The sequence below is a fragment of the Streptomyces sp. NPDC006335 genome (assembly GCF_040612795.1).
Classification (GTDB): domain Bacteria; phylum Actinomycetota; class Actinomycetes; order Streptomycetales; family Streptomycetaceae; genus Streptomyces.
Genome location: NZ_JBEXQX010000002.1, coordinates 733,463 through 957,823 on the forward strand (window position 1 = coordinate 733,463; position 224,361 = coordinate 957,823).

A 224,361-nucleotide genomic window follows, 5' to 3' on the forward strand; every position below is an offset into this window, starting at 1 on the left:
GCCGACGGCGGTGATCGTCGCCGCGTTCACCGCCTGCTCGGGCGTGAACTCGTACGACGGCCCGCCCGCCCTGCCGGAGGCGACCCGGCAGGTCGGCCCGTCGGTGCCTCCGGTGACGTACTGCACCACGAGGTAACCGGCGACCGCGCACAGGACCACGAGGGCCGCCCCGAAGCGGAGGAGACGGCCACGGCGTTTGCGAGTAGGGGGCAACGGCTCTGGCATCCGGACAAGATACTGGAGAGTACTGAGACGTCCGCGCCCGATGTGGACAGTGAGGCCTCGGGCGGGGGCGTTAGGGTCGGGAGCATGGCCGACACCCCTCTTGACCTTTCGCTGGACGCAGCCCGGCTCACCGCGCAGCTCGTCGACTTCCCCTCCGAGAGCGGCACCGAGAAGCCCCTCGCGGACGCCATCGAGACCGCCCTGCGCGCTCTGCCGCACCTGACGGTCGACCGCCACGGCAACAACGTCGTCGCCCGCACGAACCTCGGCCGTCCGGAACGCGTCATCCTCGCCGGCCACATCGACACCGTCCCCATCGCCGGCAACGTCCCCTCCCGGCTCGACGACGAGGGCTACCTGTGGGGCTGCGGCACCTGCGACATGAAGTCCGGGGTCGCGGTCCAGTTGCGCATCGCGGCGACGCTTCCGGAGCCCAACCGCGACCTCACCTTCATCTTCTACGACAACGAAGAGGTCGCGGCCCACCTCAACGGCCTGGGACATGTGGCCGAGGCCCACCCCGAGTGGCTGGAGGGCGACTTCGCGGTCCTCCTGGAGCCCACGGACAACCAGGTCGAGGGCGGCTGCCAGGGAACCCTGCGGGTCCTGCTGACGTTCAAGGGAGAGCGTGCGCACTCCGCGCGCGCGTGGATGGGGTCCAACGCCATCCACAAGGCCGCCCCCGCACTCGCCAAGCTGGCGGCCTACGAACCCCGCAAGCCGGTCGTGGACGGGCTGGAGTTCCACGAGGGGCTCAACGCCGTGCGGGTGGAGGGCGGCGTGGCCACGAACGTCATCCCCGACTCCTGCACGCTGACGGTCAACTTCCGTTACGCGCCCGACCGCAGTGAGGCCGAGGCGGAGGCCTTCGTACGGGACTTCTTCGCGGACTGCGGGGTCGACGAGTTCACCGTCGACGACCACACCGGCGGCGCCCGCCCCGGCCTCACCCACCCCGTCGCCCAGGCCTTCATGGCGGCGGTCGGGGGCGTCGCCCGCCCCAAGTTCGGCTGGACGGACGTGTCCCGCTTCAGCGCGCTGGGCGTGCCCGCCGTGAACTACAGCCCAGGTCAGCCGCTGCTCGCACACAAGGTGGACGAGCGGGTGAAGGCGTCGCTGATCCCCGAGGCGGAGGAGAAGCTGAGGGCGTGGCTGACGTCGTGACGAGGCGGTGTGCCGGTGGCGCTTCATGGCGGACACGCGTACGTCCCCCCTCCGTAACCCGCGTAGATCTACGCTGAGACGGAAAACCAGGCAAGCGGAGGGAGCGCACATGGCTACCGGGAACCCCGAGGGCAAGAAGCAGCCGCCGGAGGAGCAGCGCCTGGGACCTGTCCTCCGCAGGCGGGGACAGGTCACGGCCAGCACCACCGACCAGCGCCTGCTGGACGCGGGCGGGCCCTCGGACTGGGTCCACACCGACCCCTGGCGCGTTCTGCGCATCCAGTCGGAGTTCATCGAGGGCTTCGGCACCCTCGCCGAACTCCCGCCCGCCATCAGCGTGTTCGGCTCGGCGCGGACTCCCGCGGACTCTCCCGAGTACGAGGCGGGCGTGCGGCTCGGCAGAGGCCTGGTGGAGGCGGGCTTCGCCGTGATCACCGGCGGCGGCCCCGGTGCCATGGAGGCGGCCAACAAGGGCGCCTGCGAGGCGAACGGCACGTCGGTCGGCCTCGGCATCGAGCTCCCCTTCGAGCAGGGGCTGAACCCCTACGTCGACATCGGCCTCAACTTCCGCTACTTCTTCGTCCGCAAGATGATGTTCGTGAAGTACGCGCAGGGCTTCGTGGTCCTGCCGGGCGGCCTCGGCACCCTCGACGAACTCTTCGAGGCCCTGACCCTCGTCCAGACCCAGAAGGTCACCCGCTTCCCGATCGTCCTCTTCGGCAGCGCGTACTGGGGCGGCCTCGTCGACTGGCTCACGAACACCCTGGTCGCCCAGGGCAAGGCGTCGGAGAAGGACCTGCTCCTGTTCCACGTGACGGACGACGTGGACGAGGCGGTGGCACTGGTGTCGAAGGAGGCGGGACGCTAGCGCCGGGCTTGAACCGAACGCCGGAGGGGCTGGATGTCGGCCGAGCTGAGTTCCAGCCCCTCCGGCGTTTCTACGCCAGCCCCCGACGCGCGACCGCCGGCGGCCGGTGCCCCGCGATCGACGCCACCATGTCCAGCACCTGCCGGGTCTCCGCGACCTCGTGCACCCGGTACACCTGGGCCCCCAGCCACGCCGACACCGCGGTGGTCGCCAACGTCCCCACCACCCGCTCCTTCACCGGCTTGTCCAGGGTCTCGCCCACGAAGTCCTTGTTGGACAGGGAGACCAGCACGGGCCACCCGGTCTCGACCATCTCGCCCAACCGCCGCGTCGCCTCGAGACTGTGCCGCGTGTTCTTCCCGAAGTCGTGCCCGGGATCGATCAGCACCGACTCCCGGGGCACCCCCAGCGCGACAGCCCGCTCGGCCAGCCCCACGGTCACCCGCAGGATGTCGCCCATGACGTCGTCGTACGTCACCCGGTGCGGCCGGGTACGGGGCTCCGCGCCACCGGCATGCGTGCACACCAGCCCCACCCCGTACCGCGCGGCGACCTCGGCCAGGCCCGGGTCGACCCCGCCCCACGCGTCGTTCAGCAGATCCGCCCCGGCCTCGCACACCGCCTCACCGACGGACGCCCGCCAGGTGTCGACGCTGATGATCACGTCGGGGAACCGCCGCCGCACCTCCGCCACGAACCCGACGGTCCGCCGTGCCTCCTCCGCCGCGGACACCTCTTCGCCGGGGCCGGCCTTGACCCCGCCCACGTCGATGATGGCGGCCCCCTCGGCCACCGCCTGCTCCACGCGCGCGAGGGCCGGCTCGTCGAGGAACGTGGCGCCCTGGTCGTAGAAGGAGTCGGGGGTCCGGTTCACGATCGCCATGATCACCGGCTCGTGCGCGTGGAACTCACGCCTGCCCAGCCTGAGCATCCCCTGTGACCTCACTTCTCACGTCTGTGTGTTCGTCGTCTGCGGCCGCCTGCGACCCTAACTGTCAGACTCGCATGGCACGATCGGACCCTGACACATTCGACGCCGGTGGCCGGACGCCGGCAGGGACCCTGGGGACCTCAGCGATGGTTATGTTCTTGTTCCTGGTCATCGCGCTCGCGGTCGTGGTCGCCGCGGTGACGCTGGCCGTGGTGGGCGGCAATGACAGCGACGGTCCGCTGCCGGAGGTCGCCCCCGAGCGGCTCCAGGACCCGCTGCCGCTGGACCGCCCGGTGAACCGCGCGGACATCGACAACCTGCGCTTCCCGCTGACCGCCCGCGGCTACCGCATGGCGGACGTCGACGACGCGCTCAGCCGCCTCGGCGCCGAGCTCGCCGAGCGTGACGCCCGCATCGCCGACCTCGAGTCCGCGCTGGCCGGCGCGCAGGCCGCGGCCCACGGCGCCCTGCGCAAGCAGGAGCACGGCCACGGGGAGCAGCAGTGAGCGACGGCGCCGCCCTGGCCGGCCCCGACGGCGCGCCCCGCTGCCCCTGGGCCCTGTCCACGCCCGACTACGTGACGTACCACGACGAGGAGTGGGGCCGCCCGGTCCACGGCGACGACGCCCTCTTCGAGCGCCTCAGCCTGGAGGCCTTCCAGTCCGGCCTCTCCTGGATCACCATCCTGCGCCGCCGCGAGGGCTTCCGCGCCGCCTTCGCGGGCTTCGAGATCGCCAAGGTGGCCACGTTCGGCGAGGCCGACCGCGACCGCCTGCTCCTCGACCCGGGGATCATCCGCAACCGCGCCAAGATCGATGCCACGCTGGCCAACGCGCGCGTGCTGGCCGAATGGGCCCCGGGCGAGCTGGACGAGCTCATCTGGTCCCACGCGCCGGCCTCGCACGCGGTCCCGAGAACCCTGGCGGACGTTCCCGCGGTCACCCCCGAGTCGACAGCTCTGTCCAAGGCCCTCAAGAAGCGCGGCCTGCGCTTCGTGGGCCCCACGACGGCGTACGCGCTGATGCAGGCCTGCGGACTGGTCGACGACCACCTGGAGACCTGCGTCGCGAGGGGCCGCTGAGCCCTACCGGCCGAGGTACTTGGGGGTCTCCTTGTTCACGAAGGCCCGCACGGCGATCGCGTGGTCCTCGGAGGCCCCGGCCCGCGTCTGGAGCTCGTCCTCCTTCTCCAGCGTCTCCGCCAGGGTGTGCGAGAGCGCGTACGCGAGGGACTCCTTGATCGCGCCGTATGCCACCGTCGGCCCCTCGGCGAGGGCCCGCGCCACCTTCTCGGCCTCGGCGGGCAGGTCGGTGGAGGGCACGAGACGGTTGACGATCCCCAGATCGTGCGCGTCCCGGGCCGACATGGTCCGCGGGAAGAGCAGCAGGTCCGCGGCGCGTCCCGGCCCCACCACCCGCGGCAGCGTCCACGAGATCCCGGAGTCCGCGGTCAGCGCCACCCCCGCGAACGACGTGTTGAAAGCGGCCGTGTCCGCCGCCACCCGGTAGTCCGCCGCGAGCGCGATCCCGAAGCCGGCGCCCGCCGCGACCCCGTTCACCCCGGCCACCACCGGCTTCGGCATCTCCGTCAGCGCCCGCACGATCGGGTTGTAGTGCTCCTTGACCGTGCTCATGACCTTCGTCGAGCCCTCGGCGAGCAGCCCGATGTGCTCCTTGAGGTCCTGCCCCACGCAGAACGCCCGCTCCCCGGCGGCGGTGACCAGCACGGCCCGTACGGCGTCGTCCGAGGCCGCCGACTCCACGGCCTCCCGCAGCGCGACCTTCGTGGCGATGTTCAGCGCGTTCATCGCCTCCGGCCGGTTCAGCGTGATCGTCGCGAGCCCGTCGTGCACCTCGTAGAGCACGGTGTCGGCCATGGCGTATCCCCTCCGGTGTGTCCGCTGCATCCGATGTCCGAAGGACAGCATGGCGGAGATCGCCGTCCGGGGACCGGACCGGACGTGTGACCTGCGTCAAACAATTCCGAAGCGCTGGTGACCGGCCGGGATCCGCGCGGCGGCGGAGTATCGCAGCCACATCGCCGAATTGAGTGGTTTTGCTCGCGCGCGTTGCCCAAGCGATGCCGACTGATGTTGGTCATCGGGTCCTGAGATGCGGGATAATGGCTTGGAAGCAATGTGTTCGATGCCGGTGGCGCGTGTCCCACGTGGATCCGCGTGCCCTCCCAGGGCTGTCGGCTTTGACGATGAGCTGGTTTCAGGAAGGGGAACGAGCATGGCGGCCATGAAGCCGCGAACGGGTGATGGCCCGCTCGAGGTGACCAAGGAGGGGCGGGGCATCGTCATGCGCGTTCCGCTCGAAGGCGGCGGTCGGCTCGTCGTCGAGCTGACCCCTGACGAGGCCGACGCGCTCGGCGACGCCCTCAAGAAGGTCGTCGGCTGACGCGGAAGCGACCATACCCTTTCCGCTGCCCCGGCATCTCCTGAGGTGCCGGGGCAGCGCTCTGCCCGGGCGACACCACGAATGGCCGTACGTCCCTCACCTGCTCAGCGCTTGACCGCGCAGAGCAGTCCGTCACCCACCGGCAGCAGCGACGGCACCAGATCCTGGCTCTCGCGCACGGCCCTCAGCAGCTCCCTGAGGCGCAGCACCTCCGTGGGCTGCGGCCCCGAGTCCACGGTGCGGCCGTTGGCGAAGACACCCTCGAAGACCACCAGGCCACCCGGACGCAGCAGGCGCAACGATTCAGCGAGGTAGTCCATGACCTCCTGCCGGTCACCGTCGCAGAAGACGAGGTCGTAGCCGGCGTCGGCGAGGCGGGGCAGCACGTCCAGGGCGCGGCCCGGGATGAACCGGGCCCGGTTGCTGGCGAAGCCGCAGGCGCGGAACGCCTGCCGGGCGAACTGCTGGTGCTCCGGCTCGGGGTCGACGGTGGTCAGCACCCCGTCGGGGCGCATGCCGTACAGCAGATGAATGCCGGAGACGCCGGTCCCGGTGCCGATCTCGGCGACGGCCTTGGCGTCCACGGAGGCGGCCAGCAACCGCAGCGCCGCGCCCGTGCCGGGCGACACCGAGCGCAGCCCCGCCTCACGGGCCCGGTCGCGGGACCAGCGCAGCGCTTCGTCCTCGGCGACATAGGCGTCGGCGAACGCCCAGCTCGTCTGCCGGTTGCCGGTAATGACCCTCTCCTTGCCCCGTGGTTGCCTGGGCGTGACTGTATCCGTTGCCGCCGGGAACCCGCAGATGGGACCGGGCGTTTAGAGGGGTGGAGACGCACCCGGGGGGACACAGTTGGATCACGATGACGAGCAGGCCCTCGAGCAACTGCTGACGCAGGGGACCGAGTGGTATCAGCCCAGATCAAATTCTCGTAAAACCGCTTATCCGGAGCTAACGGGCGAGGTGGCTATGGTAGGGGCTCCACTGGAGACAACCAGAGCCGACAGGGGAGGTGCGGCCGCGCCTGGAGATCGTGGGGGAGTGTTGCGGCGCTTCCTCGGATCGGCGGGCAGGCCGAAATCCGTGAACGACACCGCTGACCACAGCCACGCCGGCGACTACGCCCAGACCGCGACCTTTGCCACCGACGCGGACGGGCAGGCGTGGACTCCGCCCACCTGGGAGGAGATCGTCAGCACGCACAGCGGCCGCGTCTACCGCCTGGCGTACCGCCTCACCGGTAACCAGCACGACGCCGAGGACCTCACGCAGGAGGTCTTCGTCCGCGTCTTCCGCTCGCTGTCCACGTACACGCCGGGCACCTTCGAGGGCTGGCTGCACCGCATCACCACCAACCTCTTCCTGGACATGGTCCGCCGCAAGCAGCGCATCCGCTTCGACGCCCTCGGCGAGGACGCGGCCGAGCGACTGCCCAGCCGCGAGCCGTCGCCCCAGCAGGTCTTCAACGACGCCCACTTCGACGCGGACGTCCAGCAGGCCCTCGACACCCTCGCACCGGAGTTCCGCGCCGCGGTCGTCCTGTGCGACATCGAGGGACTGTCGTACGAGGAGATCGCCGCGACCCTTGGCGTCAAGCTCGGCACCGTCCGCTCACGGATCCACCGCGGCCGTTCCCAGTTGCGCAAGGCCCTCGCCCACCGCTCACCCGAGGCCCGCGCCGAGCGTCGCTCCTTCATGGCCAGGGTCCCCGCGCTGGGGGGAGGGGGCGCGTCCGCGTGAGTGGATCACTGCCCAAACCCGGCGAGGGAAGCCTCGCGGAACAGCATCTGGGAGACCGACTCGCCGCCCTGGTGGACGGCGAGCTCGGTCATGCCACGCGCGAGCGTGTCCTCGCACATCTCGCCACCTGCCCTAAGTGCAAGGCGGAGGCGGACGCCCAGCGCCGTCTGAAGAACGTCTTCGCGGAGGCCGCGCCGCCCCCGCCCTCCGAGAGTTTCCTGGCCCGCCTCCAGGGGCTTCCGGGAGGTGATCCGGAGGACGGCGACAGCTCGCCGTTCGGCGGGGGAGGATTCGGAGGACTGTCGGGACGATCCGGCACCACCGGGGCCTTCGGCGTAAGACGTGACGAGCGCTTCGAGTTCGACTACGTCCCCGCCCGCCCGCACGCCGCGCCACTTCGGCCCGCCATCGGCCGGGGCTTCCGCATCCATGACGTCAGCAGGCACGAAGCCGACCGCTCGGCCTCGCGCGGAATGCGGTTCGCGGTCGTCGCCGCCGGGGCGGTCTCGCTGGCCGCGATCGCGCTGGGCGGCGTCACCACGGGTGTGCCCGGCGACACCGACGCACGCGGGGCCGGCAGCAATGTGACCCCGGCGCGTACGCCGGGCACGGGAGCCGCGGTGCCGGAGAACCAGCGCCGCCGTGGCACGGGCCCGCTGCTCACGCAGAATCAGGGACAGCGGACGCAGGGCGACGACCCGGTCGCCCCGACCACGGCGTCCGCACCGCTGCTGCCCGGCATCCCCGCCCAGGTGCAGGAGGCGGCCCTGCACGCGCTCACGGCGCCGGTGGTCGCCGGGGCCGCCGCGATGTCCCCTCTCATACGTCCGCTCAGCGCCACCCCTCCGCTCACCCTGACGTCCCTGTCCGCGACGCCGGACCTCACCGCCTCCGGCCTCCTCGCCGCACCCGTCCCCCACACGTCAGCGCCCACGCCCCCCAGCGCCACCCGCTGACCAGCGTCCTCCTCGGCTCCCCGGCCCGTGTCGTCGCGCACCGATCGGCAGAAACCTCACAGCGACGCCCCGGAACCACGGTCCACAAGGCAAACAACCCGGAAAACCGCGCGCCCTCCCGCACTCGGAGCCCCCGGGACGGTACCGGTCGTACGGCATCCCCAGGTACCGTGGACCCGGCCCGGACCACGGAAGACCGCACAGACCACCGAGGGCCGAGGACCGAGGACATCGCAAGGAGCTTCAGGTGTTCAATGACATAGGACCGCTCGAGCTGATCACGCTCGTTGTCCTCGCCGTGCTCGTCTTCGGTCCGGACAAGCTCCCGAAGGTCATCCAGGACGTCATGCGGACCGTGCGCAAGATCCGTGAGTTCTCGGAGAGCGCCAAGCAGGACATCCGCTCGGAGCTGGGGCCTGAGTTCAAGGACTTCGAGTTCGAGGACCTCAACCCCAAGACGTTCATCCGCAAGCAGCTCGACAACGACGAGCTGGGTCTCAAGGAGATCCGCAACGGCTTCGACCTGAAGAAGGAGATGGCCGAGGTCACCGATGCCGTGCACAGCACGGACACCTCGCCGTCCTCGTCCTCCTCGGGCGGCCGGATCGACATGACCAAGAAGCCCGAGGAGCCCGGCACGGACGAGCGCCCGCCCTTCGACGCGGACGCCACCTGAGCCGTACGCCCAACGGAAGGCGCCTGCAGAGCAGTTCAGCTCGCGGGCGCCTTTTCCCGTCGTACGTGACGCGTTTCATACCCAGCCCTCACCTCGTACGGCCTCCACGGCCGTCGTAATGCCCTCGTACCGCCCTCGTACGGGCTGAAGCCACCCCCCGTGCGCCCCGCGCGCCGGGCGGTTTCCGCGCAGCTCGGAGCGGTGTGGCTATGCTGCCGAGTTGTTGTGCGGGCCGTACGCGAACCAGCGACGCCGCCCGAAGGGGGGCGGGCCGGTCCGGTCCGACGAGAGCTAGTAGGAGGCGTCCGGCACATGGAGACGACGAGTGGGGCAGTCGCGCAGGCGCCGGCCGCGGAGGGCGGCCAACAGGTTCCCTCCGCCCGGCGCACGGTCGACGGCTACCTTCAGGCGCCCTTCCCCTGGTACGGCCTCGACGAGGCCTTCACAGGGCCGCGCTGGCTGATGCAGGTCGGCACGTCGGCCGACGGGGCCGTCGAGCACGGGTCGATCGGACACGGCGACGAGCCCTCGGTGAAGAACGAGTCGGGGTCCACGGGAGAGCCGAAGGAGAAGTTCGCGGTCGTGGTCACCGTCGCCGCGAACCCGTCCCGCAGGAGCGCGGACGGCACCGGGCTGCTGGAGGCCACCTCGGTGTCCTCCGCCGCCTGGCTGGCCGGGGTGGGGCTGCTGTCGTTCACCTGGCCCGGCCAGATGGACCACTCCCTGCGCGACGACTGGCTGGACCAGCAGACCGAGACGGCCTGGGTCCTGGCGGACGACCTGGAGGGATCCGACTGGTCGACCCTGTCGCTGCCGGTGGACGGCGTGCCCACGCCCTTCCACTACCGGGAGTCGGAGTTCGGCTGGGTGCTCGCGGGCTCCACGCAGGAGGGGGTGCACGTGGGGGCGTACGGGAGAGGCATGAGCGCGTACGGACTCGGGTTCGCGATGATCAAGGACATCTCGGCGTACGCCTAACACGCGGCGGGGCACCGAGGGTCCGTACGGTGCCCCACCACCCTCCTAACGGCCGAACCGCCGCCGTACCCGCCGGACCTGGCGGTTGTCGGCGACCGCGTCGAGGAACCGGCGTCCGGTGCCGGCCTCGTGGGCCGGGCCCTCCAGGCGCAGCAGGGCGCCGTCGCGGACGACGGCGTACGCGACGGGGGCGTCCGTCTTGGGGAGGCTGACCGGGTGACGTCCGGCCGGGAGCTTGAGGCGGGCGGGCAGCCGCAGTGCGGCCGTCGTCCCACCCTCGCCGGGGACCAGCTCGGCGTCCACGGTCAGCGCGGACACGGTGACCTTGAGACGAGCCGCGGTGCTGTCCGCGCGTGCCGCCACGTACGGCAGCGGGAGCGACCGCTCGCCGCGCGCGGTGTTCGCCGCGGCCGCACCGGCCGTGTCGGAACCGAGCCTGCGCTGGCGCTGGTCCACGTCGAGGGCGAGCTGGCCGCTGCCGGTCCAGTACGGCAGCGCGAGCCGCCCGCCGGTCAGCGCCGGGCCCGCAGCCGGGGTACCGGGGGTGCCGTCACCGCTCAGCCGGACCATCCGGTCGACGCCCAGCAGTTGGACGTACGCCCACACGTCGTGCACCCCGCGCTCCAGCGGCCGCCCGCCCGCGAGCCGCTCCGGGTCCAGGAGCAGCCGCCCGACCGCGACGAGCCGCGAGCGCCCCTCGCCGGCGGGTTCGAGCCGCACCTCCAGGTCGCCCTCCGGGTACCACCAGTCCTCGCGGTCGCGGTCCTTGACCACCAGCTCGGCGTACGCCAGCCGGAACGGGTCGCGTACCTCCCAGCCGTCCTCGGTCCCCGGCACCCCGGCGAGCAGCTCCGGGTCCAGCCACCGCTTCCCGTCCCGCTCGACGAGCACCAGCGGCTCACCGTCCCCGCGCAGCAGGTCCAGCGTGACGTCGGCGACCAGTCGGCCGTCCTCCCACCGCGGTCCTTCGACGGTGCTGCGGGCCTTGACCTGACGGACGCGCTCGGCGAGGGCCACCGCTGCGTCGAAGTCACCGCGTTCGAGGAGTTCGGCACGGAGGCGGGACACGGTGGGCAGGCCTTCGCGCACGGCCGCCGGGAACTCCTCGACCGCCAACTTCCGGGCCGCCTCGAAGCGCTCCCGCTGTTCGGCCGGGTCCTCGCGGAGGATCTCGGGTTCGCGGGTGCGGGAGAGGATCTCGACGTGGTACAGGCGGTGCAGGAGGCGGTTCTGGAGGGCGTCGACGTCCTCGGACGGGGACGTGCCGTCCTTGATCTGGCGCACAATGGTGCGGCAGTTGGACCAGAAGCCGTGGCGCGGGTTGAAGCGGTGCTGGGTGTTGTTGCCGCCGTCGTCCCGCTTCATCCAGTAGTAGCAGGGGTAGTCGGCGAGGACCGAGATCCGCTCGGCCTTCAGATAGGCGGCGCTGACGAAGGCCAGGTCCTCCAGGATCCAGGGGCCCTCGGGGAACCGCAGCCCGTGCTCCTCGACGAAGGCCCGCCGGAACATCTTGTGCGGCGACATGCTCTGCATGAGCTCGTCGTTCTCGATGGTGCAGGCGTCCACCGTGTGCCGGAACAGCCGCCGGGGCCGCACCATCGTGCTGGACATCTTGCCGAGCACCACGTCGGCGTCGTTGCGCTTCGCGTGCTCGTACAGCCGCTCCAGGGCCTCGGGCCCGAGCGTGTCGTCGTGGTCGACGAACTGGATGTACTCGCCCTTGGCGTGCCGCATGCCGAGATTGCGCGGTGCGCCCGGCCAGCCGGAGTTGGGCCGGGTGTGCACCTGGACGTTCGGGTGCGCGGCGGCGATCTTCTCCAGCCGGGTCAGCGTGTCGTCCGTCGAACCGTCGTCGACGTAGATGACCTCGTACTCGTCGGCGGGCAGACTCTGCCCGAGCAGCGACGGGGCGCACTCGTCGACGTACTTGCCGGTGTTGTAGACGGGAACGACGACGCTGACTTTGACTCTCGGCATTCCACGGACCTTACCTGGCCCGTGACACGCCTCTTTATCGCGTACGTCTCAGAACTTGTTCTTCGGCGTGATCCCCAGCGAAAGGCCCGAAAGCCCCCGCTGCCGTCCCCCCAGCTTCCCCGCGATCCCGCGCAGAGCCGCCCCCGCGGGAGAGTCCGGGTCGGTCAGGACGACCGGCTTGCCCTCGTCGCCGCCCTCGCGCAGGCGGACGTCGATCGGGATGGAGCCGAGGACCGGGACCGTCGCCCCAGTGGTCCGCGTCAGGCCGTCCGCGACCGTCTGGCCGCCGCCCGTGCCGAAGACGTCCACCATCTCGCCGCAGTGCGGGCAGGGCAGGCCGGACATGTTCTCGACCACGCCGACGATCTTCTGGTGGGTCTGCACGGCGATCGAGCCGGCGCGCTCGGCCACTTCCGCCGCCGCCTGCTGGGGCGTGGTCACGACCAGGATCTCCGCGTTCGGGACGAGCTGGGCGACCGAGATCGCGATGTCACCCGTGCCCGGGGGCAGGTCCAGGAGCAGGACGTCCAGGTCGCCCCAGTACACGTCCGCCAGGAACTGCTGGAGCGCGCGGTGGAGCATCGGGCCGCGCCACACCACCGGGGCGTTGCCCGGGGTGAACATGCCGATCGAGATGACCTTCACACCGTTCGCCGACGGCGGCATGATCATGTTCTCGACCTGGGTCGGGCGCCCGTCCGCGCCCAGCATGCGCGGCACCGAGTGGCCGTAGATGTCCGCGTCGACCACGCCCACCTTGAGGCCGTCGGCCGCCATCGCCGCCGCCAGGTTCACGGTGACCGAGGACTTGCCGACACCGCCCTTGCCGGAGGCGACCGCGTAGACGCGGGTCAGGGAGCCGGGCTTGGCGAAGGGGACCTCGCGCTCGGTCTGGCCGCCCCGCAGGGCCGTCGCCAGCTCCTTGCGCTGCTCGTCGCTCATCACGTCCAGCGTGACGTCGACGCGCGTGACGCCCTCGACGGCCGCGACCGCGTCCGTCACGCGCTGCGTGATCGTCTCGCGCATCGGACAGCCGGAGACCGTCAGGTACACGGTGACCGCGACCGCCCCGTCCGCGCCGATGTCGACCGACTTGACCATCCCGAGCTCCGTGATGGGGCGGTTGATCTCGGGGTCGTTCACCGTCGCCAGTGCCTCGCGCACCGCGTCTTCGCTAGCCATACGACGATGGTACGGCGGCGGCGGGCGCCCCCCGCACCCCCGTCAGTGGTCGTCTACGTCACGCCCGTGCGGTCGTTCTGCCGGGAATACGACATGCCCGTCGTGCTGCTGCCGTGTCTCCAGCTCCTTCATCAGGTCCTGGAGCTCCGAGCGGATCCAGTCGCGGGTGGCCACCTCGCCCAGGCCGATCCGGAGCGAGGCGATCTCGCGGGTCAGGTACTCGGTGTCCGCGATCGACCGCTCGTTCTGCTTGCGGTCCTGTTCGAGGTTGACCCGGTCCCGGTCGTCCTGCCGGTTCTGCGCGAGCAGGATCAGCGGGGCGGCGTAGGAGGCCTGGAGGGACAGCATCAGGGTGAGGAAGATGAACGGGTAGTTGTCGAAGCGAAGATCACGGGGCGCGAAGATGTTCCACAGCACCCACGCGATGATGACGACGGTCATCCAGACGATGAACCGCCCGGTGCCCAGGAAGCGGGCGATCCGCTCCGACAGTCGTCCGAAGGCCTCCGGGTCCCACTCGGGCAGCAGCCTGCGCCGCGGCGGGCGCGGCTGGTCGAGGCGGGCGCGGGGACGGCTGGTGGCCGTGGCGCCGGAAGGGGTGCGTTCGCGGGCGCCGGAGGAGGGGACGCGCTCGCGGTTCGGGGTCTCGCGCTCAGGCGTCATGGTGGGCCACCCCCTCCGCCCCCTCCGCGTCGAACTCCGTCTCCCGCCAGTCCTCGGGCAGCATGTGGTCGAGGACGTCGTCCACCGTCACCGCGCCGAGCAGCGAGCCCGAGTCGTCGACCACGGGCGCCGCGACCATGTCGTACGTCGCGAAGAACCCGGCGATGACCGGCAGCGTCGCGTCCGGGTCGAGGGCCTGGAGGTCGTCGTCGACGAGCGAGCTGACGAGGGTGTACGGGGGGTCGCGCAGCAGCCGCTGGAAGTGGACCGTGCCGAGGTACTTGCCGGTCGGCGTCTCGTCGGGCGCGCGGCACACGTAGACCTGGGCGGCGAGGGCGGGGGAGAGGTCGGGGTTGCGGACCCGGGCGAGCGCGTCGGCGACGGTCGCGTCGGGCCGTAGGACGATCGGTTCCGTCGTCATCAGACCGCCGGCCGTGTGCTCCTCGTAGGCCATCAGGCGCCGCATGTCGGCCGCGTCGCCGGGCTGCATCAGGCTCAGCAGCCGTTCCTGCTCCTCGGTGGGGAGCTCGGAGAGCAGGTCGGCCGCGTCGTCGGGGTCCATGGCCTCCAGGACGTCGGCGGCCCGCTCCTCCTTCAGTTTGCCGAGGATCTCGATCTGGTCGTCCTCGGGGAGCTCCTCCAGTACGTCGGCCAGGCGGTCGTCGTCGAGAGCGGCCGCCACCTCCGCGCGCCGCTTGGGGGAGAGGTGGTGCAGGACGTTGGCGAGGTCGGCCGCGCGCAACTGCTCGAAGGTGGCCAGGAGGCTCTCGGCGCCCTGTCCGTGCTCCTCCAGGGTGAAACCCGTGACGGCGGACCACTCCACGGTCAGGGCCTCGCCCTTGCGCCGGAACGCCCCGCCCTTGCCGCCCTTGCGGACGAAGACGCGGTCGATCTCCCAGTCCCGGCGGGCCGGCAGATGCTGCACCGAGATGTCGAGGACGGTGACCTGCTCGTCGCTCTCCACCAGCGTGACCCGCCGGTCCAGCAGCTCACCGAAGACCAGGCGCTCGGTGGGCCGTTGCTCGAAGCGGCGGACGTTGAGCACGCCGGTGGTGATGACCTGGCCGGACTCGATGCTCGTCACCCGGGTCATGGGCAGGAAGATGCGGCGCCGGGTGGACAGTTCGACGACCAGGCCGAGCACCCGGGGCGGCCTGCGCCCGACGCGCAGTACGACGACCAGATCGCGCACGCGACCCACCTGGTCGCCGGTGGGATCGAAGACGGCGACACCGGCGAGGTGCGAGACGAAGATCCGGGGGGCTCCCGCTGCCATGGCTGTGCTTCCTTTGCCTACGAGGCTGTGTCCGAGGCCGCGTACGGGGGTGCGTACGAGGTGTTTCGTTCGTCGTTCGTTGTCCGGATTGCCCGCTCGGGAGGGCTTAAGGCTAGCCCGTACCGATCGGATACGCCCTGGTGAGCGGTCCGGACGGACTGGCTCCGCCCGGGGGCCCGAGCCCCGGTACGCTGCCGTACGCCGCTGAAGGACCCTCGTCGGAAAGGCAGCCCCACCTGTGACCGCGATTCCCCAGGGCCGTGCCCGCAGGACCGTTGTGGTGGGCGCGATGTGCGCCCTGGTCGTGACGGGAACCGGCCTGACGGGCTGCGGCGAGGACCCCGACGCGGGCACCAACGGGGTCGGCAAACTGCCCGCCGACCAGATCCAGTCGAAGACGCGGGCGGCCGCCGAGTCCGCCGACGCGCTGCGCCTGTCGGGGAACGTGGTCACCAGCGGACGCACATACAAACTCGACATGCGCCTGAATTCCGAGGGCGGCTCCGGATCGGTCACCGCGGAGGGGGTCACCTTCCAGCTCCTGCGGATCGGCGAGGAGCTGTACCTGAAGGCCGACGCGGGCTTCTGGACCCAGGCCGACGGCAAGGGCGAGTCGGACGCGGCCGCCGACAAGCTCGACGGCAAGTACGTGAAGGTGCCGTCGGGCGACCCGGCGTACAAGAAGTTCAGCGGTTTCACGGACAAGGACGTTCTCCTCGACGGACTTCTGACCCTGCACGGCAGCCTCGACACCGACGGCCACCACGAGCAGGCGGGTACCCGCACGATCCGCATCACGGGTGACAAGGGGGACGGCGGCACGCTGGACGTCTCCCTGGAGGGGCAGCCCTACCCGCTGCGCCTGGCCCGGGCGGGCGGCGCGGGCACCCTGACCTTCTCGGCCTGGGGCAGGAACTTCCCCCTGACCGAGCCGGAGAAGGACGAGACGGTGGACTACGGCAAGCAGTTGCCGACGTCCTAGCCGCGTTTGCGGCGTTTCAGGAGCAGCCGGGGAAGCCCGGCCGGGATCGGCTCGCGGGTGGTCGCCGGTGTCGGCAGCGGTGGTCCGGCCAGGTCGCCCTCGGGGAGCGCGGCCGTGGCCCCGGTCGGTTCGAGCCGGAGCACCCGGCACTCGCGGGCCCAACGGTCCGTCATCGCCTCGCCGTCGGGGGCGTTCAGCCGCTTCCCCTTCAGCTCGCCGACCGCCGCCTCCCACGCCTCGGACCGGGGCGCCAGTTCGACGACCCGCGCCGCCCAGGAGACCAGCCGGCCCCCCTTGTCCTTGCTGCGGACGGTCACCTCGGCGGTGCCCCCGTCGGCCAGCCCCGGCAGCGGCTGCTCCCCGGGGCCGTCGCCGACCAGACACGCGGCGCCCTCGTGCCACACGTGCCACAGGGCACGGGCCGGGCCGCCGGGCGCCTCGACCCAGACGAGGCCGGACTTCTTCGTGGCCTCCTCGACGAGGGCCCGGTCGAGCAGCTCACTTGTCATGGGGCCCACCCTAGAGCCAGCCGTTGCGCTTGAGGGTGCGGTGGATGCCCATGCAGATGACTCCGGTGATCGCCATGATCACCGGGTAGCCGAACCGCCAGTGCGTCTCCGGCATGTAGTCGAAGTTCATGCCGTAGACCCCGCACACCATCGTCGGTACGGCGATGATCGCGGCCCAGGACGTGATCTTCCGCATGTCCTCGTTCTGGGCGACGGACGCCTGAGCGAGGTTGGCCTGGAGGATCGAGTTGAGCAGCTCGTCGAAGCCGAGGACCTGCTCCTGGACCCGGGCGAGGTGGTCGGCGACGTCCCGGAAGTACTTCTGGATGTCGGGGTCCACCAGCCGCATCGGCCGCTCGCTGAGCAGCTGCATGGGCCGCAGCAGCGGGGCGACGGCCCGCTTGAACTCCAGCACCTCACGCTTGAGCTGGTAGATACGGGCCGAGTCGACACCGCGCGAGACCTTGCCGCCGCGTCCCGGGGTGAACACCTCGGTCTCCACCTCGTCGATGTCGTCCTGCACCGCGTCGGCGACCGCGACATAGCCGTCGACGACATGGTCGGCGATCGCGTGCAGCACCGCCGAGGGGCCCTTGGCGAGCAGCTCCGGGTCGTCCTGGAGGCGGTGGCGCAGCGCCCTGAGCGAGCCCTGGCCGCCGTGCCGGACGGTGATGAAGAAGTCCCGGCCGGTGAAGCACATGACCTCGCCGGTCTCGACGATCTCGCTGTTGGCGGTGAGTTCGTCGTGCTCGACGTAGTGGATGGTCTTGAAGACGGTGAACAGGGAGTCGTCGTAGCGCTCCAGCTTGGGCCGCTGGTGGGCCTGGACGGCGTCCTCGACGGCCAGCGGGTGGAGCCCGAACTCGCTTGCGATACCGGAGAATTCGGCCTCGCTCGGCTCGTGCAGACCGATCCACACGAACCCGCCGTCGCGGCGCACCTGGCGCATCGCCTCGTGCGGGCTCGGCTGGCAGTCGGTCTGCACGCGCCGGCCGTCGCGGTAGACGGCGCAGTCGACGACGGCGGAGGGCGTGGAGGGGTCGCGCGTCGCGTCGTACGCGCCGGTGTCCTTGCGCAGCGAGGGACGCGACGGGCGTACGGCGGCACGCAGGTCACGGATCATCGACATGGCAGGCTCCTTCGTGACGGGCAACAAAGGGCCCCGGCGACGGGTGGAACTACCCGGAATGAGGACGTCCTGCAAGGGGTATCCCCGTCCTTGAGGCAGAGGAAGGGTGTTTGGCACGTCCACAAAGCGGGGAGCACCGCACCATCGCGGTGGCGGACTTCGTTGCTGAAGTACTGATTCAGCTACTGCTACAGATCAGAAAGATCAGGCAAAACGAACGAAGTGCTCTTCCGCACGAAGACGCGAACGTGAAAGGCGGCGGTTGCCGAAAGTCACAGAGCTGCATCAGCGGCCGGAAGAACGAGTGGTACTACCAGGTCGACTTCGATCCATGACAGCCCCACCTCCTCCGGCCGGTCCCTCGTAAGGGACGATCCATTCCCGCAAGGGAGTCTCACAGGCGTCGGGACTCGATCGCGACTCCCCCAGTGCCTAAAGCCTGGGAGGTACCCCTATCTGCGTGCTGCCCCGACGACCGGGCCAGAGTATCAGCAGGCCGAAGTGTCAAGGCGCTGCTTTGCCCGGTACTGACGAGTTCTATGCTCGCCGCATGGCAGATGTTCTTCCTCTGGTCGAGGCCCGGTTGCGCAGCGCGCTGGGCGAGCCGGACGCGCGCGCCGCGGTCACCTTCCTCGGTACGGACCGCATCGAGGTGCTCCGCTTCACCGACGGGGACGTCGTCCGCTACGCCACGCTCGGCATGTCCGCCCAGCCGATGGGCGACCCCACGGCGATGCTCGCCGACCCGGTCAAGGGCCCGCGCGCCGAACTGCTCATCTCCGTAAGGGGCGGACTCGCCGACACCGACAAGGTGCTCCGCCCCCTCGCCGTGCTCGCCGCGTCCCCGCAGGTCGAGGGCGTGGTCGTGGCCCCGGGGGCCTCGCTCGACGTGGGCGAACCCCTGTGGCCGGGCGCCCCGTTCACCTCGGTCCTGGTCGCCGAGCCGGGCGGACTGGTCGAGGACCTGGAACTCGACGAGCCCCTCGACCCGGTCCACTTCCTGCCGTTGCTCCCCATGACGCCGAACGAGGCCGCCTGGAAGCGCGTCCACGGCGCCCAGGCCCTCCAGGAGCGCTGGCTGACGAACGGGACGGACCTGAGGGATCCGTCCCGCAAGTCCGTCCCGCTGGAGTGATCCTCGCGTGAGCAAGGTCACCAAGTGGTGGCCGGAAGCCGTCAGTTGGCGAAGACGGCCACGCTGTCCTCGACCGCGTGCCTCGGCTCCAGCTCCTCCGCCTCGTGCGTGAGCGCCTTGCGCCGTACGACGACCACGAGCGCGCCGAGCACCGCGGTCACCGCCGCCACCACGAACGGGACGTGGATGTTCGTCCACTCCTCGATCTTCGGCGCGAAGAAGGGCGCCGCGGCCGCCGCGAACCAGCGCACGAAGTTGTAGCCCGCGCTCGCCACCGGCCGCGGGGCGTCCGACACGCCGAGCGCCAGCTCCGTGTACACCGTGTTGTTCACGCCGATGAAGGCGCCGGACAGGATCGTGCAGACGATGGCCGTGGTGTGGTCGCCGTAGCCGAGGACGAGCACGTCGATGGCGAGCAGGACCAGCGAGCCGCCGAGCACCTTCAGGGAGCCGAACCGCTCCTGGAGCCGGGGCGCGGCCAGCACCGAGAAGACGGCGAGCAGGACACCCCAGGCGAAGAACACGGCACCCGACTTGTACGGGGTCATGTCCAGCACGAACGGCGTGAAGGCCAGCACGGTGAAGAACGTGTAGTTGTAGAAGAAGGACGAGATCGCGGCCGAGGCGAGCCCGCCGTGGCCGAGCGCCTTGATCGGGTCGAGCAGGGACGTCTTGCGGGCCGGCTTCGGCTGCTCCTTGAGGAACGCCGTGACGCACAGGAAGCCGACGGCCATCAGGAAGGCCGTACCGAAGAACGGGTAGCGCCAGCTGGCGTTGCCGAGCAGGGCGCCGAGCAGCGGGCCGCACGCCATGCCGAGGCCGAGGGCGGACTCGTACAGCAGGATCGCCGCCGCGCTGCCGCCGGCCGCCGCGCCGACGATGACCGCGAGGGCCGTGGAGACGAACAGGGCGTTGCCCAGGCCCCAGCCGGCCCGGAAGCCGACCAGTTCCCCGACCGAGCCCGAGGTGCCCGCGAGCCCCGCGAAGACCACGACGAGGGCGAGGCCGAGCAGCAGGGTCTTCTTGCCGCCGATGCGGCTGGAGACGAAGCCGGTGACCAGCATCGCGATCGCGGTGATCAGGAAGTACGAGGTGAACAGCAGGGAGACCTGGCTCGCCGTGGCGTCCAGGCCCTGGGCGATCGACGGCAGGATCGGGTCGACGAGTCCGATGCCCATGAAGGCGACGACGGAGGCGCCCGCCGTCGCCCATACGGCCTTCGGCTGGCGCAGGATGCCGCCGGCTCCCGCATCGAAGGGGTCCATGGTCGTTCCTCCACTCCTCACGGAGATAGTTGGTATATGCACATAGTAAGTTAGGGCGGCTAATAAATGCAAGCTACATCTAAATGTCCTGGTGAACCCGTTCCGTCCGGACGGGTGATCGTCCTTGACGTGGCGGAGCGGGGGTAGGACCGTGGGGCCCTATGAGGGGCGAACCCAGTTGCCCGAAGTGTGGTGGCCGGGTCAGGGCTCCCGGACTCTTCGCCGATTCCTGGCAGTGCGATGTGCACGGGACGGTGCATCCGTTGCAGCCCGTGATCCCGCCCAGCGTCGAGGCCCTCGAGGTCGTGGTGCATCGCACGCAGGTACCGGTGTGGATGCCGTGGCCGCTGCCGGTCGGCTGGCTGTTCACGGGCGTGGCCAGTGCGGGCGACGACCGCAGCGGCGGTCGCGCCACCGCGGTGGCCTGCACGGGACCCGGACCGCTCGGCGGTGTCGGCGAGCTGATCCTCGTGGCCGAGGAACTCGGCGTCGGGCTCGGGGCGCGCTACGCGGGCATCGACGGGCCGGACCCCGGGCCGTACATGAGCGTGGAGAAACCGCCGCAGGCGAAGGTGCTCGCCGCCGGCCGGCCCACTCCGCTGTGGCATGTCTCCGGGGCGCCGGAGGATCGGGCGGTGTTCGCGGGGGAGGCGCTGGGGATGTGGCTGTGGGCCGTGGTGTGGCCCGAGCAGTCCGGGCTGCTGATGTACGACGAGCTGGTGCTGACCGACCTGCGGGACGCCGGGGCGGAAGTCGAACTGGTGCCCTGCGGAGCGTTGTCGCCGCGCTTGCTGAAGCCGTGACCGCAGGGGGACTGCGGAGGGGGACTGTAGGGGGCGTACCCCTGCTGCGGGTGTGACGGAGGAGCGGGAGAACCCGGTTATCCTTGAGCGTCCTCATCTGTTCCGTCAGCGTCTGGAGTCCGTGTCGTGCGCATCGATCTGCACTGCCACTCCACGGCGTCCGACGGCACCGACACGCCCGCCGAGCTGGTGCGCAACGCCGCCGCTGCCGGGCTGGACGTCGTCGCCCTCACCGATCACGACACGACCCGTGGGTACGGCGAGGCACTGGCCGCCCTGCCCGCCGGGCTGACCCTCGTCACCGGGGCCGAGCTGTCCTGCCGGATCGACGGGGTGTCCATGCACATGCTGGCCTACCTGTTCGACCCCGAGGAGCCGGAGCTGCTCGCCGAGCGGGAGCTGGTGCGGGACGACCGGGTGCCCCGGGCGCGCGCGATGGTGGCCCGACTCCAGGAGCTGGGTGTGCCGGTCACCTGGGAGCAGGTGGCGCGGATCGCCGGGGACGGTTCCGTCGGGCGGCCGCACGTCGCCACCGCGCTCGTCGAGCTCGGGGTCGTACGGAGTGTGGACGACGCCTTCACCAGCGACTGGCTGGCCGACGGCGGCCGGGCCCACGTGGCGAAGCACGAGACCGACCCCTTCGAGGCGATCCGGCTGGTCAAGGGGGCCGGCGGGGTCAGCGTGTTCGCCCACCCGGGCGCCAGCAAGCGGGGTCACACCGTCCCGGAGTCCGCGATCGCGGAGATGGCCGCCGCCGGCCTCGACGGCATCGAGGTCGACCACATGGACCACGACGAGGACACACGCGTACGGCTGCGCGGGCTCGCCGCCGACCTGGGGCTGCTGGTCACCGGGTCCAGCGACTACCACGGCAGCCGCAAGACCGTCGCCCTCGGCGAGTACACGACCGACCCCGAGGTCTACGGGGAGATCACGCGGCGGGCGACGGGTGCGTTCCCCGTCCCGGGGACCGGCGGAATCTGACGCCCGACCCCTCTTCGTACGAGGCCTGACCTGCTGTCCGAGGCCCTGTCTGCTTGTCTGAGGCCGGACCTGCTTGTCTGAGGCCGGACGTGTTTGGCCGAGGCCTGATCCGCTTGGCCGAGGTCCGACCCCGACCCCGACCCCGCTCCCGCCATCCGGCGTCGCAGGCGTTCCCGTGCCCGTGCCTGTGCCCATGCCCTGTTCCGTGTTCCGTCCCTTTCTGTAAGGCCAGTTCCGTCATGTTCGACGTCGCCGTCTTCGGCTCGCTCTTCCTCACCCTGTTCGTCATCATGGATCCCCCCGGGATCACCCCGATCTTCCTCGCGCTGACCGCCGGCCGACCCGGCAAGGTGCAGAAGCGGATGGCCTTCCAGGCCGTCTGTGTGGCGGGCGGGGTCATCGCCGTCTTCGGGCTCCTGGGCCACCAGATCCTGAACTACCTGCACGTCTCCGTGCCCGCGCTGATGATCGCGGGTGGCCTGCTGCTCCTGCTGATCGCGCTTGACCTGCTCACCGGCAAGACCGACGAGCCGAAGCAGACCAAGGACGTCAACGTGGCGCTCGTACCCCTCGGCATGCCCTTGCTCGCGGGTCCGGGTGCGATCGTCTCCGTCATCCTCGCCGTGCAGAAGGCCCACAGCGTCGCCACCCAGGTCTCCGTGTGGACGGCGATCCTGGCCATCCATGTCGTGCTGTGGCTGGTGATGCGGTACTCGCTGCTGATCATCCGGGTCATCAAGGACGGCGGGGTGGTGCTGGTGACCCGGCTCGCGGGCATGATGCTCTCCGCGATCGCCGTGCAGCAGATCATCAACGGGATCACCCAGGTCGTCCAGGCGAGCTGAGCGCCCCGTGTGGATGCGCTCCTGGGTATGCGCAGAGCCCCCGCCCGGCGTCGATGCCTGGCGGGGGCTCTGAAGCTTCAGCGGTGATCCGCGTCTGTACGGTCGAGACTGTAGAGGTTATGAGGCCGAGGTGTCGGCCGGACGGATCCAGAGCCGCTGTCCTATCGCGGCGGCCTGCTGAACGATCCGGTTGACGGAGGCGGCGTCCACGACAGTGCTGTCCACGGTCGTACCGTCGACGTCGTCGAGTCGCATGATTTCGAAGCGCATGGCTTCTCCCTTCGTCTGGTCATCCTCCTGCGGAGAATTACTGCGTACACAGGGAGTCAACGGGATGCGTGTTACAAACATTCCCTACGCTAAAGAAATTTTTCGAACGACTAACTACTGACCGGTAAGTGAGTCTTCGAGGACTCCTTGGGACCGGTTGTGTTCGCAGCGTGACCGCCGGGACAATGGAGTCGATGAACGACGACCTGGCGCCCTTGAGCGCCCGCATCGACCGCACCAACGAGCTGCTCACGCGCATGCTCGCCGAGGTGGCGAAGACGCCCTCGACACATGCGATCTTCGTCGACGCGGGCTACCTCTACGCGGCGGCCGGACGACTCGTCGCCGGCACCGAGGACCGTCGTGCCTTCGACCTCGACGCCGAGGGCCTGATCGAGGCCCTCATCGACCGGGCCCGCACCATATTCGCGGACAGCAGACTGCTCAGGGTCTACTGGTACGACGGCGCGAGGCGCCGCATCCACACCGCGGAGCAGCAGTCCATCGCCGAACTCCCGGACGTGAAAGTCCGGTTGGGCAACCTCAACGCCAACAACCAGCAGAAGGGCGTCGACTCGCTGATCCGCTCCGACCTGGAGTCCCTGGCCCGCCACCGCGCCATCAGCGACGCGGCCCTCCTGGGCGGCGACGAGGACCTGGTCTCGGCGGTCGAGGCGGCCCAGGGCTACGGCGCCCGCGTCCACCTGTGGGGCATCGAGGCCCCGGAGGGCCGCAACCAGGCGGAACCGCTCCTGTGGGAGGTCGACAGCCAGCGCACCCTCGACCTCGACTTCTTCAAGCCGTACGTCTCGCGCCGGGCCGCCGTCCCCTACGAGGCGACCGCCACCCGGCCCGCCCGCGAGGACGTCCGTTTCGTGGGCGCGCAGATCGCCGCGAAGTGGCTCGCGGAGCGCGGGCGGGCGGCACTCCAGGAGCTCCTGCCCGGGCACCCGTACCTGCCCGGCTCGGTGGACCAGGACCTGCTGGTGGAGGCGGAGGGGCTGCTCCAGTACTCCCTGCGAGGACAGGCCGACCTGCGGCGGGCGCTGCGGGACGGGTTCTGGGAGCACCTGCAGGGGCAGTACTGACCTCTGGCGCCCGGGCCTAGCGGCCGAGGGTGTCCCAGAAGTCGGCCAGGGCATGGGCCGTGGGGAGGGGCTCGTCGGCGTTGGGGGAATGGTCGGCTCCCGGGATCACCGTACGGCGGGCGCCCAGGCGTACGGCCATGTCGTCGAGGAGATGCACCGGCCAGGTGTCGTCCTGTGAGCCGGACAGGACGTGGAAGGGCAGCGGGACGGCGGCGAGTTCGGCCACCAGGTCCGGCTCCGTGCACAACTGGCGCCCGGTGGCGAGGAGTTGGGCGGGCTTGTTGCCGAGCCAGCGGCGCCGGAGCTGTACGACGTCCCCGATGCCCTTGGCGGGCCCGCCGACCTCCTCCGGCGGGCCCATGGCCAGGATCACGTCCCACACCTCGGCCATCGTCATCACCCCCAGCGCGTCCCGCAGCAGCTTCACGCGCTGCTGCTGGGAGTCGGAGATCTGCGCGGGGCCCGAGGAGACGAGGGTGAAGGAGAGGAAGGGCGAGTGGTCCAGCAGTACGGCGGCGCGCGCGATCTGGCCGCCCAGGGAATGCCCGACCAGGTGCACGGGCGTGTCGAGGGCGGCGACCTGGGCGAGCACGTCCCGCGCCAACTCGCCTCGTGCGTAGGCGGATTCGTCGGTCTCCGGTCCGTCCGACTCGAACTGTCCCCGCCCGTCCACGGCCACGATCCGGTAGCCGCGCGCGGTGAGCGGTTCGTGGAGCAGCGTGAAGTCCTCCTTGCTGCCCGTGAAGCCGGGAACCAGCAGCGCGGTGCCCTTGAGGGCCACACCGGGGGGCACGGCCGAATCCACGGCCGCGAACTCGCCGCGAGCGGTGCGCAGGGGGTAGGCGCGGGCGCCGGGCGGCGGGGTGAAGACGGCTCGGGTGCTCACGGGGTGAGGGTATCGGGCGGGGGCGGCGGGATGGCGCCGTAGGGGGCGCCGGTGGCCTCGTGGTGTCCTCGGCTCGGGCGGTGCCGATTCGTCGTGGCTGGTCGCGCGGTTCCCCGCGCCTCTTGGCCGGTGCCGGGAACGCCGACGGCCCGGCCCCTCGTGCAGGGACCGGGCCGTCGGCGTCGGATCAGCTCTCCGCGGGCTCCGCGGCGGCCGTCTTGCGGGTCCGGCGGCGCGGTGCGGCCTTCGGCTCCTGGTCCGCCTGGGCCGGGATCTCCGCGGTCACGGCGGGCTCGGCGGCCTTGCGGGTGGTACGCCGACGGGGCTTGGCCTCGGTGGCCTCGGCCGTGTCCGTGGTGGCCTCGGCGGTGGCCGCGGTCTTGCGGGTGCGGCGCGGCTTGGCCTCCGCGGTCTCGGCCGCGGCCTCCGCCGGAGCCGCCGTGGCCTTGCGGGTGCGGCGCGGCTTGGTGACCGTGCCCTCCGGGGTGTCCACGGCCGCCTCGGCCGCCTTCGCGGTGCTCGCAGTCTTCCGCGTGCGCCGGGGCTTGGTCACCTCGGCCGCCTCCGCCTCCGGGACCGGCTGGGCCGGGATCTCGGCGGCGACGGCGGGCTCGGCTGCCTTGCGGGTGGTACGCCGACGGGGCTTGGCCTCGGTGGCCTCGGCCGTGTCCGTGGTGGCCTCGGCGGTGGCCGCGGTCTTGCGGGTGCGGCGCGGCTTGGCCTCGGTGGCTTCTGCCGTGTCCAGTGCGGTCTCGGCGGCAGTCGCGGGCGCGGCAGCCGTCTTACGGGTGCGGCGGGGCTTGGCCTCCACGGCTTCCGCCGTGTCGGTGGCCGCCTCCGTCGTCGCGGCCGCGGTCTTGCGGGTACGGCGGGGCTTGGTGACCGTGCCCTCCGCGGTGTCCACGGCCGCCTCGGCGGCGGTCGTGGCGGTGGCCGCGGTCTTGCGGGTGCGGCGCGGCTTGGTCTCCGTGGCCTCGGCCGTGTCCACGGCGGCCTCGGCGGGAGCCGCGGCGGCCGTCTTGCGCGTACGGCGCGGCTTCGTGGCCGGGGCCTCCGACGCCGGAGCGGTCTCGGCGACCGGAGCGGGCTCCGTGACCGGCGCCGTCTCGACGACCGTCTCCACCGCGGCCGGCGTCTCCGCGGACTTGCGGGTCCGGCGGCGGCGCGGCTTGGCCGGGGTCTCGGTGTCGAGGGCAGGGCCCTCCGCCGTCGTGACGGCGGACTCCGCGGCCTTGGACACGGTCGGCTCGACCGCCGCAGCTGCCGTGGTCGCCGTGGCCGGCACCGAGTCGGACGCCCCGCCGCGGGTGCGGCGACGGCGGCGCGGGGTGCGGGTCGTGGTGGCGTCCTCGACAGCGGTGGTCTCCGACGGGGCGACCGCCTCGACCGGGGCACTCGCGTCCAGCGGGGTTCCGCCGCGGGTACGACGGCGACGGCGCGGCGTACGGTCCGCACGCTCGGCGTCCGGGCGCTCGCGGTCGGCGGAGCGGGACTCGTCCCGGCCACCTCGTCCGCGACCCCGGTCACGGTCGCCGCGGCCACGGTCACCGCGTCCGCGTGCACCGCGTCCACCCGGCTCGCCCAGGTCCTCGAGCTCCTCCGCGTCCAGCCCGGCACGCGTGCGGTCGGCCCGCGGCAGGACACCCTTGGTGCCCGCGGGGATGTTCAGCTCCTCGTAGAAGTGCGGGGAGGTGGAGTACGTCTCCGGCGGGTCGTTGAAGTCGAGCTCCAGCGCCTTGTTGATGAGCTGCCAGCGCGGGATGTCGTCCCAGTCGACGAGGGTGATCGCGATGCCCTTGGCGCCCGCGCGGCCGGTACGGCCGATGCGGTGCAGGTACGTCTTCTCCTCTTCGGGCGACTGGTAGTTGATGACGTGCGTGACGCCCTCGACGTCGATGCCGCGGGCGGCGACGTCGGTGCAGACGAGCACGTCCACCTTGCCGTTGCGGAAGGCGCGCAGCGCCTGCTCGCGGGCGCCCTGGCCGAGGTCGCCGTGGACCGCGCCGGCGGCGAAGCCGCGCTGCTGGAGCTGGTCGGCGAGGTCGGCCGCGGTGCGCTTGGTGCGGCAGAACACCATGACCAGCCCCCGGCCCTCGGCCTGGAGGATGCGCGCGACCATCTCGGGCTTGTCCATGTTGTGCGCGCGGTACACGTGCTGCTTGGTGTTCGCGACCGTCCTGCCCGCGTCGTCGGGCGAGGTGGCGTTGATGTGCGTGGGCTGCGACATGTAGCGGCGCGCGAGGCCGATGACGGCGCCCGGCATGGTGGCCGAGAACAGCATCGTCTGGCGGCGGGCCGGCAGCATGTTGATGATCTTCTCGACGTCGGGCAGGAAGCCCAGGTCGAGCATCTCGTCGGCCTCGTCGAGCACGAGCGCCTTGATGTGGCCGAGGTTGAGCTTCTTCTGGCCCGCGAGGTCCAGCAGTCGGCCGGGGGTGCCCACGACGACGTCGACGCCCTTCTTGAGGGCCTCGACCTGGGGCTCGTAGGCGCGCCCGCCGTAGATGGCGAGGACGCGTACGTTGCGCACCTTGCCCGCGGTCTGCAGGTCGTTGGTGACCTGCGTGCACAGCTCGCGCGTGGGGACGACGACGAGCGCCTGCGGGGCGTCGGTGAGGTCCTCGGGCTTGGCGCGGCCGGCCTCGACGTCGGCGGGGACGGTGACGCGCTCGAGGAGCGGGAGGCCGAAGCCCAGCGTCTTGCCGGTGCCGGTCTTGGCCTGGCCGATGACGTCGGAGCCGGAGAGGGCCACCGGGAGCGTCATCTGCTGGATGGGGAAGGGGTTGACGATGCCGACGGCTTCGAGGGCCTCGGCCGTCTCGGTCAGAATCCCGAGATCGCGAAAAGTCGTAGTCAGGGTGCTGCCTCTTCTGTGTGCGCGGTGCGAGGCGAGCGCGGGGGTCGTCTACCGTGCTGGGGACGTCGGCTGCCTTACGGCTAAGCCGTAATGGCACGGGACCTCTGCCGACGCTCTAGCGCTCGTACCGCTGAGGGTCCCCCTCCGAACTCCGTACGCACAGTGCCGTACGGGCGAGGAGGGCTTGTCGGGTCGGAGCCGATCGGGCCACCGACCGGGCATCCTCATACGTGCGGCCTGTCGAGGTACGGCACACTCACAAAGTGCCGTCGTACCAGCAGGCGCATTACCACCATACCCCGGAATCGCGCACATGTGATGGCCGATTTGGTCACGTAGTCGTCGTCACACTGATTGACCAGGGCCTTCCACCGTCCGGAGAGCGGGCTATTGTGCGCTTCATGACGACCTCTGACAAGCCCGACAACGCCTCCGAGACCCCTGCCGAACCCACCGTCGAGCACACCGGTGTCGCCGCTCAGGACTGGACGAAGGCCGCCGCCGACCCGCAGTACCGAGCCGCGGTCGTCGACCTGCTCGGCGCGCTCGCGTACGGCGAACTGGCGGCCTTCGAGCGGCTCGCGGAGGACGCCAAGCTGGCGCCGACGCTGGCGGACAAGGCGGAGCTGGCGAAGATGGCGTCGGCGGAGTTCCACCACTACGAGAAGCTGCGCGACCGGCTGACGGAGATCGGCGAGGAGCCGACGCTGGCGATGGAGCCGTTCGTCGCGGCCCTCGACGGCTTCCACAAGCAGACGGCGCCCTCGGACTGGCTGGAGGGGCTCGTCAAGGCGTACGTCGGGGACTCGATCGCCAGTGACTTCTATCGGGAGGTCGCCGCGCGGCTCGACACCGACTCGCGCGAGCTGGTGCTGGCCGTCCTCGACGACACCGGGCACGCCGGGTTCGCCGTCGAGAAGGTACGGGCGGCGATCGACGCGGACCCGCGCGTGGGCGGGCGACTCGCCCTGTGGGCACGGCGGTTGATGGGCGAGGCACTGTCGCAGTCGCAGCGGGTCGTCGCGGACCGGGACGCGCTGTCGACGATGCTCGTCGGGGGCGTCGCAGACGGGTTCGATCTCGCCGAGGTGGGACGGATGTTCTCCCGGATCACCGAGGCGCACACCAAGCGGATGGCCGCGCTGGGGCTCGCCGCCTAGCGGCCGACGGCTCGGGGGCTGTGCGGTCGGCGGCCGCGGGTTCGGCGCGGACGGTCGCGCAGTTCCCCGCGCCCTTGTGGGCCTGCCCGGTGTGCCTGGTGGGCCTGGTGGGATTCGCCTACGCCGGGGCTGATCGGCGCAGTCGGCCGGTCGGGCGCAGGAGCAGGGACAGGGAGGCGACCGAGACCACGGCCGCGCCCAGGAGGATCAGCAGGATGTTGCCGGGGTCCAGTGCGGTGTGGGTCACGAAGGCGCCGAAGAGGGCGCCCGCGGTGCCCGTCGCGAGGACCAGGGAACGGGTCGGCAGGCGGTGCGCGAGGCGGTGTGCCGCCACCCCCGCCAGCACCAGACCGAGCAGGGCGGCGCCGAGCGCTTCGATCAACATCATGGGGTCCCTCCCACACGGCCACACTGCGCATTACGGTCGTAGCCCGTCATACCCGTGACCTGCGGAATGCAATCCTCCTCGGGGTGCCGTTCGTGCTCCATACGGGGAGGAAAGAACCCGCCCGCCACGCGAAGAGGGGCCCGGCGACCTGAAGTCGCCGGACCCCTCTTCGACTGTCTGCCTACAGCGCGCCGAAGCCCACCTTGCGCGGAGCCGGCTCGCCGAGCTCGACGTACGCGAGACGGTCGGCCGGGACGAGGACCTTGCGGCCGTGCTCGTCCACCAGGCTCAGCAGTTGGGACTTGCCGGCCAGGGCCTCCGCCACCGCCCGCTCGACCTCCTCGGCGCTCTGACCGCTCTCCAGAACGATCTCGCGGGGCGCGTGCTGCACGCCGATCTTGACCTCCACGGCTATGTCCCTCCGACGGTCAGTGAAGTGCGCGACCTTCCGCGCCGTACCCAGCACACATTAGCCCGGTGAGGGGACGTACACGCTCCGCGCGAGAACGCCAACAGCGAACATCGGGCGGGAACAAACGACCCGCACGCGTACGTGCGGGTCGTTCGTGATCGGCCGGGGCCTCCGGTGGCGCCCCGCACCTCAGGGGTGAGGCGCGCCTCTATTGGTGATGCGTACCTCTAATGGTGATCCGTGCCGTGCAGCGGGAATCCGGCGATGCCGCGCCACGCCAGCGACGTCAGCAACTGGACCGCCTGGTCGCGCGGGACGCTGCGGTCGCTGTGCAGCCAGGACCGGGCCACCACCTGGGCGAGCCCGCCGAGGCCCGACGCGAGCAGCATGGACTCCGTGCGCGAGAGGCCGGTGTCCTCCGCGATGACCTCGGAGATCGCCTCGGCGCACTCGACGGTGACCTTGTCGACGCGCTCGCGCACCGCGGGCTCGTTCGTCAGGTCCGACTCGAAGACCAGGCGGAAGGCGCCGCCGTTGTCCTCGACGTACGCGAAGTAGGCGTCCATGGTCGCCCGTACGCGCTGCTTGTTGTCGGTCGTCGACGCGAGCGCGGCGCGTACCGCCTGGATCAGGGACTCGCAGTGCTGGTCCAGCAGCGCGAGATAGAGGTCGAGCTTGCCCGGGAAGTGCTGGTAGAGCACCGGTTTGCTGACGCCGGCCCGCTCGGCGATGTCGTCCATCGCGGCCGCGTGGTAGCCCTGTGCCACGAAGACTTCCTGCGCGGCGCCCAGCAACTGGTTCCGTCGGGCACGGCGCGGCAGGCGCGTCCCTCGCGGGCGGGCCGCCTCTGTCTGCTCGATGGCTGTCACGCCGCCTCCCAATGTCGTCCACATGCGGTGTGCGCCGCGCCGCCATCGTACTTTTCGGTAACCCTGCTGTGCGCGGTGCGAGCGCAGAATTTCACGGACCGGACGGTGACGAAAGCCACGCAAAGGTTTCAAACGGGCATCTGATGGGCACCGACCGTGCCGTTCCTGCCCAGGAACGCCCTGATGAGTGCTTTGTCGGCCGTCCCGCGCCGTATCGATGTCACCGATAGTCGTCCTCGTCGAGCGAGACGATCCGGGCCTGTTCGACGAGGTCGGCCTCGTTGGCCCTGTCGGGGTCGACGCCGGTCAGCGGGTCGTCGCGGTCGGGGGCGACGTCGGTGTGCTGCTCGGCCGCGTCCACCTCGGGGGCCTCGACACCGATCTCGATGGCGTCGTCCTCCTGCTCGAAGGCCTCGGCGTCGGTGAAGACCTCGGGGTCGGTGGGGTCGTAGGCCATGGTGGGCTCCCTTCCTAGAACGTCCCTGATGTGCACAGGGGGCCACATTCGGGTGCCCTGCGTACGAGCCTAGGAGACACACGATCTGGACGCCATGCGATGTGCGTGCCGTATCGCGCGCACCGGGCCCCGCCCACCCGCACATGTGGCCTGTGATGGCGAACACATGAACCAGTGCGTGATCGTCTCGTAACATTGCCGCATGTCTTCGACCGAGCTGCCCTTCGTGCCGCCCGCCACCGTCCTTCCGAAAGTGGCACCCGTCAGGGTCGGTGAGGGCGAGCGGCTCAGGTCGGTGGGGCTTCCGGGGATCACTCTGACGGTGCGTTCGAGGCCGCCCGCGCGCGAGGGGCTGCCGCCCGCGCTCTACGTCCACGGCCTCGGCGGTTCCTCGCAGAACTGGTCGGCGCTGATGGAGCAGCTCGAGGGCGACGTCGACGGCGAGGCCGTCGATCTGCCCGGCTTCGGTGACTCCCCGCCGCCGGACGACGGCAACTACTCGATCACCGCTCACGCGCGCGCGGTGATCCGTTTTCTCGACGCGTCCGGCCGCGGGCCCGTCCATCTCTTCGGAAACTCCCTCGGCGGCGCGGTGTCGACGCGCGTCGCGGCGGTACGGCCCGACCTGGTGCGCACCCTCACCCTCGTCTCCCCGGCCCTCCCGGAGATCCGCGTCCAGCGCACCGCCGTGCCCACCGGGTTGCTGGCGCTGCCCGGTGTGGCCGGTCTGTTCACCCGGTACAGCAAGGACTGGACGGCCGAGCAACGCGTCCGCGGCGTCACGGCCCTGTGCTACGGCGACCCCGGGCGGGTCACCCCGGAGGGCTTCCAGAACGCGGTGGAGGAGATGGAACGGCGGCTGCAGCTGCCGTACTTCTGGGACGCGTTGACGCGTTCCGCGCGCGGGCTGGTGAACGCGTACACGCTGGGCGGCCAGCACGCCCTGTGGCGCCAGGCCGAGCGCGTCCTCGCGCCCACGCTGCTGGTGTACGGCGGTCGCGACCAGCTCGTCGGCTTCCGCATGGCCCAGAAGGCGGCCCGTACCTTCCGCGACTCCCGCCTGCTGACCCTGCCGGAGGCGGGGCACGTGGCGATGATGGAGTACCCGGAGACGGTGGCGGGGGCCTTCCGGGAGTTCGCCGCGGACAAAGGGGCGGCGGGGGCTTCCGACGGCTCCGAGGGAGCGTCCGACGACTCCAAGGGAGCGTTCGACGGCTCCAAGGGAGCTGCGGGGTCTTTCCGCGGTTCCGTCGGTTCCGTGGGAGGCTTTGACCGGCGTGACCGCTCCTCGGGTGCATCGGGTGCCTCGGGCGACGGGGCGGGCGCCGCAACGGCCTCCGGCGACGGGGCCGACACCACCATCCTGGGGAGCTGAGGCGCGGCGTGGGACGCCACAGTCGACGCGGGCCCGCTCCCAAGAAGGAGCCCGACAAAGGCAGTTCGGCAAAGAGCGGTACCGGCCAGGCGGCCGCCGAGGCGGTGCGGGGCGCGACGGGCCTCGCCGCGGAGACACCGGGCCGGGAACGGACTCAGGCTCCCCCCGCTCCGGCGCCGCAGGCTGCTCGGCAGGGGGTGCCGGGGGCCCGCGGGCGCGAGTTCGGGGTGCCCGGGGCTGGAACGGTGAGCGGGGCTGCCGGGTACCGGGTGCCGACGCAGGGGGCGCCTAGGGTTGCGGATGGGACGCCGAGGGTCACGGATGGGACGCCGAGGCAGGGATTTCCGCGGGCTTCTGACGGGACGCCGGCGCATGGCTTCCCGCAGGCTCCTGGTGGAACGCCAGCGCATGGCTTCCCGCGGGTTCCTGACGGGACGTCGGCACCGGGGTCTCCTCGGGGCGTGGGTGGGGTGGCGCCAGGGTCCGGCGCACCTCGGGTTCCGGACGGCACGCCTGCGCGTGGGTTTCCTCGGCTCGCGGACGGCACACCCGCGCGGGGCGTTCCCCGGCTTCCCGACGGCACCCCCGCCCACGGCTTCCCCCGCCTGCCCGACGGCACGCCCGCGCGTGGCGTCCCGCGGGTGCCTGATGGCCCGTCCGCGCAAGGTGTGCAGCGGTTCCCGGACGGAACGCCCCCGCGTGGAGTCCCGCGGGTTGGCGACGGCACTCCCGCCCGGGGCGTGCCCCGGGTCCGGGGTGGGCATCCCGAGCAGCGTGAATCCGGGGGCGGCTGGGGGGAGTTGAGCGGAGAAGGGTCGGGCGGGCGCCCCGCCGGACCCGGAGTCGCTCCGCCACGGCAGCGACAGGCCCCGTCCGGGTCGCGGTCGGGGCCGCGACAGGACTACGTCGACGCGTTCGCCGACGACGCCGACGTCTTCGCGCCCGGAGCACCCCGCGTCCACGTCCCCTCGAAGGGTTCCTTCAGAGGGGCCGCCGCGCCCGCCGCCGCACACCCCTCCGACGCCTACGGCTCCGTCTCCGACTGGCCCGACGACATCGACGGCGACACCGGCGCGGACACCCGCCCCGGTTCCGGCGATGCGCCCTTCGACGACCAGGCGCCGGTGGCCAAGGGCGGCAAGGGCCGGGCGTTCACCGGCATCGCGGCCGCCGCCGTCGTCACCGTGCTCGCCGTGGTCGTTGCCGGACAGGTCACCGACGGGCGCGGCACCGCCTCGGGTGCGCAGGCCGCGACCGACCAGGCGCGCGACGCCCGGGACGCCGGCCCCGGCGTGCTCGGGCAGCCCTCGCCCTCGCCGTCGTCCTCGGCCGTCGTGGCGCCGCTGACGTACGAGCAGAAGATGGACACCAAGTACCCGCTCGGCGCCGAGCTCGACGGCTCGGGGAAGTTCGACGCGATCCAGGGCGTCGACAAGGCGCCCGGCAAGGGACAGAAGTACACCTACCGCGTGGACGTGGAGCAGGGTCTCGGGCTCGACGGCGCACTCTTCGCCGAGGCCGTGCAGAAGACCCTCAACGACGACCGCAGTTGGGCTCACAGCGGGGCCCGGACCTTCGAGCGCATCTACTCCGGCAAACCCGACTTCGTGATCACACTCGCCAGCCCGGGCACGACGGCCGACTGGTGTGCGAAGTCCGGCCTCGACACGACGGAGGACAACGTCTCGTGCGACTCGGCCGCCACCGAACGCGTGATGATCAATGCGTATCGATGGGCGCAGGGATCAACCACGTATGGTGATCGGATCCATGCGTACCGGCAAATGCTGATCAACCACGAAGTCGGCCACCGCCTCGGCTACTCCCATGTGACCTGCGACAAGAACGGCGAGCTCGCGCCGGTCATGCAGCAGCAGACGAAGTTCCTCGACCACGACGGGATCCACTGCCGGGCCAACCCCTGGCCGTATCCCGGGAATTGACAAGTGGCGCATATGTCACATTGACATGTGTTGATCGGTCGTACATATTGCTGGGCATGTGGTCTAGTCATGCCGTCGAGAGCAGCGCCGCCATCGAGCTGGCGCTCATCGGTGTGACCTCACTCTGCGTGGCCGACATTCTCTGTCGCTGACGCCCGCCTCAGGCGCGCGCGTCGCGAATCCCGCATGTCCTCCGTGACTCCGAGTCACGGCTCTTTCGACGACCCGACGCCGGGGCTGACGTCTGTCCACGTTCGTCTCACCCTTCGTCAATCCGTCTCGCCATTCGAGACTCATCATTCGAGAGGTCGTCTCCGATGCGTCAACCGTCCCTCACAGCGCGCCGTGTGGCCGCGGTATCCGTAAGCCTGGTTCTGGCAGCGGGCGCCGCCGCCTGCGGCCCTGAGGACAACGATGCCAAGAGCTCCGGTGGCGACTCCACGCCCCACAAGGGCGGCACTCTGACGGTCCTGAACTCCAACCCGCAGCAGGACTTCGACCCGGCCCGCCTCTACACCTCCGGCGGCGGCAACGTGCCCTCCCTCGTCTTCCGCACCCTCACCACCCGCAACCGCGAGAACGGCGCGGCCGGGGCCAAGGTGGTTCCCGACCTCGCCACCGACACCGGTCGCCCCGACAAGGACGCGACCGTGTGGACGTACACCTTGAAGAAGGGCCTCAAGTACGAGGACGGCACCGCGATCACCTCGGCCGACATCAAGTACGGCATCGAGCGTTCCTTCGCGCCCGAACTCTCCGGCGGCGCCCCCTACTTGCGGGACTGGCTGGTCGGCGCCTCGGACTACCAGGGGCCGTACAAGGACAAGAAGGGCCTCGCGGCGATCGAGACGCCGGACGAGCGCACCATCGTCTTCCACCTGAACAAGCCCGAGGGTGAGTTCCCCTACCTGGCCACGCAGACGCAGTTCACGCCCGTCCCCAAGGCCAAGGACACCGGTACGAAGTACGAGGAGCACCCGGTCTCGTCCGGGCCGTACAAGGTCGTCACCAACCAGAACGACGGTGAGCATCTCGTCCTGGAGCGCAACACGTACTGGTCCGCTTCGACGGACGCCGAGCGCAAGGCGTACCCGGACAGGATCGACGTCAAGTCCGGGCTCGACTCGTCGGTGATCAACCAGCGGCTGTCGGCGTCCCAGGGTGCGGACGCGGCCGCGGTCACCACGGACACCAATCTCGGCCCGGCCGAGCTCGCCAAGGTGACGGGCGACAAGGAGCTCGCCTCCCGCGTCGGTACCGGGCACTTCGGCTACACGAACTACATAGCGTTCAATCCGAAGGTCAAGCCGTTCGACGACGTCAAGGTGAGGCAGGCGATCTCGTACGCCATCGACCGCTCCTCCGTGGTCAACGCGGCCGGCGGCAGCGCGCTCGCCGAGTCCGCCACCACCTTCCTGCCGAACCAGAAGTCCTTCGGCTACGAGCCGTACGACCTCTTCCCGGCGGGCGCGACCGGCAACGCGACGAAGGCCAAGGAGCTGCTGAAGGAGGCCGGTCACCCGAACGGGCTCACCGTCACGCTGACGCACTCCAACGCCAAGGACTTCGAGACCAGCCCCGAGATCGCGACCGCGATCCAGGACGCGCTCAAGAAGGCCGGCATCACGGTCAGGCTCCAGGGGCTGGAGGAGAACGACTACTCGGACACGATCCACAGCGTGAAGACCGAGCCCGGGTTCTTCCTCGCGCACTGGGGTGCCGACTGGCCCTCCGGCGGCCCCTTCCTCGCCCCCATCTTCGACGGGCGGCAGATCGTCAAGGACGGCGCGAACTTCAACACGGGTCTGCTCGACGACAAGTCGGTCAATGCCGAGATTGATGCGATCAACAAGTTGACCGATCTTGCCGCTGCTGCCAAGCGATGGGGTGCACTGGACAAGAAAATCGGCGAGCAGGCCCTGACCGTGCCGCTGTTCCACCCGGTCTACAAGCGCCTGTACGGCAAGGACATCAAGAACGTCGTGATCAGCGACTGGACCGGTGTTCTGGACATCTCGCAGGTCGCGGTCAAGTAACCCGATGAGCGAGGCACTTGTCGCCACCGAGGTCCCCGGGGCAGCCGTCCCGGGGGTCTCGGGGGCCCGTCAGTTCTGGCGGCGGCTGCGGGCGCAGCGCGCCGCCATGGTCGCGGCGGCCGTCGTCGCACTGCTCGTCCTGGTCGCCCTCGCAGCGCCGCTCCTCGCGGCGATCGAGGGCCAGGACCCCACCACCTACCACCCGTCACTCATCGACTCCGCGCGCGGGGGCGTGCCCATCGGGTCCTTCGGGGGCGCCGACGCCGATCACTGGCTCGGCGTCGAACCCCAGACCGGACGCGACCTGTTCGCCCGGCTGGTGTACGGGGCCCGGGTCTCCCTCGGTGTGGCTCTGGGCGCGACCGCCGTACAGGTCCTGCTCGGTGTCGTCGTCGGAGTCGCGGCCGCGCTCGGCAACCGATGGGTTGATCAACTGTTGAGCCGGATCACCGACATCATCGCGGCCATGCCGTTGATGATCATGGCGTTGGCACTGCTGGCAGTGGTGCCGAGCAGCTTCCCGCGGCCGGTCCTGGTCGCGCTGATCATCGGCTTCGTCGCCTGGGGCGCCATCGGCAAGATCGCGCGTGCCCAGACGCTCACCCTCAAGGAACTCGACTACGTGGCCGCCGCCCGGCTCAGCGGCTGGGGCACCCTGCGGATCGCCCGCCGGGAACTGCTGCCGGGTCTCGCCGCGCCTGTGATCACCTACGCGGCGCTGATGGTGCCGGCGAACATCACCATCGAGGCGGCGCTGTCCTTCCTCGGCGTCGGCGTGAAGCCCCCCACCCCGTCCTGGGGACAGATGCTGTCCACGGCCGACGTCTGGTACCAGGCGGCCCCGCAGTACCTCCTGCTGCCCGCGGCCGCGCTGTTCGTCACGGTCCTCGCGCTCACCGTCCTCGGCGACGGCATCCGCACCGCCCTCGACCCGCGCGCGGCCTCCCGCCTGCGCGTCGGCACGGGCCGCAGACAGGAATCGAAGGCCGACGAGTCCAAGGCCGGAAAGGAGGGCACCGTATGAGCGGCTTCACCGGCTTCACCGGATTCGCCCTGCGCCGGGCGGTGAGCGCCGCGCTCACCCTGCTCGCCCTCTCGGTCATCATCTACGTCGTCTTCTACGCCACCCCCGGCAACGTCGCCCAGATCACCTGCGGCCCGCGCTGCTCGCCGGAACAGGTGCACCAGGTCGCCCAGCAGCTCAGGCTCGACGACCCGCTCTATCTGCGCTACTGGCACTTCCTCCAGGGCATCGTGGCCGGCCACGACTACTCCACCGGCACCTCCGTCGGGCACTGCCCCGCCCCCTGCCTCGGGCTGTCGTACCAGAGCGACCAGCAGGTCACCCGGATCATCCTGGACAAGCTGCCCGTCAGCCTGTCGCTGGTGCTCGGCGGCATGGTCCTCTGGCTGCTGCTGGGCGTCGGCACGGGCGTGCTCTCCGCCTGGCGGCGCGGCCGGTTCAGCGAGCGCGCGCTGACCGGCGTCACGCTCGCGGGCGTCGCCACACCCACCTTCGTCATCGGCCTCGTGCTGATGATCGTGGTCTGCGGGCAGTGGGAACTCCTGCCCTTCCCGGAGTACGTCCCCTTCTCCGACGACCCCGAGCAGTGGATGTGGGGCCTGCTGCTGCCCTGGGTCACGCTCGCCCTCGGGGAGGCGGCCTACTTCGCCCGGCTGACCCGGGCGTCGATGCTGGAGACGCTCGCCGAGGACCACATCCGCACCTTCCGGGCCTACGGCGTCGGCGAGCGGTCGATCGTCGGCCGGCACGCCCTGCGCGGCGCCCTCGCCCCGATCATCGCCCTCAACGCCAACGACTTCGGCAGCGCCGTGGGCGGTGCCGTCCTCGTGGAGTCGCTGTTCGGCCTGCCCGGCATCGGCCAGGAACTGGTCCACGCGGTCACGGTCGTCGACCTTCCGGTCGTCGTCGGCATGGTCCTGGTCATCGGCTTCTTCGTGGTGCTCGCCAACGCCGTCGCGGACGTCCTGTACGCGGTGGCCGATCGACGGGTGGTGCTCGCATGAGTCTCGTCCAAGTGACGGACCTGACCGTCCGGTTCGGCGACCTGCGCGCCGTCGACGGCCTCTCCTTCCGCCTGGAGCAGGGCGCGGCCCTCGCCCTGGTCGGTGAGTCCGGTTCCGGCAAGTCGACCGTCGCCTCCGCCCTGCTCGGGTTGCACCGCGGCACGGGCGCGCGCGTGGGCGGCTCGGTCGAGGTCGCCGGAGTGGACGTACAGCGGGCGTCGGACGACGCACTGCGGCGGCTGCGGGGCGCGAAGGCCGCGATGGTCTTCCAGGACCCGCTGTCGTCCCTCGACCCGTACTACGCGATCGGCGACCAGATCGCCGAGGTGTACCGCGTGCACACGCGTGTGGCGCGACGAACGGCACGCGCGCGTGCCGTGGAGGTGCTGGACCGGGTCGGCATTCCGGACGCCGTACGGCGATCCCGGTCCCGGCCGCACGAGTTCAGCGGCGGTATGCGCCAGCGCGCTCTCATCGCGATGGCGCTGGCCTGCGAGCCCGAGCTGCTGATCGCCGACGAGCCGACGACCGCGCTCGACGTGACCGTCCAGGCCCAGATCCTCGACCTGATGCACACGCTGCGCCAGGAGACCGGCATGGGCCTGCTGCTCGTCACGCACGATGTGGGCGTCGCCGCCGAGAGCGTCGACGACGTGCTGGTCATGCGGCACGGTCGCGCGGTCGAGCACGGGCCGGTCGACGCGGTGCTCGGGGCGCCCGCGGAGACGTACACGCGCGAACTGCTCGCCGCGGTACCGCGCGTGGACGCGCCGCGGGCGCCGTCCCGGGCGCCGGGCGAGGTGGTCCTGGAAGCGAAGGGCCTGCGGCGCGAGTTCGGACGTGGCAAGAAGGCCTTCGCGGCCGTCGACGACGTCTCGCTGACCGTCCGCCGGGGCGAGACCCTCGGTGTCGTCGGCGAGAGCGGCAGCGGCAAGACGACGCTGGGGCGGATGCTGGTCGGCCTGCTGGAGCCGACCGCGGGAGAGGTCCGACACGACGGCCACGCACGCGTGGGCGTGGACCCGGCCGTACAGATGGTCTTCCAGGACCCCGTCTCCTCCCTCAACCCCCGCCGCAGCGTGGGCGAGTCCATCGCGGACCCCCTCCGCGCGCGTGGTGAACGCGACGAGCAGCGGATCAGGGGGCGCGTGAGGGAGCTCCTGGAGCGCGTGGGGCTCGAAGGGGCGCACTACGACCGCTACCCGCACGAGTTCAGCGGCGGTCAGCGCCAGCGCGTGGGCATCGCCCGGGCGCTCGCGGCCGACCCGCGCGTCATCGTCTGCGACGAACCGGTCTCCGCCCTCGACGTCACCACACAGGCACAGGTGGTGGCGCTGCTGGGGGAGTTGCAGCGGGAACTCGGACTCGCGCTGGTCTTCGTCGCGCACGACCTCGCCGTGGTACGCCAGGTCAGCGACCGCGTCGCCGTGATGCGGCGCGGCCGGATCGTCGAACAGGGGCCGGCCGACGAGGTCTACGACAGCCCGCGGGACCCGTACACCAGGCAACTCCTGGCCGCCGTACCGGCGCTCGATCCGCGGATCGCGGCCCGGCGCAGGGCGGAGCGCCGGGAAGTGGCCGTGACCTGACGTTCCGTGTCCGCTTGATCTCTTAGCGCGACCGAACGCGACCCGCACGGGAAAGTTACGAGCGTTCACCCCTTTTGGTGGCGTGATGGACAACCGTCCGTCGCGCCACCGTCCTGTCCGCATACCTTCGTCCCGCTGCGAGCCGCCGGGCCAACGACGGCTCCTCATGCGGGAGATCGGGGGTGCGCTCGTGCGCATAGGACTGCTTACGGAGGGTGGCTATCCGTATGTGAGCGGTGACGCCGGGCCCTGGTGCGACCGGCTCGTGCGCGGGCTCGAGCAGCACGAGTTCGACATCTACGCGCTCAGCCGCAGCGAACACCAGGAGAACGAGGGCTGGGTCCCACTGCCTCCGCAGGTCGGCAGGGTCATCACGGCCCCGCTGTGGACCGCGGAGGACGACGGCGTGGTGTACGGGCGGCGCGCGCGCCGTCGGTTCGCCGAGTCCTACGGCGAGTTGGCCGCGGCATTGTGCGAGGGGGCAGCCGGCGACGCCTCGGGGGAGTCGTCGGCCACTGAGGCGGACCGTTTCGCCAACGCCCTGTACGGACTCGCCGAACTCGCCCGCGACGAGGGCGGGCTGGTCGGAGCGCTCCGCTCCGAGACCGCCGTACGCGCCCTGGAGCGCGCCTGCCGTGCGCCCGGCGCCCGGCAGACGGCGCGCGCGGCGCGGGTACCGGATCTTCTCGCCGTGGCCGCACACCTGGAACGCGCCCTGCGCCCCCTGTCCCTCGGCTGGTACGAGGACGACGGCCTCGGCGCGGTCGACCTGTGCCACGCGACCTCCGGCGGCCCCGCCGCCCTGCCCGGACTCCTCGCCCACCACTTCACCGGCGTCCCCCTGCTGGTGACCGAGTACGGCGTACGGCTGCGCACGCACTACCTGGCCGGCACCGACTCCCCGCCCGCCGTACGGACCCTGCTCGCCGCCTTCCACGGCCGGCTCGCCACCGAGACCTACCGGCGGGCCGCGGTCGTCACGCCCGGCAACACCCACACCCGCCGCTGGCAGGAGCGCTGCGGCGCCGACCGCGGGAAACTGCGCACGGTCTACCCGGGCATGGACGCCACCCGCTTCACGGAGGTGGGCGAGTCCGCGGAGTGCGTGGCGCCGGACACACTGGTCTGGGTCGGCCGGGTCGAACCCGCCAAGGACCTGATCTCCCTGCTCCACGCCTTCGCGGAGATCCGCAAGGAGGAGCCCAAGACCCGGCTCAGGATCGTCGGCTCACCCACCGGCCCCGAGGGCGCGGCCTATCTGGGGCACTGCAAGGCGCTGGCCGCGCAGCTCTTCCCGGACGAGGCGGAAGGGCTGCACGCCGTCGGCGACAACCCCGTCTCCTTCGAGGAGATCGGCGGCCCCGAGGTGCCGACGCTCGCCGACGCCTACGCCTCCGGTGCGGTCACCGTCCTGTCCAGCGTCGTCGAGGGCTTCCCGATCAGCCTCGTCGAGGCCATGTTCTGCGGCCGGGCCACCGTGTCCACCGACGTCGGAGCGGTCGTGGAGGTCATCGGCGGCACGGGGCTCGTCGTCCCCCCGCGCAACCCGAAGGCGCTCGCCGAGGCGTGCGTCGCGCTGCTGCGCGACCCCGAGCGCCGAGAGCGCCTGGGCGCCGCCGCACGCGCCCGCGCGCTCGAACTGTTCACCGTGGAACAGAACATCACGGCATTTCACGGCATTTACCTGGAGATCGTCTCGCACACCCCGGTCCGCCGGGTCCTCCTGGACGACACCGGCGAACCCCTGCCCTTCGCCGCCCCGGCCGAAGCGCACGTACCCGGCCGCTGGGCCGAGACCAGCACCCGCGTGGTGGCCCGGGGTGGCCCCGGCTGGGCCGCGGGGCCCCCGGTCCGCGCGACGCCTCCCTTCGCCGCCTCGGAAGGAGCGACCGGATGAGCGACGTGGGACTCGACCGCCTCGGCCGCCCGGCGGGCCCCGGCGTGCGGGACGCCGGGTCGGAGGAGCGCGGGGGAGCGGCGGAATCGGCGGCCACGTCGGTGCCGCGCCCTGCGGAGGACTCCGGGGCGCCTGTGGGGTCCGGTGAGTCCGGGGTGGCTCAGGTCTCGGGCGGGTCCGGTGAGCCAGGTGACTCCGGTGAGTCCGGGGTGGGGCAGGTCTCCGGTGACCCCAGGGTCTCCGCTGAACCCCAGGCCTCCGGCGAGCCCAAGGTGACCGAGCTGTCCGAGGCGTCCGAAGAGACCTTGCCGGACGACACCGACCCGCACACGGCCGGGGCCGGCGAGGGTGCCGGGACCAGCGAGGGTGCCGGGACCAGCGAGAGTGCCGCGACCACCGAGGGCTCGGAGACCACAGAGGGCGCCGACCCGTACACCCCGTCGGCGCCCACCCCCCGCGCTCCCGAGATCTCCACCGGCCTCAAGCCCTCCACCACGGGCCCGGGCCGCCGTTCAGCCGCCGATCCGGTGAAGGCCCTGATGCACCGTCACCGCGAGCTGTGCGAACGGGCCGTAGACCCCCTGGAGATCGCGGCGGGCCTGGAGGCCCACGGCGTCACCGACCGCACCGCCGTCCGCTTCCGGCACCGGGACGTCTTCGCCCTCGCCGAGGAGATGTACGCCCGCGTCCCGAGGGACGGCGAGACGCCCCGGCCCCCCACGGCGGAGCGGACACCCCGGGCCCGCGCCGACTGGGCCCTGCTCACCCTCCTCCCCGGCGCCCTCTGCGCGGCCACGGTGGCCGGCATCCGCCTCACCGACGGCCAGTCCCGCCTGGTCGCCGCCCTGGTGGGCTTCCTGGCCGTGTCCCTGGCCACGCGCGCCGCCCTGTCCCGCGGCCCCCTCGGCACCCCCGACCACGCACCCACCACCGCCACCTCCACCTGGACGTACTGGCTCCTCGCCTACGCCACCCTCGGCGACGGCCTCCTCGCGGCGGCCGTGACCGGCGGCCCCGACGCCCTGCCCACCGGTGCCCTCGACGCTGCCTGGCCCATGGCCACAGCCCCCGTCCTCGCCCTCACCCTGTCCTGCGCCCCGGCGGCCTGGTCGGCCCACCTCTTCGCGTCCCGCGCCCGCGCGCGACTGACCGTCAGCCGGGGCCTGGACGACTTCGCGGCCTCCGTACGCCCCCTGCTGTTCGGCACGTTCGCCCTGTACCTGTGCGCGCTGACGGCACTGTCGGCCCTGTCCGGGGCCGCCGTGGCCGAACCCGCCGTCCACCCGCAGGTCATCGCCCTGGGCGCCCTCCTCTTCCTCGCCCGCCTCCTCACCGTTCACGGTTTCACCCACGCCCCCGCGGTGGTCCTCACCGCCGCCGTCACAGCCCAGGCGACCGCCCTGGCGGCCTCCTTCGCCTCCCGCCTGCCGGGCTGCGGCTTCCTGGCCGCACCGGTGGACGGCCTGGTGGCTCTCTGGGGTCCCGGCGGCATCCAGACCCTCTCCTGCGGGCTCGGCGCCCTGGCCCTCCTGATCCACGGCACCCGAAAGCTGACGAGAGCGTCGGCCCACGCCCGGACGGAGGCCCCGTGCTGACCCGCCCCCGAGCCACCCACCCGCCGTAGGCGCGGACACCCGCGCCGTGGGTGCAACCGCCCCCCGCAGTAAGTGCGGCCGCGCACGCCGCGGGGCGATCGTCCCCGGCAGTGAATGCAGCCGCGCACGCCGTGGGTGCAGCCACCCGACCGCGTAGAAGCCGCCGGCCGCCGGGCACGATCACCCGCCCGCCGTGACCGCGGCCCTCCACCCGCCGTGCCGGGCCCGCCGCTTTGCCGGACCGGACCCGCACACCGCCGCAGGCAACCCCGGCCCACCGCCGGAGGCAACTCGCAAGCCCCTCCCGAAGGAGAACCCGCAATGACCACCTCCCGACCCGCCCCCAAGGCCCCGGGAGCAGCCCGATGAGAGTCCTACTGATCGGAGCCAACGGCTACCTCGGCCGCTTCGTCGCCGACCGCCTGCTCGCCGACCCCGCCGTCCAGCTCACCGCCCTCGGCCGTGGCGACGACGCCGACGTCCGCTTCGACCTCGCGTCCGGCAGCCCCGGTGCCCTCACCCGCTTCCTCGACGCGGTCCACCCGGGCGTCGTCGTCAACTGCGCCGGCGCCACCCGCGGCGGCGCCCGCGAACTCACCCGCCACAACACGGTCGCCGTCGCCACCGTCTGCGAGGCCCTGCGGCGCAGCGGCTGCGGGGCACGCCTGGTGCAGATCGGCTGCGGCGCCGAGTACGGGCCCAGCCAGCCCGGCTCCTCCACGGCCGAGGACGCGGTCCCGCGCCCCGGCGGCCCGTACGGCGTCAGCAAGCTCGCCGCCACCGAACTGGTCCTCGGCTCCGGTCTGGACGCGGTCGTCCTGCGGGTCTTCTCACCGGCAGGACCGGGCACCCCCGCGGGCTCCCCGCTCGGCCGTCTCGCCGAGGCCATGCGCCGCGCCATGCAGTCCGGCGACGGCGAACTGAAGCTCGGAGGCCTCGGCGCCCAGCGTGACTTCGTCGACGTCCGCGATGTGGCCCGGGCCGTCCACGCGGCCTCGCTCTCCGCCGCACAGGGCGTCATCAACATCGGCTCGGGCCGCGCCGTCCGCCTCCGCGACGCCGCCGCCGTCCTGGCCCGGGTCGCCGGATACGGCGGCGCCCTCCACGAACTCGACGGCCCTCCCGGCCCGCTGCGGGCGACCATCGGGCACCCCCGCTCCGAATCGGACCACGCGGCACCGGTCGCGTATCCGTACCCCGACGGCTGCGGCAGCTGGCAGCAGGCCGACGTGCGCACCGCACGCGACCGGCTCGGCTGGCGCCCCCGCATCAACCTCGAAGAGTCCCTCGCCGACATCTGGATGGAGGCGGCATGCCGCATCTGACCAGCACGAAGACAAGCACGTCGAGCACCGAACTGCGCACCGGCCTCGGCGTCCCCGGCTTCGCCCACCCCCTGGTCGCCCCCGCCGAATGGGCCGAACTCGCCCGCCCCGGCACCCCCCTGCACTGGGCCGTCCTCGACGTCGCCGACGGCCCCGGCGCCCGCCCCGACCCGCACTGCCTCGAAGCCGCCGGCCGACTGCGCAACGCGGGCGTCCGCGTCCTCGGCCGCCTGGACACCGCCCACGGGGCGCGCGCCCACGGCGAGACGGTCTCCGAGGCCCAGCGCTACCTCGACTGGTACCAGGTCGACGGCTTCCTGCTGGACCGCTGCCCGACCGACCGCGCCGCGCTCCCCGAGATCCGCCGCACCCTCACCACGCTCCGCGCGGTCCGTGACGATGCCCACATCGTCCTCGGCCACGGCACCCATCCCCATCCCGGCTACGCCGAGAACGCCGACCAGTTGATCACCTTCTCCGGCTCCTGGAGCGACTACCGCTGGTCGCAGGTGGCGGAGTGGACCGCCGACTACCCGCCGGACCGCTTCTGCCACCTCGTCCACGGAGTGCCCGGCCCGCATCTCGAGGAGGCGCTGCGGATAGCCCGCTGGCAGGGCGCCGCCACGATCTGGTTCACCGACCGCACGGACCGCGGCGGCCGCGTCGACCCGTGGGAGACCATGCCCGGCTACTGGGACGAAATCGTCTCGCGGATCGGAACGGGTGTCTCGGAATGAAGAAGGCCATGGCAGTGTTACGGAAAGAACAACCGTAGTGATTGACCGACCAACGGAGTCCCCGTGTCGCTGCCACCCCTGGTCGAGCCCGCTGCCGAGCTCACCGTAGACGAGGTCCGCAGGTACTCCCGCCACCTGATCATCCCCGACGTCGGGATGGACGGGCAGAAGCGGCTGAAGAACGCCAAGGTGCTCTGTGTGGGCGCCGGCGGCCTGGGCTCGCCGGCGCTGATGTACCTGGCCGCGGCGGGCGTCGGCACGCTCGGCATCGTGGAGTTCGACGAGGTCGACGAGTCGAACCTGCAGCGCCAGATCATCCACAGCCAGGCCGACATCGGCCGCTCCAAGGCCGAGTCCGCGCGCGACTCCGTCCTGGGCATCAACCCGTACGTGAACGTGATCCTTCACGAGGAGCGGCTCGAGGCCGACAACGTGATGGACATCTTCAGCCAGTACGACCTGATCGTCGACGGCACCGACAACTTCGCGACCCGCTACCTGGTCAACGACGCGTGCGTGCTGCTCAACAAGCCGTACGTCTGGGGCTCGATCTACCGCTTCGACGGCCAGGCCTCCGTCTTCTGGTCCGAGCACGGTCCCTGCTACCGCTGCCTTTACCCGGAGCCCCCGCCCCCGGGCATGGTCCCCTCCTGCGCCGAGGGCGGCGTGCTGGGCGTGCTGTGCGCGTCCATCGGCTCCATCCAGGTCACCGAGGCCATCAAGGTCCTCACCGGCACCGGTGAGCCCCTCGTCGGCCGCCTGATGATCTACGACGCCCTGGAGATGCAGTACCGCCAGGTCAAGGTCCGCAAGGACCCGAACTGCGCGGTCTGCGGCGAGAACCCGACCGTCACCGAGCTCATCGACTACGAGGCCTTCTGCGGCGTCGTCTCCGAGGAGGCCCAGGAGGCGGCCGCCGGCTCGACGATCACTCCCAAGCAGCTCAAGGAGTGGATCGACGACGGCGAGAACATCGAGATCATCGACGTCCGGGAGATCAACGAGTACGAGATCGTCTCCATCCCGGGCGCCAAGCTGATCCCCAAGAACGAGTTCCTCATGGGCACCGCCCTGGAGAGCCTCCCGCAGGACAAGAAGATCGTCCTGCACTGCAAGACGGGTGTCCGCAGTGCGGAAGTCCTCGCGGTCCTGAAGTCCGCGGGCTTCTCCGACGCCGTGCACGTCGGCGGCGGTGTGGTCGGCTGGGTCAACCAGATCGAGCCGCACAAGCCGGTCTACTAGGCCCACGGCATCCCGGGAGGGGCTCGGCACCACGTGTGCCGGGCCCCTTTCCGTCACTGGCGTCGGGCGCAGACCTTGCCGTCCTTCGGCACCGTGCCCTTCAACAGGTACGCGTTCACCGTGGAGTCCACGCAGTCGCTCCCGTTCCCGTACGCCCCGTGTCCCTCGCCCTTCCAGGTGAGCTCCACGCCGACCCCCTCGCCCAACTCGTCCGCCATCCTGCGGGCACCCTCGTAGGGCGTCGCCGGGTCGCCTGTGTTGCCGATCACCAGCACCGGTGCCGCACCGGGCGCGCTCACCTCCGGGGTCTCGTACTGCCCGGGCACCGGCCAGTCGTGGCACCAGCCGGCCGCGTCCCAGCCGAGGAAGGGGCCGAACACGGGTGAGATCCGCTCGAACTCCGGCAGCAGCCTCTTCGCCTCCGCGAGCGTGGGCCGCTGCTTGTCGTCCAAGCACGATATGACCCGTTGTGCCTGCGGGACCAGGCCGTAGCGCCCTGACGGGTCTCGCTCGTTGTAGCCGTCGGCGAGCGCCAGCAGTTCGGAGCCGTCCCCCTGCTCGGCCGTCTCGAGAGCGCTGGTCAGAGAGGGCCAGCTGTCCTCGCGGTACAACGGCCAGACGATGCCGGTGAACGCGAGCACCTGGGTCAGCTTCCGCCCGGAATACGTCTCCAGCGGGTCCGCGTCGATCCGGTCCAGCAGATCAGCGATCTTCCGGGTGCCCCGCTCGGGGTCCTGGCCGGTGGACGCGAGGTAGTTGTCGAGGGCCCGCTGGAAGCCCCGGGCCTGGTTCTTCCGGTGGGCCACCGTGTCGGCGCCGGGGTCGACGACCGCGTCGAGCACCAGGCGCCCCACCTTCTCCGGGAACAGGTGGGCGTAGACGCCGCCGAGTTCGGTGCCGTACGAGATGCCGAAGTAGTGCAGCTTGTCGTCGCCGAGGACCTGGCGCATCAGGTCCATGTCCCGCGCGGTGTCGGTGGTCGAGACGTGGGCCAGCAGCCGGCCCGCGTCCTTCTCGCAGCCCCGGGCGAAGTCGGTGGCGTCCCTGAGGTACGCCCGTTCCTCCGCCGGGGTGTCCGGGGTGGCGTCCACCGCCTCGGCCGCCTGGGTCTCCTTGTCGCCGCGGCAACGGACGCCTTCGCTGGCACCGACCGCGCGCGGGTCCCAGCTCACCAGGTCGTACCGCTCGCGCAGCAGGGAGACGGAGGCGGCGTACCCGGGCATTCCGGCGACGCCCGACGCGCCGGGGCCCCCGAAGTTGAACAGGAGCGAGCCGATGCGGTCGCCGCCGCGCGCTGGGGAACGGATCAGCGCGAGGTCGATCGTCTCGCCGCCGGGTCGCGACCAGTCGAGCGGCACCTTCAGCGTCGCGCACTGCCAGTCCCGGCCGGGCGCGGACGAGTTCGCGGTGGCCTTGCAGCGCTCCCAGTCGAGCTTCTGCGAGGTCAGCGCGGCGGGCAGCGCCTTCGCTCCGGTCGCGGTCGGCCTGGCGCTGCCCGACTGCTCCTCGCCCGCACCTCCACCGGACGAGCCACCGCTGCAGCCGGCCATCAGCAGTGCGGCCGCGGCTGTCACAGCCGCCCACCGTACGAAACGCCCCATTCCAGTCCCCCTCCCAAGCCGTCCGCGACGGGCCCACGAACGTCGGTCCGGACATGGTAGGCCGATCGCATGGCACCCGTCCGACCCTGTGGATAACCCCCTGACCAGCAGCTTCGTGGAACTTTTAGCCGACCGTGCGGCTACGAGCAGACGGTCCCCGCGGCCGGTACCTTCCCGGTGAGGAGATAGCCGTTCACCGCGTCCTGGACGCACTTGTTCTTGCTGTTGTACGCCCCGTGCCCCTGCCCCTTGTACGTCAGCTCGACGCCGACGCCCGCACCGAGCGCCTCGGCCATCTTCCGGGCGCCCTCGTACGGGGTCGCCGGGTCCCCGGTGTTGCCCACGACCAGGATCGGCGCCGAGCCGGGGGCGCTCACGTCGGGATGGTCGGCGGCCCCCGCCACGGGCCAGTCGGTGCAGGTCACCATCGACCAGGCCATGAAGTCGCCGAACAGTGGGGAGGCGGCACGGAACGCCGGCAGCTTCTGCTCGACCTGGGCGGCGGTGTAGCGGGGCCTGTCGTCGGCGCAGTTGATGGAGATGTTGGCCGCGGCGATGTTGCTGTACTCGCCGTTCTCGCTTCGCCCGTTCATCGAGTCGGACAGCAGCATGAGAACCCTGCCGTCACCGTCGTACGCCTGCTCCAGGCCCTCGGTCAGGTACTCCCAGAAGTCCTTCGAGTACAGCGCCTGCGCGATGCCGTTGGCCGCGGCGGTCTGGGTCAGCAACCGCTGCCCGAGGCCGGGGATCGGCTGTCCGTCGAGGTCGGCCAGGAGCTTCGCGATGCGATTCTTGACGTCCTGCGCGGTGTCGCCGACGGGACAGTCCGTGGGCTGCGAGGTGCAGTCCTCGGCGAAGTTGTCGAGCGCGCGCTGGAAGCCCTTCGCCTGTCCGAGCGAACCCTGCTCGCTGCTCTGGGTCGGGTCGACGACCGCGTCGAAGACCGCGCGCCCCACACGCTTCGGGAACAGGTGGGCGTAGACGCCGCCGAGTTCGGTGCCGTACGAGATGCCGAAGTAGTGCAGCTTGTCGTCGCCGAGGACCTGGCGCATCAGGTCCATGTCGCGGGCGGCGTCGGTCGTGCGCACATGCGGCAGCATCTTCTCGGAGTTCTCCTCGCAGGCCGCGTTGAACTCCTTGGTGTCGTCCAGCAGCGTGGCGCGTTCGGCGGCGTCGTCAGGGGTCGCGTCCTGCTGGAAGTGCACGTCGAGCTGGAGGTCGTTCAGGCACTCCACCGGGGCGCTGCGGCCCACCCCGCGCGGGTCGAAGCTCACCAGGTCGTAGCGGGTACGCAGTTTCGCGTAGTCGGAGCCGAAGGCGGGCAGCGTGGTGACGCCCGAGCCGCCGGGGCCGCCGAAGTTGAAGACGAGCGAGCCGATGCGCTTGTTCTCGGCGCCGCTGGCCTCGGCCCTGATCAGCGCGAGGTCGATCGTGTCGCCCTGGGGCTTCGCCCAGTCGAGAGGGGCTTTGAGGGTGGCGCACTGCCACGCGTCGCCGCCCGGCAGCGGTGAGGGGGCGTCGCCGCCGCCCTCGGCCCGGGACGGGGCCGGGCAGTCCTTCCAGTTCAGTTTCTGCGCCGACAGGTCCTCGTTCCCGGAGTCGTCGCCGCAGCCCGCCAGCGCCGAGGCCAGCAGAAGGGCGGTGGCGGTCAGGGCGGCGGCGCGCAGGCGAGGGCGGTTCGGCATGAACCCATCGTGCGCTCGCGCGCGGGGGGACGCGCGGGCCACGAGGCGTATGAGGTACCTGCTCCGGCCGGGGCGGGACGGACTACAGGGCGCCCTTCCGGGACAACTGGTTGAAGGCCAGCCAGCCCGGCAGCACCGGCAGCCACAGCGTCAGCAGACGGAACAGCAGAACGGCCGGTGCGGCGACCTCCTTGGGGAGGCCCACGGCGATCAGGCCGACCGTCAAGGTGGCCTCCACGGCGCCCACACCGCCCGGCGTGGGCGCCGCCGAACCGAGCGCGTTGCCAGCGAGGAAGACGACGGCGACGCTGGCGATGCTGAGCGAGGTGCCCTCGCTGCCGAAGGCGCGGATCGAGGCGTCCAGGCACATCACGAAGCAGGCCGTGAGCAGCAGCATGCCGCCGATGCCGGTGATCAGCTTCTGCGGCCGCTGGAGCACGTCCAGCATGCGCGGCACGACACCCGCGAACAGCGACCTCACGCGCGTGACGACGAACTTCCTGAGGAACGGCACCGAGGTGACCACGAGCACGAGCACCGCCACCGTCAGCAGACCCGCGATGACGGTTCGGGACGGCGACAGCGACGGCGTCTTCTCGGTACCGGTCAGGTAGCCGAAGGACAGCAGCATCAGGATGTGGCAGCCGAGCCCGAACAACTGCGAGGCCCCGACGCTCGCCACCGCGAGCCCCGGCCGCACTCCCTGGCGTTGCAGGAAGCGTGTGTTGAGCGCCACACCGCCGACCGCGGCCGGTGCGACGATCTTCACGAACGAACCGGCGACCTGCGCCGCGACCGTCCGCAGGAACCCCACGCGCTCGGGCACGAAGCCCAGCAGTGCCATGGCGGCGGCGAAGTAGCTGCCCGCAGAGAACAGCACGGCGGCGGCGACCCAGCCCCACTCGGCGTTCTCGATGAGCGGCCCGAACTCGATGTGGGTGAGCTGCGTCAGCAGGAAGTACGCGCCGATGGCACCCGCGATGAAGCTGATCAGCGTGCGCGGCTTCACCCGCTCCAGCCGGGCCGGTTCGACCGGCGCCTGCGGCCTGATCAGCAGCACCTGGTGGCGGATCTGCGTCAGCAGGTCCTCCTCGCGCGCCTCCTCGATGGCCTCGTCGATGGCCCGCTTCTCCGCCCGGGCCTCCGCCTTGACGGTCTTCTTGTCGGGCTTCTCGAGTACGGGCCTGGCGTCCTCCGGCGCTTCCTCCAGGCGGGCCTGCTTGGCCTGCTGGGACGCCTCCAGGACGGCATCGCGCTCGCGCTGGGCCCGCTCCCGGGCCAGTCTGCGCAGGGTCGCGCGCGTGGAGCGCGTCAACGCGATGGGCTGGAGCATCGGCAGACAGTCGGCCACGGTGTCCGGGCCGAGGACGCTGACCGCCGAGGCCACCGCGCGCTCCGCGCCCGCCAGCAGCCCCAGGGTGGTGACGAGCTGGGCGACGTCCATGCGCAGCAGCAGGGTGCTGGCCGCGATCTCGCCGCCGCGCAGATCGGTGAGGATCACCGCGCCGGAACGATCCACCAAGATCGCGTCGCCCGCGAGCCTGCGGTGCGCGATGCGCCGCGACTGCAGCGCCTGCACCTGACGCCAGGTGTTGCGCAGCAGTTCGTCGGTGATCTCGTCCTCGGCCAGCGATTCCAGCGTGCGTCCGCCGGTGTGCTCGTAGACGAGCATCACGGCGTCGGGGCCGAGTTCGGACGTGGCGATGAGCTTGGGCGCGTTGGCGCCGGCCGCGATCGCCGCGTAGGCGAGCAGCGCCTCCTGCTCCAGGGCCTGTCTGAGCGACTGGAGGCTGCTGCGGGTGGCGAAGCCGCGCAGGGTGAGGTTGCGGTACACGCGGTAGAAGAAGCCCTGCGCCTGCTGCTCCCGGTCGACCACCGTCACGTCCAGCGGCGGGCCGTCCTCCAGGGTGACGAAGTAGCGTCGGCCGCGGTCGCCGTTCTCCGCGCTCTCCGGGGCCTCCTCGCGGGCCGCGCTGACAGGGCGGAAGCCGACGGTCCTGAGGCCCGCGATCAGCGTCCGTCCGGTGGGCCGGACATTGGGCGAGCCGACCGCGTACAGCGTGCCGTAGGCGACCGTCCAGCCGATCAGCACCGTCAGGATGATCGAGAACGGTGTGGTGTAGCCGGTGACGAGCATCGAGAACGCGTCGAGCATCAGCACGATCCACAGCACCGCCCGCCAGCGCGGCCTGCGGGACATGCCGACGGCCGTCATATAGGCGATGACGGGCGCCAGATAGCCGTGCACCGGGTCGGTGAGGGCGTGGATGTCACCGGGGGAGGGCTGGGTGAGCGCCTCCTGGATCGAGTGCGGGGCGCCCTTGGCGACCCACAGGTCGGTGGCGAGCGTCACACCGTGGGCGAGGACCGCGGCGAGCACGCCGTCGGCGATCCGCAGTCCGTCGCGCTTGATCAGCCGTTCGATCGCGAACGCGACCGGGACCAGGAGGATCGCGATGCTGGAGGCGAGACCGGCGATCTTGATGAGCAGGTCGGGTGCCTGCCCGGTGCCCTTGTTGATGTCCTGTTCGAGGCCGGAGGTGGTGCCGTGCGCGAACGCGGCGATCGCCAGCAGCACGACGACGGCCAGCACCCCGACCAGCAGCCGCATCAGGTCGGAGGGCCGGTGCACGCGCGCGGGGAGGAGCGGTTCGTCGCTCTCGACCGCGTCGACGTGCACCTCTTCGGCGTCGGCGGTGTCGGGGCGCGACGAAGCGTCAGAGGTGCCCTCGGCGTCCTCCGGGTGCACACCCTGTGGCTTCATCGTCTCTTCTTGATCTCGTATCACCAGTCACCGCCCGCACGATGGTGGCATGCCCCACCGACACACGGGGGTGTCAGGGTGCACATGCGGGGGCGCACAGTCTGCCGGAAGCGCTGTCCCTGGGCGAGGGATACGCACGGTCGCGAGCCCGTCACATTGTCGGTGGGGTGGTGCAGGATGGGGCGGATGAGCGAGCAGAGCCTTCCTCGGGACGCCCACCCGGAGTACACGGACACGCTGCCGGAGTACGCCGAGCGGGTCCTCGACGTCGCCGAACGCATCCCGCCCGGACGCGTCATGACCTACGGCGACGTCGCCGAGTGGCTGGAGGAGGGCGGCCCCCGTCAGGTCGGCCGGGTCATGGCCCTGTACGGCGGAGGCGTGCCGTGGTGGCGTGTCGTCCGCGCGGACGGCGTCCTGCTCCCGGGGCACGAACTGCGGGCGCTCGACCGGTACCGCGCCGAGGGCACGCCCCTGAAGGAGGCGAGCAGGGCCGCCGAGGGCCATCTGCCGCGTCTCGACATGAGACGGGCGCGCTGGGACGGCGGCGATCGTGCGGAGGGTCACACCTGACAGCTTCCGCCATCCCGCGGGCCCGGGAGCACCCTGAGGCCCGTACGGGGGAAACGCGGCACGTCTGTGGCATGCCGTACGTTCGTGGGGTGAGGGACGTACGGGTCGCGAGCGTCTCGTGGGCCGCACGGGTCGCGCGGGAAGAAGCGGAAGCCCTGCTTCCGCACTCGCCGTCGGCGTAGCGTCGGCTGCACGCGTCCCCCTCACCCCCCGTCCACCGCCCTCCACGCGCGGCGGGCCGCCCAACAGCACACCCACCAGGACCGGCGAACCACGTGAGCTCCTCTTCCTCCACCAGGCGTCTGTCGCACTCCCAGGTGCGACAGGGGACCCGTGGCGCTTACCGACTGGTCCGTACCCCACCGGCCCGCGTGAATCCCCCTCGACTGGACGCAGCACAGCGCGCCGTGGTTGAGCACGGAAGCGGTCCTTTGCTCGTTCTCGCAGGTCCGGGCACCGGAAAGACCACCACCCTCGTCGAGTCGGTGGCGTCACGAATCGCCCGTGGAGGGGACCCCGCGCGCGTGCTCGTGCTGACGTTCAGCCGCAAGGCGGCCGTCGAACTGCGCGACCGCATGGCGCTGCGCATAGGAGCGGCGCGCGCCCCGCAGGCGACGACCTTCCACTCGTTCTGCTACGCCCTGGTCCGCGCCCACCAGGACAGCGACCTGTTCGTGGAGCCCCTGCGGCTGCTGTCGGGACCCGAGCAGGACGTCACCGTGCGCGAACTGCTCGCCGGCCAGCCCGACCTGGAGCGGCTCGGCCTCGCGCACGTGCGCTGGCCGGACGAACTGCGGGCCTGCCTGACCACCCGCGGCTTCGCCGACGAGGTCCGCGCGGTCCTCGCCCGCAGCCGTGAACTGGGCCTCGGCCCCGGCGCCCTGGACGCCTTCGCCCACCGCATCGGCCGCCCCGACTGGCGGGCAGCGGCCGCCTTCCTCGCCGAGTACCTCGACGTCCTCGACCTCCAGGGCGTCCTCGACTACGCCGAACTCGTCCACCGCGCGGTGCTCCTCGCCCGCCGCCCCGAGGTCGCCGAGCGGCTCGCCGCCCAGTACGACGCCGTGTTCGTCGACGAGTACCAGGACACCGACCCGGCCCAGGTACGGCTGTTGCACGCCCTCGCCGGCGGTGGCCGCACCCTCGTCGCCTTCGGGGACCCCGACCAGTCGATCTACGCGTTCCGGGGTGCGGACGTGAACGGGATTCTCGACTTCCCGTACGCCTTCCCGCGCGCGGACGGCCGGACGGCGCCCGTCGAGGTTCTGCGCACCTCACGCCGCTCCGGCGCCGACCTGCTGGCCGCGACCCGCCTGGTCACCCAGCGCATGCCCCTGACCCGGCTGCCGGCGGAGAAGGTCCGCGCCCACCGCGAGCTCGCCCCGGTCCGCGAGGGCGGGCGCGTCGAGGTCTTCACCTACCCGACCCCCGGCACGGAGCTCGACAACATCGCGGACATCCTGCGCAGGGCCCACCTGGAGGACGGCGTCCCGTGGGGTGAGATGGCCGTCCTGGTGCGCGCGGGCTCGCGCACGATCCCGACGGTGCGCCGCGCGCTCACCGCGGCCGGCGTACCCCTGGACATCGATGGCGACGACCTGCCCCTGCGCCACGAACCGGCGGTGGCACCCCTGCTGACGGCCCTTCGGGCGGTGGCGACGGCGGAGGCCGCGGGGAGTGGCGTACGGCCTGAAGAAGGGCCAGAAGGGGCACGGGCTGAGGGGACGGGGTTTGAAGCGGCACGGCCTGAGGAGGGCGCTGCCTCCGAGGATCGGCTGTCGGACGACGAGGCCGCCTCTGCGGACGAGGCCGCTCCCGAGGAGTCGCCGTCGGATCCCGTGGCCACTCCCGGCGCGCCGCCGTCGGACACGCAGGCGCAGTCGGTGGAAGCCTCCCAGGCACCCTCCGCGGAGACCTCCTGGCTCGACACCGAGACCGCCCTCACCCTCCTCGCCTCCCCCCTCGCCGGTATGGACGCCGCCGACCTGCGCCGCCTCGGGCGGGCCCTGCGGGACGAGGAGCGGGCGGCGGGCAACGCCCTGCCGCCGCCCTCCGACGTGCTGCTCGCGCGGGCCCTCGCCGAGCCCGAACGACTGGCCGTGCACGACCCCGCGTACGCGCGCGGAGCCCAGCGGCTCGGCGCGCTGCTCGCCAAGGCCCGCCGGCGCCTCGCGAACGGCGGCAGCGCCGAGGAGGCGCTGTGGGACCTGTGGGAGGGCACACCGTGGCCCGGGCGACTGGAGCGGGCCGCCCGGCGCGGCGGCGCCGCGGGACGCAACGCGGACCGTGATCTCGACGCCGTGTGCGCGCTGTTCGCCACCGCCGCCCGCGCGGAGGAGCGCACCGGAGGCCGCGGCGCCCTGAACTTCCTGGAGGAGATCGACGCCGAGGACATCGCCGCCGACACCCTCACCCGGCGTGCCGTACGCCCCGACGCCGTCCGTCTGATGACCGCGCACCGCTCCAAGGGCCTGGAGTGGCGGCTGGTCGTCGTCGCGGGCGTCCAGGAGGGCCTGTGGCCCGATCTGCGTCGCCGTGGCTCCCTCCTGGAGGCGGACCGCATCGGCCGCGACGGACTCGCCGAACCGCTCACCCCGGGCGCCCTGCTCGCCGAGGAGCGCCGCCTGTTCTACGTGGCCGCCACGCGTGCGCGTGAGCGACTCGTCGTCACCGCGGTGAAGGCACCGGCCGACGACGGCGACCAACCCTCCCGCTTCCTGACCGAACTCGGCGTCGAACCCAAGGACGTGACCGGCCGCCCACGCCGCCCCCTGTCGGTCGCGGCCCTGGTCGCCGAACTCCGCGCCACCGTCGTCGACCCGCATGTCTCCGACACCCTGAGGGAGGCCGCCGCCCGTCGGCTGGCCCGGCTCGCCGCCCTCGCCGACGAGGACGGCCGCCCGCTCGTCCCCTCGGCCCACCCCTACCGCTGGTGGGGCATGTTCGAGCCGACCGAGTCCAAGGTGCCGCTGCGCAACCGCGACCAGCCCGTCGTGCTCTCCGGCAGCGCCCTCGACCAACTCGCCAACACCTGCGCCCTGCAATGGTTCCTGGGCCGCGAGGTGAAGGCCGACGCGCCCGCGACGGTCGCCCAGGGCTTCGGCAACGTCGTCCACGTCCTCGCCGACGAGGTCGCCTCCGGGCACACCCCCGCCGACCTCGACGTCCTCATGGAGCGCCTCGACTCCGTGTGGAACGCGCTCGCCTTCGACGCGCCCTGGAAGTCGGCGCAGGAGAAGGAGAACGCGCGCGTGGCGCTCGAACGCTTCCTGAAGTGGCACGTCATGGACCGCACCGGCCGCACACCGGTGGCCAGCGAGCACGACTTCGACGTCACCCTGGAGGCGGGCGAGGTCGAGGTGCGCATCCGTGGCCAGATGGACCGTGTCGAGGCCGACGGCGAGGGCCGCGCCTACGTCGTCGACTTCAAGACCGGCAAGCAGCCGGTGAGCTCCGCCGACGTGGAACGCCACCCCCAGCTCGCCGTCTACCAGCTCGCCGTCCGCGAGGGCGCCGTCGACGAGGCCTTCGACGGAGTACGGCCCGAGCCGGGCGGCGCCGAACTCGTCCAACTGCGTCAGGGCGCCCCCAAGAGGGACGGCGGCGAGACGCTGCCGAAGGTCCAGGCCCAGGAACCGCTGGAGGGGGAGTGGGTCGGCGACCTGCTCGCCACGGCGGCCGGCAAGGTCCTCGACGAACGGTTCACGCCGAGCGCGGGACAGCACTGCTCCCACTGCGCGTTCCGGGCCTCGTGCAGTGTCCAGCCGGAGGGACGGCACGTCGTGGAGTGAGGTGAGCATGCCGGTGTGATCAGTCGCACCACACGTGCTGACCTGCGCATCTTCCGGCCCGGAGGGCGGTTCGTCCTCCGCTGTCAGTGCGCGCCGCTAGCCTCTGCGACATGCCCGCCCGTATCACCGATCCCGATCAGCTCAAGGAGCTCCTCGGTATCCCGTTCACCCCGGAGCAGACGGCCTGCATCACGGCGCCGCCCGCCCCGCAGGTGATCGTGGCCGGTGCCGGTTCGGGCAAGACGACCGTGATGGCGGCCCGCGTGGTGTGGCTGGTCGGCACCGGGCAGGTCGCTCCCGAGCAGGTCCTCGGCCTCACCTTCACCAACAAGGCCGCCGGTGAACTCGCCGAGCGCGTCCGCAAGGCACTCATCAGGGCGGGCGTCACCGACCCCGACGTCATCGACCCGGACAACCCGCCGGGCGAACCCGTGATCTCCACCTACCACGCCTTCGCGGGCCGCCTGCTGACCGACCACGGCCTGCGCATCGGCCTCGAACCGACCTCCCGCCTCCTCGCCGACGCCACCCGCTACCAGCTCGCCGCGCGCGTGCTGCGCGAGGCACCCGGCCCCTACCCGGCCCTGACCCGCTCCTTCGCCGACCTCGTCAGCGACCTCCTCACCCTCGACGCCGAACTCGCCGAGCACCTGGTCCGCCCCGAGCAGGTGCGGGCCCACGACGCCGAACTGCTGCTGACCCTCCAGGGCGCCAAGCTCACCAACGACGCCCTGCGCAAGGTCCCCGAGGCGGCCGCAGCCCGCCGTGAACTCGCCGACCTGGTCGTCCGCTACCGCGCCGCCAAACGCGAACGCGACCTGCTCGACTTCGGCGACCAGATCGCCCTGTCCGCACGCCTCGCGGGCATCCCGGAGGTGGGCGGCATCCTGCGTGACGAGTTCAGGGTGGTGCTGCTCGACGAGTACCAGGACACCTCGGTCGCCCAACGCGTCCTGCTGGCCGGTCTGTTCGGCGCCGGCACCGGCCACCCCGTCACCGCCGTCGGCGACCCCTGCCAGGCCATCTACGGCTGGCGAGGGGCCTCCGTCGCCAACCTCGACGACTTCCCCGAGCACTTCGCCCACCCCGACGGCCGCCCCGCGACCCGCCAGTCCCTCAGCGAGAACCGCCGCAGCGGCGGCCGCCTCCTCGACCTCGCCAATGGCCTCGCCGAGCCCCTGCGCGCCATGCACGCGGGCGTGGAGGCCCTCCGCCCGGCCCCCGGCGCCGAACGCGACGGCATGGTGCGCTGCGCCCTCCTGCACACCCACGCCGAGGAGATCGACTGGCTCGCGGACTCCATCGCCCACCTCGTACGGACCGGCAAGGAGCCCGGCGAGATCGCCGTCCTGTGCCGCACGGCGACCGACTTCGCCGAGATCCAGGGCGCTCTCGTCGAGCGGGACGTCCCGGTGGAGGTGGTCGGCCTCTCGGGCCTGCTGCACCTGCCCGAGGTCGCCGACCTGGTCTCCGTCTGCGAGGTCCTCCAGGACCCCGGCGCCAACGCCGCCCTGGTCCGCCTGCTGACCGGCCCGCGCTGGCGCATCGGCCCCCGCGACCTCGCCCTCCTGGGCAGGCGCGCCCGGCGTCTGGTGTCCCACACGCGCGTGGACGGCGACGACGACCCCGACCGCCGGCTCGCCGAGGCCGTCGAGGGGGTCGACCCGGCCGAGGTGATATCGCTCGCCGACGCCCTGGAGACCTTCCTGGAGACGCCCCTCTACAGCGACGACGAGGACGACGACGAGCTGCCCTTCTCGCCGGACGCGCGCGTGCGGTTCGCGCGACTGGCCGCCGAACTGCGCGACCTGCGCCGCTCGCTCGCCGACCCCTTGATGGACGTCCTGCACCGGGTCCTCGCCGTCACCGGCCTGGAGGTCGAACTGTCCGCGTCCCCGCACGCGTTGGCCGCCCGCCGCCGCGAGACCCTGTCCAACTTCCTCGACGTCGCCGCCTCCTTCGCGGCCGGGGACAACGAGGCGAGCCTCCTCGCCTTCCTCGGCTTCCTGCGCACCGCCGCCCAGTACGAGAAGGGCCTCGACAACGCCCTGCCCGGTGGTGAGAACACCGTCAAGGTGCTTACCGCGCACAAGTCGAAGGGCCTGGAGTGGGACGTCGTCGCCGTCCCCGGCCTGGTCACCGGTACGTTCCCGAGCACCCAGGGACGCGAGAAGTGGACCGCCCAGGGCAAGGTGCTGCCGCACGCGCTGCGCGGCGACACCGACACCCTCCCCGACATCACCTCCTGGGACGCGCGCGGCATGAAGGCCTTCCACGAGGCCATGAAGGACCACCAGCACACCGAGGAACTCCGCCTCGGCTACGTCACCTTCACCCGGCCCCGCTCCCTCCTGCTCGGCTCCGGCCACTGGTGGGGTCCCACACAGAAGAAGCCGCGGGGACCGTCCGACTTCCTCCAGGCCCTGCACGACCACTGCACGGCAGGGCAGGGCGAGATCGAGGCCTGGGCCGACGAGCCCGCCGAGGACGAGGAGAACCCCGCCCTGCACAGCCGGACCGAGGACCAGGTCTGGCCCCTCCCCCTGGACGACCGGGCCCTCGCCCGACGCCGGGCCGCCGCCCAGACGGTCCTGGACCACCTGGAGGACCTCGCCACCCGCACGGACACCCACCCCGCGGCCGTACACGACCCGGACACCTACGACGACCCGGACTGGCCCCCGCCGCCGGACGACGACGAGCCGCCGTACGCCGAAGAGCCGCCCTTCGAGGACGAGATCGTCGGGGGGGACGGCACCGAGGACTGGGACGCCTACAGCACGGACCGCCCGGCCGTCCCGCACCAGGCCACGGCCCCGGAGACGCCCCCCGCACCGGCACGCCCCCACCCCGCGGAACCGGAACCCCTCACCCCCGGGGAGCCCCTCACCCCCGAGGAAGCCCGCGCCATCGCCTCCTGGGACCGCGACCTCGACGCCCTCACCGGCGAACTCCTGCGCACGCGGGCAGCCGTCACCGACGTACCCCTGCCCGCCTCGCTCACCGCGACCCAGGTGCTCCGCCTGGCCGCCGACCCCGACGGGCTCGCGCAGGAACTCGCGCGCCCCATGCCGCGCCCTCCGCAACCCGCCGCACGTCAGGGCACCCGCTTCCACGCCTGGGTCGAGGCCCGCTTCGAAGCCCTGACCCTGCCCATGCTGGAACCGGACGACCTGCCCGGCAGCGACGCCGAGATCGCCGACGAACGCGACCTGGAAGACCTCAAGGACGCCTTCGAGCGCACCGAGTACGCCCACCGCACCCCCTACCGCCTGGAGACGCCCTTCCAGCTCGCCATCGCGGGCCGCGTGATCCGGGGCCGTATCGACGCCGTGTACCGGCACGGCGACGGGGACACCACGACGTACGAGATCGTCGACTGGAAGACCAGCCGCACCCGCACCGCGGACCCCCTGCAGCTCGCCGTGTACCGGCTGGCCTGGGCCGAGCGGCAGGGCGTGCCTGTGGAATCGGTCACGGCGGCGTTCCTGTACGTCCGCACCGGAGACGTCGTACGTCCCAGGAACCTGCCCGACAGGGCCGCCCTGGAGCGGCTTCTCAGCCAGGAACCGGGAGCCCGGTCGGACGGTTCCGTGCGAGCGGACTGTGAGGAACCGCCCAACGAGGATGTCGGTGCGGGCCGATAGGCTCATGACCATGAGCCAACCCGTTGACAGTGACGTCAGCGCCGTCCGTGCGTACATCGAGCAGCACCGCGCCGCCTTCCTCGACGACCTCGCCGCCTGGCTGCGCATCCCGTCCGTCTCGGCCCAGCCCGACCACGCATCCGATGTACGCCGCAGCGCCCACTGGCTCGCCGCCAAGCTCAAGGAGACCGGCTTCCCCACGGCCGAGGTCTGGGAGACCCCGGGCGCGCCCGCCGTCTACGCCGAGTGGCCCGCCGAGGACCCCGCGGCGCCCACGGTCCTCGTCTACGGCCACCACGACGTCCAGCCCGCCGCCCGCGAGGACGGCTGGGACACCGACCCCTTCGAGCCGGTCGTCCGCGACAACCGCCTCCACGCGCGTGGGGCGGCCGACGACAAGGGCCAGGTCTTCTTCCACACCCTCGGGGTCCGCGCCCACCTCGCCGCCACCGGCCGCACCGCCCCCGCGGTGCACCTGAAGCTGATCGTCGAGGGCGAGGAGGAGTCCGGCTCCCCGCACTTCCGCGCCCTGGTGGAGGAGCGTGCCGACCGTCTCGCCGCCGACGCCGTGATCGTCTCCGACACCGGCATGTGGGACGAGAACACCCCCACGGTCTGCACGGGCATGCGCGGCCTCGCCGAGTGCGAGATCGTCCTGCACGGTCCCGACCAGGACATCCACTCCGGCTCCTTCGGCGGCGCCGTCCCCAACCCGGCCACCGCCGTCGCCCGCCTAGTCGCCGCCCTGCACGACGAGCACGCGCGCGTGGCGATCCCCGGCTTCTACGACGGCATCGTGGAACTCACCGACCGTGAGCGGGAGCTCTTCGCCGAGCTGCCCTTCGACGAGGAGCGGTGGCTGCGCACCGCCAAGTCGCACGCCACCCACGGAGAGGCCGGCCACACCACCCTGGAGCGGGTCTGGGCCCGCCCTACCGCCGAGGTCAACGGCCTCGGCGGCGGCTACCAGGGCCCCGGCAGCAAGACGATCGTCCCGTCCTCCGCCATGGTCAAGCTCTCCTTCCGGCTGGTCGCGGGCCAGGACCCCGGCCACATCGAGAAGGCCGTCCGTGCCTGGGCCGCCGAACAGGTGCCCGCCGGGATCCGGCAGGAGATCACGTTCGCCGCCGCCACGCGCCCGTGCCTGACCCCCTTGGAGCACCCGGCCCTCAAGTCCGTGGTACGGGCCATGGGCCGCGCATTCGGCAAGCCCGTCCGCTTCACCCGCGAAGGCGGCTCCGGCCCCGCCGCAGACCTCCAGGAAGTCCTCGGCGCTCCCGTGCTCTTCCTCGGCATCTCCGTCCCCTCCGACGGCTGGCACGCGCCGAACGAGAAGGTCGAGCTCGATCTGCTGCTCAAGGGCGTCGAGACCGCCGCGTACCTGTGGGGTGATCTCGCCGAGCACTGGAGCCACGCGCCCTGACCGTCCCGCGCCGCCCGGACCGGCCGCGCGCGCGGGGCACACTGAGAGAGCCGCCCCGCACCGCGAAGCCCCGGACCCGGTCGCCCGCGCCGTACGTCCCGCCGAACCACTCGCCGAAACAATCCGCTGCACCGGGGGAGTTGGAAGCACTCGTGACCACCTGGACCGACCACACCGCCGACCGTCCCGTCTCGCTCACCGCACCCAGCGGCATCGACCGCGCCGCGCACCACCGGCTCGACGAGGCCTGGCTCGCGGCGGCGTGGAGCCACCCCACCACCCGCTGCTTCGTGGTCTCCGGCGGCCAGGTCCTCATAGACGAGACGGCGGACGGCCGTACCGAACTCGTCATGACCCCGTCCTTCGAGGCCCCGCTCACCGAGGCGCACCGCTATTTCCTCGGCATCGACGAGGACGGCGTGCGCTACTTCGCCCTCCAGAAGGACGCGCTGCCCGGCCGCATCGACCAGTCCGCGCGCCCCGCCGGTCTGCGCGAGGCCGGTCTGCTGCTGTCCGCGCGCGAGGCGGGCCTGATGGTGCACGCGGTGGGCCTGGAGAACTGGCAGCGCACCCACCGCTTCTGCTCCCGCTGCGGCGAGCGCACCGTCATCGCCGCGGCCGGCCACATCCGCCGCTGCCCCGCCTGCGGCGCCGAGCACTACCCGCGCACCGACCCGGCCGTGATCATGGCCGTCACGGACGACCAGGACCGCATCCTGCTCGGCCGCCAGGTGCACTGGCCCGAGGGCCGCTTCTCGACACTGGCCGGGTTCGTCGAACCGGGCGAGTCCATCGAGCAGTCGGTGCGGCGCGAGGTCTTCGAGGAGGCCGGCATCACCGTCGGCCCGGTCGAGTACGTCGCCAGCCAGCCCTGGCCGTTCCCCTCCAGCCTCATGCTCGGCTTCATGGCCCGCGCCACCTCCACCGACATCGACGTCGACGGCGACGAGATCCACGAGGCCCGCTGGTTCTCCCGCGACGAGCTCCAGGCCGCCTTCGAGTCCGGCGAGGTCCTGCCGCCGTACGGCATCTCGATCGCGGCCCGTCTGATCGAGCTCTGGTACGGCAAGCCGTTGCCGACCAGGAGCTTCGTCTGAGGCACATCACAAAAAGGCGGTTCCTGAGCCACTCAGGAACCGCCTTCACGCCCGCCGTGCTTACGCGCCGATCTTCTGCTTCACCTGCGCCAGCGACGGGTTCGTCAGCGTCGAACCGTCGGGGAACAGCACCGTCGGAACGGTCTGGTTCCCGCCGTTCGCCTTCTCCACGAACGCCGCGGACGCCGGGTCCTGCTCGATGTTGATCTCGGTGTACGCGATGCCCTCGCGGTCCAGCTGCTTCTTCAGCCGCTGGCAGTAGCCGCACCATGTGGTGCTGTACATCGTCACAGTGCCCTGCATGTCTCGCCGGCTCCTTCGGTGGCTCGGGGGAAGAGGTCGTCCGGTGGGGGAACGTATGCGACCGGGTCCCCATTCCCGAACCGGGCTACCGGCCGGGTGACGCCTGCCGCATTAGTACGACTGCGGCTACCTGCCTGTGGACAACCGGCTCACCCGTCTCCGCCGACCTGGCAGCATGGCCGTGTGACAGCAGCAACGCACTCCACGCTCTTCCCGCGCACACCGGACTCGGCCGACGCGGTGCTCGAAGGGCTCGACCCCGAGCAGCGCGAGGTGGCCACCGCCCTGCACGGGCCGGTGTGCGTGCTGGCGGGCGCCGGCACCGGCAAGACCCGGGCGATCACCCACCGCATCGCCTACGGGGTGCGGGCGGGGATCCTCCAGCCCTCCAGCGTGCTCGCCGTCACCTTCACCAACCGCGCCGCCGGGGAGATGCGCGGACGGCTGCGCCAGCTCGGCGCCGCGGGCGTCCAGGCGCGCACGTTCCACTCGGCGGCCCTGCGACAGCTTCAGTACTTCTGGCCGAAAGCAGTCGGTGGCTCCATGCCCCGGCTCGTCGACCGCAAGGTCCAGCTCGTCGCCGACGCGGCCGCCGCCTGCCGCATCCGCCTCGACCGGGGCGAGCTGCGGGACGTCACCGGCGAGATCGAGTGGTCCAAGGTCACCCAGACCGTGCCGTCCGACTACGCCCTCGCAGCCGCGAAGGCCGGCCGGGAGACCCCCCGCGCCGCGGCCGAGATCGCCCAGCTCTACGCCGCCTACGAAGACCTCAAGCGCGACCGCGCGGTCATCGACTTCGAGGACGTCCTGCTGCTGACCGTCGCCATCCTCCAGGACCGGCACGACATCGCCGACCAGGTCCGTTCCCAGTACCAGCACTTCGTCGTCGACGAGTACCAGGACGTCAGTCCGCTCCAGCAGCGCCTGCTGGAACTGTGGCTCGGGCAGCGCGACAGCCTCTGCGTCGTCGGCGACGCCAGCCAGACGATCTACTCGTTCACCGGCGCAACCCCCGACCATCTGCTCGACTTCCGCACCCGCCACCCCGGCGCCACCGTCGTCAAGCTGGTCCGCGACTACCGCTCCACCCCCCAGGTCGTCCATCTCGCCAACGGCCTGCTCGCCCAGGCCCGCGGCCGCGCCGCCGACCACCGGCTGGAACTGATCTCCCAACGCGGGCCCGGACCCGAGCCCGTCTACACCGAGTACACCGACGAGCCCGCCGAGGCCGAGGGTGCCGCCCGCCGCATCAGGGAGCTCATGGACGCGGGCGTCCGGGCCAGCGAGATCGCCATCCTGTTCCGCACCAACTCCCAGTCCGAGACCTACGAACAGGCCCTCGCCGACGCCGGAGTGCCCTACCAGTTGCGCGGCGCCGAGCGGTTCTTCGACCGGCCCGAGGTGCGCAGGGCCATCGTCAACCTCCGGGCCGCGGCCCGCTTCGGCGGCAACGACTCGCGGCTGGACGACGCCGTCGACCTGCCCTCCCAGGTGCGTGCCGTGCTGTCGGGCGAGGGCTGGACCACCGAGCCGCCGGCCGGCTCCGGGGCCGTCCGGGAGCGCTGGGAGTCACTGGCCGCCCTGGTGAACCTCGCGCAGGACTTCGCAGCCGCCCGCCCCGGCGTCAGCCTGAACGACCTCGTGGCAGAACTCGACGAGCGGGCCGGCGCCCAGCACGCCCCTACGGTCGAGGGCGTCACCCTCGCCTCCCTGCACTCGGCCAAGGGCCTGGAGTGGGACGCGGTATTCCTGGTCGGGGTCGCCGAGGGCATGATGCCGATCAGCTACGCGAAGACCGACGAGCAGATCGAGGAGGAGCGCAGGCTCCTCTATGTTGGCGTGACCCGCGCCCGTGAGCGCCTCCACGTCTCCTGGTCGCTCTCCCGCTCGCCGGGCGGTCGGCCCAACCGCCGCCCCAGCCGCTTCCTCGACGGGCTGCGCCCCGGCTCCACGGTCACCGCGGGGCGCACCGCGGGCGGCGGCGGTCCCGGAGGCGTCGAGCGCGGCTCCACCAGCGCCGTCGGAGCCGTCCCCAGACGCACCCAGCGCACCCCGGCGCGCTGCCGGGTGTGCGGGCGCACGCTCACCGACGCGGGCGAGCTGAAGCTCATGCGGTGCGAGGACTGCCCCTCCGACATGGACGAGGGGCTCTACGAGCGGTTGCGCGACTGGCGTGCCGTACAGGCGCAGCGCAGTGGGCAGCCGGCCTTCTGCGTCTTCACGGACAAGACACTCATGGCGATCGCCGAGGCCGTGCCCGACGACGAGCACGAGCTGGCGCGGATCCCGGGCGTAGGCGTGCGCAAGCTCAACCGCTACGGATCGGATGTGCTGACCATCTGCGCAGGCCAGGAGGTCACGGAAGAAGAAGACGACGACTGATTCCAACTCGTCGAAAAAATAGTTTGCGCATGCCCCAGCAATCCCCATAGGTTCTTAGCCACGGGGACGGAGGCCTTCTCGGAGGCCCCGATTCCGTGTTCTACTTGCATATCCGTCGGACAGCGGCTCGCGCCGCCGTCCCCAGAGACGCCGAGAGGAGGCGATTGCAGTGATCAGCATCAACAGCACCAAGGCCATCAACACCGCCAAAATGACCGATCGCTCGGTCGTCTCCACGTGCATGCTCGGCGTTTCGAACCTGGGCACCGGTCTGTCCGGCATTCCTGCCGCGCGTCCGGCGTCCTCCATGTCTCTCGCGGTCCTTCCCGTCCGTGAGCGCAATGAGCGACCGACCAAGGCACTGGAAGCAGTAGTGGCACAGGCGCATGCCTATGCCTTTGCGGCGGCCGGTGCCGGATTCCGGAAGCAGACGACGCAGCACCACCTGATGTGGGCCTTCCGTGGGCCAGAACCCTGGAGTGATCCAGCCTGATCTTCGATCAGGCCGGCGCCTTCAGGGCCGCGGAACCCCATCCGGGATCCGCGGCCCTTCTGTTTTCCCCGAACGGGGAGAGCGGAGCGAAGGGGCCTCGGGACAAGAAAAGAACCCGGTACCAAGCGACCACCGGTCCCACAGGGCCGGACCGAACAGACGAGGAAGACGAACCGTGCAACTCGAAGCGCACGCCCCGTCCGTACCGCCTTCCGAAACGATCCCCCCGCCCGGCCTCACGGAGGACTCCACCTTGATCCCGCTCACCGCGCTCACCGCGCTCGACGACGCCATCGAGAACCTCGGCGTACCCGTCCCCTGCCGTTCCTACGACCCGGAGGTCTTCTTCGCCGAGTCGCCGGCCGACGTCGAGTACGCCAAGTCCCTCTGCCGCACCTGCCCGCTGATGGAGGCCTGCCTCGCCGGCGCCAAGGAGCGGCGTGAGCCCTGGGGCGTCTGGGGTGGAGAGCTGTTCGTCCAGGGTGTCGTCGTCGCCCGGAAGCGGCCGCGTGGTCGCCCGCGCAAGAACCCGGTCACGGCATGAACACCATCGCAGGAACGATCGACCGCCCCCTCACGAACGACCCCACGAAGCAGGCCCCGATGAAGCCGTCCACCAGCGAGCCCGCCGGCTCCGCGATCCCAGACTTCACCACCACCGACGCGAACGACTCGCGTCAGAACAGGACCCGAGAGATGCAACTCATCCCAGAAGCCCTGGCTCGCGCGCATATGCGCGACCGGCTGCATGAGGCCGAGCAGGAACGCCGGGCGATCCGCCTGGTGACCGCCCGCCGGATGCAGCGCCGGGCCGAGCGCGCCTCCCTGCGTGCTCGCCGTGCGCTCGCCATGGCCGTCATGCAGTGACGACCCTGTAGTTCCCCGCGGGGGTCGGTCCGTGCGAACGGACCGACCCCCGCGGTGCGTTGTACGCGCCGAACGGTCGGACCCGGCGTTATCGTCTGCGAATGACGAGTCTTCCCGGAGACGACGGCAACGGCGAGGGGGAGCCGCGGCCCCTCGTGTGCGCCCGCTGCGGCACGCGGGCCGAGGGCTCACGGCCCACCTGGACCTGCTCCGTGGAGAACGGCGTCCGCCAGTACTTCTGCGACACGTGCGCCCGGGAGAACCTCAGGGCCATCGAGGGGCGGCTCGACTCGGCCTGGTGGTAGGCCGATCCGGCTCAGGCCTCCGCGGCCGTTCCCGGCTCGTCCGCTTCCTCCGGCAGGAACCCCGGGAGCCACTCCTCCAGTTCCTCGCGCAGCCGGACCGTCGCGCCCAGTTGGCACAGAACGCCGATGGTGCTCAGGGTGACCCGGTGGATCAGGAGGTACGCCGGGGGCAGGTTGAGCTGTTTGCCCAGTTGGTGGGCGGGGGAGCGGGGGTCGGCGATGCGGGCGGCCTGGCTGCGCATCCAGCCGCGGGAGAAGGTGAACGCCTCGACCTCGGCCGGTTCGATGATCGGCAGGAGGTAGTCGAGGACCGCGTCCGGGTCCAGCTCTATGGACTCCTTGACGAAGCCCTCCGCGCAGAGCAGTTCGTAGACCGCCTCCGCCTCACCGTCCAGCGTCATGCGCAGGCAGGTGCCGATGGTCTCCGGCAGGCCGCCCTGGAGCCGGTCGACCGTGCCGAAGTCCAGGACGCCCAGGCGCCAGTCCTCCTCGCCGTCCGGACCGCCGGGCAGGAGCCGGAAGTTGCCCGGGTGCGGGTCGGCGTGCAGCAGGCCGGTGCGGGCGGGGCCGGAGAAGAGGAACCGGGCCAGGAGCTGCCCGGCGCGGTCGCGCTGCTCCTGGGTGCCGTCGGAGATCACCTCCGACAGCGGGACCCCCTCGATCCACTCCGTGATCAGGACCTGGTCGCTCTGGTGGACCACGGCCGGCACCACGACGTCCGGATCGTCCGCGAACTCCTCGGCGTGGGCCTGCTGGGCCTGCGCCTCCAGGCCGTAGTCGAGCTCCTCCGAGACCCGGTCGCGCAACTCGTTGATGAGGGGCTTGATGTCGATGCCGGGCACCAGGGGCCCCAGCAGGCGGGCGAAGCGGCCCAGTTGGTTCAGGTCGGAGAGCAGGGCCTCACCGGCCCCCGGGTACTGGACCTTGACCGCCACCTCGCGCCCGTCATGCCACACGGCCCGGTGCACCTGGCCGATCGACGCCGCCGCGGAGGGCTTGTCGTCGAACTCGGCGAACAGCTCCTGCCAGTCCTCGCCCAGCCGCTCCGCGAGCACCGTGTGCACGGTGCGGGTCGGCATCGGAGGCGCCGCCTCCTGGAGCTTGGTCAGGGCCGCGCGGTAGGGGCCCGCCACCTCCTCGGGGAGCGCCGACTCGAAGACCGACAGGGCCTGGCCGAACTTCATGGCCCCGCCCTTGAGCTCCCCGAGCACCTTGAACAACTGGTCCGCGGTGCGCTGTTGCAGCTCGCGGCCGACGATCTCCGCGGACTCGCCCACGATCCGCTTGCCGAGTCCCCAGGTGGCCCGCCCGGCGAAGCCGAGCGGGAGCGCGGCGAGCTTGGCGGTCCGGGTGACCGCCTTCCGGGGAAGATCAGACATGCGCCCTCCAGGTCCCAGGCGGCCGTGGCGCGGTTGCCTTACGGCACAGCTCCTCCGACGACCGTTGCTCCGTCATTGTCTCGTGCGCAGCCTCCTCCTTGGAGGTGTGTTCTCCCTTACCTTTCTCCGCGGCCCCGCACGGACACGCGGGATGCGGCCCGACCGGCCGCGCGTGCCAGGTCAGACCGGGCAGCGAGACTTCCCAGCGGGCACCCGCGCTCGACGGGACCCGGCCGTCCAGGAAGGCGAGCGCGTGCGCGGCCGCGAGGCCGGCGACCGTCGTGGCCAGGGTCAGGTCACAGGGACGCGCCGTAAGTCGTCTGCTGCCCGAACGCCACTGGGCCACCAGCCGGGGCCAGGCCTGGTCGCGCTCGGTCCGCGTCTCGTGCAGACAGCCCGCGCAGCCCGTCTCGCCCGGCAGGACGAGGGGGCCGACCACTCCTGTCGCCTCGACCACACCGGCGTACAGATGAGGTGTGCCGGACCGGACGAGGGGCTCGCCGACGGCCGGGGCGGGCGCGTGGACGTCGACGTCGTCGCGCGGGGCGAGGACGACCAGGGAGAACCCGGGGTCGTCCGCCGCCACCGAGGCCCGGGAGCCGTGGCGGGGCAGGCGTCCCGCAGCCGCCGCGGACACGGCCCGGCGTGCGGCGGTGTCCCTGCGGTCGCCGACGGAGGCGGCGGGGAGCCCACCGGGGGCGACGTCCCCCGGCTCGACCCGGCCGCCGTCCCGCACGTCGACCTCTCCGACGCCGGCCCCCGAGAGCAGTGCGGCCAGCGCCACGCCCACCCGGCCGGCGCCCCTGACCTGTACGCGCAGTGAGCGGCGGGCGGCCAGGAGCCGGATGGCGTCACCCGGCTCCGAGGTGGTCACAGAGAGGGACGCCAGGTCGGGCGCCAGCCGGTCGAGGACGTCCTTCTTCTGTCGCAACGCGTCCGCGGCCGGCCCGCCGCCCCTCGCGTCGTCGACCAGCCCGGCCCGTGCCAGCCGAGTCACCAGCGTGTCGACATGGCCGTCGGGCAGATCCATACGGCGTCCCTCCTCCCGCAGCAGCGCGAGACCGCGCGTGCCGTTGAGCAGGTCGAGGAAGCTGCCCGTCGCCGTGTCGACCGGTCCCAGCGTCAGCGCGTGCGCCGGGGTCATCCCGAACTGCACGGTGTTGAGATCGCGCCAGCCGCGCCGGAGCGCGGGCTTCATCCGCGGAACCATGGTGTGCTCGAGCGGAACCACTGCTTGCATGACAGGCCCCCGTAGCCCTCGTAGAACGTCCCCGTCCGCCGCCCCACCCCGGGCGACGGTCGGTCGCGGTCGCGGCGGCGATGCCAGCATGCCCCGGGCCGTGGGGCAGGTGCCGAAAGTTGTCCACAGGTGGGGGTCATTCGTCGTACAAATCCGACGCATGGCGGGCGATCGAAACCGAACCGTCCCGGAGTCGGGACTTCCCCCGTGTGCAGAGGGTAACGTCGGGGCGTGCCCGCCGACCCACTGCACAGCGCCGGAACGCCACAGCGCAGCACGACGAGCCAGCCGCCGAGCGGCTCGGGGGCGAGCGCGATCGAGGTGCGCAGGAGCAGCCGCCGACGCCGGACGGTCTCCGCGTACCGCGAGGGCGATCGCACCGTCGTGCTCATCCCTGCCCGGATGTCCGAGGCGGAGGAGCAGCGCTGGGTGAGCGTCATGCTCGACAAGCTGGCCGCCCAGGAGAGCAAACGGGTCCTCGGCGACACCGAACTGGCCGAGCGCGCGCAGCGGCTGTCGGCCCAGTACTTCGACGGCCGGGCGCGGCCCGCCTCGGTCCGCTGGGTCACCAACCAGAACACCCGCTGGGGTTCGTGCACCCCGTCCGAGGGCAGCATCCGGCTCTCGCACCGGCTCCAGGGCATGCCGGAGTACGTCGTCGACTACGTCCTGCTCCATGAGCTCGCGCATCTGCTCGTGCCGGGACACGGGCCCCGTTTCTGGCGGTTGCTGGAGGCCTATCCGCGCACCGAGCGGGCCAAGGGATACCTCGAGGGCGTGGTCGCCGCGGACCGGTTGCCGCACCTCCCGGGCGTCCGCGGAGAGTGACCGGGGACCCGAACGGGTTTTTGTACCGGATCTGTACCGACCTGCGTCGGTGTCGGAGTTTGCCGTTAGCCTGTCGCGACGCACTCGCATTCGGGATGGGGGACGGTCGTTACGCATGGCCAGGGAATTCCAACGCGGCCACAAGGCCAAGATCAGTGACCTGACCGCGGGCACGGACCTGTACGTGGGCGTACAGATCTCCGGCCCCGGACTGACCTTCGACATCAGCTGCTTCGGCCTCGACGCCGACGAACGGCTCTCGGACGACCGCTACTTCATCTTCTTCAACCAGCCGAAGTCCCCCGAGGACTCCATCCAGCTCCTGGGGGCGCAGTCGGGCGACACGGAGTCGTTCCGGGTCACGCTCGACCGGATTCCGTCGCAGATCCAGAAGCTGTCGTTCACGGCGACGATCGACGGTGCCGGCCAGATGTCGCAGATCGCCCCCGGCTACCTCCGCATCGTCGCCGGTGGCGAGGAAGTGGCCCGGTACTCGTTCGACGGCAGCGAGTTCTCCACCGAGCGTGCCGTGATGCTGGGCGACCTGTACCTGAAGGACGTCTGGCGGTTCGCCGCGGTCGGCCAGGGCTTCGACGGCGGTCTGGACGCGCTGCTGAAGAACTTCGGCGGCGAGGTCGCCGAGGAGGAGCCCGAGGCCGCGCCCCAGCAGCCCGCCGTCCCGGCCCAGTCCCAGGCGCCGGCCTTCGCGCCGCCCCCGCAGGCCGCCGCGCCGCCCGCGCCCGCACCGGCGCCTTCGTTCGGTGCCCCGCCGGCCCCCGCGCCCGCCCCCGCCCACGCCCCGTTCGCGCCCACCGCGCCGACGAGTCCGCAGATGTTCACCCCTCCGGGGCAGACGGCCACACCGCCCGGCGCGCCTCCGGCGGGCCAGTACGCGCCCCCCGGCGCACCCGCGGGCCAGTTCACCCCTCCGGGCGCCGTCGCCGGCCAGTTCGCGCCCCCCGGCGCGCCCGGTGCCTTCCCCGGCCAGGCCCAGCCCTTCGGCGGCGGCACCCAGCTCGCCCCCGTGCCGCCCGAGGCCAACGTCCGGGTCGTCCTGACGAAGTACGCGGAAGCGCCCGTCGGCGACCGCTGGACGGAGCAGAACGCCAACCTGGTGCGGGCCACCCTCACCAAGGACGCGCCCATCCTCGCCAAGCAGGGCAGCATGGTCGCCTACCAGGGCGACATCGACTTCGCCCACAAGGGCTCGGGACTGCTCGGCAAGCTCACCGGCGCGCTCACCGGACAGGGCATGTCCCTGATGCGCTGCACCGGCAACGGCGAGGTGTTCCTCGCCGACGAGGCCAGCCGTGTCTTCGTGATCCGCCTCCAGGGCGAGCAGCTCTACACCAGCGCCCAGGGCGTGCTCGCCTTCGACGAGTCCCTGGACACCGAGGTCCGCCGCATCGAGGGCGCGGGGCTGCCCGGCGGGGGCTTCTTCAGCATGCTCTTCTCGGGCACGGGAGCGGTCGTCGTGAAGACACGCGGCGTGCCCGTCGTCCTGCCCGTCGGCGCGGCCACCTACGTCGACGGCAACGCCGTCATCGCCTGGTCCGCCGGTGCGCAGGCGGTCACCACGACCTCGCTCAGGCTGCGCCGCTCCGGGTACGCCCGGCAGACCACCGAGGCCGTGAACCTCCAGTTCCGCGGCGCCCCCGGCAACTTCGTCGTCGTACAGCCCTTCGAGGTGTGAGGCCATGGACTCCCAGACTCTGAGTGCGCACCGCGCCGCCGCGACCGGCGTCCGCATGAGTGTGCACAGCTCCAAGACGCTCAAGGTCACCATGGTCACCGGGCAGGACCTGATCGCCAAGGCCGGCTCGATGATCGCCTACGACGGCTATGTGCAGTTCGACGGGGCGCCCGCGAGCCTGCGCCGCTCGGCGGAGGAGATGGTCACCGGAGAGGGCGGCAAGCTGATGCTGGCCCGCGGCGACGGCGACCTCTACCTGGCCGACTACGGCGGCGACATCCTCGTCCTGCACCTGGGCGGCGAGGCCCTGTCCGTCAACGGCGCCACCCTGCTGGCCTGCGACGCCTCCCTCGAACTGGCCATCGAACCGGTCAAGGGGCTCGCCAAGCTCTCCGGCTCCGGCCTGACCAACCTCGTCATCAAGGGCACCGGCTGGGTCGCCCTGGTCAGCCGGGGCATCCCGATTGCCCTGGACTGCGCCGAGCGCGAGACGTACGTCGACCCGGACGCGCTCGTCGCCTGGACGACCGGCCTGGAGATGAAGGCCCGCCGCACCATCAAGGCGAGCGCCCTCATCGGCCGCGGCAGCGGCGAGGCCTTCCAGATCGGCTTCAAGGGACAGGGCTTCGTGGTCGTCCAGCCGAGCGAGGACACCGGCGACCGATTCAAGATCCGGGGCTGAGGGGAGCACCAGGCACATCATGCACAGCACACTCTTCGCACACGTCCCGGTCGAGTCGACCGGGCGCTACACACTCCAGAACCCGCAGCTCCTGAAGACCGACGTCACCCAGGGCAGCAGCCCGATCCTCGCCCGGCAGGGCGCCATGGTGGCCTTCGAGGGCCAGGTCGAGTTCGACAGCCAGTACCGCAACCGCAGCTGGCGCAACGTCGAGCGGATGACCGGCGAGGGCCTCGACCTCATGCGCTGCAAGGGCAACGGCACCGTCTACCTGGCGAACCTCGCCCAGCACCTGCACATCATGGAGGTCGGCCGCGGTATCACGGTCGACAGCTCCTACGTGCTGGCCTTCGACGGCTCCCTCGGCGTCGGCATCGTCGCCGTCGACAGTGCCGTCGAGGTGGCCTCCGCGGGCGCCTACAACCTGGAGCTGTCCGGTACCGGGCAGGTCGTGCTGATGACCTCGGGCGAGCCGCTGGTGCTGGAGGTGGGCCCGGACAAGAACGTCTGCGTCGACTCCGACGCCGTCATCGCCTGGTCCACGTCCCTGCGCACCCAGCTCCAGGCGCCCACCTCCACCTCCGGTGTGTGGCGTCGCAGGGGCACCACCGGCGAGGGCTGGGAGATGCACTTCGGCGGCACCGGCCACGTCCTGGTCCAGCCCAGCGAGCTGCTGCCGCCGCAGGGCATGCGCAACGGCGGTGTGCTCGGCCAGTTCGGCATGCGCGGCAACTCCCTCGGGGGCAGCAACAGCTAGACACGCGTAAGGGGCGCCCACCAATGGCGGGCGCCCCTTACACATGTGCCGAGAGAAAGCTCACAGCCGCGCGCGCGTGGCTTCCAGCAGACGTACGACCGAGTCGTCCGCCACGTCCGCGACCTCGTCGTAGGCAAACCACCGTACGTCCAGCGACTCGTCGCTGATCGTCTCCACGGCGCCCGACGGGGCGATTGCCGCGTACTGGACGTCCAGGTGGCAGTGGCAGGGCGGTGGGATCGGATGCCGGTCCAGGCGCACCGGGCCGCCCGGCAGCAGTGTCAGGCCCGGGATGCCGGACTCCTCCGTCGCCTCGCGCAGGGCCGCCGCCTCCAGGGAGGTGTCGGCCGGCTCACAGTGGCCGCCCATCTGCAGCCACATGCCCAGCTTCTTGTGGAGGGTCAGCAGAGCCCGGCCGCGCTCCGGGTCGACGACCAGGGCACTCGCCGTGATGTGCCCCTCCTCGCAGGCCTTCCACATGCCGTCCGGGTGGGCCGCCAGATGGTCCAGGTAGGCCTGGCGGAGCTCCGCCTGGTCCTCGTATCCCTTGAGGACCAGGACGGCGTCGTCATGAAGGCTCACTCGGTGTCGTCGTCCTTCTTCAGGTCGTCCTTCTTCAGGTCGGGCTTTCCGCCAGAGCCGTCGGCTGCCTCGCCGAGCATCTTGTCCAGCTCGGAGAAGTCGAGCTGCTCGCGGTGCACGAAGCCGTCCGGGTCGTCCAGGTCGGACGCGGTCGGCAGCATGTCCGGGTGGGCCCACAGGCCGTCACGGCCGTCGACACCGCGCGCGTCGGTGAGCGAGGCCCACAGCCGGGAGGCGTCCCGCAGTCGGCGCGGGCGCAGCTCCAGGCCGATCAGGGTGGCGAAGGTCTGCTCGGCCGGACCGCCCGAGGCGCGCCGGCGGCGCAGGGTCTCGCGCAGCGCGTCGGCGGACGACAGCCGCGGCTTCGCGGCCGCGTGGACCACCGCGTCCACCCAGCCCTCCACGAGCGCCAGAGCCGTCTCCAGACGGGCCAGGGCCGCCTTCTGCTCCGGGGTGTCCTCCGGCTGGAACATGCCCTGCTGGAGGGCGTCCTGGAGCTGCTCGGGGTTCTGCGGGTCGAACTGGCCGACCACGTCCTCCAGCTTGGCGGTGTCGACCTTGATCCCGCGCGCGTACCCGTCGACCGCGCCGTACAGGTGCGAGCGCAGCCACGGCACGTGCGTGAAGAGGCGCTGGTGGGCGGCCTCGCGCAGGGCGAGGTACAGCCGCACCTCGTCCTTGGGCACGCCCAGGTCCTTGCCGAAGGTCTCGATGTTCACCGGCAGCAGCGCGGCCTTGCCGGCCGGGCCCAGCGGCAGGCCGATGTCGGTGGAGCCGACGACCTCGCCCGCGAGGACGCCGACGGCCTGCCCGATCTGGGTGCCGAACATGGCGCCGCCCATCGAGCGCATCATGCCGATCAGCGGGCCCGCCATGGCCTGCATCTCCTCCGGCAGGACGTCGCCCATGGCGGTGCCGACCCGCTCGGCGACCGGGTCGACGAGCTCCTTCCACGCGGGCAGGGTCGCCTCGACCCACTCCGCGCGGGACCACGCCACCGCGGAGCCCGCCCCGGACGGCAGCGACGTCGCGTCGTCGAGCCACAGGTCCGCCAGGCGTACGGCCTCCTCGACCGCGGTGCGCTCGGCGGGGCCGATGCTCGCGTCCTTGGTGCCGTCCGCGGTGCCCTGGGAGACGGTCTGGCGGGCGATCTGCTTGGCCATGTCCCAGTTCACCGGGCCGCCCTCGTAGGAGAGCATCTGGCCGAGCTGCTGGAAGGCGGCGCCCAGGTCGGTGGGGTTCAGCGATCCGAACATGGCAGCGAGCGGATTGTCGGCACCAGGACCGCCGGGGCCGCCGAAGCCTCCGGCTCCGGGCAGACCGCCGAAACCGAACGGGTTGGCCGGTCCCTGACCACCGCCGCTCTGCTGGTCCTTCTTCTTGCCCTCGTCGCCGTCGTCCGGCTCCTCCGGCGGAAGGCCGAATCCGAATGGGGTGTCACTCACGGGATTCCTCGGCTGGTAAGGCCACCGGTTGCCTCCGGCGGCGCGGCTGCCCGATAACACCCCCCAGCGTAGACACCGACGGCCGTTCGGGCCTCGGTGCTCCGCCGACTCTCCGCCTGCGGCAGGATGGATGCCACCTGGTACGTACGCGTCACTCGCGTTCCTACTGAAGACAACCGCTGGAGACGCCCGGTGAGTTCCCCTGATCCGCAGGTTCGCGCAGCGCGAAACCAGTCAACCAATCCCGCCACGCGCGGGCCAGTCGTCGCGGTCACCGGTGCCGCGTCCGGCGTCGGAGCGATGCTCACCGAGCGGCTCGCCGCCTCGGAGGAGATCAAGCAGGTCATCGCGCTCGACGAGCGGCGCGGTGAGTGCGCGGCCGCGCAGTGGCACATCCTGGACGTACGGGATCCGGCCATCGCGGAGAAGCTGCGCGGGGCCGATGTCGTGGTCCATCTGGCGCTCGACCTCGACCTGGAGACCGACCCCGCGGCCCGTACGGCCTACAACGTGCGCGGGACGCAGACCGTGCTGACGGCCGCGGCGGCCGCGGGCGTCCACCGGGTCGTGCTGTGCACCTCCGCGATGGTCTACGGGGCCCTTCCCGACAACGAACTGCCCCTGTCGGAGGACGCCGAGCTGCGCGCCACCGCGGAGGCGACCGGGGTCGGGGACCTGCTGGAGATCGAGCGGCTCGCGCGGCGGGCGCCCCGGGCGCACCCCGGGCTCAACGTCACCGTCGTACGGCCCGCCGTGCTGGTGGGAGGCGGTACCGACACCGCTCTGACCCGGTACTTCGAGTCACCGCGGCTGCTGGTCGTGGCCGGGTCCCGGCCCGCCTGGCAGTTCTGCCATGTCGAGGACCTGTGCAGCGCCCTGGAGCACGCCGTCCTGGAGAAGGTCGACGGGGAGCTCGCCGTCGGGTGCGACGGCTGGCTGGAGCAGGAGGAGATCGAGGAGCTCAGCGGGATCCGCCGGATGGAGCTGCCGTCGGCGGTCGCGCTGGGGGCCGCGGCCCGGCTGCACCGGATCGGACTGACGCCGTCTCCCGCCGGGGATCTCGCGTACACGATGTATCCCTGGGTGGTGAGCGGGAGCCGGCTGCACGACGCCGGGTGGCGGCCGCGGTGGACCAACGAGGAGGTCCTCGCGGAGCTGCTGGAGGAGGTCGCCGGACGGCACACGGTCGCCGGACGGCGGCTGGGGCGCAAGGACGCGACGGCGGCGGGTGCGGCGGGAGCGACGGTCGCGCTGCTGGGTGCGGCGGCCGTGGTGCGGCGGGCCCGGAAGGCGCGGCGCCGGATCTGAGACGGTCGTACGGCGGCTGCGGGCCGGTGGGGGTTGGTCGCGCAGTTCCCCGTGCCTCAGTAGGCCGACTGTACGAGTCTCCAATCGCGCACGTGCGTGTGCCGGGCGATAGCTCCATTCCCCCTGGGTTCGGACGTGCGGCACGATGGACGTATGGCACCCACCAACGAGCATCCCGGCGAGCAGGCCGCGCAGGACCCCATCAGGTTGATCGCGATCCGCGACACGCCCCTCTCCCTCGACGAGGTCTTCCGCGCCGTCGGGGAAGACGCGGCCGGGGGGACCGCCCTGTTCGTCGGGACCGTCAGGAACCACGACGGGGGCGCCGACGTCGACAAGCTCGGGTACTCGTGCCACCCCAGCGCCGAGGCCGAGATGCGACGGGTCGCCGAGAAGGTCGTCGCCGAGTTCCCGGTGCGGGCCCTCGCCGCCGTGCATCGCGTCGGCGATCTCGGCGTCGGAGACCTCGCCGTCGTGGTCGCCGTTTCCTGCCCCCACCGGGGCGAGGCCTTCGAGGCCTGCCGGAAACTGATCGACGATCTCAAGCACGAGGTGCCGATCTGGAAGCACCAGACGTTTTCTGACGGTACGGAGGAATGGGTCGGCGCCTGCTGAACCCTTCCTTCACCCCTCCGGTTGCGTAACCGCACCCCTGGCGTGAGCGTTGTCCGTGCGGATGGTTAATCTGCTGATCAGTCAGTTTCTGCGGTCGCGCACGTGTGGGGTCGGGAGGTCGACATGGGGGCGCTCGTCTGGTTGTTGATTCCGTTGTTGGCCGCGGTCGTCGGCGGGCTGTGGGGCAGCTGGGCCAACCGGACCCGGAAGGCGCGCAGCGACGGCCCCGAGCTCGACGGGTACGCCCGTTTCCGCGCCGCGATGGAGAAGTCGCACTCCGGCACCTGACGTCCGTTCGACGGCGCCGCCCTGACGAAGGTCTGACAGGGGCGTCCCGTACTGTCGTGCCATGCCACGCCGCACCGCGACGATGCTCGCCTCCACCCTGATGCTGATCGCGCTTCTCTGCGCGGGAGTCTTCATCAACGTGCCCTACGCCGAGATGTCACCGGGCCCCACGGTGAACACCCTCGGGGACCACGGCGGCGAGCCGGTGCTGCGGATCTCCGGACGCAAGACGTATCCGACGAGCGGTCACCTGAACATGACCACCGTCCGGGTCACCAGCGCCGACTACAAGATGAACCTCGTCGAGGCCGTGTACGGCTGGCTCGCGCACGACAACAAGGTCGTCCCGCACGACACGCTCTACCCGGACGGCAAGACCGAGGAGCAGTCGACCCAGGAGAACGCCGAGGAGTTCAGCCAGTCCCAGGAGAGCGCCAAGGTCGCCGCGCTGAAGGAACTGGACGTCCCGGTGCAGTCCTGGGTGATCGTCTCCACCGTCGTCAAGGGCTCCCCGGCCGAGGGCAGGCTGCACGCCGGTGACGTGATCAAGGCCGTCGACGGTGCGGCGGTGAAGGCGCCCGGCGACGTCGCCAAGCTGGTGACCAAGCACAAGCCCGGCCAGGACGTCGTGTTCACGATCGTGCCCGCGAAGGAGCAGGCCGCCGCCGAGAAGGCGCAGAGGGCGGCCACGAAGACCGAGAAGGTGACGATCACGACCAGGGCGTCCGACGACGCGGGCGAGAAGCGCGCCATCGTCGGGATCGCCGCCGGGACCGACCACACCTTCCCGTTCACCATCGACATCAAGCTCGCCGACGTCGGCGGCCCGAGCGCCGGTCTGATGTTCGCGCTCGGCATCTACGACAAGCTCACCCCGGGCAGCCTGACCGGCGGCACGTTCGTCGCCGGCACCGGGACGATCGACGACGACGGCAAGGTCGGCCCGATCGGCGGCATCGAGATGAAGACGGTCGGCGCCCGCGACAAGGGCGCCCAGTACTTCCTGACGCCCGCCGACAACTGCGCGGCCGCCGCCAAGGACACCCCGGGCGGGCTCACCCTCGTCAAGGTGAACACCATCGAGGACGCCCTCGGCGCGCTCAAGGACATCCGCGAGGGCAAGACGTCCGACCTGCCGAAGTGCACCAAGGGATAGCCGCGGCGGCTACTCCTCGAACGTCGCCGACAGCGCCTCCGCCAGGCCCGGCACCAGGTCACCGCCCGTGAGGACCTCCGTGGGGGAGTCCTTCTCGCGCAGCCGCAGGGCCGAGTCGCGGGTGCCGTCGCGCAGGACCGCCACCGTCATGCGAACCTCCTGGCGGTCCGGGTGCTCGGCGACCCACTTCGCCAGCTTGGCCTCGCTCAGCCCCTGCGGGACGGACGCCTCGGCGGACGGCGGCAGCATCAGGCGCTCCACGGTGAGCGCGCAGCCGACGACCGCGTCGGGCCAGGCGATGGTGCCGAGGAACTCGTCGAGCGGCTTGCCCGCGGGGATCTCGTCCTGCTCGATGGGGGTGAAGCCCGAGGGCGCCTGCGCGTCCTGCAGACCGAGCTGGCTCGCGAGAGCGGGTTCCTGGGCGCGCAGCCGGGCGGTGTCGACGAGGGCGAAAAGACGGGCGGGCTGGTCCCAGCCGAGGCCGGAGGCGTACTCGTCGATCTCGAGTACGGCCCGGGTGAGCGGGCTCGCCGCCATGGGGGTGTTGGACATGGTCACAATCCTGCCTCGTTCGTCACCGGAATCGGGAACCGAGTAAACGGTGAGTAAGTTGCATAGGTGTGGGCCCGCGATCACGGGGGGCCACCCAGGGCCCGCGAACACGAGGGTCTGACGGATCGACAGCGAACTTCGAGGTGCGCACCTTGGCTTTCCAGATGCCGGACCGCGGCGGAGGCCCCACGGGGCCGCGGATGAGAGTGGGCCGCCCGTCCCGGCGTGCCAGGACCCTGCTCATGACCCTGGGCGTCCTTGCCGTCCTCGGCATGGCGTTCACCATGTTCGCGGGGTTCTGGACGGACTGGCTCTGGTACCGCTCGGTGAACTACTCGTCCGTGTTCACCACCACCCTGTGGACCAAGATCGGGCTGTTCTTCGTCTTCGGCCTGCTGATGGCCCTCGCGGTCGGCTTCAACATCTGGCTGGCCCACCGGCTGCGCCCGCCGCTGAGCGCCATGTCGATGGAGCAGCAGAACCTCGACCGCTACCGCATGGGCATCGCGCCCTACAAGAAGTGGCTGCTGATCGGGATCGTCTCCCTGGTGGGCCTGATCGCCGGCGCCTCCGCCTCCAGTCAGTGGCGGACCTGGCTGATGTGGGTCAACGGCGTCTCCTTCGGCCAGAAGGACCCGCAGTTCCACCTCGACATCTCCTTCTACACCTTCGACCTGCCCTGGTACCGGTTCCTGCTGGGCTTCGGCTTCGCCGCCGCGATCCTCTCGGTGATCGCCGCCGCGCTCACCCACTACCTGTACGGCGGTCTGCGGATCACCTCCCCGGGCGCGCGGGCCACGGCCGCCGCGACCGGCCACCTGTCGGTGCTGCTCGGCGTCTTCGTCGCCCTGAAGGCCGTCGCGTACTGGCTCGACCGGTACGGCCTCGCGGTCAAGTCCAGCGACTTCAAGGCGACCGACAGCTGGACCGGCCTCAGGTACGTCGACGCCAACGCCTATCTGCCGGCCAAGACCATCCTGTTCTGCATCGCCGTCATCTGCGCGCTGCTGTTCTTCGCCACCCTGTGGCGGCGCACCTGGCAGCTCCCCGTGATCGGCTTCGGCCTGATGGTGCTCTCGGCGATCCTCATCGGCGGGCTCTACCCGGCGATCGTCCAGAAGTTCCAGGTCCAGCCGAACGAGCAGGCCAAGGAAGCGCCGTACGTCGAGAAGAACCTCAAGGCGACGCGTGAGGCCTACGGCATCGACGACGCCTCGGTGACCGAGTACGACGGCAAGCCCACCACCACGGACAAGACCAAGCTGCGCGACGACGTCGACGCCACGGCGAGCATCCGGGTCGTGGACCCCAACGTGGTCTCGCCGACGTTCCAGCAGCTCCAGCAGATGCGGAACTACTACGCGTTCCCGACCAACCTGGACGTCGACCGGTACAGCAAGGACGGCAAGGACCAGGACACGGTCATCGGGCTGCGCGAGCTGAACCTCGCCGGCATCCCGAAGAACAACTGGATCAACGACCACTTCCGCTACACCCATGGTTACGGCGTGGTCGCCGCCAAGGGCACCGAGGCCGACGACGAGGGCCGCCCGGTCTTCACCGAGTCCAACCTGCCCTCCCAGGGCGACCTCGGGACGTACCAGCAGCGCGTCTACTACGGCGAGAAGACCACCACCTACTCGATCGTCGGCGGTCCCCAGAAGGAGATCGACTACTCCGACGACTCGGGCGAGAAGACCTACAGCTACGAGGCCAAGAGCGGGGTCAACCTCGCCAACCCGGTCAACCGGGCCGCGTACGCGGTGGCGTTCAGCGAGCCGCAGATCCTCTACTCCGGAGCGATCGGCGAGGGCTCGCGGATCCTGTACAACCGCACGCCCAAGCAGCGCGTCGAGGCGGTCGCCCCCTGGCTGACCATCGACGGCGACGCCTATCCGGCGGTGGTGGGCGGCAAGATCCAGTGGATCGTCGACGCCTACACGACGACCAACGGCTACCCGTACTCCTCGCGTACGACCCTCGGTGACACCACGGCCGACTCGCTGACCGCGACCAACAACCAGCGCGCGGTGGTGGCCCAGCAGAACCAGGTCAACTACATCCGCAACTCGGTGAAGGCGACCGTCGACGCGTACACCGGCGAGGTCAAGCTCTACCAGTGGGACACCAAGGACCCGGTCCTCAAGACCTGGATGAAGGCGTTCCCGGGCACGGTGGAGCCGAAGAAGGACATCTCCACCGACCTGATGGCCCATCTGCGGTACCCGCAGGACCTGTTCAAGGTCCAGCGTGAGCTGCTGGCGCGCTACCACGTCGAGGACGCGGACACCTTCCTCAGCGGCAGCGAGGTGTGGCAGGTGCCGGACGACCCGACCAACAAGTCGGGCGACGCGGTGCCGCCGTACTACCTGAGCATGAAGATGCCCGACCAGACGGCACAGGCGTTCTCGCTCACGACGACGTTCACGCCCAACGGCCGGGACAACCTCAGCGCGTTCATGTCGGTCGACGCCGAGGCGGGCACCCCTGACTACGGCAAGATCAGAATCCTGAAACTGCCGACCAACACCACGGTCAACGGACCCAAACAGGTGCAGAGCCAGTTCAACTCCGAACAGGACATCGCCGAGACCATCAGCCTCCTCAACAGAGGCGACTCCAATGTGGAGTACGGCAATCTCCTGACGGTGCCGCTCGACGGAGGACTGCTCTACGTGGAGCCGGTCTACGTACGCGGTGGTGGACTCAAGTACCCGCTGCTGCGGAAGGTGTTGGTGACCTACGGTGGCAACACCGCCTTCGAGGACACCCTCGACGAGGCCCTGAACAAGGTCTTCGGAGCGGACGGTTCGACCACTCCGCCACCGGAAGACGACGGCGGGGACACCACCAAGCCGCCGCCGACCTCCAGCAACCCGACGGTCCAACAGGCGCTGGACGACGCCCAGAAGGCCTTCGAGGCCGGCCAGGAAGCCCTGAAGAAGGGCGACTGGGAGGCGTACGGCAGGGCCCAGGCGGACCTTGAGGACGCGCTCAAGCGCGCCGAGGACGCGCAGTCCGCGGCGGACAAGGGCAGCGGCAGCAGTGCCAAGCCCAGTGGCAGTCCGAGCCCCAGGAGCAGTCCCAGCAGCAGTCCGAGCAGCAGTCCCAGCGGCTGATCAGCCGCTGGTCGAACGCCCATCCCGCGCCGTGATACGGTTGCAACACAACGGCGCGGGGTGGAGCAGCTCGGTAGCTCGCTGGGCTCATAACCCAGAGGTCGCAGGTTCAAATCCTGTCCCCGCTACTGGAAACGAAGGCCCGGATCCTTTTCAGGATCCGGGCCTTCGTGATGTGCGAACGCATGTGCCGAGAAAGCGATGGCCGTGCCACCGGGGGCAGTTGGGGGGAACTGTGTTTCACTTGTCGTTCTGTGGGCATGTCGACAAAACGCTGAAGTGACCTCACTGGCTGCGGTATACCAGGTGTACCCAGGTTGCAGGTGGTGCGACGATGGACGTTATGGGGGACAAGGCAACTCTGTTCGAGACAGGGCGTTTTGTGCAACCTTCCGGGCGGGACGGGGCCGGGGAGGCGACTGACGACGCCGCCGAGGAGGTCCGGCAGCGCCTGGCCGCCGAAGCCGGTGACGTCGAGGCGATGAGCGTCCTCGGCGCCCTCCTGCTGCGCCGCGGCGATCTCGACGGAGCCGAGCCCCACCTGCGTGCCGCCACCGCCGCCGGCGACCGGGCCGCCGCCAACAACCTCGGCGTCCTGCTGCACCAGCGCGGATACGCCGACGACGCCGCCGGCTGGTGGCGGATCGCCGCCGTCGCCGGGTCCGCCGCGGCCGCGCACGCGCTCGGCCGCCACCACCGTGAGCGCGGCGACGAGCCCGCCGCCGAGTACTGGCTGCGCCAGTCCGCCGAGCAGGGACACGCGCTGGGCGCCTACGCGCTCGCCGACCTGCTGGAACACCGCGGGGACGCGGGCGCCGAGCAGTGGATGCGCATCGCCGCCGAGCGGGGCCACCGCGAGGCGGCCTACCGGCTGGCCCGCACACTCGACCGCCGACTGGGTCCCGAGGGCGACGTGGGGGACGACCACGGCGCCGGGGCCGAGGCCGAGCTGTGGTACCGGCAGGCCGCCGCGCGCGGTCACCGCCGGGCCGCGCTGCACCTCGGGGCGATCCTGGAGCGGCGCGGCGCGCTCAAGGAGGCCGGGCGCTGGTACCTGACGTCCGCCAAGGACGGCGAGGCGCGGGCCGCCTGCGCGCTCGGGTTCCTGCTGCGGGACGCCGGCGACACCGAGAGCGCCGCCGTGTGGTGGCTGCGCGCCGCCCAGGACGGGGACGGCAACGCCGCCAACGCGCTGGGCGCCCTGCACGCCGAGCGCGGCGAGTCGCAGACCGCCGAGCGGTGGTACCGGGCGGCGATGGACGCCGGTGACGACAACGGCGCGTACAACCTCGGGCTGCTCTGCGCCGAGCAGGGGCGGACCGCGCAGGCCGAGCAGTGGTACCGCCGGGCCGCGTACGCGGGGCACCGGGAGGCGGCCAACGCGCTCGCCATCCTGCTGCTCCAGGGCGGGGACACGGCCGGGGCCGAGCCGTGGTTCTCCAAGGCCGCGGAGGCCGGGAGCGTGGACGCCGCGTTCAACCTCGGCATCCTTTTCGCCGGGCGGGGCGAGGAGACCGTCGCCCTGCGCTGGTACGAGCGGGCCGCCGCCGCCGGGCACACCGAGGCCGCGCTCCAGGTGGGCATCGCCCGGCTGCGGGACGGGGACGAGGCCGGCGCCGAGCGGCACCTTCGATGCGCGGCGGGGGGCGGCAGCGCGGAGGCCGCGTACCGGCTCGCGACCGTGCTGGACGCCCGGCGCCCACCGGTGCCCGCGCACACGCTCGGGGAGCCGGTGCACGAGGAGAAGAGCGAGTGCGAGGAGTGGTACGAGCGGGCGGCCTCCCAGGGGCACCGCCGTGCCCAGGTGCGGGTGGGCATGCTCGCCGCCGCCCGGGGTGACGTCGTGGAGGCGGCTCGCTGGTACCGGGAGGCCGCGGAGGCGGGGTCCCGCAACGGCGCCTTCAACCTGGGTCTGCTGCTCGCCCGGGAGGGGAGCGAGCCGGAGGCCGCCGTGTGGTGGGCCCGGGCCGCCGACGCGGGGCACGGACGGGCGGCGTTGCGGCTTGCCCTGGTCTACGCGCGTCGGGGCGAGCTGGCCGAGGGGCAGCGGTGGGCCGACCGGGCGGTGGCCCTGGGGCCGGCCGAGGTGTCCGAGCGGGCGGCCCGGCTGCGGGACGCGCTGCGTGAGGAACTGTCGGCGTAACGGGGTGTGAGGTGGGCCTCGGCAAAGCGATTTGCCTCTGGCCTCACCCATCACGTAACGTTGCATTCATCGACGCGGGGTGGAGCAGCTCGGTAGCTCGCTGGGCTCATAACCCAGAGGTCGCAGGTTCAAATCCTGTCCCCGCTACTGAAGGCCGAGGGCCGGAATCCGAAAGGGTTCCGGCCCTCGGTGTTTCCAGGGGCGATGGCCCGCCGCCTCCTCGTACAGGCCTTGGTCCACCGTCTCCGGCAGCACGAAGCCCCGGCGTCCGCGAGGGATGCCGGGGCTTCGGTGAAGGCTGTTACGCCGCCGCGCAGTTCGGGCAGACGCCCCGGTACGTCACCTCGACGTCCGAGACGGTGAAGCCGAACCGCTCGGAGTCGGGCAGGTCGGCCATCGGGTTGCCCGTGGGGTGCACGTCCCGGATGGCGCCGCACTGGGCGCAGACCAGGTGGTGGTGGGGCCGGTGGGCGTTCGGGTCGTACCTCTTGGCGCGCTTGTCGGTGGCGACTTCGAGCACCTCGCCGAGGGAGACCAGCTCGCCCAGCGTGTTGTAGACGGTCGCCCGGGAGATCTCGGGCAGCTTGGCCACGGCGCGCGCGTGGACCTCGTCGGCCGTCAGGTGGACGTGTTCGCCGTCGAGGACCTCGGCCACGACGCGCCGTTGTGCGGTCATCCGCCAGCCACGGCCGCGCAGTCGTTCCAGAAGGTCGCTCATGCTCTCCAGCCTAACAGCCGGAGACCAGAATCCGAACGGGTGTGAGTTTGGAGAGCTGCTCGATTTGGATTGAGTCTAATGTGACGAACCGGTGGTGGCCGGTACGCGCTGCCGTGCCGGTGCCCAGCAGCGGATGATGTCGCGCACCGAGACGATGCCCGTGGGCTCGCCGTCGTCCAGCACGATCAGGTGCCGGAAGCCGCCGTGGGCCATCGCCTGCGCGGCCTCCTCCAGGGTCCAGGTCGGGGTGGCGAAGACGACGTCGGTGGTGGTGTGGGCGTGGGCGTACTCCGAGTCCGGGCTCTGGCCCAGCCCTACGGAGTTCAGGATGTCGCGCTCGGTCAGAATGCCTGTGCCGGTGCCGTCGGGATCGAGGACCACGGCCGCGCCCACCCGGCGGGCGGACATCAGGGCGGCGGCCTGGCGGAGTGTGTGGGCGGGGCCGATGGTGAGGACCACCGTGCTCATGGCGTCGCGGACGAGCATGGGTTCGCAGTCACCTCCTGGGAACCAATGAGTTCGTTCATTGGTTCACAAGTTCACAAATGAGGGTCCCCTCAGAGTCCCAGGTAAAGCGAGGGTCAACAAGAGGGCGCGCGCCGCCGATTGAGGGCGTGCGCGCTCAGATGTGCTGCCCGGGAGCGCTCCGGGTCCTGGCCGCGCTCCCCGGGGCCTAGTAGCGCTCGTTGAGGTACCCCAGGAACTCGTCGTGCAGCAGTCCGTTGGAGGCGGCGGCGTTGCCGCTGTGCGGGCCGGGGCGGCCGTCGAGGCCGGTGAAGGTGCCCCCGGCCTCCGTGACGACGATCGCGTTCGCCGCCATGTCCCACAGGGAGAGCTCCGGTTCCGCGCACATGTCGATCGAGCCCTCGGCGACCATCATGTACGGCCAGAAGTCGCCGTACGCGCGCGTGCGCCACACCTCGCGGGTCAGGTCCAGGAAACCGCCCAGTCGGCCCTGGTCCTCCCAGCCGGTGAGCGAGGAGTACGCGAAGGAGGCGTCGGTGAGCTTGCCGACCTTGGAGACGTGCAGGCGGGAGGCGGAGGTGAGGCTGCGGCCGCTGAAGGCGCCGTTGCCCTTCGCGGCCCACCAGCGGCGGCCGAGGGCCGGGGCGGAGACCACACCGACGACGGGCTGGTAGCCGCCCTCCGCCGCCTCCATCAGGGAGATCAGGGTGGCCCAGACGGGCACGCCCCGGACGTAGTTCTTGGTGCCGTCGATGGGGTCGATGACCCAGCGGCGCGGGCCGGTGCCCTCGACGCCGTACTCCTCGCCGAGGACGGCGTCGCGGGGGCGGGCGCGCTTGAGGTGGCCGCGGATCAGTTCTTCCGCGGCCTTGTCCGCCTCACTGACCGGGGTCATGTCCGGCTTTGTCTCGACCTTGAGGTCCAGTGCCTTGAAGCGGTCCATGGTGGTCGCGTCGGCCGCGTCCGCGAGGACGTGGGCGAGGCGGAGGTCGTCGAGGTAGTCCGGCATGCCCGAACGGTATCCGGGGGTGCCTGTACGGGGCTACCAGGGCCGCAGTGTGGACAGTGCGAAGGCGCGCCGGGGCGGGTCGGGCGCCGACCGCGGGCCGGCGGGGGCCGGTCGCGCCGTTCTCCGTGCCCCCTGCGCGGGCGCATGCCCTCGCGAACCCTTGACAGTGCCCCCGCACGCGTCAAATCTGGGCGCAGAGCTGCTTGCTCCCTGGGAGGCGATGATGCCTGCTGCGCGGGAATCTCTGCTGGATGCCGCTTACGCGGCGTTGGCGCGCCGGCCGTGGTCCGCCGTGAGGATGGTGGACGTCGCGGCGGCGGCCGGAGTGTCCCGGCAGACGCTGTACAACGAGTTCGGGAGCAAGGAAGGGCTGGCCCGCGCGCTGGTCAGACGAGAGGCCGACGGCTACCTCGTCGGCGTCGACCGGGCGCTCACCGCGCACGGCGACGCCCGTGAGCGGCTGACCGCGACCGCCGAGTGGACCACCGCCTCCGCCCGGGAGAACGCGCTGGTGCGAGCCATGCTCACCGGCTGCTGGAGCGAGCGGCTGCCGTCGCCGACGCTCACGGCCGTACCGTCCTCCTCCGCCGTACCGGCACAGCGCCGGGCCGACGGACCGCTGCCGACACCCGGTGACTTCGTGGCACTGGTGCGCGACCGCGCCGTCTTGGTCCTGGCCGGACCCGGCGTCCACAAGTCGGACGTGCCCGACCTCGCCCGCTCCTGCGAACTCGCCGTCCGCCTCGCGCTGTCCTGCGTGGCGGCCCCGCCGGGCGAGGGCGGGGTCGCGGAGCTGGTGCGGAGCGCGCTGCACCGGCAGTACGCGTGAACGCGCCTAGTGCGACGAGCCCGACAACTGGAGTCCGATCACCCCGATGATCACCAGGCTGATCGAGACGATCTTCAGCGTCGACACCAGGTCGTCGAGGAAGATCATCCCGTAGATCGCGGTGCCCGCCGCGCCGATGCCGGTCCACACGGCGTAGGCGGGGCCGACGTCCAGCTTCTTCAGGGACAGGGTCAGCAGGCCGAAGCTGCCGAGCGCGAAGATGCAGAACGCGATCGTGGGCCACAGCCGGGTGAAACCGTGGGAAAGCTTCAGACACACGGCGAAACCGGTCTCCAGCAACCCGGCCACCACCACCAGCAGCCACGCCATGTGCTGTCCTCCCGTATGTCCGGCTCGGTGCGAGTATGCACTTACCGAACTCGCGTACAGCCAAACAACGCGGAGGTCAGTCCCCCTCCGTCCGCTCCCGCGTCGACAGCAGCCGCCGCAGGGAGTACAGGCGGGCCGGGTCGGCGTGGCCCTCGGCCACCCACTCGTCCAGCGCGCAGTCCGGCTCGTCATGACTGCACGCGCGCGGACAGTTCTCGGTTCCCGGCTCCAGGTCGGGGAACGCGTGGATCACCCGGGACGGATCCACGTGGTGCAGCCCGAACGACCGCAGGCCCGGGGTGTCGATCACCCAGCCGTCGTCGCCCGCCAGAGGCAGCGCCAGCGCCGACGTCGTGGTGTGCCGGCCGCGGCCGGTCACCGCGTTGACGTGGCCGGTCAAGCGCCTGCGGTCCTCCGGGACCAGCGCGTTGACCAGGGTCGTCTTGCCGACGCCCGAGTGCCCGACGAACGCCGTGATCTTGCCGTCGAGCTGCTCGCGCACCCGGTTGACCGCGGCGCCGCTCTCCAGCTCCTCGCGGCTGGTGACGACGTAGGGGATGTCCAGGTCGCCGTAGAGCTCCAGGAGTTTGTCCGGCGGGGCCAGGTCCGACTTGGTCATGACCAGGAGCGGGGTGAGCCCGCCGTCGAAGGCCGCCACCAGGCAGCGGTCGATGAGGCGGGGGCGGGGTTCCGGGTCGGCGAGGGCCGTGACGATGGCGAGTTGGTCGGCGTTGGCGACGACCACCCGCTCGTAGGGATCGTCGTCGTCGGCGGTGCGGCGCAGGACCGAGGTGCGTTCCTCGATGCGGACGATCCGCGCGAGGGTGTCCTTCTGGCCTGACAGGTCGCCGACCAGGGCCACCCGGTCGCCGACGATCGCGGCCTTGCGGCCCAGTTCGCGGGCCTTCATGGCCATGACGATCCGGTCGTCCACGAGGACGGTCAGCCGGCCCCGGTCGACGGTGAGGACCATGCCCCAGGACGCGTCCTCGTGCTTGGGCCGGATGTGGGTGCGCGGCCGGTTGCCCTTGCGGTTGGGGCGGCTGCGGATGTCGTCCTCGTCGGTGTGCTTGCCGTAGCGGCGCATGGCGCGCGTCCCCTACGCCTTCTCGCTCCCGAGCATCCCGCTCCACAGGTCCGGGAAGTCCGGCAGGGTCTTGGCGGTCGTCGCGACGTTCTCGATGCGCACCCCCTCGACCGCGAGGCCGATGATCGCGCCGGCCGTCGCCATGCGGTGGTCCTCGTAGGTGTGGAAGATCCCGCCGTGCAGGGGGCGGGGGCGGATGTGCAGGCCGTCGGCCGTCTCGGTGACGTCACCGCCGAGTTCGTTGATCTCCTTGGTGAGCGCGGCCAGCCGGTCCGTCTCGTGCAGGCGCAGATGGGCCACCCCGCGCAGAGTGGAGGGGGAGTCCGCGAGGGCCGCCACGGCCGCGATGCCGGGGGTCAGCTCGCCCACCTCGCCCAGGTCGACATCGATGCCGTGGATCGCACCCGAACCGGTGAACACCAGGCCGTAGTCGGTGAGTTCGCAGGAACCGCCCATCTCGGTGAAGATCTCGCGCAGCCGGTCACCGGGCTGGGTGGTGCGGGCCGGCCAGTCCGGGACGACGACCTTGCCGCCGGTCACCAGGGCCGCCGCCAGGAACGGCTGGGCGTTGGAGAGGTCGGGCTCGATCGTGAGGTCCCGGCCCAGCAGGGCGCCCGGTGTGACCCGCCACACGTTCGGCTCGCCGCCCGACTCCGGGGTGTCCACCTGGGCGCCGACCGCGCGCAGCATGTCCACGGTCATCCGGATGTGCGGCATCGACGGCAGCGTCGAGCCCACGTGCCGGACCTCGACGCCCTGGTTGAAGCGCGGGGCGGAGAGCAGGAGCGCCGACACGAACTGGGACGAGGAGGACGCGTCGATCTCGACCGTCCCGCCGTCCAGGGCGCCCCCGCCGTGCACCGTGAGCGGCAGCGCGCCACGGCCGTCGTCGTCGATCCGCGCCCCGAGGACGCGCAGGGCGTCGATCACACCGTGCAGGGGGCGTTCGTACGACCTCGGGTCGCCGTCGAAGCGGATCGGGCCGTCGGCCAGCGCGGCGACAGGGGGCAGGAAGCGCATGACGGTGCCGGCGTTGCCGACCTCCACCGTGGCGGGGCCGCGCAGGCCCGCCGGCAGGACACGCCAGGTCTCACCGGTGCCGTCGGGGCCGACCCCCTCTTCGATGCCCACGCCCATCTCGCGGAGGGCCGCCGCCATGAGGAGGGTGTCGCGGGAGCGCAGGGGGCGGCGGAGCCAGCCCGGCTCGCTGGCGAGGGCGGCCAGGACGAGGGCCCGGTTGGTGACTGACTTCGACCCCGGTACGTGGACCGTCGCGTCGACGGCTGCGCTCGCATGGGGGGCGGGCCAGAGGGCGGTGTCTGAGGGGTTCGAAGCCATAGGGCCACTTTAGTAGGGGCGGTGTCTTCGGTGCGGCGCCGTTCGGAGCGGCCGTGCGCCCGTGACACGCCGACCAGGGGCGGTCACACCTCCAGCAGCCACCTGCCGCCGCCTATCAGTGAGCACAGGCTCACCGCGTGGAACAGGAAGAGCCACAGTCCCGCGGGCACGTGCGTCAGGCGGGACAACTGGTCCGCGTCCGAATCACCCGCCCCGCCCCTCGTGCGCTTCGCCTGTAGCTCGAAAGCGGGACGCACCCCGCCCAGCAGCAGGAACCACACCACCGCGTACGCGAACGCCGCCTGCACCTGGGGCCCGGCGAGCCAGGACACCACCACGAACGTGCCGCCGGTGAGCACCACCGTCAGCGCCCCGTACGCGTTGCGGATCATCACCAGCATCGCCACCAGCAGGGCCGTGGCCGCCCACTGGTGAGCACCACCGTCAGCGCCCCGTACGCGTTGCGGATCATCACCAGCATCGCCACCAGCAGGGCCGTGGCCGCCCACAGCAGCAGGGTGATGCGGCCGGCGGCCAGGAGGGCAGCGCCGCCGAGGCCGAGCAGCGGGGGAGCGGTGTAGCCGGCCGCCGCGGTGAGGATCATGCCGAGGCCGTGCGGCTTGCCCCGGCTGAGCGTGAGTCCGCTGGTGTCGGAGTGCAGCCGTATGCCGGTGAGCCGGCGTCCGGTCAGCAGGGCGACCAGACCGTGGCCGCCCTCGTGGGCGATGGTGATGGCGTTGCGCGAGAGCCGCCACAGCGGATGCGGGACCACTATGGCCAGCGCCGCCGCCAGGGTGGCCAGCACCACCCACAGGTCGGGGTCGGGCTGGAGGCCGGTGAGCTCGTCCCAGAGAGAGGTCGCTGTGCTGGTGTCCATGTTTCCCGGTGGCTCCCTCTCGTCGTACGGAGTCTGGCAGTGTGGCACGTATGTGCGGACGGTATGCAGCCAGTCGTGGGCCCGAGGATCTCGCAGGAATCTTTGAGATCGAGAAGTGGGAACCCGAGGAGACCCTGGAACCCGACTACAACGTGGCCCCGACCAAGGAGGTCTATGCCGTCCTCGACCGTCCTCTCAGGGACGTCGAGGACCCCCGGCCGGTTCGGCAGTTGCGGAAGCTGAAGTGGGGGCTGGTCCCGAGCTGGTCGAAGACGCCCGAGGGCGCGGCCCGGATGATCAACGCGCGCGCGGAGACCGTGCACGAGAAGCCGTCGTACAAGAGGGCCTTCGCCACCCGCCGCTGCATCATCCCGGCCGACGGCTACTACGAGTGGGTCACCGGGACCGGCGAGCGGGAGCTGGAGGTCGAGGGCAAGAAGAAGCGACCGCGCAAGCAGCCCTACTTCGTGCTGCCCGCCGACGGTTCGGTGTTCGCGATGGCCGGGCTGTACGAGTTCTGGCGGGACAAGACCCTGCCCGACGACCACCCGCAGGCCTGGTGGGCGACCTGTTCGGTGATCACCACCGAGGCGGAGACCGGCCCGCTCGCCGTCTCCCCGGCCGACGGCCCGCGCTCCCTCGCCGACATCCACCCCCGGATGCCGCTGATGCTGACCCCGGACCGCTGGGACACCTGGCTCGACCCCTCCCGAACGGACGTGGAGGACCTGCGCTCCCTGCTGGCGGCCCCGCCCGAGGGGCTCATGCGCGCCTATCCGGTCTCCACCGCCGTCAGCAACGTCCGCAACAACGGCCCGGAGCTGCTCAAGGAGCTGGAGGGGCCCGAAGAGGGCACACTCTTCTAGCGTGACGACCAGCGAGATCATCAGCACCGAGGCGGGGGACGCCCGCATCACCTGGCATCCAGCACGGCGGAAGGCACGGCTCGTGCTGGCCGTCAGCCACGGTGCCGGCGGCGGCGTCGAGGCACGGGACCTCCAGGCGCTCGCCCGGGTGCTCCCCGGCCACGGGGTGAGCGTGGCGCTGGTGGAGCAGCCCTGGCGGGTGGCCGGCAAGAAGCTCGCACCCGCCCCGAAGACGCTCGACGTGGGATGGCGGGGCCTGTGGCCCGCTCTGCTGAAGCCCGGCCTGCCGGTGATCTCCGGCGGGCGCAGCGCGGGCGCCCGGGTCGCCTGCCGTACGGCCGTGGAGCTGGGCGCCGCCGCCGTCCTCGCCCTCGGCTTCCCGCTGCACCCGCCCGGCAAGCCGGAGAAGTCCCGCGCCGACGAACTGCTCGGATCCGGGGTGCCCACCCTGGTCGTCCAGGGCGGCAACGACCCGTTCGGGAGGCCGGAGGAGTTCCCGGCCGGCTCCTTCGATCTGGTCGAGGTGCCCTACGGCGATCACGGTTTCGCCGTGCCGAAGCGGGCGGAGATCACCCAGGACGAGGCCGTGACGGTCATCACGGACGCGGTCGTGAAGTGGGTCGGGTCACTGGGGTGAAGCCCCGGGAATGCTGAGCCGCGGACCTCTGTTGAGGCGGACAGAAGCGCTGAAGACACAGCGCGGACCGTCGTAGAGAGGAAGTCCGCCGCATGGGTTCGACCTTCTGCCCGAGCCGAAGCAGCCGTGCTGACCTGGACTGGACGGTGCTGCATGCGGCCAAGACCACCCCTATTCGAGGGGCGGCCGGGACGGGTAGTCGTCTATCCTCCAATTCCGGTGGCACCGGTCTCGGTGCTGCCCGGAATCTTGAGGAGGTGGGTCCGGTCACTGGGATCGACGCAGGGACCGACAACGGCCAGGCGGAGCTGCCCGAGGGCCAGGGCGCGAGCACGGAGTCCACTGCGGAGCGCACCGCGCGCTTCGAGCGGGACGCGCTCGAATTCCTCGACCAGATGTACTCGGCCGCCCTGCGCATGACGCGCAACCCGGCCGACGCCGAAGACCTGGTGCAGGAGACGTACGCCAAGGCGTACGCGTCCTTCCACCAGTTCCGTGAGGGGACCAACCTCAAGGCGTGGCTGTACCGGATCCTCACCAACACGTTCATCAACTCGTACCGCAAGAAGCAGCGCGAACCCCAGCGCTCCGCGGCCGAGGAGATCGAGGACTGGCAGCTCGCGCGTGCCGAGTCGCACATGTCGACCGGTCTGCGCTCCGCGGAGTCGCAGGCACTCGACCACCTGCCCGACTCGGACGTGAAGGAAGCGCTCCAGGCGATCCCCGAGGAATTCCGCATCGCCGTCTACCTCGCTGACGTAGAGGGCTTTGCGTACAAGGAGATCGCGGACATCATGGGGACACCCATCGGTACGGTGATGTCCCGCCTGCACCGTGGCCGCCGTCAACTGCGCGGCATGTTGGAGGACTACGCGCGCGAGCGCGGGCTCGTCCCGGCCGGCGCCGGGGAGTCGAACGAAGCGAAAGGCTCGGGCTCATGAGCTGCGGAGAGCCGCACGAGACGGACTGCAGCGAGGTACTCGATCATCTCTACGAGTTCCTCGACAGCGAGATGCCGGACGTCGATCGCGCCAAGTTCAAGCAGCACTTCAACGAGTGCTCGCCGTGCCTGGAGAAGTACGGCCTCGAAGAGGCCGTGAAGAAGCTCGTCAAGCGGTGCTGCGGTCACGACGACGTGCCGACCGACCTGCGCGCCAAGGTCCTGGGGCGGCTCGACCTGATCCGCTCCGGGCAGGCCGTGCCGGACCACGACGTGACGGCATCGCCGGTGACTCCGCAGGAGTCCTGAGCAGCCGCCGTCGTTCACTCGAACGTGCTAATCGGCAGGTGATCACCCCGCCCCGCCTCCCTCCGCCGTCCTAGGCTCCTCGCAACTGTGCGGACTGGGCTGGAGGGGACATGGAGGCGGTGCCGGCACGTGCGCGTGCGTACGTCGCCGGTGTCGCCGTAGCCGCACTGCTCTGTCTGTTGCCGCTGTCGGCCGTGCGCACTCCCTGGTGGGCTCTTGCCCTGCTCGCCGCGGTGTACGCCGGGTGCGAGCAGGTGGCCGCACGGTGGCGGTTCGCGGGCACCTTCTATCCCGTCCTGCTCGCCGGCGCCTTTCTGCTGTCGCCCCCGGCCGCCGCCCTCGTGGCGCTGCCGGGGGCGCTGCTGTCCCCGGTCGAGCGGCGCCCGCGCGGGCTGCGCCGGATCTGGCGGGCCGCACAGCTCGCGGTGAGCGTGTGGACGGCGGCGCGGGTGCACGGGGCGCTGGGCGGCCGGGACGCGGTCGCGACCGCCGACTTCCCGTACGCGCTGCTCCCGGCCGGGGCCGCGGTGCTCGTCTTCTGCCTGGTGCTGAGCCTGCTGGACGGCGGGATCCTGGCGCTCGCCGAGAGGATTCCCGTACGGCGGGCCTGGCGCGGCCTGTTCCTCCGCTCCCTCGCCCCCGTCGCCGTGCACGGGCTGGCCGGGCTGATGATGGCCGTGCTGTGGCGCAGTCCGTACGGTCCCGTCGCCGCGTTGCTCGTGCTGCTGCCGATGTGTGTGTCGTGGTGGGTGTTCGCGCAGTACCACCGGGAGCGGGCGGCCCATCAGGCCACCATCCGGGCGCTGGTGCAGGCCGTCGACATCAAGGACGAGTACACGCGCGGACACAGCGAGCGGGTGGGGCAGGCGTCGATGATGATCGCGCGGGAGCTCGGCATGGACGACGCCCGGATCGAGGTGCTGCGGTTCGCCGGCATCCTGCACGACGTCGGCAAGCTCGGCGTGCCGACCCGGCTGCTCAGGAAGGACGGGCCGCTGACGCCGGAGGAACGGCGGGTCATCGAACTGCATCCCGAGTACGGGCACGAGATGGTGCGGGGCATCTCCTTCCTCGGTGAGGCCCGGGCCGCCGTACTGCACCACCACGAACGGCTGGACGGGAGCGGGTACCCGTACGGACTGGTGGGCGGTCAGATCCCGGAGTCGGCACGGGTGGTGGCCGTCGCCGACGCCTTCGACGCGATGACGTCCACCCGCTCCTACCGGCGGGCCCGGCCCGTCGGGGCCGCGCTGGAGGAGCTGGAGCGGTGCGCGGGCAGCCAGTTCGACCCACGGATGGTGACGGCCCTCGTCCAGGCGCTGGCCCGGGACGGCTGGCGTCCGGCGGTCACGGCCGACGAGACCGACGAGGCCGGTGTGCCGCGTCCCCGGCCGACCGTCGCGGGACGGCCGGGGGTACGCCGGTGAGCGGGCCGACCGTCGCGTGGCGACCGGGGGTACGCCGGTGAGCGCCCCGAGGTCACCCCGACGGCGGTCGCCGCTCCTCACCCTCGTCCACACCTGCGCCGCCCTGCTCGCCCTCGGCTCCCTCGCCTTCGTCCTGTGGACCGGCCTCGAGGAGCGCGGCACCGCCCTCGCCTTCGGTGTGCTGATCACCGTGGGTGAGCTCAACCGGCGCAGCGGCCCGCACGTCAGGGAGGCCGCGCCGCTCGGAGCCGCCGGGGCGCTGTCGTACGCCCTGCTCGGCGAGAACGCCGGCGCGCCCACGCACCACGGCGTCACTCAAGCCGTCACCGTCGTCCTCGCCGCCTCCCTGGTCGGCAGCGTGCCGCACGTCGGACGCGGGCAGGGGCCGACCGCCGACCAGCTGGCCCGCCGCGTCCTCACCGTCGGGTTCGCCGCCGTGTGCTTCCAACCCCTGTACAACCAGGGGACGTTCACCCAGTGGGGCGGCCCCGCCTACGCCCTGCTCCTGCTCGCCCTGCTCTCGCTCACCGCGCTGTGCGACGCGGTGCTCGCGGCCGCCCTGGCGCACTCCCGCACCCGCTGGCCCTTCGGCCCGCTGCTCAGGGACGAGCTGCGGGCCCTGCTCGGCATCGGGTCCGCCGTCGTCGCCACCGGGGCCGTGATGGCGCTCGCGGTGGCCGTCGCCGGGCTGTGGGCGCTGCCCGTCTTCTCCGTGCCGCTGCTGCTCACCCAGCTCTCCGTCCGCCGCTACGCCGCCGTCCGCTCCACCTACCGGCAGACCATCGCCTCCCTCGCCCGCGCCACCGAGATCGCCGGGTACACGCCCGTCGGGCACGCCCGCAGGGTCGCCGCGCTCAGCCGCGAGGTGGGGCGTGACCTGGGGCTGTCCCGGCCCGAACTCACCGTCCTGGAGTACGCCGCCCTCATGCACGACATCGGCCAGCTCAGCCTCGTCGACCCGGTGCCCGCGGGCGCCACCGCCGCCCTGCCCCTCGCCGAACAGCGCCGCATCGCGCTCCTCGGCGGGGCCGTCGTACGGCAGACGGGCGTCGACGCGGCCGTCGCCGTGGTCGTGGAGCGGCAGGCCGACCCCTGCCGGGAGCAGCCCCTGGCCGCGCGGATCGTACGGGCGGTGAACGCCTACGAGGAGAAGGCACGGGACGCCGGACCCGGGGGGCCGCTCACCGCGCTCGAGGAGCTACGCCTGGGCACCGCGGGGGACTACGCTCCGGAGGTCGTGGAGGCGCTGGCCCGGGTGCTGTCGAGAGACTGTCTGACCTCGCCCGTGACGGGGTAACCCATGGGTAATGAGCGCCCTTCCAAGCACACGTGGTTGGATGCGGGAGAGAGGGTGTCCGGGGGCACAGCCAGCCCACTCGACGGAACCGGCAGGCGGGAATCGTGAGGATCTTCGGCAAGGGACGGCACCGGCCCTCCGCCTCCTGGCGGCAGGCCACCGACCGCGCGTTCACGCTGATCGGAGACGGTCGGTACGAGGACGCGGGCGCGCTGCTGACACGTGCCGCGGACCTGGAGCCGTGGCTGTCCGAGTCCTGGTTCAACCTCGCCCTGCTGCACAAGTTCCGGCACGACTGGGAGCAGGCGCGGGCCGCGGGGCTGCGTGCCGTCGCCCTGCTCGACCGGGAGACCGGGGCGCCCGACTGGTGGAACGTCGGCATCGCCGCGACCGCGCTCCAGGACTGGCCGCTGGCCCGGCGCGCCTGGCAGGCCTACGGGCTGCGGGTGCCGGGCGGTGCGACCGCGGCCGGGGAGCCGCTCGGCATGGACCTCGGCAGCGCGGCCGTACGGCTGTCTCCCGAGGGCGAGGCCGAGGTGGTCTGGGGGCGGCGGCTGGACCCCGCCCGTATCGAGGTGCTGTCGATCCCGCTGCCGTCCTCCGGGCGGCGCTGGGGCGAGGTCGTGCTGCACGACGGGGTGCCGCACGGCGAGCGGACGACCGCGTCGGGCCACGCCTATCCGGTGTTCGACGAGATCGAGCTGTGGGCGCCGTCGCCCGTGCCCACCTGGGTGGTGCTGCTCGAGGCGGCCACCGAGGCGGACCGGGACGCGTTGGAGCAGCTCGCGGCCGACGCGGGGTTCGCCGCGGAGGACTGGTCCTCCTCGGTGCGGCTGCTGTGCCGGATGTGTTCCGAGTCGCGGATGCCGTCGGACGAGGGCGACGGGGAGCATCTGGATCCCCACGATCACAGTGAGCCGGGGCATCCCGGGCCGCTGGGGCACCGCACGGACGGGCAGTTGTGGGTGCCGGAGCGGGAGTGCGGGGTGGCCGCGCCGGCTTCGCTGGTCCGGGGGCTGTTGGACGGGTGGGTCGCGGACAGTCCGGATTCTCGTGATTGGCGGGACCTGGAAGAGGTCTGCTAGGTCGTTGTTCGGTGCGGGTCCGTTGTGGCTGGTCGCGCAGTTCCCCGCGCCCCCTGTGGGGCGCGTCCCCCGTACCCTGTATCAGCAGTCACCCCCTGTTTTGGTTTGAGGAAGGCATCGTCGGTCATGGCCCAGCAGGACACCGATCAGCAGCACGCGGGCGTGCTCCCCGTCGACGACGAGGGGTTCGTCATCGACACCGAGGACACCGAGGAGCGGGAGAACGCCTGGCGTGAGCGCGGCACCTCGCGGCCCATCACCGTCGTCGGGAACCCCGTGCTGCACAAGGAGTGCAAGGACGTCACCGAGTTCGGTGAGGAGCTCGACCGGCTGGTCGCGGACATGTTCGCCAGCCAGCGCACCGCCGAGGGCGTCGGCCTCGCCGCCAACCAGATCGGCGTCGACCTGAAGGTCTTCGTGTACGACTGCCAGGACGACGAGGGCAAGCGGCACGTGGGTGTCGTCTGCAACCCGAAGCTCGTGGACCTGCCCGCCGACCGGCGCCAGCTGGACGAGAGCAACGAGGGCTGCCTCTCGGTGCCCACCGCGTACGCGCCGCTCGCCCGCCCCGACTACGCCGAGGTCACCGGGCAGGACGAGAAGGGCAACCCGGTCAAGGTCCGCGGCACCGGCTACTTCGCCCGGTGTCTGCAGCACGAGACCGACCACCTGTACGGCTACCTCTACATCGACCGGCTCTCCAAGCGTGAACGCAAGGACGCGCTGCGGCAGATGGCCGAGAACGAGCCCCGCTACCCCGTGGTCGCCAACGACTGACGTCCCACAACCCCCGCCCGCACGGCGCCTGTTCGGCAACCACTCCCCGAACAGGCGCCGTTCGCATGTGCGTCGCACGTTCGATCGGAGATGCTCACTTAGTGATCCGATCCGAGTCACACATGGGGAGAATCTCGACACCATGGGGTAGTGAACGAAGCAAATCCGTTCCCAGAATGGTCAGTTGTGGTGCTGAATAGGAAGTGCGGGGATACGCAACGGCGCACGCCCGGTTCAGCGGCAGGGGCGTGCGCCAACTGGCGGCTGGAAGGGGTTTGTTCGTGCCTGCTTTCCCACACAGCACCACATCGACGCCGACGGCGATCGCGGTTCCACCGTCGCTCTCTCTCCCGGTGATCGAGGCAGCGTTTCCCAGGCAACTGCATCCGTATTGGCCCAGGCTCCAGGAGAGGACCCGTACCTGGCTTCTGGAAAAACGGCTCATGCCGGCGGACAAGGTTGCGGAATATGCCGACGGACTGTGCTACACGGACTTGATGGCCGGGTACTACCTCGGCGCCCCCGACGAGGTCCTCCAGGCGATAGCGGACTACAGCGCGTGGTTCTTCGTCTGGGACGACCGGCATGACCGTGACATCGTCCATCACCGTCCGCGCGCGTGGCGGCGGCTGAGGTTCCGGTTGCATGCGGCGCTCGACTCGCCACGCGACCACCTGCACCACGAGGATCCGCTGGTCGCCGCGTTCGCCGACAGCATGGTGCGGCTGTACTCGTTCCTGCCGCAGACGTGGAACACCCGGTTCGCCGGCCACTTCCACGACGTGATCGAGGCCTATGACCGGGAATTCCGCAATCGCACCAGGGGAATCATTCCCACGGTCGGGGAATATCTCGCTCTGCGCCGCCTCACCTTCGCGCACTGGATCTGGACGGATCTGCTGGAGGCGAGCGCGGGATGCGAACTCCCGGACGGGGTGAGGAAACACCCGGCATATCTGCGGGCGGCCCTGCTGAGCCAGGAATTCGCCGCCTGGTACAACGACCTCTGTTCGCTCCCCAAGGAAATCGCGGGAGACGAGGTCCACAATCTCGGAATCAGCCTCATCAAACATGAGGGGCTGACCCTCGAAGAGGCGATCCGGGAAATGCGGCGACTGATCGAGAAATGCGTGGACGCATTCCTCGTGGCCGAGGCCGACGCCCTCCTTTTCGCCGACGGTCTCGACGACGGCACGGTGCGGGGAAAGGAACTGAGCACCGCCGTCCGGGCCTGCGTCCGCAATATGCGCAACTGGTTCAGCACCGTCTACTGGTTCCACCACGAGTCCGGCCGTTACATGGTCGAAAGCTGGGACGACCGGTCCACGCCCCCGTACGTCAACAACGAAGCGGCAGGTGAGAAATGACCGTCGAATCCGTGAAACCCGACACCACGGTGACTCCCGGGTCGGGTGAGCCGCCGTTGGCCGGCGGGGGCGTCCCCGTCCTCGGCCACGGCCTGCGTCTGGTCCGCGATCCGCTGAGCTTCCTGGCCGGGCTGCGGCGGCACGGCGACGTCGTCCGCCTCCGGCTCGGCCCCAAGACGGTGTACGCGCCCACCACCCCCGAACTGACCGGAGCCGTGGCCCTCAACCCGGACTTCATCATCGCCGGTCCGCTGTGGGAGTCCCTGGAGGGCCTGGTCGGCAAGGAGGGCGTGGCCACCGCGAACGGCCCCCAGCACCGGCGCCAGCGGCGCACCATCCAGCCCGCGTTCCGGCTCGACGCGATACCGGCGTACGGGCCGATCATGGCGGAGGAGGCACAGGCGCTGGCCGAGCGCTGGCAGCCCGGTGAGACGGTCGACGCCACCCTGGAGTCCTTCCGGGTCGCCGTGCGCATCGCGGCCCGCTGCCTGCTGCGCGGCGACTACATGGACGAGCGCGCCGAGCGGCTGTGCGTCGCGCTCACCACCGTCTTCCGGGGGATGTACCGGAGGATGGTGATACCCGCGGGGCCGCTGTACAGGCTGCCGCTGCCGGCCAACCTCGCATTCAACCGGGCGCTCGCCGATCTGCATCTCGTGGTCGACGAGATCGTCGCCGAACGCCGGGCATCCGGTCAAAAGCCGGACGATTTGCTGACGGCATTGCTGGCGGCGAAGGACGCGAATGGCGACCCCATCGGGGAACAGGAGATCCACGACCAGGTCGTCGCGATACTCACCCCCGGCGGCGAAACCGTCGCGTCCACGATCATGTGGCTGCTTCAGGTGCTCGCCGAACATCCGGAACACGCGGACAAGGTGTGCGCGGAAGTCGAATCGGTCACCGGTGGCCGTCCTGTGGCATTCGAGGACGTTCGGTCGCTCAGCTACACGAACTATGTGGTGGTCGAGACCATGCGTTTGTGGCCCGCGGTATGGATATTGACGCGGCGGGCGGTACGGGACACCGAACTCGGTGGCTATCGCATTCCGGCCGGGTCCGACATCGTCTACAGTCCGTACGCGATCCAGCGCGATGCGAAGTCGTTCGACGACAGCGCGGCTTTCGACCCGCTGCGCTGGAGTCCCGAGCGGTCCAAGGCGGTTCCGAAACACGCCATGAGCCCGTTCAGCACCGGCAATCGGAAGTGCCCGAGCGACCACTTCTCGATGGCCCAGCTCACGCTGCTCACGGCGGCGCTGGCCCGAAAGTACCGCTTCGAGCAGGTGCCCGGCTCGGACGACACCCCCCGCCCCGGCATCACCCTGCGGCCGAACCGGCTCCTGGTGCGGCCCCTGCCCCGGTGACGGGTCAGGCCGCCTCCGGGCCCTGGAAGGTGCGCCGGTAGGCGTTCGGGGTGGTGCCCACCGCGCGCAGGAACTGGTGGCGCAGCGCGGCCGCGGTGCCGAACCCGGCGCGGCCCGCGATCGCGTCCACCGTCTCGTCCGTCGCCTCCAGCAGCCGCTGGGCCAGCAGCACACGCTGGCGCAGGATCCAGCGGTAGGGAGTCGTCCCCGTCTCCTGCTGGAAGCGGCGGGCGAAGGTGCGCGGGGACATGTGCGCGCGCTCGGCGAGCTGCTCGACGGTGACGTCCTCGTCGAGGTGCCGCTCCATCCACACGAGCACCTCGCCGACGGTGTCGCACCTGGACCGGGGCAGCGGCCGCTCGATGTACTGCGCCTGACCCCCGTCCCGGTGCGGGGGTACGACCATCCGCCGGGCGATCTTGTTGGCGACCTCGGTGCCCTGCTCCTTGCGCACGATGTGCAGGCAGGCGTCGATGCCGGCGGCGGTGCCCGCGGAGGTGATGACCGGGTCCTCGTCGACGTACAGGACGTCCGGCTCGACCGTCAGCCGTGGATACGCGCGCGCCAGCTCCTCCGCGTGGTGCCAGTGCACGGTGCAGCGCCGGCCGTCGAGCAGTCCGGCCGCGGCGAGCATGAAGACGCCGGAGCACACGCTGAGCACCCGGGCCCCGCGGCCGACCGCGCTCCGCAGGGCCTCCAGCAGCTCGGGCGGGAAGTCCCGCGTCTCGTAGCGGGCGCAGGCCGGTACGGCGATCAGGTCGGCCGACTCCAGCCGCTCCAGGCCGTGTTCGACGTGCAGGGCGAAGCCCGAGCGGGAGGTCAGCCGGGGGCCCTCGGCCGAGGCGACCGCGAAGTCGTACACGGGCAGCCCGTCGTCACTGCGGTCGGTCCCGAAGACCTCGCACACGACACCGAGCTCGAAGGGGTTCACGCCGTCCAGGACGACGGCGGCCACGTTCTTCAGCATGCTGCCAGTGTGCCTCAGCGATGGCAGTAAATCGAGGGTGTGCGGCAGTCCTGCCACTGTTTGACAGGAGTCTACGGCGCGACAGTAGTGACATGACGACCGCACAGACACAAGGACTGATCGGAATGCTGATTGTTCTCGGAATCCTCGTCCTGCTGGCGCTCCCGTCCGTGATCGGGATCGTGCACGACAAGCGCGTCGACCGTCAGATCAGGAAGGCACGCGAGTACCGGACCGCTCACGGGGTGACCCGGACGGTCTAACCTCTCCTGAACGAACAGGGGAGGATCATGAAACACAGACTGTGGGCCGTGGCAGGCGGGGCGGCAGCCCTGGCCCTGCTCACGGCCACCGGCGCCCACGCCGAGGGCGAGGGTGACATCAGAGTCACCAAGACCGTCGTCAACAAGGGCGGCAACGTGATCATCGGTACGGCGAAGACCGTCACGTACCCGATCGCGATCACCGTCAAGGACGACTCGGGCGTCAAGAAGATCACGAGCCTCAGCACGTTCAACAGGACCAACGGATACGGCTTCGTCGACTGGGACGGCGACTCGTCCTGCGTGAAGAAGAGCGCGACGACCTCGGTGTGCACGGGCACGATGACGGTCGACCCCGGCTGGATCGCCGCGAGCGACGACATCGACAGCAACAGGGTCGCCGGTGTCTGGCAGGTCAACGCCACCGTCAAGGCGAACGACGGCGACTACTGGATCTCGGACCACATCGCCGAGTACAAGGTCAAGCGAGCCGCGCAGCTCACCACGGACGCGACCCCCGAGCCCGTCGCCAAGGGCGCTCAGCTCACCGTCAGGGGCAAGCTCTCCCGGGCCAACTGGGAGGACCTGAAGTACCACGGCTACCCGGGCCAGACGGTCAGGCTCCAGTTCCGCGCGGCCGGCGCCGCCCACTACGGCACGGTCAAGACCGTGAAGACGGACAACCTGGGCCGACTCAGCACCAAGGTGACCGCCACGTCGGCGGGAAGCTGGCGCTGGTACTTCCCCGGCACCACGACCACCTCGTTGAAGGTGTCGGCCGGGGACGCGGTCACGCTCAGGTGACCAGCACGGTGACCCGCCACTCCTGAATGCCCTTGCAGGAGACCTGGCCGGTCTCGGTCGCGCACAGAGGGCGCTGCGAACTCAGCCGCACCCGGCCGGCCGAGACCGCCTTGTACGCGGAACTCGCGTCACCGGGCAGCAGGACGATCCCGCTGTTGGTCGCCTCCAGTCCGACGCCCTCGGTGCTGACCGGCTTCCAGGGGCGGCTCTTCGTCCCGTCCAGCGAGACGCGGAGGGTGTCGCCCACCGCGAGGCACACGGTGCTGCCGCTGTCGGCCGCGTCGAGCTCCGAGGTGGCCGTACAACCGGGTGACGGAGAGCCGGGTGACGGAGAGCCGGACGGGGGAGGGGACGGGGATGCCGACGAGGGCGGCGGCGACACGGTGTCGCCGCCGCCCCCTTCGCTTCCGGCCTCGGTCCCGCACCCCGCGAGCACCAGCGTCAGTGCCGCGAGGGCGAGGGTCGTGCGGTGGGTCGTAGGGCGCATGGTGGGGCCTCCTCGCCGATGAGACGTGCCACACGCGTACCCGGATCCACCGAGTTTTGAAGCGAACCCGTCAGAAGTCCTCGTCCAGGTCGACCGTGCCCTCCACGGCGACCTGGTACGCGGACGGACGCCGCTCGAAGAAGTTGGTCAGCTCCTGGACGCCCTGGAGCTCCATGAAGGAGAACGGGTTCTCCGAGCCGTACACCGGCGCGAAGCCCAGGCGCGTCAGGCGCTGGTCGGCGACGCACTCCAGGTACTGGCGCATCGACTCGGTGTTCATACCGGGCAGTCCGTCGCCGCACAGGTCCCGCGCGAACTGGAGCTCCGCCTCCACGGCCTGCCCCAGCATGTCGGTGACCTGCTGCTGGAGCTGCTCGTCGAAGAGCTCCGGCTCCTCCTTGCGCACGGTGTCCACCACGTCGAAGGCGAAGGACATGTGCATGGTCTCGTCGCGGAACACCCAGTTGGTGCCGGTGGCGAGGCCGTGCAGCAGGCCCCGGCTGCGGAACCAGTAGACGTACGCGAAGGCGCCGTAGAAGAAGAGGCCCTCGATGCACGCGGCGAAGCAGATCAGGTTGAGCAGGAAGCGGCGGCGGTCGGCCCGGGACTCCAGGCGGTCCAGCTTCTCCACCTCGTTGATCCACTTGAAGCAGAACTCGGCCTTCTCGCGGATGGAGGGGATGTTCTCGACGGCGTCGAAGGCCGCCGCCCGGTCGTCCGGGTCGGGGAGGTAGGTGTCGAGCAGCGTCAGATAGAACTGGACGTGCACCGCCTCCTCGAAGAGCTGCCTGCTCAGGTACAGCCGCGCCTCGGGGGAGTTGATGTGCTTGTAGAGCGTCAGCACCAGGTTGTTCGCGACGATCGAGTCCCCCGTGGCGAAGAACGCGACCAGCCGGCCGATCAGGTGCTGCTCGGCGGGGCTGAGCTTCGCGAGGTCGGAGACGTCCGAGTGGAGGTCGACCTCCTCGACGGTCCAGGTGTTCTTGATGGCGTCCCGGTAGCGCTCGTAGAAGTCCGGGTAGCGCATGGGGCGGAGGGTCAGCTCGAAGCCCGGGTCGAGAAGGTTCTTGGCTTCGGTCGTCATTACTGGCATGCCTCGCAGGACTCGGGGTTTTCCAGGGAGCAGGCGACGGCGTCTTCCGGGGCCGCCTGCTGGACGGGGACGGTGGCCTGAGCCGCGCGGGCGATACGGGTCGCCGGGCGCGAGCGCAGGTAGTACGTCGTCTTCAGCCCGGACTTCCAGGCGTACGCGTACATCGAGGAGAGCTTGCCGATGGTCGGCGTCTCCAGGAAGAGGTTCAGGGACTGCGACTGGTCGAGGAACGGGGTCCGCGCCGCCGCCATGTCGATCAGAGAGCGCTGCGGGATCTCCCAGGCCGTGCGGTACAGCGCCCGTACGTCCGCCGGGATCCACGCGAAGTCCTGCACCGAGCCGTTCGCGTCGCGCAGCGCCTCACGGGTGCGGGCGTCCCAGACGCCGAGCTCCTTGAGCTCCTTCACCAGGTAGGAGTTGACCTGGAGGAACTCCCCGGACAGCGTCTCGCGCTTGAACAGGTTGGAGACCTGCGGCTCGATGCACTCGTACACCCCGGCGATCGAGGCGATGGTGGCGGTGGGCGCGATGGCGAGCAGGAGGGAGTTGCGCAGGCCCGTGGTGGCCATGCGCGCGCGCAGTGCCGCCCAGCGCTCGGGCCAGGTGAGCTCCGCGGCGTAGTGGTCGGGGTGCAGGACACCCCGGGCGGTACGGGTCTTCTCCCAGGCCGGCAGCGGGCCGTTGCGCTCGGCGAGGTCGGCGGAGGCCTCGTACGCGGCGAGCATGACGCGCTCGGCGATCCGGGTGGAGAGGGCCTTGGCCTCGGGGGAGTCGAAGGGCAGCCGCAGCTTGAAGAAGACGTCCTGGAGGCCCATCGCGCCCAGACCGACCGGGCGCCACTTGGCGTTGGACCGCCCCGCCTGCTCGGTCGGGTAGAAGTTGATGTCGACGACCCGGTCGAGGAAGGTCACGGCGGTGCGGACGGTGGCGTCCAGCCGCTCCCAGTCGATGTCGCCGGTCGTCGTGTCCACGAACGCGCCGAGGTTGACCGACCCCAGGTTGCAGACCGCCGTCTCCCCGTCGTCCGTGACCTCCAGGATCTCCGTGCAGAGGTTGGAGGAGTGGACCGTGTGCCCGGGCAGCGCCGTCTGGTTGGCGGTGCGGTTGGCGGCGTCCTTGAAGGTCATCCAGCCGTTGCCGGTCTGCGCGAGGGTGCGCATCATGCGGCCGTAGAGGTCACGGGCCGGGATCGTCTTGCGCGCGAGCCCGGCGGCCTCGGCCTTGCGGTACGCCGCGTCGAACTCCTCGCCCCACAGGTCGACCAGCTCGGGCACGTCGGCGGGCGAGAACAGCGACCACTCGGCGTCCGCGTTCACCCGGCGCATGAACTCGTCCGGGATCCAGTGCGCGAGGTTCAGGTTGTGCGTACGGCGGGCGTCCTCACCGGTGTTGTCGCGCAGCTCCAGGAACTCCTCGATGTCGGAGTGCCAGGTCTCCAGGTAGACCGCGGCCGCGCCCTTGCGCCGACCGCCCTGGTTCACGGCGGCGACCGAGGCGTCGAGGGTCTTCAGGAACGGGACGATGCCGTTGGAGTGACCGTTGGTGCCCCGGATCAGCGAACCGCGGCTGCGGATGCGGGAGTACGCGATGCCGATGCCACCGGCGTGCTTCGAGAGCCGGGCGACCTGGTGGTAGCGGTCGTAGATGGAGTCGAGCTCGTCCTTCGGGGAGTCGAGGAGGTAGCAGGACGACATCTGGGGGTGCCGGGTGCCGGAGTTGAAGAGCGTGGGGGAGGAGGGGAGGTAGTCGAGGCGGCTCATGAGCCCGTAGAGCGCGGCGACTTCGTCCAGGGCGTGCACCGTGTCGTCCTCGGCGAGGCCGGCGGCCACCCGGAGCATGAAGTGCTGGGGGGTCTCGATGACCTTGCGGGTGATCGGGTGCCGCAGGAGGTAGCGGCTGTGGAGGGTGCGCAGCCCGAAGTAGCCGAAGCGGTCGTCGGCCCCGGGGTCGATCAGGGCGTCGAGCTTCTCGGCGTGGACCCGCACGAACTCGGCGGTCCGGTCGGCGATGAGGCCCTCGCGGTGGCCGACGGCGACCGAGCCGGTGAACGAGGTGACGCCCTGCGAGGCGGCCTCCGCGGCGATGGAGATGGTCAGCAGCCTGGCCGCCAACCTGCTGTACGCGGGGTCCTCCGAGATGAGGCCGGCCGCCGCCTCGGTGGCCAGCTCACGCAACTCCGCGACCATTTCGGGGGAGACCGCACGCGAGGACCGGCCCCGCAGCGCGGCGGCGGCGACCCGGCCGGGGTCGGTGTCGGGGAGGTCGGCGGTCAGCTCCGTCAGGGTCCGCAGCAACGCGGTTCCGGGACCGTCCTCGTCCACAGCGGTGGTGGCTGAAGCCGGATCGGCTGGCGCGATGGTCACGTGGGGCTCTCCCTCGCTCGGCACGGGGCCTTGAGGGCAGGGGGCAGCACACGAGCGCGCACGGCGTCGCGTCCACCGGCCCATTCCACGAGGCCCGGACGTCATGACACCCGGACCACGGCGGCCGGGCGTGCTGTCGGCAGGTCCTCGGACTGACGCTCATATGCGCTTGTGCGCGCATGAGTACACCGTTGCGGGACAGTTCCGGATTCGCACCGGATTCCCCTGCGGCGACAGCGAGCATGAGCATACATCTTGTGCCGGGTGCTGGAAGCAGCCCCATATGTTGTGTCGCGGTGACTTCAGAGCGTCAACTTGTAAGTGAGGAGCGTGAAGTCGTCGCCGGGGATCGGGTGCCAGTCGCGCTCGGGGACGCGGGTGAATCCGAGACGCTCGTAGACGCGGTGGGCCGTGTGCATGGTGGGCTGGGTGCACAGGACGATGTCCGATCCGGTGGCTGCGGCGCGGTCGACGCAGGCCTGCACGAGGGCTTGTCCCACGCCTTCGCCGCGGGCCGCGTGGGCCACCGCGAGCATGCGGATCTCCGCCTCTCCGGGGCGGGCTATCTCCGACATGGGGCCGCCGTCGGGGACGAAGGTGACTCCGCCGAGGATGCGGTCGTCGGCTGTGGCCACGAGGACCTCTGCGGTTTTCGCCCGCTTGGCCACGTCCCTGAGTTCTTCGAGGTACCAGTCGTCCTCGTCGCCGAAAGCGAGTAGGCCGTCCTGGAGGTAGGCACTTGCCGTGATGTCGCCGAGGGTCTTGTAGTCGGTGGGTTCGGCTGGGCGAATCAGGATGTCCATGGGGGTGAGTGTGCACGAGAGCGGGCCGCCGAGGGGGGTTGCTCTCGGCGGCCCGCTGCGGGTTGTGTGGGGTTGCTCGCGCAGTTCCCCGCGCCCCTGAAACCCCTAGTGCGAGGTACCCGCGGTAGCCGGCGGAAGCTCCACCTCCACCCCCGGGTCGCCCGCGTCCGCCGTGTAGTCCTCCGGGCTGGTCTCGTCGATGCCGTCCGGGGCCTTGGCCGCCTTCAGGACGAAGGTCAGGACGACCGTCACCGCCACGTTGAGGATGAACGCGGTGAGGCCGATGTAGCCGATCTCGCCGATGCCCGGGATCTCCTTCGCCGAGCCGCCGAAGTGCTTCTGGGTCGGGGAGGCGACACCGTACGCGGCGACCGTGCCGTAGATCATGCCGACCGCCCAGCCCGCGAGCAGGGCCCAGCGGTGGAACCAGCGGGTGAACAGGCCGCCGACCAGGGCCGGGAAGGTCTGGAGGATCCAGATGCCGCCCAGGAGCTGGAAGTTGATGGCCACCGTCTTGTCCATGGTGAGGACGAAGACCAGCGCGCCGACCTTCACCAGGAGCGAGACCAGCTTGGAGACCTTGGTCTCCTGCGCGGGCGTGGCGTCCGGCTTGATGAAGTCCTTGTAGATGTTGCGGGTGAAGAGGTTCGCGGCCGCGATGGACATGATGGCCGCGGGGACGAGGGCGCCGATGCCGATCGCCGCGAAGGCCACGCCCGCGAACCAGTCCGGGAACATGTCCTCGAAGAGCTGCGGGATCGCCAGCTGCGGGTTGGTGACCTTGACCCCGGCCGCGATCGCCATGAACCCGAGCAGTGCGAGCAGACCCAGCATCAGCGAGTACAGCGGCAGGATCGTGGTGTTGCGGCGGATCACCTCACGGCTGCGGGAGGAGAGCGTCGCGGTGATCGAGTGCGGGTACATGAACAGCGCGAGCGCGGAGCCCAACGCCAGCGTGGCGTACGTCCACTGGCCCGCCTCCAGCGGGACGAGTCCGCCCGCCTTGGCCGCCGTGTACTTCTCGCTCGCCGCGCCGAAGACGTCGTCGAAGCCGCCCAGCTTGATCGGGATGTAGATGATCGCCACCGCGATGACGATGTAGATCAGTGTGTCCTTCACGAACGCGATCAGCGCGGGAGCCCTGAGCCCGGAGGAGTACGTGTACGCCGCGAGGACACCGAAGGCGATCAGCAGCGGGAGGTCCTTCACGAACCAGTTCGTGTTCTCGCCGCCGCCGACGCCCATGACGTCCAGGACGGCCTGGATGCCGACCAGTTGGAGCGCGATGTACGGCATGGTCGCGAGGATGCCGGTGACGGCCACCGCCAGCGACAGGCCCTTGGAGCCGAACCGGCCGCGCACGAAGTCCGAGGTGGTGACGTATCCGTGCTTGTGGGAGACCGACCACAGGCGGGGCAGGAACGTGAAGATCAGCGGGTACACCAGGATGGTGTACGGCACCGCGAAGAACCCGGCCGCGCCCGCCGCGTAGATCGCCGCGGGCACCGCGACGAAGGTGTACGCCGTGTAGAGGTCGCCGCCGAGCAGGAACCAGGTGATCCAGGTGCCGAACGACCGGCCGCCCAGGCCCCATTCGTCGAGGCTGTGCTCGTTCTCGGCCTTGCGCCAGCGCGCGGCCAGGAAGCCCATGACCGTGACGGCCAGGAAGAAGAGGATGAAGACGGTGAGAGCCACGCCGTTGACGCCGTCGTTCACTTGGTGCCTCCCCGACGGGCGCGCTGGTCACGCTGCCAGAGCTGGTACGCGATCATCGTGAGCGCGGTGGAGATCAGCACCCACAGCATCTGGTACCAGTAGAAGAACGGGATGCCGATGAACGTGGGGTCGACCTTGGCGTACGAGCCGACCCACAGCATCGCCACGAACGGGGCGATCAGGCAGAGGGCGATGACCACCCGTGCCGGTGTCACCACCGGTGGTCTCACTTCAGGTGCGTCCGACATGTCGTGACTCCGTCCCCTCGCTGATCAGCGTTGATCACCTGTAACGCGCAGGCAATCTAGGTCACGGTGTCGCGTGAGTGGAAGACCTCGTCCGCATATCGGTATGTCGATTCTGTGAAGCCCCCGCTCAGCAGCAGCGGAACCCCTGCCGTGGGTCGCTTTCCTGGCGTTCCGTCCTCATCCGCTCGAACGCCCTGCGGGTCGGCACCGGCGCCCGCGGGTGGTCCTTGCGGACGTGCGCGACATAGCGGTCGTACGCCGACTCGTCGGTCAGTTCGCGGACGTACCAGCGCACGGCCCTAAGCGCCCGTCCGAGCGACCGCATCGCGCGCCTCCTCCTTCTCCGCCCGGGTCGGGATCAGCCCGGCCGGGGCCTGGATCTTCGACTCGACGTAGGGCGCCTCGCTGAGCGTGGACAGCGCGGGACGGCGGACGTGCCGGACGCAGACCCGCAGCGCGTCGGCGATCACCACCACGATCAGCAGGGCGAGGACGGCCGTCAGGACGCCGTCGACCGTGGAGTTGGTGACCACGGTGTGCATGTCGTCCATGCTCTTGGCGGGTGGCAGGACCTTGCCGTCGTCGATGGCGTCCTGGAACACGGACCGCTGCTTGAAGAAGCCGACCTTCGGGTCGCTGGAGAACACCTTCTGGAAGCTCGCCGTGAGCGTCACGGTCGCGTCCCAGGCGAGCGGGATCCCGGTGATCCAGGCCCACTTGAGGCGTCCCGACTTCACCAACAGGGTGGTGCAGACGGCCAGGGCGACCGCGGCGAGGAGCTGGTTGGAGATGCCGAAGATCGGGAAGAGCTGGTTGATCCCGCCGAGGGGTTCGTGGACGCCGACCCACAGGAAGTAACCCCACAGGGCGCAGACGACCGCGCTGGTGAGGACCAGCCCCGGCTTCCAACTGATGTTCCGGAACGGCCGGTACACGTTGCCCAGCATGTCCTGGAGCATGAAGCGGCCCACGCGTGTGCCGGCGTCGAGCGCGGTCAGGATGAACAGCGCCTCGAACATGATCGCGAAGTGATACCAGAAGGCCCGCAGGCTCCCGCCGGTGACCTCGGAGAAGATCTCCGAGACGCCGACGGCCAGGGTCGGGGCGCCGCCGGTGCGCGAGAGCAGGCTCGTCTCCTCGACGTTCTTCGCCGCCTGGGCGAGTTCGGCGGGGGAGATGGAGTAGCCCCAACTCGTCACCACCTGCGAGGCGTTGTCCACCGTCGTCCCGATGACCCCGGTCGGCGCGTTCATCGCGAAGTACAGCCCCGGGTCGATGATGCTCGCCGCGACCAGCGCCATGATCGCGACCGACGACTCCATCAGCATGGAGCCGTAGCCGATCATCCGGACCTGCGTCTCCTTCTGGATCATCTTCGGCGTCGTACCGCTCGAGATCAGGGAGTGGAAACCGGACAGCGCGCCGCAGGCGATGGTGATGAACACGAAGGGGAACAGCGAGCCCGCGAAGACCGGGCCGTCGCCGCGCGAGGCGAAGTCCGTCACCGCGTCCATCCTCAGCGTCGGCAGCGCGACGACGACCCCGAGGGCGAGCAGCACGATCGTGCCGATCTTCATGAAGGTGGAGAGGTAGTCGCGGGGCGCGAGGAGCATCCACACGGGCAGGATCGAGGCGATGAAGCCGTACGCCACCAGCCAGACGACCAGGGTGGAGGGCGCGAGGGTGAAGGCGCCGGCCCACGAGGACTCGGCCACCCAGCGGCCCGCGACCAGCGCGAGCAGCAGCAGACCCACGCCGATCAACGACACCTCGCTGACCCGTCCCGGGCGCAGGACGCGCAGGTAGAAGCCCATCAACAGGGCGATGGGGACGGTCATCGCGATGGAGAAGGTGCCCCACGGGGAGGCCGCGAGGGCGTTGACGATGACCAGGGCCAGCACCCCGAGCAGGATGATCATGATGGCGAAGGCGGCGACCAGCGCGGCCGCGCCGCCGAAGGGGCCGATCTCCTCGCGGGCCATCTGCCCGAGCGAACGGCCGTCCCTGCGCGTGGAGAAGAACAGCACCACCATGTCCTGGACCGCGCCCGCGAAGATGACGCCCGCGATGATCCAGATGGTGCCGGGGAGGTATCCCATCTGCGCGGCGAGCACCGGGCCGACCAGCGGGCCCGCGCCGGCGATCGCGGCGAAGTGGTGGCCGAGCAGGACCCGGCGGTCGGTGGGGTGGAAGTCGATGCCGTTGTCGAGGCGTTCGGCCGGGGTGGCCCTGGTCCCGTCGACCTTCAGCACTCGGTGCGCGATGAACTTCGCGTAGAAGCGGTAGCCGATCGCGTACGACCCGAGGGCGGCCGCGACCATCCAGGCGGCGGAGACGTCCTCGCCCCGGGCGAGCGCGAGCACGGCCCAGCCGGTGGCGCCGACGAGTGCGACGAGGGTCCAGATGACGATGGTTCGGACGTTCGCGGTACGCACGGGGCGGTCCTCCCGTCCAGACGGAGTCGGGAGGACCGTAGAGCAGGATGCCTGCGTGCGCTACACCGCGTGCGGTACCGGAAAGGGAACCCGCGGTGCCGAAAAGGGAACTCGCGGTGCCGAAAGGGGAACTAGTCGACCGGCCTCTTCAGGCGGGCCACGAACTTGTACCGGTCCCCCCGGTACACCGACCGCACCCACTCCACCGGCTCGCCCGTCCTGTCGAACGAGTGGCGGGACAGCATCAGCATCGGCAGGCCCACGTCGGTGCCGAGCAGGCCGGCCTCGCGCGGGGTGGCCAGCGAGGTCTCGATGGTCTCCTCGGCCTCGGCGAGATGGACGTCGTAGACCTCGGCGAGCGCGGTGTAGAGGGACGTGTACTTGACCAATGACCTGCGCAGGGCCGGGAAGCGCTTGGCGGAGAGGTGGGTCGTCTCGATGGCCATGGGCTCCGCGTTGGCCATGCGCAGCCGCTCGATGCGCAGCACCCGGCCGCCGGCGGTGATGTCGAGGAGCTCGGCGAGACGGTCGTCGGCGGTGATGTAGCCGATGTCCAGGAGCTGCGAGGTGGGTTCGAGGCCCTGGGCGCGCATGTCCTCCGTGTAGGAGGTGAGTTGCAGCGCCTGGGAGACCTTCGGCTTGGCGACGAAGGTGCCCTTGCCCTGGATGCGTTCGAGGCGCCCCTCGACCACGAGCTCCTGGAGGGCCTGGCGCACGGTGGTGCGGGAGGTGTCGAACTCGGCGGCGAGCGTGCGCTCGGGGGGTACGGGCGTGCCGGGCGACTGCGTCTCCGTCATGTCGAGCAGGTGCTTCTTCAGGCGGTAGTACTTGGGCACGCGCGCGGTACGGACGCCTGCCCCGCCCTCGGTCTCCGCACTGCTGACGTCGCTGCTCATGGTCTGCCTTCCCGGCTCCGGATGCGGGTCACGTCGTGATCCCTTCTGTATACCGTCGCCACCTCTTTTGGTCTAGTCCACAGAGGTGAGTGGTCTAGCGGACGAGAGTACTCCGCCGCCGCTGTTTTCGCTGGCTTCTTTACTAATGGTTCCTGCATATGTAGCTCGCATAACGGCTGGTCAGGGCCGTTTCGCACACTCTTGACAGGCCCCGTGGTCTGGTCCAAGCTCCCCCTACTGGTCTACACCATTGGTCCAGGTCCCGGCTCGTGGGCGGGAGGTGTGGGCATCCCTGAGGAGGGTGGCGTGAAGCGCAAGCTGGCAGCCGCGATCGGTATCGCGGGCATGATGGTCTCCGTCGCGGCATGTGGGGGCAGTGACGGCGGAAGTTCGGACGACAGCGGCGCGGACGCCAAGGAGCTGACCGTCTGGCTCACCGTCGACGCCCAGAACAACTGGCCCGGACTGGTGAAGGCCGCGGACGCCGCGGTCCAGAAGAAGCACCCCGGCATCAAGATCAACCACGAGTACTACGGCTGGCCCGACAAGAACACCAAGCTCGACGCGGTCCTCGCCACCGACAAGGCCCCCGACGTGGTCGAGATGGGCAATACCGAGATGCTCGGCTACATGGTCAAGGGCGCCTTCGCACCCCTGGACACGGCCGCGTTCACCAACTCCTCGGCCTGGCTCGACGGCCTCAAGGCCTCGGTGACCTACGACGGCAAGACCTACGGCGTCCCCTACTACGCGGGCGGCCGGGTCGGCAACTGGCGCAAGGACGTCTTCGCCTCGGTCGGCGTCAAGTCCACCCCGAAGACCTACGCGGAGCTCACCGCCGCCCTGGACAAGGTCCAGAAGAAGGAGGGCGACAAGTTCTCCGCCTGGTACCAGCCCACCCGTGACTGGTACGCGGCCATGTCCTTCGTCTACGACGCCGGCGGCTCGATCGCCGTCGAGTCGGGCGGCCAGTGGAAGGCCAACCTCTCCTCGCCCGAGTCCCTCAAGGGCCTCACCGAGTTCAAGAACGTCGTCGACAAGTACATGCACGGCGACAAGACCAAGGACGAGTCCGACCGCTACATCGTCTACGGCCAGGGCAAGTCCGGCATGATCTTCGGCGCGGCCTGGGAGGGCGCGACCTCCGCCGACCCGAAGAACGACAAGACCGGCAAGCTCAAGAACAACCTCGAGAACTTCGTGATGCCCGGTCCGTCCGGCAAGAACATGCCCGTCTTCCTGGGCGGTTCGGACCTCGCCGTCCCGGTCAAGTCCAAGGCGCAGGCCGTCGCCGCCGAGTGGATCAACGCCTTCACCGGTCCCTCCGGCCAGAAGGCCCTGATGGCCAAGGGCAACCTGCCCAACAACAAGACCGACCTCGCCACCCTGAAGAACGACCCGGCGACGGCGGTCCCGGCCACCGCGGCCGAGTCCAACTGGTTCGTGCCCATGGCGCCCGGCTGGGGCCAGGTCGAGAAGGCGCAGGTCCTGCAGACCATGCTCCAGAACATCGGCACCGGCAAGAAGTCGGTCGAGGCCGCCGCGAAGGACGCGGACACCGCGATCGACAAGGTCATCAACACCAAGTGACCTGACAGGCAGGGCCCCGTACGCCCACTCGGCCAGGGCGGGGCCCTGCTTCCCGTACGACCAGAGGGACCGCTGAGGAGCACGCGATGAGTGCCGCAGACACCACCACCCCCACCGAGGTGCCGCCGCCGCTGTCGGTACCACCGCCGCCCACCCCGACGGTGCCCCGCAGAAGGCGGGGGCCCGGCGCCACCCCGTGGCTGCTGCTCGCGCCCTGCCTTCTCATCCTCGGCCTGGTCATGGGCTATCCGCTGGTCCGCCTGGTCACCCTGTCGTTCCAGAAGTTCGGCCAGTCCCAGCTGTGGGGCTTCCAGCCCGCCGAGTGGGTCGGCTTCGACAACTTCACCGGCGTGCTCGACGACGGCGAGTTCTGGGCGGTCGTCGTCCGGACCGTCGTCTTCGCGGCGGGCTGTGTCATCTTCACGATGGTCGCCGGCATGCTGATCGCCCTGCTGCTCCAGCGGGTCTCCGGCTGGGTGAAGACCCTGATCAACATCGCGCTGGTGGCCGGCTGGGGCATGCCGATCATCGTCGCCACCACCGTCTTCAAGTGGCTGTTCGACGCGGACTACGGCATCCTCAACGCGCTGCTCAGCAAGCTGCCCGGCGTCGAGATGATCGGCCACAACTGGTTCGCCAGCGGCCCCCAGGGGCTTGCCGTGATCATGCTGCTGGTGGTCTGGGGCGCGGTGCCCTTCGTGGTGATCACCTTGAGCGCCGGACTCACCCAGGTCCCCAAGGAGATGGAGGAGGCCGCCCGTCTCGACGGCGCCGGCGCCTGGGGCGTGTTCCGCTACGTCACCCTGCCGATCCTCAAGCCCATCATCGTGATGCTGACCACCCTGTCGGTCATCTGGGACATGGGCGTCTTCCCGCAGGTGTTCGTGATGCGCAACGGCCACCCGGAGCCGGAGTTCCAGATCCTGCCGACCTATTCGTACGACCGCGCCTTCGTGGTCAACGACTACGCGCAGGGCTCGGCGATCGCCCTGATCACCGTGCTTCTGCTGCTCGGGGTGGTCGCCGTCTACATGCGTCAGATGCTGAAGATCGGAGAGGTCGAATGAGCGCGCTCGCTCCGGGGGCCCGCAAGTCGAAGCTGGGCTGGAACCTCCTCGGCCTCCTCGTCTTCGTCACGGCGGGCTTCCCGGTCTACTGGATGCTCAACACCGCGTTCAAGCCGGCGAAGGACGCCATCGACCCGGACCCGAGCCTGCTGCCGACCGGGATCACCTTCTCCAACTTCAGCCGCGCGCTGGACATCGCCGACTTCTGGGGCCCGGTCGGCCGCAGCCTCGTCGTCTCCCTGGCGGTCGTGGCGATCGGCATCGTGGTCGGCACCCTGGCCGCGCTCGCCATCTCCCGCTTCGCCTTCCGCGGCCGGAAGATCGTGATCGTGGGCATCCTGGCCGTCCAGATGGTCCCGCTGGTCGCGATGATCATCCCGGTCTTCCTGCTCCTGAACGACCTCGACCAGTACGACAAGCTGTCGGGCCTGATCATCACGTACCTGACCTTCATCCTTCCCTTCACGGTGTGGACGCTGCGCGGCTTCATCGTCAACATTCCGAAGGAACTGGAGGAGGCCGCGATGGTCGACGGCTGTTCCCCCACCGGCGCCTTCATGCGGGTGGTCTTCCCGCTGCTGGCCCCCGGCATGGTCGCCACCTCGGTCTACGGTTTCATCCAGGCCTGGAACGAGTACCTGTACGCCCTGATGCTGCTCAGCCAGAAGAACCAGACCGCGACCGTCTGGCTCGGCAACTTCACCACCAAACACGGCACCGAATACGCCCCGATGATGGCCGGTTCCACCATGATGGCCGTGCCGATCGTGGTCCTCTTCCTCCTCGTCCAGCGCAAGATGGCCGCGGGTCTCACCGCGGGCGCCGTGAAGGGATAACGCCCCCCGATGACGACAATCGCCAGCGGCACCGACACGCTCACGCGGGACGCCCTCACGGTCCTCCAACCGGGCTTCACCGGCACTACCGCCCCCGACTGGCTGCTCCGCCGCCTCGGCGAGGGCCTCGCCTCGGTCGGCCTGTTCGGCCGCAACATCGCCTCACCGGAACAACTGGCCGCCCTGACCGCCCAGTTGCGCGCCGAACGCGACGACGTCCTGGTCGCCATAGACGAGGAGGGCGGTGACGTGACCCGCCTGGAGGTGCGCACCGGCTCGTCCTTCCCCGGCAACCACGCCCTGGGCGCGGTGGACGACGTGGCCCTGACGCACGCGGTCGCCGCGGAACTCGGCCGCCGCCTCGCGGCCTGCGGGGTCAACCTCAACTGGGCCCCGTCGGCCGACGTGAACTCCAACCCCTCCAACCCGGTCATCGGCGTCCGCTCCTTCGGCGCCTCCGCCGACCTGGCCGCCCGGCACACCGCGGCCTACGTCACGGGCTTGCAGTCGGCGGGTGTCGCCGCCTGCACCAAGCACTTCCCGGGCCACGGCGACACCGCGATCGACTCCCACCACGCCCTGCCGCGCATCGACGTGGACGAGTCGGTCCTCCTGGAGCGGGAACTGCGTCCCTTCCGCGCGGCCGTCGCCGCCGGCACCCGCGCCGTGATGACCGCCCACATCCTGGTCCCGGCCCTGGACCCGGACCGCCCGGCAACGCTGTCGTCCCGGGTCCTGACCGACCTGCTGCGCCGCGACCTCGGCTACACCGGGCTCATCGTCACCGACGGCATGGAGATGCAGGCCATCGCCGGTACGTACGGCATCGAGCGCGGCAGCGTCCTGGCCATCGCCGCCGGCGCCGACGCGATCTGCGTGGGAGGGGGCCTGGCCGACGACGAGACGGTACGACGCCTGCGCGACGCCCTGGTCTCGGCGGTCCGCTCGGGCGAACTCCCCGAGGAGCGGCTCGCGCAGGCGGCGGAACGCGTCCGCACACTGGCCCACTGGACGGCGGCCGGCGCGGCCGACGCGCACCTGACTGCCGACGAGGAGGTCGGACTGCGGGCGGCCCGCAGGGCGTTGCGCATCACCAGTGCCGAGAGCTTCACACCCCTCACCACGGCGCCCTATGTCGCCGCCTTCACCCCGGTGGCGAACATCGCGGTCGGCGACGAGACCCCCTGGGGCGTGGCCGCAGAACTCGCCCGCATGCTCCCCGGCACGGAGACGGGCAGCTTCGCCGGCGAGGACGCGGGCCTCGCCACCCTGGCCGCCGCCGGCCCCCGCCGCATCGTGGCCGTGGTCCGCGACGAACACCGTCACCCCTGGATGGGAGCTGCCCTGGACACCGTCCTCCGCACCCGCCCCGACACGATCGTGGTCGAGATGGGCCTCCCTCAGGCCCCCGCCCGAGGAGCCCTGCACATCGCGACCCACGGCGCGGCAAGGGTCTGCGGCAGGGCGGCGGCGGAGGTCATCGCGGGGGAGTAGGCGTTACGGCAGGACACGTGCCGGTTCCCTTCGAAGGGAACCGGCACCTGTCTTGCCAGGGGCGCGGGGAACTGCGTGACCAGCCACAGACGACCTGCACCCGGCAGCGAACAGAACCCCGCAGACGAGAACCCGCTTTAAATCCCCTGCCAGTCCGGCTTGTTGACAAACGTGTGCCGGAAATAGTCCGCCAGCTTCAACTTGGACGCGGCCCCCTCGTCCACGACCACCGTCGCATGCGGATGCAACTGGAGCGCCGAAGCGGGACACACCGCGGCGACCGGCCCCTCCACCGTCGCCGCCACCGCGTCCGCCTTGCCCTCACCCGTGGCGAGCAGCACCAGGTGCCGAGCCTCGAGGATCGTCCCGATCCCCTGGGTGATCACATGGTGCGGCACCTGCGAGATGTCCCCCTCGAAGAACCGCGCGTTGTCCACCCGGGTCTGCTCGGTCAGCGTCTTGATCCGGGTCCGCGAGGCCAGCGAGGAGCACGGCTCGTTGAAGCCGATGTGCCCGTCCGTCCCGATTCCGAGCAGCTGCAGGTCCACGCCTCCGGCACCGGCCAGCGCCGCGTCGTACGCCGCACACGCACCGGGGATGTCCTGCGCCGTCCCGTCCGGGCCCATGAAGGAGGTCATCGGTATCCCGAGCGGCTCCAGGACCTCGCGGCGCAGCACCGATCGGTAGGACTCCGGGTGCTCGGCCGGCAGCCCCACGTACTCGTCGAGCTGGGCTATCCGCGCCCGCGAGGCGTCCACGGCACCGGACCGCACCTTCGCCGCCAGGGCCTCGTAGATGGGCAGCGGGGTGGAGCCGGTCGCCACACCGAGCAGGGCGTCGGGCTTGCGTCGGAGCAGCTGGGCCATGGCCTCGGCGATGAGCTCGCCACCCGCCTTGGCATCCGGAACGATGACAACTTCCACGCTGGGCCTGCCGATCTGAGGAAACGGTCTGATCTGTAGAAACGGTCTGAACGGAGAGGGCTCGACCGGACCCCGGTACGGCCCATGTGGTTTAGACCAATCTAACAGAATCGGGTCCCACGGCCCAGGGAACGCTGCACCCATGTCCGAGACCCTCCCCCCTGTCTAACGGTCGCTACAGAAAGACCGTACGCCGACTCGCGCCCCTTTCTCTAGTACTCGCTATACAATTCACTCCATGGTGAGCAGCCGGGAGACGAAAGCGCAGGTCGCATCCACTTCCCCGTCATCCAGGCCGCGCGGCCGCCCCCGTTCCTTCGACCGCGAGACCGCACTGGAGAAGGCGATCATGGCCTTCTGGGAGCGGGGGTACGAGGCCACGTCCGTCTCCGACCTCACTCGTGTGATGGACATCGGCGCCCCGAGCCTGTACGCGGCCTTCGGCGACAAGCGCACGCTCTTCGAGGAAGCGGTGAGCGTCTACGACACCCGCTACGCCGCCTTCGCCGACCGCGCCCTGGCCGAGGAGCCCACCGCCCGTGCCGCCGTCGAACGGACCCTGCGAGAGGCCGCCCGCGCCTACACGGCCCCCGACCGTCCACAGGGCTGTCTCATCGCCCACGCGGCCACCAACTGCACGAATCCCGAGGTCGCGCAGTCCCTGCGGAACCGGCGCAACGCCATGATCTCCGCCTTCGAGAGCCGTATCCGGGCCGACATCACCGCAGGTGAACTGCCCTCCGGCACCGACGCCCGCGCACTCGCCCGGCACACCGGAGCGGTCGTGCACGGGATGTCCCAACAGGCGCGCGACGGCGCGAGCCGGGAGGAGTTGGAGGCCGTCGCGGAAATTGCCATGGCTATCTGGCCCCGCACATGAACCCACACGCGTTAGGCTGCGTGGAGGTTGTTAGGGCGTCCGACTAAGTGACTCCCGTGAGGGAAAGCTCCAACAACAAACAGGCTCCAACGCATGGACACACCTAGTGGTCTAGTCCACAATTGAAGCGCGACTTCCGTCTTCCCCGCACAGGAGGACGGACCGAGGACCCGGAGCTCTCTGCCCTGACTGCCCCGGATCCTCACCTCGGCCGACCGGGACCGCACACCCCACGGCCGATATTGCTCCGGGCTGCGGTGCCGGGAAGGTTGAGGGTCCTTCCCAGGCGCCGCGGCCCGCGGGTGTTTCCGGGCCCGGGATCCCACCGACGCACGGTGCTTTTAGGTCACTCACATACCCCCAGGTACGCTCGCATCCGTGCCCTCCATGAACGAACTGGTCCGCCAGCACACCGCACTCGACGACTCCGACCTCGAGTGGCTGCACCTGCTGGTCTCGGAGTGGCAGCTGCTCTCCGACCTCTCCTTCGCCGACCTCGTCCTGTGGGTCCCCACCCGCGACGGCGCCCGCTACGTCTCCGTCGCCCAGATGCGGCCCAACACCGGCCCCACCTCCTACCAGGACGACATGGTCGGCCACCTCGTCCCCCGCGGCCGCCGCCCGCTGCTGGACGTGGCGCTCGACGAGGGCCGGATCGTGCGCGAGGGCGACCCGGAGTGGCGCGAGGAGGTCCCGGTCCGCGTCGAGTCGATTCCGGTACGGCGGGACGGGCGCGTCCTCGGTGTCATCGCGCGCAACACCAACCTGCTGACCGTCCGCACCCCGAGCCGTCTCGAACTGACCTATCTCCAGAGCGCGTCCGACCTGGCCCAGATGATCGCGGCCGGCTCCTTCCCGTTCCCCAACCAGCAGATGGACATGGACGCGGCCCCGCGGGTCGGCGACGGACTGATCCGCCTCGACGCGGACGGCATCGTCCAGTACGCCTCCCCGAACGCCCTCTCCGCCTACCACCGCATGGGCCTCGCCTCCGACCTCGTGGGCCAGCACCTCGGCCGGACCACCGCCGAACTCGCCCCCACCCGCGGCCCGGTGGACGAGGCGCTCGCCAAGGTCGCCAGCGGCTGGGCTCCCCGGGAGTTCGAGATCGAGGCGCACGACGGGGTCATCCAGTTCCGGGCGATCCCGCTCAAGCCCAAGGGCACCCGCATCGGTTCACTGGTCCTGCTGCGGGACGTGACCGAACTGCGCCGCCGCGAGCGCGAGTTGATCACCAAGGACGCGACCATCCGGGAGATCCACCACCGGGTGAAGAACAACCTCCAGACGGTGGCGGCCCTGCTCCGCCTGCAGGCCCGGCGCATCGAGTCCGACCGCGGCCGGGAGGCCCTCGAGGAGGCGGTCCGCCGCGTCGGCTCGATCGCCATCGTCCACGAGACGCTGTCTCAGAACCTGGACGAGCGCGTGGAGTTCGACGAGATCGCCGACCGGGTGCTCGCCATGGTCGCCGAGATCTCCCCGGGCAAGGTCACCGGCCGGCGCAGCGGACGCTTCGGCATCCTGGACGCCGAGGTCGCCACCCCGCTGTCCATGGTCCTCACCGAAATCCTGCAGAACGCCTTGGAGCACGGCTTCCGCGAGGGCGAGACCGGCACGGTCGAGGTCACGGCCGTCCGCGGCGGCACCACCAAGGAGGCCCGCCTCCTCGTCACCGTCCAGGACGACGGCGTCGGCCTGCCCGAGGGCTTCGACCCGCACACCGCGGGCAACCTGGGCCTGCAGATCGTACGGACGCTGGTGGAAGGCGAGTTGGGCGGAACCTTCGACATGGTCCCGGCGCCGGAGGGCGGCACCCGCGTGATCCTCGACGTGCCGGTGCAGGCGCAGAAGTAGGGGCGTACGCGGTCCGGGGCACAGCAAAAAGCCCCGGACCGTTCAGGGGTCCGGGGCTCAAATGCTCGTTGCCAGCGTTGTGCTGCGCATCGGGGGTACTGCGCGCTGCGGCTCGGGGCGGGAGAAGCGTACGCGGTGTACGCGCCGCCAAGCTCAGGCTGTACGGGGTGGGTATGTCAGGCGGAGGCCTGACGGGCCCGGTTGCGGGCGGCACGGCGCTTCATGGCGCGACGCTCGTCCTCGCTGAGACCACCCCAGACGCCGGAGTCCTGACCGGACTCGAGCGCCCACTGCAGACACTGATCCATAACGGGGCAGCGACGGCAGACGGCCTTGGCTTCCTCGATCTGCAGCAGCGCAGGACCGGTGTTGCCGATGGGGAAGAAGAGCTCGGGGTCTTCCTCGCGGCAAACGGCGTTGTGACGCCAGTCCATGGCTGCTACCTCTCCTTGGTATTACGTGCAAGTTGCTTGTGAATGTGAACGCTTTCACGAATCCCTCAACAAGTGAAGGGCCGTCCACCGAGTCTTCCTCGGCGTGGTCCTGTGGATTGAAGAGGGGTTCCGGTGGCCTGTGGACGCTGGTGTTGCGGGCTGTCCCGACCGCCACGTAGAGACTCGCAAACCTCAGCGGCGGATACAACCCCTTCCGGAAAGTTTTTTTTGATTCCTCGGTGTCGACTAGGTCACAGCCGTACTTCCATGGGGTGGACCCTGGCCTAAACGTTCGAGTGAAAGGACTTTAGCCCCTTCTGCTCACACAATCACACGCAGTGCACGGCGTACGCCTGTGAACGTCACGCTCGTACGCAGTCCGAGGTGGTCGCCGTCCATCTGGAGGGGCAGGGGCACCTTCGAATGCAAGGTGAACTGGTCCAGGTCGTGCAGGGACACGGCGTGCTTGCCCTGGGGGCCGCGGTCGGGGGACGAAGTGAGCAACTGCGTGCCATATCGGGCGATCGCGGTCGTCGTCATGCGGGTGAGGCCGAGTACGTCGAGGCCTTTATCGAACGAGGCCTTAGGCGACGCGTACATCGGGTGATTGCCCAGGAAGGTCCACGGAGAGGTGTTCGAGACTATGGAAAGGACCAGATCGGTCACCGGCTCCGCATCCGGACGTTCCACGGTGATCGTCCCGTGTCGGCGGTGCGCCTCGCCGAAGAACTGGCGCAATGCCTGACGGACGTAGAGAGCGTGTGTGGATTTCCTGCCGCGCTCGCGCTGCTGCTCCACCCGGCCGACCACACCGGCGTCGAATCCGAGCCCCGCGTTGAAGGTGAACCAGCGTCCCGGCACGGCTTCGTCCTCGGTGCCGGGCGTACCCGCGGTCAGCCCCAGGCCGACCGTCCGCTCGCTGCCCTCGCGCAGGGCGTCCAGGAGGGCGCCGGTGGCCTCGACGGCGTCGTTGGGCAGGCCGAGTGCGCGGGCGAAGACGTTGGTGGAGCCGCCGGGGACCACGGCGAGGCCGGGCAGGTGCTCGGGGTCGGGGCCGGCGTGCAGGAGGCCGTTGACGACCTCGTTGACCGTGCCGTCGCCGCCCAGGGCCACGACCAGGTCGATGTCCTTGCTCTCCGCCGCCTGTCGGCCCAGGTCGCGCGCGTGGCCGCGGTACTCGGTGGTGACCGCCTCGAGTTTCATCTCGCTCGCGAGCGCGTGGATCAGGACATCGCGCGTACGTGCGCTTGTGGTGGTTGCCGCCGGATTGACCACGAGAAGTGCACGCATGGGTTGCAGCGTACCTACTGGGTGGTACCGGGCACAGGTCGAGATAGGGATCACGTAAGACTTCGGCGCGTGAACCTTGCCACGGGGGCGTGAGGCAACCCGCGCGCGGGGGTGTGCGTTGCCCGCGCCTCACCCAGGGGGTTTCCGGGGCCGAGGGCTACTCTTCAGGGGTGAGCAGCGAGCAGATCCCCACCGCCCCGGAGACCGCCGGTCCGCGCCCGCGGCGCCTGACCTACGCCGCCGCCCTGGCCGCCCTGGAGGGGCTCGCGCTCGTCGCGGGGGGCGTCTGGATGCTCGTGGAGGGCCTGGTCGGCGACCCGGACGACCGGCAGTCCGCCGTCACCGGCGGCATCACGCTGATCGTTCTCGCCCTGCTGCCGCTCCTCGCCGCCCGCGGGCTGCTGGCCCGGCGCAGCTGGAGCCGGGGCCCGGCGGTCATCACCCAGATCATGGCCCTGCCCGTCGCCTACAACCTCCTCCAGGCCGACAGTGTGGCGATCCCGGCGGGCATCGCCCTCGCGGTCGTCGCGGTGGCCGCGCTGGTCCTCCTGATCAACCCGGCGACGACCCAGGCGCTCGGGATCAGGGGGCCGGGGCGGGCGCAGGACGGCAAGCGGTAGCCGTACGTCGAAGGCGTGGCGTCGGATCTGCGGCCGAGGCGGCCTGTCGTCGTCGTAGGACCGTCGTAGGGCCTGAGCGGCCGGGGTCGGCCTACTCCTCCACCAACAGCTTCTCCCGGAGCTGGGCCAGGGTGCGGGCCAGCAGGCGGGAGACGTGCATCTGGGAGATGCCGACCTCCTGCGCGATCTGCGACTGGGTCATGTTGCCGAAGAAGCGGAGCAGGAGGATTCGCTTCTCGCGGGGCGGGAGGTCCTCCAGGAGCGGCTTGAGCGACTCCCGGTACTCGACGCCCTCCAGCGCCTCGTCCTCCGCGCCGAGGGTGTCCGCCACCGCCGGGGACTCGTCGTCCGTGTCGGGGACGTCCAGGGACAGCGTGGAGTACGCGTTGGCCGACTCCAGGCCCTCCAGGACCTCCTCCTCCGAGATGCCCAGCTTCTCGGCCAGTTCGTGGACCGTGGGGGAGCGGCCGTGCAACTGGGAGAGCTCCGCCGTCGCCGTGGTGAGCGCGAGACGCAGCTCCTGGAGCCTGCGGGGGACGCGGACCGCCCAGCCCTTGTCACGGAAGTGGCGCTTGATCTCGCCGACGACCGTCGGGGTCGCGTAGGTCGAGAACTCCACCCCACGGTCCGGGTCGAAGCGGTCGACCGACTTGATCAGGCCGATGGTGGCGACCTGGGTCAGGTCGTCCAGCGGCTCGCCGCGGTTGCGGAAGCGGCGCGCGAGGTGCTCGACGAGCGGCAGATGCATCCGGACCAGCTGGTTGCGCAGCTCCGCGTACTCCGGGCTGCCGTCCTTCAGCGCGCGCAGCTCGACGAACAGGGCCCGTGCCCCGCTGCGGTCCTGGGGGTCGTGCCGCGGGACCGGCGTGTTGTTCGCGCCCGCCGCGCCGTCCTCTGCGTTTCGCTCGTGCTCGCTCATCGTCCCGCCCGTCGCCCTTCCACGAGCCCTCGCCTCCGTCGGCACCGGGAGGACCCCGGCCCGCCCTGCCGGAGGCGCACCCTGCACGGCACCTTTCCGATCCCCCTGCCCGTCGTCCAGGAGGCCGGTCGCCGTCGTGTCGACGACGTCCTCCTGCGGATGCGGCCGGGCCTGCTCGGGGATGCCGTCGATGCCGTCCGCCATACGACGGGAACCGCCGAGGCCGTCGTCACCCAGGCCGTCGGCGCCGCTCGGGCAGGGAGGACGGTGTCCGCCCCCGGCCGACAGCTCCCGTGTGCCGCGCTCTTCGTCCCGCACCGGCCCGTCCCCGTTCCTCACGCCGGCCCGGGTCCCGCGCCGCGCTGTTTGTAGAGGCTGATCGAAACGGTCTTGTCCTCGTCCACGGCCGACGAGACCTTGCCCGCCAGGGCCGACAGGACGGTCCAGGCGAAGGTGTCCCGTGACGGTGCGTGACCGTCCGTGGTCGGGGCCGAGACGGTGACCTCCAGCGAGTCGTCGACGAGTCGGAAGACACAGCTGAGCACCGAGCCGGGCACGGCCTGCTGGAGCAGGATCGCGCAGGCCTCGTCCACCGCGATGCGCAGGTCCTCGATCTCGTCGAGGGTGAAGTCCAAACGGGCCGCGAGGCCGGCCGTGGCCGTCCGCAGCACCGACAGGTAGGCACCCGCGGCCGGCAGCCGGACTTCCACGAAGTCCTGGGTCGCGGGCTCGCCTGCGATCTGGGACACCCTCACCTCCAAGGTGGTACAAGCTTTACGGGGGCCGAGGGTCGCCCCCCGGAGTAACGCGACGTGTGGTTCAGCGGTGACGCTACCGCGCTCTCGACATTCCTGTCCCCGGGACCCCAACCCCTTGCCGTCACTCACAGTAAAACTGTGGACACGCTCCGTGTCTAGGGGGTTTGCGGCTCCAATTGGGAAGAACGCGCGCCGGGTTGACGTACCCAGACGTCAGACGGTCGAACCGTCCTGGAACCCGACGGTCCAGGGTCACACAAGGACGTGGTCCACGAAGCACCAACGCCAGTTCTCACCGGGTTCGTGGGTGCGCATGATCGGGTGGTCGGTGTCCTTGTGGTGCTTCGTCGCGTGCTGTCCCGGCGAGGAGTCGCAGCAACCGACGTGACCGCAGGACAGGCACAGGCGCAGTTGTACCGGGTGGGTACCGTCCCTCAGGCACTCCGGGCACGTGTCGTTGAGCGGCTCGGGCTCCGGGTGCGGCAGCGCGTCGGCGTGCGTGCACTGTTTCATGATTGCCAGGTTACGACGGCCGCGCGGGCGGCCGCGCGGAAAAAGAGGGCGGGCGCACGACGATGAGCGAGGGCGGGCGAGGGCCATGGACGTGATGCCACTGCTGTTGCTGGTGGCGGGGAGCGCGGCGGTCGCCGCGGCCGCCCGGCGGACCCCCGTTCCGGCGCCACTGCTGCTGGTCGCGGCCGGACTGCTGGTCTCGTACCTTCCCGGGGTCCCGGTGTACACGCTCGACCCGGACATCGTGCTGCCCATCATCCTGCCGCCGCTGCTGCACTCCGCGGCCACCGACAGCTCCTATCTCGACCTCAGGGCGCAAATGCGGCCCGTGGCACTGCTGTCGGTGGGATACGTGCTCTTCGCGACCTTCGTCGTCGGCTGGGCGGCGTACCAGATCGTGCCGGGCCTCTCGCTGACCGGCGCGCTCGTGCTGGGCGCGGTGGTGGCACCGCCGGACGCGGTGGCGGCGACGGCGGTGGCACGCCGCGTGGGGCTGCCCTCCCGGATCACGACCATCCTCCAGGGCGAGTCCCTCGTGAACGACGCGACCGCGATCACCGCCTACCGGGTCGCGCTCGCGGCCGCGGTCGGCGAGGGCGCCACCTGGGCCGGCGGCATCGGCGAATTCCTGCTCGCGGCGGTCGGCGGGGTCGCGGTCGGCCTGGTGCTGATGGTGCCGATCCACTGGCTGCGCACCCACCTGAAGGAGCCGCTGCTGCAGAACACGCTCTCCCTGCTCATCCCGTTCGTCGCCTACGCGGCGGCCGAGCAGTTCCACGCGTCCGGGGTCCTCGCGGTGGTCGTGGTGGCCCTCTTCCTCGGACACCGCGCGTGGGAGGTCGACTTCGCGACACGCCTCCAGGAGGACGCCGTCTGGAAGATGGTCGCCTTCGTCCTGGAGTCGTCGGTGTTCGCCCTCATCGGGCTGCAACTGCCCGTCGTGCTGAGGGGCCTCGGGGAGTACGAGGGCGGCCGCGCCGCCTGGTACGCGGTCGCCGTCTTCCTCGTGGTCGTCGTGTCGAGGTTCGTGTGGGTCTATCCGGCGACCTTCCTGCCGCGCATGCTCTCCGCGCGGATCCGCGCGCGTGAGGACGACCCCACCTGGAAGGCGCCGTTCGTCATCGCCTGGGCCGGCATGCGGGGCGTGGTCTCGCTGGCGATCGCCTTCTCCATCCCGGAGCACCTGCACGACGGCGAACCGTTCGCGGGCCGCAACCTGATCCTTTTCCTCACCTTCACGACGGTCATCGGCACCCTCGTCGTCCAGGGCGTCACCCTGCCCCCGCTGATCCGCATGCTGAAGCTTCCCGGCCGCGACCAGCAGGCCGAGACCCTCGCCGAGGCCAACGCCCAGGCGCAGGCCTCGCGGGCCGCGGAACGGCGCCTGGACGAACTCCTCGCCGACGAGCGCAACGCCCTCCCGCCGCCCCTCGCCGACCGCCTGCGCATGGTCCTGGACCGCCGCCGCAACGCCGTCTGGGAACGCCTCGGCCAGTCCAACCCCCTCACCGGCGAGACCGTCGACGACACCTACCGCAGGCTGTCCGGGGAGATGATCGGCGCCGAGCGCGCGGTGTTCGTGAAGCTGCGGGACCTGCGCTACATCGACGACGAGATGCTGCGGACCCTGCTGCGCAGGCTGGACCTGGAGGAGGCGGCGGCGTACCGGGAGGCGGCCGAGTAGGGCGAACGAGGGTCAGGTGAAGGGGCGGCCCGTGACCACCGCCGCGAGCGTCGCCCCGCGGGGGAAGGCACCCTCCTCGGCAAGGGCGGCCAATCCATACAGCAACTTGGCGACATAGAGACGTTCCACGGGCACGCCGTGGCGGTTCTCGAAGTCCTCGGCGAAGTCGTCCAGTTCGGGTGTGGTGCGGGCGTAGCCGCCGAAGTGGAAGCGGTCGTCGACTGTCCAGTCGCCGCGCGGTCCTCCGAAGGCCTCGCGTTGGAGCGCCCTTGCGCCGGCCGTCAGGAAGCCGCCTTTGAGGACTGCTGTGCCCAGGGCGCGCTGGCCCGGGCCCAGTCCGGCCGCCAGGCCCGCGAGGGTGCCGCCGGTGCCGCAGGCGACCGCGACGACGTCCGCACGCCCCGACAGCTCCTCGCCGAGCGCGCGGCAGCCACGTACCGCGAGCGCGTTGCTGCCGCCCTCCGGGACGACGTACGCGTCCTCGGCGTCCACCGCGCGCAGCACGCGCGCGAGGACGTCCGCTTCGGTCTTGCGGCGGTACGTCGGCCGGTCGACGAAGTGCAGCCGCATGCCGTCGGCCGCGCACCGGGCGAGGGACGGGTTCAGGGGACGGTCGGCGAGTTCCTCACCGCGGACCACGCCCACCGTGGGCAGGCCCAGGAGGCGGCCCGCGGCGGCCGTGGCACGCAGGTGGTTGGAGTACGCGCCGCCGAACGTGACGACCGTGCGGCCGGCCGCCGCGGTGAGGTTCGGCGCCAGCTTGCGCCACTTGTTGCCGACGAGCTCGGGGTGGATCAGGTCGTCGCGCTTGAGGAGAAGGCGCAGGCCGTGCCGGGCGAAGCGGGGGTCCGACAGCTCCTGCAGGGGCGAGGGGAGGCGGGGGCGCAGGGTGTCGAGGCCGGTCACGTCCCCATTGTGACCCGCGGGGTCACTTCAGGCGCTCCCGGATCCGGCCCCGCAGCCAGGCCATCGTGAAGCCGCGCGGGTCCACCTTGCCCGGCTGCCACTCCAGGTGGCCGATGACCGACCGTTCCGTCCAGCCGTGGTGGCGGCACACCGCCGCGGAGACCCGCTCGATCGCCGTGAGCTGGGCCGCCGGCCAGGGATCCTCGCCGTCGCCGAGGTTCTCGCACTCGAAGCCGTAGAAGTGGCGGTTGCCGTCGGTGTTGGCCTCGTTGTCGAGGGGGAGCGCCTTCTCCGCGATCACCGCGCGCAGGACGTCGTCGTCGCCGAGGCCGGCGTGGTTGGCGCGGCCGTAGCCGACGAGGTGGACGGTGCCGTCCTTGGTGATGACGCCGTGGCACAGGGGGCCCGGCAGGCCGGTGTACCCCTTGCGGCACAGTTCCACCGTCGCCGCGCTGCCCCTGGTCACTGTGTGGTGGATCATCACGCCGTGCACCGGTCCCCAGGCGCCGACGTGGTTGCGGTTGTGGTGCTCCCAGTCGCCGACCTCGACGACGGTGGCACCCTCCGCCCGCAGGACGGCCAGGAATCTGCCCGCGGACATGGGTGAGGCCATGGCTCCCTCCTTCGCACTGCGCGCCGGCCGCCGACCACGGCCGGTCCTCACTGGTGCTTGTACCGAAAGCAGCGGACTCCGTCTCCTGGTCCGCACAGCGTGCGAGTGGATTCGGACAGTCAAATTCCGCTCACGACAGCGAAATTGACTGGGTGTCAGTGGATAGGAACCTCGCATATGCCCAGCCGCGCAGTGATCCATTCCCCCTCTTTCGGGTAATAGCACCGGCACGTTCCGTGAGGAAGGCTTGCTCCTGCACATCGATGCCCGGGCGTAGATCGCGTCCGGGCATGTACCGGGAGGGCAATTCCTTATGTCGGTAGGCGAAGAGGTCCGCACCGAGCAGGACCGGCCGCAGCAGAGCCTCGGCACAGCGGCCGCGCGGAACCTGGCCACCACCACCAAGTCCGCACCACAGATGCAGGAGATCAGCTCCCGCTGGCTGCTGCGCATGCTGCCGTGGGTGAACGTCCAGGGCGGTACGTACCGGGTGAACCGACGTCTGAGCTACGCCGTGGGCGACGGCCGGGTGACCTTCGTGAAGACCGGGGACCGGGTCGAGGTGATCCCCGCCGAGCTGCGCGAGCTGCCGGCGCTCAGGTCCTACGAGGACGACGACGTGCTCTCCGAACTCGCCCAGCGCTGCCAGCAGCGGGAGTTCACCCAGGGTTCGGTGATCGCTTCCTTCGGCGCCCAGGCCGACGAGGTGTACCTGCTGGCGCACGGCAGGGTGGAGAAGGTCGGCACCGGCCCCTACGGTGACGACGCGGTGCTCGGAGTCCTTGCCGACGGCGCCTACTTCGGCGACCAGGCACTCCTCGACCCGGACGCCATCTGGGAGTACACCGCCCGAGCGGCCACCGCGTGCACGGTCCTCGTGCTGCCCCGCCAGGACGTCGACCAGGTGGCGGAGCGCGCCGAAGCCCTGCGCGAGCACCTCCGGGAGCAGCGCGCGATCCCCTCGCAGCGCACCAACAAGTACGGCGAGAAGGAGATCGACCTCGCGGCGGGCCACGAGGGCGAGCCCGACATCCCGCACACCTTCGTCGACTACGACGCCCGGCCCCGCGAGTACGAACTGAGCATCGCCCAGACCGTGTTGCGCATCCACACGCGTGTGGCCGACCTCTACAACCAGCCCATGAACCAGACGGAACAGCAGATCCGGCTGACCGTCGAGGCACTCAAGGAGCGCCAGGAGCACGAGCTCGTCAACAACCGTGAGTTCGGACTGCTGAACAACTGCGAGTACGACCAGCGGCTCCAGCCGCACGACGGCGTGCCCAGCCCCGACGACCTCGACGAACTGCTCAGCCGCCGCCGGGGCACCAAGCTGCTGCTCGCCCACCCGCGCGCGATCTCCGCGATCGGCCGTGAGCTGAACAAGCGCGGACTGGTCCCCGAGACCATCGACGTGGGCGGCAACCGCATCCCCACCTGGCGCGGCGTGCCGATCTACCCGTGCAACAAGATCCCGGTCACCCCGGAGCGGACCACCTCGATCATCGCCATGCGTACCGGTGAGGCCGACCAGGGCGTCATCGGCCTCCAGCAGGCCGGTATCCCGGACGAGATCGAGCCGAGCCTGTCGGTGCGGTTCATGGGCATCAACGAACAGGCGATCATCAAGTACCTGGTGACGGCCTACTACTCGGCGGCCGTGCTGGTGCCGGACGCGCTCGGAGTCCTGGAGAACGTCGAGATCGGCCGGTGGAGGTGACGTTCCCGCACCCGGGAGCCGTGTCCCCGCCCGCCGGGGCGGGTACACCCCGGTCGAGCACCGAGGTGGGGGCACCTCGGTCGACCTCCGGGGTGGGGGCACCTCGCAGGAGCGCGGCCGCCCGCAGCGGAAGCGCCACCGTCAGCGGACTGACCGAGGGGGGTTCCATGGCCGAGTTCACGACGGGTACGCAGGCACTGGCGACGGAAAACACGGAGGCACGGGCGCCGACCGCCGGGGGGAGGGCGGCGCCGGCCACCGGGGGGAGGTCGGTGACGGTCACCGGGAGGACGGAGCCGTCGGCCGCCGGGCGGACGGGGGACAGGCGGCCGGCCGGGGAGGCGGGCCCGCTCGACGGGCCAGAGCCGCACTCCCTCGACGGCCATGAGGCCGCGGTGATCCTGGAGCGGGTCCGGGCGTCGGTCGACCCCGAACTGCGGTCCGCGTTGGAGTCGTTGCCCGGTTCCCTGCGCCGGGTCGCGCTCTACCACTTCGGCTGGCAGGACGCCGACGGCACCCCGGCGACGGGCAACGCGGGCAAGGCGATACGGCCCGCCCTCGTCCTCACCGCGGCCGCCGCTCTCGGTGGGGACCGGGCGCGGGCGGCGGCGGTCCGGGCGGCCGTGGCGGTGGAGCTGGTGCACAACTTCACACTGCTGCACGACGACGTGATGGACCGCGACACCACCCGCAGGCACCGCCCCACCGCGTGGACCGTCTTCGGTGACGCCGACGCGATCCTGGCCGGGGACGCCCTCCAGGCGCTGGCGCTCCGGCTGCTGGCCGAGGACCCGCACCCCGCGGCGGGAGCGGCCGCCGCCCGGCTCGCGGCCTGTGTCGTCGAGCTGTGCGAGGGCCAGCACGAGGACACCGCCATGCAGGGACTCGCTCCCGGCGAGGTCACCCTCGACCAGGTGCTCGTGATGGCCGAGGCCAAGACGGGCGCGCTGCTCGGGTGCGCCTGTGCGCTCGGCGCGCTGTACGCGGGCGCGTCCGCCGAGGACGTGGAGGCGATGGACGCGTTCGGCCGGGAGGCGGGCCTGGCCTTCCAGCTGATCGACGACGTGATCGGCATATGGGGCGACCCGAGCCGCACCGGCAAACCGGCCGGCGCGGACCTCGCCGCCCGGAAGAAGTCCCTCCCGGTGGTCGCCGCGCTCACCTCCGGCACGGCCGCCGCCGCCGAACTGGCCGAGCTGTACACGGCGCCGTACGCCGAGGAGGACCTGGCGCGTACGGCCCTCGCCGTCGAGGAGGCCGGCGGCCGCGACTGGGCGCAGGTGCAGGCGGCCGACCGGATGGCCCGGGCGATGGGGCAGTTGACGCGTGCGGTGCCCGATCCGGAGGCGGCCGGCGGGCTGCTCTCCCTCGCGGAGTTCGTGACGCGGCGCACCGCCTGAGGGCCCCGGAGCGCCCGGTACCGCGCGGTCCTGACCCCGCGCGGCCCCCGGGGGCTCCGGCCGACGGGTCCCGCACATCCCCACGGTGTGCGGGGCCCGCTTCCGCATGCTCACCGGCTAGTCTCAACACCCTTGTGGCCGACGGGGGTTGAGTTGAAGGGGTGGGGCATGGGCGTGGCGATACGGACGGCCGGCGGAAGCGACCGTGAGCTGGTGACGCGGCTGCTGGACTCGGCTTTCCAGGACGACCCGGTCAGCGGATGGATCTTCCCGGAGGAGGAGTACCGCCGTACGACGCATCCCCGGTTGATGGCCGCGTTCGTGGACATCGTGATGGCCGAGGGGCGGGTGGATGTCACGGAGGAGGGGACCGCGTGCGCGTTGTGGCTGCCCGTCCCGGCGGACGGGGGTGGTGAGCACGACGGCGAGGACGACTTCGCCGCACTGCGGGAGGCTCTCGATCCGGGCAATGAGCGCATCGAGCTGATCGGACGGCTCACCGCCGAGGTGCATCCTGCCGGGCGGGCCCACGAGTACCTGTGGATGATCGGCGTGGCTCCCGAGCGGCAGGGCGAGGGGCTCGGGACCGCGCTCATCGGGTCGGTTCTGGAGCGGTGCGACCGGGAGGGGATGCCGGCGTATCTGGAGGCGAGCAGCGCGCGCAGCCGGGGGCTCTACGAGCGGCTCGGGTTCGAGCTGGTGGAGCGCCCGCTCGACCTGCCGGACGGGCCTCGGATGTGGCCGATGTGGCGCGAGCCGCGCGCTGCGCGGTAGAGCCGGGAGGGCGGCGCGGAAGGGGACTTCCCGCGGCCGTGACAGCGGCCGAGCGGGGCCGGTCGCGCTGGTTCTCCGCGCCCTCGTGTAGGTGGCCGGCAGGACGGTCGCGGCGGGGCGGGGCTGGTCACGCTGGTTCTCCGCGTCCTCGTCTGGTGGCCGGGAGGACGGTCGCGGCAGGGCGGGGCTGGTCACGCTGGTTCTGCGCGCCCTCGTCTAGATGGCCGGTTGGACGGTCGCCGTGCGGGGCTGGTCACGCTGGTTCTCCGCGCTCCCGGTCAGGTCATCGGGACGATGGCCGCCACGATCCGTTCCACCAGTCCCTCCGGGACCCCCACCCCCGGCAGCACTCCCTCCAGCGCCCCGGGCGGCGTCAGGTGCTCCAGCAGCAGCCCCAGCATCGCCAGATGGAGCACGGTGACCGTCTCGTCGCCGCCCGGGAGGCCCGCCTCGCGGTGGAACCGGATGCCCTCGTCCAGGTCCGCCCGGACCGATGTGGTGAAGGAGGCGCGGAGTTCGGGGCGGCGGGTGGCCTCCAGGCGCATTTCCAGAAGGGCCAGACAGCCCGTGCGGTCGTGGGTCGCCCGGCCCATCAGGTCGTGCATGAACGCCGCGACCAGGGACCGGTCCTTCGGCCGGGACAGCAGTTCGGCGAACTTGTCCGGATCGGGGGCCAGCCGGACGTGGAGGCGGGTGTCGATCTGCCGCAGCAGGTCGTCGCGGTCCGCGAAGTAGTTCGAGGCCGTACCCACCGGGTCGACCCCCGCGTCCACGAGGGCGGCCCGGCGTTCCGGATGGCCGGTCATGCGGAATCTCACTTCTCAGTTGCATCCGGTGCCGAAAACACCTTGCAACCACTACATGTGAAGTACTACAACTGACGTGGTTCACATGCCGGAGCGCTGCCTACGAAAAGAGACCCGCTTGCGAAAGCTCACGTACTTCATCGCCTGCACGATCGACGGCTTCATCGGGGACGAGAGCGGCGACGCGTCGTTCATGTACCGGTTCGTCGACGAGGAGTTCCTCGCCTTCCTCAAGGCCGAGTACCCGGAGACCATCTCGGCCCAGGGCCGCAGGGCCCTCGGCATCCACGACCTGGAGCACAGGAGGTTCGACACGGTCGTCCAGGGCCGCGGCAGCTACGAGGTGGCCCTCAAGGAGGGCATCACCAGCCCGTACGACCACCTGCGTGAGTACGTCGCCTCGCGCACCCTCACCCAGTCGCCCGACCCGCATGTCGAGATCATCGGCGCCGACCTGGTCGGCAAGGTACGCGAACTGAAGGCGGAGGAGGGCGAGTTCGGCATCTACCTGTGCGGTGGCTCCGAGCTCGCGGGCCAACTCCACGACGAGATCGACGAACTCGTCATCAAGACGTACCCCGTCGTGCTCGGCAGCGGCATGCCGATGTTCGGTTCCGGCTTCGCCCTCACCGAGTTCACGCTCGACGAGGTGCGCGTCTTCGACAACGGCGTCGTGGTGCGGACGTACGGCAGGACGAGCTGACGCAAGCGGGGGCCGGCATCGGCGGCGGCGCGTTCCACGACCGCACCCGGGCGAGGAGCTTCAGCACGGGCCGCTGCTCGGCCCCGTGGGCGTCACGGGGCGTCGCGGGGCGTCCCGGTGGCACGAGGAGACGCCGTACCGACCAAGCGGGCACCCCGGCCCGGGCGAGCGGCAGGCAGCGGCGGCCCCTTCGTCCTACCCTGAGGGTATGGGCAGCGACGAACACGTCTGTCCCGTTTGCGGACAGCCGGTCGAGACAGTCGTACGGCGTCACAAGACGCTGGGTGCGTGGGTCCCCGTGTGGACGGGTGGCCCGTGCCGCAACCCCGAGTGCGAGGCGTACGCCGACAGAGCCGCCGAGTCCGCCGAGTCCGACGAGGACCACGGCGGCGCACCCGCCGGAAAAGGTTCCTGAACCCCGCCCGCACCGGGCGGCCGAGTCGACCGGGGCCGAAGGAGCGGAATCATGAAGTACCTGGTCATGGTGGAGGGGACCCAGGCCGACTACGAGGCCATGCGCGGCAAGGGCTCCGAGCACTCCCCGGCCTGGAGCGAGCAGGAGATCCAGACGATGTACGCCTTCATGGGCGCCATCAACGACGACCTGTCCGGGACCGGTGAGATGCTCGACGCCCAGGGCCTCGCCGAGCCCGCGAAGACCCGGCACGTCAGCAGGGGCGCGGACGGCAAGGCGGTGATCACCGACGGCCCCTACAGCGAGACCGAGGAACTGCCGTGCGGCTACTGGGTGCTGGAGTGCGAGAGCCTGGAGCGCGTCACGGCGATCGCCGAGCGCATCGCCCAGTGCCCCCAGCCCGCCGGCGCCCCCGAGTACCCGGTGGTGATCCGGCCCGTCCTGGACGGCGCCGGGGACATCTGAGAGGCGCGTGCCGCGTACGAGGCGGCGGCCGGAAAGACCCTGAGCCTGCCCGAGCAGCGGTATGTGCAGGGGCGGGCGGCACGGCTCAGGCCTTAACGTGACGTCATGTCCACACCCAGCCACATCGTGCACCTGACCGAACGCTCCCTGTGGGAGGAGGCCCGTGCCCGGGGCGCGTACGAGATGTCGACGCGCGGCCGCACCCTCCAGGAAGAGGGCTTCATCCACTGCTCGACGCGCGAGCAGCTACCGACCGTCGCGGCCTTCCTCTACGGCTCCTACGACGGCCCCGACGAACTCGTGCTCCTCGTCATCGACCCCGCCCGGCTCGACGTACCGCTGAAGTACGAGGCCCCCGAGCCCGGCGCCGAGGAGTTCCCGCACATCTACGGGCCGATCCCGGTGCACGCGGTCGTCGACGTGGAGCCGTGGGGGTGAGCGATAGCCGTCACTTATGGCGCTGGGCCCTGCTGGTGTGGGCGGCTCTCGTGGTCGTCGGGGGCGGGCTGACGCTCTGGCTCCAGGACTCGACCGAGCCGGCGGGGCCGTACGGCTGGGAGGAGAGCAGCCCGACGCCGCGGCTTCCGGAGGGGTGGGAGACCATGTGCCCCACCCCCAGCGCCGACCCCGGGGCAGCTCCGACGGTCGTGGCCTGCGCGTTCATCTCCTCCGGCTAGGCAGCCCGCCCGTCTCCGGGTCCCGCCCCGTCAGGCAGTACAGGCCGCCCGCCGGGTCCCTCATCACCGTCCAGCTGCTGCCCTCGGCGACGAACTCCGCCCCCAGACGCTCGTGTTCCGCACGTGTCTCCTCGACGTCCGCGCAGGCCAGGTCCAGGTGGGCGGAGGCGGGGCGTTCCTCGTCGAGGCGCTGGAGGAGGATGCGGACCGGGAGTCCGGTCGGCGGCTTGAGCACGTGGAACTCGGGGAGTGACCCGGGCAGCGACTCCCAGTCGGGCAACAGGGCGGCCCAGAAGGCGACTTCGGCCTCGTGGAGGGAGGGCGGGATGTCGAGGCAGACCTGGTCGAGGCGGCTGCCGCGGATCACCGGGGGGCGGGCCGACTGCCCGCGCCAGGGATCGGCGCAGAACAGCTGGCCCGCGGGGGAGCGGAGTACGACCAAGGTGCCCTGGTCGGCGACCACGTGCGCGCCGAGCGCCGCCGCGGCCTTCGCGAACTTGCGTACGTCGTCCACGCTGAAGTCGAGATGGGCTCCGCCGGGCCCCGAGGCGACGGCCTGGACCTTGACGCAGGCGTCGGTCCCGTCGAGCGGCAGGAGGGTCACGAACTCCCGCCGCTCACCCCGGAACTCGGACAACCGCGTGCCGGTGGCGCCGGCCCAGAAGTCGCAGGCTTGAGCGAATCGTGCGACGGGCCGGTCAACGAAGGCGTACGTCCAGCGGGTAGTCATGCGGTGATCGTAGGCTCCGTCACTTCGGCACCTCCATGAAGCGCAGCATGTTCCCCGCCGGATCCCGGAAAGCACAGTCCCGCACCCCGTACGGCATGTCCGTCGGCTCCTGGATCACCTCGGCCCCGGACTCCCGCACGCGCGCGAACAACGCGTCACAGTCGGTGGTGGTGAAGTTGACCGCCCGCAGCAGCCCCTTCGCCAGCAGGCGCGCCATCGCCTCCTTGTCCGCCGGGGACGCGTCCGGGTCGGCGGCCGGCGGCTCCAGGACGATGTCCACGTCCGGCTGGAGCGGCGAGCCGACCGTCACCCAGCGCATTCCCTCGTACCCGACGTCGCCCCGCACCTCCATGCCCAGGACGTCCCGGTAGAACGCGATCGCCTTGTCGTGGTCGTCCACCGCGATGAAGCAGTTCTTGAGCTTGATGTCCATGGCCCCACGTTAGGCCCGCCGGGGCCGGGTGTGCCTGCGCACGACGCACGGCGGGATCCCGGCGATCTCCTCGTGCGAGCGGGCCCGGTACGCGCTCGGCGTCTCACCCACGAGCTCCGTGAACCGGGAGCTGAAGGAGCCGAGGGAGGTGCACCCCACGGCCATGCAGACCTCGGTGACGGACAGGTCGCCCCGCCGCAGCAGGGCTTTCGCGCGCTCGATGCGCCGGGTCATGAGATAGCCGTACGGCGTCTCACCGAACTCCGCGCGGAAACTGCGCTGGAAGTGGCCCGGCGACATCAGCGCGGTGCGGGCGAGCGCGGTCACGTCGAGCGGCTCGGTGTACTCGCGGTCCATCCGGTCGCGCGCCTGCCGCAGCCGCACCAGGTCCTCGATGCTCACCATCACGCCAGCATCGCACGACGCTCACGAGCCGGGCGCGGGGATCTGGAACGGGCTTTGCCTCACGTTCTCCTGCCGTACGGAAGCGCTTGCTCCCATGAGGGGCATGGACCACATCACGTTCCTCGTGGCGGTCGTCATCGTCACGGCCCTGGCCTTCGACTTCACCAACGGATTCCACGACACCGCCAACGCGATGGCGACGTCCATCGCGACCGGCGCGCTGAAACCCAGGACCGCGGTCCTGGTGAGCGGCGTCCTGAACGTCGTCGGCGCCTTCCTGTCCACCGAGGTCGCCAGGACGATCTCCGGCGGCATCGTGGACGACACCCTGGTCTCGCCCGGGATGATCTTCGCGGGGCTGGTCGGAGCGATCCTGTGGAACCTGCTGACCTGGCTGGTCGGCCTCCCGTCGAGCTCCTCGCACGCCCTGTTCGGCGGGCTCATCGGCGCGGTGTGGGTGGGCGCGGGCTCGCACGGGGTGCACTTCGACAAGGTCGTCGAGAAGATCCTGATCCCCGCGGTGGCCTCCCCGGTGGTGGCGGGCGTGGCGGCGCTGATCGCCACCTACCTCGCGTACAAGCTCACCGCCCGCGCCCGCAAGGACTCGGTGACCAAGGGCTTCCGGCTCGGTCAGATCGCCTCCGCGTCCCTCGTCTCCCTCGCGCACGGCACCAACGACGCCCAGAAGACGATGGGCGTCATCACCCTGACCCTGATCTCGGCAGGCGCGCTCGGCCACGACGCCGGTCCGCCGGTCTGGGTCATCGCCTCCGCCGGACTCGCGATCGGGCTCGGCACCTACCTCGGCGGCTGGCGGATCATCCGCACCATGGGCAAGGGCCTCACCGAGATCCAGTCCCCGCAGGGCTTCGCCGCGGAGACCGCGTCCACCACGGTCATCCTGACCTCCGCCCACCTCGGCTTCGCCCTGTCCACCACCCAGGTCGCCTCGGGCAGCATCCTCGGCGCGGGCCTGGGCCGGAAGCTGGCGGAGGTCCGCTGGGGCATCGCCGGGCGCATGGTCGCGGCCTGGCTGATCACCCTGCCGGCGGCCGCGCTGGTCGGCGGCGTCTCCGCGAGCGCCGTGAAGCACGGCGGCGACTTCGGCACGGTCGTCGTCGCGCTGGTCGGTGCCGCCGTCGCCGCGGGCATCGTGCTCGTCTCCCGCCGCAACCCGGTGAGCGCGCACAACGTCAACGACACCCACGAGGTCACCCTCCGCACCGAGCCGCCGACCCGCGTCGGCACGGCCGCCTGAGCCCGGGAGTTCCTTACATGAGCATCGACTGGACCGCACTCGGCCAGGTCACCGCGGTCAGCGTCGGCGTCACCATCGCGGTGGTCGTGGTCTTCGCCCTCGGGGTACTCGGTCTCGCCCGCGTCGAAGGGGCGCGGGAGGATGGCGGTGGTGGAACGTCCCCACTCGGCATCGCCCAGTCCGGCCTGTGCTTCCTCGCCTGCGCGGCGGTGGTGGCGTACGGCATCTACCTGATCGTGCCGCAGTTCCACTGAGCCACCGAGAGGAGAGGGGAACAGCGAGGTGACCCCCCTGCCGACCGACCTGAAGGTCGACTACACCGACCCCGACGACCCCGTGCTCATCCGCCCGGACGGCAGCCCGATCGACACCTGGCGGGAGAACTACCCCTACGCGCACCGCATGGAGCGCAAGGAGTACGACTGGCACAAACGGCTCCAGCAGATCGAACTGCTGAAGCTCCAGAGCTGGATCAAGGAGACCGGGCGCCGGCTCGTCATCGTCTTCGAGGGACGGGACGCGGCCGGCAAGGGCGGCACCATCAAGCGCTTCACGGAGCACCTGAATCCCCGGGGCGCCCGAGTGGTCGCGCTGGAGAAGCCGAACGAGCGCGAGCGCGGGCAGTGGTACTTCCAGCGGTACGTCGAACATCTGCCGACCGCGGGCGAGATCGTGCTGTTCGACCGGTCCTGGTACAACCGGGCCGGTGTGGAACGGGTCATGGGCTTCTGCACGGACGACGAGTACCGGCGCTTCATGCGCCAGGCCCCACTGTTCGAGCGGATGCTCGTGGACGACGGCGTCGACCTGCTGAAGTTCTGGTTCTCGGTCTCCCAGGGCGAGCAGCGCACCCGCTTCACGATCCGCCAGATCGACCCCGTACGGCAGTGGAAGCTCAGCCCCATGGACCTGGCCTCCCTGGAGCGCTGGGACGACTACACCGAGGCCAAGGTCGCCATGTTCCGCGAGACCGACACCCGGTTCGCACCCTGGACGGTGGTCAAGAGCAACGACAAGAAGCGGGCCCGCGTCGAGGCCATGCGCAGTGTGCTGGCCCGCTTCGACTACACCGACAAGGACGAGGAGGTCGTGGGCACACCCGACCCGCGGATCGTGGGCGAGGCGGCGGGACTGCTGGAGGCGGGCGAGGTCTAGGGGCCGTGCTCCGGGGGCGGGCCGGGGGGCGGCGGACAGCAGGGCGAGCAACCACTCGCCTGAGTACGAGTACTCAGGCGCGTCGAGTTGGCCCATGGCGGTCGCGGTGGCGGTCGGCGGGCCGGCCGGAGACCTGCTGGAATCCATGGTCAAGACAGGGGCGCCTGCTCGTCGCACTGGCGGTGCTGCTCGTCCTGAGCTGACGTCCCTCGCGGAGCCTTGGGGCGCGAAGGCGGGCACCGAAAAGGGGCCCGGTCGGCATACGCCGGCCGAGCCCCTTCCGCACGGTCGCCGACCTGCGATGGTGCACCGATCGCGGGTCGGGCGGAGGCCGACGCGGGGTCAGGCCTTCTTGGTCTCCCAGAAGATCTTGTCGATCTGGGCGATGTAGTCCAGAGCCTTCTGACCCGTGGCCGGGTCGGTCGACGCCTTGGCGGCCGAGAGGGCCTTCAGGGTGTCGTTGACCAGCTGGTGCAGCTCCGGGTACTTCTCGAAGTGCGGGGGCTTGAAGTAGTCGCTCCAGAGCACCGAGACGTGGTGCTTGGCGAGCTCGGCGCGCTGCTCCTTGATGACGGTGGCACGCGCCTGGAAGTGCGGGTCGTCGTTGGCGGCCATCTTCTCCTGCACGGCCTTCACCGACTCCGCCTCGATGCGGGCCTGGGCCGGGTCGTACACACCGCAGGGCAGGTCGCAGTGTGCGCTGACCTTGACCTTGGGGGCAAACAGGCGGGAAAGCATGGAGCGTTCCTTCCTCGTGATCGTCTTCTCAGGTGCGACATTACTCCCTGCGAGAGGCGAAAAGGCGGGTGCCCCCATGGGCTTAGGACAAAAGTCCGGGGTCAGACTGAGACTGGTGGATGAACGTACCGGGGAGGTGCCGGGGATGCCGGAGCTGTCGCAGGAGACCGAGCGGGAGAGGGCGTTGCTGCCCTTCGTGGGGATGGCCGAGGTGACCGGGCCGTCGATGGTGCCCACGCTCCGGCACGGCGACCGACTCGTCGTGCACTGGGGGGCCAGGATCGTCCCCGGCGACATCGTGGTCCTGCGGCATCCGTTCCAGCAGGACCTGCTCGTCGTCAAGCGGGCCGTGGAGCGGCGCGAGGGCGGCTGGTGGGTGCTCGGCGACAACGCGTTCGCGGGCGGCGACAGCACGGACTACGGCGTCGTACCGGAAGAGCTCGTGCTGGGGAAGGCTCGGCTCAGGTACCGGCCGCCGGAGCCCGCTCAGCGCTCCCCGCTGGCCGCCGTGCGCTGGGCGCTGTCCGCCGTGCGGCCCGTCTTCCCCGACCGGTCGGCCTCCAGGCGCTTGCGGGCCCGGTAGGCGGCCACGTTGGCGCGGGTGGCGCAGCGGTCGGAGCAGTAGCGCCGGGAGCGGTTCGTCGAGGTGTCGAGGTAGGCGTTGCGGCAGGGCGCGGCCTCGCACAGGCCCAGCCGGTCCACGCCGTACTCGGTGAGGTGGAACGCCAGGCCCATCGCCGCGATCGCCGCGTACCCGGCGGTGGCGTTGGACGGGTGGTCCGCCAGGTGCATGTGCCACAGCGGACGGCCGTCGTCGTCGCGGAAGTCGTGCCCGGAGATCTGCGGGCTGACGGGGAACTCCAGCAGGAGCGAGTTCAGCAGGTCCACCGCGAGCGTCTCGTCGCCGCCGTCCGCGGCCTCGAAGACCGACCGCAGCCGTGCCCGCACCGACCGGAACCGGGTGACGTCGGCCTCGGTGGCCCGGCGGGCGCCCGTGCCGTTGCCGCCGAACAGGTCGCGGACCGCCTCCACCGAGGTCAGCGTGTCCTTGCCCCGGGCCGGGTCCTCGCTGTTGACCAGACGTACGGCGTAGTCCGAGTAATAGGCCAGTTCCACTTGTAGTCCTTACGGAGGCGTTCTATCGTCGTGGTGCGGTCGGGTAACAGCTGATCGTGCTTCCAGGGTATTACGACAGTGAGTGGACAGGGGGCTCCATGACGACCGGTGTCGGAACCGACTGGCAGGCCTGGCAGGAGAGCTGGGACCGGCAGCAGGAGTGGTACATGCCGGACCGCGAGGAGCGGTTCCGGGTCATGCTGGACATGGTCGAGGCCCTCGTCGGGCCCCGGCCACGCGTGCTCGACCTCGCGTGCGGCACGGGAACCATCACGGCCAGGCTGCTCGCCCGGTTCCCCGAGGCCACCAGCACCGGCGTCGACCTCGACCCGGCGCTCCTCACCATCGCCGGCGGCACGTTCGCGGACGACGAGCGGGTCACCCTCGTGACGGCCGACCTCAAGGACCCGGACTGGCCCGCGCGACTGCCCTACGACTCCTACGACGCCGTCCTGACCGCCACGGCCCTGCACTGGCTGCACAGCGAACCCCTCGCGGTCCTCTACGGGCAGATCTCGGAACTCGTCCGGGACGGCGGTGTCTTCATGAACGCCGACCACATGATCGACGAGACCACGCCCCGGATCAACGCGGCCGAACGCGCCCAGCGCCACGCGCACATGGATCAGGCCAAGCGGGACGGTGCCCTCGACTGGGCCGCATGGTGGCAGGTCGCCGCCGAGGACCCCGTCCTCGCCGGACCGACGGCCCGCCGCTTCGAGATCTACGGCGAGCACGCCGACGGGGACATGCCGTCCGCCGCCTGGCACGCGCGTGTGCTGCGCGAGAAGGGCTTCGCGGAGGCCCGGCCGGTGTGGTGCTCACCCTCGGACACGCTCCTGCTCGCGCTCAAGTAGGCGCCCACGTGAAAGGGGCGGTACGGGATTCCCGTACCGCCCCTCTGCCGTCGTACCGCTAGAGGACCTTCGACAAGAACGCCTGCGTGCGCTCGTGCTGAGGGTTCGTCAGGACCTCGCGGGGATCGCCGGACTCCACGACCACGCCGCCGTCCATGAAGACCAGGCTGTCGCCGACCTCACGGGCGAAGCCCATCTCGTGGGTGACGACGACCATCGTCATGCCGGACTCGGCGAGGTCGCGCATGACGTCGAGGACGTCACCGACCAGCTCCGGGTCCAGGGCCGAGGTCGGCTCGTCGAAGAGCATCAGCTTCGGCTCCATCGCGAGGGCCCGGGCGATGGCTACGCGCTGCTGCTGGCCGCCGGAGAGCTGCGCGGGGTAGCTGCCCGCCTTGTCGGCCAGGCCCACGCGCTCCAGCAGCTCCCGCGCCCGCTCCCGGGCCTGCGCCCGGCTCGCGCCCTTGACCTGGACCGGCGCCTCCATGACGTTCTCGACGGCCGTCATGTGCGGGAACAGGTTGAACCGCTGGAACACCATGCCGATGTCCCGGCGCTGGAGCGCGACCTCGCTGTCCTTGAGCTCGTACAGCTTGTCGCCCTTCTGGCGGTAGCCGACCAGCTCACCGTCGACGTAGAGCCGACCGGCGTTGATCTTCTCCAGGTGGTTGATGCACCGCAGGAACGTCGACTTCCCGGAGCCCGAGGGGCCGATCAGGCAGAAGACCTCGCCCTGCTTGACTTCCAGGTCGATGCCCTTGAGGACCTCGACCAGACCGTAGGACTTGTGGACACCCTCGGCCTTCACCATGGCGGTCATGCCCCGCCCCTCTCACGGCTGAACGCCATCATGTTGACCTTGATCCGCTGCCACGGCGTCGGGGGCAGGTTCCGGGACGAACCGCGGGCGAAACGGCGCTCCAGGTAGTACTGGAAGACGCTGAACACGCTGGTCATGACCAGGTACCAGATGGACGCCACGAACAGCATCTCCATCACGGCGTACGACGTCGAACCGATCGTCGAGGTGGCGCGCAGCAGTTCGTTGTACGTCACCGCGTACACCAGCGACGAGGTCTTCAGCATGTTGATGAACTCGTTGCCGGTCGGCGGCACGATCACCCGCATCGCCTGCGGGATCACGATCCGGCGCAGCGTCTTGCCGTGGCTCATGCCGAGCGCGTGCGCGGCCTCCGTCTGCCCCTCGTCCACGGCCATCAGACCGGCGCGGCAGATCTCCGCCATGTACGCGGCCTCGTTCAGGCCCAGGCCCAGCAGGGCGCACATGAACGGGGTCATCACGTCCGTCATCTCGTCCTTGTAGATCGGACCGAGATTGAGCATCGGGAAGATCAGCGCCAGGTTGAACCACAGCAGGAGCTGTACGTAGACCGGCGTCCCGCGGAAGAACCAGATGTAGGCCCAGGCCACCCAGCTCGTCACCGGGTTCTTGGACAGCCGCATCACGGCCAGCACCACGCCGAGGACCACACCGAGGATCATCGCGAGGACGCTGATCAGCAGGGTGCGGCCGGCGCCCGCGAGGACCGTGGAGTCGAACAGCTTGTCGCCGACCGCGCTCCACTGGATCTTCTCGGCGGTGGCGAACGCGTTGACCAGCAGGGCCACCAGTGCCAGTACGACGACGGCGCTGACGTAGCGGCCGTAGTGGCGGACCGGGATGGCCTTGATGGTCTCCGGCGCGAGGGAGGCCGGCGGTGGCGTGTCCGCCGGTCCCTTGTCGATCTTGTCAGTCACAGTGACTGCCCTTCAGTGGTGCGGGGTCCGTCACTTGCCGCCGTTGACCGCGGCCTTGTCGATGGCGCCGGTCTCGGCGCCCCACTTGTCCAGGACCTTCTTGTACGTGCCGTCCTCGATGATGGCGTTCACGGCCGCCTCCAGGGCGCTCGTGAGCTCCTTGTTGTCCTTGTTCACGGCGATGCCGAACGGACCGGCGTCGACCTGCTCGCCGACGACCTCGAAGGCGTTGCCGCCATCGGCCTTGCGGGCGATGTCGACGGCGACCGGGTAGTCGTTGACGCCCGCGACGGCGCCGCCCGACTTCACCCGGGTCTGGGCCTCGGTGTCGTTGTCGAACGCCTCGATGGTCAGCTTCTTCTTGCCGGCCTTCGTGCACGCCGCGGACTGCTTCTGCAGGGCCTGCTCGTAGGTGGTGCCGTGCTGCACGGCGACCTTCTGGCCGCAGAGGTCCTCGATCGAGCCGATCTTCTTCGGGTTGCCCTTCTGGACGTAGATGGCGGTGCCGGCCGTGAAGTAGTCGACGAAGTCGACACCCGGGCCGAGCTTCTTGCCGTCCTCGTCCAGGCCCTCCTGGCGCGCCTTGGTGTCCGTGATGGAGGACATGGCGACGTCGTAGCGCCCGGAGTTCAGGGAGCTGATCAGGCCCTCGAAGGAGCCCGAGGTGAACTGGAACTCCACACCCAGCTGCTTGCCCAGCGCCGCAGCGATGTCGGGGTCGACGCCGACGATCTTGCCGCCCTCCTGGTACTCCATGGGGGCGTACTCGGCGTTGGTGCCGACCTTGATGACGCCGGCCTTCTGGATCTTGGCGGGCAGCTTGTCGAACAGCGGAGCGCTGCTGGACGACGCGGATTCCTTGGTGCTGCCGCCGCTGTCCGTCTGGTCGCCGCAGCCGGTGAGAATCAGGGCGCCGGCGACCGCGATCGCACCTACCGCGGCTGTCCTGGTGCGCGCGACGGTCGTACGACGGGTGGAGCTTGCGGTCATGGTGGGTTCCTCCGGCGGATGGGTGGAGTTGCCGATGGGCGGGGCGGCTGCCGATCGGTTCGGCAGCGCTGCCTTCATTCCTCAGGTCGACGAGAGCACACGCCTTCGAGTGTCGCGACCTCGTGTGATGACGGCATCTTGCCATTCGGACTGGACCATTCAGGGGGCCGGTCATGTCAAAATCGGATAACGGGTGACCCCCGAACCGCACCATGTCCGTACATCACGACCGGACCATCTGCGGGAATCTGGCATTCCGGCCGGAAGATCTTCGGTGCGGGTCGCGGAGCGGGTGACCTAGGCGAGGCGTCCCACGGGCGCTTGAGCGGCCGTGCGGTGATCGTCAAGGGGCCGCTGATGGTTTGTCCGGATGGCGTTCCATGATTCATGTCACCGGTCTGCGGTGATCGATGATCGATTTCCGTTCCGCCATGTGACCTTGGACGTATTGGACTCGTCCTCGACGCCGGTCGTCCGGTAAGAAGGTTCTTTACACCCCTCATCCGGGGCTCAGGGCGCGTGTGCGGCGCGCCCGTCGCGACCGGCCCGTACGCATCAGTGACCAGGGCCGAACGCGGTGCCCGCCCACTTCTCAACCAGGAGTGGCCACCCTCAAACCATGAAGACCTAAGGGGTAAGACAAAGTGGCAGCGGAGATCGTCAATCCTCGCAGCGACAGCGATACGGGACAGGACGGAGGGGCGGAGCCCCTCGATTCCTTCGACCCCGCGTTCGCGCTGCACCGCGGCGGCAAGATGGCTGTGCAGGCCACCGTGCCGGTCCGTGACAAGGACGACCTGTCCCTCGCGTACACGCCCGGCGTGGCGAAGGTGTGCAGCGCCATCGCCGAGCAGCCGGAACTCGTCCACGACTACACGTGGAAGTCGTCGGTCGTCGCCGTCGTGACGGACGGTACGGCCGTGCTGGGGCTCGGTGACATCGGGCCCGAGGCCTCCCTTCCGGTGATGGAGGGCAAGGCGATCCTGTTCAAGCAGTTCGGCGGGGTGGACGCGGTTCCGCTCGCGCTGGCCTGCACCGACGTCGACGAGATCATCGAGACCGTGGTCCGGCTCGCGCCGTCCTTCGGTGGCGTGAACCTCGAGGACATCTCGGCCCCCCGGTGCTTCGAGATCGAGAAGCGGCTCCAGGAGCGGCTCGACATTCCCGTCTTCCACGACGACCAGCACGGGACCGCGGTTGTGACGCTGGCCGCCCTGCGGAACGCGGCGCGGCTGAGCGGGCGGTCCATCGGAGATCTTCGTGCGGTGATCTCCGGTGCGGGCGCGGCGGGCGTGGCCATCGCCAAGATGCTTGTCGAGGCGGGCATCGGCGACGTCGCCGTCGCCGACCGCAAGGGTGTCGTCTCCGCCGACCGGGACGACCTCACGTCCGTGAAGCGGGAGCTGGCAGGGTTCACGAACAAGGCGGGTCTGTCCGGGTCGCTGGAGGACGCGCTGGCGGGCGCGGACGTCTTCATCGGCGTGTCCGGCGGAACGGTCGCGGAGTCCGCGGTCGCCTCGATGGCTCAGGGCGCCTTCGTCTTCGCGATGGCCAACCCGAACCCCGAGGTGCACCCCGACGTCGCGCACAAGTACGCGGCCGTGGTGGCGACCGGGCGGTCCGACTTCCCGAACCAGATCAACAACGTGCTGGCGTTCCCGGGGATCTTCGCGGGGGCGCTCCAGGTGCGGGCCTCGCGGATCACGGAGGGCATGAAGATCGCGGCGGCCGAGGCGCTGGCGGCGGTGGTCGGTGACGATCTGGCGGCGGACTACGTGATCCCGTCCCCGTTCGACGACCGCGTGGCCCCGGCGGTCACGGCCGCGGTCGCCGCGGCGGCTCGGGCGGAGGGTGTCGCCCGCCGCTGAGCGGTGTTCGGTGTGGGTGGTCCCGTCCGGGTGGGTTACCGGGCGGGACCATTTTTTGCCTTGGGTACGGCTGATCGGGTGGCGGTGGGGTGGCTGGGTGCGGGTTCGGTGGGGGCGGGCGTTGTGCGCAGTTCCCCGCGCCCCTGGGTGCCTGCGGCGGCCTGTTTCGCTTCGGTGGGGGGCGGGTGTAGCGCGTGGGCTCGGTGGCGAAGTGGGGCGCTGGGGGACAGCCCGTAGCGGCGCAGGCCGACTGCAACTCCCCAGGGGCGCGGGGAACTGCGCGACCAGCCCCCACCGGCCTGCACTCGCCCCGCAACGGAACCCGGCCCTCCCTTTAGGCGCCCGGCCCAAGCCCAGCGCAGCGGCCTCGCGGGGAATGGCGCGACCAGCCCCCACGGGCCTGCACTCGCTCCGCAACGGAACCCGGCACTCCCTTTAGGCGCCCGGCCCAAGCCCAGCGCAACGGCCTCGCGGGGAATGGCGTGAGCAGCCCCCACGGGCCTGCACTCGCTCCGCAACGGAACCCGGCACTCCCTTAGGCGCCCGGCCCAAGCCCAGCGCAGCGGCCACGCGGGGAATGGCGTGAGCAGCCCCCACCGGCGCGTACTCGCCCCCACAACCCAACCCGGCACTCCCCTAGACGCCCGGCCCAAGCCCATTCGGCACCCCAAACCGCAAGAGGGCATGTGTCACAACGCGTCCCGGTTCCCCGCGCCGCCGGCGGACCCTATCGTCAAGGTCATGTTCGCTGTCTACGCCGCCCGAATCGACCGCGACAACCCGCTCTCGGGGCTGGAGTTGGGGGAGCGCCCGGCCCCCGAAGCCCGTCAGGGTTGGAGCGTCGTCGACGTCAAGGCCGCTTCCCTCAATCACCATGACCTCTGGTCCCTGCGTGGCGTGGGCCTCGCGGAGGACAAGCTTCCGATGATTCTCGGCTGCGACGCCGCCGGGGTCGACGAGGACGGCAACGAGGTCGTCCTGCACTCCGTCATCGGCCAGAGCGGGCACGGGGTCGGCCCCAGGGAGCCGCGGTCCATCCTCACCGAGCGCTACCAGGGGACGTTCGCCGAGCAGGTGGCCGTGCCGACCTGGAACGTTCTGCCCAAGCCGAAGGAGCTGTCCTTCGCGGAGGCCGCCTGTCTGCCCACTGCCTGGCTGACGGCGTACCGGATGCTGTTCACGAACGCCGGGGTCCGGCCCGGTGACTCCGTGCTGGTGCAGGGGGCCGGCGGCGGTGTCGCCACGGCGGCGATCGTGCTCGGGAAGGCCGCGGGGCTGCGGGTCTTCGCCACGAGCCGGGACGAGGCCAAGCGGAAGCGCGCCGTGGAGCTCGGTGCCGTGGAGGCGCTGGAGTCGGGCGCGCGACTGCCGCAGCGGGTGGACGCCGTCATCGAGACGGTCGGGGCGGCCACCTGGTCGCACTCCGTGAAGTCGCTCAGGCCCGGCGGCACGCTGGTCATCTCCGGTGCCACGAGCGGCGACCGCCCCTCGCACGCCGAACTGACCCGGATCTTCTTCCTGGAGCTCAAGGTCGTGGGCTCGACCATGGGAACCAAGGACGAGCTGGAGGACCTGCTGTCCTTCTGCGCGGCCACGGGTGTGCGGCCCGTCATCGACGAGGTACTGCCCATGGACCGTGCCCGCGAGGGCTTCGAACGGGTCGCGTCGGGTGAGCAGTTCGGAAAGGTCGTGCTCACCAACGGCTGATCCCTTCCTTCTCCTTCTCCTTCTCCTTCTCGTCGGCGGCCGGTCCGGGTACGGATCGGCCGCCGACTCGTGTCAACTGTGGTTGACACGCGAGGAGTGTCAACGTAGGTTGACATCATGACCGAAGCAACGGATCTCGCCGAGCGCGCCGGTGATCGCGATCCCCGGGTCGGACTGCGCGCCGTCGCCGCACTGCGCAGGCTGCTGGAGCAGCTCGAGTCGGTGCAGGTGCGCAGTGCGCGCAACCAGGGCTGGTCGTGGCAGGAGATCGCCGCGGAACTCGGAGTGAGCAGGCAGGCCGTGCACAAGAAGTACGGGAGGCATTGATGCTGGAGCGGTTCACGAAGGACGCCCGGGCCGTGGTCGTGGGCGCGGTCGAACACGCCGAAGGGGCGGGGGCGGGGTCCGTGGGCGCCGAGCACCTGCTCCTCGCCCTGCTCGACCGGGAGGCCAGTCGGGCCTCCTTCGCCCTGGCCGCCCTCGGGCTCACCGAGCGCGGGGACGCCGTACGAGAGGCGCTGGGTGAGGCGCGGCGGCGGGCCGGGCTGTCCCAGGCGGACGCCGAGGCGCTGGCCGGGCTCGGTATCGACGTCTCGGAGATCGTCGCCCGGGTGGAGGAGGTGCACGGTGTCGGAGCGATGTCCGGCGACCGGAAGGACAGGGGACGGTGGTCCGGGCGGCGCTCCTTCGGACGCAGCGCCAAGGAGATCCTGGAGAAGGCACTGCGCATCGCCGTGGCCCGGCGGGACCGTCATGTCGGCGACGAGCACATCCTGCTGGCGATGACGGTACGGCCGGGCGTGCCCGCGGAGGTGCTCGCCGATCACGGGGTGACCTATGCGTCGGTCATGCGCGTCCTCTACGGCGAGGGCGAGGCGAAGGCCGGCTGAGCGAGGGCCGCTCGCTCCGGCAGTACGGCACGGCCGGCGGGGCCGGAGCCGTCGTACTGCCGGAGCCCGAGCGGTTCACGCCTTCGGTGCTCGCAGGAGTGCCCCTATGTGGGCCGCCGCCGTCGACAGGTGGCGGCGGGCGTCGCGGAACTGCTCGGCCGTGACGCCGTGGTCGCGGGCCGCGTCACGGATGTCGTCGCGGAACCGGTCGAGCAGGCGGTCCAGGTCGCGGGCCGGGTCCCCGGTGGGGTCCTCGTGGGCCCAGGTCGGTTCGTGCTCGGCGGGGAAGTCCTCCGGGGTGTGCGAGTACTCGGGGCCGGCCGGCGTCCCCTCGGCCTTCTCGGACCTCGCGCCGCCCCGGCCGAAGCCGAAGTCCTTCCCGAACTCCTTGCCGTAGTCCTTCCCGAACTCGCCGAACTCCTTGGCCAGTTCGGTCAGCCCCTCGCGCACCCCCGTCGGCCAGTCGCCGCGCGCGAAGTGGTCCTGGACCTGCTCCTGCACCCGCCGGGCGATCCGCTGGACCTCCTCCTGCGCCTGCTCCCGGGCCCGGTCCTGGGCCTCCTTGGCCTGGCGGCGGGCCCGCTGGGCCTCCTCGCGGGCGCGGCGGCTCTCGTCCTTGGCGCGCCGGGCCTGCTCCTTCCATTCCTGCTTGACGCGGCGCATCTCTTCCTTGGCGGCGCGCCACGCCTCGTTGTCGGCGTACCCCGTGAAGTCGCCGAAGGGGCCCTCGTGTTCGCCGCCGGTGCCCTTGGGGCCGCTGCCGGAGCCCTGGCGTGCCTCGGTGGCGGCCGCCCGCATCTCGCGCCGCAGATCACCCGCCGCGCCCCGGACATCGGCCCGGATCTCGGCGGCGAGCTCGGCGACCGACTCGCGGATCTCCAGCTCCAGGTCGGCCAGTTCGCCGCTGCGGTCGGCGAGCTCGGCGCGGCCCGCGTCCGTGATGGCGTACACCTTGCGGCCGCCCTCGGTGGTGTGGGTGACCAGGCCCTCCGCCTCCAGCTTGGCCAGCCGGGGGTAGACGGTGCCCGCCGAGGGGGCGTAGAGGCCCTGGAAGCGCTCCTCCAGGAGGCGGATCACCTCGTAGCCGTGGCGCGGGGCCTCGTCCAGCAGCTTCAGCAGGTAGAGACGGAGGCGGCCGTGGGCGAAGACGGGGGGCATGTCAGAGCACCTTCTTGTCGGTCGTGCCGTCGGCCGGGCCGCGGGTCGGGTCGTTCGTGCGGGCGTCCGTGGGGTCGTCCTTGAGGTCGTCCGTGGGGTCGTCCGCCGGGGCGGGGCCGTCGTCCTGGCCGGAGAGGGGATTGTCCCCCGGGACACCGCGCTCGCCGTCCACCGGGTCGGCGGTGTCGGCCGGTCCGGTACCCGTGTCGGCGTCCTTCACGAACGGATCCGTCTCCCATGGCTCCTCCTCGTCCTCCCGGGGCGGCCGGCGCAGGAGGGCGATGGAGCCGGAGACGGTGGTCGCGCGGAGCTTGCCGGTACCGGCGCCGAGGCGGCCCGTGACCTTGTGGGCGCCCCACTGGCCCCGGACGCGCAGACCGTCGAAGGCGTTGGAGATCGTCCCGCTCGCGGTGTTGGCCTCCACCTCCGCGTCCGCGGGCTGGGGGAGTCGGATGGCGATCTCACCCGAGACACTGGTCAGCCGGACGTCGGTGGGGCCCTCGGGGTCGAGGTCGACGATCATCGAGCCGCTGACCGAGTCGGCCCGTACGGAGGGGCCGGAGCCCTCCACGACGGTGAGGTCCCCCGAGACCGAGTTGAAGCGCAGGTCGCCGGTGACGGCCTGGGCCTCCAGGTTCCCCGAGACGGTGTCGGCGCGGACGGGGCCGGAGAGGCCGACGAGTGTGGTGTCGCCGTTGACCCCCTTCACCACCGAGGGGCCGCGCACGCCCGACACGACGGCCGCGGCGCTGACCACTCCCACCTCGACGCGGGTGTCGGCCGGAACGGCCAGCGAGACGACGGCGCTGCGTCGCCAGCCCTTGCGGTCGAGCCACTTGAGGAAGCCCTTCCAGGGCAGGTCCTCGTAGGCGACCGTGAGGGTCCCGCCCTCCTGGGTGACGATCAGAGGCGGCCCCTCGATCTCGGACACCTCCAGGCGCGCGGAACCTTCGTCCGTGCCCACCACGTTCACCGTTCCGTTGACGATGCGCACGTGGAGTTCGCGTACAGGCTCGTCGAAGGCGAGCTTCCCGGGCTCCGTGACGGACCACTCGGACATGGTGCAGACCTCCCCGTAGCAACGCGCCATATCGCGTCTCCTGCAATTCACGATATATCGTGGCGGTCGAAAGTCAAGACACTCTTTCCGGGGACGCCGGAGCCGCAAATATGACCAATCCAGGGGAAATCGCCCTAGCGTGTGACCCATGTCGACGGAAGCCACCTCTCGCAGCGGTCGCACCGGCCCCGCCCCCGGTGCCCTGCTGCTCTGCCGGGCCGAGCCGGGTTCCGTCGCCGCCGCGGCCGTGCTGCTGCGCGAGCGGATGCTGCTCACGCGCGCGGGGGAGGGGTGGAGTGTCCTCGTACCGGAAGGCGGGCCGTGGCTGCGCGGTGAGGACCCGGTCGACCGGGTCGTGACCGGCTGGGCCACCGCCCTGGCCGTCGGTGCTCCCTGGCCCGTCCTCGCCCTGTGGTGGGACGCCGACCGCGGCGGCTACACCCTCGCGTCCGGCTTCCGACGCCCCGTCGGCTACGTCTGGCTCGCCAACGGGACCCCGGCCGGGGAGGACGAGGCCATGCGCACCTTCGCGGCCCGGCTGGCGCTCGACCCGGTCCTGGACGTCCAGTCCCTCGACCGGCTCACCGCACCGGACCGCTCCGCGGATGCCCGCGCCCGCCTGCGCGGCCTGCTCGCGATCCTCACGCGCGTGGGCCTTGACCTCCCCGTCGGCCTCGCCCCCGGCGAACCGGCCGACCGCCTCCTTGAGGTGGCCCGAGACCACCCGGACGCCCGCCCGATCGAGGGGGAGGGCCGGCGGAACACGGTCCTCGGCGGACTCGAAGCGGAAGCGGGCCGCCGCCTCACGCCCTGGCTCCCCTGGTCCGGCGATCCGAAGGCCCACGCCCTTGCCCTGGCCCAGTTGGCGGCGGGGCTCCCTCTGGTCGCCTGGGGCCTGCGGCACCGCAGCGGCGGCTGGCTCACGGCGGGGGCCCTGCTGCTGGCGCACGGCGCGCTCGGCCTGTCGTACGCCCTGACCCACCCACGCGACTGACACACCAGTCCGGCGGGCGCCCCCGCGCGAGCTACACACCAGCCCGACGGACGCCCCCGCGCAATCGCCCCCCCCGCACGAAAAACGGGGCACCTCACCGGTGCCCCGCGGCAAAGCAGGCCGTGTGGCCTCGGCGGTCTAGTCGTCGTCCTCGTCGTCCAGGCGGGCCAGCCACGTGGCCAGTCGTTCCACCGGGACCTCGAAGTCGGGATTGAGGTCGACGAACGTCCGTAGCTGCTCGGCGAGCCACTCGAAGGTGACTTCCTCCTCGCCGCGCCGTTTCTCCAGTTCCTCGATGCCACGGTCCGTGAAGTACATGCCCTCAAGGATAAGTGCGCCCAAACGGCCGGGCCGCACCCCTCGGGAGAGGGATGCGGCCCGGTGACGTACTGCCCGCGAGAGCGGTTACGCCTCGAACACCTCACGCACGAGCTGCTCCTGCTCGGCCTGGTGCCGCTTCGCCGAACCCACCGCCGGGGACGACGAGTGCGGGCGGGAGATGCGGCGCAGGCGCTCCCCGTGCGGGACGTCGGCGCCGACCGCCAGGTCCAGGTGGTCGATCAGGTTGAGGGCGATGAAGGGCCACGCGCCCTGGTTCGCCGGCTCCTCCTGCGCCCACAGGTACTTCTCGGCGTTCGGGTACTTGGCGATCTCCGCCTGGAGCTCGGTGCCCGGCAGCGGGTACAGGCGCTCGATGCGGATGATCGCCGTGTCCGTGATGCCGCGCTTCTGACGCTCGGCCTCCAGGTCGTAGTACAGCTTGCCCGCCACGAAGACGACCTTGCGGACCGCGGCGGCCTCCACGGACGTGTCGCCGATGACCGGGCGGAACTGACCCGACGTGAACTCCTCCGTCTTCGACGCGGCGGCCTTGAGGCGCAGCATCGACTTCGGGGTGAAGACCACCAGCGGCTTGTGGTGCGGGTTGTGCACCTGCCACCGCAGGAGGTGGAAGTAGTTCGACGGCAGGGTCGGCATCGCGACCGTCATGTTGTTCTGGGCGCAGAGCTGGAGGAAGCGCTCCACACGCGCGGACGAGTGGTCCGGGCCCTGGCCCTCATAGCCGTGCGGCAACAACAACGTCACACCCGACGTCTGGCCCCACTTCTGCTCGGCCGCCGAGATGTACTCGTCGACGATCGTCTGCGCGCCGTTGACGAAGTCGCCGAACTGCGCCTCCCACAGCACGAGCGCGTCGGGGCGGGCCAGCGAGTAGCCGTACTCGAAGCCCATGACCGCGTACTCGGACAGCAGGGAGTTGTAGACGTTGTAGCGGGCCTGGTCCTCGTTGAGGTACTGGAGCGGGGTGTGCTCCTCGCCCGTCTCGCGGTCGATGAGGACCGCGTGGCGCTGGCCGAAGGTGCCGCGCTGCGAGTCCTGGCCGGACAGGCGGACCGGGGTGCCCTCCAGGAGCAGGGAGCCGACGGCCAGCGTCTCGCCCATGCCCCAGTCGATGGTGCCGTCCTCGACCATCGACGCCCGGCGCTGGAGCTGCGGCAGCAGACGCGGGTGGACGTTGAAGGTGTCGGGGATGTTGACCTGGGACTCGGCGATCCGCTTCACGACCTCCGCGGAGATCGCGGTGTTCACGGCGACCGGGAACTCGGCCTGCGGGTCGGAGACGGGACCGGCGGCCGGCTGGGCCGTGACGGCCTCGCGGACCTCGGTGAAGACCTTCTCCAGCTGGCCCTGGTAGTCCTGGAGCGCCTGCTCGGCCTCTTCCAGGGTGATGTCACCGCGACCGATGAGGGACTCGGTGTACAGCTTGCGCACCGAGCGCTTCTTGTCGATCAGGTCGTACATCAGCGGCTGGGTGAAGGCCGGGTTGTCCGACTCGTTGTGACCGCGGCGGCGGTAGCAGATGAGGTCGATCACCACGTCCTTGTTGAACGCCTGGCGGAACTCGAAGGCGAGCCGCGCGACGCGGACCACGGCCTCCGGGTCGTCGCCGTTCACGTGGAAGATCGGGGCCTCGATCATGCGGGCCACGTCCGTGGCGTACATGGAGGAACGCGAGGACTCCGGGGCGGCCGTGAAGCCGACCTGGTTGTTGATGACGATGTGGACCGTGCCGCCGGTGCGGTAGCCGCGCAGCTGCGACATGTTCAGGGTCTCGGCCACCACGCCCTGGCCCGCGAAGGCCGCGTCACCGTGCAGGGCGACCGGCAGGACCGTGAAGTCCGTGCCGCCCTTGTTGATGATGTCCTGCTTGGCGCGGACGATGCCCTCGATGACCGGGTCGACCGTCTCCAGGTGGGAGGGGTTCGCGGCCAGCGAGACCTTGATCTGCTCGCCGTCGAGGCCGGTGAAGGTGCCCTCGGCGCCCAGGTGGTACTTGACGTCGCCGGAGCCGTGCATCGACTTCGGGTCGAGGTTGCCCTCGAACTCGCGGAAGATCTGCGCGTACGACTTGCCGACGATGTTCGCCAGGACGTTCAGGCGGCCGCGGTGGGCCATGCCGATGACGACCTCGTCCAGGCGGGACTCGGCGGCCGAGTCCAGCACCGCGTCGAGCAGCGGGATGACGGACTCGCCGCCCTCCAGGGAGAAGCGCTTCTGGCCGACGTACTTCGTCTGCAGGAAGGTCTCGAAGGCCTCGGCGGCGTTCAGGCGGCGCAGGATGCGCAGCTGCTCCTCGCGCTCCGGCTTGGTGTGCGAGCGCTCGATGCGGTCCTGGATCCACCGGCGCTGCTTCGGGTCCTGGATGTGCATGAACTCGACGCCGGTGGTGCGGCAGTACGAGTCGCGCAGCACGCCGAGGATGTCGCGCAGCTTCATCAGGGACTTGCCGGCGAAGCCGCCGACCGCGAACTCCCGCTCCAGGTCCCACAGGGTGAGGCCGTGCTCGGTGATGTCCAGGTCGGGGTGCTTGCGCTGGCGGTACTCCAGCGGGTCGGTGTCGGCCATGACGTGGCCGCGGACCCGGTAGGAGTGGATCAGCTCGAAGACGCGGGCGGCCTTGGTGACGTCGTCGTCGTGCGAGGCGTCGATGTCCTTGAGCCAGCGGACCGGCTCGTAGGGGATGCGCAGCGCCTCGAAGATCTCGTCGTAGAAGCCGTTCTCGCCGAGGAGGTAGTTCGCGACGATGCGCAGGAACTCGCCGGAGGCGGCGCCCTGGATCACCCGGTGGTCGTAGGTCGACGTGAGCGTCATGACCTTCGAGATGCCGAGCTTGTTCAGGGTGTCCTGGGAGGTGCCCTGGAACTCGGCCGGGTAGTCCATGGAGCCGACGCCCATGATGACCGACTGGCCGGGCATCAGGCGCGGCACGGAGTGCACCGTACCGAGGCCGCCCGGGTTGGTCAGGGAGACCGTGACGCCCGAGAAGTCGTCCATCGTCAGCTTGCCGTCACGGGCGCGGCGGACGATGTCCTCGTAGGCCTGCCAGAACTCGAAGAAGTTCAGCGTCTCGGCCTTCTTGATGCCCGCGACGACGAGCTGGCGGTCGCCGTTGGGCTTCACCAGGTCGATGGCGAGGCCGAAGTTGACGTGCGGCGGCTTGACGAGGGTGGGCTTCCCGTCCTTCTCCGCGTAGTGCCAGTTCATCGACGGCATGGCCTTGATGGCCTGCACCATCGCGTACCCGATGAGGTGCGTGAAGGAGATCTTCCCGCCCCGGGCGCGCTTGAGGTGGTTGTTGATGACGATGCGGTTGTCGAAGAGCAGCTTCACCGGGACCGCGCGCACGGACGTGGCCGTGGGCAGCTCCAGGGAGGCGTTCATGTTCTTCGCGACCGCGGCGGCGGGGCCGCGCAGGGTCACCATCTCCGGGCCCTCCGCGGAGGCACCCTCGGCCGGCTTCGCGGCGGGCTTCGCAGCGGCCGGCTTGGCGGCCGGGGCGGCCTGAGCCGGAGCCGCCGGGGCGGCGGCCTTGACCGGCGCCGGGGCCGCGGCGGCCGGCTGGGCGGCCGGAGCAGCGGCCGGGGCCGGCGCGGGAGCCTGCGCCGGGGCGCTGGGAGCCGGGGCGGCGGCCGGAGCGGTGGTGGTCTCCGCGGCCCCCGCGGCCGCGGTACCCGCCGCAGCCGGGGCGGCACCCCCCGACTTGTAGTCGGCGAAGAAGTCCCACCAGGCGCGGTCTACCGAATTCGGGTCCTGGAGGTACTGCTGATAAATCTCGTCGACGAGCCACTCGTTCGGGCCGAACGCGGCAGCGGGGTTCTTGCCCGCTTGGTCTGCGTCGGTCGAGATGCTCGAGTTACTGGGGGACTGTGGCGACACGGCGGCAACCGCCCTCTTCCGCTTCTCACAAGGTGATGGACAGCGGGAATAAAGGCTACGCCCCCAAGAGGGGGAAGGTCAGGCCGGGCCGGTCCATCGTCGTGTAAGTCACATCAAACAGCGAGTTTCGGGGGTTGAAATGGCGGGAAACAAGCGTGGTTCCGGTACGTGAATCCGTCCGAGGGAAGCACCGAGCGGGGCTCTGCGCGACTGCGGCGCGGCCCTCTGCCTGATCACACGTGTCCGTCAGCGCGGACAGAGATGGATCTTGTGGCTCCGCTTCGAACTTTACGTCAACTTGGCACAGAGGGAAGTCCCGGAAGGGTGACAAGAATCCTGCAACCCCGCTGGGATTCGGCCACTCCGATCCGGCCGCCGTGCAGATCCACCGCCCAGCGGGCGATCGCGAGCCCGAGCCCGGTGCCGCCGTCGCTGCCCGGCCCGTGCGGCCGCATGATCTGACCGCGGTTGAACCGCTCGAAGACGCGGTGCCACTCCGAGCGCGGAATGCCGGGGCCCTCGTCGAGAACCTCCAGCTCCAGCGACTCCGGCTGCGCCCCGCGCCGCGCCTTGACCGTCACCCGTCCGTGTGCCGGGCTGTGCTTGACCGCGTTGTCGATGAGGTTGGCCACGACCTGGTGGATGCGCTCCGGGTCGGCGTGCGCGGTGAGCTCCGGCGGGGACACGTCGAGGTGCAGATGGACGTCGTTGCGCGTGTGACTGCCGGACCCGGACGCGATGCCCGCACGCGCCGTGGCGACCATGTTGGCCTCCTTCAACACGCCCGACAGGTACGGCCACACCTCGAACCGGCGCTTCTTCAGCGGTACGACGCCGTTGTCCAGGCGGGACAGGTCCAGCAGCGTCTCCACCAGCCGACCGAGCCGCTCGGTCTGCTTCAGGGCGGTGCGCATGGTCTCGGGGTCGGCCTGGGTGACCCCGTCGACAATGTTCTCCAGCACCGCGCGCAGGCCCGCGATGGGTGTGCGCAGCTCGTGGGAGACATTTGCCACAAGTTCCTTGCGCTGGCGTTCCTGGGCCTCCAGGTCGTCCGCCATGCGGTTGATGGTCTGGGCCAGGTCGCCCAGCTCGTCCCGGCGGTTCTCGCGGACCCGGCGGGTGTAGTCGCCGTGCGAGATGGACCGGGCGACCGCGTTCATGTCGTCCAGGGGCGCGGTGAGCGAATGCGCCACGAACTGCGTAATGAGCAGTGTGGCGATCATCGAGAAGACCGTGATGAAGCGCAGCTCGGTGGCTGTGCGCATCGCGATCATCATCAGCCCGGTGGTGATGAGGACCGCGATGACGACCAGCGCGCCCAGCTTGGTCTTGATCGAGAACGGGCTCACGCCGCCCCAGGGTTCCCTGGCGCTTCTCCGGCCGGCCGGACCCTCGCTCATGGCGTCGGCGTCTCCAGGGCGTAGCCCACGCCGTGCACCGTGCGGATCCGCTCGGCGCCGATCTTCCGGCGCAGGGCCTTGATGTGGCTGTCGACCGTGCGGGTGCCGGAGGCGTCCGCCCAGTCCCACACCTCGGCGAGCAGCTGCTCACGGGAGAGCACCGCGCGCGGGGTGTTGGCCAGGCACACGAGCAGGTCGAACTCGGTCGGCGTGAGGTGGACGTCCTCGCTGCGCACCCGCACCCGGCGCTGCGCGTGGTCGATCTCCAGCTCGCCGAGCCGCAGGATGCCGCTTCTGGGCGTCGCGGCGGCCAGCGCGGCCCGCTCGACCCGCCGCAGCAGGACGTGGACGCGCGCGGCCAGCTCACGCATCGAGAAGGGCTTGGTCATGTAGTCGTCGGCGCCGACGCCGAGCCCGACCAGCATGTCGGTCTCGTCGTCGCGGGCCGTCAGCATGAGCACGGGCACCGGACGGGCGGCCTGCACGCGGCGGCAGACCTCCAGACCGTCGAAGCCGGGCAGCATGATGTCGAGGATCAGCAGGTCCGGCTGCCAGGCCTCGGCCGTGTCGACCGCCGACGGACCGTCGACCGCTGTTTGCACGAGGAATCCCTCGGCGCGCAGGCGGGTCGCGATGGCGTCGACGATCGTCGGATCGTCCTCGACGACCAGGACCCGGCGCTGCGCGCCCGGGGTAGCCGTCGAACCGTTGTGGGAGGTGTGTGTCTGCTCCATCGCCCGCCCCTGGGGAGTGCTTTCCGGAACCATGTGGGGTGATTCCTTGTCTGCGCATGACTGCGATTGACGCTTGAATGATCGGCGTAGGGGAGCAGAGTACGGGGAGACATCACCCCTTTGCTATCCAGGTCGGACGCCGAGATGCACGACGTCCGGTACTCCCCGGGCAACGGGGATCTCCTCGGTACGTACCTGCTGGAACCCGGCATTTGCCAGTGATCCCTCAAATTCCGCAGAGGGTTTGGCCGACCACACGGCCAGTACCCCGCCCGGCTTCAACACCCTTGCGCAGCTTGTGAGTCCGGTACGCGCGTAGAGGCCGTGATTGCCGTCCGTGACCGTCCAGTCGGGTCCGTTGTCGATGTCGAGGCACAGCGCGTCAAAAGTGGCGCATGTCTCATTGACGAATCCGACCAGATCCGTTTCCAGAATGTTGGTCCGGGGATCGGCGAGCGCCTGCGCGGAGAGTGCCGAGAGCGGGCCCGTGCGGTGCCAGTCGATGATCGCCGGTTCCCGCTCGACGACCGTGATCCGGCCCCACCGCGGGTTCGCGGCCGCGTGTGCGAGCGAGAAGCCGACACCGAGGCCGCCGATGAGGACGTGCGGATCCGGGCGGTCGTCGAGCGCAGCGAGCGCCGCGTCGACGAGCGTCCGCTCCGAGCGTCCGTCGGAGGTGTCCATCAGGAAGCAGCCGTTGGCGATGATCTGGAGCAACTCGCCGTGCCGCCGCAGAACCACCTCTCCGTACGGGCCCTCGCGACGGTCCAGGACTTCGGGAATGTCGTACGAGGTGGGCATCGGCCCATCCTGGCAGGTGCGGCGGCCGGGCCGGGGCTCCTTGAGAAGTCCCTGTGAATCGGGGCCGGGGTGGCGCGGGTCACAGACAGCGGGTGTGCGGGGCGCGAAGGGTGGGGTGGAACGGAAGGAGCAGCTCACCTTGGAACGGACCGTGCCCCCAGCCCCTTCCGACGTGCCCGCACCTCAAGAGCCTGTCTCGCGCGCGTGCCTTCCGGAGGCGGCCGGACTGCTCGACGGGATGCCCCGGCAGCGGGAACGGGCCCAGACGGCTGCCGCCGGGCCACCGGTGACACCACCGGCAACGGCCGCCCCGGACACCCGACTTCGCGGCCTCCGGCTCCGGCGTCTGCTCCCCACCCCCACCGGGACGCCGTTCACCTTCGGCTACGGCGCCGTCCTGGCCGTCGTCTCCCTGGTCGCCGCACATCTGGACACCGCCCTCGTGCACACCCTGCACCAGGGCTCCAGCACCGATGTCGCCCACCTCGTGCGGATGCCCGTACTGGTGCTGGTGGCCAGCGCGTTGTGGATCGCGGGCGGGATCCTCTCGCCGTACGCCCTCGCCCTGCTGTTCGTCCTCACCGCGCTGGAGCGGCGGATCGGGGGCGTGCGCACGGCCGGTGTCTTCCTGCTCGGGCATGTCGGGGCGACCCTCGTCACGGAGGTCCCCACGGGCCTCGCGGTCCTGGTCGGGCATCTGCCCGCCAGCTCGCTGCACCGCCTCGACTACGGCGTCAGCTTCGGCGTGGCCGCGTGCCTCGGCGCGCTGGCGGGACTGCTCGGGCCGTGGCTGCGCTGGCCGTTGCTCGCCCTGTTCGGCGGGATGCTGGTGACCGACCTGATCGCGTTCACCGACCCGATGACCGACTGGGGCCATCCGATCGCCCTGACGATCGGTGTCGCGAGCTGGCCGCTGGTGCGGCGCGCGCACCGGGCCCGGCGGCTCCGCCCTGACGGTTAGCCGGCCGTCGGTGTCCAGACGTACGGCGTGGTCGTGGTCACCGCGTGGAAGCCGAGCCGGCGCAGGATGGGCGCGCTGTCGTCCGACGCGTCCACGTGCAGGAAGGTGACCCCGCGGGAGACGGCGAGAGCGGCGCGTACGGCGACCAGGGCGCGGTAGATGCCCCTGCCCCGCCACCGGGCGAGCGTGGAACCGCCCCACAGGCTCGCGAACTCCGTGCCCGGGCGGAACACCAGCCAGGCGGCGCACACCACGTCGCCGTCCGCCTCGGCGACGTACACCGCGATGTCGTCCGGCGCGGTGGCGACCCGGCCGATCAGATCGTCGGCGAGCCAGCTCCAGTCCTGGCCCCACACCGCCGACTCCATCGCGGCGATCCGGCGCATGTCCGCGTCGGCCGTGACCCGGCGCACGGTGACGCCGTCCGGCGGCGCGGGCTGTCGTACGGCCATCTCGGCGGCCCGGCCGACCAGGACCGTCTCGCGCTCCTCGGGCACGAAACCGGCCGCGCGGAGTCGTTCGGTGAGCTCGGGCGGGGTGTCGTGGGCGCGGGTCTTCCACTCGACGGCCTCGCCGCGTGCCGCGAAGAAGTCCCGTTGCCGTGCGATGAGTTCGTCGAGCGCTTCGCCCTCCACACCGAGGTCCCGGGGCCCGCTCACGAACCCGCGGTGCGGGCCGACGATCCGCAGCAGCGGCCCGTCCTGCTCGTATGTCACCCCGGTGGGCGGGGTCGGGGGAGCGCCGCGCATCTGGTCGTCGTAGGCGGAGAGGAGGGGCGGTAGGTCTGGGGTGGTCATGGTCGTTCGTTCCCCTGGTCTTCCTGGTCGTCGTCGCCCACGCGCGTGTGCGGGGCGTGGCGCGTGCTGCCCTCCAGTGGGAAGCCGGCCTTGTGTGGTCCGAGGCGGCGGGCCGTCCGGACGGTGAGGCCCGAGTCCGTCGCCGACTGCCACCGCTCCCGCATCCGTCCGATCCGGTTACCTGCCTCGTCCTCGGTCAGCGCGGGCAGCAGGTGCCAGTGGCTGATGGCGGGGTCGTGGCCCGCGGTCACCAGGGCGGCGGCGTCCGCGGCGCGCCACGGGCGGAGTTCCAGGCCGCCGGGAAGACCCTGCGTCGGCCGGGCGTTGTCCGGGGCATGCGGCCGACGGGGACCACCGGAGGTATCGGGTGGGTCACCGGCGCAGCATGACAGAGGCCGTCCCGGGGCGCCTCAGGGTTTCCCGAGACGCTCAGTCGGCGCCCGGGCCGACGAACTTCGCACTGGTGAGCGGAGCCACCACATGCCAGCCCAGCGACTCGTACAGCGCGCGCCCCGCCGGTGTCCCGGCGAGGACGCCGGTCCCCGCTCCCGCGGTGGCCGCCGCGGCCTGGAGCGTGCGCATCACGACGCTGCCCAGGCCCCGGCGCCGGTGGGCGGGCGCGGTCTCGATCTGGTCGAAGACGGCGGTGGCGCCGGTCGGGGCGCTCTGCCCGCGCGCGGCGAGGGAGCCGTCGGGGGCGGCGATAAGCACGCGCGTGACACCGCCGACGGACCAGACGCGCTTGCGGTAGCCGTCGGGGGCGTCCATATCGCCGCCCTCGGCTCCGGCCAGCGGAACGGTCATCAGGTAGCCCGGCTCGGGATCCACCCACCAGCCCTCGCCCAGCCAGTTCCTGACGACTTCCGGGTCCTGGAACACCTTCAGCCACACCCCGGCGCCCGTCACCCCGTCCGCGACCTTGCGCACGAGCTGCTCGTCCACGCGGTCGCCCAGCGCCTCGAAGACATGCCGGGAGACCTGCGCGAGCTGCCCCACGTCGACGGTAAAGCCCCAGGGCTCGCGCTCCGGCGGGGCGGCCCCGCGGGACACCACCCAGCCGGTCACCCAGGCCTGTACGACTCCGTCCACGACATCCCCCAGTAATGACCGGTCACCGCATGTGTCTATTACATGCCGACTGTAGGTCCGGAACCCCCGATTCCGGCAGCCGTGATCGCCGACAGCGAACAGGCAAGTGGGCGGGGAACATTCGAGGGCTCAGGGGCATTGAGTCGGCATAGCTCAACTTGACTGCCGAAGGGGAGATCATGGCTTCGACGTCCACACCGCTCACTCTGCCTGTGCTGCCGCTCGACGACGAGGTCGTGCTGCCCGGAATGGTGGTCCCGCTGGACCTGAACGACACCGACGTCCGCGCCGCGGTGGAGGCCGCCCAGGCCGCCGCCCGCTCGGAACCCGGAAAGCCGAAGGTCCTCCTGGTGCCACGCATCGACGGCACCTACGCGAGCACCGGTGTGCTCGGCACCGTCGAGCAGGTCGGCCGACTCGCCGACGGCGACCCGGGCGCGCTCATCCGCGGCCGGAGCAGGGTGAAGATCGGTGCGGGGACCACCGGCCCGGGCGCCGCCCTGTGGGTCGAGGGGACCACGGTCGACCAGACCGTCCCCGAACCGCTGCCCGGTCACGTCACCGAACTGGTCAAGGAGTACAAGGCCCTCGCCACCGCCTGGCTGCGCAAGCGCGGCGCCTGGCAGGTCGTGGACCGGGTGCAGGCCATCGACGACGTGTCAGCCCTCGCCGACAACTCCGGCTACTCGCCGTTCCTGACCACCGAGCAGAAGGTCGAACTGCTGGAGACCGCCGACCCGGTCGCCCGCCTCAAGCTCGCCACCCAGCAGCTCCGCGACCACCTCGCCGAGCAGGACGTCGCCGAGACCATCGCCAAGGACGTCCAGGAAGGCGTCGACAAGCAGCAGCGCGAGTTCCTGCTGCGCCGTCAGCTCGAAGCCGTACGCAAGGAACTGCGCGAGCTCAACGGCGAGCAGGAGGGCGAGGAGTCCGACGACTACCGCGCCCGCGTGGAGGCCGCCGACCTGCCCGAGAAGGTGCGGGAGGCCGCCCTCAAGGAGGTCGACAAGCTGGAGCGGTCCTCCGACCAGTCGCCCGAGGGCTCCTGGATCCGCACCTGGCTGGACACCGTCCTCGAACTGCCGTGGAACGAGCGGACCGAGGACGCCTACGACATCCAGGGCGCCAAGGCGGTCCTCGACGCCGAGCACGCGGGCCTGGAGGACGTGAAGGAGCGGATCACCGAGTACCTGGCGGTGCGCAAGCGCCGCAACGACCGGGGGCTCGGGGTCGTCGGCGGCCGGCGCGGCGGGGCCGTACTCGCCCTCGTAGGGCCGCCCGGAGTCGGCAAGACCTCCCTCGGCGAGTCGGTGGCGCACGCCATGGGCCGCAAGTTCGTCCGCGTCGCCCTCGGCGGTGTCCGGGACGAGGCGGAGATCCGCGGCCACCGGCGGACGTACGTCGGCGCGCTGCCCGGCCGGATCGTGCGGGCGATCAAGGAGGCCGGTTCGATGAACCCGGTCGTCCTGCTCGACGAGATCGACAAGGTCGGCTCCGACTTCCGCGGCGACCCCGCGGCCGCCCTCCTGGAGGTCCTGGACCCGGCGCAGAACCACACCTTCCGCGACCACTACCTGGAGGTCGAACTCGACCTGTCCGACGTGGTGTTCCTGGCCACGGCGAACGTCCTGGAGGCCATCCCGGAGGCCCTGCTCGACCGTATGGAGCTGGTCCGCCTCGACGGCTACACCGAGGACGAGAAGATCGTCATCGCCCGTGACCACCTGCTCCCGCGCCAGCTGGAGCGGGCCGGGCTCGCGGCGGACGAGGTCGTCATCGACGAGAGCGCGCTGCGCAAGCTCGCCGGTGAGTACACCCGCGAGGCGGGCGTCCGCACCCTGGAGCGGTCCGTCGCGAGGCTGCTGCGCAAGGTGGCGGCCCAGCACGAACTCGGCGAGCGGGAACTGCCGTTCACCATCACGGACGAGGACCTGCGCGGCCTGATCGGCCGGCCGCACCACGTGCCCGAGTCGGCCCAGGACCCGGCGGAGCGCCGTACGGCGGTCCCCGGCGTGGCCACCGGACTCGCGGTCACCGGCGCGGGCGGGGACGTGCTGTTCGTCGAGGCCTCGCTGGCCGACCCGGAGACGGGGGCGGCGGGTCTGACGCTGACCGGCCAGCTGGGTGACGTGATGAAGGAGAGCGCGCAGATCGCCCTGAGCTTCCTGCGCTCGCACGGCGCGGAGCTCGAACTGCCGGTGGGCGACTTGAAGGACCGGGGTGTGCACATCCACTTCCCGGCGGGCGCGGTCCCGAAGGACGGGCCGAGCGCGGGCGTCACCATGACGACGGCGCTGGCGTCGCTGCTCTCCGGCCGCCTGGTCCGCACGGACGTCGCCATGACCGGCGAGGTCTCGCTGACCGGCCGGGTCCTGCCGATCGGCGGCGTGAAGCAGAAGCTGCTCGCCGCGCACCGCGCCGGGGTGAACACCGTCATCATCCCCAAGCGCAACGAGGCCGACCTGGACGACGTCCCGGCGGAGGTGCTGGACAAGCTCGACGTCCACGCCGTCACCGATGTCCGCCAGGTCCTGGAGCTGGCGCTGGCCCCCGCCACCAACGGGGCGACGCCGGAGGTTCCGGTCGCGGCGTGACGGCGTAGTCCTACGAGCGGGCTCCGCCCGCGGTGACCGGATGAGGGGAAGGCCCGGGTTCTCGTGAGGGAGGCCCGGGCCTTCGCCGTACCCCGGGGAGGGTCAGCCGATGGCGAGCGCCTGCACCCGATCGAGCGGCCCGTTGAAGCGGTCGTGGTCGCCGACCGTCGGGCCGGTGGAGGTGTACTGCCACATGGTGTACGTGCTCCAGCCGGCCGGGAGGGTGCCGGCCGTCGAGGCGTACCGGGCGATCCACAGCGGGTTGGTGGCGGCGAAGCCGGCGTAGTTGCCGGTGCACTGGGTCCACCAGCTCGTGGCGGTGTAGATGACGGCCTGCCGACCGGTACGCGCCTTGTACTGGTTCAGGAAGTCGCGGATCCAGGTGACCATCGCGCTCTGCGACTTGCCGAAGCAGGCGTCGCCGTACGGGTTCCACTCGATGTCGATCACGCCGGGCAGGGTCCTGCCGTCGCCGGACCAGCCGCCGCCGTGGTCGACGAAGTAGTCGGCCTGCGTCGCGCCGCTCGTGGTGTCCGGGGTGGCGAAGTGGTAGGCCCCGCGGATCATCCCGACGCCGTAGGAGCCGGTGTACTGCTGCGAGAAGTAGGGGTTCGTGTAGTACGTCCCCTCGCTCGCCTTGGTGTACGCCCACCGGACGCCGCTGTTCCACAGGGTGGTCCAGGCGACGTTGCCCTGATAACTGGCGACGTCGACCCCCTCCGTCTGGGTGGCGCGGGTGTCGGCGGGCAGAGCGCCCTGGCCGTCATGCGCTACGACGCCCATTCCCATGTGGGCGGAGCCGCGGGCCGGGGTGGCGGTGGCCCCGGGGGACTCGGCGGCCGAGGCGGGGGCCGTGGGGGCCGTGGGGAGCAGGGCGAAAGCGGTGAGCAGGAGTCCGACGAGGAAGAGGCGTCGGGGACGTATCGGTCCGGGTCTGTGCACGGGCATGGCGTGCCTCCGAGGGCTCGGTGTTGCTCGGTGGGGTGAACAGGGGAAGACCGCGCTGACGGCTGGGCTGACGTGGGCGTGCTGACGTGTGCATGCCAGCCGCCGCTCGGTGGGGACGCTGCGACGGGGACGACGGGGCGGTAAGTGGGGCCGGAGGCTGCCGTTGGTCCAGCCCTGCGAAATACTTACGGAGCTGCGGGGATGTCGCAATTTGGCGGAAACTCTCACGACCGGGAAATCCAGGGCAGGGGCTGACGTGCACGAAGACGGAAACGGCGACGGTGGCCGGGGCGCGGCCGACATGGCGCCGAGCGGTGTGGACCAGCCCGGGTTCCTGGCGCTGGAACGCGAGTTGACCGTCCTGCTGCGCCGCGCCCGGGCCAACCAGGGGGAGATGGCCCGCGAGGTCCATCCCGACCTGGAGTCGGCGGCTTACGGGCTGCTCATCCGTCTGGATGAACACGGCCGCCAGCGCGCCACCGAACTGGCCGGATACATCGGTGTCGGCAAGGCCACGATGTCCCGCCAACTGCGCGCCCTGGAGGAACTGGGCCTCGTCACCCGCGAACCCGACCCCGCGGACGGCCGGGCGTGGCTGGTCGAGCTCACCGAGGAGGGCCGCTCCCGGGTGCACCGCGTCCGCGACGCACGCCGGGCCCGGTACGCGGGCCGCCTGGCCCACTGGGACCCGAAAGAGGTCACCGAACTGGCCCGCCTGCTGCACCAGCTCAACCGGGGCATGGAGAAGTAGCCTCCGCCGAACGGGTTGGGGGGCGGGGCGGGTTTTGTTGAGCGGGCGGGGACGGTGTCTGCTGCGGCCGGAGGCGCCGGGTCGGTGCTCGCAGCGGGCCGGATGGGTTTGCTCCGAGCGAGTGCCTGCCTGACCTGTGCCCCGCGAGTGTCTGTTCCGGTCGGTGTGTGTCGTCGTGGCGCCGGGGTCGGCGCCGTCGATCGGGCCGTGCCGGGGGCTGCTCCGCCCGGGCCCTTGCCGTGACGCCACCTGCCGATGGGCCTGAGCGGGGGCCTCGGAGCGCCGGGTCGGTGCTCGGAGCGGGCCGGATGGGTTCGCTCCGAGCGAGTGCCCGCCGGGTCATTGCCCGGGGCGCTGTCGAGAGTGCTGCGCGCGTGTGTCGTGGTGGCGCCGGGGCAGCAACGTGGATGGGACCGTGCCGGGGCCGCTCCGTCCAGGTCCTTGCCGTGACGCCACCGGCCGCTGCCGTCGGGTACCCCGCTCAGTTGTCAGCTCCGTCCGGGTATCCGTCGATGCCCGCCTGGTGCTCCTCGCGGGCGTCCGCTCCGAGTGAGCCCCTTCCGCGCCGATCCCGATCCCCGATCGACACCGTAGAGCCTCCAACGCGGACGTCCCTCCCGGAGGAGAGCCCCACATCCCGGCCCGGCAAGCCCCCGGCCCGGCAAGCCCCCAACCCGGCACCCCCGCTCGGGGAGCCCGTAAGCCCAGCACCCTCCGGGCCCCCTCGACCCTGGCAAGCCCTGAGCTCGGGAAACCCTTCAGCCTCCCCGGCCGTTCCGGTCGCGACCTGCCCCGCGACCTGCCCCGCGACCTGCCCCGCGACCTGCCCCGCGACCTGCCCCGCGACCTGCCCCGCGACCTGCCCCGCGACCTGCCCCGCGACCTGCCCTCCCCCCCCGAGCCCCCCGGCCAGGATCCCCACGCCGCCCACCCATAGGCGCCTCACAACTCCGCGTACACCACCGTCGCGTCGTCGTGGGTCTTGCTGCGGCCCAGCCGTGTGCGGGGCTCCGCGTCCGCCCGTTCCAGTTCGCGGACGCGGTTCACCAGGGCCTGTGCTCCCTCCTTGCGGACGAAGGTGAAGCAGTCCCCCCAGTCGCCCTCGTGGAACTTCTCCACCCACCGGGCCGCCCCGTCCGTCAGGGCCAGCAGGCCGCGTACCGACGAGCGCGGCAGTACCCCCGTCACCGCGCGCGCCGCCACCGACGGATCCGCCGCCGCCGTGAAGAAGCCGCCCTCCTTGTTGCGGAGGTGGGCGTCGACGAGCGCGTCCGTGGCCAGGGAGGCGCGGGGGAGACGGGAGAGGCGGTCGTCCAGTACCGCCGAGACCGTGCCGTCGGGCGCCTCCACCAGCAGTGCCGAGTCCGACAGGACCAGGTACTCGACCGACTCCGGGGACCACCGCGCCACCACCACCGTCGCCTGCGGAGTGCGCGGGTGAGAAAGGTCACAACCTTCACGATGTGTCTCCGCTGTGCGCACGATCGCCCGGGACAGCACCTCGGCCAACGGAACATCCATGAGCGAAACGGCCAGTTCGGTCAGCGCCCCGCCGAGCCGGGCCGTGAACCAGGGGACGGAATGCAGACAGCCCGTCGGACCGCTGGGCGGGGTGACCCCGTCGAGGGCGACCAGTACGCCGCCCTCTCCGGAAGCGGGGAGCGCGACACTCGCGAAGTCCTCGTTGGGCCGCAGGACATCGCCGGGTTCCGAGACAAGTTCCGTACGCATTCGGCCAGTCTGCACGAGCCCTTCACAAGCTTCGCCAAAGCGTGGCAACGATCGCGGAATTGACGTAGTCGCGCAGGTCAGGCGCCAGGTTTGGGCCGGAATGGCGGACCCCGGGCACGCGTGGTGGCGAATACTGCCATCGGTCTCCGCCGACGTCCAACCGGCCCACCGCACGCACTCCGTGCGTGTGCCGCAGGAACTTGCCCGCCAACTCCCCTCCGGGGTTCACTCCTTCGGGTGGCGGCTCAGGCGATGCGCGACCACCGCCCACCGGCGCTGGGAGGGTCGGGAACCGTACCCCGGTGTGCACGCCAGTTGACGGAGCGTCACCCCGGGACCAGGTATCACGAGTTCAGGAATGCGAGCAGCGGTGCAGAAGACGCGGCCTCGTCGCACAGGCAAGCAGACGGCCTCCGGCAACGGCGCGGAGCGCACAGCCGCCACGCCCGGCGCCCCCGAGACCCCCGTCGGCAAGGGCCGCCCCACCCACGTCCGCACCCGGCTGATTCTCGCCGTCGCCGTCGTGGCCGCCGCGATCGCCGGGGCCGGCGCTCCCTCCCTCGTCACCGCCTCCGGGGAACTCCACGACTCCCAGGACCTGGTGACGTTCGCCGAGCAGACCCAGGACGCCCTCGACCTCGCCCACGCCCTCGCCGACGAACGCGACGAGGTCACCTCCTACATCGCGGCAGGCCGGCCCAAGGCCAAGGCGCCCGGCGAGCAGTCGAGCGCCCGCGTCGACCGCCGGGCCGAGGAACTGCGCACCGACAGCGACCTGTCCCCGGCCCTGCGCGCCGACCTCGACGACATCGCCGCCGTACGACGCTCCGCGCTCACCGGCCAGACCACCGCGCTCGAGACGCACAACGCCTACTCCGCCGCCATCACCGAACTGCACGACCTCGCCGAGGAACTGGCCGAGCGGATGCCGGCCCGCGCGGGCTCCGGCGCCTACTCCCTCGCCGAGCTGGACTCCGCCGTACAGCAGGCCGCCGCCACCCGGGGACTGCTGCTCGCGGCGCTCAGCGTGCCCACGACGACCAGGAGCGTCTACAACCCGGTCACCGGTCTGACGGACACCGAGAAGGTCTCCTCGAAGGCCGACGCCGCGCAGCGGGACCTGCTCAGCGCCGCCGCCCAGCAGGCCCGGCTGCGCTCCGACGCGGCCCTCGCCGACTTCCAGGACTCCGCGCCCGCCGCCGCCAAGGCGAGCTACGACTCCACGGTCACCGGACCCGAGGTCAACTCCGCCGACAAGTACCTCGCCGCCCTCACCGACCAGCCCACCCTCGCCGACGGCGAACTGAGCACGAGCACCACCAAGCTCGACGCCGCCCTCTCCGCCCGCGTCGACCTCATGCGCGGCGCCGAGTCCGCGCTCTTCGACCGCCGGGTCAAGGCGCTCGCCCAACTCCGCGACGACGACGTCACCGCGCTGGAGCTGCGGGTCGCTATCCTCGGCGCCCTGGTGCTGCTGGCCGTCGGTGTCACCACCGCCATGGCCCGCACCCTCACCCGGCCCCTGTCCGTGCTGCGCCGCGGCTCCGCCCGGCTCGCCGGGGCCGAGGACCCCACCACCGAGGAAGCGGTCTCCTTCACCGGCCGCAACGACGAGTTCGCCCAGGTCGTCCGCTCCGTCAACACCCTGCACACGCATGCCGTGGCGCTCGCCGAGCGGATCACCACCCTGGAGTCCGACCGCAAGCACCTGGTCGGCCAGCGCCAGAAGATGGCCGACGCCCGCGAGCAGCTCAAGAACGAACTCGCGGACTCCACGGCCCAGTTGGAGCGGCTGCGCACCACCATCGGCGCCACCTTCGTCAACCTGGCGCTGCGCACCCTCGGCCTGGTCGAGCGGCAACTCGCCGTCATCGAGGGCCTGGAGGAGCGCGAGCAGGACCCCGAGCGCCTCGCGACCCTCTTCAAGCTCGACCACTTCGCCACGGTCATGCGCCGCCACAGTGAGAACCTCCTCGTCCTGGCCGGCACCGAACACGTGCAGCAGAGCGCGAACCCGGTCCCGCTGGTCGACGTCGTCCGCGCCGCTGTCAGCGAGATCGAGCGCTACGAGCGGGTCCGCATCGCCGCCCTGCCGCCGCACGCCCACGTGGCCGGTTTCGCCGCGGACGACCTCTCGCACCTGCTGGCCGAACTGATGGAGAACGCCACCTCGTTCTGCCCGCCCGACCTGCCCGTCGAGGTCTCCGGCTGGCTCCTGGAGAGCGGCGAGGTCATGCTCTCCGTCCAGGACGAGGGCATCGGCATGACCGCCGAGCGGATGGCCACCCTCAACTCCCGCCTCGCCGACTTCGACCCCGAGGCCGCCTACGAGTCGTACGACGAGGGCGACGAGGGTCTCGGCCTCGGCCTGTACGTCGTGGCCCGCCTCGCCCACCGGCACGGTGTCCGGGTGCAGCTGCGCGAGCAGAAGCAGGGGGGCGTGGCCGCGGTGGTGGTCCTCCCCAAGCCGCTGCTCACCGCCGCGCCCACGTCCGCCGTACCGATCTCCGGCACCGGTCCGGTCACCGGCACCGCCCCCTCCTTCTCCCTGCCCGGCGCGGACGCGGAGGTCAACTCCAACATCCTGAGCGGCCGTTCGCAGGACGACGACCCCCTGGTGGCCATGGCCGAGAAGGCCGTACGCCACGCGGAGGGGGAGGCGCCCGCGGAGTCCCCCGCCGAGACGACGATGGAACTCATGGCCCCGGTACCGGCACAGGGAGCGCCGGACCCGGTGCGGCCGGACCCCGTACCGGAAGAGCCGTCTCCGGCCGAGCCCGCGGCCGACGGCGAGACCGAGACCGAACACGCCGGCGAGACCGAGACCGAAAACACCAGCGAAGCCGAGACCGAACACAGCCGCGCCGATGAGGAGCCCCTCACCGACAAGGGCCTCCCCAAGCGCACCCCCAAGATCACCGCACCCACCGCCCCGGCCCCGCGCCGGCGCAACGCGTCCGTGGACGCCGACGCACTCCGCCGCAGGCTCGGCGGCTTCCGCCGGGGGGCGGAGGCCGGCTACCGGGACGTGGAGGCGGAGATCAAGGAACAGACCGGCGAGACCAAGCTGCCGGCCGCAGAACAACGCACCGCATCCGAAGAAGCCACGGGGGGCACAGCCGAGGAGGCAAGCAGTTGACCGCGCCCAGTACCTTCGGACTGAGTCGTGAAGCCCGCAATCTCCACTTCCTGCTGACCAACCTTGTCGAGGAGGTTCCCGGCGTCCAGTCCGTCGCCGTGGTCTCCTCCGACGGCCTGCTCCTGCTCTCCTCCGACGCCGAGCGCAACGCGCAGGCACGCGGGGCCCGTGACGGGAAACCCGCCGGCCCGCGCGGCTCCTCCGCCGACCTCGCGACCATCGTCTCCGGCATCGGCAGCCTCACCCTCGGCGCCGCCAAGCTCATCGACTTCGGCGCGACGAAGCACACCATGATCGCGATGGACGAGGGCAGCCTGTTCGTGATGTCGATCAGCGACGGCTCGCTGCTCGGTGTGCACGGCTCCGCGGACTGCGACATGAGCGTGGTGGCGTACCACATGGCCCTGTTCGTCGGCCGTGCCGGACACGTCCTGACGCCCGAACTCCGCAGCGAGCTGCGCCAGTCGCTGGAGCACGACGCGACAGGGGGTGTCCGATGACGAACAGGCCCGAGCTCCCGGTCCGCGGCGGCGACCGCAAGGCCGCCCGGGTCCGCCCGTACTCCCTCACCGGCGGCCGGACCCGCTTCGGCCACGTCCTCCTCGTGGAGACGTTCGTGGCGAGCACCGCGGCCCTCGAAGCCCCCGAGGAACGCAGGGAGCTGACCAACGGCACGCTGCGGTCGGTCATGCCCGAGCTGCGGGCCATCGTCGAACTGTGCCGCCGGATGCGTACGGTGGCCGAGATCGCCGCGCTGCTGAAGATGCCGCTCGGCGTGGTCCGGGTGCTCCTCAGCGACCTCGCGGACCAGGGAAAGATCCGTGTGTACGGCACCGGGACCGGTCACGGTACGGGCCGTCCCGACCGCGCTCTGCTGGAAAGGGTGCTGAGTGGACTCCGTCGCCTTTAGGGACCTCGCGTTCGAGGACACCGACGACAACCTCAAGTCCTGGCAGACGGACCGCACCCGGGCGCCCATCGCCACGAAGATAGTCGTGGCCGGCGGCTTCGGCGTCGGCAAGACCACCCTGGTCGGCACCGTCTCGGAGATCGAGCCCCTCCAGACGGAGGCGCTGATGACCGAGGCCAGTGAGCAGGTCGACGACCTCACCGGCACCCCGGAGAAGGTCACCACCACCGTGGCCATGGACTACGGCCGCATCACGCTCGACGACGACCTGGTCCTGTACCTCTTCGGCACGCCGGGCCAGGAGCGGTTCTGGTTCATGTGGGACGACCTGGTGCGGGGCGCGATCGGCGCGGTCGTCCTCGCGGACACCCGCCGCCTCAAGGACTCCTTCCCCGCGCTGGACTACTTCGAGAGCTGCGGACTGCCGTACGTCGTCGCGGTCAACCACTTCGACGGCAGCGAGCTGTTCGAGCCGGAGGACGTGCGGGAGGCGCTCAGCGTCCCCCGGCACATACCTGTCATGATCATGGACGCCCGGCGGAAGATCTCGGTCATCGAGACCCTGTTGTCCCTCGTCGGCCACGCGCTGGACGAGACCCCCGAGTAGTCCACACAGAGGATCCACCCTTAGGAGCCAGCACCCGCATGCGGAAGATACTCGTCGTCGGAGCCGGCCAGTCCGGACTCCAGCTCGCCCTCGGCCTCCAGTCGCACGGGTACGAGGTCACCCTGATGTCCAACCGGACCGCGGACGAGATCCGTTCCGGCCGGGTCATGTCGACGCAGTGCATGTTCCACACGGCACTCCAGCACGAGCGCGATCTCCAGCTGAACTTCTGGGAGTCCCAGGCCCCGAAGATCGAGGGACTCGGCGTCTCGGTGGCGGCCCCCGGCTCCTTCGACCCGGGGCCCTCGCAGCGCGCGATCGACTGGCTGGGCAGGCTCGACGGGTACGCGCAGTCGGTCGACCAGCGGGTGAAGATGGCCGGCTGGATGGAGACGTTCGCCCAGCGCGGCGGCCAGCTCGTCATCCACGGCGCGGCGGTCGGCGACCTCGACTACTTCTCCCGTACCTACGACCTCGTCCTGGTCTCGGCCGGCAAGGGCGAGCTGGTCTCCATGTTCGCGCGCGACCCCGAGCGCTCCCCGTACAGCGAGCCGCAGCGCGCGCTCGCCGTCTCCTACGTCCACGGCCTGGGCCCGCGTCCCGAGCACCCGGACACCGAGGCCGTCCGCTGCAACCTCGTCCCCGGTGTCGGCGAGCTGTTCGTCATGCCGACGCTCACCACCTCCGGGCGCGCCGACATCCTCTTCTGGGAGGGCATACCCGGCGGCCCACTCGACGTCTTCAACGGCGTGAAGGACCCGGCGGAACACCTCTCCCTGACCCTGGAACTCATGGAGAAGTTCCTGCCCTGGGAGTACGCGCGCGCCACGAACGTCGAACTCACGGACGCCGGCGGCACCCTGGCCGGCCGCTACGCGCCCACCGTGCGCAACCCGATAGGCCGCCTGCCCGGTGGGGGACTGGTCCTGGGCGTGGCCGACGTCGTCGTCGCCAACGACCCGATCACCGGGCAGGGCTCCAACTCCGCGTCCAAGTGCGCGGCTGCCTACCTCGCGTCGATCCTGGAGCGGGGCGAGAAGGAGTTCGACGAGGAGTGGATGCGCGGGACGTTCGAGCGGTACTGGGCCACCGCGCAGCACGTCACCAAGTGGACGAACGCGATGCTCGCGCCTCCGCCGGAGCACATCCTGAACCTGATCGGGGCGGCCGGGCAGTTGCAGCCGGTGGCGGACCGTTTCGCCAACGGCTTCGACAACCCGGCCGACTTCGAGAACTACTTCTACGACCCGGAGAAGGCGGGGGCGTTCGTGGCCTCCGTGGCCGGGGCCTGATCGCCGCCGTCCGGACGTACGGCTCCGAGGAGCGGGTGAGCCGCGATCGGGGAGACCTTGATCTTCTCGCCCGTCCTCGGGGCCTCGATGACCCGGCCCCTTCCCAGGTAGATCGCCACATGCGTGGCCTTGGGGAAGTAGATCACCAGATCACCCGGACGCAGCTCCTTCAGCGGGACCCTCGGCAGCCGCGCCCACTGTTCCTGGCTGGTCCGGGGGATCGGGGTGCCGGCGTACGCCCACGCCTTCGACGTCAGACCCGAGCAGTCGTACGTCCTCGGGCCCTCCGCGCCCCACTCGTAGGGCTTCCCCACCTGCCGCCGGGCGTACCGCAGTGCCTTCCCGCCCTCCTTGGACGGCTTGCGCGCGTCCTCACCCAGGGCGCCTGACGTCGTCAGCTCCCGCTGCGCCTTCTCGACCCCCTCCTCCTCGAACTCCGCCAGCCTGGCGAGCTGTTCGGCGGTGAGGGAGGCGAGCAGCTCCTCCACCCCGGCGAGCCTCGCCCGTACGGCGTCCCGGTCCTTCTTCTGCCGGGCGGCGAGCGTGAGCTGGTCGTCGAGCGCCTTGCGCGCCTTGCGGGCCAGCCCGTCGGCGCGGTGCTCGGTGCCGGTCAGACGGCCCATCGTCTTCGCCCGGTCCCGCGCCAACTGGCCGATCACATGGCCCTGTTCGAGGGCGTGCTGCGGGTCGCGGGCGAGCAGGAGGCGGACGTACGGCGAGATGTCGGTGCTGCTCTGGTACTGCTGGCGGGCCAGCCGCCCCGCGGCGCCCCGGCTGTCGTGCAGGGAGAGCCGGACCTCGGAGAGCGCCGCGTCCAGGCGGTTCACCTCGGCGCGCTTCTCCTTCAGCTTCTCCTCGGTGGCGTTGTAGGCCTCGGTGGCCTCCTCGGCCTGCCGGTACAGCCCCTGAAGGTCCGTCAGCAGCTCGGCGACGGACCGCTCGCGCGGCTCCGGTTCCGGTACGGCGGCCGCGGGCAGCGGTGCGAGGACGGTGCCGGCCGCCACCGCAGCCGTACACACCAGACGCAGAAGCCTTCCTGACACGTCATCACCTCCCGTGCGGAGCAGCCCCTCTGTTCCGCACGGTGAGCATCAGGCGGCGCCGGCGTTCCCGCGCGCCGGGTGGGCGGTTCGGCGCAACCTCGTCACCCGTCGGTGTCGGCCGGCCTGTCGGGCTTGGACCACGGCCACTTCAGCCCCTCGCTCGCCTTCCCCTCGGGGTCGTAGGCGTACTTCCACCCCTTCTGGATGCCCAGCTTGGTGTGCCCCCGGGGCACCCGGCGGTAGACCAGCACGGTGGGCGGGCCGCCGGCGGCGTCGGGGACGGGGATGCGGTACGTCTTCGGCGGGTGACCGGTCGGTCCCAGCAGCACGGGCAGCACCCGGCCGTCCATGGGACCGCCCTCGAAAGGGGTGTCTTCGCTCTTCACGGCACCAGTGTCAGTCATCCGCCGCGAGGGCCGTGACCAGCGCGGCGGTCTGCGGGTCGCGGTTGGCTGTCACGGAGAGCACGGCGACGAACTGCTCGACCAGCCAGTCGCGCAGTTCCTCGACCGGGGGCTGCTTGCTCTCGTCGAGCCAGATCAGGGAGGCCGCCTCCACCGCGGTGATCCACATCCGTACGGTCATGCGCAGCCGGAGGCCGGGCTCGGCCACGCCGAGGTGGCTGAGGATGTTCTGGGCGGCGGCCCGTCGTACCCCGTCGACGATGGCGGTGGTCCGGGACGTCTCGACGACACTGCCGCCCTGGAGCAGGGCGCTGAAGCCGGCGTCGTGCTCGTCGACGAAGGCGAGGTAGCGGTCGAGGGCGCGCGAGAGACGATCGAGGAGGGGACCGTCCAGGGGCTCGTCGAAGCACTGCTCCAGTTCGTCGGCGGCGGACCGGAGCGCGGCCTCGTACAGCTGCTGCTTGCCGCCGGGGAAGTACCGGTAGACGAGGGGGCGGGAGACTCCGGCCGCCTCCGCCACGTCGTCGAGGGAGACGTCCTCGGGGGCGCGGTGCGCGAAGAGGCCGAGGGCGGCTTCGAGAAGCTGGCTTCTGCGCTCCTCGACGCCGAGTCTCCGGTAGGCGGGCGCGGCAGGGGTCATGGGTGCAGCGTAGTCGGGCGTCCGCGGGCGCGTCGTGGCTGGCCGCGCAGTTCCCCGCGCCCCTAGGTGGGTACAACTGGGCAGGCTCTGTCTGCACCCACTCAGGGGCGCGGGGAACTGCGCGACCAGCCCCCACCGGCCCGCGCACGACCATCAGGCCAGCAGACCCGACGACTTCCACAGTCGGCGCCCCACACCCCGCAGCACCCCGATGTCGTCCAGGAACTCGGTCAACCGGCGAGCCCCCGTCTGCATGACCTCCCGCCGGTGCCCGCTCGCCTTCACCTGCGCCAGCGCCTCCCGCTGGTCGAGGCCCACGTTGGTGTACACCTCCGGGTTCACGAAGGCCACGGAGAACACCCGCGCGAACTCCCCGGACGTCACCCGGGTGAACTCCTGCGACCACCGCGGAGCGGAGACCATCTGGCGCCGCAGCTCCTCGCGGGCGTAGCGCACGTGCCGGGCCTCCTCCACCACGTGGATCCGCGTCACCCCCCGGATCAGCGGCTGCACGCGCTCGTCCGGGAACGTCAGCCGCTGCATCCAGTCGAGGATCTCCTCACCGAGCAGCGTGGCCGTGAACGAGCCCGGAGTGGTGGAGATCGTCTTGAACAACCGCCCGAGCTGCTGATGAGTCCGGCTCACCGGGTACCAGGGCGTGTCACCCCGGGTGATGAGCCGCGCGAACATCTTCGAGTGCCGGCACTCGTCCTCGATCTCGGTGAGCGCGTACCGCACATGGGCGCTGGTGGCCGCCTTGTCGTAGATGTGACGGCACAGCAGCTGCATGAGGATGATCTCGAACCAGATGCCCAGCGAGGCCAGCGCCGCGGCCTCGTGCCGGGAGAGCAGGATCCGCTGCTCCTCGCTCATCCGCCGCCACATCGGGGTGTCGTAGAGCGACACCAGCTCCGGCGGCCAGAACCACAGGCCCTCCTCGAAGGGCGCGTCCCAGTCCAGTTCCCTGTCCGGATCGAAGGAGTGCTTCGCGGAGGAGTCGAGCAGCCGCTCGGCGACCTGCTCCCGGTCCTTGAGCAGGCCGAGGGCGTCACGGAGCCCTTCGAGCGCGTCGACATCTGTCAGACTCGTCATGGCTCTTATGAGACTGCTTGTCAGCAAGACCGTCAATCCCTTGCGCGCGACTTGTTGACCCGGCGTCTACAAAGCGGCAGCCTGCGGAACATGCCGACTTTCGACCTGTACACCACGGATCCCGGGGACCCCCACTGGCAGGTACCGGCGACGGGTCAGGCCCGTTTCGCCTGGGAGTACGACGACGGCCGCGACCGCCTCCTCGCCCTCTACCAGAAGGGCAAGGACAAGCAGTGGGACGGGCAGAAGCGCATCGACTGGAGCCTGGAAGTCGATCCGTACGACCCCCTCGGCACCCCCGACGAGGCCATCTCCGTCTACGGCACCAAGTACTGGGCGAAGTTCACCGACAAGGACAAGGGCGACCTGCGCCGGCACCTCGCCTCCTGGCAGTTCAGCCAGTTCCTGCACGGCGAGCAGGGCGCGATGGTGTGCGCCGCGCGGATCGTGGAGTCCGTGCCCGACCTCGACGCCAAGCTCTACTCGGCGACCCAGGTGATGGACGAGGCCCGGCACGCGGAGATCTACGGCCGCTTCCTCCACGAGAAGATCGGGATGCTGTACCCGATCAACGACAACCTCCAGTCCCTGCTGGGCGACACGCTCAGGGACTCCCGCTGGGACATGCCCTACCTCGGCATGCAGGTCCTCATCGAGGGCCTCGCGCTGGCCGCCTTCGGCATGATCCGCGACACCACCGACAAGCCCCTGCCCCAGCAGATCCTCGCCTACGTCATGCAGGACGAGGCCCGGCACGTGGCCTTCGGCCGGATGGCGTTGCGCGACTACTACCGGCAGCTCTCCGACGCCGAACTGCGCGAACGCGAGGAGTTCGTCATCGAGGGCTGCTACCTGATGCGCGACCGGCTGCGCGGAGTGGAGGTCCTGGAGAACTTCGGCATCCCGAAGGCGGAGGCCGAGGAGTACGCCGAACGGTCCGAGTTCCTCGCCCTCTTCCGCCGGCTGCTCTTCTCCCGGATCGTCCCCTGTGTCAAGGACATCGGCCTGTGGGGCAAACGCCTCCAGCAGGCCTACGTCGACATGGGCGTCTTCGAGATGGGCGACTCCAGCCTCGACCTCCTCATGGCCCAGGACGAGGAGATCGCCGAGAAACTGGACGCGGAACGCTTCGCGGCGGAGGAGCGGGAGCGGGTCGCGGAGGTGCGGGAGGCGATCGAGGAGGGGGCCGCTCACGTGGAGTAACGTACTGACGTGTCCACGCCTCAGAGCCCGTACGGCCCACAGAACCCCTACAACCAGCAGCCCCCGCAGGGGCCTTACGCGCCCGGGCCGTACGCTCCCGGGCCCTACGCCCCCGGGCCGTACGCTCAGCAACAGCCCTACCCTCAGCAACAGCCGTACGGCCAGCAGCCGTACGGCTGGGGTGCTCCCCCTGTCGCCCCGCCCTCGAAGCGACGTCCGCTCGTGGTGGTCCTCGCCGTCGTGGGTGGACTCGTCGCCCTGGGGGTGGCGGGCTCGGTCATGCGCGGGGTGGAGGACGCGAGCGGTGCGGGCTACCCGGACGCCGAGTACACCCTCGACCTGCCCGGGACCCTGTTGGGCGGCCGTTACGAACTCGACGAGGACCTTTCCGGCTCCGCGGACGCGAAGGAGATCGAGAAGGAGGCGGACGCCGCGTGGGGCTACAAGGATCCGAAGGCCGTCCTGGCGCAGTACAGCCCGGCCGGTGACAAGGCAAAGGGCACGCTCGTCGTCTCGGGCATGTACGGCCGCTTCAAGGACCCCGGCCGCATGCGGGAGGAAGTGATGAAGGGCGGCGCGGCAGAGGGCTCCGGCATCGCGATACCGGCGAAGGACTTCCACCCCGCCGGCGCCGGCGGGATCACCGTCAGCTGTGAGGTCCTCACGAGCGAGCAGGCCACCATGAAGGTGACGGTTCCGATGTGCGGCTGGGGCGACGCCAACACCGGCGGGGCGGTGGCCGAGATCATCACCGCGAAGGTGAGCCAGGACCCGGCCGAGGTCGATCTGGGCGAATTGGCGAAGATGACGGCCCAGATCCGCTCGGAGATGCGCAAGCCGATCGGCTGACGGCCTAGACCGCGCACCCCAGGTCGTCCGGGATCTCCAGGGTGGTCACCGGCTCCGCCCCCTGCGCCGGAAACGGCGTCCGGAGCGTGAACGCGTACGGCGTCGGCCCGTTCGTGCGCAGGTGCAGCAGCCGGGACTCGGCCTCGGCGACCGTGGGGCGGTGGCCGGCCGGGACCCACCACAGGGCCACCATCGCCTCCTGGACCCGCTCGAAGAACTCCCTGCGGCGGGCGAGCATCGCACGGTGCCGGCCCTGGTACATGTACGACGTCAGCGCGTCGGCGTCCCGCCACACGGACATGTTGATGATCAGCCACTCGTCACCGAAGACGGCGATGTCCGTAGCGTCGCCCGAATCGCCCTCCAGTCGCCAGACGAAACCGTCGGCGGCGTCCGCGTCGGCGTTCACGGGGTCGAGGTTGTCGACGAAGTCCTTCAACTGCGCCGAGTCCAGCGGTGCTTTGAGACGGCCGATGTTCACCTGGGCGAGTTGGAAAGCGGTCGCTTCAGTCATGGACCGAACGGTAGGTCGGCTGCCGGGCGGCCCTCAAGCCCCGTCTCACTCCTTGGAGTTGAGCACCGCCTCCATGACCGCCCGGGCGATCGGCGCCGCCACCCCACCCCCGGTGATGTCCCCCCGGTCCGCCGACGCGTCCTCCACCACCACCGCCACCGCGACCTCGGGCGCCATGTCCCGCTCGTCCTGCGCCCACGCCACGAACCATGCGTACGGCACCCCGGAGTTGCCGATGCCGTGCTGGGCGGTGCCGGTCTTGCCGCCGACGATCGCGCCGCGGATGGCCGCGTTGGTGCCGGTGCCCTCGGCCACCACCTGGGTCATGAGCTCCTTCAGCACGGCGGCCGTCGCCGGGGACATGGCCTGCCGCACCGGACTCGGGCCCGCCGTGGCCACGACGCTGCCGCCGGCCGTGGTGGTCCGCTCCACCAGGTAGGGCGTGCGGATCTGGCCGCCGTTGGCGACGGCCGCCGAGACCATCGCCATCTGGAGCGGGGTCGCGCGGGTGTTGTACTGACCGATCGACGACAGGGCGAGCTGTGCCCTGTCGACGGTCGGGTCGAAGGTGCTGCGGGCCACCGAGAAGGGGATCCGCAGCGCGGGGTCGTTGAACCCGAAGGCGCGCGCGGTGGCCGTCATGTCACGCACCCCCACGTCCACCCCGAGCTTCGCGAACACCGTGTTGCACGACCACCGGAACGCCTCCCGCAGGGACAGGTCCTCGCAGCCGTCGGACTCGTTGCTGAGCGAGGTGGTGGTGCCGGGCAGGGTGTACGGCGCCGGCGAGTCGGTCGGCGCGTCCACGTCCTTGATCACCCCCGCGTCCAGCGCGGCCGCCGCGGTGACCACCTTGAACGTCGAACCCGGCGGATAGGTCTGCCGTACCGCCCGGTTGAGCAACGGCTTGTCCGGGTTGCCGTTGAGCCACGCCCAGGAACGGCCCACCCCCGCGTTGTTGCCCGACAGCACCCCCGGGTCGTACGACGGCGAGGACACCAGCGTGAGGACGCGTCCCGTCGCCGGCTCCACGGCCGCCACCGCTCCCTTGCGTCCGGCGAGCCCGCGGAAGGCCGCCTCCTGCGCGGCCGCGTTCAGGGTCGTGACGACGTCCCCGCCGGGGTTGCGTCTCCTCGTGAAGTCGTTCCACAGCGGGAACGGCGTCAGCATCGGGTCCGAGCCGGAAAGGACCGCGTCCTCGGTGTGCTCCAGGAGGGTCGTGCCGTACTCCTGCGAGGCGAAGCCGGTGACCGGCGCGTACAACGGCCCGTCCGTGTACGTCCGTTCGTAGCGGAGCTGCTCCCCGGTGTCCCGGGATCCGGTGACCGGCCGCCCGCCGACCAGGATGTCACCGCGCTCCCGGCCGTACCGGGCGATGTTCTCGCGGCGGTTGGCCGGGTTCTCGGCGTGGACGCGGGCCTCGAAGACCTGGACTCGGGCGGCGTTGACGAGGAGCGCCAGGAGCAGCAGGACGCAGAAGCAGGCGGCGTGCCGGATGTAACGGGTCATGACGGGGCCTCGTGTCGTCACGGGGTCTCCTTGCCGTCGTACTGGCCGCGGGCCGAGTCGCTGACCCGGATCAGCAGGGCGACGATCGTCCAGTTGGTGACGACCGACGAGCCGCCCTGTGCGAGGAACGGCATCGCCATGCCGGTGAGCGGGATCAGTCCGCCGACCCCGCCCGCGATCACGAACACCTGGAGCGCGACGATCGAGGCGAGGCCGATCGCCAGGAGCCGTCCGAAGGGGTCGCGCAGGGCGAGGCCCGCCCGGTAGCCGCGCTCCACGAGAAGGGCGTACAGCAGGAAGATGGCGGACAGGCCGGCCAGGCCCAGTTCCTCGCCGGCCGTCGCCAGGATGAAGTCGGACTTGGTGGCGAAGCCGATCAGGACGGAGTGGCCGAGCCCGAGTCCGGTGCCGAGGATCCCGCCCGCCGCGAAGGCGAACAGGGACTGCGCGAGCTGGTTCGGCCCCTGGCCCGCCTCGATCGAGGCGAACGGGTGCAGCCAGTCCTCCACCCTGCTGTGCACGTGCGGTTCCAGCCAGCCCACCGCGATGGCCCCGACGGTGGCCAGCAGCAGGCCCAGCGCGATCCAGCCGGTGAGCCCGGTGGCCACGTACAGCAGGACGACGAACAGTCCGAAGAACAGCAGCGAGGTGCCGAGGTCCCGTTCCAGGACCAGGACCCCGACGCTGAGCAGCCAGATGGCGACCAGCGGGCCCAGCACCCGGCCGGTGGGCAGTTGCAGCCCCCAGAAACGCCGCCCGGTGAACGCCAGCGCGTTCCGGTTGGTCGCGAGGTACGCGGCGAAGAACACCGCCAGCAGCACCTTCGCGAACTCGCCCGGCTGGATGGAGAACCCGGCGATCCGGATCCAGATGCGGGCGCCGTTCACCGCGGGGAACAGGATCGGCAGGATCAGCAGGGCGAGCGCGGCGGCCACACAGACGTACGCGTAGCGCTGGAGCACGCGGTGGTCGCGCAGCATCAGGACGACCCCGATGAACAGGGCCACTCCGACCGTGGACCACACGAGCTGGGTGGGGGCCGCCTGGTCGCCGGGTGTCTCCAGGTCGAGCCGGTAGATCAGCACCAGGCCCAGTCCGTTGAGCAGCACCCCGATGGGCAGCAGGAGCGGATCGGCGTACGGCGCCCTCAGTCGCACCGCCATGTGGGCGACGAGCGCGAGCACGCCGAGCCCGGCGCCGTAACCGGCGGCGCCGGGCGGGACGGTGCCGTGCCGGGCGAGGCCGACAGCGCAGTAGCCGTACACCGACAGCAGCACGGCGAGGACGATGAGGGCCAGTTCGATGCCGCGGCGCCGGGGCAGGCGTACCGCGCGAGCGGGGGTGTCCGCGGGGGCCACGGTGATTCCGGCCTTGGTCATGTCCGGAACCTACCCAAATAGGACGTGATGTCTGCCTAGTTTGTGCGAGATGTCAGCACCAGCGTGGCGCCGGACCGATGGTCCTGATGTACCGGGCCGAGCCCCAGGCCCAGGTGCCGTCCGTGAGGAGGTACCACTGGCGGTTGCCCTGGACGCTCTGCCCGTTGGTCCGGCAGAAGATGGAGACGACCTCACCCCGGTCGGCCCACCGGATGATCTGGCCACCCCGGTTGGGCGCAGCGCGCAGAGCCAGCGAACTGGCCGTCACGACACCCCGGGCCAGCCGTGAGTTCTGGTTCTGGCCCTGATTCTGGCCTTGGTTCTGGCCCTGGTTCTGCTGGTTCCATGAGGAGCTCTGGGGGTCGTCGCCCCACTCGTCGCCGGCGACGGCGGGCGTGGCGAGGGCGGTGACGGCGAGGGCGCAGGCGGCGACGGCTATGGGGAGACGGGAGCGCAGGGACATGGGGGGACCTCCGTGAGGGGGGTGCGAACCTGACTGTTCGCCACGTTAGGAGGCGTGCGGACCCGTCGCCCTTTCAGATGGGCCATAGGGGCAGTACCTAGCGCAGCGTCAGAGTCGCGACCGCCCCACCGCCGTCCGCGTTCGAGAACGACAGCCGGGCCCCGAGCACCTCCGCCTGCCCCACGGCGATGGTCAGCCCCAGCCCGTGCCCACGGGCCCCGCCCTCCGTGCGGAATCGCTGCGGCCCGTGCTCGACGAGATACTCCGGGAATCCGTCGCCGTGGTCCCGGACGGTCACCACCGTGCCGTCGACCGTCACGGACACCGGTGCCCGCCCGTGCCGGTGCGCGTTGGCCACCAGATTGCCCAGCACCCGCTCCAGCCGCCGCCGGTCCGTCTCCACGGCGAGATCCCGTACGACGACGACCTCGGTGTCGGTCCCGGACGCCCGCACCACCCGCTCGGCCACCACGGACAGGCGTTCCGTGGCCGGCTCCACCGTCTCCCGGCCGGTGTCCAGCCGGGAGATCTCCAGCAGGTCCTCCGTCAGCGTCCGCAACGCGGCCACCCGGTCCCGCACCAACTCGGTCGGCCGTCCCGGCGGCAGCAGCTCGGCCGCCGCGTGCAGCCCCGTCAGCGGTGTCCGCAGCTCGTGGGCCACATCCGCGGTGAACCGCTGCTCGCTCAGCAGCTTCCCCTGGAGCGACCCCGCCATGGAGTCCAGCGCGGCGGCCACCGCGGCCACCTCGTCCTGCGGCCGCGAGGGATCCTTCGTCCGCGGATCGCCGACCCGCGCGTCGAGGTCGCCCGTGCTGATCCGCCGGGCCACCCGGGCGGTCGTGTGCAGCCGTTTCGTCACCCGGGTGACCGCGAACGCCCCCACCAGCAGCGTCGCCGTGATCGCCAGCACGGACGACCACAGGATCGCCCGGTCCAGTCCGGCGATCGTCCGCGCGCCCTGCGAGTAGTCGACCTCCACGGCCAGCGCCCGGTTCCCGTCCACCGGCCCCGCCGCCCACATCGTGGGGCGACCGTGGTGCTCGGCGACCATCGTGCCGCGGTCCCCGGCCACCGCCAGCGTCCGCAGCGACCCCGGCAGGTCCGGCGGGTCCACGCCCGCGTCCCACCTCAGGGTGTCCCCGGCCTCGTACGCCTCGGTCGCGTCCTTCAGCCGGCTCAGGGCCAGGTGGCGGGCCTCGCCGACGGTCTGGTTCGTCACCGAGACATGCACCAGGACACCGAGCAGCGCGGCGAGGGCGCAGCACATGACGGTGATGAAGACGGCGGCCTTCACGGCCAGCGTGCCGGACCAGCGGGGCAGCGCGAGCCTCATCGCGAGCTCGCGGACGGGCTGGGCGCCGCGGTCGGCACGTCACCGAGGGCCCGGCTGCCGGTGCGGAGCATCTCGTCGTGCGTGAGGAGCATCGACTTCTGCTGCGGGTCCCAGGTCCACTGGAGCCGGTACTCGTATCCGGCCACCTCGGACGGCGAGCGGATGATCACCGAGTGCCCGGCCAGCTCGACCCCGCTGACCGCGTCCTCCCAGCGCATGACCCGCACCAGCCGGTGCTTGGCCACGGTGTAGACGCGCACGGCGGTGACGTTGCCGGGCGACTGCCGGAAACCCAGCGTCAGGTCCTCGTGCCCGTCACCGGTCAGGTCGCGGTAGTACGGCCGCAGCACGGGACACCTCTTCCCGGCCGCCCCCCGCTTCCCGCAGTCGGCCATCCGGCGGGCCGTCTCGGCGTACCCGGCGCCGGAGTAGCCGCTCGGGTCCTGCTTGATCTCGGCGCGCACGAGGGCGACCGGGTCGACCGTGCGGATGTCGTCGCCGGGCACGGAGACACCCGCCACCACCTCCGAGTCCACCTCGCCGATCTCGAAGGCCGGGCTGGAGGCGGGCGTCAGCTCCGGCCACAGCCGGTCGGGGCTGATCGCGGTCGGCGTCGGGCCCGCGCCCACCAGGTCGCCCGCGTCACCGCAGCCCGCCGCGGCCGCGAGCAACAGGGCCACGGCGACTACGGCACGGGTCGTACGGGGTGCGCGGCGGGCGGGTGGCACTGTGCTCCTGGGGTCGGGGCCGTACGGGGGTGTCGGCCCGTACACATTATTCGTACGGACGTCCTTTTCGCCGTCCGGCGGTACCGGGCGGGCCCTACTCGGCCAGCTCCTCCAGCAGCCGGGCCGTCGACAGCCCGGCCCGGAGGTACTCGACGAACAGCTCGTTGTGCAGCGCCCACGGCGAGCGTCGGCCCCGGATCAGCCGGATCGCCGCGTCGGCCGTGTGCCCCCTGCGGACCAGGGTGTGCGCGACGACCAGGCCCGAGCGGTTGTAGCCGTGGTAACAGCGGACGAGGACCGTGCGGCCCTCGTCCAGCGCGTCGCTCGCGGCCTGCGCCAGGCGCATCACGCCCGCGAGCTGCGTCCCGTCCAGCGGGCCGTCCGGAATCGGCCACACATGGTGCTCGACCCCGGCATCGGGGCCGTGGCCCGGCAGCCGCAGCAGCGTCTGCACGACCTCGAACTCGTCCCGTACGACGGCGAACTCCCGCTGCCCGGAAACGCTCTGGAACTCATGTCCGCCCATCCACAGCCCGGGCACGATCTCGTCCCACGGTCTGTCCGGAGCCGGTACGTCGGGTTGCTTCCCGCGGGTCCGCAACAGCGCCTCCCCAAGCCCCTGCGCCAAGCCCTGCAACTCATTGCAACTCGCTGCAACTCACCCCAAAGGTAACCGGCTTCTTGCCTGCGCAGCACCCCGCCTGTTCCCATGGTCCCTGGGGTGATGGTGCATGAGCGGACTGCGCGTCGTACCGACCTGGCGCCATGGTCAGGAGCGGCTCTACGTCTGCCTCACGGACGGCAGGAACATCGCCTGGTACGACCGTGAGGCGGCCCGGATCAACCTGCTGAGCGAGGACCGCAGACAGGACGTGCTCGACGCCCTCGGGCCCTTCCTGACCGGCCGGGTGGCCGTGGGTCCGCCCCCGGTGCCGACACCCGCCGAACTGGCCCGGCTCTCCCTCCATCCGGACGACGACCTCGCGCCCAACCGGCCCGGCGAGGCCCTCCAGATCGCCCTCGACCGGGACCCCGGGCCCGCGCACCGGCTCCGCCGCGACCCGCGTCGCCGCGCGCTGGAGGCCGAGCAGGCCGTGGGCGAGGCGCTGGACCGGCTCGACGGCACGGGCTGGCACACCCTGCACTCCGTCCCGCTCCCCGGCGGCGACCGCGTCCACCATCTGGCGATCGGCCCCGGCGGACTGTTCGCCGTGCACACGCTGTACGCCCGCAAGCAGCGGGTCACGGTCTCCGACCCGATGGTCGCCCTCGGCCGCCGCGACCCGCAGCCACTGCTGCGCCGCGTCCGCGCCGACGCCGACCGCGCCTCCTACGCCCTGACGGCCGAGGTACACCCGGTCCTCGCCCTCGTCGGCCCCGCGGCCGTCACGGTCACCGTCCCGCCCCGCGGGGTCCGCGTCCTCGCCGACACGGACCTCGAAGCCCTGGCCCGCCTCGGCGGCGTCCTCAAACCGGCGGACGTGGAGGCCCTGCACGCGATGGCAAGGGACCGCCACACATGGGCCAAGGTCTGAACACCACGGGCTGGGGCCGTGTGTGTGGGGGGCGGGGATGGCAGGGCCTGAACACTGCGGGCTGTGGCCGTGGGGGGGGGCGCGGGCGGTAGGGCTTGGCCACTGCGGGTTGTGGCCGTGGGGGGCGCGGGCGGTAGGGCTTGGCCACTGCGGGTTGTGGCCGTGGGGGGGCGCGGGCGGTAGGGCTTGGTCACCGCGGGTTGTGGCCGTGTGGGGCCCAGGGCGTACGGCCTGGTCACCACGGGCTGAGGCCGTGTGGGGGCGCGGGGCGGTAGGGCCGGAACACCGCGGGCTGTGGCCGAGCGGGGGCCTGGACGCTGTGGGCTGTGGGTGCGTGGTGGGCGTGAGGACAGCAGGGTCGGAGCGCCTTGGGCTGAGCCCACCCCGGGGCACGGAGGCGGCAAGGTCTGAACGCCGCCCACCGCAGCCCACCCAGGGGCGCGGGGAACTGCGCGACAAGCCCCCACCGGCCCGCGGCCGCCCGACAACCCGACCCGACCCGCCCCCGCCGCGTCCTCACGGCAACGGTGACGCCCGTTCACCGTCCAGCAAGGGAGCCAGCAGATCGCCGTAGTCCCGCAGTCGAGCCCCCATGTCCCCGGCCTCGAAAGCGAGTTGCCCAGGCGCCCCACACTCCTCGACCTCCGTCCAGGTCACCGGCGCCGACACCAGCGGCCGGGCCCGGGCCCGCAACGTATAGGGAGTCGCCGTCGTCTTGCGGGCGGCGTTCTGGCTCCAGTCCACGAAGACCTTTCCGGGACGCAGATTGCGGGTCATCCGGTGCAGGGCCAGCCGGGGCATCGCCCGCTCCGCCTCCACGGCGAGCTGCTTGGCGTACTCCGACACCTCGTCGGAGGAGGCTCCCCGCACCGCCGCCAGCAGGTGCAGCCCCTTGGAGCCGGCGGTCTTCGGGTACGCCTCGATGCCGTCCGCCGCCAGCCGTTCCCTGAGCCACAGGGCCACCTCGCAGCACTCGACGACCGTCGCGGGCGGGCCCGGGTCGAGGTCGAGGACCAGGCGGTCGGCCTCGTCGGGCGCGTCGACCAGCCACTGGTGGGTGTGGAACTCGGTGACCAGGTTGGCGGCCCACATCAGGCTCGCCAGGTCCTGGACCAGGACCATCCGGGCCGGGCCCTCGGAGCGGGGCACCTCGGCCGTGGTGACCCAGTCGGGCGTACCCGGCGGCACGTTCTTGGCGAAGAAGACCTGGCCCTCGGGGCCGTCCGGGTAGCGCAGGAAGGAGACGGCACGGTCACGCAGATGGGGGAGGAGGACGTCGGCTGCGGTGGCGTAGTAGTGGAGCACCTCGCCCTTGGTGAAGCCGGTGGCCGGATACAGCACCTTCTCCAGATTGCTGAGCGCGAGCCGTCGCCCCTCCACCTCTGTGATCGGCGTCATACGATGAGAATCGCACGCAAAGAGGGACAAAAGGGCGTAATACCCCAGAAAGGGTGCTGCTGGTGAGATCCATATGGAACGGCGCCATCTCCTTCGGCCTGGTCAGCATCCCCATCAAGCTGGTCAACGCCACCGAGAGCCACTCGATCTCCTTCCGCCAGATCCACACCGAGGACGGCGGCCGGGTCCGCTACCGCAAGGTCTGCGAACTGGAGGACCGGGAGATCAGCCAGGCGGAGATCGGCAAGGGGTACGAGGACGCGGACGGCACCATCATCCCGATCACCGACGAGGACCTGGCCCATCTGCCGCTCCCCACGGCCAAGACGATCGAGATCGTGGCCTTCGTGCCGGCCGACCGGATCGACCCCCTCCAGATGGACGCGTCGTACTACCTCCAGGCGGGCGGCGCCCCCGCGGCCAAGCCGTACACCCTGCTCAGGGAGGCGCTCAAGCGCAGCAACAAGGTGGCCATCGCCAAGTACGCGCTGCGCGGCCGTGAACGCCTCGGCATGCTCCGGGTGGTCGAGGACGCCATCGCCCTGCACGGACTGCTGTGGCCGGACGAGGTCCGCGCGCCCGAGGGCCTCGCCCCCGACACCAAGGTCACCATCAGCGACAAGGAACTCGACCTCGCCGACGCGCTGATGGACACCCTCGGCGAGATCGACCTGGACGAACTGCACGACGAGTACCGCGAGGCGCTGGAGGAGGTCGTCGCCGCGAAGGCCGCGGGCGAGGCGCCCCCGGAGGCCCCGGAGCAGGCGCGCGCCGGCAAGGTGCTGGATCTGATGGCCGCGCTGGAGAAGAGCGTGCGGGACGCGAAGGAGTCGCGGGGCGAGGAGCCGGGGGAGGTCAGACAGCTGCCGCAGCGCAAGTCGGCGCGGGCGGCACCGAAGCAGACCGACGGGAAGAAGTCGACCGCGAAGACCGCCAAGAGCGCCGCGACGAAGAAGACGGCCGCCAAGAAGACGACGGCGAAGTCGTCACAGGGGACGAAGAAGACCGCGGCGGCGAAGAAGACGACGAGCGCGAAGAAGACGGCGGCCAAGAAGACGGCCGCCCGCAAACGGACCGCGTGACCTGCGCACCGCCGTCGGCACCGCGCAGGTCTCGTCAGTCCTCCCGCGAGGTCAGTCGACGACCTTCGCGGACTCGATGATCACCGGCTGCGTCGGCACGTCGCCGTGACCGCGGCTGCTGCCGGTCCGCACGCCCTTGATCTGGTCGACGACGTCCTGGCCCTCGGAGACCTTGCCGAACACGGTGTAGCCCCAGCCGTTCGGGCTCTTGGCCGTGAAGTTGAGGAACTCGTTGTCCGAGACGTTGATGAAGAACTGCGCGGTCGCCGAGTGCGGGTCGCTGGTGCGCGCCATCGCCACGGTGTAGGCGGTGTTCTTCAGACCGTTGTCGGCCTCGTTCGGGACCGGCGCGAGCGTGGGCTTCTGCACCATGTCCGGGGTGAAGCCACCGCCCTGGACCATGAAGCCGTCGATCACCCGGTGGAAGATCGTGCCGTCGTAGTGCCCGTTGCCGACGTACTTCAGGAAGTTCTCGACGGTCTTGGGCGCCTCGGCGTCGGCGAGCTCGAGGACGATACGGCCGAAATTAGTGGTCAGCTCGACCCTGGACATGGGAATCGTCCCTTTCTGGTGGGGCATGACCGAAGCATCTTGTCACACGGCGGTCATGGCGCCGGTGACGACAGGGGGGCCTCGCCCGTGGCGATCCCGGTCGTGCCGGGCCGCGGGGTCGGTACGACCGAGGGCTCGGAGGGGGCGGGCGACGGTGACACCGGGCCGGTGCGGGTGGGCGGGGGGCTGCTCGCCGGGGCCAGCGGCACCGAGGAACGGCCGGAGTCCGTACCGGGCAGCGTGGCCAGGATCCCGGCCGTGAGGGCCCCGGCCACCAGCGCTCCGACGGCGCCCGAGACCGCCGTACGACGGCGTCGGATCCGTCGGCCGCCGGCGACGGCCGCGTCGGTGACACCGGGCAGGGCCGGCTCCCGCGAACCGTCGAGGATGGCCTCGAAGGCGTCCCGCACGCGGCCGCCCTCCCCGTACTCGTCCCAGTCGCCCATGTGCCGCCTCACCTCCCGCTCGTCTCGCCCGCCAGGCCCTCGACGAGGCCGCGCAGCCGGACGAGCCCGCGGGCGCTCTGGCTCTTGACCGTGCCCGGGGTCACGCGCAGCGCCTCGGCGGTCTGCTCCACACTCCAGTCCTCCCAGAACCGCAGTACCAGGACCGCCCGGTAGCGGGGCGGCAGTTCCATCAGCGCGGCCTGCATCACCAGCCGCAGCTCGGGCGTGACCGGCGGCTCGCCGGACACCGGCTCCGGAACCTCCTCCGTCGGCTCCTCCCGCCAGCTCCGCTTGCGGTACTGGTCGATGAAGACACGGGTGAGGATCGTACGGGCGTACGCCTCGACGTTGCCGTCGCGGCGGACCCGGCCCCAGGAGGCGTACAGCTTCATCAACGTCGTCTGGGTGAGGTCCTGCGCCTGGTGCCAGTCCCCGCACAGCAGGTACGCGCTGCGTCTGAGCTGCCCCTGCCGGGCCTCGGCGAACTCCCGGAACTCCCGCTCCCGGACTGCTTCCCGCACCCGCCCCGACCCTCCGCCGAACCCGTCACACCTGTCCTTCAGAGGTACGGCGGGACGCTCCGCGAGGTTGCACGCCCTCGCGAGAAAAGTTTCCGCCCCGGTCCGTGCAACCCGCCCCGGCGGCCGCCCCGTACTCCTCTCACGCAACCGACCCGACCACACAGGAGCAGTCTTGACGAACCGTCATGGCAACCGACCCATCCGCCGTCTGCTGATCGGCGTCCTCGCGGGAAGCGCCGTGGCCGTGGCGGGCTGGGCCGCCGTCGCGGGCGCCGCGACCGGCTCCACCACGCCCAAGCCGCCGTCGGCGCCGTCCGTGGCACCCTCGACGGTGCCCTCACCTGTGCCGTCGCCCGTGCCGTCAAAGGGGCCGTCCCGGCCGAGCCCGGTCCCGTCCGAGCCGACCAGGGTGCCCGGCCCGGTGCCCTCCGCCCCGGGGACCGCGCCGAGCCCGGTGCCGACGGTCGTGCCGAGCGAACGACCCTCGACCGCCCCGAGCCCCGCCCCGGCGAAGCCCACCACCGTGCCCGGCCCGGTGCCGTCGGTCGCGGAGAGGCCGTCGAAGTAGCCCGGGCAGCGACGGCCACCGTGCCGGGCCCGGGTGGTCGTCTCGCGCGGTCGCCGGGAGGTCGTCGCGGGGGCCGGGCGGGGGGCCCGCACGGGGCGGTGGCCGAGCCGCCGTTCCCTGGTGCGGGCAACTCCCGTCAGGTGCGGGCCGGTTGGGGTGGCTCCCGGTGGAAGGCCCACCGCAGCTCCGGTTCCACCACGCACCGCAGGGCTCGTCGGACCGGTGGGGTGCACAGGGCGGTCACGACGGTGGCGGCGACGAGGGTGGCCGCGGCCACGCCGAGCGGACCGTGGACCCAGGCGGGCCCGTACCAGCCCCAGAACCGGGCGCCCTGGACGAGGAAGCCGTGCAGCAGATAGCCGTACAGCGTGCCCGCGCCCAGTGCGGTGAACCAGGTCCGCCGCCCGGGTACCAGCGCGAGGAAGCACCCGACCAAGGCCAGCGAGCACCCGAAGGCGACCAGCGTCATCACCGGCCCCGACCAGGCGGGCGCGCCCAACTCCTGGGCGCTGTCCCGGTGGTAGAACCAGGCTCCGCTCATCCGCGGCACCACCCAGTAGGCCGCCCCGAGCGCGACCGCGAACACCGGCCCGGCGAGCAGCCGTACCGCCCGTCGGCGGACCAGCCGGAAGTGCTCGGGCCTGAGCGACAGACCCAGCACGAAGTACGGCAGGAACTGCAGGACACGCTGGAGGTCGAGGTCGTCACCGATGGAGGGCGTGAGCGTCGCGAGCATCGCCACGGCGAGGGCGACCGGCACCGGATGACGTACCCGCTTCCACACGGGCGTGGTCAGCCGCCACACGAACAGGGCCACCAGGAACCACGTCAGATACAGCGGATCCAGCAGACTCACCGGCCGGTCCGGCTCCTGGTCCGTCCACCGGGTGAAGAAGGTGTACGCCGTCTCGAACACGACGTACGGCACGACGAGCCCGGTCAGCAGCCGCCGCAGCCGCCCCGGACTCGCGTCGAAGTTCCGCGAGAAGTAGCCGGAGACGACGATGAACGCCGGCATGTGGAAGGCGTACACGAGCAGGTACAGCGCGGACACCGCCCGGCTCCCGTCCCGCAACGGCTCCCACGCGTGTCCCACGGCGACCAGCACGATCGCGAGGTACTTGGCGTTGTCGAAGAAGGCGTCGCGCTCCGCGGGACGCTGGGCCGCGGGTCTTTCCCGAGGTACGGCTGTGACGAGTTGCTCGTGCATCCCGGGCGCCTCACCACTCCGGGACCACCCCAAACTCCGCACCTGTGTGCTGGCCGTACCCCGGCTCCCGGCGCGGTGTCACAGGCCGGTCAGGCCGGGTCGCCCTGGGACAGGGCGGAGACGTCGGCCCAGTCCTGCCAGATCTTGAGGCGCTCGGCGTAGACGTGGGGGGCCATGTCCAGTCCCGCGGTGCCGAAGAAGACGCGCAGGGGCGGGGTGTCGGCGTCGACGACCTTCAGGAGCGCCGGTCCGACCGCGGCGGGGTCGCCGATCTTCATGTCCCGCCAGCCCTCGGCCACGGCCGCGCGCACCCCGTCGTAGACGGGCAGCTGCTCGGCGAAGCTGGCCGAGGCGCCCGACCAGTCGGTGGCGAAGCCGCCGGGCTCGACCAGGGTGACCTTGATCCCGAATCCGGCGACCTCCTGGGCGAGGGACTCGGTCAGTCCTTCCAGGGCCCACTTGGAGGCGTGGTAGCCGCCGAGGTTGGGGAAGGCGACCACGCCGCCGATGGTGGAGATCTGCACGATGTGGCCGCTGCCCTGTTCGCGCAGGAGCGGCAGGGCTGCCTGGGTCACCCACAGGGTGCCGAAGAAGTTGGTCTCCATCTGGTCGCGGACCTGTTGCTCGGTCAGTTCCTCGACGGTGCCGAACAGGCCGTAGCCGGCGTTGTTGACGACGACGTCCAGGCCGCCGAAGTGGGCGTGCGCCCGCCGCACGGCCTCGGTGGCGGCGGCCCTGTCGGTGACGTCCAGGGGCAGCGGAAGGATCGCCTCGCCGTGGGCGGCGACCAGGTCCTTGAGGGAGTCGGTGTTGCGGGCGGTCGCCGCGACCCTGTCGCCGCGCTCCAGGGCGGCCTCGACGAACTGGCGGCCGAAACCGCGCGAGGAACCCGTGATGAACCAGATCTTGCTCATGGAAACACTCCTGCTTGAGACGAGGGCTTACGGAGAGACAGTAACGCAGTCTGAGACTCAGTATCAAGTTGAGCTCTTCTGTATTCTGCACGCATGACCGACCCCGACAGCACTCCCACCCGCTCGGCGGCCAAGCCCGGACTGCGGGAACGCATGCGAGCGACGATCCGGGCGGAAGTGACGGAGGTGGCGCTCAGGCTCTTCATCGAGCAGGGCTTCGACCGCACGACCGTCGACCAGATCGCCGCCGAGGCCGGGCTGTCGCGCGCCAGCCTGTTTAGGCACTTCGGTACGAAGGAGGACATCGTTCTGGTCGACCTGGAGGAGCTCGGCCGCCAGATCGCCGACGCGCTCGCCGCCCGGCCCGACGAGGAACGGCCCTGGGAGGCGCTGCGCCGGGCCTTCGACGTGATGACGCGGATGAACGAGGCGGCGCCCGAGCGGACCCTCAGCTATCTGCGGATGCTCCAGGACACCCCGTCGCTGCGCGCCCGGCACTACGAGAAGCAGCTGGGCTGGCAGGAGATGATGGTCCCGGAGATCGCCCGGCGACTGGGGTCCGGCCCCGACCGGCCGGAGGATCCCAGGCCGACCGCCCTGGTCGCGGCCGCCCTCGCCTGCGCGGACGCGGCTTCGGTGGGGTGGGTGGCCTGTGAGGGCGCTGTTCCCCTGGCGGTGCTGCTCGACCGGGCGATGAGCGCGTTCACGGAGTAGAGGCGGCACGAGAAGCCAGGACGTACGGCCCGCCGCTGCCGGTCTTCGACGGAGACGGTCGTCGAGGTCGCCGTCCAGCTCCGCTCCCGTCGGTCGACGGCCGGGACGAGCTCGCCCCCGGTTCCGGGGATCGAGGTCGGCGACGGGCGCGTCTCCCGCATGGTTCGGCCGACGGTGGCTCTCGGGGGCCGCCGAGGTGACCTCGTCGCGGACGGCACGGACGGCCCGGTTCGCGCCCCCTCCGCCGGTGCCACCCTCAGGCGGCCGTGCTCAGCGCCTCCCGGCCCGCCACCTCGCCGCCCGGCTTCGTCGGCAGGGCCACGGGCCCCGGTGTGCGGCGGGCCCGCACCACGAATCCCGCGCCGATCGTGCCGGCGATGAGCAGGCCACCGGTCACGAGAGCTCCCCGGGCCCCGGCCAACTCCATGAGCAGGCCCAGCGCCGGCGGGCCGCCGAGGCTCCACACCGTGCCGATGCTGCTCCACGTGCCGAGGACGCGCCCGCGCAGGTGAGGAGGCGGGTCGGTCTGGAGGACGGCCGTTTGGGCGGTGTCCGACACGGATTCCAGCACCGCCATGGGCAGGACCAGGACCAGCAGGACGACCAGCGACGGCGAGAGTCCCGCCGCCAGTTGCAGCAGCGCGCCCGCGGCGGCCAGGGCGCCCACCAGCCGGACGGAGGGCCGCCGCAGCCGGGCGCCGAGGAACGCGCCCAGGATGCCGCCGACGGCGAGGACGGCGGAGACCGTGCCGAACGCCCCCGCGCCGCCCGCGAGCGGCCCGGTGACGAGCACGGCCAGGGTCAGCCCGTAGTTGCGGCCGAAGACCGAGCTGATCCCGGTGATGCCGGCGAGCGCGACCAGACGGGGCCGACGCGCGAAGAAGCGCAGGCCTCCGCGCACGGTCGTGTCGGCCCCGGCCCCGGCCCCCGCCCCCGTCCGCGTCTCGCTCGTGTCGGTCCCGGTCCGCGCGGTGGTCCTGCCGGGCACGACCACCGCCCCCGCGCCCGGTGCGGGGCGCAGGAACGGCACGACGGCGGCGACGAACAGGAAGGACAGGCCGTTGGCCGCGTACGCGGCGGCCGTGCCGAGGAAGCCGACCGTCACCCCGGCCAGGGCGGTCCCGACGAGCCGGCCGGCGCTGTGCACCAGCGCCCCGACGCCGATGGCGGAGGGCACGTCCTCGGGCGGGACGAGGTCGTTGCCCAGCAGGGCGCACGCCGGCCCGTCGACGGTGGCGATGGTGCCGGTCACGGCGGCCAGCACCAGCAGGGACGTCATGTCCAGCCGGTCCAGCGCCACGAGCACAGCCGTGGCGAAGGCGACCGCGCCCAGGAGGGTCTGGCTCACGACCGCCGTCACCTTGCGCGACCAGCGGTCCACGGCCGCCCCGCCCAGCAGGCTCATGAACAGCGCGGGACCGGCCTGGACGGACATCGACAGCCCGGTGGCGGCGGCGGACCCGGTGATCTGCAGGACGAGCAGGTTCTGGACCGTGAGCTGCATCCAGGTGCCGATGTTCGACACGAGGTTCGCGACGGACCACCAGCGCATGCCGCGGTGTCGCAGGGACCGCCACGGCGAGCGTGACGCCCCCCGGGGCGGGACGGCGGCGGTGTCCGGGGCGGCGGCAGGGCAGGCGGCGGGAGGGAGGGAAGACACAGTGGCGTACCCGAGAGGCGAAGTGGCAGGTCAGACAGGTAGGCGAAACCGAGGAACGCCGGCTGCGCTGCGCGGCCGTCCACCGAGTCGGTCACGGCGCGCACCATCGTGGCAGACCTGCCCGACGGCTCTGCCGCGGTTCGCCGCGCGCGAGCGCCCTCATGGGCTCAACTGCCGCTCACCCGCACATCACTTGCTCTGCCGAGTGCGGTTGCTCACAAACTTCTCCCCTTTCTCACCGGTCACTCCGGCAACAGGCCCGGCGATCTCCGCAGCAGTCGCGCGCCCTGGCGGCCCTATGCACAATAGGGATCAAAGTGTGAAAGCAACTGGCGCGGAAAAACCACTGTCCTTCCGCCGGGAACACGGCGGCCGCGGCCAGGACGGCCCTGTTCCTGACGCACGTTCCGGTGCGTCCTGACCATTCCTGTCCTTTCACTCCCTTTCCATGAGCCGCTCGCGCCGCACCGGACACGTGCGTGCCGTTCTCGGGCCCCGCGAGCACGGCTGAAGGACGTCCCATGACTGATGCCACCTTTCGCATGCCCTGGCGCCGTGCCGTGGTGACCGGCGGTGCCGGCTTCCTCGGCAGCCATCTGTGCGAGCGCCTGCTGGATTCAGGTGTCGAAGTCGACTGCGCGGACAACCTCTCGTCCGGGGCGCGCGAGAACATCGCCCATCTCCAGGGCCGCGCCGGGTTCAGGTTCGTGGAGTGCGACGTCTCCGCGCCCGACTGCCCACGGCGCCTGCCGGGACCGTACGACGTCGTCCTGCACTTCGCCTGCCCCGCCTCGCCCGCCGACTACCTGCGGCTTCCCCTGGAGACGCTCGACGCGGGCAGCCTGGGCACTCGCACCATGCTGGCCCTCGCCGAGCGGGACCGGGCACGCTTCCTGCTCGCCTCGACGTCCGAGGTGTACGGCGATCCCCTGGTGCATCCGCAGCGCGAGGACTACTGGGGCAACGTCAATCCGGTGGGTCCGCGCAGCGTGTACGACGAGTCCAAGCGGTTCGCCGAGGCGCTGGTCACCGCTCATGTACGCGCCAAGGACGCCAACGCGGGCATCGTTCGCCTGTTCAACACCTACGGGCCGCGCATGCGCGCCCACGACGGCCGTGCCGTGCCCACCTTCGTCTGCCAGGCGCTGGCCGACGAGCCGTTGACGGTGGCCGGTGACGGCAGCCAGACGCGGTCCCTGTGCTACGTCGACGACACGGTCGACGGGATCCTGCTGGTGGCCGCGAGCCGCTCGGTGCGGCCCGTGAACATCGGCGGGACCGACGAGGTCATGGTCCGGGACATCGCCCGCCGGGTGGTGGAACTGGCGGGCTCCTCCTCACGCATCGCATTCGTCGACCGCCCCGTCGACGACCCGCAGCGCCGCCGCCCGGACACCCGCCTCGCCCGTGAACTGCTGGGCTGGACGCCCAAGGTGCCCTGGGAGGAGGGGATCAAGCAGACCATCGCCTACTTCGCCGCGGCGCGGTCGGCACCGGAGCCGATCAGGCAGCTCTGAGCCCGCAGGCCGACCAGCCGTCCACCACGCCGCCCCGGAGGAACCCATGCGTGTCCTGGGAATCAACGCCCTTTTCCACGACCCGGCCGCCGCCCTGGTCATGGACGGCAGGATCGTGGCAGCGGCGGAGGAGGAGCGCTTCAGCCGCCGCAAGCACGGCAAGCGGCCCCTCCCCTTCTCCGCCTGGGAACTGCCCGGACTGTCCGCCCGCTGGTGCCTGGAGCAGGCCGGTCTCACCCCGGCCGAGCTGGACGCGGTCGCCTACTCCTACGACCCCGAACTCGCCCGCCCCGCCGATCAGTTGGGCCTGGACGACCCCTGGGACCACCTGCGTCAGGAGTACGCCCGCCGGGCCCCCGAGTTCCTGGCCGAGGCCCTGCCCGGACTGGACCCGGCCAAGGTGCGCTTCGTCCCCCACCACGTCGCCCACGCCGCCTCGGCCGGCCAGGCCTCCCCCTACCCGGACTGCGCCGTCCTCGTCCTGGACGGCCGCGGTGAGTGCGGCTCCCACCTCGCCGGCCGCTACGCCAACCGCGAGCTCGCCGTACTGGGCACGCAGTCCCTGCCCGACTCCCTGGGCCTGTTCTACGAGGAGCTCACCCAGCACCTCGGGTTCCTGCGCAGCAGCGACGAGTTCAAGGTGATGGCCCTGGCGTCGTACGGCCGGCCGCGCTTCGCCGAGCGGCTGCGCGAGTACGTCCACCTGGAGGGCGAGGGCGGATTCCGGGCCCGCCCGGTCCCCTGGTCCTCGCTGGTCCCCCCGCGCGCGGCGGGCGACCCGTGGACCCAGGACCACGCCGACGCGGCGGCCAGCGCCCAGGCGTGCCTGGAGGAGGTCCTGCTCGGCCTGGCCCGCCGGCTGCACGAGCGCACCGGCGAGGAGGTGCTGACCCTGGCGGGCGGTGTGGCGCTCAACTGCGTGGCCAACACCCGGCTGCACCGCGAGGGCCCCTTCCGCCGCGTCTGGGTGCAGCCCGCGGCCGGTGACGCGGGCACGGCGCTCGGCGCCGCGCTCCACGTCGCCCACCAGAAGGAGACGGTGGAGGCCATGCCGACGGCCGCCCTGGGCCGTGGCTGGAGCGACGACGAGCTGCGGGAATGGCTGGAGCGTGCCGCCGTCCCCTACGAGGAGCCCGCCGACATCGCCGACACCGTCGCCGACGAGCTCGCCCGGGACGGCATCGTGGCCTGGTTCCAGGGACGCAGCGAGTACGGCCCCCGGGCCCTCGGCCACCGGTCGCTCCTGGCCCACCCCGGCCACCCCGCGAACCTGGAACGCCTCAACGCGGTGAAGGGGCGGGAGGAGTTCCGCCCGGTCGCCCCGATGGTGCTGGCGGAACGGGCGGCGGAGCTCTTCGACGGGCCCCTGCCCAGCCCCTACATGCTGTTCGTGCACGAGGTCGCCGCCGCCTGGCGCGACCGCATCCCGGCCGTGGTCCACGTGGACGGCACGGCCCGGATCCAGACCGTGGAGCGCGACGCGGAGCCGCTGGTGGCCCGCATGATCGACGGCTTCGAGCGCCGCACGGGGCTGCCCGTGGTGGTCAACACCAGCCTCAACACGGCCGGCCGGCCCATGGTCGACGACCCCCGGGACGCCCTGGAGTGCTTCGGGTCCGCGCCCGTGGACCTGCTGGCCCTCGGGCCGTTCGCGATCCGGCGGAAGGGCGTGTTCGCATGACGAACCCTCCCTCCACTCCGACCTCGTCCACGCCCACCTCCGCCCCCGCCTACTCCGTCGTCGTACCGACGATCGGACGCCCCTGCCTGGCCGACTGCCTGCGCGCGCTCGCCACCGCCACCGGTCATCCGCCCACCGAGATCGTCGTGGTCGACGACCGCCCGCACCCGGCCGGGGCACTGCCGCTGGAGGCCGCGGGCGTCCTGCGCGGCCGGGTGCGGACCCTGCGCAGCGGCGGACGCGGCCCCGCGGCCGCCCGCAACACGGGCTGGCGCACGGTCACCACCCCCTGGACCGTCTTCCTCGACGACGACGTCCAGGTGCTGCCCGACTGGTCCCGCCGGCTCGCCGGGGACCTCGCGGCGGCCGACGCCGTCACGGGCGGGATCCAGGGCCGGCTCTCCGTCCCGCTCCCCGCCGACCGCAGGCCGACCGACTGGGAGCGCGGCACGGCCGGACTGGAACGGGCCGCCTGGGCCACGGCGGACATGGCCTACCGCACGGCCGCCCTCGCGCAGGTCGACGGCTTCGACGAACGGTTCCCGCGCGCCTTCCGCGAGGACGCCGACGTGGCACTGCGGGTGCGGGACGCCGGCTGGACCCTGCGCCGAGGGCAGCGCACCACCCGCCACCCGGTGCGCCCGGCCGACCGCTGGGTGTCGGTACGGGCCCAGCGCGGCAACGCGGACGACGCCCTGATGACCCGGCTGCACGGGCGGGACTGGTGGATCCGCGCCGGGGCACCCCGGGGACGGCTCACCCGGCACGCGCTGGTGACGGCGGGCGCGCTCGTCGCGGCCGGGTGCGCGGCGGCCCGCAGGCCCCGGGCCGCCGGCGCCGCCGGGGCGCTGTGGGCGCTGGGCACCGCCGAGTTCGCCCTCGCCCGTATCGCACCGGGCCCGCGGACCGCCCGCGAGGTCACCACCATGCTCTCCACCAGCCTGGTCATCCCGCCCCTCGCGGTCCGCCACTGGCTCGACGGCCGGATACGGCATCGCGGCGCGGCACCGCTGAGGAGCACACGGTGAACCACCGGACCTCACCCCGCCGCCTCGCCGCCGTGCTCTTCGACCGCGACGGCACCCTCGTCGAGGACGTCCCCTACAACGGCGACCCCGACCGGGTGCGCCCCCTGCCCGGTGCCCGGCGGGCCCTGGACCTGCTGCGCGCGGCGGGCGTCGCGACCGGCGTGGTCAGCAACCAGTCGGGCATCGGCCGCGGACTGCTCACGCACGCCGACGTACGGCGGGTCAACGCCCGGGCGGACGCGCTGCTGGGCGGCCTCGGCACCTGGGTGTACTGCCCGCACCTGCCCGAGGCGGGCTGCGACTGCCGCAAGCCCCGGCCGGGTCTGGTGATCGAGGCGGCGCGACGCCTCGGCGTGGCTCCGTCGGACTGCGTGGTGATCGGCGACATCGCGGCCGACGTCCTGGCCGCGCGCGCCGCGGGCGCCCGGGGAGTGCTCGTACCCGACGCGGCTACCCGGCCCGAGGAGATCGAGACCGCGCCCCGGACCGCCCCCGACCTGCTCACGGCGGTCCGCGAGCTCCTCGACGAGGTGCCGCCAGAACGCCGGGGCCCCGCCACCGCCGACTCGGCAGCGGCCGGGGCGCCCCGGGCGGCGGACGCGGCGAACGCACTGGTCGTGCGGCTCGACAGCTTCGGCGACGTCCTGCTCGCCGGGCCCGCCGTCCGGGCGGTCGCCGCCCACTCCTCCCGGGTGACGATGCTCTGCGGCCCGCTCGGCGAGGCCGCCGCACGGCTCCTGCCCGGCGTCGACGACGTGATCACCTGGGCGGCCCCCTGGGAGGGCGTGGACGCGCCCACCGTCGCCGACGCGGACGTGGACGCGCTGGTGGAGCGCCTGAAGGCGGAGGCCTTCGACACCGCCCTGATCCTCACCTCGTTCCACCAGAGCCCGCTGCCCACGGCCCTGTTGCTGCGGATGGCCGGCGTGGCACGGATCGGCGCCGACAGCGCCGACCACCCGGGCCGCCTGCTCGACGTACGGCACCGGCGGCTGCCCGGCCGGCACGAGGCCGAGGCCGCGCTCGACACCGCCGCCGCCATGGGCTTCCTCGCGCCGCCGGGTGACGACGGACGGCTGCGTGTCGTCCCGCCACCGGACACCGTCGCGCTCACCGGCAACGGCCCGTACGTCGTCGTGCACCCCGGTGCCAGCGCGCCCGCCCGCGCCTGGAGTCCCGACCGCTGCGCCGAGGCCGTCGCCCTGCTCGCCGACGCCGGGCACCGCGTCGTCGTCACCGGCGGCCCCCATGAGACCGGCCTCACCCGGCGGGTCAGCGGCGAGTGGGCGGTGGACCTCGGCGGCAGGACGAGCCCGCGGACCCTGGCCGGCGTCCTGCGTGCCGCCGAGGCCGTGGTGAGCGGCAACACCGGCCCCGCCCATCTGGCCGCCGCCGTCGCCACCCCCGTGGTCTCCCTGTTCGCGCCCGTCGTCCCGGCCGAGCGGTGGGCGCCGTACGGGGTGCCCCACGTGCTCCTCGGCGACCAGCACGCGCCCTGCGCCGACAGCCGGGCCCGGCACTGTCCCGTGCCGGGCCACCCGTGCCTGGACGAGGTCACGGCCCAGGACGTGGTGCGCGCCGTGCAGAAACTCCTCAAGGAGAGCGCATGAACATCCTTGTCTGGCATGTGCACGGCTCCTGGCTGACGTCGTTCGTCCAGGGCCCGTACACCTTCCTCGTCCCGGTGACGCCCGATCGCGGACCGGACGGACTGGGCCGGGCCAGGACCTGGCAGTGGCCGGCGACCGTGCGCGAACTGAGCCCCGCCGAACTGCGCGAGGCCGACATCGACCTCATGGTCCTGCAACGGCCGCACGAGCTGGACCTCGCCCGGCGGTGGACCGGCCGCCGGCCCGGCACCGACGTACCCGCCGTCTACGTCGAGCACAACAGCCCGCACGAGTCGCCCGTCGACACCCGCCACCCCCTCGCCGACCGCAGTGACATCCCGGTCGTCCACGTCACCCACTTCAACCGCCTGATGTGGGACAACGGCCGCGCTCCCACCGAGGTGATCGAGCACGGCATCATCGACCCGGGGCCCCTGTGGACCGGCGAGGAGGCCCGCGCGGCCGTCGTCGTCAACGAGCCCGTACGGCGCGGACGTACCACCGGAACCGACCTGCTGCCCCGGTTCGCCCGCTCGGTGCCGCTGGACGTCTTCGGCATGCGCACGGAGCGACTCGCCGGCCATCTCGGACTGCCGGCCGACCGCTGCCGCAGCCGCGACCTGCCGCAGGGCGAACTCCACCCCGCGATGGCCCGCTGCCGCCTGTACCTGCACCCCGTGCGGTGGACGTCGCTCGGCCTGTCCCTGCTGGAGGCCATGTTCCTGGGGATGCCCGTGGTGGCCCTCGACACCACGGAGGTTCGGGAGGCCGTGCCCGAAGGGACCGGGGTGGTCTCCAACCGCCTCGACGTACTGGAGGAGGCCGTCCGCGGATTCCTCGCGGACCGGGCCCACGCCCGGCTGACCGGGGAGGCCGCCCGGGCCGCGGCACAGACCCGCTACGGAGAACGGCGTTTCCGGGACGACTGGGAACGCCTGATCAAGGAGGTCACCCGATGAGCCCCAGCCAGCCGTCGGCCGGCCGCGTCGCCATGGTCTCCGAGCACGCCAGCCCGCTGGCCGAGCTCGGCGGACCCGACGCGGGCGGCCAGAACGTCTACGTGGCCCAGCTCGCCGCCCGACTGGCCCGCCGGGGCCACGAGGTCGTCGTGTACACGCGCCGCGACGACCCGCGGCTGCCGGAGCGGGTCGTCACGCCCGACGGGGTGAAGGTCGTCCACGTGCCCGCCGGGCCGCCGGCCCCGATACCCAAGGACGAACTCCTGCCGTACATGGAGGAGTTCGGAGCCTGGCTGGCCCGCGAGTGGGCCACCGAGCCACCCGACGTGGTGCACGCCCACTTCTGGATGTCCGGCCTGGCGGCGGTGGCCGGGGCACGCGCCACGGGCGTGCCCGTCGTGCAGACGTACCACGCGCTCGGCACCGTGAAGAAACGCCACCAGGGCGCCGCCGACACCAGCCCGCGCGAACGCGTGGCGATCGAGACGGCCGTGGGCCGGGAGTGCGGCGGCATCATCGCCACCTGCGAGGACGAGGTGCGCGAACTCCTCGCCATGGGGCTGCCCCGCCGGCGCATCCACGTGGTCCCCTGCGGAGTGGACCCCGTGCGGTTCGCACCGGTCGCGGCCGCCCGCCGGGCCCCGTCCGCGCCCCGGCGACTGCTCACCGTCGGCCGGCTCGTCCCCCGCAAGGGCTTCGACCGGGCCATTCGCGCCCTGGCCACCGTGCCGGACGCCGAACTCCTCGTCGCCGGGGGCCCCGAACCGGCCCTCCTCTTCGCCGAGCCCGAGACGGAACGGCTGTGCTCGATCGCCGAGGAGTGCGGAGTGGCCGACCGGGTGACGCTGCTGGGCGGCGTGAGCCGCACCCGGATGCCCGCGTTGATGTCCGGCGCGGACCTCGTGCTGTCCGTGCCCCGCTACGAACCCTTCGGCATCGTCCCGGTCGAGGCCATGGCCTGCGGCACCCCCGTCGTCGCCACCGCCGTTGGCGGACAGCTCGACACCGTCGCCGACGGCGTCACGGGCGTCCTGGTCCCGCCCGACGAGGACCACGACCTCGGCGGAACCGTCCGGGAACTGCTCGACGACCCGGACCGGCTCACCCGGTACGGCGCCGCCGGACGACGCCGGGTCCTCGCCCGCTACACCTGGGACCGCGTCGCCGACGGGGTCACCCGGGTGTACGGCGCGGTGTCCTCCGTTCCCTCGCTCTCAGGAGTCGTCCGATGAAACTCGCCGCCGACACCGCACACTGCGACGACCTGATGACGGCACTCGAAGGGTTCCGCGACTACGCCGCCCCCGTCGTCCGGCGCTGGGGGACCTCCCTCGCCGAACGCCTGGGCACCGGCGCCCGGCTCCTCGTCGCGGGCAACGGCGGCAGCGCGGCCCAGGCCCAGCACCTGACCGCCGAACTCGTCGGCCGCTACCGCGACGACCGCCCGCCGTTCTCCGCGCTCGCGCTGCACGCCGACACCTCCTCGACCACCGCCATCGCCAACGACTACGGCGTCCAGGAGATCTTCGCCCGGCAGGTCGCCGCGCACGGCCGCACCGGGGACGTGCTGATGCTGCTGTCGACCAGCGGCGCCAGCGCCAACCTGCTCGTCGCCGCCAAGGAGGCGCAGCGCCTGGGCATGACCGTCTGGGGCCTGACCGGCCCGGCGCCGAACCCGCTGGAAGGATGCGCGGACGACTCCCTGTGCGTGGACGCGGCGACGACCGCCACGGTCCAGGAACTGCACCTCGTGGCCGTCCACATGCTCTGCGAGTCCTTCGACCGCGCCGTGGCGGGACGCGTGCCGCCCGACGGCCGACCGGCGGACCGGGACACGGAGGGCGGCACATGAGCGCCCCGGCCCCGCTGCTCGTCGTAGGAGACGCCCTGCTCGACCACGATCTGTGCGGGCGGGTCGAGCGGCTGGCCCCCGACGCGCCCGTCCCGGTCGTCAGCTCGCTCCGGCGCGTCACCCGCCCGGGCGGAGCCGCGCTGGCGGCCTGCCTCGCCGCGGCCGACGGGAGGCAGGTCACCCTCGTCACCGCGCTGGGCGACGACGAGGCCAGCGAGTCGCTGTGCCGACTGCTGTCCGGCCGGGTGCGCCTGGTCCGGCTGCCCCTGACCGGCGCCCTGTCCAGCAAGACCCGGGTCCTCGCCGAGGACCGGCCGCTGCTGCGCCTGGACGACGGCGACGGGCGGGCCCGGGAAGGGACCGAGGAGGCGTGCCGGGCGATCGCGCAAGCCGGTGCCGTCCTCGTCGCCGACTACGGCCGCGGCACCGCCGACCTCCTGCGCGACCCGCTGCGGTCCGCGGCCGCGCGGGTGCCCGTCGTCTGGGATCCGCATCCGCGCGGCAAGCCGCCGGTGCCCGGCGTCCGGCTGGCCACGCCGTGCGCGAGCGAGGCGCGTGGCTTCGCCGCCCGGCTGGGCACCGGCGAGGAGCCGCAGGGCGGCAGCGCCCTGCACACCGCGGCCCGCCACGCCGACACGCTCGTCCGCGCCTGGCGTGCGACCTCCGTGGCCGTGACGCTGGGCGGGCGGGGCGCCCTGCTGTCGCACGGGGAGGCTCCGCTGCTGGTGCCGTCGCCGGTCACCGCCGAGGGCGACGCCTGCGGGGCCGGGGACCGGTTCGCGGCGACCGCCGCCGGATCCCTCGCGGACGGCGAGCTCACCGAGACCGCCGTGCGGGCCGCCGTACACGCCGCCACCCGGTACGTCGCCGAGGGCGGCGCCCGCGCGCTCGCCGTGGACACCGCCGCACCGGCCGCGCACCCGAGCCGCTCCGACGACCACGAGCCGACGGACGACGCCCTGCGCACGGCCGCTCGCGTACGGGCCGCCGGCGGGACCGTCGTCGCCGCCGGTGGCTGCTTCGACCTGCTGCACGCCGGCCACGTCGCCCTGCTGGAGGCCGCCCGCCGCACCGGCGACTGCCTGGTGGTGTGCGTCAACTCGGACGCCTCCGTACGCCGGCGCAAGGGCGGCGGCCGACCCCTGGTCCCGCTGGCCGACCGGCTCCGGGTGCTGCGCGCGCTGGAGTGCGTCGACGCGGTCGCCGTGTTCGACGAGGACACCCCGGAGCGACTGCTCGGTGAACTGCGCCCGCACATCTGGGCCAAGGGCGGCGACTACGCCCTGGCCCAACTGCCGGAGGCGTCGCTCGTGGAGAGCTGGGGCGGACAGGTCGTCCTGTTCCCCTACCTGGACGGCCGCTCCACCACCGGCATCGCGGAACGCGCGGCGGCGGCCCCGCGGCCGGAGGGTCTGACCGGACGGAGGGCCCGGTGACCACCTCGCCGCGTCGCCCCCGCCTGCTGGTGCTGCGTGCGCTGGGCCTGGGTGACCTGCTCGCCGCGGTGCCCGCGCTGCGCGGCCTCCGCAGGGCCTTTCCCGGGCATCACGTCGTCCTGGCGATCCCGCCGGCACTCGGCGAGGCGGCCCTGGCCACGGGAGCGGTGGACGAAATCCTCCCCGCCGAGGCTCCGAGACGGGCCGTACCCGCGCTGGACCACTGGACCGGGCCGCCCCCCGACATCGCCGTCGACCTGCACGGCAACGGACCGGAGAGCCGCGACGCGCTGGCCGCCCTCGCCCCCCGCCGGCTCCTGGCCCACGCCCAGCCGGACCCGGCCCTCCCCGAGCCCCCGGTGTGGCGGCCGGACCAGCACGAGCGCGAGCGGTGGTGCGGCTTCCTCGCCGCGTTCGGCGTCGCCGCGGACCCCGGCGACCTGCGGCTGCCGCCACCGGACACGCCGTCCCCGGCGCCGGGGGCCGTGGTCGTCCATCCCGGCGCGGAGTCCGCGTCCCGCCGCTGGCCGGCCGACCGCTTCGCCCGCCTCGTACGGCGCCTGCGCACCGCCGGTCACCAGGTCGTCCTGACCGGTGGCCCGGGGGAGGACGCCGTGGTCCTGGAGGTCGCCGCGCGTGCGGGCCTGCCGGAGCGGTACGTACTGCGCGGCGGTCTGCGGTTCGGCGAGCTGTCGGCGCTCATCGCCCACGCCACGCTCGTCGTGAGCGGCGACACCGGACCGGCGCATCTCGCCACGGCCCACGCCACGCCCTCCGTGACCCTCTTCGGCCCGGTACCGCCCCACCTGTGGGGCCCGCCCCGCTCCGGGCCCCACATCGCCCTGTGGAAACAGGGACCGCCAGGCGATCCGCACGGCGACACCCCCGACCCGCAGCTGCTGCGGATCGACACGGACGAGGCCACCGAGGCGGCGCTGTCCCTGCTAAGACCGGTACGGACCGCGGCGTCGGCCCGAAAGGGGCGGGCCCCGGCCTGAGGTCACGGGCCAGGCCGCTCACGGCAGGGGCGTGCCGCCGGTCGCGTTGAGGATCTCGGCGGTGACGAAGCTCGCGTCCTGAGAGGCCAGGTACACATACGCCGGGGCCAGTTCGGCGGGCTGGGCCGGGCGGCCCAGCGGACTCTGCTTGCCGAACTCCACGGTGTCGGGCATGGTCGCGGGGATCAACGGCGTCCACACCGGTCCCGGCGCGACCGCGTTGACGCGGATACCGCGCTCCGCGAGCATCTGGGCCAGCCCCTGGGTGAAGGTCACGATCGCGCCCTTCGTCATCGCGTAGTCCAACAGGTGCGGACTGGGCTTGTACGCCTGCACCGACGTGGAGTTGATGACACTGCCGCCCTCCGGGATGTGCGGCACGGCGAACTTGGTCAGCCAGAACATCCCGTAGAGGTTGGTGCGCATCACCCGGTCGAACTGCTCGGTCGTGATGGCCTCGATACCGTCCGGCTGCGACATCTGGAACGCCGCGTTGTTCACCAGCACGTCGATCCGCCCGAACTCGGCGACCGCGCGCTCCACCAGCGCCCGGCAGTTGTCCTCCTCCCGGATGTCACAGGAGACGGCCACCGCCTTGCGGCCGGCGCCCTCGACCAGGCGTGACGTCTCGCGCGCCTCGTCCGCCTCCTCCGGCAGATGCGTGAACAGCACATCGGCACCCTCCCGGGCGAACGCCAGTGCCACCGCCCGCCCGATACCGGAGTCCCCGCCCGTGATGACGGTCTTACGGCCCTCCAGCCGACCGGTGCCGCGATAGGACTCCTCGCCGTGGTCCGGCGGAGGGTCCATCGGGCCGGTCCAGCCCGGGTGCGGCTGGTCCTGCGCCGGAAAGTCCGGGCGCGGGTGCTGCGTCGCCGGATCCTGCTGCGTGTGCTGTTCCTCGGTCACGGCGGCCTCCTCGGCGTGGTCGGATCAGGACGAACGAGCGAGTTCCCGCCCTGCCCCGTCCGAAAGCTCAGCGCCCGCGCCCTCAGGGCAGCCGCCCCGCCTCGTGAAGCGCGTCGAAGACCAACCCGTCGACGACCGAGACCCTGTCCCGATCGGCGTACCGGAACCATGCCTTCTCGGCGATCTCCCGCGACGGGATCAGCTCGCCACGGTGATCGGCGGTGTAACAGATCATCCGGAAGGGACCGTGCCCGGGATGACCCTCGCCGATCTCGAAAGTACCGAAGCGAACCATGGACGCAGGACTGATCACCGCCCGCAACTCCTCGTCGATCTCCCGCACCAGAGTCTCGCTGTCGGACTCACCGGGCTCACGATGACCCCCCGGCAGATAAAACAGTTCCCTCCCATGACTACGCACCGCCAACACCCGCCCACCCCGAACCAGAACCCACGCCACCTTCTCCGGCACACCACGCCCATCCACCATGGCCCGGGACCGTATCGGAGGGCACCGCGATGCTGCCGTAGACGTACACCGACCCCGGCACGCAGTCCTCGAAGTACCGTTCCCGTGCGACCCGTGGGCGGCAGCCCCGGTAGCCGCTCGAGGTCGCGACGCGGTGGAAGGCGTGCTGTCCTGGAACCATCCACGGGAGACACGCCGATGCGTCACAGCAAGACCTCCGCCTTCGCATCCGCCCGGTCGCGCGCACCGACCGGAGCGGGAGGAGGCTTGCTGCCGGCCCGGGATCTCGCGGCCGCCTGGCTCCTGGTCGTCCTCATATCGGCGCCCGCCTGGGCGCTGACGATCGGGCAGGCCCGGGACATGGGGGTCGAGCCCGGCACGATGGGGATGGCGCTGCCCCTGTTCCTGCTGCTGTGGGTGACGATGATGGCGGCCATGATGCTGCCGTCCATGGCACCGGTGGCCATCACGTGGGTGCGGGGGATCGGCCGGCAGTCCTCCGGCTGGGCGCGGACCGCGCGCACCGCCGAGTTCGTGGGCGGGTATCTGCTGGTGTGGACCGTCTTCGGGCTGCTCGCCTACGCGGCCCTGGCCCTCACCGGCACTCTGCTGGACGACCGTCCGACCGCCGGACGCTGGATCGGGGCGGTGGTCTTCCTTCTCGCGGGACTGTATGAGTTCGGCCCCCTCAAGCATGTCTGCCTGCGCCACTGCCGCGACCCCATGGGCCACCTCGTGCGCTACGCCGCGTTCCGACAGCCAGCCCGCGACCTGCGGGTCGGCGCCCATCACGGCGCCTACTGCGTCGGCTGCTGCGCGGGACTGATGGTCGTCCTGGTCCCGCTCGGCGTGATGAACGTCGCGGCGATGGCCGGACTGGCCGTGGTGATCTTCCTGGAGAAGCTGTGGCCCCGGGGTCCGCTGCTCGCCCGGGTCGTGGGCGTCGCGTTCGTCGTGCTGGCAGTGCTCGCGCCGTTCCAGGACTGGCTGCTGCCGGGGTTGCAGGGGCCGATGCCGTCGATGAGCGGCGGGTGACTCGGCCGGCCCCCGAGGACCGAGCTGTCCGGCAGGCGAAGAAGTCCGCCGGCCCTTGCCAGGCCGAGCAGCTCGTCAGTCGGGACCACTCCAGTCGAACGGGAAGTGTTTGCTCGACTTCCCCGAGCGTTCCCAGGAGAAGCCGAATGCGTCGGCGCGGTCGACGGTGGCCCGTCCCCAGGTGGCGACCTGGCCCGGCCCGACCTCGGCGCCCGGGGCGTTGTGGACCTGGACGCGTGCGCCGTCCGGTGTGGTCGGTCCGGAGAGTGCCTCCGCGGTGGCCGTGACCTTGCCGGGAACCTCGGCTCGCCAGGTGCCGAGGTCTTCGTCGATCTCCACGTGAACCGGGGCGAAGTCCATGCCGCGCATCTCGGGGTGGAACATCTCCCCGAACTGCGCCGGCCATCCGCCCGCCTCACCTCCGAAGATGGCCCCGAGTGCACCGCGCTGCTGCTCGTCGGCGCGCTCGTCGAGGAAGACCGCGGCGTACGCGTCGGTGTGCGCGCCGGCCCAGACGTTGCCGACGAAGGAGCCGAGCATCAGGACGTTGAGACCGTCGAGTCGCACATCGCCGAAGCTGCCTTCGCGGATGTGCCACACCAGCACGCCCTCGCAGTCGCCGTAGGTCGGAGGCTGCGCGAACGTGCAGGGGCACGGTATGGCGCACTTGCACACGTCGAACCAATCACCGGCCAGGCGCCAGTGCGTGTCGGTGGTGGCCTGCTCTGTCATCTCGCTTCCCTCCTGCCGGGCCCGTAGGAGCCCACTCGGAGTGACGAGACCGCGTCTCCCGAGCCCGCACGCGGGATGGCGAGGCGGCCTCCATTCCAGCTTGCGCCTCTCGTCCCGGTAGGGGAACCCGGGCATCGACGCGCTCAGGGGCCAGGTCCGTCCGGACGGACCGCCCAGGCCGGCAGCGACCGTCCGGCTCAGCCCTGGAGAGCAGCCCTGCCGTGCGTGTGCAACGGGCGGGGTGGGCGCCGACCGGCGTATCCAGGACCACCCGCGCTCACTGTCGAGCGCGGCGATCATCCGGATCCGGGTACGTTCGAAGCCGGACTCGACCTCGACGCCTAGGTCATGTCACAAGGTGCCCCGCAACAAGGACACGCCGTGGGACAGCGGTCCACTGAACGCCCCGTCCAGGTCGGGGCTGCTCGACAACTGACCTGGTGCGCATGCTCCTGGCCCACGTCGAGGAGTTCGGTACAGCAGAAGACGGTCGGCTGTTCGCCGACGAACGAGGGAAAGTGGACGCCTCGACGACGTACTGGCGGGTCTGGAACGAGGCTCGATTCCGCGCTCTCATCCTCGCTCAACGCGGGCGTGGACCCCACCAAGGTCGCGGAGCGCGCGGGCAACAGCGTCGAAGTGCGGCTGAGCCGGTACGCGAAGTGCCTCAACGGTCGCCAGGACTTGGCCAACCGTCGGATCGCGGAGTTCCTCGGGGAGGGCGATGACCAGGAGGCAATAAAGAACTGACAATGAGCGGGTGGGGCCTTCGGCGTTCTGGCCCGTTCCCTGCTGTTGCCCGTCTGCCTTGTGGAGTTCGGAGGACCATGGACCCGCTCGCTGTGCTTGATGAAGCTGTGGCCACTCTCAAGGCTCCTCTGGGAGAGGGCGACCGGGCGCAGGGCTGGACCGATGATCTCCGAAGAGAGGTGCAGGCAGAGATCTCGATCAATCGCTCGGTGCTGCGTCGCCACGGGCTGGGCATGGCGCGGCACCTGCGCCCTCGCCTCGACGAGTGGATGGCACATGAGGGCGTGCAGCCTGGGCGCCTCCGGAACCTGGTGGGTGACGTACAGCGGTCGCTCGTGGAAGCTCGGACCATGACGTGAGCAATGCCCGCCGACCTGGGCGTTCGTCGCCCACCGCCCGTCCACGGCCCCTGACATACAGGCCCATGGCGGCACACGCCCCCACATACGCGAAGACCCCGGCCTCAGCGTTTCCGCTGGTGACGGGGTCTTTGGGCACCTCATACAGGGTGCCCCCGGCAGGATTCGAACCTGCGCACACGGCTCCGGAGGCCGTTGCTCTATCCCCTGAGCTACGGGGGCGTGTCGGCGTGGAGCTGGTGGCTCCTGGCGACGGGTAGAACACTACCAGCTCCGTCGGGGTGATCAGGAACGGGTTTCCCGGTGGCACCCGCACGGGGTGGAAGTGGGGAAAACCCGGACGCGGTGGCCGGTCCGCACCTACTCTCGAGTTGTGCCAGGCGCGTCGGGTCGGGTGCTTGTTGTGGACGACAACAAGGTCATCCGGCAATTGATCAGGGTCAATCTCGAGCTGGAGGGTCTCGAGGTCGTGACCGCGGCCGATGGTGTCGAGTGTCTGGATGTCGTTCATCAGGTGCGTCCCGATGTCGTGACCCTCGATGTGGTCATGCCCCGGCTGGACGGACTGAGGACCGCCGAGGCGCTGCGTTCCGACCCTCGGACGGCTCACCTTCCCCTCGCCATCGTCAGCGCCTGTACGCAGCACGAGGTCGACAGCGGTCTCGACGCCGGCGTCGACGCCTTCCTCGCCAAGCCCTTCGAACCCGCCGAACTTGTCAGGCTTGTACGGCAGTTGATCGAGGACAGCCGGGAAGGGCCGGGCCCGGGGGAGGGCGACAGCCCACTCGTCGGGGGTGTCGGGGGCGTCGGGGGTGTCCTCGGAAGCGCGGAAACCGAGCGGGCCGGTCAAGCCGGCGCCTGAACGCCGTCCCACCGCGACCCCACCGCAGCACGCACGCCGTCCCACCGCGACCACACCGCAGCACGCACCCCGACCCACCAGACACCGCCCCACCGCAACACGCACGCCGCCCCACCGGCTGCCATCTCACCGCACGCCAGCCCACCCCACGCCGCCCCACCGGCTGCCATCTCACCGCACGCCAGCCCCCTCCACGCCAGCCCACCCCACGCCGCCCCACCGCACCCCGTAACCCCGCCACACCACCCCGTCGGCCGACGCCACTCCACACCCGGCCCAGCACCCCCCGCTGCGCTCCGACACCGGCCCCGTCAAACCCGCCCGGCCGCCCGTTCGCCGCCCCACCCTCCCCGAGGCCGACCCGCCCCCGGCCGCCGCACCCCCCACCCGTCCCACATCCCGGACCCCCGCCAAACCCGCTCGCCCTCGCACCCCCCTCCTCCCATACGCTTGTCCCGTGACCCCCGTCGAGCTCTCCCGTACCGTGCTGCGCGCGGTGCGTCGTGCTGTCGACGACGGGGAGCTGGACGTGGTCGTGCCGGGGCGGACCCATGTCACGCCTCCGGGGCCCGGAGGCTGTGGTGACTACGCCACCAACGTCGCCCTCCAGCTCGCCCGGCCGGCCGGGCAGCCGCCGTTGCGGGTCGCCGAGATCCTCCGGCGGCGCCTCGCGCAGAGCGACGGCATCAGCGACGTCGTCGTCACCGGGCCCGGGTTCCTCAACATCAGCCTGCGGGGCACCGAAGCGGCCCTCGTGCGGGAGATCCTGCGGTGCGGGCGGGCGTACGGCCATGTCGACCGGCCCACCGGGCAGCTCGCCCAGCTCCACGCCCCCCACGAGGTGCGCGCCGTCGTCGTGATGGACGCCGTCGCCCGCATCCTCCGCTCCCAGGGCGCCCTCGTCCGCACCAGCTGCGTCGCTCGCCCCGAGCCGGCCTGGACGGACATCCTCGGCGCCCAGGTCGACGCGTACGGCACCCCGGAGGCCCCCGCCCCCCTCGACGTCAACGTCCGGCCCGTGCCGGGGCCCCCCGCCGACCCCACCTCCCTCGGCCGCGACGCCGCCCGCTGGGCGCTTCTCCACCCGGCCCCCCATGACCGGCCCCGCATCACCGCCGACCATCTGGTCCAGCGGGAGAGCAACCCTCTCTTCCGGGTCCGTTACGCCCACGCCCGCACCCGGGCCCTCACCCGCAACGCCGCCGACCTGGGCTTCCACGCCGAGCCGGGGGACGTGCACCCACGGGCGGACACAAAGGCAGCCGTACAGGAAACAGCCGTACCGGACACCGCCGTACACGACACGACCGTCCTGCGGAACGTCCTCGCCGATCACCCCCGTGTCCTCCAGGCCGCCGCCGCGCACCACGCCCCCGACCGCCTGGCCCGGCACCTCGTCACCGTCGCCGATGCCGTGCTCCCCCTGCTCGCAGCCGTCCTTCCGCGGGGCGCGGAGAAACCCTCGGCCGCCCACCGTGCCCGGCTCGCGCTCGCCGAAGCCGCCGGGGCGGTGCTGGCCGGTGGCCTGACCCTGCTCGGCATCGACGCACCCGAACACCTCTGAGAACAGAGAGCCAGTCAAGAAGATGAGCCGTTCCGCACATCCCGCAGGGCCCCGTCACGCCGACGTCCTTCCCGAGGGCCACTACTCCGCCCCGCCCGCCGACCTCAACACCCTCGACCCCAAGGTCTGGGCCCAGACGGTCACGCGCGACGGGGACGGCGTCCTCACCGTGGGCGGTATCACCGCGACGCGCCTCGCCGAACAGCACGGCACTCCCGCCTACATCGTCGACGAGGCCGACTTCCGGGCCCGGGCGCGGGCCTGGCGCACCGCCTTCGGCCATGACGCCGACGTCTTCTACGCCGGCAAGGCGTTCCTCTCCCGGGCCGTCGTGCGCTGGCTGCACGAGGAGGGGCTCAACCTCGACGTCTGCTCCGGAGGGGAGCTCGCCACCGCCCTCTCCGCCGGCATGCCCGCCGACCGGATCGCCTTCCACGGCAACAACAAGTCCACGGAGGAGATCCGCCGCGCGATCACCGAAGGGGTCGGGCGGATCGTGCTCGACTCCTTCCAGGAGATCGTCCGCGTCGCGCACATCGCCCGTGAGCTGGGTACGCGGCAGCGCGTGCAGATCCGGATCACCGTCGGCGTCGAGGCGCACACGCACGAGTTCATCGCCACCGCCCACGAGGACCAGAAGTTCGGCATCCCGCTCGCCGGCGGGCAGGCCGCCGAGGCCGTGCGGCGGGCGCTTCAGCTCGACTCGCTCGAACTCATCGGCATCCACTCCCACATCGGGTCGCAGATCTTCGACATGTCCGGCTTCGAGGTCGCCGCGCACCGCGTGGTCGGGCTGCTCAAGGACGTTCGTGACGAGCACGGCGTCGAGCTTCCCGAGATCGACCTCGGCGGCGGGCTCGGGATCGCGTACACGAGTGACGACGATCCCCGTGAGCCGCACGAGATCGCCAAGGCGCTCACCGAGATCGTGACGCGGGAGTGCGAGGCCGCCAGGCTGCGCACGCCCCGCATCTCCGTCGAGCCCGGGCGGGCCATCGTCGGTCCCACCGCGTTCACGCTCTACGAGGTCGGCACCGTCAAGCCCCTCGACGGGCTGCGCACCTACGTCTCCGTCGACGGCGGGATGTCGGACAACATCCGCACCGCGCTGTACGACGCCGAGTACACCGTCGCCCTCGTCTCCCGGACCAGTGACGCCGAGCCCATGCTCGCCCGGGTCGTCGGCAAGCACTGCGAGAGCGGGGACATCGTGGTGAAGGACGCGTTCCTGCCGGCCGACCTGGCACCGGGTGACCTCATCGCCGTACCGGCGACGGGCGCCTACTGCCGTTCCATGGCGAGCAACTACAACCACGTGCTGCGCCCGCCGGTCGTCGCCGTCAACGACGGTGAGTCCCGGGTCATCGTCCGCCGGGAGACCGAGGAGGACCTGCTGCGGCTCGATGTCGGCTGAAAAACGTCAGGGGTGGAAGATCTACGGTCTTCCGCCTCTGTGGAAATGAAATAGATGTCTCATCATCCGGACGAGGGGCAGAAACTCCCGTCCGGTGAGTGAGACTGGACCCACCGTAGACGGTATGAGGAAACGAGGTCGGATGATGCGTACGCGTCCGCTGAAGGTGGCGCTGCTGGGCTGTGGAGTGGTCGGCTCAGAGGTGGCGCGCATCATGACGACGCACGCCGACGACCTCGCCGCCCGGATCGGCGCCCCCGTCGAGCTCGCGGGGGTCGCGGTACGGCGTCCCTCCAAGGTCCGTGAGGGCATCCCGCAGGAACTCGTCACCACCGACGCCACCGCCCTCGTCAAACGCGGCGACATCGACGTGGTCGTGGAGGTCATCGGGGGGATCGAGCCCGCCCGTTCCCTCATCACCACCGCCTTCGAGCACGGCGCCTCCGTCGTCTCCGCGAACAAGGCCCTCCTCGCCCAGGACGGGGCCGCCCTGCACGCGGCGGCCCTGAAGGCCGACAAGGACCTCTACTACGAGGCCGCCGTCGCCGGTGCCATCCCGCTGATCCGCCCGCTGCGCGAGTCCCTCGCCGGCGACAAGGTCAACCGGGTGCTCGGGATCGTCAACGGGACCACCAACTTCATCCTCGACAAGATGGACAGCACCGGGGCCGGCTATCAGGAGGCCCTCGACGAGGCCACCGCCCTCGGGTACGCGGAGGCCGACCCGACCGCCGACGTCGAGGGGTTCGACGCCGCCGCCAAGGCCGCCATCCTCGCCGGTATCGCCTTCCACACGCGTGTGCGTCTCGACGACGTCTACCGCGAGGGCATGACCGAGGTCACCGCCGCCGACTTCGCCTCCGCGAAGAACATGGGCTGCACGATCAAGCTGCTCGCCATCTGCGAGCGCGCCGAGGACGGCCGGTCCGTCACCGCGCGCGTGCACCCCGCGATGATCCCGCTCAGCCACCCGCTGGCCTCCGTGCGCGGCGCCTACAACGCCGTGTTCGTCGAGTCCGACGCCTCAGGCCAGCTGATGTTCTACGGCCCGGGCGCGGGCGGTGCCCCCACCGCCTCCGCCGTCCTCGGCGACCTGGTCGCCGTCTGCCGCAACCGGCTCAGCGGCACGACCGGGCCCGGTGAGTCCGCTTACGCCGCCCTGACCGTCTCGGGCATGGGCGAGGTCGTCACGCGCTACCACATCAGCCTGGACGTGGCCGACAAACCGGGTGTTCTCGCCCAGGTCGCCACCGTGTTCGCCGAGCACGGGGTGTCCATCGATACCGTTCGGCAGCAGGGGAAGGACGGCGAGGCGTCTCTCGTCGTCGTCACGCACCGCGCGTCGGACGCCGCCCTGGGCGGAACCGTCGAGGCGTTGCGCAAGCTCGACACCGTGCGGGGTGTCGCCAGCATCATGCGGGTTGAAGGAGAGTAACCAGCAATGACCCACCAGTGGCGCGGAATCATCGAGGAGTACCGGGACCGGCTGCCCGTCTCCGACACCACGCCGGTCGTGACGCTCCGCGAGGGCGGTACGCCCCTCGTGCCCGCGCAGGTGCTCTCCGAGCGCACCGGGTGCGAGGTCCACCTCAAGGTGGAGGGCGCCAACCCCACCGGGTCCTTCAAGGACCGCGGTATGACCATGGCCATCACGCGGGCCAAGGAGGAGGGCGCCAAGGCGGTCATCTGCGCCTCCACCGGCAACACGTCGGCCTCCGCCGCCGCCTACGCCGTACGCGCGGGCATGGTCTCCGCCGTGCTCGTCCCGCAGGGCAAGATCGCGCTCGGCAAGATGGGCCAGGCGCTCATCCACGGGGCGAAGATCCTCCAGGTCGACGGGAACTTCGACGACTGCCTCACCCTGGCCCGCGCACTGAGCGACAACTACCCGGTGGCGCTGGTCAATTCGGTCAACCCGGTGCGCATCGAGGGTCAGAAGACCGCCGCCTTCGAGATCGTGGACATGCTCGGCGACGCGCCCGACATCCACGTCCTGCCGGTCGGCAACGCCGGCAACATCACGGCGTACTGGAAGGGCTACAAGGAGTACGCCGCCGACGGTGTGGCCGCCAGGACGCCCCGGATGTGGGGCTTCCAGGCCTCCGGCAGTGCCCCGATCGTGCGCGGCGAGGTCGTCAAGGACCCCTCGACCATCGCCACCGCCATCCGCATCGGCAACCCCGCCTCCTGGCAGTTCGCGCTCGCGGCGAAGGAGGAGTCCGGCGGGTTCATCGACGAGGTGACGGACCGTGAGATCCTGCGCGCCTACCGGCTGTTGGCCGCTCAGGAGGGCGTCTTCGTGGAGCCCGCCTCCGCCGCCTCGGTGGCCGGTCTGCTGAAGGCGGCCGAGCAGGGCAAGGTCGACCCGGGACAGCGCATCGTCTGCACCGTCACCGGCAACGGCCTCAAGGACCCCGACTGGGCCGTCGCGGGCGCCCCGCAGCCCGTCACCGTCCCGGTCGACGCGGCGACGGCGGCCGAGCGTCTCGGGCTCGCCTGAGACCAGGCCCGACCGGGCCCGCGCCGGCGCCCGAGCAGGGAATCCCCAACAGGGGTGCACAGGGGGCTTACGACACGCATCGTGCGCCTCCTGTGCGCCCTATGTCGCCACAGAACCTTCCTTCGATAGGCTGTACCGAACCCGCCCGCTGCATATGCCCTCGCGTACAGCGGGGTGCCGCGTCGTCTCCGCGGTCGGCAGGGTCTTCGTTCGTCATCGAATGTCATTCGACAATCACGCAGCTCAAGGAGAGTCATCGAGAGATGGCCGGTCCCGCCTTCCGCGCCGCCGCCGTCCGGGTGCGCGTCCCCGCCACCAGCGCCAACCTCGGCCCGGGCTTCGACGCCCTGGGCCTCTCGCTGGGGCTCTACGACGACGTCGTCGTCCGGGTGGCCGACTCAGGGCTGCACATCGACATCGCGGGGGAGGGGAGCGAGACGCTCCCGCGTGACGAAAAGCACCTTCTCGTACGCTCCCTGCGCACCGCCTTCGACCTGCTGGGCGGCCAGCCGCGCGGCCTGGAGATCGTCTGCGCCAACCGCATCCCGCACGGCCGCGGCCTCGGCTCCTCCTCGGCCGCCATCTGCGCCGGAATCGTCGCCGCGCGTGCCGTGACCATAGGCGGCGAGGCCCGGCTCGACGACACCGCGCTCCTGGAGCTCGCCACCGAGATCGAGGGCCACCCCGACAACGTGGCCCCCTGCCTGCTCGGCGGCTTCACGATCGCCTGGATGGAGGCCGGTGCCGCCCGGGCGATCAGGCTGGAGCCGCACGATTCCATCGTTCCGGTGGTTTTCGTGCCCGGGAAGCCCGTCCTGACCGAGACGGCGCGCGGACTGCTCCCGCGCACCGTGCCGCACGTCGACGCCGCCGCCAACGCCGGCCGTGCCGCGCTGCTCGTCGAGGCCCTCACCAGGCGCCCCGAGCTGCTGCTGCCGGCCACCGAGGACCGTCTCCACCAGGAGTACCGCGCTCCCGCCATGCCGGAGAGCGCCGCACTGGTGGAGCGGCTGCGGGCCGACGGAGTCCCGGCAGTCATCTCAGGGGCGGGACCCACCGTGCTCGCGCTGGTCGACACGGACAGCGCCGACAAGGTGGCACATCTGGCGGGCGAGGGCTGGGCCGCCAACCGGCTGGAACTCGACGCCCAGGGGGCCTGTGTGCTCCCGCTCGCGGCCGCCAGTGACATCTGAGATCCGGCGTGTGCCGGATTTCGAGAGGGGGAATGTTTGTTGGATCCGGTAGTGTTAATCTCAAGTCTGCACCCGACCCCACCATGGCGAGGTGCTTCACGTCCCCGTCCGGGACAGACATTCTTCCGGGAGCCTCCCAAGCCGCACTGCGTTCCGTACGACGTACATGGGCAGTACCTCGTACGCGAGCACTGAGCGACTTGCCGGGCACGCTCCGGAACCGGTGTGACCAAGCCACGTGACACGGACACTCAGTGCCACGGCTCTCGGAAGCGCCGTCACCACATTCCTCCGCCGTTCAGGCGGACCACCGCCCCGGCACGGTCCACAAGGATGGGACCGACGTCGGACAGCACAAACGGTCGCCGAGCCAGACAGGCCGACGTCCGCTCCAGGGAAGGACCCTTCGTGAGCGACACCACCGATCTGATGGGCGCACGTGTCGAGGAGACCGCTGCCGCGCCCTCCACGGACGCCTCCGCGCCTGCCACCGGTGCCGGCTCCCGGCGGCGCCGCGGTACCGGCCTCGACGGCATGGTGCTGGCCGAGCTGCAGCAGGTCGCATCGGGCCTCGGTATCAAGGGCACCGCGCGTATGCGCAAGAGCCAGTTGATCGAGGTCATCAAGGAGGCGCAGGCCGGGGGAGGTGCCGCGGCTCCCAAGGCTGCTTCCTCGCCCGCCGGCGACGCCGCCGAGACCAAGCCGAAGCGCCGCGCCACCTCCAAGGCTCGTACGGGCGACGCCGCCGAGAAGAAGGCGACGGCCGACAGTGAGGCCCCCGCCGAGAAGGCCGTGGCCCAGCAGCAGATCGAGATTCCCGGCCAGCCCGCCGCCGAGCGGGGCGGGGACGACGCTCCCGTCGAGCGCCGCCGTCGCCGCGCCACTGCCGAGGCGGGCGCCCCCGCGGGCAGCCCCGAGACCGTCGTGGCCGAGGCGAAGAACGAGCCCAAGGCCGAGACGCCCGCGCAGCAGCAGCCGCAGGGCGACGCCGGTGACGGCGAGGGCCGTGGCCGCCGCGACCGCCGTGACCGCGGCCGTGACCGCGGGGAGCGTGGCGACCGCGGTGACCGTGGTCGCAAGAGCGACGACCAGCAGGGCCAGGGCGGTCAGCGCCAGCAGAGCCAGCAGCAGGGCGGCGGCCGTCCGGACCGTCAGGACCGTCAGCAGCGCGACAACGGCCCGCAGGACGACGACGACTTCGAGGGCGGCCGCCGCGGCCGCCGGGGCCGTTACCGGGACCGTCGCGGCCGTCGTGGCCGTGACGAGATGGGCGGCCCCGAGCCGCAGATCAACGAGGACGACGTCCTGATCCCGGTCGCCGGCATCCTGGACATCCTCGACAACTACGCCTTCATCCGCACGTCGGGCTACCTGCCCGGGCCGAACGACGTGTACGTCTCCCTCGCCCAGGTCCGCAAGAACGGCCTGCGCAAGGGCGACCACATCACCGGCGCGGTCCGTCAGCCCAAGGAAGGCGAGCGGCGCGAGAAGTTCAACGCGCTGGTCCGCCTTGACTCCGTCAACGGCATGGCGCCCGAACACGGCCGTGGCCGCCCGGAGTTCAACAAGCTCACCCCGCTGTACCCGCAGGACCGCCTCCGCCTGGAGACGGACCCCGGCGTCCTCACCACCCGCATCATCGACCTCGTCGCGCCGATCGGTAAGGGCCAGCGTGGTCTGATCGTGGCCCCGCCGAAGACCGGCAAGACCATGATCATGCAGGCGATCGCCAACGCGATCACGCACAACAACCCCGAGTGCCACCTGATGGTCGTCCTGGTCGACGAGCGTCCGGAAGAGGTCACCGACATGCAGCGGTCGGTCAAGGGCGAGGTCATCTCCTCGACCTTCGACCGCCCGGCCGAGGACCACACCACGGTCGCCGAGCTCGCCATCGAGCGTGCCAAGCGTCTGGTGGAGCTGGGCCACGACGTGGTCGTGCTGCTCGACTCGATCACGCGTCTGGGCCGTGCGTACAACCTCGCGGCGCCCGCCTCCGGCCGCATCCTGTCCGGTGGTGTCGACTCGACCGCCCTGTACCCGCCGAAGCGCTTCTTCGGTGCGGCCCGCAACATCGAGGACGGCGGCTCGCTGACCATCCTCGCCACCGCCCTGGTGGACACCGGGTCCCGCATGGACGAGGTCATCTTCGAGGAGTTCAAGGGCACGGGCAACGCCGAGCTCAAGCTCGACCGCAAGCTCGCCGACAAGCGGATCTTCCCCGCGGTGGACGTCGACGCGTCCGGCACCCGTAAGGAAGAGATCCTGCTCGCCCCCGACGAGCTCGGGATCGTCTGGAAGCTGCGCCGGGTGCTGCACGCCCTCGACCAGCAGCAGGCGGTCGAACTGCTCCTCGACAAGATGAAGCAGACGAAGTCGAACGCCGAGTTCCTGATGCAGATCCAGAAGACGACGCCGACGCCGGGCAACGGCGACTGACGTCCAGCGCTCGCGAAGAGGGCCGCCCCCCGTCACCGGGGGGCGGCCCTCTTTGGTTTACGATCACGCTTTCGGTCGAATTTTCGATCTCTGAGCTTCTGATCCCTAGGGGGGACTTGCATGGGCATATCCATGTCCGGAGGCGCCGGGCGTCTCAGACGCCGCGTTCGGACCGCTCTGCCCGTCGCCGCGGCCGCCGCGCTCCTGGCGACGTCCGCGAACGCCGCCACCGTCGAGCCCGGGCCGCGGGCCACGGCCCCGGCCGCCGCCGCGTCCACGCCCTCGCAGGCCGAGCTGAAGCAGCGGATCGCCCACGCGGCCGCGGTCGTCGACACCTCCCGCACCGAGACCCGGACGCCGACGAGCGGCGGCACCGTCGACTCCACCGTCTCGCCCATGATCATCGGCGGAACGACGACCACCATCAGCTCCGCCCCCTGGATGACCCAGCTCTGGTACGTCGACGACAAGGGCACCACGGACACCCGCGACGACACCGGTTTCTTCT

General features: G+C 71.3%; 213 protein-coding genes, 3 tRNA genes, 4 pseudogenes and 1 riboswitch (2 of these 221 only partly in view). Of the genes and pseudogenes, 123 read left to right on the top strand and 97 right to left on the bottom strand.

All coding sequences use genetic code 11. The features are described 5' to 3' along the window. Positions 1-225, bottom strand: partial view of a heavy metal transporter gene (locus ABZ098_RS09265; RefSeq protein ID WP_356588803.1) — the beginning only. It extends 744 nt beyond the left edge of the window; the window shows 225 of its 969 coding nt (coding positions 1-225); it begins with the start codon at positions 223-225; its stop codon lies off the left edge, out of view. An 84-nt stretch (positions 226-309) separates the two neighbouring features. On the opposite strand from ABZ098_RS09265, the gene dapE reads away from it, so the two are divergent. Together dapE and ABZ098_RS09275 are read left to right on the top strand one after the other, a co-directional pair. Continuing rightward, entirely contained in the window at positions 310-1,389 is a 1,080-nt protein-coding gene (gene dapE, locus ABZ098_RS09270; protein WP_356588805.1) for a succinyl-diaminopimelate desuccinylase, read from the top strand. A gap of 109 nt (positions 1,390-1,498) precedes the next feature. Further along, complete coding sequence (locus tag ABZ098_RS09275; RefSeq protein WP_280849494.1) at positions 1,499-2,257, top strand: TIGR00730 family Rossman fold protein; 759 nt, start codon at positions 1,499-1,501, stop codon at positions 2,255-2,257. Positions 2,258-2,327: 70 nt separating this feature from the next. Here the strand turns inward: ABZ098_RS09275 and folP are convergent, their stop codons facing one another. After that, the gene (folP, locus tag ABZ098_RS09280; protein WP_356588807.1) at positions 2,328-3,188 is read right to left on the bottom strand and encodes a dihydropteroate synthase; all 861 of its coding nucleotides are present in this window, start codon (positions 3,186-3,188) and stop codon (positions 2,328-2,330) included. Positions 3,189-3,340: 152 nt separating this feature from the next. Here folP and ABZ098_RS09285 point away from each other — a divergent pair, with 152 nt between their 5' ends. Together ABZ098_RS09285 and ABZ098_RS09290 are read left to right on the top strand one after the other, a co-directional pair. Continuing rightward, positions 3,341-3,694, top strand: a complete 354-nt coding sequence (locus tag ABZ098_RS09285; protein WP_356589379.1) for a DivIVA domain-containing protein — start codon at positions 3,341-3,343, stop codon at positions 3,692-3,694. Further along, the gene (locus ABZ098_RS09290) at positions 3,691-4,269 is read left to right on the top strand and encodes a DNA-3-methyladenine glycosylase I (RefSeq protein ID WP_356588809.1); all 579 of its coding nucleotides are present in this window, start codon (positions 3,691-3,693) and stop codon (positions 4,267-4,269) included. Before ABZ098_RS09285 ends, ABZ098_RS09290 begins: the two co-directional genes overlap by 4 nt. A 3-nt stretch (positions 4,270-4,272) precedes the next feature. Here the strand turns inward: ABZ098_RS09290 and ABZ098_RS09295 are convergent, their stop codons facing one another. After that, entirely contained in the window at positions 4,273-5,064 is a 792-nt protein-coding gene (locus ABZ098_RS09295) for an enoyl-CoA hydratase-related protein (protein ID WP_356588811.1), read from the bottom strand. A gap of 358 nt (positions 5,065-5,422) precedes the next feature. Between ABZ098_RS09295 and ABZ098_RS09300 the strand changes: the two genes are divergently transcribed. Continuing rightward, entirely contained in the window at positions 5,423-5,590 is a 168-nt protein-coding gene (locus ABZ098_RS09300) for a DUF3117 domain-containing protein (RefSeq protein WP_003966491.1), read from the top strand. Positions 5,591-5,694: 104 nt separating this feature from the next. Here the strand turns inward: ABZ098_RS09300 and ABZ098_RS09305 are convergent, their stop codons facing one another. Next, a complete protein-coding gene (locus ABZ098_RS09305) occupies positions 5,695-6,393 on the bottom strand; it encodes an O-methyltransferase (protein ID WP_356589381.1) in 699 nt (232 codons plus the stop codon). A 235-nt stretch (positions 6,394-6,628) separates the two neighbouring features. Between ABZ098_RS09305 and sigE the strand changes: the two genes are divergently transcribed. From sigE to ABZ098_RS09325, 4 genes are all read left to right on the top strand, one after another. Beyond that, positions 6,629-7,327, top strand: a complete 699-nt coding sequence (sigE, locus tag ABZ098_RS09310) for an RNA polymerase sigma factor SigE (RefSeq protein WP_125194850.1) — start codon at positions 6,629-6,631, stop codon at positions 7,325-7,327. Further along, complete coding sequence (locus ABZ098_RS09315) at positions 7,324-8,283, top strand: zf-HC2 domain-containing protein (RefSeq protein ID WP_356588813.1); 960 nt, start codon at positions 7,324-7,326, stop codon at positions 8,281-8,283. The genes sigE and ABZ098_RS09315 overlap by 4 nt, the downstream gene beginning before the upstream one ends. 247 nt (positions 8,284-8,530) lie before the next feature. Beyond that, entirely contained in the window at positions 8,531-8,959 is a 429-nt protein-coding gene (locus ABZ098_RS09320) for a sec-independent translocase (protein ID WP_356588815.1), read from the top strand. A 312-nt stretch (positions 8,960-9,271) separates the two neighbouring features. After that, positions 9,272-9,937, top strand: a complete 666-nt coding sequence (locus tag ABZ098_RS09325) for a hypothetical protein (RefSeq protein WP_356588817.1) — start codon at positions 9,272-9,274, stop codon at positions 9,935-9,937. Between the two features lie 45 nt (positions 9,938-9,982). Here ABZ098_RS09325 and ABZ098_RS09330 read toward each other — a convergent pair whose 3' ends face one another. Genes ABZ098_RS09330 through ABZ098_RS09345 form a run of 4 tightly spaced genes read right to left on the bottom strand, consistent with a single transcriptional unit; the run spans position 9,983 to position 15,035 of the window. Then, positions 9,983-11,914: a glycosyltransferase family A protein gene (locus tag ABZ098_RS09330; RefSeq protein WP_356588819.1), complete on the bottom strand. Its 1,932-nt coding sequence runs from the start codon at positions 11,912-11,914 to the stop codon at positions 9,983-9,985. Between the two features lie 48 nt (positions 11,915-11,962). After that, the gene (locus ABZ098_RS09335) at positions 11,963-13,096 is read right to left on the bottom strand and encodes an Mrp/NBP35 family ATP-binding protein (RefSeq protein WP_280849484.1); all 1,134 of its coding nucleotides are present in this window, start codon (positions 13,094-13,096) and stop codon (positions 11,963-11,965) included. 42 nt (positions 13,097-13,138) lie between these two features. Continuing rightward, positions 13,139-13,759, bottom strand: a complete 621-nt coding sequence (locus ABZ098_RS09340) for a DUF1003 domain-containing protein (RefSeq protein ID WP_356588821.1) — start codon at positions 13,757-13,759, stop codon at positions 13,139-13,141. Continuing rightward, a complete protein-coding gene (locus ABZ098_RS09345; protein WP_356588823.1) occupies positions 13,749-15,035 on the bottom strand; it encodes a CBS domain-containing protein in 1,287 nt (428 codons plus the stop codon). Before ABZ098_RS09345 ends, ABZ098_RS09340 begins: the two co-directional genes overlap by 11 nt. 238 nt (positions 15,036-15,273) lie before the next feature. On the opposite strand from ABZ098_RS09345, the gene ABZ098_RS09350 reads away from it, so the two are divergent. Continuing rightward, positions 15,274-16,017, top strand: a complete 744-nt coding sequence (locus tag ABZ098_RS09350; RefSeq protein WP_356588825.1) for a hypothetical protein — start codon at positions 15,274-15,276, stop codon at positions 16,015-16,017. Here the strand turns inward: ABZ098_RS09350 and ABZ098_RS09355 are convergent. Both ABZ098_RS09355 and ABZ098_RS09360 read right to left on the bottom strand, forming a co-directional pair. After that, positions 16,014-16,526: a hypothetical protein gene (locus ABZ098_RS09355; protein ID WP_356588827.1), complete on the bottom strand. Its 513-nt coding sequence runs from the start codon at positions 16,524-16,526 to the stop codon at positions 16,014-16,016. The genes ABZ098_RS09350 and ABZ098_RS09355 overlap by 4 nt on opposite strands. Before the next feature lie 10 nt (positions 16,527-16,536). Next, a complete protein-coding gene (locus ABZ098_RS09360) occupies positions 16,537-17,655 on the bottom strand; it encodes a magnesium and cobalt transport protein CorA (RefSeq protein WP_356588829.1) in 1,119 nt (372 codons plus the stop codon). A gap of 550 nt (positions 17,656-18,205) precedes the next feature. On the opposite strand from ABZ098_RS09360, the gene ABZ098_RS09365 reads away from it, so the two are divergent. Next, complete coding sequence (locus tag ABZ098_RS09365; RefSeq protein ID WP_356588831.1) at positions 18,206-18,790, top strand: suppressor of fused domain protein; 585 nt, start codon at positions 18,206-18,208, stop codon at positions 18,788-18,790. A gap of 41 nt (positions 18,791-18,831) precedes the next feature. Here the strand turns inward: ABZ098_RS09365 and ABZ098_RS09370 are convergent, their stop codons facing one another. Beyond that, positions 18,832-20,055 carry an MFS transporter gene (locus tag ABZ098_RS09370; RefSeq protein ID WP_356588832.1) on the bottom strand — a complete coding sequence of 408 codons (1,224 nt, stop codon included), beginning with the start codon at positions 20,053-20,055 and terminating at the stop codon, positions 18,832-18,834. 161 nt (positions 20,056-20,216) lie between these two features. Here ABZ098_RS09370 and ABZ098_RS09375 point away from each other — a divergent pair, with 161 nt between their 5' ends. From ABZ098_RS09375 to ABZ098_RS09385, 3 genes are all read left to right on the top strand, one after another. Then, on the top strand, positions 20,217-20,858 hold the full coding sequence (locus ABZ098_RS09375) for a DUF6758 family protein (protein WP_356588834.1): 642 nt from the start codon (positions 20,217-20,219) through the stop codon (positions 20,856-20,858). 126 nt (positions 20,859-20,984) lie between these two features. Continuing rightward, positions 20,985-21,842 carry a PHP domain-containing protein gene (locus ABZ098_RS09380; RefSeq protein ID WP_356588836.1) on the top strand — a complete coding sequence of 286 codons (858 nt, stop codon included), beginning with the start codon at positions 20,985-20,987 and terminating at the stop codon, positions 21,840-21,842. Between the two features lie 239 nt (positions 21,843-22,081). After that, positions 22,082-22,687, top strand: a complete 606-nt coding sequence (locus tag ABZ098_RS09385) for a MarC family protein (protein ID WP_280862697.1) — start codon at positions 22,082-22,084, stop codon at positions 22,685-22,687. 117 nt (positions 22,688-22,804) lie between these two features. On the opposite strand, the gene ABZ098_RS09390 is transcribed toward ABZ098_RS09385, so the two are convergent. Continuing rightward, the gene (locus tag ABZ098_RS09390) at positions 22,805-22,957 is read right to left on the bottom strand and encodes a hypothetical protein (protein WP_356588838.1); all 153 of its coding nucleotides are present in this window, start codon (positions 22,955-22,957) and stop codon (positions 22,805-22,807) included. Positions 22,958-23,151: 194 nt separating this feature from the next. Between ABZ098_RS09390 and ABZ098_RS09395 the strand changes: the two genes are divergently transcribed. Next, the gene (locus tag ABZ098_RS09395) at positions 23,152-24,045 is read left to right on the top strand and encodes an NYN domain-containing protein (RefSeq protein WP_356588840.1); all 894 of its coding nucleotides are present in this window, start codon (positions 23,152-23,154) and stop codon (positions 24,043-24,045) included. Positions 24,046-24,061: 16 nt separating this feature from the next. Here ABZ098_RS09395 and ABZ098_RS09400 read toward each other — a convergent pair whose 3' ends face one another. Further along, complete coding sequence (locus ABZ098_RS09400; RefSeq protein ID WP_356588842.1) at positions 24,062-24,931, bottom strand: alpha/beta hydrolase; 870 nt, start codon at positions 24,929-24,931, stop codon at positions 24,062-24,064. A 187-nt stretch (positions 24,932-25,118) separates the two neighbouring features. Beyond that, the gene (locus ABZ098_RS09405) at positions 25,119-27,695 is read right to left on the bottom strand and encodes a DEAD/DEAH box helicase (protein WP_356588844.1); all 2,577 of its coding nucleotides are present in this window, start codon (positions 27,693-27,695) and stop codon (positions 25,119-25,121) included. A 485-nt stretch (positions 27,696-28,180) separates the two neighbouring features. On the opposite strand from ABZ098_RS09405, the gene ABZ098_RS09410 reads away from it, so the two are divergent. Continuing rightward, complete coding sequence (locus ABZ098_RS09410; protein ID WP_356588846.1) at positions 28,181-28,948, top strand: ferritin-like domain-containing protein; 768 nt, start codon at positions 28,181-28,183, stop codon at positions 28,946-28,948. A 118-nt stretch (positions 28,949-29,066) separates the two neighbouring features. Here ABZ098_RS09410 and ABZ098_RS09415 read toward each other — a convergent pair whose 3' ends face one another. The 4 genes from ABZ098_RS09415 to ABZ098_RS09430 form a co-directional block, all read right to left on the bottom strand. Next, positions 29,067-29,333 (bottom strand): hypothetical protein, encoded by a 267-nt coding sequence (locus ABZ098_RS09415; RefSeq protein WP_356589383.1) that lies wholly within the window; start codon positions 29,331-29,333, stop codon positions 29,067-29,069. 184 nt (positions 29,334-29,517) lie between these two features. Beyond that, positions 29,518-29,745: a DUF3107 domain-containing protein gene (locus tag ABZ098_RS09420; protein ID WP_020119766.1), complete on the bottom strand. Its 228-nt coding sequence runs from the start codon at positions 29,743-29,745 to the stop codon at positions 29,518-29,520. A gap of 230 nt (positions 29,746-29,975) precedes the next feature. Further along, positions 29,976-30,617 (bottom strand): TetR/AcrR family transcriptional regulator, encoded by a 642-nt coding sequence (locus ABZ098_RS09425; RefSeq protein ID WP_356588849.1) that lies wholly within the window; start codon positions 30,615-30,617, stop codon positions 29,976-29,978. A 220-nt stretch (positions 30,618-30,837) separates the two neighbouring features. Continuing rightward, positions 30,838-31,074: a hypothetical protein gene (locus ABZ098_RS09430; RefSeq protein ID WP_356588851.1), complete on the bottom strand. Its 237-nt coding sequence runs from the start codon at positions 31,072-31,074 to the stop codon at positions 30,838-30,840. A 202-nt stretch (positions 31,075-31,276) separates the two neighbouring features. On the opposite strand from ABZ098_RS09430, the gene ABZ098_RS09435 reads away from it, so the two are divergent. From ABZ098_RS09435 to moeZ, 12 genes are all read left to right on the top strand, one after another. Beyond that, positions 31,277-32,449 (top strand): alpha/beta hydrolase, encoded by a 1,173-nt coding sequence (locus ABZ098_RS09435; protein WP_356588853.1) that lies wholly within the window; start codon positions 31,277-31,279, stop codon positions 32,447-32,449. Positions 32,450-32,919: 470 nt separating this feature from the next. After that, the gene (locus ABZ098_RS09440) at positions 32,920-34,392 is read left to right on the top strand and encodes a DUF3152 domain-containing protein (RefSeq protein WP_356589385.1); all 1,473 of its coding nucleotides are present in this window, start codon (positions 32,920-32,922) and stop codon (positions 34,390-34,392) included. A gap of 56 nt (positions 34,393-34,448) precedes the next feature. After that, a complete protein-coding gene (locus ABZ098_RS09445) occupies positions 34,449-34,544 on the top strand; it encodes an Ms4533A family Cys-rich leader peptide (protein WP_356588855.1) in 96 nt (31 codons plus the stop codon). 165 nt (positions 34,545-34,709) lie between these two features. After that, a complete protein-coding gene (locus ABZ098_RS09450) occupies positions 34,710-36,428 on the top strand; it encodes an ABC transporter substrate-binding protein (protein WP_356588857.1) in 1,719 nt (572 codons plus the stop codon). Positions 36,429-36,432: 4 nt separating this feature from the next. Continuing rightward, entirely contained in the window at positions 36,433-37,452 is a 1,020-nt protein-coding gene (locus ABZ098_RS09455) for an ABC transporter permease (RefSeq protein WP_356588859.1), read from the top strand. After that, the gene (locus ABZ098_RS09460; protein WP_356588861.1) at positions 37,449-38,456 is read left to right on the top strand and encodes an ABC transporter permease; all 1,008 of its coding nucleotides are present in this window, start codon (positions 37,449-37,451) and stop codon (positions 38,454-38,456) included. Before ABZ098_RS09455 ends, ABZ098_RS09460 begins: the two co-directional genes overlap by 4 nt. Continuing rightward, positions 38,453-40,045: an ABC transporter ATP-binding protein gene (locus ABZ098_RS09465; RefSeq protein ID WP_356588863.1), complete on the top strand. Its 1,593-nt coding sequence runs from the start codon at positions 38,453-38,455 to the stop codon at positions 40,043-40,045. The genes ABZ098_RS09460 and ABZ098_RS09465 overlap by 4 nt, the downstream gene beginning before the upstream one ends. A 166-nt stretch (positions 40,046-40,211) precedes the next feature. Beyond that, positions 40,212-41,942 carry a DUF3492 domain-containing protein gene (locus ABZ098_RS09470; protein WP_356588865.1) on the top strand — a complete coding sequence of 577 codons (1,731 nt, stop codon included), beginning with the start codon at positions 40,212-40,214 and terminating at the stop codon, positions 41,940-41,942. A 467-nt stretch (positions 41,943-42,409) separates the two neighbouring features. Further along, positions 42,410-43,537 (top strand): hypothetical protein, encoded by a 1,128-nt coding sequence (locus ABZ098_RS09475; protein ID WP_356589387.1) that lies wholly within the window; start codon positions 42,410-42,412, stop codon positions 43,535-43,537. A 365-nt stretch (positions 43,538-43,902) separates the two neighbouring features. Next, positions 43,903-44,862: an NAD-dependent epimerase/dehydratase gene (locus tag ABZ098_RS09480; protein WP_037719791.1), complete on the top strand. Its 960-nt coding sequence runs from the start codon at positions 43,903-43,905 to the stop codon at positions 44,860-44,862. Beyond that, complete coding sequence (locus ABZ098_RS09485; protein WP_356588867.1) at positions 44,850-45,599, top strand: spherulation-specific family 4 protein; 750 nt, start codon at positions 44,850-44,852, stop codon at positions 45,597-45,599. The genes ABZ098_RS09480 and ABZ098_RS09485 overlap by 13 nt, the downstream gene beginning before the upstream one ends. A gap of 63 nt (positions 45,600-45,662) precedes the next feature. Next, a complete protein-coding gene (gene moeZ, locus ABZ098_RS09490; RefSeq protein WP_356588869.1) occupies positions 45,663-46,841 on the top strand; it encodes an adenylyltransferase/sulfurtransferase MoeZ in 1,179 nt (392 codons plus the stop codon). Positions 46,842-46,894: 53 nt separating this feature from the next. Here moeZ and ABZ098_RS09495 read toward each other — a convergent pair whose 3' ends face one another. From ABZ098_RS09495 to ABZ098_RS09505, 3 genes are all read right to left on the bottom strand, one after another. Further along, entirely contained in the window at positions 46,895-48,442 is a 1,548-nt protein-coding gene (locus ABZ098_RS09495) for an alpha/beta hydrolase (RefSeq protein WP_356588871.1), read from the bottom strand. A gap of 140 nt (positions 48,443-48,582) precedes the next feature. Further along, positions 48,583-50,127: an alpha/beta hydrolase gene (locus ABZ098_RS09500; RefSeq protein WP_356588873.1), complete on the bottom strand. Its 1,545-nt coding sequence runs from the start codon at positions 50,125-50,127 to the stop codon at positions 48,583-48,585. A gap of 82 nt (positions 50,128-50,209) precedes the next feature. Continuing rightward, a complete protein-coding gene (locus tag ABZ098_RS09505; RefSeq protein ID WP_356588875.1) occupies positions 50,210-52,891 on the bottom strand; it encodes a flippase-like domain-containing protein in 2,682 nt (893 codons plus the stop codon). A gap of 186 nt (positions 52,892-53,077) precedes the next feature. Here ABZ098_RS09505 and ABZ098_RS09510 point away from each other — a divergent pair, with 186 nt between their 5' ends. The 5 genes from ABZ098_RS09510 to nudC all read left to right on the top strand — a co-directional run bounded on the left by ABZ098_RS09510 (position 53,078) and on the right by nudC (position 63,422). Beyond that, positions 53,078-53,464 (top strand): MGMT family protein, encoded by a 387-nt coding sequence (locus ABZ098_RS09510; RefSeq protein ID WP_356588877.1) that lies wholly within the window; start codon positions 53,078-53,080, stop codon positions 53,462-53,464. Between the two features lie 275 nt (positions 53,465-53,739). Further along, positions 53,740-57,255 (top strand): ATP-dependent DNA helicase, encoded by a 3,516-nt coding sequence (locus ABZ098_RS09515; RefSeq protein ID WP_356588879.1) that lies wholly within the window; start codon positions 53,740-53,742, stop codon positions 57,253-57,255. Positions 57,256-57,365: 110 nt separating this feature from the next. Then, positions 57,366-60,902 carry an ATP-dependent DNA helicase gene (locus tag ABZ098_RS09520; protein ID WP_356588881.1) on the top strand — a complete coding sequence of 1,179 codons (3,537 nt, stop codon included), beginning with the start codon at positions 57,366-57,368 and terminating at the stop codon, positions 60,900-60,902. A 10-nt stretch (positions 60,903-60,912) separates the two neighbouring features. Next, a complete protein-coding gene (locus ABZ098_RS09525) occupies positions 60,913-62,325 on the top strand; it encodes a dipeptidase (RefSeq protein WP_356588883.1) in 1,413 nt (470 codons plus the stop codon). Positions 62,326-62,477: 152 nt separating this feature from the next. Beyond that, a complete protein-coding gene (gene nudC, locus ABZ098_RS09530; RefSeq protein ID WP_356588885.1) occupies positions 62,478-63,422 on the top strand; it encodes an NAD(+) diphosphatase in 945 nt (314 codons plus the stop codon). 60 nt (positions 63,423-63,482) lie between these two features. Here nudC and ABZ098_RS09535 read toward each other — a convergent pair whose 3' ends face one another. Then, on the bottom strand, positions 63,483-63,725 hold the full coding sequence (locus ABZ098_RS09535; RefSeq protein ID WP_356588887.1) for a mycoredoxin: 243 nt from the start codon (positions 63,723-63,725) through the stop codon (positions 63,483-63,485). A gap of 183 nt (positions 63,726-63,908) precedes the next feature. Between ABZ098_RS09535 and ABZ098_RS09540 the strand changes: the two genes are divergently transcribed. From ABZ098_RS09540 to ABZ098_RS09560, 5 genes are all read left to right on the top strand, one after another. Further along, positions 63,909-66,107 (top strand): ATP-dependent DNA helicase UvrD2, encoded by a 2,199-nt coding sequence (locus ABZ098_RS09540; RefSeq protein WP_356588889.1) that lies wholly within the window; start codon positions 63,909-63,911, stop codon positions 66,105-66,107. Positions 66,108-66,276: 169 nt separating this feature from the next. After that, positions 66,277-66,600 (top strand): hypothetical protein, encoded by a 324-nt coding sequence (locus ABZ098_RS09545; protein WP_356588891.1) that lies wholly within the window; start codon positions 66,277-66,279, stop codon positions 66,598-66,600. 175 nt (positions 66,601-66,775) lie between these two features. Further along, positions 66,776-67,144: a WhiB family transcriptional regulator gene (locus tag ABZ098_RS09550; protein WP_020119791.1), complete on the top strand. Its 369-nt coding sequence runs from the start codon at positions 66,776-66,778 to the stop codon at positions 67,142-67,144. Beyond that, on the top strand, positions 67,141-67,467 hold the full coding sequence (locus ABZ098_RS09555; RefSeq protein ID WP_356588893.1) for a hypothetical protein: 327 nt from the start codon (positions 67,141-67,143) through the stop codon (positions 67,465-67,467). The genes ABZ098_RS09550 and ABZ098_RS09555 overlap by 4 nt, the downstream gene beginning before the upstream one ends. A gap of 101 nt (positions 67,468-67,568) precedes the next feature. Then, positions 67,569-67,772 (top strand): hypothetical protein, encoded by a 204-nt coding sequence (locus ABZ098_RS09560; RefSeq protein WP_356588895.1) that lies wholly within the window; start codon positions 67,569-67,571, stop codon positions 67,770-67,772. 11 nt (positions 67,773-67,783) lie between these two features. Here ABZ098_RS09560 and ABZ098_RS09565 read toward each other — a convergent pair whose 3' ends face one another. Both ABZ098_RS09565 and ABZ098_RS09570 read right to left on the bottom strand, forming a co-directional pair. Further along, complete coding sequence (locus ABZ098_RS09565) at positions 67,784-69,151, bottom strand: AarF/ABC1/UbiB kinase family protein (RefSeq protein ID WP_356588897.1); 1,368 nt, start codon at positions 69,149-69,151, stop codon at positions 67,784-67,786. Continuing rightward, positions 69,144-70,361: a TOMM precursor leader peptide-binding protein gene (locus tag ABZ098_RS09570; RefSeq protein ID WP_356589389.1), complete on the bottom strand. Its 1,218-nt coding sequence runs from the start codon at positions 70,359-70,361 to the stop codon at positions 69,144-69,146. The genes ABZ098_RS09565 and ABZ098_RS09570 overlap by 8 nt, the downstream gene beginning before the upstream one ends. 261 nt (positions 70,362-70,622) lie before the next feature. Here ABZ098_RS09570 and ABZ098_RS09575 point away from each other — a divergent pair, with 261 nt between their 5' ends. The 4 genes from ABZ098_RS09575 (at position 70,623) to ABZ098_RS09590 (ending at position 74,351) form a co-directional block, all read left to right on the top strand. Beyond that, entirely contained in the window at positions 70,623-71,219 is a 597-nt protein-coding gene (locus ABZ098_RS09575; protein WP_356588899.1) for a M48 family metallopeptidase, read from the top strand. Between the two features lie 115 nt (positions 71,220-71,334). Continuing rightward, positions 71,335-72,912: a TerD family protein gene (locus ABZ098_RS09580; protein ID WP_356588901.1), complete on the top strand. Its 1,578-nt coding sequence runs from the start codon at positions 71,335-71,337 to the stop codon at positions 72,910-72,912. 4 nt (positions 72,913-72,916) lie between these two features. Next, positions 72,917-73,594: an AIM24 family protein gene (locus tag ABZ098_RS09585; protein WP_356588903.1), complete on the top strand. Its 678-nt coding sequence runs from the start codon at positions 72,917-72,919 to the stop codon at positions 73,592-73,594. A gap of 19 nt (positions 73,595-73,613) precedes the next feature. Beyond that, on the top strand, positions 73,614-74,351 hold the full coding sequence (locus tag ABZ098_RS09590; RefSeq protein WP_356588905.1) for an AIM24 family protein: 738 nt from the start codon (positions 73,614-73,616) through the stop codon (positions 74,349-74,351). 60 nt (positions 74,352-74,411) lie between these two features. Here the strand turns inward: ABZ098_RS09590 and ABZ098_RS09595 are convergent, their stop codons facing one another. Then, the gene (locus tag ABZ098_RS09595) at positions 74,412-74,933 is read right to left on the bottom strand and encodes an NUDIX hydrolase (protein WP_356588907.1); all 522 of its coding nucleotides are present in this window, start codon (positions 74,931-74,933) and stop codon (positions 74,412-74,414) included. After that, a complete protein-coding gene (locus ABZ098_RS09600) occupies positions 74,930-76,378 on the bottom strand; it encodes a zinc-dependent metalloprotease (RefSeq protein WP_356588909.1) in 1,449 nt (482 codons plus the stop codon). The genes ABZ098_RS09595 and ABZ098_RS09600 overlap by 4 nt, the downstream gene beginning before the upstream one ends. Positions 76,379-76,570: 192 nt before the next feature. On the opposite strand from ABZ098_RS09600, the gene ABZ098_RS09605 reads away from it, so the two are divergent. The 4 genes from ABZ098_RS09605 (at position 76,571) to ABZ098_RS09620 (ending at position 79,745) form a co-directional block, all read left to right on the top strand. Beyond that, on the top strand, positions 76,571-77,686 hold the full coding sequence (locus ABZ098_RS09605) for an SDR family oxidoreductase (RefSeq protein ID WP_356588911.1): 1,116 nt from the start codon (positions 76,571-76,573) through the stop codon (positions 77,684-77,686). A gap of 153 nt (positions 77,687-77,839) precedes the next feature. Next, complete coding sequence (locus tag ABZ098_RS09610) at positions 77,840-78,301, top strand: molybdenum cofactor biosynthesis protein MoaE (protein WP_356588913.1); 462 nt, start codon at positions 77,840-77,842, stop codon at positions 78,299-78,301. A 123-nt stretch (positions 78,302-78,424) separates the two neighbouring features. Further along, entirely contained in the window at positions 78,425-78,589 is a 165-nt protein-coding gene (locus tag ABZ098_RS09615; RefSeq protein WP_356588915.1) for a hypothetical protein, read from the top strand. Between the two features lie 61 nt (positions 78,590-78,650). After that, positions 78,651-79,745: a PDZ domain-containing protein gene (locus ABZ098_RS09620; RefSeq protein WP_356588917.1), complete on the top strand. Its 1,095-nt coding sequence runs from the start codon at positions 78,651-78,653 to the stop codon at positions 79,743-79,745. A 9-nt stretch (positions 79,746-79,754) separates the two neighbouring features. On the opposite strand, the gene ABZ098_RS09625 is transcribed toward ABZ098_RS09620, so the two are convergent. Then, positions 79,755-80,297, bottom strand: a complete 543-nt coding sequence (locus tag ABZ098_RS09625) for a PPA1309 family protein (protein ID WP_356588919.1) — start codon at positions 80,295-80,297, stop codon at positions 79,755-79,757. 164 nt (positions 80,298-80,461) lie between these two features. Here ABZ098_RS09625 and ABZ098_RS09630 point away from each other — a divergent pair, with 164 nt between their 5' ends. From ABZ098_RS09630 to ABZ098_RS09645, 4 genes are all read left to right on the top strand, one after another. Continuing rightward, on the top strand, positions 80,462-83,416 hold the full coding sequence (locus ABZ098_RS09630) for a UPF0182 family protein (RefSeq protein WP_356589391.1): 2,955 nt from the start codon (positions 80,462-80,464) through the stop codon (positions 83,414-83,416). Between the two features lie 54 nt (positions 83,417-83,470). Then, a tRNA-Met gene (locus ABZ098_RS09635) sits at positions 83,471-83,544 on the top strand. Between the two features lie 206 nt (positions 83,545-83,750). Then, positions 83,751-85,559 (top strand): tetratricopeptide repeat protein, encoded by a 1,809-nt coding sequence (locus tag ABZ098_RS09640; protein ID WP_356588921.1) that lies wholly within the window; start codon positions 83,751-83,753, stop codon positions 85,557-85,559. Between the two features lie 73 nt (positions 85,560-85,632). After that, positions 85,633-85,706: transfer RNA gene (locus ABZ098_RS09645), tRNA-Met, on the top strand. Positions 85,707-85,860: 154 nt separating this feature from the next. Here the strand turns inward: ABZ098_RS09645 and ABZ098_RS09650 are convergent. The 3 genes from ABZ098_RS09650 to hisN all read right to left on the bottom strand — a co-directional run bounded on the left by ABZ098_RS09650 (position 85,861) and on the right by hisN (position 87,751). Then, positions 85,861-86,277 carry a Fur family transcriptional regulator gene (locus tag ABZ098_RS09650; RefSeq protein WP_037720110.1) on the bottom strand — a complete coding sequence of 139 codons (417 nt, stop codon included), beginning with the start codon at positions 86,275-86,277 and terminating at the stop codon, positions 85,861-85,863. 75 nt (positions 86,278-86,352) lie between these two features. Then, entirely contained in the window at positions 86,353-86,763 is a 411-nt protein-coding gene (locus ABZ098_RS09655) for a CBS domain-containing protein (protein ID WP_356588923.1), read from the bottom strand. Between the two features lie 187 nt (positions 86,764-86,950). Then, on the bottom strand, positions 86,951-87,751 hold the full coding sequence (gene hisN, locus ABZ098_RS09660) for a histidinol-phosphatase (RefSeq protein ID WP_356588925.1): 801 nt from the start codon (positions 87,749-87,751) through the stop codon (positions 86,951-86,953). A gap of 220 nt (positions 87,752-87,971) precedes the next feature. Here hisN and ABZ098_RS09665 point away from each other — a divergent pair, with 220 nt between their 5' ends. Further along, entirely contained in the window at positions 87,972-88,580 is a 609-nt protein-coding gene (locus ABZ098_RS09665; RefSeq protein ID WP_356588927.1) for a TetR/AcrR family transcriptional regulator, read from the top strand. A 6-nt stretch (positions 88,581-88,586) separates the two neighbouring features. Here ABZ098_RS09665 and ABZ098_RS09670 read toward each other — a convergent pair whose 3' ends face one another. The 4 genes and pseudogenes from ABZ098_RS09670 to ABZ098_RS09685 form a co-directional block, all read right to left on the bottom strand. Beyond that, positions 88,587-88,910 carry a multidrug efflux SMR transporter gene (locus ABZ098_RS09670; RefSeq protein ID WP_125189792.1) on the bottom strand — a complete coding sequence of 108 codons (324 nt, stop codon included), beginning with the start codon at positions 88,908-88,910 and terminating at the stop codon, positions 88,587-88,589. Positions 88,911-88,986: 76 nt separating this feature from the next. After that, positions 88,987-89,997 (bottom strand): ribosome small subunit-dependent GTPase A, encoded by a 1,011-nt coding sequence (gene rsgA, locus ABZ098_RS09675; RefSeq protein WP_356588929.1) that lies wholly within the window; start codon positions 89,995-89,997, stop codon positions 88,987-88,989. A 12-nt stretch (positions 89,998-90,009) separates the two neighbouring features. Beyond that, on the bottom strand, positions 90,010-91,335 hold the full coding sequence (aroA, locus tag ABZ098_RS09680; RefSeq protein ID WP_356588931.1) for a 3-phosphoshikimate 1-carboxyvinyltransferase: 1,326 nt from the start codon (positions 91,333-91,335) through the stop codon (positions 90,010-90,012). An 83-nt stretch (positions 91,336-91,418) separates the two neighbouring features. After that, a pseudogene (locus ABZ098_RS09685) lies at positions 91,419-92,212 on the bottom strand (M50 family metallopeptidase). A 50-nt stretch (positions 92,213-92,262) separates the two neighbouring features. On the opposite strand from ABZ098_RS09685, the gene ABZ098_RS09690 reads away from it, so the two are divergent. From ABZ098_RS09690 to ABZ098_RS09735, 10 genes are all read left to right on the top strand, one after another. Further along, on the top strand, positions 92,263-93,078 hold the full coding sequence (locus ABZ098_RS09690; RefSeq protein ID WP_356588933.1) for an SOS response-associated peptidase: 816 nt from the start codon (positions 92,263-92,265) through the stop codon (positions 93,076-93,078). A gap of 1 nt (position 93,079) precedes the next feature. Next, positions 93,080-93,715: an alpha/beta family hydrolase gene (locus tag ABZ098_RS09695; protein WP_356588935.1), complete on the top strand. Its 636-nt coding sequence runs from the start codon at positions 93,080-93,082 to the stop codon at positions 93,713-93,715. 257 nt (positions 93,716-93,972) lie between these two features. After that, the gene (sigR, locus tag ABZ098_RS09700) at positions 93,973-94,656 is read left to right on the top strand and encodes an RNA polymerase sigma factor SigR (protein ID WP_053847920.1); all 684 of its coding nucleotides are present in this window, start codon (positions 93,973-93,975) and stop codon (positions 94,654-94,656) included. Then, the gene (rsrA, locus tag ABZ098_RS09705) at positions 94,653-94,964 is read left to right on the top strand and encodes a mycothiol system anti-sigma-R factor (RefSeq protein WP_356588937.1); all 312 of its coding nucleotides are present in this window, start codon (positions 94,653-94,655) and stop codon (positions 94,962-94,964) included. Before sigR ends, rsrA begins: the two co-directional genes overlap by 4 nt. A 110-nt stretch (positions 94,965-95,074) precedes the next feature. Then, a complete protein-coding gene (locus ABZ098_RS09710) occupies positions 95,075-96,391 on the top strand; it encodes an HD-GYP domain-containing protein (RefSeq protein ID WP_356588939.1) in 1,317 nt (438 codons plus the stop codon). Positions 96,392-96,428: 37 nt separating this feature from the next. Then, a complete protein-coding gene (locus tag ABZ098_RS09715) occupies positions 96,429-97,688 on the top strand; it encodes an HD domain-containing protein (RefSeq protein ID WP_356588941.1) in 1,260 nt (419 codons plus the stop codon). A gap of 104 nt (positions 97,689-97,792) precedes the next feature. Next, positions 97,793-98,773, top strand: coding sequence for a hypothetical protein (locus tag ABZ098_RS09720; RefSeq protein WP_118082460.1), 981 nt, complete (start codon positions 97,793-97,795; stop codon positions 98,771-98,773). Between the two features lie 126 nt (positions 98,774-98,899). Next, on the top strand, positions 98,900-99,550 hold the full coding sequence (def, locus tag ABZ098_RS09725) for a peptide deformylase (protein ID WP_356588943.1): 651 nt from the start codon (positions 98,900-98,902) through the stop codon (positions 99,548-99,550). A gap of 281 nt (positions 99,551-99,831) precedes the next feature. Beyond that, positions 99,832-100,917, top strand: a complete 1,086-nt coding sequence (gene cyc1, locus ABZ098_RS09730) for an epi-isozizaene synthase (RefSeq protein ID WP_356588945.1) — start codon at positions 99,832-99,834, stop codon at positions 100,915-100,917. Further along, the gene (locus ABZ098_RS09735; protein WP_356588947.1) at positions 100,914-102,284 is read left to right on the top strand and encodes a cytochrome P450; all 1,371 of its coding nucleotides are present in this window, start codon (positions 100,914-100,916) and stop codon (positions 102,282-102,284) included. Before cyc1 ends, ABZ098_RS09735 begins: the two co-directional genes overlap by 4 nt. Before the next feature lie 4 nt (positions 102,285-102,288). Here the strand turns inward: ABZ098_RS09735 and ABZ098_RS09740 are convergent, their stop codons facing one another. Then, entirely contained in the window at positions 102,289-103,251 is a 963-nt protein-coding gene (locus ABZ098_RS09740) for a helix-turn-helix domain-containing protein (protein ID WP_356588948.1), read from the bottom strand. 92 nt (positions 103,252-103,343) lie between these two features. On the opposite strand from ABZ098_RS09740, the gene ABZ098_RS09745 reads away from it, so the two are divergent. Then, positions 103,344-103,514, top strand: a complete 171-nt coding sequence (locus ABZ098_RS09745; RefSeq protein ID WP_356588950.1) for a hypothetical protein — start codon at positions 103,344-103,346, stop codon at positions 103,512-103,514. Between the two features lie 27 nt (positions 103,515-103,541). Beyond that, positions 103,542-104,318, top strand: coding sequence for a hypothetical protein (locus ABZ098_RS09750; RefSeq protein ID WP_356588952.1), 777 nt, complete (start codon positions 103,542-103,544; stop codon positions 104,316-104,318). On the opposite strand, the gene ABZ098_RS09755 is transcribed toward ABZ098_RS09750, so the two are convergent. The 9 genes from ABZ098_RS09755 to ABZ098_RS09795 form a co-directional block, all read right to left on the bottom strand. Beyond that, a complete protein-coding gene (locus ABZ098_RS09755; RefSeq protein WP_356588954.1) occupies positions 104,311-104,805 on the bottom strand; it encodes a hypothetical protein in 495 nt (164 codons plus the stop codon). The genes ABZ098_RS09750 and ABZ098_RS09755 overlap by 8 nt on opposite strands. Before the next feature lie 70 nt (positions 104,806-104,875). After that, positions 104,876-105,889 carry a ribonucleotide-diphosphate reductase subunit beta gene (locus ABZ098_RS09760; protein WP_356588956.1) on the bottom strand — a complete coding sequence of 338 codons (1,014 nt, stop codon included), beginning with the start codon at positions 105,887-105,889 and terminating at the stop codon, positions 104,876-104,878. Next, on the bottom strand, positions 105,889-108,261 hold the full coding sequence (locus ABZ098_RS09765) for a ribonucleoside-diphosphate reductase subunit alpha (RefSeq protein ID WP_356588958.1): 2,373 nt from the start codon (positions 108,259-108,261) through the stop codon (positions 105,889-105,891). The genes ABZ098_RS09760 and ABZ098_RS09765 overlap by 1 nt, the downstream gene beginning before the upstream one ends. Before the next feature lie 142 nt (positions 108,262-108,403). Then, positions 108,404-108,486, bottom strand: a riboswitch (cobalamin riboswitch). Positions 108,487-108,563: 77 nt separating this feature from the next. Then, entirely contained in the window at positions 108,564-109,064 is a 501-nt protein-coding gene (locus ABZ098_RS09770) for a GNAT family N-acetyltransferase (protein WP_356588960.1), read from the bottom strand. A gap of 105 nt (positions 109,065-109,169) precedes the next feature. After that, positions 109,170-110,780 (bottom strand): monocarboxylate uptake permease MctP, encoded by a 1,611-nt coding sequence (gene mctP / locus ABZ098_RS09775; protein WP_356588962.1) that lies wholly within the window; start codon positions 110,778-110,780, stop codon positions 109,170-109,172. Next, the gene (locus ABZ098_RS09780; RefSeq protein ID WP_356588964.1) at positions 110,777-111,028 is read right to left on the bottom strand and encodes a DUF3311 domain-containing protein; all 252 of its coding nucleotides are present in this window, start codon (positions 111,026-111,028) and stop codon (positions 110,777-110,779) included. Before ABZ098_RS09780 ends, mctP begins: the two co-directional genes overlap by 4 nt. Positions 111,029-111,155: 127 nt before the next feature. Further along, positions 111,156-111,353: a YbdD/YjiX family protein gene (locus ABZ098_RS09785; RefSeq protein WP_356588966.1), complete on the bottom strand. Its 198-nt coding sequence runs from the start codon at positions 111,351-111,353 to the stop codon at positions 111,156-111,158. Continuing rightward, on the bottom strand, positions 111,328-113,463 hold the full coding sequence (locus tag ABZ098_RS09790; RefSeq protein WP_356588968.1) for a carbon starvation CstA family protein: 2,136 nt from the start codon (positions 113,461-113,463) through the stop codon (positions 111,328-111,330). The genes ABZ098_RS09785 and ABZ098_RS09790 overlap by 26 nt, the downstream gene beginning before the upstream one ends. Before the next feature lie 131 nt (positions 113,464-113,594). Beyond that, positions 113,595-114,359, bottom strand: a complete 765-nt coding sequence (locus ABZ098_RS09795; protein WP_356588970.1) for a GntR family transcriptional regulator — start codon at positions 114,357-114,359, stop codon at positions 113,595-113,597. A 306-nt stretch (positions 114,360-114,665) separates the two neighbouring features. Between ABZ098_RS09795 and ABZ098_RS09800 the strand changes: the two genes are divergently transcribed. The 4 genes from ABZ098_RS09800 (at position 114,666) to ABZ098_RS09815 (ending at position 119,346) form a co-directional block, all read left to right on the top strand. Continuing rightward, entirely contained in the window at positions 114,666-115,949 is a 1,284-nt protein-coding gene (locus ABZ098_RS09800) for an extracellular solute-binding protein (protein WP_356588972.1), read from the top strand. Between the two features lie 86 nt (positions 115,950-116,035). Then, entirely contained in the window at positions 116,036-117,016 is a 981-nt protein-coding gene (locus ABZ098_RS09805; protein WP_356588974.1) for a sugar ABC transporter permease, read from the top strand. Then, entirely contained in the window at positions 117,013-117,852 is an 840-nt protein-coding gene (locus ABZ098_RS09810; RefSeq protein ID WP_356588976.1) for a carbohydrate ABC transporter permease, read from the top strand. Before ABZ098_RS09805 ends, ABZ098_RS09810 begins: the two co-directional genes overlap by 4 nt. A 9-nt stretch (positions 117,853-117,861) precedes the next feature. Continuing rightward, positions 117,862-119,346, top strand: a complete 1,485-nt coding sequence (locus ABZ098_RS09815) for a glycoside hydrolase family 3 protein (RefSeq protein WP_356588978.1) — start codon at positions 117,862-117,864, stop codon at positions 119,344-119,346. Between the two features lie 137 nt (positions 119,347-119,483). Here ABZ098_RS09815 and nagB read toward each other — a convergent pair whose 3' ends face one another. Beyond that, a complete protein-coding gene (gene nagB, locus ABZ098_RS09820; RefSeq protein WP_356588980.1) occupies positions 119,484-120,269 on the bottom strand; it encodes a glucosamine-6-phosphate deaminase in 786 nt (261 codons plus the stop codon). A 238-nt stretch (positions 120,270-120,507) separates the two neighbouring features. Between nagB and ABZ098_RS09825 the strand changes: the two genes are divergently transcribed. Together ABZ098_RS09825 and ABZ098_RS09830 are read left to right on the top strand one after the other, a co-directional pair. After that, a complete protein-coding gene (locus ABZ098_RS09825; RefSeq protein ID WP_356588982.1) occupies positions 120,508-121,149 on the top strand; it encodes a TetR/AcrR family transcriptional regulator in 642 nt (213 codons plus the stop codon). A gap of 387 nt (positions 121,150-121,536) precedes the next feature. Then, positions 121,537-123,003 (top strand): PAS domain-containing sensor histidine kinase, encoded by a 1,467-nt coding sequence (locus ABZ098_RS09830; protein WP_356589393.1) that lies wholly within the window; start codon positions 121,537-121,539, stop codon positions 123,001-123,003. Between the two features lie 176 nt (positions 123,004-123,179). Here the strand turns inward: ABZ098_RS09830 and ABZ098_RS09835 are convergent, their stop codons facing one another. Then, the gene (locus ABZ098_RS09835) at positions 123,180-123,437 is read right to left on the bottom strand and encodes a WhiB family transcriptional regulator (RefSeq protein WP_006142322.1); all 258 of its coding nucleotides are present in this window, start codon (positions 123,435-123,437) and stop codon (positions 123,180-123,182) included. A gap of 321 nt (positions 123,438-123,758) precedes the next feature. Beyond that, positions 123,759-124,727 (bottom strand): diacylglycerol kinase family protein, encoded by a 969-nt coding sequence (locus tag ABZ098_RS09840; RefSeq protein WP_356588984.1) that lies wholly within the window; start codon positions 124,725-124,727, stop codon positions 123,759-123,761. 170 nt (positions 124,728-124,897) lie between these two features. On the opposite strand from ABZ098_RS09840, the gene ABZ098_RS09845 reads away from it, so the two are divergent. Next, positions 124,898-125,347, top strand: coding sequence for a hypothetical protein (locus tag ABZ098_RS09845; protein ID WP_356588986.1), 450 nt, complete (start codon positions 124,898-124,900; stop codon positions 125,345-125,347). A 91-nt stretch (positions 125,348-125,438) separates the two neighbouring features. Here ABZ098_RS09845 and ABZ098_RS09850 read toward each other — a convergent pair whose 3' ends face one another. From ABZ098_RS09850 to ABZ098_RS09860, 3 genes are all read right to left on the bottom strand, one after another. Beyond that, on the bottom strand, positions 125,439-126,584 hold the full coding sequence (locus tag ABZ098_RS09850; RefSeq protein ID WP_356588988.1) for an RNA polymerase sigma factor SigF: 1,146 nt from the start codon (positions 126,582-126,584) through the stop codon (positions 125,439-125,441). A gap of 17 nt (positions 126,585-126,601) precedes the next feature. Then, the gene (locus ABZ098_RS09855) at positions 126,602-127,015 is read right to left on the bottom strand and encodes an anti-sigma regulatory factor (protein ID WP_004925829.1); all 414 of its coding nucleotides are present in this window, start codon (positions 127,013-127,015) and stop codon (positions 126,602-126,604) included. A 261-nt stretch (positions 127,016-127,276) separates the two neighbouring features. Next, entirely contained in the window at positions 127,277-127,537 is a 261-nt protein-coding gene (locus tag ABZ098_RS09860) for a UBP-type zinc finger domain-containing protein (RefSeq protein ID WP_356588990.1), read from the bottom strand. An 85-nt stretch (positions 127,538-127,622) separates the two neighbouring features. Here ABZ098_RS09860 and ABZ098_RS09865 point away from each other — a divergent pair, with 85 nt between their 5' ends. Beyond that, a complete protein-coding gene (locus tag ABZ098_RS09865) occupies positions 127,623-129,221 on the top strand; it encodes a Na+/H+ antiporter (RefSeq protein WP_356588992.1) in 1,599 nt (532 codons plus the stop codon). A gap of 12 nt (positions 129,222-129,233) precedes the next feature. Here ABZ098_RS09865 and ABZ098_RS09870 read toward each other — a convergent pair whose 3' ends face one another. Both ABZ098_RS09870 and ABZ098_RS09875 read right to left on the bottom strand, forming a co-directional pair. Continuing rightward, a complete protein-coding gene (locus ABZ098_RS09870; protein ID WP_356588994.1) occupies positions 129,234-130,127 on the bottom strand; it encodes a pyridoxal-phosphate dependent enzyme in 894 nt (297 codons plus the stop codon). 22 nt (positions 130,128-130,149) lie between these two features. Next, positions 130,150-130,740: an N-acetylmuramoyl-L-alanine amidase gene (locus ABZ098_RS09875; RefSeq protein ID WP_356588996.1), complete on the bottom strand. Its 591-nt coding sequence runs from the start codon at positions 130,738-130,740 to the stop codon at positions 130,150-130,152. 313 nt (positions 130,741-131,053) lie between these two features. Between ABZ098_RS09875 and ABZ098_RS09880 the strand changes: the two genes are divergently transcribed. From ABZ098_RS09880 to ABZ098_RS09890, 3 genes are all read left to right on the top strand, one after another. Beyond that, complete coding sequence (locus ABZ098_RS09880) at positions 131,054-132,460, top strand: family 2B encapsulin nanocompartment shell protein (protein ID WP_356588998.1); 1,407 nt, start codon at positions 131,054-131,056, stop codon at positions 132,458-132,460. 167 nt (positions 132,461-132,627) lie between these two features. Then, positions 132,628-133,860, top strand: coding sequence for a family 2 encapsulin nanocompartment cargo protein polyprenyl transferase (locus ABZ098_RS09885; RefSeq protein WP_356589000.1), 1,233 nt, complete (start codon positions 132,628-132,630; stop codon positions 133,858-133,860). Between the two features lie 168 nt (positions 133,861-134,028). Continuing rightward, positions 134,029-134,634 (top strand): GNAT family N-acetyltransferase, encoded by a 606-nt coding sequence (locus ABZ098_RS09890; RefSeq protein WP_356589002.1) that lies wholly within the window; start codon positions 134,029-134,031, stop codon positions 134,632-134,634. A 278-nt stretch (positions 134,635-134,912) separates the two neighbouring features. Here the strand turns inward: ABZ098_RS09890 and ABZ098_RS09895 are convergent, their stop codons facing one another. Continuing rightward, positions 134,913-135,440, bottom strand: a complete 528-nt coding sequence (locus ABZ098_RS09895) for a TetR/AcrR family transcriptional regulator (protein ID WP_356589004.1) — start codon at positions 135,438-135,440, stop codon at positions 134,913-134,915. Positions 135,441-135,558: 118 nt separating this feature from the next. On the opposite strand from ABZ098_RS09895, the gene ABZ098_RS09900 reads away from it, so the two are divergent. The 4 genes from ABZ098_RS09900 to ABZ098_RS09915 all read left to right on the top strand — a co-directional run bounded on the left by ABZ098_RS09900 (position 135,559) and on the right by ABZ098_RS09915 (position 137,461). Then, positions 135,559-136,143, top strand: a complete 585-nt coding sequence (locus ABZ098_RS09900; protein ID WP_356589006.1) for a dihydrofolate reductase family protein — start codon at positions 135,559-135,561, stop codon at positions 136,141-136,143. 208 nt (positions 136,144-136,351) lie between these two features. Continuing rightward, positions 136,352-136,558 carry a hypothetical protein gene (locus tag ABZ098_RS09905; protein ID WP_356589008.1) on the top strand — a complete coding sequence of 69 codons (207 nt, stop codon included), beginning with the start codon at positions 136,352-136,354 and terminating at the stop codon, positions 136,556-136,558. A gap of 51 nt (positions 136,559-136,609) precedes the next feature. Continuing rightward, positions 136,610-137,023 carry a YciI family protein gene (locus ABZ098_RS09910; protein WP_356589010.1) on the top strand — a complete coding sequence of 138 codons (414 nt, stop codon included), beginning with the start codon at positions 136,610-136,612 and terminating at the stop codon, positions 137,021-137,023. A 105-nt stretch (positions 137,024-137,128) separates the two neighbouring features. Next, on the top strand, positions 137,129-137,461 hold the full coding sequence (locus tag ABZ098_RS09915) for a DUF952 domain-containing protein (RefSeq protein WP_356589012.1): 333 nt from the start codon (positions 137,129-137,131) through the stop codon (positions 137,459-137,461). A 10-nt stretch (positions 137,462-137,471) separates the two neighbouring features. Here the strand turns inward: ABZ098_RS09915 and ABZ098_RS09920 are convergent, their stop codons facing one another. Genes ABZ098_RS09920 through ABZ098_RS09935 form a run of 4 tightly spaced genes read right to left on the bottom strand, consistent with a single transcriptional unit; the run spans position 137,472 to position 139,268 of the window. Then, the gene (locus tag ABZ098_RS09920; RefSeq protein WP_356589014.1) at positions 137,472-137,687 is read right to left on the bottom strand and encodes a hypothetical protein; all 216 of its coding nucleotides are present in this window, start codon (positions 137,685-137,687) and stop codon (positions 137,472-137,474) included. Further along, positions 137,684-138,430, bottom strand: coding sequence for a VOC family protein (locus tag ABZ098_RS09925; RefSeq protein WP_356589016.1), 747 nt, complete (start codon positions 138,428-138,430; stop codon positions 137,684-137,686). Before ABZ098_RS09925 ends, ABZ098_RS09920 begins: the two co-directional genes overlap by 4 nt. A gap of 19 nt (positions 138,431-138,449) precedes the next feature. After that, positions 138,450-138,863, bottom strand: a complete 414-nt coding sequence (locus ABZ098_RS09930) for a VOC family protein (protein WP_356589018.1) — start codon at positions 138,861-138,863, stop codon at positions 138,450-138,452. Between the two features lie 9 nt (positions 138,864-138,872). Continuing rightward, on the bottom strand, positions 138,873-139,268 hold the full coding sequence (locus ABZ098_RS09935) for a helix-turn-helix transcriptional regulator (protein ID WP_266522248.1): 396 nt from the start codon (positions 139,266-139,268) through the stop codon (positions 138,873-138,875). Positions 139,269-139,371: 103 nt separating this feature from the next. Between ABZ098_RS09935 and ABZ098_RS09940 the strand changes: the two genes are divergently transcribed. From ABZ098_RS09940 to ABZ098_RS09955, 4 genes and pseudogenes are all read left to right on the top strand, one after another. Further along, positions 139,372-140,526 carry an inorganic phosphate transporter gene (locus ABZ098_RS09940; protein WP_356589020.1) on the top strand — a complete coding sequence of 385 codons (1,155 nt, stop codon included), beginning with the start codon at positions 139,372-139,374 and terminating at the stop codon, positions 140,524-140,526. 17 nt (positions 140,527-140,543) lie between these two features. Continuing rightward, the gene (locus ABZ098_RS09945; protein ID WP_356589022.1) at positions 140,544-140,780 is read left to right on the top strand and encodes a hypothetical protein; all 237 of its coding nucleotides are present in this window, start codon (positions 140,544-140,546) and stop codon (positions 140,778-140,780) included. Positions 140,781-140,808: 28 nt separating this feature from the next. After that, complete coding sequence (gene ppk2 / locus ABZ098_RS09950; protein ID WP_356589024.1) at positions 140,809-141,681, top strand: polyphosphate kinase 2; 873 nt, start codon at positions 140,809-140,811, stop codon at positions 141,679-141,681. Positions 141,682-141,760: 79 nt separating this feature from the next. Beyond that, a pseudogene (locus tag ABZ098_RS09955) lies at positions 141,761-141,844 on the top strand (phosphatidate cytidylyltransferase); the annotation flags it as partial. A gap of 179 nt (positions 141,845-142,023) precedes the next feature. Here ABZ098_RS09955 and sodN read toward each other — a convergent pair. After that, a complete protein-coding gene (sodN, locus tag ABZ098_RS09960) occupies positions 142,024-142,419 on the bottom strand; it encodes a superoxide dismutase, Ni (RefSeq protein WP_020136639.1) in 396 nt (131 codons plus the stop codon). Positions 142,420-142,564: 145 nt separating this feature from the next. Between sodN and sodX the strand changes: the two genes are divergently transcribed. After that, positions 142,565-143,002 carry a nickel-type superoxide dismutase maturation protease gene (sodX, locus tag ABZ098_RS09965; RefSeq protein ID WP_356589395.1) on the top strand — a complete coding sequence of 146 codons (438 nt, stop codon included), beginning with the start codon at positions 142,565-142,567 and terminating at the stop codon, positions 143,000-143,002. Here sodX and ABZ098_RS09970 read toward each other — a convergent pair. Next, positions 142,906-143,535, bottom strand: coding sequence for a CGNR zinc finger domain-containing protein (locus tag ABZ098_RS09970; RefSeq protein WP_356589026.1), 630 nt, complete (start codon positions 143,533-143,535; stop codon positions 142,906-142,908). The genes sodX and ABZ098_RS09970 overlap by 97 nt on opposite strands. 98 nt (positions 143,536-143,633) lie before the next feature. Between ABZ098_RS09970 and ABZ098_RS09975 the strand changes: the two genes are divergently transcribed. Further along, a complete protein-coding gene (locus tag ABZ098_RS09975) occupies positions 143,634-144,392 on the top strand; it encodes a class I SAM-dependent methyltransferase (RefSeq protein WP_356589028.1) in 759 nt (252 codons plus the stop codon). Positions 144,393-144,450: 58 nt separating this feature from the next. Here the strand turns inward: ABZ098_RS09975 and ABZ098_RS09980 are convergent, their stop codons facing one another. The 3 genes from ABZ098_RS09980 to ABZ098_RS09990 are packed head-to-tail and all read right to left on the bottom strand — an operon-like array spanning position 144,451 to position 147,140. Then, the gene (locus ABZ098_RS09980; RefSeq protein WP_356589030.1) at positions 144,451-145,212 is read right to left on the bottom strand and encodes an amino acid ABC transporter ATP-binding protein; all 762 of its coding nucleotides are present in this window, start codon (positions 145,210-145,212) and stop codon (positions 144,451-144,453) included. Further along, positions 145,209-146,150, bottom strand: a complete 942-nt coding sequence (locus ABZ098_RS09985; RefSeq protein WP_356589032.1) for an amino acid ABC transporter permease — start codon at positions 146,148-146,150, stop codon at positions 145,209-145,211. Before ABZ098_RS09985 ends, ABZ098_RS09980 begins: the two co-directional genes overlap by 4 nt. A gap of 30 nt (positions 146,151-146,180) precedes the next feature. Next, entirely contained in the window at positions 146,181-147,140 is a 960-nt protein-coding gene (locus ABZ098_RS09990) for an ABC transporter substrate-binding protein (RefSeq protein ID WP_356589034.1), read from the bottom strand. A gap of 644 nt (positions 147,141-147,784) precedes the next feature. Here ABZ098_RS09990 and ABZ098_RS09995 point away from each other — a divergent pair. The 4 genes from ABZ098_RS09995 (at position 147,785) to ABZ098_RS10010 (ending at position 151,605) form a co-directional block, all read left to right on the top strand. Beyond that, positions 147,785-149,008: an NADP-dependent malic enzyme gene (locus ABZ098_RS09995; protein ID WP_356589036.1), complete on the top strand. Its 1,224-nt coding sequence runs from the start codon at positions 147,785-147,787 to the stop codon at positions 149,006-149,008. Between the two features lie 741 nt (positions 149,009-149,749). Then, the gene (locus ABZ098_RS10000) at positions 149,750-150,715 is read left to right on the top strand and encodes a zinc-binding dehydrogenase (protein ID WP_356589038.1); all 966 of its coding nucleotides are present in this window, start codon (positions 149,750-149,752) and stop codon (positions 150,713-150,715) included. Between the two features lie 117 nt (positions 150,716-150,832). After that, entirely contained in the window at positions 150,833-151,042 is a 210-nt protein-coding gene (locus ABZ098_RS10005) for an HTH domain-containing protein (protein ID WP_007384656.1), read from the top strand. Continuing rightward, entirely contained in the window at positions 151,042-151,605 is a 564-nt protein-coding gene (locus tag ABZ098_RS10010) for a Clp protease N-terminal domain-containing protein (RefSeq protein WP_356589040.1), read from the top strand. Before ABZ098_RS10005 ends, ABZ098_RS10010 begins: the two co-directional genes overlap by 1 nt. Positions 151,606-151,680: 75 nt before the next feature. Here ABZ098_RS10010 and ABZ098_RS10015 read toward each other — a convergent pair whose 3' ends face one another. Further along, positions 151,681-152,763, bottom strand: a complete 1,083-nt coding sequence (locus ABZ098_RS10015; RefSeq protein ID WP_356589042.1) for a helix-turn-helix transcriptional regulator — start codon at positions 152,761-152,763, stop codon at positions 151,681-151,683. A gap of 1 nt (position 152,764) precedes the next feature. Next, positions 152,765-153,823, bottom strand: coding sequence for a DUF4097 family beta strand repeat-containing protein (locus ABZ098_RS10020; protein ID WP_356589044.1), 1,059 nt, complete (start codon positions 153,821-153,823; stop codon positions 152,765-152,767). 148 nt (positions 153,824-153,971) lie between these two features. On the opposite strand from ABZ098_RS10020, the gene ABZ098_RS10025 reads away from it, so the two are divergent. Continuing rightward, the gene (locus ABZ098_RS10025; RefSeq protein WP_356589046.1) at positions 153,972-154,817 is read left to right on the top strand and encodes a hypothetical protein; all 846 of its coding nucleotides are present in this window, start codon (positions 153,972-153,974) and stop codon (positions 154,815-154,817) included. 138 nt (positions 154,818-154,955) lie between these two features. Here ABZ098_RS10025 and ABZ098_RS10030 read toward each other — a convergent pair whose 3' ends face one another. The 5 genes from ABZ098_RS10030 to ABZ098_RS10050 all read right to left on the bottom strand — a co-directional run bounded on the left by ABZ098_RS10030 (position 154,956) and on the right by ABZ098_RS10050 (position 161,970). Beyond that, positions 154,956-155,135 (bottom strand): DUF6104 family protein, encoded by a 180-nt coding sequence (locus ABZ098_RS10030; RefSeq protein ID WP_030049542.1) that lies wholly within the window; start codon positions 155,133-155,135, stop codon positions 154,956-154,958. 87 nt (positions 155,136-155,222) lie between these two features. Continuing rightward, on the bottom strand, positions 155,223-159,035 hold the full coding sequence (locus ABZ098_RS10035; protein ID WP_356589048.1) for a multifunctional oxoglutarate decarboxylase/oxoglutarate dehydrogenase thiamine pyrophosphate-binding subunit/dihydrolipoyllysine-residue succinyltransferase subunit: 3,813 nt from the start codon (positions 159,033-159,035) through the stop codon (positions 155,223-155,225). Positions 159,036-159,328: 293 nt separating this feature from the next. Further along, entirely contained in the window at positions 159,329-160,435 is a 1,107-nt protein-coding gene (locus ABZ098_RS10040; protein ID WP_356589050.1) for an ATP-binding protein, read from the bottom strand. Further along, positions 160,432-161,169 carry a response regulator transcription factor gene (locus ABZ098_RS10045; RefSeq protein WP_053851412.1) on the bottom strand — a complete coding sequence of 246 codons (738 nt, stop codon included), beginning with the start codon at positions 161,167-161,169 and terminating at the stop codon, positions 160,432-160,434. Before ABZ098_RS10045 ends, ABZ098_RS10040 begins: the two co-directional genes overlap by 4 nt. Before the next feature lie 123 nt (positions 161,170-161,292). Then, positions 161,293-161,970 (bottom strand): spermidine synthase, encoded by a 678-nt coding sequence (locus tag ABZ098_RS10050; protein ID WP_356589052.1) that lies wholly within the window; start codon positions 161,968-161,970, stop codon positions 161,293-161,295. A 238-nt stretch (positions 161,971-162,208) separates the two neighbouring features. On the opposite strand from ABZ098_RS10050, the gene ABZ098_RS10055 reads away from it, so the two are divergent. Then, a complete protein-coding gene (locus ABZ098_RS10055) occupies positions 162,209-162,931 on the top strand; it encodes a rhomboid-like protein (RefSeq protein WP_356589397.1) in 723 nt (240 codons plus the stop codon). Here ABZ098_RS10055 and ABZ098_RS10060 read toward each other — a convergent pair. The 3 genes from ABZ098_RS10060 to ABZ098_RS10070 all read right to left on the bottom strand — a co-directional run bounded on the left by ABZ098_RS10060 (position 162,928) and on the right by ABZ098_RS10070 (position 164,817). Further along, complete coding sequence (locus ABZ098_RS10060) at positions 162,928-163,728, bottom strand: GNAT family N-acetyltransferase (RefSeq protein WP_356589054.1); 801 nt, start codon at positions 163,726-163,728, stop codon at positions 162,928-162,930. The two genes, ABZ098_RS10055 and ABZ098_RS10060, sit on opposite strands and share 4 nt — an antisense overlap. Further along, complete coding sequence (locus ABZ098_RS10065; protein WP_356589056.1) at positions 163,725-163,979, bottom strand: hypothetical protein; 255 nt, start codon at positions 163,977-163,979, stop codon at positions 163,725-163,727. Before ABZ098_RS10065 ends, ABZ098_RS10060 begins: the two co-directional genes overlap by 4 nt. Before the next feature lie 178 nt (positions 163,980-164,157). Then, positions 164,158-164,817, bottom strand: coding sequence for a GNAT family N-acetyltransferase (locus ABZ098_RS10070; RefSeq protein ID WP_356589058.1), 660 nt, complete (start codon positions 164,815-164,817; stop codon positions 164,158-164,160). 179 nt (positions 164,818-164,996) lie between these two features. On the opposite strand from ABZ098_RS10070, the gene lon reads away from it, so the two are divergent. Beyond that, the gene (gene lon / locus ABZ098_RS10075) at positions 164,997-167,411 is read left to right on the top strand and encodes an endopeptidase La (RefSeq protein ID WP_356589060.1); all 2,415 of its coding nucleotides are present in this window, start codon (positions 164,997-164,999) and stop codon (positions 167,409-167,411) included. Positions 167,412-167,513: 102 nt separating this feature from the next. Here the strand turns inward: lon and ABZ098_RS10080 are convergent, their stop codons facing one another. Continuing rightward, on the bottom strand, positions 167,514-168,359 hold the full coding sequence (locus tag ABZ098_RS10080) for a lysozyme (RefSeq protein WP_356589062.1): 846 nt from the start codon (positions 168,357-168,359) through the stop codon (positions 167,514-167,516). 256 nt (positions 168,360-168,615) lie between these two features. On the opposite strand from ABZ098_RS10080, the gene ABZ098_RS10085 reads away from it, so the two are divergent. Beyond that, positions 168,616-169,110, top strand: coding sequence for a MarR family transcriptional regulator (locus ABZ098_RS10085; RefSeq protein ID WP_356589064.1), 495 nt, complete (start codon positions 168,616-168,618; stop codon positions 169,108-169,110). Between the two features lie 942 nt (positions 169,111-170,052). On the opposite strand, the gene ABZ098_RS10090 is transcribed toward ABZ098_RS10085, so the two are convergent. Beyond that, on the bottom strand, positions 170,053-170,841 hold the full coding sequence (locus ABZ098_RS10090) for a protein phosphatase 2C domain-containing protein (protein ID WP_356589066.1): 789 nt from the start codon (positions 170,839-170,841) through the stop codon (positions 170,053-170,055). Positions 170,842-171,211: 370 nt separating this feature from the next. Between ABZ098_RS10090 and ABZ098_RS10095 the strand changes: the two genes are divergently transcribed. Genes ABZ098_RS10095 through ABZ098_RS10115 form a run of 5 tightly spaced genes read left to right on the top strand, consistent with a single transcriptional unit; the run spans position 171,212 to position 176,789 of the window. Further along, positions 171,212-173,980 carry a nitrate- and nitrite sensing domain-containing protein gene (locus ABZ098_RS10095; protein WP_356589068.1) on the top strand — a complete coding sequence of 923 codons (2,769 nt, stop codon included), beginning with the start codon at positions 171,212-171,214 and terminating at the stop codon, positions 173,978-173,980. After that, a complete protein-coding gene (locus tag ABZ098_RS10100) occupies positions 173,977-174,480 on the top strand; it encodes a roadblock/LC7 domain-containing protein (RefSeq protein ID WP_356589070.1) in 504 nt (167 codons plus the stop codon). The genes ABZ098_RS10095 and ABZ098_RS10100 overlap by 4 nt, the downstream gene beginning before the upstream one ends. Then, positions 174,477-174,890 carry a DUF742 domain-containing protein gene (locus tag ABZ098_RS10105; RefSeq protein WP_356589072.1) on the top strand — a complete coding sequence of 138 codons (414 nt, stop codon included), beginning with the start codon at positions 174,477-174,479 and terminating at the stop codon, positions 174,888-174,890. Before ABZ098_RS10100 ends, ABZ098_RS10105 begins: the two co-directional genes overlap by 4 nt. Continuing rightward, the gene (locus tag ABZ098_RS10110; RefSeq protein ID WP_356589074.1) at positions 174,871-175,497 is read left to right on the top strand and encodes an ATP/GTP-binding protein; all 627 of its coding nucleotides are present in this window, start codon (positions 174,871-174,873) and stop codon (positions 175,495-175,497) included. The genes ABZ098_RS10105 and ABZ098_RS10110 overlap by 20 nt, the downstream gene beginning before the upstream one ends. Before the next feature lie 38 nt (positions 175,498-175,535). Further along, positions 175,536-176,789 (top strand): styrene monooxygenase/indole monooxygenase family protein, encoded by a 1,254-nt coding sequence (locus ABZ098_RS10115; RefSeq protein ID WP_356589076.1) that lies wholly within the window; start codon positions 175,536-175,538, stop codon positions 176,787-176,789. On the opposite strand, the gene ABZ098_RS10120 is transcribed toward ABZ098_RS10115, so the two are convergent. The 4 genes from ABZ098_RS10120 to ABZ098_RS10135 form a co-directional block, all read right to left on the bottom strand. Continuing rightward, positions 176,738-177,832 carry an NlpC/P60 family protein gene (locus ABZ098_RS10120; RefSeq protein ID WP_356589078.1) on the bottom strand — a complete coding sequence of 365 codons (1,095 nt, stop codon included), beginning with the start codon at positions 177,830-177,832 and terminating at the stop codon, positions 176,738-176,740. The genes ABZ098_RS10115 and ABZ098_RS10120 overlap by 52 nt on opposite strands. 101 nt (positions 177,833-177,933) lie before the next feature. Continuing rightward, the gene (locus tag ABZ098_RS10125; RefSeq protein ID WP_356589080.1) at positions 177,934-178,236 is read right to left on the bottom strand and encodes a hypothetical protein; all 303 of its coding nucleotides are present in this window, start codon (positions 178,234-178,236) and stop codon (positions 177,934-177,936) included. Then, positions 178,229-178,876, bottom strand: coding sequence for a TetR/AcrR family transcriptional regulator (locus ABZ098_RS10130; RefSeq protein WP_356589082.1), 648 nt, complete (start codon positions 178,874-178,876; stop codon positions 178,229-178,231). The genes ABZ098_RS10125 and ABZ098_RS10130 overlap by 8 nt, the downstream gene beginning before the upstream one ends. A 153-nt stretch (positions 178,877-179,029) precedes the next feature. Then, positions 179,030-179,968: a diiron oxygenase gene (locus ABZ098_RS10135; RefSeq protein ID WP_356589084.1), complete on the bottom strand. Its 939-nt coding sequence runs from the start codon at positions 179,966-179,968 to the stop codon at positions 179,030-179,032. A gap of 90 nt (positions 179,969-180,058) precedes the next feature. Here ABZ098_RS10135 and ABZ098_RS10140 point away from each other — a divergent pair, with 90 nt between their 5' ends. Together ABZ098_RS10140 and ABZ098_RS10145 are read left to right on the top strand one after the other, a co-directional pair. Continuing rightward, positions 180,059-181,171 carry a ferritin-like domain-containing protein gene (locus tag ABZ098_RS10140; RefSeq protein WP_356589086.1) on the top strand — a complete coding sequence of 371 codons (1,113 nt, stop codon included), beginning with the start codon at positions 180,059-180,061 and terminating at the stop codon, positions 181,169-181,171. A gap of 9 nt (positions 181,172-181,180) precedes the next feature. Beyond that, positions 181,181-182,020 carry a hypothetical protein gene (locus ABZ098_RS10145; protein WP_356589088.1) on the top strand — a complete coding sequence of 280 codons (840 nt, stop codon included), beginning with the start codon at positions 181,181-181,183 and terminating at the stop codon, positions 182,018-182,020. Positions 182,021-182,024: 4 nt separating this feature from the next. Here the strand turns inward: ABZ098_RS10145 and ABZ098_RS10150 are convergent, their stop codons facing one another. From ABZ098_RS10150 to ABZ098_RS10180, 7 genes are all read right to left on the bottom strand, one after another. Beyond that, positions 182,025-182,534 (bottom strand): DUF3291 domain-containing protein, encoded by a 510-nt coding sequence (locus ABZ098_RS10150; RefSeq protein ID WP_356589090.1) that lies wholly within the window; start codon positions 182,532-182,534, stop codon positions 182,025-182,027. A 45-nt stretch (positions 182,535-182,579) separates the two neighbouring features. Continuing rightward, positions 182,580-184,043 carry a penicillin-binding transpeptidase domain-containing protein gene (locus tag ABZ098_RS10155; protein ID WP_356589399.1) on the bottom strand — a complete coding sequence of 488 codons (1,464 nt, stop codon included), beginning with the start codon at positions 184,041-184,043 and terminating at the stop codon, positions 182,580-182,582. Between the two features lie 17 nt (positions 184,044-184,060). After that, complete coding sequence (locus tag ABZ098_RS10160) at positions 184,061-185,422, bottom strand: FtsW/RodA/SpoVE family cell cycle protein (RefSeq protein ID WP_356589092.1); 1,362 nt, start codon at positions 185,420-185,422, stop codon at positions 184,061-184,063. Positions 185,423-185,474: 52 nt separating this feature from the next. Next, complete coding sequence (locus tag ABZ098_RS10165) at positions 185,475-185,885, bottom strand: SH3 domain-containing protein (RefSeq protein ID WP_356589094.1); 411 nt, start codon at positions 185,883-185,885, stop codon at positions 185,475-185,477. 97 nt (positions 185,886-185,982) lie between these two features. After that, on the bottom strand, positions 185,983-187,218 hold the full coding sequence (locus tag ABZ098_RS10170) for a HAMP domain-containing sensor histidine kinase (RefSeq protein ID WP_356589096.1): 1,236 nt from the start codon (positions 187,216-187,218) through the stop codon (positions 185,983-185,985). Further along, entirely contained in the window at positions 187,215-187,898 is a 684-nt protein-coding gene (locus ABZ098_RS10175) for a hypothetical protein (RefSeq protein WP_356589098.1), read from the bottom strand. Before ABZ098_RS10175 ends, ABZ098_RS10170 begins: the two co-directional genes overlap by 4 nt. Positions 187,899-188,040: 142 nt before the next feature. Then, positions 188,041-188,547 carry a dual specificity protein phosphatase family protein gene (locus ABZ098_RS10180; RefSeq protein WP_356589401.1) on the bottom strand — a complete coding sequence of 169 codons (507 nt, stop codon included), beginning with the start codon at positions 188,545-188,547 and terminating at the stop codon, positions 188,041-188,043. Positions 188,548-188,677: 130 nt separating this feature from the next. On the opposite strand from ABZ098_RS10180, the gene ABZ098_RS10185 reads away from it, so the two are divergent. Beyond that, positions 188,678-189,481, top strand: a complete 804-nt coding sequence (locus ABZ098_RS10185; protein WP_356589100.1) for a nuclease-related domain-containing protein — start codon at positions 188,678-188,680, stop codon at positions 189,479-189,481. A 516-nt stretch (positions 189,482-189,997) separates the two neighbouring features. On the opposite strand, the gene ligD is transcribed toward ABZ098_RS10185, so the two are convergent. After that, on the bottom strand, positions 189,998-190,879 hold the full coding sequence (ligD, locus tag ABZ098_RS10190; RefSeq protein WP_356589102.1) for a non-homologous end-joining DNA ligase: 882 nt from the start codon (positions 190,877-190,879) through the stop codon (positions 189,998-190,000). Positions 190,880-190,941: 62 nt separating this feature from the next. Here ligD and ABZ098_RS10195 point away from each other — a divergent pair, with 62 nt between their 5' ends. Next, a complete protein-coding gene (locus ABZ098_RS10195; RefSeq protein ID WP_356589104.1) occupies positions 190,942-191,961 on the top strand; it encodes a Ku protein in 1,020 nt (339 codons plus the stop codon). A gap of 51 nt (positions 191,962-192,012) precedes the next feature. On the opposite strand, the gene ABZ098_RS10200 is transcribed toward ABZ098_RS10195, so the two are convergent. From ABZ098_RS10200 to ABZ098_RS10225, 6 genes are all read right to left on the bottom strand, one after another. Next, positions 192,013-192,519: a peptidylprolyl isomerase gene (locus tag ABZ098_RS10200; RefSeq protein WP_356589403.1), complete on the bottom strand. Its 507-nt coding sequence runs from the start codon at positions 192,517-192,519 to the stop codon at positions 192,013-192,015. Between the two features lie 47 nt (positions 192,520-192,566). Further along, positions 192,567-192,959 carry a hypothetical protein gene (locus ABZ098_RS10205; protein ID WP_356589106.1) on the bottom strand — a complete coding sequence of 131 codons (393 nt, stop codon included), beginning with the start codon at positions 192,957-192,959 and terminating at the stop codon, positions 192,567-192,569. A gap of 8 nt (positions 192,960-192,967) precedes the next feature. Further along, positions 192,968-193,480, bottom strand: coding sequence for a SigE family RNA polymerase sigma factor (locus tag ABZ098_RS10210; RefSeq protein ID WP_356589108.1), 513 nt, complete (start codon positions 193,478-193,480; stop codon positions 192,968-192,970). A gap of 183 nt (positions 193,481-193,663) precedes the next feature. Next, positions 193,664-194,140: a hypothetical protein gene (locus ABZ098_RS10215; RefSeq protein ID WP_356589110.1), complete on the bottom strand. Its 477-nt coding sequence runs from the start codon at positions 194,138-194,140 to the stop codon at positions 193,664-193,666. A gap of 44 nt (positions 194,141-194,184) precedes the next feature. Beyond that, positions 194,185-195,258: an acyltransferase family protein gene (locus ABZ098_RS10220; protein WP_356589111.1), complete on the bottom strand. Its 1,074-nt coding sequence runs from the start codon at positions 195,256-195,258 to the stop codon at positions 194,185-194,187. Between the two features lie 89 nt (positions 195,259-195,347). Continuing rightward, positions 195,348-196,172: an SDR family oxidoreductase gene (locus ABZ098_RS10225; RefSeq protein WP_356589112.1), complete on the bottom strand. Its 825-nt coding sequence runs from the start codon at positions 196,170-196,172 to the stop codon at positions 195,348-195,350. Positions 196,173-196,265: 93 nt separating this feature from the next. On the opposite strand from ABZ098_RS10225, the gene ABZ098_RS10230 reads away from it, so the two are divergent. Further along, positions 196,266-196,886 (top strand): helix-turn-helix domain-containing protein, encoded by a 621-nt coding sequence (locus ABZ098_RS10230; protein ID WP_356589114.1) that lies wholly within the window; start codon positions 196,266-196,268, stop codon positions 196,884-196,886. Between the two features lie 256 nt (positions 196,887-197,142). On the opposite strand, the gene ABZ098_RS10235 is transcribed toward ABZ098_RS10230, so the two are convergent. After that, positions 197,143-198,438 (bottom strand): MFS transporter, encoded by a 1,296-nt coding sequence (locus tag ABZ098_RS10235; protein WP_356589115.1) that lies wholly within the window; start codon positions 198,436-198,438, stop codon positions 197,143-197,145. 629 nt (positions 198,439-199,067) lie between these two features. Between ABZ098_RS10235 and ABZ098_RS10240 the strand changes: the two genes are divergently transcribed. From ABZ098_RS10240 to ABZ098_RS10285, 10 genes and pseudogenes are all read left to right on the top strand, one after another. Beyond that, the gene (locus tag ABZ098_RS10240) at positions 199,068-200,063 is read left to right on the top strand and encodes an NAD-dependent epimerase/dehydratase family protein (RefSeq protein WP_356589116.1); all 996 of its coding nucleotides are present in this window, start codon (positions 199,068-199,070) and stop codon (positions 200,061-200,063) included. 46 nt (positions 200,064-200,109) lie between these two features. Continuing rightward, positions 200,110-201,744, top strand: a complete 1,635-nt coding sequence (locus ABZ098_RS10245; protein WP_356589117.1) for a carbamoyltransferase C-terminal domain-containing protein — start codon at positions 200,110-200,112, stop codon at positions 201,742-201,744. Further along, positions 201,741-202,772, top strand: a complete 1,032-nt coding sequence (locus ABZ098_RS10250; RefSeq protein WP_356589118.1) for a glycosyltransferase — start codon at positions 201,741-201,743, stop codon at positions 202,770-202,772. The genes ABZ098_RS10245 and ABZ098_RS10250 overlap by 4 nt, the downstream gene beginning before the upstream one ends. After that, a pseudogene (locus tag ABZ098_RS10255) lies at positions 202,769-203,296 on the top strand (HAD-IIIA family hydrolase); the annotation flags it as partial. The gene ABZ098_RS10250 and the pseudogene ABZ098_RS10255, both read left to right, overlap by 4 nt. Before the next feature lie 174 nt (positions 203,297-203,470). Continuing rightward, entirely contained in the window at positions 203,471-204,382 is a 912-nt protein-coding gene (locus tag ABZ098_RS10260; RefSeq protein ID WP_356589405.1) for a glycosyltransferase family 9 protein, read from the top strand. Next, a complete protein-coding gene (locus ABZ098_RS10265; RefSeq protein ID WP_356589120.1) occupies positions 204,379-205,341 on the top strand; it encodes a glycosyltransferase in 963 nt (320 codons plus the stop codon). Before ABZ098_RS10260 ends, ABZ098_RS10265 begins: the two co-directional genes overlap by 4 nt. After that, positions 205,338-206,573 carry a glycosyltransferase gene (locus ABZ098_RS10270; protein WP_356589122.1) on the top strand — a complete coding sequence of 412 codons (1,236 nt, stop codon included), beginning with the start codon at positions 205,338-205,340 and terminating at the stop codon, positions 206,571-206,573. The genes ABZ098_RS10265 and ABZ098_RS10270 overlap by 4 nt, the downstream gene beginning before the upstream one ends. Further along, positions 206,570-207,193 (top strand): SIS domain-containing protein, encoded by a 624-nt coding sequence (locus tag ABZ098_RS10275; protein ID WP_356589124.1) that lies wholly within the window; start codon positions 206,570-206,572, stop codon positions 207,191-207,193. Before ABZ098_RS10270 ends, ABZ098_RS10275 begins: the two co-directional genes overlap by 4 nt. Further along, positions 207,190-208,629, top strand: a complete 1,440-nt coding sequence (rfaE2, locus tag ABZ098_RS10280; RefSeq protein WP_356589126.1) for a D-glycero-beta-D-manno-heptose 1-phosphate adenylyltransferase — start codon at positions 207,190-207,192, stop codon at positions 208,627-208,629. Before ABZ098_RS10275 ends, rfaE2 begins: the two co-directional genes overlap by 4 nt. After that, on the top strand, positions 208,626-209,627 hold the full coding sequence (locus tag ABZ098_RS10285) for a glycosyltransferase family 9 protein (RefSeq protein WP_356589128.1): 1,002 nt from the start codon (positions 208,626-208,628) through the stop codon (positions 209,625-209,627). Before rfaE2 ends, ABZ098_RS10285 begins: the two co-directional genes overlap by 4 nt. Positions 209,628-209,645: 18 nt before the next feature. On the opposite strand, the gene ABZ098_RS10290 is transcribed toward ABZ098_RS10285, so the two are convergent. Beyond that, complete coding sequence (locus tag ABZ098_RS10290) at positions 209,646-210,536, bottom strand: SDR family oxidoreductase (protein WP_356589130.1); 891 nt, start codon at positions 210,534-210,536, stop codon at positions 209,646-209,648. Positions 210,537-210,618: 82 nt separating this feature from the next. Continuing rightward, positions 210,619-211,026 carry an NUDIX domain-containing protein gene (locus ABZ098_RS10295; RefSeq protein ID WP_356589132.1) on the bottom strand — a complete coding sequence of 136 codons (408 nt, stop codon included), beginning with the start codon at positions 211,024-211,026 and terminating at the stop codon, positions 210,619-210,621. A 177-nt stretch (positions 211,027-211,203) separates the two neighbouring features. Here ABZ098_RS10295 and ABZ098_RS10300 point away from each other — a divergent pair, with 177 nt between their 5' ends. Further along, positions 211,204-212,040 (top strand): DUF2182 domain-containing protein, encoded by an 837-nt coding sequence (locus ABZ098_RS10300; RefSeq protein ID WP_356589134.1) that lies wholly within the window; start codon positions 211,204-211,206, stop codon positions 212,038-212,040. A gap of 75 nt (positions 212,041-212,115) precedes the next feature. Here the strand turns inward: ABZ098_RS10300 and ABZ098_RS10305 are convergent, their stop codons facing one another. Further along, positions 212,116-212,772 carry a DUF1326 domain-containing protein gene (locus ABZ098_RS10305; protein WP_356589136.1) on the bottom strand — a complete coding sequence of 219 codons (657 nt, stop codon included), beginning with the start codon at positions 212,770-212,772 and terminating at the stop codon, positions 212,116-212,118. 437 nt (positions 212,773-213,209) lie between these two features. Between ABZ098_RS10305 and ABZ098_RS10310 the strand changes: the two are divergent. Further along, positions 213,210-213,522, top strand: a pseudogene (locus tag ABZ098_RS10310) (site-specific integrase); the annotation flags it as partial. Positions 213,523-213,599: 77 nt separating this feature from the next. Beyond that, a complete protein-coding gene (locus ABZ098_RS10315; RefSeq protein ID WP_356589138.1) occupies positions 213,600-213,881 on the top strand; it encodes a hypothetical protein in 282 nt (93 codons plus the stop codon). Between the two features lie 150 nt (positions 213,882-214,031). On the opposite strand, the gene ABZ098_RS10320 is transcribed toward ABZ098_RS10315, so the two are convergent. Beyond that, a tRNA-Arg gene (locus ABZ098_RS10320) sits at positions 214,032-214,103 on the bottom strand. A 103-nt stretch (positions 214,104-214,206) separates the two neighbouring features. On the opposite strand from ABZ098_RS10320, the gene ABZ098_RS10325 reads away from it, so the two are divergent. The 8 genes from ABZ098_RS10325 to ABZ098_RS10360 all read left to right on the top strand — a co-directional run. Further along, positions 214,207-214,743: a response regulator gene (locus ABZ098_RS10325; protein ID WP_356589407.1), complete on the top strand. Its 537-nt coding sequence runs from the start codon at positions 214,207-214,209 to the stop codon at positions 214,741-214,743. A gap of 457 nt (positions 214,744-215,200) precedes the next feature. Further along, complete coding sequence (nrtL, locus tag ABZ098_RS10330) at positions 215,201-216,307, top strand: ArgS-related anticodon-binding protein NrtL (protein ID WP_356589140.1); 1,107 nt, start codon at positions 215,201-215,203, stop codon at positions 216,305-216,307. A gap of 22 nt (positions 216,308-216,329) precedes the next feature. Next, entirely contained in the window at positions 216,330-217,721 is a 1,392-nt protein-coding gene (gene lysA / locus ABZ098_RS10335; protein WP_356589142.1) for a diaminopimelate decarboxylase, read from the top strand. A 142-nt stretch (positions 217,722-217,863) separates the two neighbouring features. Continuing rightward, complete coding sequence (locus tag ABZ098_RS10340) at positions 217,864-219,156, top strand: homoserine dehydrogenase (protein ID WP_356589144.1); 1,293 nt, start codon at positions 217,864-217,866, stop codon at positions 219,154-219,156. 6 nt (positions 219,157-219,162) lie between these two features. Next, complete coding sequence (gene thrC / locus ABZ098_RS10345; RefSeq protein ID WP_356589146.1) at positions 219,163-220,221, top strand: threonine synthase; 1,059 nt, start codon at positions 219,163-219,165, stop codon at positions 220,219-220,221. Positions 220,222-220,484: 263 nt separating this feature from the next. Further along, positions 220,485-221,414: a homoserine kinase gene (thrB, locus tag ABZ098_RS10350; protein ID WP_356589148.1), complete on the top strand. Its 930-nt coding sequence runs from the start codon at positions 220,485-220,487 to the stop codon at positions 221,412-221,414. A gap of 408 nt (positions 221,415-221,822) precedes the next feature. Next, on the top strand, positions 221,823-223,853 hold the full coding sequence (gene rho, locus ABZ098_RS10355; protein WP_356589150.1) for a transcription termination factor Rho: 2,031 nt from the start codon (positions 221,823-221,825) through the stop codon (positions 223,851-223,853). A gap of 132 nt (positions 223,854-223,985) precedes the next feature. Continuing rightward, on the top strand, positions 223,986-224,361 hold the start of the coding sequence (locus ABZ098_RS10360; protein WP_356589409.1) for a trypsin-like serine protease. Its footprint extends 1,421 nt past the window's final position; 376 of the gene's 1,797 nt are visible here — the first part of the coding sequence; it begins with the start codon at positions 223,986-223,988; the stop codon falls past the right edge of the window.

Bases quoted from the DNA above. Each gene is read 5' to 3' on its own strand.
- dapE (WP_356588805.1), top strand. From the start codon at position 310: ATGGCCGACACCCCTCTTGACCTTTCGCTGGACGCAGCCCGGCTCACC.
- ABZ098_RS09275 (WP_280849494.1), top strand. From the start codon at position 1,499: ATGGCTACCGGGAACCCCGAGGGCAAGAAGCAGCCGCCGGAGGAGCAG.
- folP (WP_356588807.1), bottom strand. From the start codon at position 3,188: ATGCTCAGGCTGGGCAGGCGTGAGTTCCACGCGCACGAGCCGGTGATC.
- ABZ098_RS09285 (WP_356589379.1), top strand. From the start codon at position 3,341: ATGTTCTTGTTCCTGGTCATCGCGCTCGCGGTCGTGGTCGCCGCGGTG.
- ABZ098_RS09295 (WP_356588811.1), bottom strand. From the start codon at position 5,064: ATGGCCGACACCGTGCTCTACGAGGTGCACGACGGGCTCGCGACGATC.
- ABZ098_RS09300 (WP_003966491.1), top strand. From the start codon at position 5,423: ATGGCGGCCATGAAGCCGCGAACGGGTGATGGCCCGCTCGAGGTGACC.
- ABZ098_RS09325 (WP_356588817.1), top strand. From the start codon at position 9,272: ATGGAGACGACGAGTGGGGCAGTCGCGCAGGCGCCGGCCGCGGAGGGC.
- ABZ098_RS09330 (WP_356588819.1), bottom strand. From the start codon at position 11,914: ATGCCGAGAGTCAAAGTCAGCGTCGTCGTTCCCGTCTACAACACCGGC.
- ABZ098_RS09335 (WP_280849484.1), bottom strand. From the start codon at position 13,096: ATGGCTAGCGAAGACGCGGTGCGCGAGGCACTGGCGACGGTGAACGAC.
- ABZ098_RS09340 (WP_356588821.1), bottom strand. From the start codon at position 13,759: ATGACGCCTGAGCGCGAGACCCCGAACCGCGAGCGCGTCCCCTCCTCC.
- ABZ098_RS09345 (WP_356588823.1), bottom strand. From the start codon at position 15,035: ATGGCAGCGGGAGCCCCCCGGATCTTCGTCTCGCACCTCGCCGGTGTC.
- ABZ098_RS09355 (WP_356588827.1), bottom strand. From the start codon at position 16,526: ATGACAAGTGAGCTGCTCGACCGGGCCCTCGTCGAGGAGGCCACGAAG.
- ABZ098_RS09360 (WP_356588829.1), bottom strand. From the start codon at position 17,655: ATGTCGATGATCCGTGACCTGCGTGCCGCCGTACGCCCGTCGCGTCCC.
- ABZ098_RS09365 (WP_356588831.1), top strand. From the start codon at position 18,206: ATGGCAGATGTTCTTCCTCTGGTCGAGGCCCGGTTGCGCAGCGCGCTG.
- ABZ098_RS09370 (WP_356588832.1), bottom strand. From the start codon at position 20,055: ATGGACCCCTTCGATGCGGGAGCCGGCGGCATCCTGCGCCAGCCGAAG.
- ABZ098_RS09375 (WP_356588834.1), top strand. From the start codon at position 20,217: ATGAGGGGCGAACCCAGTTGCCCGAAGTGTGGTGGCCGGGTCAGGGCT.
- ABZ098_RS09385 (WP_280862697.1), top strand. From the start codon at position 22,082: ATGTTCGACGTCGCCGTCTTCGGCTCGCTCTTCCTCACCCTGTTCGTC.
- ABZ098_RS09390 (WP_356588838.1), bottom strand. From the start codon at position 22,957: ATGCGCTTCGAAATCATGCGACTCGACGACGTCGACGGTACGACCGTG.
- ABZ098_RS09395 (WP_356588840.1), top strand. From the start codon at position 23,152: ATGAACGACGACCTGGCGCCCTTGAGCGCCCGCATCGACCGCACCAAC.
- ABZ098_RS09405 (WP_356588844.1), bottom strand. From the start codon at position 27,695: ATGACGCTCCCGGTGGCCCTCTCCGGCTCCGACGTCATCGGCCAGGCC.
- ABZ098_RS09415 (WP_356589383.1), bottom strand. From the start codon at position 29,333: ATGTTGATCGAAGCGCTCGGCGCCGCCCTGCTCGGTCTGGTGCTGGCG.
- ABZ098_RS09430 (WP_356588851.1), bottom strand. From the start codon at position 31,074: ATGGCCTACGACCCCACCGACCCCGAGGTCTTCACCGACGCCGAGGCC.
- ABZ098_RS09435 (WP_356588853.1), top strand. From the start codon at position 31,277: ATGTCTTCGACCGAGCTGCCCTTCGTGCCGCCCGCCACCGTCCTTCCG.
- ABZ098_RS09445 (WP_356588855.1), top strand. From the start codon at position 34,449: ATGTGGTCTAGTCATGCCGTCGAGAGCAGCGCCGCCATCGAGCTGGCG.
- ABZ098_RS09450 (WP_356588857.1), top strand. From the start codon at position 34,710: ATGCGTCAACCGTCCCTCACAGCGCGCCGTGTGGCCGCGGTATCCGTA.
- ABZ098_RS09455 (WP_356588859.1), top strand. From the start codon at position 36,433: ATGAGCGAGGCACTTGTCGCCACCGAGGTCCCCGGGGCAGCCGTCCCG.
- ABZ098_RS09460 (WP_356588861.1), top strand. From the start codon at position 37,449: ATGAGCGGCTTCACCGGCTTCACCGGATTCGCCCTGCGCCGGGCGGTG.
- ABZ098_RS09465 (WP_356588863.1), top strand. From the start codon at position 38,453: ATGAGTCTCGTCCAAGTGACGGACCTGACCGTCCGGTTCGGCGACCTG.
- ABZ098_RS09470 (WP_356588865.1), top strand. From the start codon at position 40,212: ATGCGGGAGATCGGGGGTGCGCTCGTGCGCATAGGACTGCTTACGGAG.
- ABZ098_RS09480 (WP_037719791.1), top strand. From the start codon at position 43,903: ATGAGAGTCCTACTGATCGGAGCCAACGGCTACCTCGGCCGCTTCGTC.
- ABZ098_RS09485 (WP_356588867.1), top strand. From the start codon at position 44,850: ATGCCGCATCTGACCAGCACGAAGACAAGCACGTCGAGCACCGAACTG.
- ABZ098_RS09495 (WP_356588871.1), bottom strand. From the start codon at position 48,442: ATGGGGCGTTTCGTACGGTGGGCGGCTGTGACAGCCGCGGCCGCACTG.
- ABZ098_RS09500 (WP_356588873.1), bottom strand. From the start codon at position 50,127: ATGCCGAACCGCCCTCGCCTGCGCGCCGCCGCCCTGACCGCCACCGCC.
- ABZ098_RS09505 (WP_356588875.1), bottom strand. From the start codon at position 52,891: ATGAAGCCACAGGGTGTGCACCCGGAGGACGCCGAGGGCACCTCTGAC.
- ABZ098_RS09510 (WP_356588877.1), top strand. From the start codon at position 53,078: ATGAGCGAGCAGAGCCTTCCTCGGGACGCCCACCCGGAGTACACGGAC.
- ABZ098_RS09520 (WP_356588881.1), top strand. From the start codon at position 57,366: ATGCCCGCCCGTATCACCGATCCCGATCAGCTCAAGGAGCTCCTCGGT.
- ABZ098_RS09525 (WP_356588883.1), top strand. From the start codon at position 60,913: ATGAGCCAACCCGTTGACAGTGACGTCAGCGCCGTCCGTGCGTACATC.
- ABZ098_RS09535 (WP_356588887.1), bottom strand. From the start codon at position 63,725: ATGCAGGGCACTGTGACGATGTACAGCACCACATGGTGCGGCTACTGC.
- ABZ098_RS09555 (WP_356588893.1), top strand. From the start codon at position 67,141: ATGAACACCATCGCAGGAACGATCGACCGCCCCCTCACGAACGACCCC.
- ABZ098_RS09560 (WP_356588895.1), top strand. From the start codon at position 67,569: ATGACGAGTCTTCCCGGAGACGACGGCAACGGCGAGGGGGAGCCGCGG.
- ABZ098_RS09565 (WP_356588897.1), bottom strand. From the start codon at position 69,151: ATGTCTGATCTTCCCCGGAAGGCGGTCACCCGGACCGCCAAGCTCGCC.
- ABZ098_RS09570 (WP_356589389.1), bottom strand. From the start codon at position 70,361: ATGGTTCCGCGGATGAAGCCCGCGCTCCGGCGCGGCTGGCGCGATCTC.
- ABZ098_RS09580 (WP_356588901.1), top strand. From the start codon at position 71,335: ATGGCCAGGGAATTCCAACGCGGCCACAAGGCCAAGATCAGTGACCTG.
- ABZ098_RS09585 (WP_356588903.1), top strand. From the start codon at position 72,917: ATGGACTCCCAGACTCTGAGTGCGCACCGCGCCGCCGCGACCGGCGTC.
- ABZ098_RS09590 (WP_356588905.1), top strand. From the start codon at position 73,614: ATGCACAGCACACTCTTCGCACACGTCCCGGTCGAGTCGACCGGGCGC.
- ABZ098_RS09610 (WP_356588913.1), top strand. From the start codon at position 77,840: ATGGCACCCACCAACGAGCATCCCGGCGAGCAGGCCGCGCAGGACCCC.
- ABZ098_RS09615 (WP_356588915.1), top strand. From the start codon at position 78,425: ATGGGGGCGCTCGTCTGGTTGTTGATTCCGTTGTTGGCCGCGGTCGTC.
- ABZ098_RS09620 (WP_356588917.1), top strand. From the start codon at position 78,651: ATGCCACGCCGCACCGCGACGATGCTCGCCTCCACCCTGATGCTGATC.
- ABZ098_RS09625 (WP_356588919.1), bottom strand. From the start codon at position 80,297: ATGTCCAACACCCCCATGGCGGCGAGCCCGCTCACCCGGGCCGTACTC.
- ABZ098_RS09630 (WP_356589391.1), top strand. From the start codon at position 80,462: ATGCCGGACCGCGGCGGAGGCCCCACGGGGCCGCGGATGAGAGTGGGC.
- ABZ098_RS09640 (WP_356588921.1), top strand. From the start codon at position 83,751: ATGGACGTTATGGGGGACAAGGCAACTCTGTTCGAGACAGGGCGTTTT.
- ABZ098_RS09650 (WP_037720110.1), bottom strand. From the start codon at position 86,277: ATGAGCGACCTTCTGGAACGACTGCGCGGCCGTGGCTGGCGGATGACC.
- ABZ098_RS09655 (WP_356588923.1), bottom strand. From the start codon at position 86,763: ATGCTCGTCCGCGACGCCATGAGCACGGTGGTCCTCACCATCGGCCCC.
- hisN (WP_356588925.1), bottom strand. From the start codon at position 87,751: ATGCCGGACTACCTCGACGACCTCCGCCTCGCCCACGTCCTCGCGGAC.
- ABZ098_RS09665 (WP_356588927.1), top strand. From the start codon at position 87,972: ATGATGCCTGCTGCGCGGGAATCTCTGCTGGATGCCGCTTACGCGGCG.
- ABZ098_RS09670 (WP_125189792.1), bottom strand. From the start codon at position 88,910: ATGGCGTGGCTGCTGGTGGTGGTGGCCGGGTTGCTGGAGACCGGTTTC.
- rsgA (WP_356588929.1), bottom strand. From the start codon at position 89,997: ATGCGCCGCTACGGCAAGCACACCGACGAGGACGACATCCGCAGCCGC.
- aroA (WP_356588931.1), bottom strand. From the start codon at position 91,335: ATGGCTTCGAACCCCTCAGACACCGCCCTCTGGCCCGCCCCCCATGCG.
- ABZ098_RS09690 (WP_356588933.1), top strand. From the start codon at position 92,263: ATGTGCGGACGGTATGCAGCCAGTCGTGGGCCCGAGGATCTCGCAGGA.
- rsrA (WP_356588937.1), top strand. From the start codon at position 94,653: ATGAGCTGCGGAGAGCCGCACGAGACGGACTGCAGCGAGGTACTCGAT.
- ABZ098_RS09710 (WP_356588939.1), top strand. From the start codon at position 95,075: ATGGAGGCGGTGCCGGCACGTGCGCGTGCGTACGTCGCCGGTGTCGCC.
- def (WP_356588943.1), top strand. From the start codon at position 98,900: ATGGCCCAGCAGGACACCGATCAGCAGCACGCGGGCGTGCTCCCCGTC.
- ABZ098_RS09735 (WP_356588947.1), top strand. From the start codon at position 100,914: ATGACCGTCGAATCCGTGAAACCCGACACCACGGTGACTCCCGGGTCG.
- ABZ098_RS09740 (WP_356588948.1), bottom strand. From the start codon at position 103,251: ATGCTGAAGAACGTGGCCGCCGTCGTCCTGGACGGCGTGAACCCCTTC.
- ABZ098_RS09745 (WP_356588950.1), top strand. From the start codon at position 103,344: ATGACGACCGCACAGACACAAGGACTGATCGGAATGCTGATTGTTCTC.
- ABZ098_RS09750 (WP_356588952.1), top strand. From the start codon at position 103,542: ATGAAACACAGACTGTGGGCCGTGGCAGGCGGGGCGGCAGCCCTGGCC.
- ABZ098_RS09755 (WP_356588954.1), bottom strand. From the start codon at position 104,805: ATGCGCCCTACGACCCACCGCACGACCCTCGCCCTCGCGGCACTGACG.
- ABZ098_RS09760 (WP_356588956.1), bottom strand. From the start codon at position 105,889: ATGACGACCGAAGCCAAGAACCTTCTCGACCCGGGCTTCGAGCTGACC.
- ABZ098_RS09770 (WP_356588960.1), bottom strand. From the start codon at position 109,064: ATGGACATCCTGATTCGCCCAGCCGAACCCACCGACTACAAGACCCTC.
- ABZ098_RS09780 (WP_356588964.1), bottom strand. From the start codon at position 111,028: ATGTCGGACGCACCTGAAGTGAGACCACCGGTGGTGACACCGGCACGG.
- ABZ098_RS09785 (WP_356588966.1), bottom strand. From the start codon at position 111,353: ATGCGGTCGCTCGGACGGGCGCTTAGGGCCGTGCGCTGGTACGTCCGC.
- ABZ098_RS09795 (WP_356588970.1), bottom strand. From the start codon at position 114,359: ATGAGCAGCGACGTCAGCAGTGCGGAGACCGAGGGCGGGGCAGGCGTC.
- ABZ098_RS09805 (WP_356588974.1), top strand. From the start codon at position 116,036: ATGAGTGCCGCAGACACCACCACCCCCACCGAGGTGCCGCCGCCGCTG.
- ABZ098_RS09810 (WP_356588976.1), top strand. From the start codon at position 117,013: ATGAGCGCGCTCGCTCCGGGGGCCCGCAAGTCGAAGCTGGGCTGGAAC.
- ABZ098_RS09815 (WP_356588978.1), top strand. From the start codon at position 117,862: ATGACGACAATCGCCAGCGGCACCGACACGCTCACGCGGGACGCCCTC.
- ABZ098_RS09825 (WP_356588982.1), top strand. From the start codon at position 120,508: ATGGTGAGCAGCCGGGAGACGAAAGCGCAGGTCGCATCCACTTCCCCG.
- ABZ098_RS09830 (WP_356589393.1), top strand. From the start codon at position 121,537: ATGAACGAACTGGTCCGCCAGCACACCGCACTCGACGACTCCGACCTC.
- ABZ098_RS09835 (WP_006142322.1), bottom strand. From the start codon at position 123,437: ATGGACTGGCGTCACAACGCCGTTTGCCGCGAGGAAGACCCCGAGCTC.
- ABZ098_RS09840 (WP_356588984.1), bottom strand. From the start codon at position 124,727: ATGCGTGCACTTCTCGTGGTCAATCCGGCGGCAACCACCACAAGCGCA.
- ABZ098_RS09860 (WP_356588990.1), bottom strand. From the start codon at position 127,537: ATGAAACAGTGCACGCACGCCGACGCGCTGCCGCACCCGGAGCCCGAG.
- ABZ098_RS09865 (WP_356588992.1), top strand. From the start codon at position 127,623: ATGGACGTGATGCCACTGCTGTTGCTGGTGGCGGGGAGCGCGGCGGTC.
- ABZ098_RS09875 (WP_356588996.1), bottom strand. From the start codon at position 130,740: ATGGCCTCACCCATGTCCGCGGGCAGATTCCTGGCCGTCCTGCGGGCG.
- ABZ098_RS09880 (WP_356588998.1), top strand. From the start codon at position 131,054: ATGTCGGTAGGCGAAGAGGTCCGCACCGAGCAGGACCGGCCGCAGCAG.
- ABZ098_RS09885 (WP_356589000.1), top strand. From the start codon at position 132,628: ATGGCCGAGTTCACGACGGGTACGCAGGCACTGGCGACGGAAAACACG.
- ABZ098_RS09890 (WP_356589002.1), top strand. From the start codon at position 134,029: ATGGGCGTGGCGATACGGACGGCCGGCGGAAGCGACCGTGAGCTGGTG.
- ABZ098_RS09895 (WP_356589004.1), bottom strand. From the start codon at position 135,440: ATGACCGGCCATCCGGAACGCCGGGCCGCCCTCGTGGACGCGGGGGTC.
- ABZ098_RS09905 (WP_356589008.1), top strand. From the start codon at position 136,352: ATGGGCAGCGACGAACACGTCTGTCCCGTTTGCGGACAGCCGGTCGAG.
- ABZ098_RS09910 (WP_356589010.1), top strand. From the start codon at position 136,610: ATGAAGTACCTGGTCATGGTGGAGGGGACCCAGGCCGACTACGAGGCC.
- ABZ098_RS09915 (WP_356589012.1), top strand. From the start codon at position 137,129: ATGTCCACACCCAGCCACATCGTGCACCTGACCGAACGCTCCCTGTGG.
- ABZ098_RS09920 (WP_356589014.1), bottom strand. From the start codon at position 137,687: ATGAACGCGCAGGCCACGACCGTCGGAGCTGCCCCGGGGTCGGCGCTG.
- ABZ098_RS09925 (WP_356589016.1), bottom strand. From the start codon at position 138,430: ATGACTACCCGCTGGACGTACGCCTTCGTTGACCGGCCCGTCGCACGA.
- ABZ098_RS09930 (WP_356589018.1), bottom strand. From the start codon at position 138,863: ATGGACATCAAGCTCAAGAACTGCTTCATCGCGGTGGACGACCACGAC.
- ABZ098_RS09935 (WP_266522248.1), bottom strand. From the start codon at position 139,268: ATGGTGAGCATCGAGGACCTGGTGCGGCTGCGGCAGGCGCGCGACCGG.
- ABZ098_RS09940 (WP_356589020.1), top strand. From the start codon at position 139,372: ATGGACCACATCACGTTCCTCGTGGCGGTCGTCATCGTCACGGCCCTG.
- ABZ098_RS09945 (WP_356589022.1), top strand. From the start codon at position 140,544: ATGAGCATCGACTGGACCGCACTCGGCCAGGTCACCGCGGTCAGCGTC.
- sodN (WP_020136639.1), bottom strand. From the start codon at position 142,419: ATGCTTTCCCGCCTGTTTGCCCCCAAGGTCAAGGTCAGCGCACACTGC.
- sodX (WP_356589395.1), top strand. From the start codon at position 142,565: ATGCCGGAGCTGTCGCAGGAGACCGAGCGGGAGAGGGCGTTGCTGCCC.
- ABZ098_RS09975 (WP_356589028.1), top strand. From the start codon at position 143,634: ATGACGACCGGTGTCGGAACCGACTGGCAGGCCTGGCAGGAGAGCTGG.
- ABZ098_RS09980 (WP_356589030.1), bottom strand. From the start codon at position 145,212: ATGACCGCCATGGTGAAGGCCGAGGGTGTCCACAAGTCCTACGGTCTG.
- ABZ098_RS09990 (WP_356589034.1), bottom strand. From the start codon at position 147,140: ATGACCGCAAGCTCCACCCGTCGTACGACCGTCGCGCGCACCAGGACA.
- ABZ098_RS10000 (WP_356589038.1), top strand. From the start codon at position 149,750: ATGTTCGCTGTCTACGCCGCCCGAATCGACCGCGACAACCCGCTCTCG.
- ABZ098_RS10005 (WP_007384656.1), top strand. From the start codon at position 150,833: ATGACCGAAGCAACGGATCTCGCCGAGCGCGCCGGTGATCGCGATCCC.
- ABZ098_RS10010 (WP_356589040.1), top strand. From the start codon at position 151,042: ATGCTGGAGCGGTTCACGAAGGACGCCCGGGCCGTGGTCGTGGGCGCG.
- ABZ098_RS10015 (WP_356589042.1), bottom strand. From the start codon at position 152,763: ATGCCCCCCGTCTTCGCCCACGGCCGCCTCCGTCTCTACCTGCTGAAG.
- ABZ098_RS10020 (WP_356589044.1), bottom strand. From the start codon at position 153,823: ATGTCCGAGTGGTCCGTCACGGAGCCCGGGAAGCTCGCCTTCGACGAG.
- ABZ098_RS10025 (WP_356589046.1), top strand. From the start codon at position 153,972: ATGTCGACGGAAGCCACCTCTCGCAGCGGTCGCACCGGCCCCGCCCCC.
- ABZ098_RS10030 (WP_030049542.1), bottom strand. From the start codon at position 155,135: ATGTACTTCACGGACCGTGGCATCGAGGAACTGGAGAAACGGCGCGGC.
- ABZ098_RS10040 (WP_356589050.1), bottom strand. From the start codon at position 160,435: ATGAGCGAGGGTCCGGCCGGCCGGAGAAGCGCCAGGGAACCCTGGGGC.
- ABZ098_RS10045 (WP_053851412.1), bottom strand. From the start codon at position 161,169: ATGGAGCAGACACACACCTCCCACAACGGTTCGACGGCTACCCCGGGC.
- ABZ098_RS10050 (WP_356589052.1), bottom strand. From the start codon at position 161,970: ATGCCCACCTCGTACGACATTCCCGAAGTCCTGGACCGTCGCGAGGGC.
- ABZ098_RS10055 (WP_356589397.1), top strand. From the start codon at position 162,209: ATGCCCCGGCAGCGGGAACGGGCCCAGACGGCTGCCGCCGGGCCACCG.
- ABZ098_RS10060 (WP_356589054.1), bottom strand. From the start codon at position 163,728: ATGACCACCCCAGACCTACCGCCCCTCCTCTCCGCCTACGACGACCAG.
- lon (WP_356589060.1), top strand. From the start codon at position 164,997: ATGGCTTCGACGTCCACACCGCTCACTCTGCCTGTGCTGCCGCTCGAC.
- ABZ098_RS10080 (WP_356589062.1), bottom strand. From the start codon at position 168,359: ATGCCCGTGCACAGACCCGGACCGATACGTCCCCGACGCCTCTTCCTC.
- ABZ098_RS10090 (WP_356589066.1), bottom strand. From the start codon at position 170,841: ATGCGTACGGAACTTGTCTCGGAACCCGGCGATGTCCTGCGGCCCAAC.
- ABZ098_RS10105 (WP_356589072.1), top strand. From the start codon at position 174,477: ATGACGAACAGGCCCGAGCTCCCGGTCCGCGGCGGCGACCGCAAGGCC.
- ABZ098_RS10115 (WP_356589076.1), top strand. From the start codon at position 175,536: ATGCGGAAGATACTCGTCGTCGGAGCCGGCCAGTCCGGACTCCAGCTC.
- ABZ098_RS10125 (WP_356589080.1), bottom strand. From the start codon at position 178,236: ATGACTGACACTGGTGCCGTGAAGAGCGAAGACACCCCTTTCGAGGGC.
- ABZ098_RS10130 (WP_356589082.1), bottom strand. From the start codon at position 178,876: ATGACCCCTGCCGCGCCCGCCTACCGGAGACTCGGCGTCGAGGAGCGC.
- ABZ098_RS10135 (WP_356589084.1), bottom strand. From the start codon at position 179,968: ATGACGAGTCTGACAGATGTCGACGCGCTCGAAGGGCTCCGTGACGCC.
- ABZ098_RS10140 (WP_356589086.1), top strand. From the start codon at position 180,059: ATGCCGACTTTCGACCTGTACACCACGGATCCCGGGGACCCCCACTGG.
- ABZ098_RS10150 (WP_356589090.1), bottom strand. From the start codon at position 182,534: ATGACTGAAGCGACCGCTTTCCAACTCGCCCAGGTGAACATCGGCCGT.
- ABZ098_RS10155 (WP_356589399.1), bottom strand. From the start codon at position 184,043: ATGACCCGTTACATCCGGCACGCCGCCTGCTTCTGCGTCCTGCTGCTC.
- ABZ098_RS10160 (WP_356589092.1), bottom strand. From the start codon at position 185,422: ATGACCAAGGCCGGAATCACCGTGGCCCCCGCGGACACCCCCGCTCGC.
- ABZ098_RS10165 (WP_356589094.1), bottom strand. From the start codon at position 185,885: ATGTCCCTGCGCTCCCGTCTCCCCATAGCCGTCGCCGCCTGCGCCCTC.
- ABZ098_RS10170 (WP_356589096.1), bottom strand. From the start codon at position 187,218: ATGAGGCTCGCGCTGCCCCGCTGGTCCGGCACGCTGGCCGTGAAGGCC.
- ABZ098_RS10185 (WP_356589100.1), top strand. From the start codon at position 188,678: ATGAGCGGACTGCGCGTCGTACCGACCTGGCGCCATGGTCAGGAGCGG.
- ligD (WP_356589102.1), bottom strand. From the start codon at position 190,879: ATGACGCCGATCACAGAGGTGGAGGGGCGACGGCTCGCGCTCAGCAAT.
- ABZ098_RS10205 (WP_356589106.1), bottom strand. From the start codon at position 192,959: ATGGGCGACTGGGACGAGTACGGGGAGGGCGGCCGCGTGCGGGACGCC.
- ABZ098_RS10220 (WP_356589111.1), bottom strand. From the start codon at position 195,258: ATGCACGAGCAACTCGTCACAGCCGTACCTCGGGAAAGACCCGCGGCC.
- ABZ098_RS10225 (WP_356589112.1), bottom strand. From the start codon at position 196,172: ATGAGCAAGATCTGGTTCATCACGGGTTCCTCGCGCGGTTTCGGCCGC.
- ABZ098_RS10230 (WP_356589114.1), top strand. From the start codon at position 196,266: ATGACCGACCCCGACAGCACTCCCACCCGCTCGGCGGCCAAGCCCGGA.
- ABZ098_RS10235 (WP_356589115.1), bottom strand. From the start codon at position 198,438: ATGCGCTGGTGGTCCGTCGCGAACCTCGTGTCGAACATCGGCACCTGG.
- ABZ098_RS10240 (WP_356589116.1), top strand. From the start codon at position 199,068: ATGACTGATGCCACCTTTCGCATGCCCTGGCGCCGTGCCGTGGTGACC.
- ABZ098_RS10245 (WP_356589117.1), top strand. From the start codon at position 200,110: ATGCGTGTCCTGGGAATCAACGCCCTTTTCCACGACCCGGCCGCCGCC.
- ABZ098_RS10250 (WP_356589118.1), top strand. From the start codon at position 201,741: ATGACGAACCCTCCCTCCACTCCGACCTCGTCCACGCCCACCTCCGCC.
- ABZ098_RS10260 (WP_356589405.1), top strand. From the start codon at position 203,471: ATGCTCTGCGGCCCGCTCGGCGAGGCCGCCGCACGGCTCCTGCCCGGC.
- ABZ098_RS10265 (WP_356589120.1), top strand. From the start codon at position 204,379: ATGAACATCCTTGTCTGGCATGTGCACGGCTCCTGGCTGACGTCGTTC.
- ABZ098_RS10270 (WP_356589122.1), top strand. From the start codon at position 205,338: ATGAGCCCCAGCCAGCCGTCGGCCGGCCGCGTCGCCATGGTCTCCGAG.
- ABZ098_RS10275 (WP_356589124.1), top strand. From the start codon at position 206,570: ATGAAACTCGCCGCCGACACCGCACACTGCGACGACCTGATGACGGCA.
- rfaE2 (WP_356589126.1), top strand. From the start codon at position 207,190: ATGAGCGCCCCGGCCCCGCTGCTCGTCGTAGGAGACGCCCTGCTCGAC.
- ABZ098_RS10295 (WP_356589132.1), bottom strand. From the start codon at position 211,026: ATGGTGGATGGGCGTGGTGTGCCGGAGAAGGTGGCGTGGGTTCTGGTT.
- ABZ098_RS10300 (WP_356589134.1), top strand. From the start codon at position 211,204: ATGCGTCACAGCAAGACCTCCGCCTTCGCATCCGCCCGGTCGCGCGCA.
- ABZ098_RS10305 (WP_356589136.1), bottom strand. From the start codon at position 212,772: ATGACAGAGCAGGCCACCACCGACACGCACTGGCGCCTGGCCGGTGAT.
- ABZ098_RS10315 (WP_356589138.1), top strand. From the start codon at position 213,600: ATGGACCCGCTCGCTGTGCTTGATGAAGCTGTGGCCACTCTCAAGGCT.
- lysA (WP_356589142.1), top strand. From the start codon at position 216,330: ATGAGCCGTTCCGCACATCCCGCAGGGCCCCGTCACGCCGACGTCCTT.
- ABZ098_RS10340 (WP_356589144.1), top strand. From the start codon at position 217,864: ATGATGCGTACGCGTCCGCTGAAGGTGGCGCTGCTGGGCTGTGGAGTG.
- thrC (WP_356589146.1), top strand. From the start codon at position 219,163: ATGACCCACCAGTGGCGCGGAATCATCGAGGAGTACCGGGACCGGCTG.
- thrB (WP_356589148.1), top strand. From the start codon at position 220,485: ATGGCCGGTCCCGCCTTCCGCGCCGCCGCCGTCCGGGTGCGCGTCCCC.